Annotated in this window: 181 protein-coding genes and 2 pseudogenes (1 of these 183 running past the window's edge); 93 read left to right on the forward strand and 90 right to left on the reverse strand. The window is 72.9% G+C overall.

The annotated features are described in order from the left end of the window. The 7 genes from ACFYXK_RS12900 to ACFYXK_RS12930 form a co-directional block, all read right to left on the reverse strand. Nucleotides 1-599, reverse strand: partial view of an ATP-binding protein gene (locus ACFYXK_RS12900; protein WP_389411176.1) — the 5' end (the start) only. Its footprint begins 892 nt before the window's first position; the window shows 599 of its 1491 coding nt (coding positions 1-599); its start codon is at nucleotides 597-599; its stop codon lies off the left edge, out of view. A gap of 30 nt (nucleotides 600-629) precedes the next feature. Beyond that, nucleotides 630-1091, reverse strand: a complete 462-nt coding sequence (locus ACFYXK_RS12905; RefSeq protein WP_376141670.1) for a DUF6238 family protein — start codon at nucleotides 1089-1091, stop codon at nucleotides 630-632. 44 nt (nucleotides 1092-1135) lie between these two features. Beyond that, the gene (locus tag ACFYXK_RS12910) at nucleotides 1136-2596 is read right to left on the reverse strand and encodes an SCO6880 family protein (RefSeq protein WP_250743071.1); all 1461 of its coding nucleotides are present in this window, start codon (nucleotides 2594-2596) and stop codon (nucleotides 1136-1138) included. A 77-nt stretch (nucleotides 2597-2673) separates the two neighbouring features. Continuing rightward, nucleotides 2674-3996, reverse strand: a complete 1323-nt coding sequence (locus ACFYXK_RS12915; protein ID WP_389411177.1) for an ATP-binding protein — start codon at nucleotides 3994-3996, stop codon at nucleotides 2674-2676. Nucleotides 3997-4025: 29 nt separating this feature from the next. Beyond that, nucleotides 4026-4706: a hypothetical protein gene (locus ACFYXK_RS12920; RefSeq protein ID WP_389411178.1), complete on the reverse strand. Its 681-nt coding sequence runs from the start codon at nucleotides 4704-4706 to the stop codon at nucleotides 4026-4028. Beyond that, entirely contained in the window at nucleotides 4706-5008 is a 303-nt protein-coding gene (locus ACFYXK_RS12925; RefSeq protein WP_030861899.1) for a DUF6112 family protein, read from the reverse strand. The genes ACFYXK_RS12920 and ACFYXK_RS12925 overlap by 1 nt, the downstream gene beginning before the upstream one ends. 167 nt (nucleotides 5009-5175) lie before the next feature. Continuing rightward, nucleotides 5176-6288, reverse strand: coding sequence for a C40 family peptidase (locus tag ACFYXK_RS12930; RefSeq protein ID WP_389411179.1), 1113 nt, complete (start codon nucleotides 6286-6288; stop codon nucleotides 5176-5178). An 836-nt stretch (nucleotides 6289-7124) separates the two neighbouring features. Here ACFYXK_RS12930 and ACFYXK_RS12935 point away from each other — a divergent pair. The 17 genes from ACFYXK_RS12935 to ACFYXK_RS13015 all read left to right on the forward strand — a co-directional run bounded on the left by ACFYXK_RS12935 (nucleotide 7125) and on the right by ACFYXK_RS13015 (nucleotide 22213). After that, nucleotides 7125-7880 carry a site-specific DNA-methyltransferase gene (locus tag ACFYXK_RS12935; RefSeq protein ID WP_191869075.1) on the forward strand — a complete coding sequence of 252 codons (756 nt, stop codon included), beginning with the start codon at nucleotides 7125-7127 and terminating at the stop codon, nucleotides 7878-7880. Between the two features lie 132 nt (nucleotides 7881-8012). Next, nucleotides 8013-8678, forward strand: a complete 666-nt coding sequence (locus ACFYXK_RS12940) for a DUF4913 domain-containing protein (protein ID WP_389411180.1) — start codon at nucleotides 8013-8015, stop codon at nucleotides 8676-8678. Between the two features lie 492 nt (nucleotides 8679-9170). Next, nucleotides 9171-9809: a DUF3631 domain-containing protein gene (locus ACFYXK_RS12945; protein WP_389411181.1), complete on the forward strand. Its 639-nt coding sequence runs from the start codon at nucleotides 9171-9173 to the stop codon at nucleotides 9807-9809. Then, nucleotides 9806-10480 carry a hypothetical protein gene (locus tag ACFYXK_RS12950; protein ID WP_389411182.1) on the forward strand — a complete coding sequence of 225 codons (675 nt, stop codon included), beginning with the start codon at nucleotides 9806-9808 and terminating at the stop codon, nucleotides 10478-10480. Before ACFYXK_RS12945 ends, ACFYXK_RS12950 begins: the two co-directional genes overlap by 4 nt. A gap of 55 nt (nucleotides 10481-10535) precedes the next feature. Then, nucleotides 10536-11243, forward strand: coding sequence for a hypothetical protein (locus ACFYXK_RS12955; protein ID WP_389411183.1), 708 nt, complete (start codon nucleotides 10536-10538; stop codon nucleotides 11241-11243). 160 nt (nucleotides 11244-11403) lie between these two features. After that, nucleotides 11404-11709 carry an SH3 domain-containing protein gene (locus tag ACFYXK_RS12960; protein ID WP_389411184.1) on the forward strand — a complete coding sequence of 102 codons (306 nt, stop codon included), beginning with the start codon at nucleotides 11404-11406 and terminating at the stop codon, nucleotides 11707-11709. Between the two features lie 38 nt (nucleotides 11710-11747). Further along, nucleotides 11748-12191 (forward strand): hypothetical protein, encoded by a 444-nt coding sequence (locus ACFYXK_RS12965; protein WP_389411185.1) that lies wholly within the window; start codon nucleotides 11748-11750, stop codon nucleotides 12189-12191. Next, entirely contained in the window at nucleotides 12188-12631 is a 444-nt protein-coding gene (locus ACFYXK_RS12970) for a hypothetical protein (RefSeq protein ID WP_389411186.1), read from the forward strand. Before ACFYXK_RS12965 ends, ACFYXK_RS12970 begins: the two co-directional genes overlap by 4 nt. After that, nucleotides 12632-13057, forward strand: coding sequence for a hypothetical protein (locus ACFYXK_RS12975; RefSeq protein WP_053627866.1), 426 nt, complete (start codon nucleotides 12632-12634; stop codon nucleotides 13055-13057). It abuts the gene before it with no gap. Nucleotides 13058-13104: 47 nt separating this feature from the next. Then, entirely contained in the window at nucleotides 13105-13962 is an 858-nt protein-coding gene (locus ACFYXK_RS12980) for a winged helix-turn-helix transcriptional regulator (RefSeq protein ID WP_389411187.1), read from the forward strand. A 97-nt stretch (nucleotides 13963-14059) separates the two neighbouring features. Next, on the forward strand, nucleotides 14060-15355 hold the full coding sequence (locus ACFYXK_RS12985; RefSeq protein WP_389411188.1) for an MFS transporter: 1296 nt from the start codon (nucleotides 14060-14062) through the stop codon (nucleotides 15353-15355). An 83-nt stretch (nucleotides 15356-15438) separates the two neighbouring features. Continuing rightward, on the forward strand, nucleotides 15439-16698 hold the full coding sequence (locus tag ACFYXK_RS12990) for an MFS transporter (protein ID WP_389411189.1): 1260 nt from the start codon (nucleotides 15439-15441) through the stop codon (nucleotides 16696-16698). 35 nt (nucleotides 16699-16733) lie between these two features. Then, on the forward strand, nucleotides 16734-17942 hold the full coding sequence (locus ACFYXK_RS12995; protein ID WP_389411190.1) for a hypothetical protein: 1209 nt from the start codon (nucleotides 16734-16736) through the stop codon (nucleotides 17940-17942). A gap of 64 nt (nucleotides 17943-18006) precedes the next feature. Then, nucleotides 18007-18816 (forward strand): DUF317 domain-containing protein, encoded by an 810-nt coding sequence (locus tag ACFYXK_RS13000; protein ID WP_389411191.1) that lies wholly within the window; start codon nucleotides 18007-18009, stop codon nucleotides 18814-18816. 20 nt (nucleotides 18817-18836) lie between these two features. Next, a complete protein-coding gene (locus tag ACFYXK_RS13005; RefSeq protein ID WP_389411192.1) occupies nucleotides 18837-19313 on the forward strand; it encodes a hypothetical protein in 477 nt (158 codons plus the stop codon). A gap of 92 nt (nucleotides 19314-19405) precedes the next feature. Then, on the forward strand, nucleotides 19406-21085 hold the full coding sequence (locus ACFYXK_RS13010) for a collagen binding domain-containing protein (RefSeq protein ID WP_389411193.1): 1680 nt from the start codon (nucleotides 19406-19408) through the stop codon (nucleotides 21083-21085). Nucleotides 21086-21163: 78 nt separating this feature from the next. Continuing rightward, complete coding sequence (locus ACFYXK_RS13015; RefSeq protein WP_389411194.1) at nucleotides 21164-22213, forward strand: collagen binding domain-containing protein; 1050 nt, start codon at nucleotides 21164-21166, stop codon at nucleotides 22211-22213. A gap of 140 nt (nucleotides 22214-22353) precedes the next feature. Here ACFYXK_RS13015 and ACFYXK_RS13020 read toward each other — a convergent pair whose 3' ends face one another. From ACFYXK_RS13020 to ACFYXK_RS13030, 3 genes are all read right to left on the reverse strand, one after another. Next, entirely contained in the window at nucleotides 22354-22983 is a 630-nt protein-coding gene (locus ACFYXK_RS13020; RefSeq protein WP_389411195.1) for a hypothetical protein, read from the reverse strand. An 805-nt stretch (nucleotides 22984-23788) separates the two neighbouring features. Beyond that, nucleotides 23789-24850: an RCC1 domain-containing protein gene (locus tag ACFYXK_RS13025; protein ID WP_389411196.1), complete on the reverse strand. Its 1062-nt coding sequence runs from the start codon at nucleotides 24848-24850 to the stop codon at nucleotides 23789-23791. 672 nt (nucleotides 24851-25522) lie between these two features. Then, complete coding sequence (locus ACFYXK_RS13030; protein ID WP_389411197.1) at nucleotides 25523-26443, reverse strand: hypothetical protein; 921 nt, start codon at nucleotides 26441-26443, stop codon at nucleotides 25523-25525. Nucleotides 26444-26550: 107 nt separating this feature from the next. Here ACFYXK_RS13030 and ACFYXK_RS13035 point away from each other — a divergent pair, with 107 nt between their 5' ends. The 4 genes from ACFYXK_RS13035 to ACFYXK_RS13050 all read left to right on the forward strand — a co-directional run bounded on the left by ACFYXK_RS13035 (nucleotide 26551) and on the right by ACFYXK_RS13050 (nucleotide 28767). After that, entirely contained in the window at nucleotides 26551-26817 is a 267-nt protein-coding gene (locus ACFYXK_RS13035) for a hypothetical protein (RefSeq protein WP_389411198.1), read from the forward strand. A gap of 327 nt (nucleotides 26818-27144) precedes the next feature. Continuing rightward, a complete protein-coding gene (locus tag ACFYXK_RS13040) occupies nucleotides 27145-27510 on the forward strand; it encodes a DUF317 domain-containing protein (RefSeq protein WP_389411338.1) in 366 nt (121 codons plus the stop codon). Between the two features lie 165 nt (nucleotides 27511-27675). Continuing rightward, entirely contained in the window at nucleotides 27676-27972 is a 297-nt protein-coding gene (locus tag ACFYXK_RS13045; RefSeq protein ID WP_389411339.1) for a hypothetical protein, read from the forward strand. Nucleotides 27973-28206: 234 nt separating this feature from the next. After that, a complete protein-coding gene (locus ACFYXK_RS13050) occupies nucleotides 28207-28767 on the forward strand; it encodes a DUF317 domain-containing protein (protein ID WP_389411340.1) in 561 nt (186 codons plus the stop codon). A 186-nt stretch (nucleotides 28768-28953) separates the two neighbouring features. On the opposite strand, the gene ACFYXK_RS13055 is transcribed toward ACFYXK_RS13050, so the two are convergent. The 10 genes from ACFYXK_RS13055 to ACFYXK_RS13100 all read right to left on the reverse strand — a co-directional run bounded on the left by ACFYXK_RS13055 (nucleotide 28954) and on the right by ACFYXK_RS13100 (nucleotide 37067). Continuing rightward, nucleotides 28954-29313, reverse strand: coding sequence for a hypothetical protein (locus tag ACFYXK_RS13055; RefSeq protein WP_389411199.1), 360 nt, complete (start codon nucleotides 29311-29313; stop codon nucleotides 28954-28956). 39 nt (nucleotides 29314-29352) lie between these two features. Beyond that, nucleotides 29353-30027 (reverse strand): hypothetical protein, encoded by a 675-nt coding sequence (locus ACFYXK_RS13060; RefSeq protein ID WP_389411200.1) that lies wholly within the window; start codon nucleotides 30025-30027, stop codon nucleotides 29353-29355. A gap of 96 nt (nucleotides 30028-30123) precedes the next feature. Further along, entirely contained in the window at nucleotides 30124-30555 is a 432-nt protein-coding gene (locus ACFYXK_RS13065; protein ID WP_389411201.1) for a hypothetical protein, read from the reverse strand. 103 nt (nucleotides 30556-30658) lie between these two features. Further along, nucleotides 30659-32368, reverse strand: coding sequence for a relaxase/mobilization nuclease domain-containing protein (locus tag ACFYXK_RS13070; protein WP_389411202.1), 1710 nt, complete (start codon nucleotides 32366-32368; stop codon nucleotides 30659-30661). Nucleotides 32369-32383: 15 nt separating this feature from the next. Next, nucleotides 32384-32911, reverse strand: coding sequence for a plasmid mobilization protein (locus ACFYXK_RS13075; protein WP_389411203.1), 528 nt, complete (start codon nucleotides 32909-32911; stop codon nucleotides 32384-32386). 247 nt (nucleotides 32912-33158) lie between these two features. Beyond that, on the reverse strand, nucleotides 33159-33350 hold the full coding sequence (locus ACFYXK_RS13080) for a hypothetical protein (protein WP_389411204.1): 192 nt from the start codon (nucleotides 33348-33350) through the stop codon (nucleotides 33159-33161). Then, the gene (locus ACFYXK_RS13085) at nucleotides 33350-34336 is read right to left on the reverse strand and encodes a DUF2637 domain-containing protein (protein ID WP_389411205.1); all 987 of its coding nucleotides are present in this window, start codon (nucleotides 34334-34336) and stop codon (nucleotides 33350-33352) included. Before ACFYXK_RS13085 ends, ACFYXK_RS13080 begins: the two co-directional genes overlap by 1 nt. 79 nt (nucleotides 34337-34415) lie before the next feature. After that, on the reverse strand, nucleotides 34416-35111 hold the full coding sequence (locus ACFYXK_RS13090) for a WhiB family transcriptional regulator (RefSeq protein WP_389411206.1): 696 nt from the start codon (nucleotides 35109-35111) through the stop codon (nucleotides 34416-34418). A 64-nt stretch (nucleotides 35112-35175) separates the two neighbouring features. Next, a complete protein-coding gene (locus ACFYXK_RS13095; RefSeq protein ID WP_389411341.1) occupies nucleotides 35176-35880 on the reverse strand; it encodes an ATP-binding protein in 705 nt (234 codons plus the stop codon). Between the two features lie 47 nt (nucleotides 35881-35927). Beyond that, complete coding sequence (locus ACFYXK_RS13100; protein ID WP_389411207.1) at nucleotides 35928-37067, reverse strand: hypothetical protein; 1140 nt, start codon at nucleotides 37065-37067, stop codon at nucleotides 35928-35930. 1037 nt (nucleotides 37068-38104) lie between these two features. Here ACFYXK_RS13100 and ACFYXK_RS13105 point away from each other — a divergent pair. Both ACFYXK_RS13105 and ACFYXK_RS13110 read left to right on the forward strand, forming a co-directional pair. Then, nucleotides 38105-39451, forward strand: coding sequence for a helix-turn-helix transcriptional regulator (locus ACFYXK_RS13105; protein ID WP_389411208.1), 1347 nt, complete (start codon nucleotides 38105-38107; stop codon nucleotides 39449-39451). 229 nt (nucleotides 39452-39680) lie between these two features. Then, the gene (locus ACFYXK_RS13110) at nucleotides 39681-40106 is read left to right on the forward strand and encodes an acyl-CoA thioesterase (protein WP_389411209.1); all 426 of its coding nucleotides are present in this window, start codon (nucleotides 39681-39683) and stop codon (nucleotides 40104-40106) included. A 67-nt stretch (nucleotides 40107-40173) separates the two neighbouring features. On the opposite strand, the gene ACFYXK_RS13115 is transcribed toward ACFYXK_RS13110, so the two are convergent. The 14 genes from ACFYXK_RS13115 to ACFYXK_RS13180 form a co-directional block, all read right to left on the reverse strand. Further along, entirely contained in the window at nucleotides 40174-40959 is a 786-nt protein-coding gene (locus ACFYXK_RS13115) for a 3-deoxy-manno-octulosonate cytidylyltransferase (protein WP_389411210.1), read from the reverse strand. 4 nt (nucleotides 40960-40963) lie between these two features. After that, a complete protein-coding gene (locus ACFYXK_RS13120) occupies nucleotides 40964-42085 on the reverse strand; it encodes an adenosylhomocysteinase (protein ID WP_389411211.1) in 1122 nt (373 codons plus the stop codon). A gap of 24 nt (nucleotides 42086-42109) precedes the next feature. Continuing rightward, nucleotides 42110-43111, reverse strand: a complete 1002-nt coding sequence (locus tag ACFYXK_RS13125; protein WP_389411212.1) for an NAD-dependent epimerase/dehydratase family protein — start codon at nucleotides 43109-43111, stop codon at nucleotides 42110-42112. 32 nt (nucleotides 43112-43143) lie between these two features. Further along, complete coding sequence (locus ACFYXK_RS13130) at nucleotides 43144-43980, reverse strand: aminoglycoside phosphotransferase (protein WP_389411213.1); 837 nt, start codon at nucleotides 43978-43980, stop codon at nucleotides 43144-43146. Then, entirely contained in the window at nucleotides 43977-44633 is a 657-nt protein-coding gene (locus ACFYXK_RS13135; RefSeq protein ID WP_389411214.1) for a histidine phosphatase family protein, read from the reverse strand. The genes ACFYXK_RS13130 and ACFYXK_RS13135 overlap by 4 nt, the downstream gene beginning before the upstream one ends. Further along, on the reverse strand, nucleotides 44630-45388 hold the full coding sequence (locus tag ACFYXK_RS13140) for a phosphotransferase (protein ID WP_389411215.1): 759 nt from the start codon (nucleotides 45386-45388) through the stop codon (nucleotides 44630-44632). The genes ACFYXK_RS13135 and ACFYXK_RS13140 overlap by 4 nt, the downstream gene beginning before the upstream one ends. Further along, a complete protein-coding gene (locus tag ACFYXK_RS13145; RefSeq protein ID WP_389411216.1) occupies nucleotides 45385-46230 on the reverse strand; it encodes a class I SAM-dependent methyltransferase in 846 nt (281 codons plus the stop codon). Before ACFYXK_RS13145 ends, ACFYXK_RS13140 begins: the two co-directional genes overlap by 4 nt. A 31-nt stretch (nucleotides 46231-46261) precedes the next feature. Beyond that, nucleotides 46262-46774, reverse strand: a complete 513-nt coding sequence (locus tag ACFYXK_RS13150) for a topology modulation protein (RefSeq protein WP_389411217.1) — start codon at nucleotides 46772-46774, stop codon at nucleotides 46262-46264. 96 nt (nucleotides 46775-46870) lie between these two features. After that, entirely contained in the window at nucleotides 46871-47923 is a 1053-nt protein-coding gene (locus ACFYXK_RS13155; RefSeq protein ID WP_389411218.1) for a hypothetical protein, read from the reverse strand. Next, nucleotides 47920-49647, reverse strand: a complete 1728-nt coding sequence (locus ACFYXK_RS13160) for a carbamoyltransferase (protein ID WP_389411219.1) — start codon at nucleotides 49645-49647, stop codon at nucleotides 47920-47922. The genes ACFYXK_RS13155 and ACFYXK_RS13160 overlap by 4 nt, the downstream gene beginning before the upstream one ends. Further along, nucleotides 49647-50603 carry a thymidylate synthase gene (locus ACFYXK_RS13165; RefSeq protein ID WP_389411220.1) on the reverse strand — a complete coding sequence of 319 codons (957 nt, stop codon included), beginning with the start codon at nucleotides 50601-50603 and terminating at the stop codon, nucleotides 49647-49649. The genes ACFYXK_RS13160 and ACFYXK_RS13165 overlap by 1 nt, the downstream gene beginning before the upstream one ends. Continuing rightward, a complete protein-coding gene (locus tag ACFYXK_RS13170; protein ID WP_389411221.1) occupies nucleotides 50600-52444 on the reverse strand; it encodes a hypothetical protein in 1845 nt (614 codons plus the stop codon). The genes ACFYXK_RS13165 and ACFYXK_RS13170 overlap by 4 nt, the downstream gene beginning before the upstream one ends. After that, nucleotides 52441-53070 carry an HAD family hydrolase gene (locus ACFYXK_RS13175; RefSeq protein WP_389411222.1) on the reverse strand — a complete coding sequence of 210 codons (630 nt, stop codon included), beginning with the start codon at nucleotides 53068-53070 and terminating at the stop codon, nucleotides 52441-52443. The genes ACFYXK_RS13170 and ACFYXK_RS13175 overlap by 4 nt, the downstream gene beginning before the upstream one ends. Nucleotides 53071-53121: 51 nt before the next feature. Continuing rightward, on the reverse strand, nucleotides 53122-53610 hold the full coding sequence (locus ACFYXK_RS13180; protein WP_389411223.1) for an ATP-binding protein: 489 nt from the start codon (nucleotides 53608-53610) through the stop codon (nucleotides 53122-53124). 342 nt (nucleotides 53611-53952) lie between these two features. On the opposite strand from ACFYXK_RS13180, the gene ACFYXK_RS13185 reads away from it, so the two are divergent. From ACFYXK_RS13185 to ACFYXK_RS13200, 4 genes are all read left to right on the forward strand, one after another. Then, nucleotides 53953-55341, forward strand: coding sequence for a Tat pathway signal protein (locus ACFYXK_RS13185; RefSeq protein ID WP_078632553.1), 1389 nt, complete (start codon nucleotides 53953-53955; stop codon nucleotides 55339-55341). Nucleotides 55342-55416: 75 nt separating this feature from the next. Then, nucleotides 55417-55902, forward strand: coding sequence for a TrmO family methyltransferase (locus ACFYXK_RS13190; protein WP_389411224.1), 486 nt, complete (start codon nucleotides 55417-55419; stop codon nucleotides 55900-55902). Nucleotides 55903-56932: 1030 nt separating this feature from the next. Further along, nucleotides 56933-57130 carry an AlpA family transcriptional regulator gene (locus tag ACFYXK_RS13195; RefSeq protein WP_078632552.1) on the forward strand — a complete coding sequence of 66 codons (198 nt, stop codon included), beginning with the start codon at nucleotides 56933-56935 and terminating at the stop codon, nucleotides 57128-57130. Then, nucleotides 57121-58515 carry a tyrosine-type recombinase/integrase gene (locus tag ACFYXK_RS13200; protein WP_389411225.1) on the forward strand — a complete coding sequence of 465 codons (1395 nt, stop codon included), beginning with the start codon at nucleotides 57121-57123 and terminating at the stop codon, nucleotides 58513-58515. The genes ACFYXK_RS13195 and ACFYXK_RS13200 overlap by 10 nt, the downstream gene beginning before the upstream one ends. Before the next feature lie 160 nt (nucleotides 58516-58675). Here ACFYXK_RS13200 and ACFYXK_RS13205 read toward each other — a convergent pair whose 3' ends face one another. Together ACFYXK_RS13205 and ACFYXK_RS13210 are read right to left on the reverse strand one after the other, a co-directional pair. After that, nucleotides 58676-60199: an aldehyde dehydrogenase family protein gene (locus tag ACFYXK_RS13205; RefSeq protein WP_389411226.1), complete on the reverse strand. Its 1524-nt coding sequence runs from the start codon at nucleotides 60197-60199 to the stop codon at nucleotides 58676-58678. A gap of 54 nt (nucleotides 60200-60253) precedes the next feature. Beyond that, the gene (locus ACFYXK_RS13210) at nucleotides 60254-61618 is read right to left on the reverse strand and encodes a GAF domain-containing protein (RefSeq protein WP_389411227.1); all 1365 of its coding nucleotides are present in this window, start codon (nucleotides 61616-61618) and stop codon (nucleotides 60254-60256) included. Nucleotides 61619-61895: 277 nt separating this feature from the next. Between ACFYXK_RS13210 and ACFYXK_RS13215 the strand changes: the two genes are divergently transcribed. Beyond that, nucleotides 61896-62078: a hypothetical protein gene (locus tag ACFYXK_RS13215; RefSeq protein ID WP_030158088.1), complete on the forward strand. Its 183-nt coding sequence runs from the start codon at nucleotides 61896-61898 to the stop codon at nucleotides 62076-62078. A 106-nt stretch (nucleotides 62079-62184) separates the two neighbouring features. Here ACFYXK_RS13215 and ACFYXK_RS13220 read toward each other — a convergent pair whose 3' ends face one another. Both ACFYXK_RS13220 and ACFYXK_RS13225 read right to left on the reverse strand, forming a co-directional pair. After that, nucleotides 62185-62640, reverse strand: coding sequence for an SAM-dependent methyltransferase (locus ACFYXK_RS13220; RefSeq protein ID WP_389411342.1), 456 nt, complete (start codon nucleotides 62638-62640; stop codon nucleotides 62185-62187). A gap of 22 nt (nucleotides 62641-62662) precedes the next feature. Further along, nucleotides 62663-63457: a hypothetical protein gene (locus ACFYXK_RS13225; RefSeq protein WP_389411228.1), complete on the reverse strand. Its 795-nt coding sequence runs from the start codon at nucleotides 63455-63457 to the stop codon at nucleotides 62663-62665. A gap of 135 nt (nucleotides 63458-63592) precedes the next feature. Between ACFYXK_RS13225 and ACFYXK_RS13230 the strand changes: the two genes are divergently transcribed. Further along, entirely contained in the window at nucleotides 63593-64507 is a 915-nt protein-coding gene (locus ACFYXK_RS13230) for an oxygenase MpaB family protein (RefSeq protein WP_389411229.1), read from the forward strand. Between the two features lie 64 nt (nucleotides 64508-64571). Here the strand turns inward: ACFYXK_RS13230 and ACFYXK_RS13235 are convergent, their stop codons facing one another. Continuing rightward, nucleotides 64572-65171 carry a class I SAM-dependent methyltransferase gene (locus ACFYXK_RS13235; RefSeq protein ID WP_389411230.1) on the reverse strand — a complete coding sequence of 200 codons (600 nt, stop codon included), beginning with the start codon at nucleotides 65169-65171 and terminating at the stop codon, nucleotides 64572-64574. A 214-nt stretch (nucleotides 65172-65385) separates the two neighbouring features. On the opposite strand from ACFYXK_RS13235, the gene ACFYXK_RS13240 reads away from it, so the two are divergent. The 5 genes from ACFYXK_RS13240 to ACFYXK_RS13260 all read left to right on the forward strand — a co-directional run bounded on the left by ACFYXK_RS13240 (nucleotide 65386) and on the right by ACFYXK_RS13260 (nucleotide 70521). Continuing rightward, entirely contained in the window at nucleotides 65386-66210 is an 825-nt protein-coding gene (locus ACFYXK_RS13240) for an MHYT domain-containing protein (protein ID WP_389411231.1), read from the forward strand. 81 nt (nucleotides 66211-66291) lie between these two features. After that, a complete protein-coding gene (locus ACFYXK_RS13245; RefSeq protein WP_389411232.1) occupies nucleotides 66292-69003 on the forward strand; it encodes a nitrate- and nitrite sensing domain-containing protein in 2712 nt (903 codons plus the stop codon). Beyond that, nucleotides 69003-69446 (forward strand): roadblock/LC7 domain-containing protein, encoded by a 444-nt coding sequence (locus ACFYXK_RS13250; RefSeq protein WP_389411233.1) that lies wholly within the window; start codon nucleotides 69003-69005, stop codon nucleotides 69444-69446. Before ACFYXK_RS13245 ends, ACFYXK_RS13250 begins: the two co-directional genes overlap by 1 nt. Nucleotides 69447-69463: 17 nt before the next feature. Next, nucleotides 69464-69856: a DUF742 domain-containing protein gene (locus ACFYXK_RS13255; protein ID WP_389411234.1), complete on the forward strand. Its 393-nt coding sequence runs from the start codon at nucleotides 69464-69466 to the stop codon at nucleotides 69854-69856. Next, nucleotides 69853-70521, forward strand: coding sequence for an ATP/GTP-binding protein (locus tag ACFYXK_RS13260; RefSeq protein WP_389411235.1), 669 nt, complete (start codon nucleotides 69853-69855; stop codon nucleotides 70519-70521). The genes ACFYXK_RS13255 and ACFYXK_RS13260 overlap by 4 nt, the downstream gene beginning before the upstream one ends. A 35-nt stretch (nucleotides 70522-70556) precedes the next feature. Here the strand turns inward: ACFYXK_RS13260 and ACFYXK_RS13265 are convergent, their stop codons facing one another. Continuing rightward, nucleotides 70557-70985, reverse strand: a complete 429-nt coding sequence (locus ACFYXK_RS13265; protein WP_389411236.1) for a PPOX class F420-dependent oxidoreductase — start codon at nucleotides 70983-70985, stop codon at nucleotides 70557-70559. Nucleotides 70986-71093: 108 nt separating this feature from the next. On the opposite strand from ACFYXK_RS13265, the gene ACFYXK_RS13270 reads away from it, so the two are divergent. Both ACFYXK_RS13270 and ACFYXK_RS13275 read left to right on the forward strand, forming a co-directional pair. Further along, nucleotides 71094-71492: a roadblock/LC7 domain-containing protein gene (locus tag ACFYXK_RS13270; RefSeq protein ID WP_030296771.1), complete on the forward strand. Its 399-nt coding sequence runs from the start codon at nucleotides 71094-71096 to the stop codon at nucleotides 71490-71492. Between the two features lie 104 nt (nucleotides 71493-71596). Further along, nucleotides 71597-72394, forward strand: a complete 798-nt coding sequence (locus tag ACFYXK_RS13275) for a DUF6397 family protein (protein WP_389411237.1) — start codon at nucleotides 71597-71599, stop codon at nucleotides 72392-72394. On the opposite strand, the gene ACFYXK_RS13280 is transcribed toward ACFYXK_RS13275, so the two are convergent. From ACFYXK_RS13280 to ACFYXK_RS13290, 3 genes are all read right to left on the reverse strand, one after another. Then, complete coding sequence (locus ACFYXK_RS13280) at nucleotides 72358-72759, reverse strand: YchJ family protein (protein ID WP_383510912.1); 402 nt, start codon at nucleotides 72757-72759, stop codon at nucleotides 72358-72360. The genes ACFYXK_RS13275 and ACFYXK_RS13280 overlap by 37 nt on opposite strands. Before the next feature lie 32 nt (nucleotides 72760-72791). After that, nucleotides 72792-73694: an acyl-CoA thioesterase II gene (locus ACFYXK_RS13285; protein WP_053689977.1), complete on the reverse strand. Its 903-nt coding sequence runs from the start codon at nucleotides 73692-73694 to the stop codon at nucleotides 72792-72794. A gap of 106 nt (nucleotides 73695-73800) precedes the next feature. Then, a complete protein-coding gene (locus tag ACFYXK_RS13290) occupies nucleotides 73801-76323 on the reverse strand; it encodes a DEAD/DEAH box helicase (protein WP_389411238.1) in 2523 nt (840 codons plus the stop codon). A gap of 145 nt (nucleotides 76324-76468) precedes the next feature. Between ACFYXK_RS13290 and ACFYXK_RS13295 the strand changes: the two genes are divergently transcribed. Then, entirely contained in the window at nucleotides 76469-77260 is a 792-nt protein-coding gene (locus tag ACFYXK_RS13295; protein WP_383510918.1) for a metal-dependent hydrolase, read from the forward strand. 86 nt (nucleotides 77261-77346) lie between these two features. Here ACFYXK_RS13295 and ACFYXK_RS13300 read toward each other — a convergent pair whose 3' ends face one another. From ACFYXK_RS13300 to ACFYXK_RS13315, 4 genes are all read right to left on the reverse strand, one after another. After that, on the reverse strand, nucleotides 77347-79128 hold the full coding sequence (locus tag ACFYXK_RS13300; protein WP_389411239.1) for an ABC transporter ATP-binding protein: 1782 nt from the start codon (nucleotides 79126-79128) through the stop codon (nucleotides 77347-77349). Continuing rightward, complete coding sequence (locus ACFYXK_RS13305; protein ID WP_389411240.1) at nucleotides 79125-80993, reverse strand: ABC transporter transmembrane domain-containing protein; 1869 nt, start codon at nucleotides 80991-80993, stop codon at nucleotides 79125-79127. The genes ACFYXK_RS13300 and ACFYXK_RS13305 overlap by 4 nt, the downstream gene beginning before the upstream one ends. A gap of 145 nt (nucleotides 80994-81138) precedes the next feature. Beyond that, a complete protein-coding gene (locus ACFYXK_RS13310) occupies nucleotides 81139-84075 on the reverse strand; it encodes an FAD-binding and (Fe-S)-binding domain-containing protein (protein ID WP_389411241.1) in 2937 nt (978 codons plus the stop codon). 67 nt (nucleotides 84076-84142) lie between these two features. Further along, on the reverse strand, nucleotides 84143-84604 hold the full coding sequence (locus ACFYXK_RS13315) for a MarR family winged helix-turn-helix transcriptional regulator (RefSeq protein WP_389411242.1): 462 nt from the start codon (nucleotides 84602-84604) through the stop codon (nucleotides 84143-84145). An 86-nt stretch (nucleotides 84605-84690) separates the two neighbouring features. Between ACFYXK_RS13315 and ACFYXK_RS13320 the strand changes: the two genes are divergently transcribed. Both ACFYXK_RS13320 and mltG read left to right on the forward strand, forming a co-directional pair. Continuing rightward, complete coding sequence (locus ACFYXK_RS13320; protein WP_389411243.1) at nucleotides 84691-86625, forward strand: ABC transporter ATP-binding protein; 1935 nt, start codon at nucleotides 84691-84693, stop codon at nucleotides 86623-86625. A gap of 63 nt (nucleotides 86626-86688) precedes the next feature. Continuing rightward, nucleotides 86689-87591 (forward strand): endolytic transglycosylase MltG, encoded by a 903-nt coding sequence (mltG, locus tag ACFYXK_RS13325; protein ID WP_389411244.1) that lies wholly within the window; start codon nucleotides 86689-86691, stop codon nucleotides 87589-87591. Here the strand turns inward: mltG and ACFYXK_RS13330 are convergent. Continuing rightward, nucleotides 87588-88736, reverse strand: coding sequence for an FAD-dependent oxidoreductase (locus tag ACFYXK_RS13330; RefSeq protein ID WP_389411343.1), 1149 nt, complete (start codon nucleotides 88734-88736; stop codon nucleotides 87588-87590). The genes mltG and ACFYXK_RS13330 overlap by 4 nt on opposite strands. 338 nt (nucleotides 88737-89074) lie before the next feature. Between ACFYXK_RS13330 and ACFYXK_RS13335 the strand changes: the two genes are divergently transcribed. Continuing rightward, entirely contained in the window at nucleotides 89075-89614 is a 540-nt protein-coding gene (locus ACFYXK_RS13335; protein WP_389411344.1) for an SMI1/KNR4 family protein, read from the forward strand. A gap of 66 nt (nucleotides 89615-89680) precedes the next feature. Here ACFYXK_RS13335 and ACFYXK_RS13340 read toward each other — a convergent pair. Beyond that, nucleotides 89681-89821: pseudogene (locus ACFYXK_RS13340) on the reverse strand (IS5/IS1182 family transposase); the annotation flags it as partial. On the opposite strand from ACFYXK_RS13340, the gene ACFYXK_RS13345 reads away from it, so the two are divergent. Together ACFYXK_RS13345 and ACFYXK_RS13350 are read left to right on the forward strand one after the other, a co-directional pair. Further along, a complete protein-coding gene (locus ACFYXK_RS13345; protein ID WP_389411347.1) occupies nucleotides 89800-90258 on the forward strand; it encodes a hypothetical protein in 459 nt (152 codons plus the stop codon). The pseudogene ACFYXK_RS13340 and the gene ACFYXK_RS13345 overlap by 22 nt on opposite strands. Nucleotides 90259-90280: 22 nt before the next feature. Continuing rightward, nucleotides 90281-90583 carry a hypothetical protein gene (locus ACFYXK_RS13350; RefSeq protein WP_389411245.1) on the forward strand — a complete coding sequence of 101 codons (303 nt, stop codon included), beginning with the start codon at nucleotides 90281-90283 and terminating at the stop codon, nucleotides 90581-90583. Nucleotides 90584-90614: 31 nt separating this feature from the next. Here the strand turns inward: ACFYXK_RS13350 and ACFYXK_RS13355 are convergent, their stop codons facing one another. Further along, nucleotides 90615-91295, reverse strand: a complete 681-nt coding sequence (locus ACFYXK_RS13355) for an HAD family hydrolase (RefSeq protein WP_389411246.1) — start codon at nucleotides 91293-91295, stop codon at nucleotides 90615-90617. Between the two features lie 46 nt (nucleotides 91296-91341). Further along, nucleotides 91342-91821, reverse strand: coding sequence for an Lrp/AsnC family transcriptional regulator (locus ACFYXK_RS13360; RefSeq protein ID WP_383510935.1), 480 nt, complete (start codon nucleotides 91819-91821; stop codon nucleotides 91342-91344). Nucleotides 91822-92002: 181 nt separating this feature from the next. On the opposite strand from ACFYXK_RS13360, the gene ACFYXK_RS13365 reads away from it, so the two are divergent. From ACFYXK_RS13365 to ACFYXK_RS13375, 3 genes are read left to right on the forward strand one after another with little or no spacing between them, the layout of a single operon-like run. Next, nucleotides 92003-93652, forward strand: coding sequence for an SDR family oxidoreductase (locus ACFYXK_RS13365; RefSeq protein WP_389411247.1), 1650 nt, complete (start codon nucleotides 92003-92005; stop codon nucleotides 93650-93652). Beyond that, the gene (locus ACFYXK_RS13370) at nucleotides 93649-95025 is read left to right on the forward strand and encodes a cryptochrome/photolyase family protein (protein ID WP_389411248.1); all 1377 of its coding nucleotides are present in this window, start codon (nucleotides 93649-93651) and stop codon (nucleotides 95023-95025) included. Before ACFYXK_RS13365 ends, ACFYXK_RS13370 begins: the two co-directional genes overlap by 4 nt. A gap of 37 nt (nucleotides 95026-95062) precedes the next feature. Beyond that, nucleotides 95063-96085, forward strand: a complete 1023-nt coding sequence (locus ACFYXK_RS13375; RefSeq protein ID WP_389411249.1) for a MerR family transcriptional regulator — start codon at nucleotides 95063-95065, stop codon at nucleotides 96083-96085. Here the strand turns inward: ACFYXK_RS13375 and ACFYXK_RS13380 are convergent. Both ACFYXK_RS13380 and ACFYXK_RS13385 read right to left on the reverse strand, forming a co-directional pair. Then, a complete protein-coding gene (locus tag ACFYXK_RS13380; RefSeq protein WP_389411250.1) occupies nucleotides 96012-96524 on the reverse strand; it encodes an RNA polymerase sigma factor in 513 nt (170 codons plus the stop codon). The genes ACFYXK_RS13375 and ACFYXK_RS13380 overlap by 74 nt on opposite strands. A gap of 198 nt (nucleotides 96525-96722) precedes the next feature. Next, complete coding sequence (locus ACFYXK_RS13385; RefSeq protein WP_389411251.1) at nucleotides 96723-97454, reverse strand: YoaK family protein; 732 nt, start codon at nucleotides 97452-97454, stop codon at nucleotides 96723-96725. A gap of 51 nt (nucleotides 97455-97505) precedes the next feature. Here ACFYXK_RS13385 and ACFYXK_RS13390 point away from each other — a divergent pair, with 51 nt between their 5' ends. The 6 genes from ACFYXK_RS13390 to ACFYXK_RS13415 all read left to right on the forward strand — a co-directional run bounded on the left by ACFYXK_RS13390 (nucleotide 97506) and on the right by ACFYXK_RS13415 (nucleotide 105456). Next, entirely contained in the window at nucleotides 97506-98099 is a 594-nt protein-coding gene (locus ACFYXK_RS13390) for a histidine phosphatase family protein (RefSeq protein WP_389411252.1), read from the forward strand. A gap of 63 nt (nucleotides 98100-98162) precedes the next feature. Beyond that, nucleotides 98163-100361 (forward strand): FUSC family protein, encoded by a 2199-nt coding sequence (locus tag ACFYXK_RS13395; RefSeq protein WP_389411253.1) that lies wholly within the window; start codon nucleotides 98163-98165, stop codon nucleotides 100359-100361. 112 nt (nucleotides 100362-100473) lie between these two features. Further along, nucleotides 100474-101130: a class I SAM-dependent methyltransferase gene (locus ACFYXK_RS13400; protein WP_389411254.1), complete on the forward strand. Its 657-nt coding sequence runs from the start codon at nucleotides 100474-100476 to the stop codon at nucleotides 101128-101130. A 274-nt stretch (nucleotides 101131-101404) separates the two neighbouring features. Continuing rightward, entirely contained in the window at nucleotides 101405-102898 is a 1494-nt protein-coding gene (locus ACFYXK_RS13405) for an FUSC family protein (protein ID WP_389411345.1), read from the forward strand. A gap of 276 nt (nucleotides 102899-103174) precedes the next feature. Beyond that, nucleotides 103175-104311: a nitric oxide synthase oxygenase gene (locus ACFYXK_RS13410; protein WP_389411255.1), complete on the forward strand. Its 1137-nt coding sequence runs from the start codon at nucleotides 103175-103177 to the stop codon at nucleotides 104309-104311. A gap of 59 nt (nucleotides 104312-104370) precedes the next feature. Beyond that, nucleotides 104371-105456 carry a lactonase family protein gene (locus ACFYXK_RS13415; protein WP_389411256.1) on the forward strand — a complete coding sequence of 362 codons (1086 nt, stop codon included), beginning with the start codon at nucleotides 104371-104373 and terminating at the stop codon, nucleotides 105454-105456. A gap of 91 nt (nucleotides 105457-105547) precedes the next feature. Here the strand turns inward: ACFYXK_RS13415 and ACFYXK_RS13420 are convergent, their stop codons facing one another. The 3 genes from ACFYXK_RS13420 to ACFYXK_RS13430 all read right to left on the reverse strand — a co-directional run bounded on the left by ACFYXK_RS13420 (nucleotide 105548) and on the right by ACFYXK_RS13430 (nucleotide 108388). After that, nucleotides 105548-106477, reverse strand: coding sequence for a hypothetical protein (locus ACFYXK_RS13420; protein ID WP_389411257.1), 930 nt, complete (start codon nucleotides 106475-106477; stop codon nucleotides 105548-105550). Between the two features lie 109 nt (nucleotides 106478-106586). Continuing rightward, nucleotides 106587-107273, reverse strand: coding sequence for a uracil-DNA glycosylase (locus tag ACFYXK_RS13425; RefSeq protein WP_383510959.1), 687 nt, complete (start codon nucleotides 107271-107273; stop codon nucleotides 106587-106589). Nucleotides 107274-107284: 11 nt separating this feature from the next. Next, complete coding sequence (locus ACFYXK_RS13430) at nucleotides 107285-108388, reverse strand: WD40/YVTN/BNR-like repeat-containing protein (protein ID WP_389411258.1); 1104 nt, start codon at nucleotides 108386-108388, stop codon at nucleotides 107285-107287. Nucleotides 108389-108602: 214 nt separating this feature from the next. Between ACFYXK_RS13430 and ACFYXK_RS13435 the strand changes: the two genes are divergently transcribed. The 3 genes from ACFYXK_RS13435 to ACFYXK_RS13445 all read left to right on the forward strand — a co-directional run bounded on the left by ACFYXK_RS13435 (nucleotide 108603) and on the right by ACFYXK_RS13445 (nucleotide 111608). Further along, nucleotides 108603-109952: a wax ester/triacylglycerol synthase family O-acyltransferase gene (locus tag ACFYXK_RS13435; RefSeq protein ID WP_389411259.1), complete on the forward strand. Its 1350-nt coding sequence runs from the start codon at nucleotides 108603-108605 to the stop codon at nucleotides 109950-109952. A gap of 80 nt (nucleotides 109953-110032) precedes the next feature. Further along, entirely contained in the window at nucleotides 110033-111166 is a 1134-nt protein-coding gene (locus tag ACFYXK_RS13440) for an NADH:flavin oxidoreductase/NADH oxidase (RefSeq protein ID WP_389411260.1), read from the forward strand. A gap of 88 nt (nucleotides 111167-111254) precedes the next feature. Further along, on the forward strand, nucleotides 111255-111608 hold the full coding sequence (locus ACFYXK_RS13445; RefSeq protein WP_389411261.1) for an ArsR/SmtB family transcription factor: 354 nt from the start codon (nucleotides 111255-111257) through the stop codon (nucleotides 111606-111608). A 15-nt stretch (nucleotides 111609-111623) separates the two neighbouring features. Here the strand turns inward: ACFYXK_RS13445 and ACFYXK_RS13450 are convergent, their stop codons facing one another. Both ACFYXK_RS13450 and ACFYXK_RS13455 read right to left on the reverse strand, forming a co-directional pair. After that, on the reverse strand, nucleotides 111624-112985 hold the full coding sequence (locus ACFYXK_RS13450) for an FAD-dependent oxidoreductase (RefSeq protein WP_389411262.1): 1362 nt from the start codon (nucleotides 112983-112985) through the stop codon (nucleotides 111624-111626). A 52-nt stretch (nucleotides 112986-113037) separates the two neighbouring features. Continuing rightward, complete coding sequence (locus ACFYXK_RS13455; protein ID WP_389411263.1) at nucleotides 113038-113691, reverse strand: DUF305 domain-containing protein; 654 nt, start codon at nucleotides 113689-113691, stop codon at nucleotides 113038-113040. Between the two features lie 78 nt (nucleotides 113692-113769). On the opposite strand from ACFYXK_RS13455, the gene ACFYXK_RS13460 reads away from it, so the two are divergent. Beyond that, nucleotides 113770-115266, forward strand: coding sequence for an LVIVD repeat-containing protein (locus tag ACFYXK_RS13460; protein ID WP_389411264.1), 1497 nt, complete (start codon nucleotides 113770-113772; stop codon nucleotides 115264-115266). A 12-nt stretch (nucleotides 115267-115278) separates the two neighbouring features. Here ACFYXK_RS13460 and ACFYXK_RS13465 read toward each other — a convergent pair whose 3' ends face one another. The 3 genes from ACFYXK_RS13465 to ACFYXK_RS13475 form a co-directional block, all read right to left on the reverse strand. Continuing rightward, entirely contained in the window at nucleotides 115279-115908 is a 630-nt protein-coding gene (locus ACFYXK_RS13465; RefSeq protein WP_389411265.1) for a TetR/AcrR family transcriptional regulator, read from the reverse strand. A 178-nt stretch (nucleotides 115909-116086) separates the two neighbouring features. Further along, nucleotides 116087-117025: a M56 family metallopeptidase gene (locus ACFYXK_RS13470; protein WP_389411266.1), complete on the reverse strand. Its 939-nt coding sequence runs from the start codon at nucleotides 117023-117025 to the stop codon at nucleotides 116087-116089. 91 nt (nucleotides 117026-117116) lie between these two features. Continuing rightward, nucleotides 117117-117644 (reverse strand): DUF5134 domain-containing protein, encoded by a 528-nt coding sequence (locus tag ACFYXK_RS13475; RefSeq protein ID WP_389411267.1) that lies wholly within the window; start codon nucleotides 117642-117644, stop codon nucleotides 117117-117119. A gap of 146 nt (nucleotides 117645-117790) precedes the next feature. Between ACFYXK_RS13475 and ACFYXK_RS13480 the strand changes: the two genes are divergently transcribed. Next, on the forward strand, nucleotides 117791-118330 hold the full coding sequence (locus ACFYXK_RS13480) for a GNAT family N-acetyltransferase (RefSeq protein WP_389411268.1): 540 nt from the start codon (nucleotides 117791-117793) through the stop codon (nucleotides 118328-118330). A gap of 27 nt (nucleotides 118331-118357) precedes the next feature. On the opposite strand, the gene ACFYXK_RS13485 is transcribed toward ACFYXK_RS13480, so the two are convergent. Together ACFYXK_RS13485 and ACFYXK_RS13490 are read right to left on the reverse strand one after the other, a co-directional pair. After that, nucleotides 118358-119047, reverse strand: coding sequence for a glycerophosphodiester phosphodiesterase (locus ACFYXK_RS13485; RefSeq protein ID WP_389411269.1), 690 nt, complete (start codon nucleotides 119045-119047; stop codon nucleotides 118358-118360). Between the two features lie 188 nt (nucleotides 119048-119235). After that, nucleotides 119236-119883 carry a helix-turn-helix transcriptional regulator gene (locus ACFYXK_RS13490; RefSeq protein ID WP_389411270.1) on the reverse strand — a complete coding sequence of 216 codons (648 nt, stop codon included), beginning with the start codon at nucleotides 119881-119883 and terminating at the stop codon, nucleotides 119236-119238. Nucleotides 119884-119932: 49 nt separating this feature from the next. Between ACFYXK_RS13490 and ACFYXK_RS13495 the strand changes: the two genes are divergently transcribed. From ACFYXK_RS13495 to ACFYXK_RS13515, 5 genes are all read left to right on the forward strand, one after another. After that, nucleotides 119933-121054, forward strand: coding sequence for an LLM class flavin-dependent oxidoreductase (locus ACFYXK_RS13495; protein ID WP_389411271.1), 1122 nt, complete (start codon nucleotides 119933-119935; stop codon nucleotides 121052-121054). A 259-nt stretch (nucleotides 121055-121313) separates the two neighbouring features. After that, a complete protein-coding gene (locus tag ACFYXK_RS13500; protein WP_389411272.1) occupies nucleotides 121314-122720 on the forward strand; it encodes a DUF6421 family protein in 1407 nt (468 codons plus the stop codon). A 26-nt stretch (nucleotides 122721-122746) separates the two neighbouring features. Next, nucleotides 122747-123511, forward strand: coding sequence for an SDR family NAD(P)-dependent oxidoreductase (locus tag ACFYXK_RS13505; RefSeq protein ID WP_383510990.1), 765 nt, complete (start codon nucleotides 122747-122749; stop codon nucleotides 123509-123511). Continuing rightward, nucleotides 123508-124569, forward strand: a complete 1062-nt coding sequence (locus ACFYXK_RS13510; protein WP_383510992.1) for a threonine aldolase family protein — start codon at nucleotides 123508-123510, stop codon at nucleotides 124567-124569. The genes ACFYXK_RS13505 and ACFYXK_RS13510 overlap by 4 nt, the downstream gene beginning before the upstream one ends. An 89-nt stretch (nucleotides 124570-124658) precedes the next feature. Next, nucleotides 124659-125258: a transglutaminase family protein gene (locus ACFYXK_RS13515; RefSeq protein ID WP_389411273.1), complete on the forward strand. Its 600-nt coding sequence runs from the start codon at nucleotides 124659-124661 to the stop codon at nucleotides 125256-125258. Here ACFYXK_RS13515 and ACFYXK_RS13520 read toward each other — a convergent pair. Then, on the reverse strand, nucleotides 125194-126579 hold the full coding sequence (locus ACFYXK_RS13520; RefSeq protein ID WP_389411274.1) for an MFS transporter: 1386 nt from the start codon (nucleotides 126577-126579) through the stop codon (nucleotides 125194-125196). The two genes, ACFYXK_RS13515 and ACFYXK_RS13520, sit on opposite strands and share 65 nt — an antisense overlap. An 82-nt stretch (nucleotides 126580-126661) precedes the next feature. Between ACFYXK_RS13520 and ACFYXK_RS13525 the strand changes: the two genes are divergently transcribed. Together ACFYXK_RS13525 and ACFYXK_RS13530 are read left to right on the forward strand one after the other, a co-directional pair. Further along, complete coding sequence (locus ACFYXK_RS13525) at nucleotides 126662-127264, forward strand: CGNR zinc finger domain-containing protein (RefSeq protein WP_389411275.1); 603 nt, start codon at nucleotides 126662-126664, stop codon at nucleotides 127262-127264. Between the two features lie 125 nt (nucleotides 127265-127389). After that, a complete protein-coding gene (locus ACFYXK_RS13530; protein ID WP_389411276.1) occupies nucleotides 127390-128601 on the forward strand; it encodes an alginate lyase family protein in 1212 nt (403 codons plus the stop codon). 108 nt (nucleotides 128602-128709) lie between these two features. Here ACFYXK_RS13530 and ACFYXK_RS13535 read toward each other — a convergent pair whose 3' ends face one another. Then, nucleotides 128710-129432: a lysophospholipid acyltransferase family protein gene (locus tag ACFYXK_RS13535; RefSeq protein ID WP_389411277.1), complete on the reverse strand. Its 723-nt coding sequence runs from the start codon at nucleotides 129430-129432 to the stop codon at nucleotides 128710-128712. A 217-nt stretch (nucleotides 129433-129649) separates the two neighbouring features. Between ACFYXK_RS13535 and ACFYXK_RS13540 the strand changes: the two genes are divergently transcribed. The 8 genes from ACFYXK_RS13540 (at nucleotide 129650) to ACFYXK_RS13575 (ending at nucleotide 136353) form a co-directional block, all read left to right on the forward strand. Beyond that, complete coding sequence (locus tag ACFYXK_RS13540) at nucleotides 129650-129973, forward strand: thioredoxin family protein (RefSeq protein WP_389411278.1); 324 nt, start codon at nucleotides 129650-129652, stop codon at nucleotides 129971-129973. Between the two features lie 98 nt (nucleotides 129974-130071). Further along, nucleotides 130072-130152: a putative leader peptide gene (locus ACFYXK_RS13545; protein ID WP_353962368.1), complete on the forward strand. Its 81-nt coding sequence runs from the start codon at nucleotides 130072-130074 to the stop codon at nucleotides 130150-130152. Nucleotides 130153-130223: 71 nt separating this feature from the next. Continuing rightward, the gene (locus ACFYXK_RS13550; protein ID WP_389411279.1) at nucleotides 130224-130745 is read left to right on the forward strand and encodes a flavin reductase family protein; all 522 of its coding nucleotides are present in this window, start codon (nucleotides 130224-130226) and stop codon (nucleotides 130743-130745) included. Between the two features lie 203 nt (nucleotides 130746-130948). Beyond that, on the forward strand, nucleotides 130949-131734 hold the full coding sequence (locus ACFYXK_RS13555) for an electron transfer flavoprotein subunit beta/FixA family protein (protein ID WP_383511005.1): 786 nt from the start codon (nucleotides 130949-130951) through the stop codon (nucleotides 131732-131734). A 59-nt stretch (nucleotides 131735-131793) separates the two neighbouring features. Continuing rightward, a complete protein-coding gene (locus ACFYXK_RS13560; protein WP_030296678.1) occupies nucleotides 131794-132756 on the forward strand; it encodes an electron transfer flavoprotein subunit alpha/FixB family protein in 963 nt (320 codons plus the stop codon). 185 nt (nucleotides 132757-132941) lie between these two features. Then, a complete protein-coding gene (locus tag ACFYXK_RS13565) occupies nucleotides 132942-134240 on the forward strand; it encodes a DUF6986 family protein (RefSeq protein ID WP_389411280.1) in 1299 nt (432 codons plus the stop codon). A gap of 272 nt (nucleotides 134241-134512) precedes the next feature. After that, complete coding sequence (locus ACFYXK_RS13570; protein WP_389411281.1) at nucleotides 134513-135469, forward strand: hypothetical protein; 957 nt, start codon at nucleotides 134513-134515, stop codon at nucleotides 135467-135469. After that, nucleotides 135466-136353, forward strand: a complete 888-nt coding sequence (locus tag ACFYXK_RS13575; protein ID WP_389411282.1) for a hypothetical protein — start codon at nucleotides 135466-135468, stop codon at nucleotides 136351-136353. Before ACFYXK_RS13570 ends, ACFYXK_RS13575 begins: the two co-directional genes overlap by 4 nt. 13 nt (nucleotides 136354-136366) lie before the next feature. Here the strand turns inward: ACFYXK_RS13575 and ACFYXK_RS13580 are convergent, their stop codons facing one another. Next, entirely contained in the window at nucleotides 136367-137401 is a 1035-nt protein-coding gene (locus tag ACFYXK_RS13580) for a LacI family DNA-binding transcriptional regulator (RefSeq protein WP_389411283.1), read from the reverse strand. Nucleotides 137402-137522: 121 nt separating this feature from the next. On the opposite strand from ACFYXK_RS13580, the gene ACFYXK_RS13585 reads away from it, so the two are divergent. Next, the gene (locus tag ACFYXK_RS13585) at nucleotides 137523-138581 is read left to right on the forward strand and encodes an NUDIX domain-containing protein (RefSeq protein ID WP_389411284.1); all 1059 of its coding nucleotides are present in this window, start codon (nucleotides 137523-137525) and stop codon (nucleotides 138579-138581) included. A 47-nt stretch (nucleotides 138582-138628) separates the two neighbouring features. Here ACFYXK_RS13585 and ACFYXK_RS13590 read toward each other — a convergent pair whose 3' ends face one another. Continuing rightward, complete coding sequence (locus ACFYXK_RS13590; RefSeq protein WP_389411285.1) at nucleotides 138629-139342, reverse strand: MBL fold metallo-hydrolase; 714 nt, start codon at nucleotides 139340-139342, stop codon at nucleotides 138629-138631. A 74-nt stretch (nucleotides 139343-139416) separates the two neighbouring features. Continuing rightward, nucleotides 139417-140781 (reverse strand): dipeptidase, encoded by a 1365-nt coding sequence (locus ACFYXK_RS13595; protein WP_389411286.1) that lies wholly within the window; start codon nucleotides 140779-140781, stop codon nucleotides 139417-139419. 254 nt (nucleotides 140782-141035) lie between these two features. On the opposite strand from ACFYXK_RS13595, the gene ACFYXK_RS13600 reads away from it, so the two are divergent. After that, on the forward strand, nucleotides 141036-142301 hold the full coding sequence (locus tag ACFYXK_RS13600; RefSeq protein ID WP_389411346.1) for a geranylgeranyl reductase family protein: 1266 nt from the start codon (nucleotides 141036-141038) through the stop codon (nucleotides 142299-142301). Between the two features lie 182 nt (nucleotides 142302-142483). On the opposite strand, the gene ACFYXK_RS13605 is transcribed toward ACFYXK_RS13600, so the two are convergent. Then, the gene (locus ACFYXK_RS13605) at nucleotides 142484-142945 is read right to left on the reverse strand and encodes a nitroreductase/quinone reductase family protein (protein ID WP_389411287.1); all 462 of its coding nucleotides are present in this window, start codon (nucleotides 142943-142945) and stop codon (nucleotides 142484-142486) included. A gap of 147 nt (nucleotides 142946-143092) precedes the next feature. Between ACFYXK_RS13605 and ACFYXK_RS13610 the strand changes: the two genes are divergently transcribed. The 3 genes from ACFYXK_RS13610 (at nucleotide 143093) to ACFYXK_RS13620 (ending at nucleotide 145999) form a co-directional block, all read left to right on the forward strand. Next, entirely contained in the window at nucleotides 143093-143794 is a 702-nt protein-coding gene (locus tag ACFYXK_RS13610; protein ID WP_389411288.1) for a TetR/AcrR family transcriptional regulator, read from the forward strand. 140 nt (nucleotides 143795-143934) lie between these two features. Beyond that, nucleotides 143935-144879, forward strand: coding sequence for a spherulation-specific family 4 protein (locus ACFYXK_RS13615; protein ID WP_389411289.1), 945 nt, complete (start codon nucleotides 143935-143937; stop codon nucleotides 144877-144879). A gap of 187 nt (nucleotides 144880-145066) precedes the next feature. Further along, nucleotides 145067-145999, forward strand: coding sequence for a sensor histidine kinase (locus tag ACFYXK_RS13620; protein ID WP_389411290.1), 933 nt, complete (start codon nucleotides 145067-145069; stop codon nucleotides 145997-145999). 275 nt (nucleotides 146000-146274) lie between these two features. Here the strand turns inward: ACFYXK_RS13620 and ACFYXK_RS13625 are convergent, their stop codons facing one another. Both ACFYXK_RS13625 and ACFYXK_RS13630 read right to left on the reverse strand, forming a co-directional pair. Further along, nucleotides 146275-146526 (reverse strand): DUF6332 family protein, encoded by a 252-nt coding sequence (locus tag ACFYXK_RS13625; RefSeq protein ID WP_389411291.1) that lies wholly within the window; start codon nucleotides 146524-146526, stop codon nucleotides 146275-146277. A gap of 55 nt (nucleotides 146527-146581) precedes the next feature. Further along, nucleotides 146582-147328 (reverse strand): maleylpyruvate isomerase family mycothiol-dependent enzyme, encoded by a 747-nt coding sequence (locus ACFYXK_RS13630; RefSeq protein ID WP_389411292.1) that lies wholly within the window; start codon nucleotides 147326-147328, stop codon nucleotides 146582-146584. 36 nt (nucleotides 147329-147364) lie between these two features. Between ACFYXK_RS13630 and ACFYXK_RS13635 the strand changes: the two genes are divergently transcribed. Continuing rightward, nucleotides 147365-148066 (forward strand): alpha-ketoglutarate-dependent dioxygenase AlkB family protein, encoded by a 702-nt coding sequence (locus ACFYXK_RS13635; protein WP_389411293.1) that lies wholly within the window; start codon nucleotides 147365-147367, stop codon nucleotides 148064-148066. Nucleotides 148067-148110: 44 nt separating this feature from the next. Continuing rightward, the gene (locus tag ACFYXK_RS13640; RefSeq protein ID WP_389411294.1) at nucleotides 148111-149457 is read left to right on the forward strand and encodes an ROK family protein; all 1347 of its coding nucleotides are present in this window, start codon (nucleotides 148111-148113) and stop codon (nucleotides 149455-149457) included. A 96-nt stretch (nucleotides 149458-149553) separates the two neighbouring features. Here the strand turns inward: ACFYXK_RS13640 and ACFYXK_RS13645 are convergent, their stop codons facing one another. After that, nucleotides 149554-150102, reverse strand: a complete 549-nt coding sequence (locus tag ACFYXK_RS13645) for an ATP-binding protein (RefSeq protein WP_389411295.1) — start codon at nucleotides 150100-150102, stop codon at nucleotides 149554-149556. Between the two features lie 198 nt (nucleotides 150103-150300). Between ACFYXK_RS13645 and ACFYXK_RS13650 the strand changes: the two genes are divergently transcribed. Further along, nucleotides 150301-151437 carry a PLP-dependent cysteine synthase family protein gene (locus ACFYXK_RS13650; protein ID WP_389411296.1) on the forward strand — a complete coding sequence of 379 codons (1137 nt, stop codon included), beginning with the start codon at nucleotides 150301-150303 and terminating at the stop codon, nucleotides 151435-151437. A 37-nt stretch (nucleotides 151438-151474) separates the two neighbouring features. On the opposite strand, the gene ACFYXK_RS13655 is transcribed toward ACFYXK_RS13650, so the two are convergent. Next, a complete protein-coding gene (locus ACFYXK_RS13655) occupies nucleotides 151475-151972 on the reverse strand; it encodes an SRPBCC family protein (RefSeq protein ID WP_389411297.1) in 498 nt (165 codons plus the stop codon). Between the two features lie 240 nt (nucleotides 151973-152212). Here ACFYXK_RS13655 and ACFYXK_RS13660 point away from each other — a divergent pair, with 240 nt between their 5' ends. Further along, on the forward strand, nucleotides 152213-154711 hold the full coding sequence (locus tag ACFYXK_RS13660) for a hypothetical protein (protein WP_389411298.1): 2499 nt from the start codon (nucleotides 152213-152215) through the stop codon (nucleotides 154709-154711). Here the strand turns inward: ACFYXK_RS13660 and ACFYXK_RS13665 are convergent. From ACFYXK_RS13665 to ACFYXK_RS13685, 5 genes are all read right to left on the reverse strand, one after another. Next, nucleotides 154662-157103, reverse strand: coding sequence for a right-handed parallel beta-helix repeat-containing protein (locus tag ACFYXK_RS13665; protein WP_389411299.1), 2442 nt, complete (start codon nucleotides 157101-157103; stop codon nucleotides 154662-154664). The genes ACFYXK_RS13660 and ACFYXK_RS13665 overlap by 50 nt on opposite strands. A 132-nt stretch (nucleotides 157104-157235) precedes the next feature. Beyond that, a complete protein-coding gene (locus tag ACFYXK_RS13670; RefSeq protein ID WP_389411300.1) occupies nucleotides 157236-157841 on the reverse strand; it encodes a hypothetical protein in 606 nt (201 codons plus the stop codon). Nucleotides 157842-158100: 259 nt separating this feature from the next. Further along, the gene (locus ACFYXK_RS13675; RefSeq protein WP_389411301.1) at nucleotides 158101-158925 is read right to left on the reverse strand and encodes an MOSC domain-containing protein; all 825 of its coding nucleotides are present in this window, start codon (nucleotides 158923-158925) and stop codon (nucleotides 158101-158103) included. Nucleotides 158926-158979: 54 nt separating this feature from the next. Next, entirely contained in the window at nucleotides 158980-159495 is a 516-nt protein-coding gene (locus tag ACFYXK_RS13680) for a DUF6643 family protein (RefSeq protein ID WP_266631810.1), read from the reverse strand. A gap of 246 nt (nucleotides 159496-159741) precedes the next feature. Continuing rightward, nucleotides 159742-160911, reverse strand: a complete 1170-nt coding sequence (locus ACFYXK_RS13685; RefSeq protein ID WP_389411302.1) for a glycosyltransferase — start codon at nucleotides 160909-160911, stop codon at nucleotides 159742-159744. Between the two features lie 2234 nt (nucleotides 160912-163145). Here ACFYXK_RS13685 and ACFYXK_RS13690 point away from each other — a divergent pair. After that, a complete protein-coding gene (locus ACFYXK_RS13690) occupies nucleotides 163146-163940 on the forward strand; it encodes a glutamate racemase (RefSeq protein ID WP_389411303.1) in 795 nt (264 codons plus the stop codon). Between the two features lie 7 nt (nucleotides 163941-163947). Beyond that, nucleotides 163948-164337, forward strand: coding sequence for a cytidine deaminase family protein (locus ACFYXK_RS13695; RefSeq protein ID WP_389411304.1), 390 nt, complete (start codon nucleotides 163948-163950; stop codon nucleotides 164335-164337). Here the strand turns inward: ACFYXK_RS13695 and ACFYXK_RS13700 are convergent. Both ACFYXK_RS13700 and ACFYXK_RS13705 read right to left on the reverse strand, forming a co-directional pair. Beyond that, the gene (locus tag ACFYXK_RS13700) at nucleotides 164313-165260 is read right to left on the reverse strand and encodes an ADP-ribosylglycohydrolase family protein (RefSeq protein ID WP_389411305.1); all 948 of its coding nucleotides are present in this window, start codon (nucleotides 165258-165260) and stop codon (nucleotides 164313-164315) included. The genes ACFYXK_RS13695 and ACFYXK_RS13700 overlap by 25 nt on opposite strands. Further along, on the reverse strand, nucleotides 165230-165829 hold the full coding sequence (locus tag ACFYXK_RS13705) for a TetR/AcrR family transcriptional regulator (protein ID WP_389411306.1): 600 nt from the start codon (nucleotides 165827-165829) through the stop codon (nucleotides 165230-165232). Before ACFYXK_RS13705 ends, ACFYXK_RS13700 begins: the two co-directional genes overlap by 31 nt. A gap of 128 nt (nucleotides 165830-165957) precedes the next feature. Between ACFYXK_RS13705 and ACFYXK_RS13710 the strand changes: the two genes are divergently transcribed. Further along, nucleotides 165958-167070, forward strand: a complete 1113-nt coding sequence (locus tag ACFYXK_RS13710) for an FAD-dependent oxidoreductase (protein WP_389411307.1) — start codon at nucleotides 165958-165960, stop codon at nucleotides 167068-167070. A gap of 51 nt (nucleotides 167071-167121) precedes the next feature. Here the strand turns inward: ACFYXK_RS13710 and ACFYXK_RS13715 are convergent, their stop codons facing one another. After that, on the reverse strand, nucleotides 167122-167598 hold the full coding sequence (locus tag ACFYXK_RS13715) for a VOC family protein (RefSeq protein ID WP_389411308.1): 477 nt from the start codon (nucleotides 167596-167598) through the stop codon (nucleotides 167122-167124). A 153-nt stretch (nucleotides 167599-167751) separates the two neighbouring features. On the opposite strand from ACFYXK_RS13715, the gene ACFYXK_RS13720 reads away from it, so the two are divergent. Genes ACFYXK_RS13720 through ACFYXK_RS13730 form a run of 3 tightly spaced genes read left to right on the forward strand, consistent with a single transcriptional unit; the run spans nucleotide 167752 to nucleotide 170473 of the window. Then, a complete protein-coding gene (locus ACFYXK_RS13720; protein ID WP_389411309.1) occupies nucleotides 167752-168267 on the forward strand; it encodes a hypothetical protein in 516 nt (171 codons plus the stop codon). 44 nt (nucleotides 168268-168311) lie between these two features. After that, nucleotides 168312-169934, forward strand: a complete 1623-nt coding sequence (gene lnt / locus ACFYXK_RS13725) for an apolipoprotein N-acyltransferase (RefSeq protein ID WP_389411310.1) — start codon at nucleotides 168312-168314, stop codon at nucleotides 169932-169934. 38 nt (nucleotides 169935-169972) lie between these two features. Next, the gene (locus tag ACFYXK_RS13730; RefSeq protein WP_389411311.1) at nucleotides 169973-170473 is read left to right on the forward strand and encodes an NUDIX domain-containing protein; all 501 of its coding nucleotides are present in this window, start codon (nucleotides 169973-169975) and stop codon (nucleotides 170471-170473) included. Nucleotides 170474-170503: 30 nt separating this feature from the next. On the opposite strand, the gene ACFYXK_RS13735 is transcribed toward ACFYXK_RS13730, so the two are convergent. Further along, on the reverse strand, nucleotides 170504-171268 hold the full coding sequence (locus tag ACFYXK_RS13735; protein ID WP_389411312.1) for a trypsin-like serine peptidase: 765 nt from the start codon (nucleotides 171266-171268) through the stop codon (nucleotides 170504-170506). Nucleotides 171269-171421: 153 nt separating this feature from the next. Here ACFYXK_RS13735 and ACFYXK_RS13740 point away from each other — a divergent pair, with 153 nt between their 5' ends. Then, nucleotides 171422-172246, forward strand: a complete 825-nt coding sequence (locus tag ACFYXK_RS13740; protein ID WP_389411313.1) for an alpha/beta hydrolase — start codon at nucleotides 171422-171424, stop codon at nucleotides 172244-172246. A gap of 48 nt (nucleotides 172247-172294) precedes the next feature. Here the strand turns inward: ACFYXK_RS13740 and ACFYXK_RS13745 are convergent, their stop codons facing one another. Next, complete coding sequence (locus ACFYXK_RS13745) at nucleotides 172295-173752, reverse strand: hypothetical protein (RefSeq protein WP_389411314.1); 1458 nt, start codon at nucleotides 173750-173752, stop codon at nucleotides 172295-172297. A 160-nt stretch (nucleotides 173753-173912) separates the two neighbouring features. On the opposite strand from ACFYXK_RS13745, the gene ACFYXK_RS13750 reads away from it, so the two are divergent. Further along, nucleotides 173913-175202 (forward strand): ATP-binding protein, encoded by a 1290-nt coding sequence (locus tag ACFYXK_RS13750; RefSeq protein ID WP_383511066.1) that lies wholly within the window; start codon nucleotides 173913-173915, stop codon nucleotides 175200-175202. Between the two features lie 132 nt (nucleotides 175203-175334). On the opposite strand, the gene ACFYXK_RS13755 is transcribed toward ACFYXK_RS13750, so the two are convergent. The 5 genes from ACFYXK_RS13755 to ACFYXK_RS13775 all read right to left on the reverse strand — a co-directional run bounded on the left by ACFYXK_RS13755 (nucleotide 175335) and on the right by ACFYXK_RS13775 (nucleotide 180603). After that, nucleotides 175335-175919: a hypothetical protein gene (locus tag ACFYXK_RS13755; protein ID WP_389411315.1), complete on the reverse strand. Its 585-nt coding sequence runs from the start codon at nucleotides 175917-175919 to the stop codon at nucleotides 175335-175337. Next, nucleotides 175916-177523 carry a serine/threonine-protein kinase gene (locus ACFYXK_RS13760; RefSeq protein WP_389411316.1) on the reverse strand — a complete coding sequence of 536 codons (1608 nt, stop codon included), beginning with the start codon at nucleotides 177521-177523 and terminating at the stop codon, nucleotides 175916-175918. The genes ACFYXK_RS13755 and ACFYXK_RS13760 overlap by 4 nt, the downstream gene beginning before the upstream one ends. Before the next feature lie 144 nt (nucleotides 177524-177667). Then, entirely contained in the window at nucleotides 177668-178924 is a 1257-nt protein-coding gene (locus ACFYXK_RS13765; protein WP_389411317.1) for a Tm-1-like ATP-binding domain-containing protein, read from the reverse strand. A gap of 48 nt (nucleotides 178925-178972) precedes the next feature. Next, nucleotides 178973-179461 carry an NUDIX domain-containing protein gene (locus ACFYXK_RS13770; RefSeq protein WP_389411318.1) on the reverse strand — a complete coding sequence of 163 codons (489 nt, stop codon included), beginning with the start codon at nucleotides 179459-179461 and terminating at the stop codon, nucleotides 178973-178975. Between the two features lie 104 nt (nucleotides 179462-179565). Beyond that, on the reverse strand, nucleotides 179566-180603 hold the full coding sequence (locus ACFYXK_RS13775) for a cation diffusion facilitator family transporter (RefSeq protein ID WP_389411319.1): 1038 nt from the start codon (nucleotides 180601-180603) through the stop codon (nucleotides 179566-179568). A 151-nt stretch (nucleotides 180604-180754) separates the two neighbouring features. Between ACFYXK_RS13775 and ACFYXK_RS13780 the strand changes: the two genes are divergently transcribed. After that, nucleotides 180755-183115: an FHA domain-containing protein gene (locus ACFYXK_RS13780; protein ID WP_389411320.1), complete on the forward strand. Its 2361-nt coding sequence runs from the start codon at nucleotides 180755-180757 to the stop codon at nucleotides 183113-183115. Nucleotides 183116-183121: 6 nt separating this feature from the next. Beyond that, nucleotides 183122-183805, forward strand: coding sequence for a hypothetical protein (locus tag ACFYXK_RS13785; RefSeq protein ID WP_389411321.1), 684 nt, complete (start codon nucleotides 183122-183124; stop codon nucleotides 183803-183805). A gap of 87 nt (nucleotides 183806-183892) precedes the next feature. Here the strand turns inward: ACFYXK_RS13785 and ACFYXK_RS13790 are convergent, their stop codons facing one another. Continuing rightward, complete coding sequence (locus tag ACFYXK_RS13790; RefSeq protein WP_389411322.1) at nucleotides 183893-185182, reverse strand: streptophobe family protein; 1290 nt, start codon at nucleotides 185180-185182, stop codon at nucleotides 183893-183895. A gap of 233 nt (nucleotides 185183-185415) precedes the next feature. Here ACFYXK_RS13790 and ACFYXK_RS13795 point away from each other — a divergent pair. Both ACFYXK_RS13795 and ACFYXK_RS13800 read left to right on the forward strand, forming a co-directional pair. Beyond that, nucleotides 185416-186633: pseudogene (locus ACFYXK_RS13795) on the forward strand (DUF6777 domain-containing protein); the annotation flags it as partial. A 267-nt stretch (nucleotides 186634-186900) separates the two neighbouring features. Continuing rightward, nucleotides 186901-188967: a SpoIIE family protein phosphatase gene (locus ACFYXK_RS13800; RefSeq protein ID WP_389411323.1), complete on the forward strand. Its 2067-nt coding sequence runs from the start codon at nucleotides 186901-186903 to the stop codon at nucleotides 188965-188967. A gap of 31 nt (nucleotides 188968-188998) precedes the next feature. Here the strand turns inward: ACFYXK_RS13800 and ACFYXK_RS13805 are convergent, their stop codons facing one another. Beyond that, entirely contained in the window at nucleotides 188999-190084 is a 1086-nt protein-coding gene (locus ACFYXK_RS13805; RefSeq protein ID WP_389411324.1) for a DUF4328 domain-containing protein, read from the reverse strand. A gap of 222 nt (nucleotides 190085-190306) precedes the next feature. On the opposite strand from ACFYXK_RS13805, the gene ACFYXK_RS13810 reads away from it, so the two are divergent. Continuing rightward, nucleotides 190307-193024, forward strand: a complete 2718-nt coding sequence (locus tag ACFYXK_RS13810; RefSeq protein WP_389411325.1) for a phosphodiester glycosidase family protein — start codon at nucleotides 190307-190309, stop codon at nucleotides 193022-193024. Nucleotides 193025-193115 lie beyond the last annotated feature (91 nt).

Raw genomic sequence — 193115 nt, forward strand, 5'->3', positions numbered from 1 at the left:
GCCGCGTCCAAAGGATTCAACCTTCCGGGCAGCCCGGGCCCCAGCGCGATGGACGTCCCGCCCAAGGCGGCGGCCACCGCGCTCCATTCACCCTTGGGATCGCATGGGACGTACACCCGGTAGCCGAAGGCGACGGACCGCAGGGCCAGGCTCTTGGCCAGGGCGCTCTTGCCCTGCCCGATCACCCCCGCGAGCAGCAGGTTGGGGTTGGTGAACCCTTCGACTTTTCCGTACAGGGAGAACGGGTCGAAGGTGAAACTGCCCTCCGCATGCAGGTCGCGGCCGATATAGATGCCGTCGGCGCCGAGCCCGCCTTCGGCGAGGAACGGGTACGCGGCCGAGGCGACGGCGGTGGTCATCCGGTGGGCGGGGAGTTTGAGGCGGCTGCCGCGGGCGGACGCGGGGCCGGGGCGCCCGGCGAGCGGGTAGACGGCATCGGGATAGGTGGCCTCGGTGGGCTGCTGCTCCGCGTCTGCGCCGGCGGCGGTGCGGGCGCGGGCTTCGGCTCGGGCCGTCTGCTTGCGAAGCGCCCGGCGCTGGGCGCGGTCGATGTTGTGCGGGGTGAACAAGGGGGTGGCGCTGGCGCGGCGGTGGGACAACGGTGCTCGCTCGTTTCCGGGGCGGGGTGTTCAGGACGCCGGGGTGGCGAGGTCGGCGGCCGTGGTCTTGCGCCGTATGGCGTGGGAGGCGGCCAGGTGGCGCTGGCAGATGGTCAGTACGGGCGGGCCCTCCGGGAGCCGCTCGGGGTGGCAGTCGCTGCCGCCGGGGGCCGGTGCGGGCAGCAGGTGGAAGGCTGTGTGGACGGCGTCGGCTGCCTGCCAGAGGCGGGCGTGGGCGGTGGCCAGGTGCCGTCCGGAGGCGGGACGCTCGGGCCGGGTGCGTTCAGCGATCTGGTCCAGCAGCCGGTGCAGGGCGGTGAGGTGGGCGTGCAGACTGTCGAGGTGAGGCCGGTCGGCGGGCCTGGCGCTCTCGCCGACGGCGGTCTGTGCGGTGAGGGTGCGTGTGTGGTGGCGCAGGCCGGCGGTGGCCGCCCGCAGATACGGGTGGGCGTCGCTCGTGGGGAGGGCGTCGCTGCGGTCGTCAGGTGACAAGGGCTTCTCGCGGGGGATGGACGCCAAGATGGCGGGCGGGCGGGTTAGAGGGTGTTGCGGGCCAGCGGGAGAGCGCCGGCGGTGAAGGCGTCCGTCTGCTGGTAGATCAGGCGCCGCAGGTCGACCTGGGCGCCGGCGGCAGCCGTTTCGATCTGCGCGCAGGCGGCGTCCAAGTGGGCGTCGGTGTCGGCGGAGACGGTGAGCAGCCCGGTCAGGGCGACGTCCGCGTGCCCTGAGATCAGCTGCTTCTCGCGGGTCTTGACGTCCGCGTACTCGACGTTGTCCGCTTCGGATTCCACCTGGCCGCGGCGTCGGCGTTCGGAGGCGTCCGCGATGATCGCGGCCTTGCGGCGCTGGACGTCGCGCAGGGCGGAGTCGATTCCCTGGGGGGCGTAGATGAGGGAGAAGGTGCGCCGTACGCCGGTGCTGAACATGATGTTGTGGAGGAATCCGGCGTGGGTTTCGGTCCGGGGCCAGTTCTCGATCCAGTAGGTGGTGTGCCGGGCGGAGTCGGTGATCACCCGGTCGGTTTCCTCGACCTGGGCGACGGGGCCGGCGGCGGCCGGGTCGGCTTCGGCGCGGCCGGTGGAGGACCACTGCTGGAGGCGGGCGGTGGAGGCGGGGTCGTAGGCGGTGCGCAGCACGGCTGCGATCTCCCGTGGGCCCAGCCAGCCGGTGACGGTGAGACCGGCGCCACGGGCGGCTTGGGCGACGGACGCGGTGGTCTGCGCCATGACGGTGAAGGCACCGTCGAGTCCGCCGCCGGCCTGGCTGACCAGGCGTTTGGCGGCTTTGAGGTCCAGGGCGATGGCGAGGTAGGCCTCGTGCGGGGCGGCGGCCGGGCCGGCGGATTCGACGAGCGCGGAGTAGATCTGTCCGGCGACGGGCGCCTGGGGGTTGCCGTGCTCGGCCCAGTGCCGGGCGAGGCTGTCGCCGGAGTCCGGGACGGTGCGCTCCAGGACCTGGACGGTGGCGACGTGCCCGGTCCGGGCGATGCCGGCGAGCGCCCGGCCCCACGCGGCGACGTTGCTGTTCTGGGTGGCGGGATCGAGCAGGGCGAAGGCGCGGGAGCTGACCTTGGCGACAGCGGTCAGGGTCTGCCGGTGGGGGTCGTGGACGGCGGCGGCGCCGGACGCGGAGGTGGCCACCCGCAGCGACGCGGTCGTTCCGGGCAGGTGGAGCAGCCCTTCGACCCGCGGCCGGGAGACCGGCCGGGCCCGCCACACCGTCTGCCCACTCCGGCGGCGCTGGGCGTAGCGGGCGACGAGCGGCGCCCAGTCGATCAACGACCGGCCCTCGCGTCGTACTCCGACCAGGACGGCGGTGGTGATCCACAGGGGGGCCAGGACGACGGCGCCCATCAGGCCCGAGGTCACCACGGTGACCAGGAGGAGCGCGAGGGCCGAGGAGACGAGAGCGAGCTGCGGGAGGCTGAGGCCCAGCAGGATGCCGCGCCGGGACCGGTGGGGGAACTTGACGGTGAGAGGGAGAACTTCGGAAGACAAGGTTCAGGTCCGGGTCGGGTCAGGCCGGGGCAGGGCACGCGGGAGGGCGGGCCCTGCCCCGGGCGGGGCTGGTGGGGTTACAGGCCGGTCGGCGAGGTGGACTGGGAGCTGTCACCTGCGGAGGGGGCTCCGTGGGCCGGAGGCATCGGATCGGAGGGAGCACTGCTGCTCCACTCGCCCTGCTGGCCGCCGACGCCGCCCCAGCTCGGCGGACCGCTGTCCTGACCGCCGCCCTGACCCGTGCTGTTCTGGGTCTGCGGGGTGCCGGACTGCTCCATGAGGTCACGGAAGCCGCCGCCGGAGCTGTCGCCACCGGAGTCGTCCTTGTCCATGGACATTCCGCCGGTGGGATTGGCGGCGATGTCGCCGGGGAAACCCCCGCCGCCTGCGGCCTGGGTGCCGCCCGCGGCCCCGGCCCCGGCTGCCGCGCCGCCGGTACCCGCAGTGGCTGCTGCGGAAGCGGCCTTGCGTCCGGCGTTCTCGGCGTGCTGGCGGGCCATCTGGGCACCTGCACCGCCGGCTCGGTGAATCTGCTCACCGTCTGTGCCTTCGCTCGCCCAGTGGACGAACTTGAACACCATGTACGGGCAGAGCAGCACCAGGAGCATGATGACCATGCCTGCGGCCATGTCTGCGAGGGCGCCGACGCCGTCCTTGGCTTCGGTCTTGCTCATGGCCGCGATGCCGAGCACGAAGATGATCGTCATCAACAGCTTCGACACCACGAGGGTTGCGGTGGCTTCGATCCAGCCGCGTCGCCAGCGGCGGGCGACCTCCCAGCCGCCGCCAGCGCCCGCGAAGACCGCGAGGGTCACCAAGATCAGGATTCCGACCTTGCGGACCATCATCACGCCCCAGAAGAGGAACATCCCGATCGCGCTCGCGCAGGCGGCGACGACGGCGACGAGCCAGCCCATGCCCGCGATGGCTCCAATCTGCGAGATCTTCACCAGGCGCCGCACAGCCGTGGACATGTCTGTTCCCGACGCCTTGAACAGTCCGTCGGACAGCGCGTCGACGACTTCGAGGGCCACTGTGGTGAAGGCGATGGCGCAGAACGCGAACAGCACGCCGGAGGCTGTGCCGGTGACGGCCTGGGTCAGGGCCTGGCCGTCGCGTTTGATGGCGGCGCGTACGAGCTGGGCGCAGAAGGTGGCGACCAGCAGGAGCAGGCCGATGGGCAGGATCGTCTCGTAGTTGTCGCGGAACCAGCCGGCGCCGAGGTCGATGTCGGTGGTCCGGTTGATGGCCTTCGCGGCGAGGTCGGCCGCTGCGGCGGCGAGGTCGCCGGCCGACTTGGCCATCCAGTCCCCGATGGCGCCGACCGGGTCGGAGGCGAAGTCGATCACGTCGCCGACCGTGCAGAGTTTGCCGGCGACGGGCAGGTCACAGAAGCCCACGCGGGCGTCCTTTCGGGGAGGGGGAAGGGCTACGGGGCGACGCGCGGGGCTACAGCGGCCAGGCGGCAGTCCTTGCCGGGGCGGCACTGGACGGCGAGGGTGATCTGGCGGTCCTCGGCGCCGCCTCCGCCGCCGTTCCAGGCGAGTTGCGTCTTGCCGCGGACGGTGACGGCGTAGATGTAGGCCTCGGTGATCGCCTGCGGGTTCTCGGCCAGGGCCTGCTTGAACGCCGAGGGGAAGTGAGCCTCGGATGTGGTGGCGCTGGCGTGCTGGGCGTTGTCCTTGAGCCGGGACCACAGGAGCGGGTCCGGGATCTGGGCCTGGACTGAGTCCCAGTCCGCGTATGCGGTCTCGCTGGTCATCCAGGTGTGCATGCCTGCGAGTTGGTCGTCACGGCTGGTGGTGCGGGCGTCGAAGGTCCACAGCATCACCGCGCTCGCCCGGGCGAAGGCCAGCGGGTCGGCGATCGGCGGCGGACCGGCGACCTTGGACCCGCCCGGGGGCGGCTTCGGCACGGGGGCCGAGGTGCTCTTCGGTGATGCGGAGGACCCGGTGTGCGGGGCGGAAGCGCTGCCGCTGTGGCCGCGGCCGGTCCACCAGGCCGCAGCGCCGGCCAGGATGAGCAGCGCGGCCAGGACGCCGGCGGCGAGCAGGATGCGCCGGGGCGGCTGCCAGCCGAGGCCGAGAGCGTCGAGGGAACGTTTCCTCATCAGTGGACCTGCGAGCCGAGGGCGCTGAAGAACGCGACGATGCCGTTGGCCGCGCCCAGGCCGAGGGCGGCGCCGGCGCTGACGACCGCGCCTTTCTTGCCGTTGGCTTCGGCCTGGTGGCCGCCGGAGTGGTGGCCCCAGGCCCACACGCCGAGGCTGACGGCGAGCGCGCCGACCACCGCGACGATGCCGAAGAGGTTGATCGAGTTGACGACGGTGCGCAGGACTTCGAGGCCGGGCAGGCCGCCGCCCTTGGGTGAGACCCCCGGATCGTAGGCAAGCAGGGTCAGGCGTTCGGACAGGGGTGGGGTGAGGTTCGCGGGGGAGATGGGGGTGCGCTCCTTGCATGCGCAGGACACGACGGGCCCTGCCGGGGAACAGGAAGAAAGGGGAGGGGAAGGGGGCGCTCTGCGGCGCGAAGGTGGTCCGGTCCGCCCGGTGCCTCAAGGGCCGGCCGGGCGGACCGGTGTCACGGGAGACGGCGCGCGCTGTGGGCGGCGTAATCCGCGAGGGTGCTGAAACGGACCGGCTTTGTGGTGCGCGGGGCCTCGATGACGTAGCCGTGGCCGGCGTAGATACCGACGTGCTCAGGGACGGCGGGGGTGCCGCGGCTGAAGACCAGGTCGCCGGGGCGAAGCTGGTTCAGCGGGACGGCGTTGCCTTCCTTGACCTGGGTGTACGTGGTCCTGGTCAGGGTGATCCCGGCCTTCTTGTACGCCTGCTGGGTCAGCGAGCTGCAGTCGCACCGGCCCATGGGGTCCGGGCCGTGGGGCGCGAGACAGGAGCCGCCCCACTGGTAGAGGGTGCCGAGCTGGTTCATGGCCCACGTGATGGCCGTCTTGGCACGGGGATCGGCGTCGGCGGGGATCGAGTACCCCTTGGGGACGGCCCCTTCGGGGATCGGCCCGGAGCCGCTGCCGTCTTCGCCCGGGACGCACGGGCCTGTGGCCGGGAGGCCCGGGCTCTGGCCGTCGGCGGGCGGCCGGGCACCCTTCAGCGTCGGGGCGATGGCCTGCTGCAGCGCGCGGGCGAGAGGCTCCCACTGGGCGTACGCGTCGGGGAAGCCGCTCAGCTGGACGGCCTGCGCGGCCTGCGTGATCGTCATCTGCTGCCAGCCGGGGACCTTCAGTAGGCCCTGGTAGAACTTCGTGCTGGCGTAGACGGGGTCGCGGACCTGGGCGGCAGTGCCCCACCCTTGGCTGGGACGCTGCTGGAACAGGCCCAGCGAGTCGCGGTCGCCGTAGCCGAGGTTGCGCAGTCGGCTCTCCTGGATGGCGGTGGCCAGTGCGACGACCTGGCCGCGCTCGGGTACTTCGAGCGTGATGCCAGTGGCGACGATGGTGCGGGCGTGCGGTATCTGCTCGTCGGGCAGGTCGAGGCCGTCGACGTGGACCTTCTGGGCGCCGGATCCGCCGAGAACGGCATCGACTTGGCGTCGTACGGCGTCGGTGTCGACCGACTTGGTGACGCAGGAGGTGCCCTGGCCCGAGGAGTCGCTCGCGGCTGCGGCGAAGACAGCGGTGCCGGCCAGCAGGAAGGGGGAGAGGCAGAGCGCGCCGATCGCGGCGGCGATGCCTTTCACTCCCGGGCGGCCTCCGGTCGGCGGGCCGCGGGGATGTCACGTGGGGATGGGGAGGAACGGGTCACGGGGAGGTCCTCGGGGGTGGGCCCCGGCCGCACGGTGTGAAAAGGGGAAGGGCCGTGCGGCCGGAGCGGTGGAGGCGGGCGAGAGGATCCCGGCCCGGGTGCGTGTTGCCTCACGCACCCGGCGGGACGAGGGGAGTTACGGGCGGAACATGGGCGTGCCTCCAGGGGAATGCAGGGATCGGCACGCAGCGGCGGGCCGGTGAAGAAGGTGGATGCGGGGGCGTCTTACGGGCGGAACATCAGCGAACTCCTGGAGCGGGTGCCGGGGCGCGAAGCCGAGGGGGATCTGGGATTGCAGGGTGGGCGTTGCCTCGCTCACCAGGGCAGTGGGGGTTACGGGCGGAACATCAGGGGGACCTCCAGGTCCTTGGAAGTTGCGGGGGATACGAGGCGGGTCAGCAGGGGCGATACATGGGCGGTCTCCGTGTCAGGGGCTGCGGCGGGCGGGGAGCTACGGGGCGGCGGCGATGGCCGCGTTCGGGGTCACGGACGGAACACAGGGGCCTCCTGCGGGAAAGGGAAAAGGGGGAAGGGGTACGCCATCGGCGGTGTCCGCCGGGCAGTGACACGACAGTAAGCCCGAATCCCCGGTCACCGAAATCGCCGCCGAAATCCGCGATACTCCGCGCTCCTGGGCCCGCGATGATTCCCAACCGGGGATTGTGACCTACAGTTTGGTCCTCCCCGCGCGCCACCGGCTTCTACTGCCGTGAGCTTCTGCGCGGTCCGGAGCCCTTCCACCCGCATCCCTCATCGAATTGGGGTCCCCTTTTGTCGTTTTCCCTCCACCAGGGCGACGCGCTGACCGTGCTCGCGACACTGCCCGACGGCTGCGCCGACTCGGTCATCACCGACCCGCCGTACAACAGCGGCGGCCGGACGGCGAAGGAACGCACCAGCCGCTCCGCCCGCCAGAAGTACGTCTCCGCGGACGCCCAGCACGCCCTGCCGGACTTCACCGGCGAGAACATGGACCAGCGCTCGTACACGCTCTGGCTGACGCAGATCATGACCGAGGCCCACCGGGCGACGAAGACCGGCGGGACGGCGCTGCTGTTCACCGACTGGCGCCAGCTGCCGGCCACCACGGACGCGCTTCAGGCCGCCGGGTGGCTGTGGCTGGGCGTGATGGCCTGGCACAAGCCGCAGGCCAGGCCGCAGAAGGGCAAGTTCCGCCAGGACTGCGAGTTCATCGTCTGGGGCGCGAAGGGCAAGATCGACGCCTCCGCGAACCCGGTCTACCTGCCGGGGATGTTCAGCGCCTCGCAGCCTTCGGGCAAGGCGCGCCGGCATATCACCCAAAAGCCTGTCGAGGTGATGCGGCAGCTGGTGAAGATCGCCCCGCCCGGCGGCACCGTGCTCGACTTCTGCGCCGGATCGGGCAGCACCGGGGTCGCAGCCCTCCTGGAGGGCCGGAGCTTCATCGGTATCGAGAAGACCAGCCAGTACGCGGCCGTCGCCTCCGACCGGCTCACCGAGACCCTCCAGCAGGTGCATTCCCAGGACGATTTCGACCTGACCTCCTGACCGGACCGCATCACCGTCCGGATTGCGGCGGGGCGGAATATAGCGGCAGATCCCCGGTTTCCGAAACCGGGGATTCTCCGGACCATCGGAGCCACTGATTCCACGGCCCCGGCTGCAAGGAGAACCCTTTTCGTGTCCGAATCTGCTGAGCCCCGCCATGGCGGGGAAATAGAGCCGGTCCGTCTGCCGGAAGGCGACCTCGAATCGATCGAGGCATCGGTGCGCAAGCTCCTGGACCAGTCGGCCGAACAGGCCCGCATGATCGACACGCTGGCCTCCGCCCCGCCGGCCGACCCGATGGCCGCGAGCATGCCCTTCGCGGGATTCCCGGGCATGCCCTCGTACGCCGCACCGGCCCCGCCGCCGGACCCCAAGCCCATCCTGGAGCTGGAGGGCGAGGAGTTCGAGGACGAACTGGCCGCGCTCACCGACTGGGTGGACGACCACCTCATGGACGTCTACGGCGCCGAGGTCACCACCGCCGCACCGTGGTGCGACCAGTGGCAGGAGCACCTCGACGTGGTTGCGTGGCTGCACGCGCTGTGGCTGGCCTACCAGCAGCACAAGGACCCCGAGGCCGGCCTCAGCGGCATGGCCGTGTGGCACCGGGACTACCTCACCCACTGCCTGGCCTACGTCCGCGCCCCCGGTGGACCTTTCAGCGCCTGCCAGACCGACCCGGAGCGTCCCGAGCACCGCCTGCTGCGCGGCCCGGGCCCGTCCGCGAAGTCCGCCGCCCGCGATGCCGAAACCCAGCAGACCGACGCCGGACCTTCGCCGGTCGGGGCCGCCACGTGACACACCCACCGCAGCCTCCCGCGGCGTTCGGGCTGTCCTTCCACCCCGAGGCCCTGAACGACCTGTTGGCCGCCCCGGGCGACATGCGGGACCTGGGGCTCGCCCTCATCCAGGACGTGGTCCGCGCGGAGGTGAGGGGCGGCAAGCTGACCGGGAGCTGTCCGGATACCGCAAGCTCTACCTCGGCGCCCGCGTCGAGTGGCGCATCGTCTACGCCCACCGCCCAGCCCCGCCCGGGTCCAGCCACCCCACCGACATCCACATCGTCGCCGTACGCCCCCGGGCTAAGCACGACATCTACGACACCGTCCGGGCCCGCGTCGGCCGCCCCCGCCCCGCGGCCGGGCCCCGCGCGTACGCGGCTCGCTCCCTCTCGCAGCAGGTCCGCCCGCGTCCTGCCGCTATGCCGGCGCCTCCGGCCCCGGCCTTCCCGGTCCCCGGACTTCCCGTGCCCGCCCGCATCACCACGACTTCCCCGAAGGGTCCTTCGCGATGACCAACCTCACCGCCCAGTCCTCCTCCCTGCTCCAGGCTCTGATGGCGACCCTCCTCGAGCCCCGCCCGGCTCCGCACCCGCGCCATCAGGCCCTGCTGGATGCACGCGAGCGTCAGCTGGAGGTGGAGGCGGAACTGAGCGCCTGGGCCAGCCGACCGCAGCCCACCACCGCCGCCGCCCAGGATCAGGAACTCGACGACCTGAGCAAGCTGCTCGTCGAGCACGCCAAGGCGGGCCGACAGGTCTCGCACCTCCTGAGCGCCGACAGCTGCTGCCCGCCGTGCACTGACTCCGAGCAGCTGCCGACCACCCTTGGCCACCCCGTCGAGAACACGGTCTCCGCCGTTGCCGCCCCGTGCATCCTGGCCGCCTGCCTGGACGCCTTCGCCCGCTACGGCAGCCCGGACGCGCTGTCCTCCGCCGACCTCGTCGCGGAGCTGCGCACCCTGCCGGGCATCGCCGAGGGCCGCTGGACCTACGCCGACCTCACCCAGACCCGCCTGGCCGCCCTGCTTCGCCCCTACGAGGTGGCCAGCCGTGACATCACGCACGGCGACGGCCGTCGCCGCAAGTCCTACCGCCGCTCGGCTCTCCTGGCCGCCATCCCGGCCGACTGCGACTGCCGGCCGTCGTGACCGCCCGCGAATCCCCGGCAACCGCCCTGGACGCCGCCATCGAGCGCGTCGTCGGCGACCTGACCGTCCTGCACCACGACCACCTGAGCGGGCTGCTCCCGCCCGAGCGAGCCGCACTCGCTGCAGCGCACCGGGACCTGGCGACGGCCGAAGGCGCGGTCGCCTACCACCGCAACGCGCTGATGCGCCTGTCCTCCGGCAGCTACCCCGTGGATGCCCCGCTCCTGGACCGCCTGCGCCGGACCGTTCACGACCTGGCCCAGGCCACGGCCGCCCGCGACCGGCTGCAGGAGGGTGTGGCCGCCGCCTTGGAGGAGGTGAGGGCTGCCGCCCCGGCCGCCGCCCCCGCTGACGAGGAGCTGACACCCCGCGACTTCGCCGCGCTCCTCTCGCTCGCCGGCGGCGGCACGATGCGCGAACACCTCCTCACCCACCGGGTCTCGGTCCGCACCGTCCAGGGCCGTCTCATCGAACTTCCCGCGTTCCAGCGCCTGGAAGCCCACGGGCTGGTCACCCGGGACACCTCCCGGGCCCTGACCGTCGGCCAGCCGGTCACCCTGACCGACACCGGCCGGACCGCCCTGCTCGGCACCCGCCGCCCACCGGCCATGGCCACCCCCGCGCCCGCCCGCCCGGCCGGAGCCTGGCCGACACCAGCCCGACACCACTGACCGCACGGTGCCTGCGGTTCGTCCTCTCCCGCCTGCAGAAAGCAGTCCGCCCCACGTGTCCCTCCACGAACCCGACTACGAACTCGACGGCTTCGAGCCTGCTGACGAGGAGCACGAGCAGCACCACGACCATCTCGACATCTCGTCCTTCAAGGTGCTCGGCGAACACCGCACCGACACCGACAGCTACTTCGTGCTCCTTGACGAGGGAGCCACCTGGGGTATTCCGGGAAGCCCGCAGCTCAGGGCAGTGCACGTCTCCCGCGACCTGAGCGCCCGCACCTTCGAGATCGACTCCAAGGAGCTCCCGCTGTACGCGATGGCCCAGTCGTACCTGATCGCCCGTGGCTGTCCCTCCGATGCGCTCAGCCCGCAGGAGGGTGTGCACGACCCTGCCGACGACGTCACGCGGGCCCTGGAGGCACGTGTCCGCGGCGACGGCGACCGTTTCGCCTTGCTGGCCAGCTACACCGCCGACATGCGCGAACCCGTGGAGACGGTGGTGATGCTGCGCTCCCTTGACCCCCAGGCGGTGCCGGAGTTCCGGATCCTGCGGGAGCGGTTCGACTGGGACTCCAACACCCACACCCTGAGGGAAGGCGGGTTCGAGACGTACGGCGCCGCGGTTGATTGGTGGGAGGCCTGGTCGGACGAGGAGGCTCCAGAGCTGCCGCCGCCGGCTCCGACCGCACGCCGTAGCCCGGTCCGCACCGCCCCGGCGACACCCGTGCCGCAGGCATCTCGACGGCCACACGGCCGCTGAACACGATCCCGCCCGGCCCCGTTTCGGCTATCGGCGGCGCGCAATATAGCGGCGAAGTCCCGGTTTCGGAAACCGGGGATTCTCCGGACCCTTTGCAACACCACCGCCCCGCTGAGGGCGGTCACTTCCTGTTGTTCTGCTTGGCCTGGAGCCATCCGCTGTGTGCTACACATCCGCGTCCATCACCGCCACCGTCCTGGGCGGCGCCCCATGCCGTGCCGCCTCCACCGCGGCACTCCGCCCCGCCGCGCCCCGTACGGCTCGGCCGGCCGGGCAGGTGCTCGCTCTCGCCGTCCACGCCCGCGCCGACGGCGACTCCACGGCCGTGGGTGTGCTGCGGCGCGGGGAGCCGTTCACAGCGTCGGTGGCCGACGGCACCTGGCGGCACGTCACCACCGCCTCGGGCGTCACCGGCTGGGTCGACGACGGTGACCTCCGCCCGGATGACGGCCTTCGCCCGAACTGACCTGCCCGCACGTCTTCTTCTCCCAGGAGCCCCCTTTCGTGTCCGACATCCCCGACGTCTTCGACGGCGACGTGCTCGGCCTGTTCGCCGCCCGGATCGAGGCCCAGTTCGGCCTCGCGATGAGCGAGCTGAGCCAGGCCGTCCACGCCGCACCCCAGGCCCATCCCGGCGCTACCCAGGCGGTCCACTGGTACGGGCTGCTCTCCCAGGCCCAGCAGGTGCTGGAGACGGCCGAGGACACCTTGGTCGCGGCGCTGGAGACAGCGGTCGGGGATCAGCTTGACGACCCGGTGATGGAGCTGGCCCACAAGGTGAACCACGCTGTGGCCGCCCGCGACGGCCGGGCCATCACGCTCCGGTTCCTCCTGCAGGCCCCTGCCGAGACGGCCCGCATCCAGCAGCGCTTCGGGCCTCGGGTCACAACCACGCTGCCCACCCCCGTTCCGGCACAGCCCGCGCGGATCCGCGGCGGTGTCCGATGAGCGACGGGCGCCGGCCCAGCAGCCAGGATGCGCGCCTGGAGGGCGTGTTCGGCGGGCCGCTGGACGATCTCCACGAGCGGGCGGTCCGTCCCGGAGCCTCGCCCGCCCTGGTACGGGCCCTGGAGCTGCGGGTCTTCCTCGCTCTGGCCGAGGCGCAGGTCGTCCGGGTTCGTGACCGCGTTCACGCGGCGATGGCCCCCGACGCAGAGCTGGACTCCCTGAGCTCCGATGCGCTGCGGTTCGACGCTGAGTGGCTGGAGGCGGCGCTGGCAGCACGCAGCGGCTACCGGACCGCCCTGGACAAGCTGCTCGCCGCGATGCCACCACCAGCGGTCCGCCCGCTCGCCGCCCCGGCTGCCGTCTGGCCGACAGTCGCGAGCAGCAATCTCCCTCCGGCCCCCGCAGGGGCCGGAGGCGGAGTGGCAGTTCGGAGAGGCTGAGTGCCCGGTCCGTACGCTGCCTCCCGTGCGGCGGGCGAGCGGATCGAAGCCCTCTACGGCCGCCCGGTTGCCGAACTCGCCGCGGACCCCGTGCCGGGCAGCATGCGGTACGCCCTGCTCAACAGCTTCGACGCCCTGCAGTACGCCGACCGCGCCGTCACCTTCCACGCCGAGCAGCTCCACCGGCTGACTCACCCCGACCGCGCGATCGAATCCGTGGACGTCGGCCACATCGCCGACGCCACCCGCCGCCTGGCCCACGCCGTCACCGTCCGCGACTCCCACGCCCAGGTCCTCGGCGACGTGCTGAACAGCCTGGCCCGCGTCCCCGACATCGCACCCGCGGCATCCGCTGTGCCCCAGGCCCTGGCCGTCTCCCCGGCCCCGCCTCGCGCCGCGACCACCGAGCCCGCCCGCTCGCGCTGACCCCCCTTCCTTCTTCTCCACCATCCCGCCCGTCTGGAGTTCCCGCCTTGGCTGCTGCCCGCCTGCCTTCGACCGACCTGCCCCGCGTTGCCGAGGCGCTGGAGATGATCGCGCCGCGCTGGAGCGTGTGGGTGCTGATGACCTTGGCCTCCCAGCCCGGCCCGCTGCGCTACACCAAGCTCAAGGAGCACCTGCCCTGGCTCGGTGACGGCCAGCTCCACCCCCGTCTGCGGGCGCTGTCCGAGGCCGGACTCGTCGAACGCACCGCCCAGACCCGCCTGCACGTCACCTACGGCCTGACCGCCCGCGGCCGGGACCTGATGCCGTCCCTGACCGCCCTGGCCGGCTGGGGCGACGCGCACCTGGAGAAGAACCTCGTCCTCAACCGCGTGACCGGGAAGAGCGAACCGGAGCGGATTCCGGCCGCACAGAACGCCGAGGACACCCTCGCCGTGATCGGCCACCGGCACGCCACCGTGCTGCTGTGGACCCTCAAGGCTCGCGGGACCACGACCGTGGCCGCGCTCTCCGCCGAGGCGATGGCCGACCACAGCCCCAGCGCGATCTACTCGCCGATCCGCCGGCTCATCGACGACGGGATCGTCTCCGTCTCCCGCGATGACGTCGCCTCCCTGCAGCTGACCGCCCCGGGCCAGGCCCTCGCCCCGATCTACCGGGCCCTGTCTGCGTGGGCCACCGCCCGCCCGCTGCCGGACGCCGAGAGCCACCCCGTGTGGGGCACGCCTCGCATCCCGGCCGCTGCCCGCTCCGGGCAGTGGGCAGCCCACCAGGCCCGAAAGGCCAGCCAGGCCGTTGCCGTGAGCCAGCCTCCGGCCCCCGCCCCGGCCACCGCCTGGCGGCCCGGCGAGCTGTTCTCCGCAGCCACCACGGGCCCGAGCCGATGAACCCCCGCCGCTCTCTGCCACCTTCCGGCCGCCCGCCGCCGGTATCCCCTTCGCTCCCGGCGCCCTGGCGCTGAGCCCTGATGGAAAGCCCCGCCTGTTGACCGCTCGCTCGACCGCAACCGCTCCATCGGCCACGTACGGGGCCGTCCTGGGCAGCCGGTACGTGGCCCGCCTGCTGGGCGGCACCCTGATCGGGCGCCTGCCCAACGGCATGGTCCCCGTCTCGTTGGTCTTGTGGATCAGCGCGGGCGGCGGGTCGCTGGCCTTCGCCGGACTCCTCGCCGCGATCTACGGGCTGGCCTCGGGGCTCTCCCAACCGCTCAAGGGCCGCCTGATGGACAAGTACGGGCAGACCCGCGTCTCCGTTCCGGCCGTCCTGCTCAACTCCTCCTGCCTGGTGGCGCTCCCGTGGATCGGGGCGGCCGGACAGCCGGCGGCCGTGACCGCGGTCGTGGGGTTCGCGGGGCTGATCACCCCACCGCTGGAGGCCGGCCTCCGTGCGTTGTGGCCGGCGGTCCTGCCCGATGCCGGGCGCCGCCGCGTCGTGCAGGCCCTGGATACCGGCTCCCAAGGGCTCCTCTACATCGTGGGTCCCTTGCTCGCCTCGTGGCTGGCGACCGCGCACAACCCCGACATTGCCCTGTGGGCCACCGCGGCCCTGGGGCTCGCCGGGTCGGCCATCGTCCTGAGCGCGGGCCCCTCTCGATATTGGCGCCCGGCCGCAGACGGACCTTCGGGCACCGGACGGCTGATGAGTGCGGGCCTGGTCCTGCTGTTCACCGCACTGGCGGGGACCGGCTTCGCGCTCGGCGCGATGAACGTCTGGGCTGCGGACATGGCCGCCACGCACCAGATGGCCACGCTCTCCGGGGTGCTGCCGGCTGCGTTCTCCACCGGCAGCTTCCTGGGCGGTCTCGTCTATGCCCGCAGGACGTGGCCCGGCACCACGACCACCCAACTGATCACCACCAGCACGCTGTTCCTTCTCGGCTGGCTGCCCCTGCTGGCCGACCCCGGCCCCCGAGCGGCCGTCGCCCTCGCCGGGATACCCGGCCTGTTCCTTACCTTGATCATCACCAACGGGTTCCACGTGGTGGACGCCCTGGCCCCCGCCTCCCGCACCACCGAGGCGTATGCCTGGCTGATCCTCTCCGTTGGTACGGGACAGGCCGCCGGCACCGCGCTCGCCGGAGCCCTCTCGGATAGCCCGCAGATCCTCGCCGCCCTGCCCGCGGCAGGTGCCGCCACCGCGCTGACCGTGCTGATCGTCGCCCGGCCCAAGCTCGGCCCCGGCCGCCGCCTGGGCCGCCACCGGCGCCCGCGCCGCTCCCGGCAGCACACCCCACTCCCGCACGACGCATTCCCTGCGCCCGCTCACGGCCCCGGCCACTAACGGCCGTTGCCGCCCGGACCGACGGTCACCACCCCGACGATCCGGCCCCCGAACGTATCCGTCCCACCCTCCCCGGAAACACGATGCCTCCCAAGCACGCCGCCCTGCGGCCACCCACCGGCCGACACGTCCGCGTCCCCGCATTCGGGCCCGTACGCGGTGTCTATGTCCCGCGCACCGCCGATGCCGGTGCCTTCGCCATGAGCACGTACGGCATCCCGCTGCTGGTCCTGGCCGTCACCGACTCGGCCACCCTGACCGGCATCGCCTTCATGCTCGAATGGGTACCCCGCCTCGGCGCGTTCGCCCTCGCCGGTGCCGCCGTGGACCGCTTCGGCAGCACCCGGGTCCTGCGCATCGCCTCGGTCCTGCGCGCGCTCGTCGTCCTGGCCGCCGCCCTCGTGCTCCCCACCGTCGGCGGCACCGCCGCCATCGCCACGGTCATGCTGCTCGCCGCGTTGACCGGCGTCCTCACGGAGTTCTCCTACATCGCGGCCGAGACCGCCGGCGGCGCCGCCAGCCGGGACGCCGGAGGCCACGCCCACCGCGTCCAGGCCGTCCTGCTCGGCATCGACCAGGGCGCCACACTGGCCGGCCCGGCCCTGGCCGGTGTCCTGCTGCAGTACACCGGTGCCACCGGCATGCTCCTGACCATCGCCGCCTGCTCCCTGCTCGGCGCGGCCCTGGCCCCCCGCCAGCGCCCCGCCTGGCCCCAGGACGCCCCGGTCCCCGTCGCCCAGGGACTCCGGATCGGCTGGCGGACCCTGCGCTCGCTGCCCGCGCTGGGCTGGCTGTGCGTCGGACTGGTGCTGTCCAACGCCGCGATCGGCCTCGTGCAGGCCGCCGGTCCCGTGCTGGTCATCCAGCAGCTCGGCGGCACCAGCAGCCAGGTCGGCCTCGTCTGGTCGGCCGCCGCCGTCGCCTCCCTGGCCATGGTCGCCCTCGCTCGGTTCGCGATCGACCGGGCCGGTCTGTGGCCGGTCGGCGCCACCGCAGCAGCCCTCGCCTCCCTGGCCTGCCTGGCACTGGCAGCCGCCGACACCTACACCACCTTCCTGGTCCTGGTGGCGCTGCTGATGGCGGGCGAGGCGGGCATGACCGTGGTGCTGCGCACCCTGCGCGCCCACCTCGTACCCGCCGAAGTGTTCGGCAGCACCCTCAGCTTGATCATCCTGCTGCTGCTCGCGCCGTTCCCCCTCGCCGGAGCCCTGGTCGCGCTCACCCCGCCCGACCTCCTCGGCCACGCCATCACCGCCTGCGCCGTCCTGCAGGCCGCAGGACTTGCCGTGTCCTTCGCGAAACTCCGCACCCATCCGGCCACCCGCCGCCCGCTCCCCGCCTGACCGCCTCAGCCACCAACCCCTCGAAAAGGACCACCGTGCCCGCGACCTCCGACGCTCCCCAGCCGCAGCACCGCCGCCTCCGCCTTCGCGAAGTCGCCGACCTCGACGACTCGGCGTTCTCCAACTACCTGCAGGACCGCTTCGATCACCTGGTGACGGCCGCGATAGCCGACGCTGCCGGCTACCTGCGCCCCGCCCAGCACGACCTCCTCCACGCTCCCGGCCGCCTCCACGACCTGCGTGATGCGCTCACCTTCGCCGAGGGCGACCTGCAGGTCGCCCTCGAGCGGATGACCTACCGCCGAGACCCGCGCGCCGCCCGTACCTCCCGCCAGCTGCGGCAGGTACGCACCGCCCTCCACCAGGTCCACCGGGAAGCCGCCGCGCTGCGCCGAGCCGAGAGCCGTACGCGCGACGCTGCCGCGGGGACCGCGTCCACCGACACGGTCACCACCGCCCGCGGCTGGCTCGCCCACGCCTACCCCGCCCGCTTCACCCAGCTCCTCGCCCAGGCCCAGGCCGCTGCCGGCCTGCCCGCACGCCCGCTCGCCAAGGACATCTTCGACACGATCGAGGAAGGCTGGGCCGACGGCTACCTCACCGCCCCCAGCAGGCCGGGCGTCGAGCAGCTCCTGGCCAGGGGAGTTGTGGCGTTCCGCAGCGCCGTCGCTGACGACGCCCGCGACCAGAACGACCGTGACCCCGCGCTGCGCCACCCGCTGCTGCAGCGGCGCTGGAACACCGCACTGGACGAACTCGCCACCCTGACCGTGCCGTTGGCCCGCGCCTCCTCCCCCTCCGCCCTGGGCGCCCTGCCCGGCGACTTCTCCCACATGCCCGAACAGGACGCATTCAAGATCCTCAACGCGCGCCGGTTCCTAGTCGCCATCTGGCAGCGCCGGGCCGAACACACCCGCCTGATCCACCAGTACGCGGGGACGGTCACCGACCGGCGCCGCGTCGCTCCCGACCACGACCTGCGATTCCAGGCCCTGGACGCGGCCCTCGACCGCCTCGTCGCCGAGCACCCGGCCGCCGCCGCCCGCATCCTGGCCCGGCTCCGCCCGTATGCCACCGCGGACGGCAGGCTCGAGGAGGACGTCTTCACCCCGGCCCTGCGCGCCCAGGCCAAGCGCGAGGTCCTCGCCGACCTGGCCGCCATCCGCAGGCCGGACGTCGTCCTGCCCTCCGCGATCGCTTCTCGCCCGGTACTCGCCGCCACCGCTGCCCTCGCCGCCCGCTGACCGCCACCCCTTCCGCCAGGAGACGCCCTTGCCCGCACCCGCCCCCCGAACCACCGTTACTCCCGTGGACGGCGATGTTCACGTCACGCCCCGATATCTCGCCGGATCACCCGGCTACGGCGATGCCGGCTTCGCGCCCGTCGCGCACTGGCCCCACCACCAGATCGACGAAGGCCCGCACCAGCTCGTCGTGACCAGTCCGGACCACCGCATCCGTATCGGCTGGGCGGGAGACGACTACGACCTGTGGACCATCAGCGCCGCGCCGGACGCCGTTTCTGGACCCCAATGGACCGCGATCGTCAACCAGAACACCCCGCCCGAGCTCGTCGCGGCCCTGACCACCGCCCTTGCCCAGGATTGGACCGACGGTCAGGACCGCTTCCTCGCGGCCCCGTCGCCCTCCTGGCGCGGCGGCGCGGCACCCCTGCTCGCCTCCGGGTGGAAGCACGAGGCAGCCGACCGCGGCACCGTCGAGCTGGTTGCCCCCGACGGCAACGCGGGGCTCTACATCAACCGCACGCGCCGCGACCTGGAGGACGGGACGCAGCTGTGGGCCGGCCCTCCAGGCTGGGGCACCCGCGCGGAGATCACCTTCAGCCCCCGTACGCCCTCCCACCTCATCGCTGCCACGGCGGCAGCCTTCACCGACCCGACTCCCGCGGCCCGCTGGCGCGAGAGCCTCCACCCCAAGCTCGCCGCCCTCGCCCAGCTCACGCCTGTCGTACCGCCCCGCCCGCCGGTGCCCACTCCCCGCGACCTCCGCCCCCGCCTCGGAGTCCGCCCGCCCGTCCCGGTCGGCAGCGTTCCGCGCTGGAGCACCGCCACCACCCCCTCCGCCGCCCTGCCCGCGCGCCCCGCCGCACGCCGCTGACCAACCAACGAGGAAGCCCTGTGGCCCTATTCACCGAGCAGCTGTTCGCCGACCACCTCACGCTGCCGTACCCCGAAGCCGCCGTCGTCGGCGACGCCTACTACGCCGCCCCCGTGGCGGACCTCCCGCTGCGGCTGCGCATCGACTTCGCCCCCACGATCCGCTCCGGGCGCTACGACGGGCTGCGCCTGCAGGTTGTGCACCTGGAACACGGGCGGATCGATACCGCCGTACTGTCCTTCGCCGAGTACGGCGCCTTCGAGCTCCGCGACCGACGCCTCGGCAAGCCGCCCACCCATGACGGGTACGGATCGATCACCGACTGGAACCACAGCGAGCACGCGCCCTGGGTCGGTATCGACGTCACCCGGCTGCGAGCCGCGATCGACCAGTACGTACGCCTGTGGATCCCCGGCGCCCCGCCGGTACGCACCGGCCCGCCTCCCCTCACGGCTCCGGCGCCGCAGGCCCGGACCTCCCCGGCCCGGACACGGTAAGCGGCCCCCTGCCCGCCGCCCCAGGCATCCGCCGACGCGCCAGCGTCCGCAGCCCTCATTCCCCTCTTCACCGACAGGACCTCCTCCCAAATATGAGCCTTCGCCTCGCCCGCCCCACTCACCTGGCCGTCGCCGTCGCCGCGCTCGCCGCGGGCACCCTGCTGCCCGCGCAGGCCGTCGCCGCCCCGGATGCCCCTGCGGTACTGGGCCCCGGCTACACGATCCCGGACTCTGGAGGGCACGCGGCCTCCAGCCACATCGGCGCCTACGGCCCGCCCGGCCCGGCCGTCCACGGCGACACCGAGACCTACTGCGCCGACCCCGAACGCAAGGGCCCGGCCGACGCCGGAGGCTACGGCGACCCGCAGCCGGTCCCGTCCTGGACGTCCTCAGTGACCGAGAAGGCCGTCACCAAGGAGAACCTGGCACAGGCCGCCTACGTGATCGGCAAGTACGGCCAGACCCGCGACAATGCCCAGGCCGCCGCGGTCGACGCCGTGGTGTACGAATACCTGGCCGGCGGCACCTACGCACTCGACGGCGACCGCGGCAAGCAGCGCCTGGCGTACCCGGTCGTCTCCCCGACCGCCCGCACCCTCGCCCAGGGCTACGTCGCCGAGGCCAAGAAGCTCGCGGGCCCCTACACCCTCCAGATCACGCCGTCCGTGAAGACCACCACCGCCGGGACGAAGGTCACCGTCGCGGTCAAGGTCACCACCGCCGCTGGCACACCGGTCCCCAAGGTTGCCGTCACGCTCTCCGAGTCGGGCTCAGGCACCGCCTCCGGCAAGGTCACCACCAACGACAACGGCACGGGCGCCTGGGAGTTCACCGCCGAGACCCCTGGGACCGCCAGCGTCACCGCGACAGCCGAGGGGCTGCCTGCCATCGGGCTGCAGGTCCTCACACCCAAGAACCCGGCCGCCCAGCGGATGCTGCTCGCCGGGGGCACCACCAGCGTCAAGGACTCCGCCGCCATCACCGTCGGCGAGGCCACCGGCGGCGTGACGATCCGCAAGAAGGACCCCGAAGGCACCCGCCTCGTCGGCGCCGCGTTCCAGCTCCTGGACTCCGACGGCAAGCAGGTCGCCGCAGGCAAGACCGATGAACAGGGCAGCCTTGTCTTCGACAAGCTCCCCGCCGGCACCTACCGGCTGCGCGAGACCTCCTCCGGCAGCCCCGTCCACGACCTGGTCCCCGAACAGACCATCACGATCACCGCCGGACGCACGGCCCAGGCCAACCCCCTCGACCTCGTCGACCCGTTCAAGAAGGCCCGCCTGTCGGTGAAGAAGACCGACAAGAACACCGGCAAGACCCTGCCGGGCGCGGTCATCGCCATCCGCGCCGACGAGACCGGCAAGCACACCCCCGGCAAGGTGATCACCAACCTCACCACCGGGACCGACGGCACCGCGACCGTCCCCCTCGACGTCACGCTCAAGGCGGGCACCCGCTACTGGGCCGGCGAGACCAAGGCCCCCGACGGCTACCAACTCGATGCCACACCGGTCGCGTTCACCGCCCGGCCCGGAGCCGACGTCACCGTCACCCTCGCCGACCAGCCCACCGCGACCACACCGCCGAGCCCGAGTACCCCGCCCGCGACACCCCCGGCCACCACCCCGCCGACGACGCCGCCCGGCTCCCTCGCCCACACCGGCGCCGACGCCACCACCTGGCTGGCCGGCGGAGCCGCCGCCCTGCTCGCCGCAGGAGGCGGCCTCTACCTGATCAACCGCCGCCGCCGTACGGGCGACGCCCCCAGCTGACCCCTAGCGCTGCCGGGCCCGCTTTCGGAGCCCGCGCCACACCGTCCCGCACCGCACGATCCCGCCCGGAGCACCCTGATGAAGCACCGCCCCCTCCTGTTCACCGCGCTCGCCCTGACCGCCACCGTCCTGACCAGCTTGGCCACCACCGCCACCGCAGCCCCCTCCCCGTCCGCCGAAGCCCCCAAGGCCCAGGGCGACCCGGCTCCGACGGACAAGGCCGGACTGCGCATCGTCAAGACGGACCCCGAAGGCGAGCCCGCCCCCGGAGCCGCGTTCCAGCTGCTCGACTCCGCGGGCAAGACGCTCGCCGAGGGCAAGACCGGCTCCGACGGCAACCTCGCCTTCTCCGACCTCGCCCCCGGCGTCGTACGCCTCAAGGAGACCGCCTCCGGCAGCCCGCTGCTGGGCACCGTCCCCGACCAGGACGTCGTCGTCGCCCCCGGCGAGCCCAAGGTCCTGGCGATCACCGACCCGTACAAGTCCGCCGGCCTCACCCTCAAGGTCACCGACAAGGCCACAGGCAAGGGCCTGGCCGGAGCCATCGTCAACATCGCCCCGAAGGACGCCAAGGACGACAAGGGCGCCTTCACCCTCACCACCGGCCCGGACGGCACCGCCAAGGCCCCGCTCCCCGTCGGAAGGAAGACCGGCAGCGCCTACACCGCCACCGAGACCAAGGTTCCGGACGGCTACCGGCTAGAGACCTCCCCGGTCGAGATCACGGCCAAGCCCGGCGCCGAGACCACCGCGGCCTTCACGAACGCGGCTACGACCAAGCCCACCGAGGAACCGACCGGTAAGTCGACAGTCAAGCCCACCGCCGACCCCACTGCCCAGCCCACGCCGACCAGCTCGTCCTCGACCGGCACCGGAGAGCCGACCGACGCCGCATCCCCCTCCAGCAGCCCGGACATCGGCACCGCCACCTCGACACCCACCGCACCTGACGCCAAGCCCGAAGGCTCCCTCGCCCACACCGGCGCCGACAGCACCAACGGGTGGCTCCTGGCAATCGGCGGCCTTCTCCTCGCCGCCGGAGGCGGCGCCGTCTACGCCGCACGCCGCCGTAAGAACGACGAGAGCGAGACCGGCACCGGCCAGCACCGGCGCACCGACGACAACTGACCTCACCACCACCGGCCCCGGGAACCAGACAGGTTCCCGGGGCTGTCTGCGGTCTGAGGCGTAGCGGGGCTGACTCCAGAGCCGCCGCTGAAGTCCCCCTGATGGTCCGGATGTAGATCTTCGAGATCGTCCGAGGCGGATCAGGAGCGACCGGCCAACCCCACCGTGACGCCCACCGTGGCCAGCAGCCGGTCCAAGGACACGATTGCCTTTGGGTGCACATCGGTCGGTGGCTGAGCACGGGACAGCTCGAACAGCACTGCCTCGCCGGTCTCCCCGCCGTTCCCCACGTACGTGGTGTACCAACCGCGCTGCGCGTCCGCTGGACTCAGATATGGCACTCCCGCCACGCTGGCCTCGTCCGTCTGCTCCGCGTGCGCGAGTGTCGCGGCCTCGATGTCCTCAGCCATCCGCACCCGCCACTCGCCGATCAGCACCACCAGGGCCTGACGGACCTTCCGCTGCTTGCGCTTCCGCAAGTTCCGAGCCTGCTCTACCGCCTTCGCGGCGAACATCTCCAGGCGCTCGCCGGAGAACGCCCGCGGCTCGTACGTACTGCGTGCCATCAGTACCGCGTGCGCGTACTCGACCTCGTTGCGCATGGCTTGGACAACGTTGCGCAGCTCGACTTCGGCGGCGGCCTCCGCCTTGCCGACCTCTGTTCGGCGCGCGTTTACCCCGGACAGCAGATACGTGAACAGTACGGTCGTCGCAGCCGCGATCGGGAAGATCTGGAGGGCCGTAGCCCCCAGAGACTGGGCAAGAAACAAGGAGGCCCCTCCTCGGGACAGGGCGCAGGTGTGCGCGGAGGTTGATCCTCCGCCACCCGTGACCGACCCGACAAGGCGCCGACAGATGTCCGCGCATGCAGAACGACTCCTTGTGTAGGTCGGGGCATCGCCACGGGAGGCGCTTAGGGTGCGTTGCGGCCGAGACCGATCCAGTGCACTTGTAGAGTCTCGCGCCTCGTGGCACAGGCCGGGCTCTTAGCCAGCAGCCTTCAAGCTGTCTCACAGCGATGGCCTGCGGTTCAGTCTCACGGGCGTGGCATTTCCTTGTGGTCTGGACCGGCCGGTCGGCCTGGTAGCTCTGTACGCGTCGAAGAGCAGCGTTTTGACAGCAGTTCGGGAGTCATCCTGGCCGTCGGCGCCTAACCGTTGTTCATGACGTTGGACGGCACCGCCCGTCGCGGGAAGTAGTGCCGGCGGTCTGGGCGTCCTCGGTAGCCGGGTCAATGGGACGAAGGCGCTGACTCCGGCCTCGGGACGTTTCGGTACAGCGGCTACGCGAAGCCGGTGCACTGCTGGTACGTCGGCGAGGGGGTGGCCGCCAAGCCCCGTTGAGGCCTGGCGGTGGACCAGGACGTGCGCGAGGCGCTGCTGGCGTACCTGGCCAACTGCCCGGACATGAGCTTTGCGTTCGAGCGGGCGAGCTGCGACAGCCTCTGGGCAGGAAACGGCGGCGGCGGTCACCGTCATGGTGACCGCCGCCATGCGTCCCGGGAGCTCTACGCCTGCTCAGGGTGGACGCGACCGCCCGGCCTCACCTTCTCGGGGAGGCCGCCTGCTTGTGCTGTCAGTAGGCGTAGCTGCTGCGGTCAGCTGCGGCTACGAAGGTGATGCCGCTGCCGGGGGGCAGGGCTGTGGTCGCGGCGGACGGGCTGGTGGTGCTGCCGTCGCCGAGCTGTCCGTCCTGGTTGGCTCCCCAGGCGATGACGGAGCCGTCATCGAGGGCGGCGAGGGTGTAGCCGGCACCGCCCGCCAGGTGCTGGACGCCGCGCAGGTGGTCGAGGGAGACCGGCGTGGTGCGGGGGGTCTTGGTGCCGTCGCCGAGTTCACCGCTGGCGTTGGCTCCCCAGCCGTGGACGGAACCGTCGTCCATCAGAGCGAAGGACGAAGCCGCGCCGACGAAGACCTTGGCCACCGCATCCAGATACGCCACGTCCACGGGGGTGCTGCTGTCCGCCTTGCTGTCGTTGCCGAGCCGGCCGTCGGCGCCAGCACCCCACGCCTTGACGACGCCGTCGGCGGTCAGGGCCAGGACGTGAGCGTCTGCGACCGCGATCGCCTCGACATCGGCCAGGTCTGCGACCTGCTGGGGGGCGGTCCGGTTCGCAGTCGAGCCGGTACCGAGGCGGCCGGCCGCGCCCTGTCCCCAGGTCCACACGGTGCCGTCCTGGCGCAGGGCAACGCTGAACCCGTCACCGGCGCCGACCGCCTTCACCTTGTCCAGGCCCGGCACAGCGACCGGCACCTTCGACGCGGTGCTCTTGCCGGTGCCCAACTGGCCGTGGGTGTTCTCGCCCCAGGACAGCACCTGTCCGCCCTTGACGGCCAGCCCATGGTTGCGGCCCGCAGCCACCGCGGACACCCCGGACACTCCAGCCACCGCGGCGGGAGAGGACTGACCAGTGAGGGTGCCGTTGCCGAGCTGACCCGAGCCGTTCACTCCCCAGCTCTTCACCGTCCCATCACGCAACAGCGCCACGGCGAAGCCCTCACCCGAAACCACCTCCCGCACATCATCACGCATCATGCCAATCACGCTGGCGGGCGTCTGCTGCACCCTGTTCGAGCCGTTGCCCAGCTGCCCCTGCGCGTTCGCACCCCACGCCTTCACCCACGGGTCCGCGCTCATGTCTGCCTCCTCTCACACTGTGCAGAGCGACCGCACAGTGTTCCGACACTTCGATCACCCCACCCTCCCTGTCTCTGGGTGTGCTCACATGGAGACTTTCCGTAGCGGAGCTCGAAATGGCCGACCCTCAACTGCCATGGCTGGAAGTCGCAGCCCACCAACGCCGCGAGCTCCCCTTGCTTGGAGTGGCTCGGGGCCGTCCCCGGATCCCATCGACCCGTTCTAACGACCGGGCGAACGCCGTGCCCGTCGTCCGCGTCAGCGGGCGGCTCAGCCGCTCAAGATCACCGGCTTAGCGTTAACGCTGTACCAATGTTCCCCGAGACCAACTACGGAGCCGGGTGACCGACGGCGCGGCTCCGACGCCGGCTCACGGCCCACTGTGGCGCACTGCCTCCCGTTCTCGTGAACATCGACATCCCGCCTCGGACGGTGCCTCCCAAAGCCGTGACGAACGGGCTTCACAACCCGTGAACAAAGCCAGCCTGGCGCCGTCTGGAATGGAAGAGCCAGTTCGGTCCCGAAGACGTGCCGGTGACCGCGGCATCTTTGGCTCAGCCCCGCCCATCCGGTTGGTATTGCTTCGGCAGTAGTGGTCCTTCGGCGCAGTCGAACACGCCCTTCCGCAGAACTCTTCCGGGGTACGACTGGGGGTCCGGTCCGACACCGCGATCAGTTCGCCCAGGGGGGCTGTCCCATCGCCTGGGCGCTGACCGTGGCCGTGACCTTCGCCCCGGGATAGCGCCCCTCTAGCTCCTTGACCAGGCTCTGCACCCGGCGGGGGGTCTCCCCCGGGCTGACGCCCCGCAGCACGGGAAGTGGCGGCGGTTCCTCGCCGTTGGACCAGGACCCCTCGATGACCAGGTCCGGGCCGATCATCCGGGATCCTCGTTCCCGGGCCTCTTGGGCTGCCCAGTCCGGCGGCGCCGTTCTCGACACCCTCAAGGTCAGGACGTGGCCGGCGTACTGTCCCTCTCGGACGGGCTCGGGAATCGCTGGCTGTGCGCGGCGCGGCTCCAGTGGGTGTCCGCGGCCGATCGGCCACAGCCTGGGGGCGTGGAGCTCGCTGACGTAGGGCTGGAGGTACGGCCTGCCGGTTTCTGGGTTGATGGTCTTACGGGCCTGCTCGATCCAGCGCTCGAATTTGCGGGAGGGCTGCGCGCGCTCACCCTCAGCTTCCACCAGAGGGAGGTCGTAGACTTCCGAGATGGCGCGCTTCGGGGAGAGTCCGAGCTTGCGCGTGTAGTTGTACATCGTGGCGATGGTGGCGGCTCGCAGCTGCACGCCGTCCGTCTTCTTCTTGTGCGGCGTGGGAAGGGCCAGGGAGACCGCCCAAATCGAGCTGCGGGGGAGTTCCTTGGCTGCCTCAGCTGCCTTTCTGATGCGCCGGAGCAGTTCGGGGTCGTCGGTCGGTCGCCGGGCGTTGCTCCGGGTTCGAGGGGGCGGGACGTCCCGGACGGTGCGCGCGCTCCAGGTCGACCAGTCGATGTCGACCTCGATCACCCACCCCGGCCACCCGTAGAGATTCCGCAGGGTGACGCCGGTCTCGGTGAGGTCCAACTCGATCTCACCGAACCGCATCCCGAATGCCATACGGCCACTATCTCGCATGCCCGTGTTCGGCACCGTCGCGGTCGTCCGGAGAACACCCCCGATTTTGTCGGGCAGGATCTCCCGGCGATCGCAACCATGCTCGTGCCATGACCAACAGCAGCTCCACCCAGACGCCTTCCGCCCAGCCCCAGCAGTCCTACTCGGCTTCCGCAGGCCCGGCTGCCGCAGCGCTGCTCCCTCTCCTGATCCTGCTCTTCGTTCTCGTCGTCCTCATCATCGGAGCCGGCCTGCTCTACGTGACGATCGCGCATCCCTCGCTCGCGACCCCGCTCACGGTCGCGGTCGCTGGCGTGACCCTCGTCGTCACGATCGCGGGTGCGATCGCCGCCTTCCTCGCCATCTCCAGGAGGTAGATTCCCGGCGCGCAACTGGTGTGTTACCTCCACCGCAGCAAACGAGCGAGCCTGGGGCCGTGAACCGGTCCGAGGCTCGCTTCTGCTGCTGTGCCATCAGGGAGCCTCCTTCTCGCCGACCACGTCGGGGCGGGCACACCGCATTGTCGCCGCAGCGTGGCGGCGGCGCTGAGCATGGGATTGCGGAGGCGACCGTCAGCACGGTCCGAATGGCGAGTTCGCCGGTGGCAGACAGGAAAGACCCTGCAAGGACTGGCGCAACGTTGCGGTGCATGTCAACCTAGACGACCTTCCCCCGACTCGGGGTTTTCCCAGGTCAGAGAGGTGATGCTTGTGACGGTGGAGCTTTCGAACGCTGGATTCCGCACCACGATCGAGAAGTTGCGCTTGCATAGCTGGCTTCTGGGGCCCGGCCAGCCGACCGAGGTCATCGACTGCTTCCCAGAGGCGAACGGCGACTTCACCCTCATCGTCGACGACCGGGCCGACACCCACGTCTCTTCGGCTGACGGCCGACTGTATCTCGGTTGGTTTCCCGATGGCCGGCCCGGAGCCGAGGACGAGGGCTGGGTTCTTGCCGTCACCGGTACCGCGACGGTTCCCGGCTACCGTGTCGTCTTCGATCCGCAGACCCCGGCACGGCTCGTGGCCGCTACCGTTTCCGAGGTGCTCGCCACCGCTCGCCGACAGTAGTGACCACGCCGCCTTGCGGCCGGGATCCTCGCCTCCCGTCCTCCGGCGGCTCCTCTGTCGCCCGTGGTCTGTTCCCGCAGGCCGCGCGGTGCACATCCGCAACCACCACAGCGCTTTCCACCCGTGAGGAGAACCGTGGCCCCGCAGCCCGAGCCCGGCGCCGAGATGACCGTCGCCGACCTGATCCAACACCTGTCCGAGGTAGACCCCTCCGCCCGGGTCCGGCTCGCGATCAACCCCTTCTTTCCCATGGCCCACAAGATGGGCGCCGTGACCACGGACACGGACCCGGACGGGCGACCGATCGTCTATCTCGCCGAGGACGCGGAGGCAGTGCAGTACGGGTACCTCCCCAGGCCGGTCGCCGAGGCCCTTACCTGGATGCCTCCGGTCGAGCCGCCTGCACGGGGACGGCGGCTACGCGCCGTTTCCGACGACGATACGAGCCGCGACACCCCCTGACGACAAGGAGCACTTCTGCCCCCGTCCCCTGATTTCCCTTCCCTTCCCGCGTACTGGGTCACCCCGAGCCATCTCGCCGGCGACGATGGCCTCCTTGCCGACCAGGTCGGCTCACACCTAACTGCTGCGGGTTGGACCAGCTTCACCCTCGTCCGAGGCCGGCGTGAACCCGACGAGTCTGTCGATGCCCGGCAGGTTCTTCGCAGCACCGTCCTGCACGTCGCTCCGGACGCACTGAGCTGGGCGCAGTGGGTGCTGGCCGACGAGCCCATCCTCCTGGGCGATCAGCCGGTGGCGTGGACGGTCTCTGCCCGCGCTACTCCCGACAGCCTTCCCCAGTGGAATGCGTACTTCTCCACCGGCACCCCGCCCGAGGCCGTCACCGACTTCCTGCTCGCCCTGGAGGACCGTCCGGATCCCGCCCACGGTTACGCCGGGCCGCAGGTGGTTCTCGACGCGCTGGCGGGTGGCGGCTGGGTCCGCGACATCGACACCCCCAGCGCCATGTCCGACCCGCGGTTGGCCGCCAGCATGGTCTTGACGACCTTGCCGGCCGAGGGCATTCAGGACGGCGACCCGCTCATCCTCGATCCCGAGGCGGAAGCGGCGGGATGGCAGGCATGGTGTGAACCGAGGATGGGCGCCGGACTCCTGTGGGCCGCCATGTTCTCCGCCAGCACGCCACATGACCTCGTTGCCGCCTTCGCCGCCTCCCTGGCCTCGCCTGCACCGGTGCTGCGCCACACCTTGCCGGAAAGCAGCGAGGGCCAGCTCACTGTGCAACCGACTGTCTGATACCCCGACGGCCGGACCCCCTTGGGTCCGGCCGTCGGTCTTTTGCGTGGCAGTACGGTCACGCATCGATGTGCGGCTCCAGGAGACGGTGGCAATGCCGGCCGACGACCGACACCCCGCCCGGCCTCGGCGTTTGTGCGCGAGTCGAGCGGGGCGCCAGGTAGAGACGGTTGCCTTGGCCGCCGGTCAGCGGCCCTTCCCCGTGGCACCTCCCCACGGCTGATCACCGGGCTTGTGCCAGTGCACAGCCGGGAGACCCCCGTCTGCGGCCAGGCTTTCCGTGAGATGGGCAGCACGGGCACGGATGCCGGAGCGGCGCACCGCTTGGGCGTTGTTTGCGCCGAGCAGGGACTGCAGCTCGGCGAACGCCGCCGTGGCTCGCTCGCTCTCCGGAAGCGCAATTTCACCGCGGCGCCCGGTGGGCCTGGCGCCAATGATCTGCGCCCGGTCCGCTCCTAGGGCAGCGAGGGCCATCATCAGCCGTACCTGCGGATCGCCGGCGGCGGCGAGACGGGTGAGGGCCTCGGAGGGCACGAACTCGGTCACTGAACCTCCATATAGAAGAAGGAAGGGGACGGGGGGGGCTTAGCGGGCGGTTGCCTTGGCCAGGGCGGTCTGCGCGTGGACCGTGACTTCAGCCGGGCTGCCGGAGACGACCAGGAGCACGGCCCCCGCGCGAATCACGGTCTGCTGGACGATTGTGCGCCGCCCGCCGGCGGTGACGGTGAGGACCTGCCCCCACTGCTCGTCACCGAGATGGGCCACCGGCGCCGTCTGGGTGCGGGCCTCCGCCACGGTGGTGGCGGTGACCAGCTGGTACGACGGGCAGCCGCCCATCGCGGTCATGATCCGCCCGGCCTCTGCGGAAAGCTCCTTGGGCGGTGCGGAGTACAACTCCTCGGTCAGCTCGGTGCCGCCGGGGCCGGTGAAGACCCGCTTCCCCTGGTTCGGGAACATCGCGTACGGGTCGTCCGCGGCGCTGCCCAGCTGCTCCAGCTTCGGGCAGCCCTCGACGGACGCCTCGGGCGAACCCGTCGTTGCGGCGGGGCGGGCGGTGTAGCCGGGGCCGAGATCGGCGGCGGTGAGCAACCGGTCCCCCAGCCGCTCCGACGGCAGCACTCCCCGGTCGTCGGCGGTGGGTATGGGTGTCTCCGCCTGCGCCCTGGCGGGCGCGCTGTCGGAGGGCACGGTGGAACAGCCGGTCAGGGCCCAGAGGGCGAAGCAGGTGCTGGTGAGGATGGCGGAATGGCGCAGGCGCATACGGGTTCCCTGGGTCGGATGCGAGTGGGCTGACCGTGGCCGCCTCCTCGGAGCGGCGGGACAGGAGTGCAGGGGGTCCAGGGGCGCGGTGCCGGATCAGTGGTCGAGGGAGCGCAGGCCCTCCTCGAGCGTGCCGAACTTGCCGTTGCTCGGGCCGCTGTTGCGGTTGTACCAGGCCACGTCCAGACGGGGCTCCAGGGTCTCGTGTCCGTCGCGGCAGCGTAGCCAGATCCGCCCCTGGGTGCACAGAATCACCCAGTCCCGGTATGCCTCGCACTGCGGGCAGGCGCGGACCTCACCGTCGACGACCAAGGGGCGCCGCCACGGCATGAACCGCCCGGCCAGCTCGTCGTCGGTGTCCATCCGGAAGTCCGGCGGCAGGAAGTCGTCCACTACCCCAGCGGCCGGAGCGGGTTCGGGCGCCGGCTGGGCGGGCTCGGGCCACTGCGGCTCCGGGTACGCCAGCCACGGGACACCCGCCGGCCCCATCTTTCCTGGCTGCTGCTTCGCCTTCCTGCGACCGAACACTTGGGCTCCCCTCCCAGAGTTGGCTCCCCGCACACGGCGGCGGGTCATGAAGCGTGCCCCATCGCCCCCATCTGCGGCAACTCACGAATTCCTGAAACCTCGGTCACATCCTGCGGCGCTGCGCGCCCCTCTCGGCCGGGTTCCCGGCCTTCCGCCCGGCGGGGTCCGACGGGACGGAGCCGCCGTCGGGCAGCGGCGCCGCCTGGGCATCGGCCGACAGGTCCGCGGCGCGGCGCAGCCGCCACACCAGCACATCCGACACGGACTCCGCGCTCGCCAGCTCCCGGCGGGCAGCCGCATCGGCCAGCAGGGCGGTGGCGTCGTATCCGGCCGCCTCGGCATCGGCCAGGGTCGCTGCCAGCGCCGCCCACCCTGCTTCCGCCAGGACCTGCTCCGCCAACGCCGACGGCAGCGCTTCCCGGACCCGCAGGACCTGGCGGCGCAGCACCGGAAGAGCCAGCGACCGGCCCCGCACGGCCAGCACGCTCATCGGCTGCTTGGCGGCGGCCCGGTAGGCCGTGCGCAGGTGCTCGGCGGCCAGCTGGGCGGCGGCGGCCTGCTGGGCGTGTGCCTTCTTCCCGTGCCAGTGCGCGGCCACGGTCACCAGGAAGAACACGGCGTCGATCACCATCGCGGTCGTCGCCCCGTCCTCCCCCCGCCCGAGCGCTGGACCGCTGTAAACGAGGTCGCGTGCAGCCTGGCGAAGGGCCCGGTCGTGCCCGCGTTCGGCCCGCACGTGGGAGCGGGAGGCCCGCTCGAACACGAAGGCGGCTTCTCGGAGTTCGCGCCGGGTGTGGGCGGCGGACGTCTTCGCGAGCGCGTCCAGTACCTCACCGGCAGCCGCGATGTACGCCGCGGCCGCCCCGTCGTCCGCCCCGTCCATGACCAGGACCGCCTGCCACAGCGCCGTACTCGCCCGCCGCCGCGCCGATGCCGGCCCCGACGGCAGCGTCTGCTCAGTGACCCGGCTGGTCCGGCGGCCGGACCAGCGCTCCCGGATCCGCGGCAGGGACAGGTCCGGGCCCAACTTCGAGCCCGGGTAGAAGACCGGGTCCCCTTGGGCGTTGACGTCTCCGGGCAGCGCGACCGTGTAACCCAGGAGGTCACCGGACGGTGCGACACGGGTGCGCACCAGAACGCCGGCGGCGCCCAGGCGGTCGAAGAACTCCTTCTCGCTCTCGGCGCCGGCCACGGCCCGCCGGACTGTCTCGCGCAGTTCCTCTCGGGCGGTGCGCTCGCGGCCCTGGCGGACAGCCTTGTGGCGTTCGGCGCTGGTGGGCCGCTTGGTGGCGGTGCCGTCACCGGGGTTGAGGCGGCGAAGCCCGAGTTCCTGCTCCAAACGTCGGGCTTCGGCCTGGACGCGAACGGCGTCGCAGTCGAGGTCCGGCCGGTAGCCGTCCTCACGGACCAGGGTGGCCAGGATGTGGATGTGGTCGTCGGCGTGCCGGACGGCGACCCAGCGGCAGCCCGCGCCTTGCTCGGGGTCGTCGATGCCGGCGGCGGTGACCATGCGGCGGGCAACGTCGCCCCATTCCTGGTCGGAGAGGATCCGGTCGGTGGGGCCATTGCGTACGGATAGGTGCCACACGTGCTTCTTCGGGTGCTCGTTTTCGTCGAGCAGGGCCAGGGGCTGGTCGAGGAGCTGCTGCAGCTGCTTGTACGTGGCCTCGGGGTCGCGGCCGGGGTCGGGGGCGGCGTGGTCCCAGGACGCCACCAGGTGCGGGTCGACGTGTTCTTCGGCCTTGCCGGGGCCGTACAGGTAGTACAGCAGGCCGATGGTGCGCGTCCCGCGCTTGTGGATCTTGGGGACCATGACGGTTGGGTGTTCCTAGCGGAGTTCGAGGAGTCGGTCGGTGGCGGCCTGGACCCGGTCGGTGGCCCGGCGCACGGCGGTCAGCACCGCGTCGAGGTGGGCGTCCGCCGGCCGGTCGCCGGAGTTGATGGCCCTGGCCACCTGGTTGAGGTTGTTGCCGACGTGGCCGAGGTGCCGTCGGGCGGCGAACATCTCCGAGATCAGCTCACGTTCGCCGGCGATGGCGCCAGCGGCATGCTCGGGGTCGCGGGCGGCGGCGAGGGCGCTGCGGGCGAGGAACGCGGGCAGGCTCGTGTGGGCTGCTGCGGCAGCTGTGGTGAGCTGGCGCTTCTCGTCGTCGTTGAGGCGGACGCTGCACACGTAGCTGCGTTTGTCGGCGGCGGGCTTCGGCGAGCGCTTGCGGGAGGCGTTCTTCGTGGCGCGGCGCTTGCGCCGCGGTGCGGGCTTCTCCTCCGGCTGCGATCCGCCCTCGGTCGCTGCCTCGTGGACCGGTGCCCCCTGGCTCCGGTCCGCTCCCGCCACTTCGGGGGCGGGTTTGGCCAAGACGCTCTTCCCCGACGGGGAAGAGCGTCTTGGCCGATAACTTGCTCCTCCTGGGTACGAGTTGGTGTCGGGCGAACGGTGGTCACGGTCGGCGGATTCGGCCTGTCTGACGGGCTGGTCCTGCTCCGCTTCGGGCGGGTTCTCGGCTGAGGTCATGGGCGTTTCGGCTCCTTCCGGGAGGCCAGGTGCGGGAACGGGGCGGCGGCCCGGGTGTTGGTCCGGGCCGCCGTACGGGCTGGAGTGCTGCTCACCCGCACAGGGGGCAGTGCGTGTAATGGCGGGTCAGGGCCTTGGCCATGTTCTGCTTCACAGCCAAGGCGTGCCGCGTGCTCGACTTCGAGGCGGTGCTGCCCGAGTGACGGGCGGCGTGGTTGCGCAGGAACGTGATGTCGCGTTCGTATCCGGCCTTCAGGTCGGTGAATCGGTCGCACGTCTTCATCAGCGGGTGGCTCCTTCGGAGGATGCGGAGGCGGTGGCGGCCCGAAGCGCGGTCAGGACGGGACCGATGTGCTCGTTGCCGAGGGGGATTCCGCGGGCGCGCATGATGCCCCGCAACTGCGTCCTGGTGATCTGCACGTTCCCCTCGGCCGCCAGGACTGCGGGGACGTCCGGGAGGACCAGCTCGACGACCTCGGCCTCGGACAGGCGACGCGGTCCGGTCCGGCGGTCCGACCGTCCGGCATGCACCTTCGCCCGGACGGTCCGGGGGCGAGCCGGGCCGGTCCGAGTTTGGCGCGGTCCGGTTTTCGGTCCGGGGCGGGGCGGTCCGGTGGGGGTGTCGGTCCGGTCCGGGTTGGGTCCGGTCCGGGTTTCCGTGCGGTCCTGTGGTCCGGCGGTCCGGCTTGGGTCCGGGTCCGGTCCGGCTTTTGGTCCGGGGCGGGGCGGTCCGGTGGGGGTGTCGGTCCGGTCCGGGTTGGGTCCGGTCCGGGTTTCCGTGCGGTCCTGTGGTCCGGCGGTCCCGCTCGGGTCCCGCTCGGTCCGGGTTTCGGTTCGGCTGTTCCGGATGGGCCTGGCGACGCGCTGCTGTATTTGCCTCATCAGGACTCCGAAGGCCAGCATCGCCCCGGTCGGTGGGACCGCTGCGACCAGGTAGTCCAGGAGCGGAACCGGACCAGTCGTGGTGCCGTTCACGCCGGCCACGTTCAGGGCGATCGAGCCGAGTGAGCCGACAGCCGTCAGTCCGACCGCCCACCAGTCCGTCACCCGGCGAAGTCCGGCCCGCAGCATGAGCAGTTCGCCGGCGACGATGAACATGTCCAGCGTGGCGGGCCAGGCCCACTGCCTGATGGGCGAGCGGTCCAGGCCGTGGCGCCCTGCGACTTCGGCGAGGTGGGCGTAGGAGAGCCAGAATCCGGCGCCTGTCAGGACGATGATCACTGTCCCGGCAGCGATCAGGGCGTATCGGTCGGCGTTCTCCTCGGTCAAGGGCTCCCTTTCTCCGGGCTCGGTGGGGGATGTGCTGTGCGTCCGCCGGTGGGGCGGGCGGGAAGTAGCGCCAGGCAGCTCAGGCCGCCTTCTTCAGAGCATTGATCAGTTCGTGCGTCTGGGCCTGGCGGGGCACCTGGCAGAACGTTTCCTCGGGGGCGGTCTCGCTGCTGACTTCCTCGTCCTGGTCCGGGGTGTCGGCTTCTTCGCTGTCCGCGGCCGGGACCTTCCAGTACCGGTCGCGGTCGGCCACCGCGTGGCGGGCCTCGCGCAGGAGGTCGCGGGCGTGGTCGAGGTCGATGCGGAGGGCATAGGCGAGGCGTGGGGCGCTCCAGCCGCGGATGTAGGCGGCGCGGGTGACGGCGTCTCGCTCGGACGCGGTGAGGTGGACGTCCCGGCCCATGAGAGCGGCGCGGACCCGGGCGTAGTCGAGGCGCTTGGCGACCTTGGCGTGCCACGGCTTGCGTTCCGCCTCGGTCAGGCCGCCCCACATGCCCCAGCGGATGTCGTTGTCCAGGGCGTGCGTGAAGCAGTCCTGGCGTACGGGGCAGGCGCCGCAGAGCGTCTTGGCCTCGGCGATGGCGGCGTGGGCGCGCGGTGCGGAGAAGAACAGGCGGTCGGCCTCGTCGGCGGTGAGGCCGTGGCACCTCCCGCGGGCGTGCCACGAGATGTCAGCGATGCCGCGCAGTTCCGGGACGGGCTGGGTGTTGGTGGTGATGTGGAGCATCGGATGGGTCTCCAGGGCATGCCGGGCGGCGGCGAGCGGGTGCGGCACGCGGCGGCGGGTGCCGGCGGACCGGCTCGCGGGCCGGGCGGTGGAAGGTGGTGGGCGCGGCGGGTCAGGCGGCGCGGAAGCGGCGGTCGGGGCCGTCGAGGTGGACCGGGGTGCACATGCCGGACAGGCGGCTCAGCACGCGGTCGCCGACCTTGTCCCGCAGCACCGGCTGGCCGGAGGCCATCCCTGGCATGCGGACCGGCGGCAGGTTCGAGGTGACGATCGTCGGCAGCTGGTTCTGCGCCCGCCAGTTGAGTAGGCGGAAGGTGATCTCCTCGGTCCACTCGCTGCTCTTGGCGGCGCCGAGGTCGTCGAGGAGCAGCAGCGGGATCCGCACGATCCGCCGCAGGAGGTACTCGGGATCGCTGCTGCCCCGGGCCCGCATCTCGCCGTACAGGTCGGCGGCGGTCGTGGCGTGCCAGCGGACCCCGCACCCGGAGGCGGTCAGGGCGCGGATCGCGCCGTACGCCTGGTGCGTCTTGCCGGCGCCGGTCGAGCCCCACAGCAGCAGGCTGCGGCCGTGGGTGATCTCCCTCTGCCCCGGCGTCCCGAAGTGAGGGATCAGCGGGCTCGCCGCGTGGCCGACGGCGCTGCTGGCGATGGTGCGGACCCACTCGGCTACGGCGGGATGCTCGACCTGGGCCTCGCGGTAGTCGCGCGGGATTCGCAGCTGAGCGGCCTCCAGAGCGGGGATCGCTTCCGGGGTGTCCGCGACGGGGGCGGTGGGGTCGATGCCGCGCTCGGCGAGCTTGCGCCGCATCCAGGCCATCGCAGCGTTGTCCGCGGTGGTCTGAGGGTCGGCGAGGCTGGTGCGGTTCACAGGGCGACTCCGAAGGTTCCGGTCGGCTCGGTGGGGTTGAGGTACGGCGTGTAGGCGGGGGATGCGCTGGCCCAGGGCCCCGCGCCGGAGGCGGAGGACGGGCTCGAGCTCGACGACGGCGCCGGCCCGGCGTTGAGGAGTTCGTTGACCAGGCTCGGCAGGACGCTGGGGTTCAGCCCCTTGGCGCGCAGCCGCTCCAGCGCCGGCTTCAGGACGTCGGGGCCGTAGCCCTCGTCCAGCAGCGAGCGGATCTCCTTGCCGAGGTGCCCGAGGACCTTCTTCGGCGGACGCCCTCCGGGGCAGCCGCGCAGATACTCGGCCATCAAGACCTTCGCCGACCACTCGCTCGCGTCGGCCGTCTCCAGCACCGTCTCCGGGGAGGAGCCGAGCGTGGGCGCCTCGCGCCCCCTACGGGAAGATCCAGGATCCAAGATCCTAGATCCAGACCGTGAGCCCTCAGTGAATGTGGCGCCCGCCACGCCGCCTGCTTGGGTTGCATCGCCCTGACCTGCGGATTCCCTTGTAGGGCTTGCAGGGGGCGGGCACGGGGGCGATGCGGCCTCGTTCGCACCCTCCTGGGCGAGAGTGGCGCGCGTCACGGTGAGGTTGGATGCGGGCGAATCGGACGGAACGGTTCGCGTGAGCGCTCCGTGAGCGGTCATGGAGTCGCCTCCGCCGATGGTGTCGGCGGGCGCCTCGTGGGCTTCGGGGAGCGGCTGCCGGGGGCTGGCACCCGCCCGCGTCTGGGTGTGGCACTGGGGGCGGTCGCACTCGCCGCACGCCTTCGCCACCTCGTGTGTCGGGCAGCGCGGCAGTCGTGAGTCCGAGGCGCGATTGATCTTCTGGTGCCGGTCCCAGGTCACTATGTGCAGCCAGGACTTGCCGTCACAGCCGGTGTACCGGCACACCAGGCCGGCCTCGGCCAGCTGCTCCAGATCGCCGGCGACGTGGGCGGGGGTGTGCTCCGGGCGCAGCGCCCACAGTCGCCCGGCGATGACGGCAGGGTGGTCGCGGAATCGTCCCGAGTCGTCCGCCTGGGTCAGCAGCCCGAAGAATGTGACCATCGCGGTGACATCGACGGCGGCGAGGTCTTCAGATTCGAACGCCTCGGGCTTGATGGTGCGAATGCGCGCCATCAGCGCTCACCCCCGTACCAGCGGCCCGAAATGGGCGGGCGGGCGGTGTCCGCGGCGCGTTCCGCGGCGACGGTCCGGAAGCCCGGCCTTTCGCGCAGGGGCGTGCCCATGCAAAACTCTCCCTGAGTGATGCCGCAGCCGGTGTGCCCCGTTGGAAGGGCCGGTGCGGTGATGATGGGTCTCTCCGGCCGTTGCCTCGGCTGGAGATACGACTCTTCGCGTCCGGCGCCCGGGAGTTGCCTTCTCCCGGGCGCCGAGTGCTTTTACGGACTAGCCGCTTGGTGCGTCCTGCATGCGTTCCTGTCGCCGGTCACCGGGTTGCCTCCCGGTTGGGGATGACGAACATACGCAGACGGCCACGCAAGATCCAGACCTGGCTCTACAGACCGTGAAAAGTTGCACATGCCAAGCATTTTGCTGCTCTGTCGGCGTGTGCGGATCTGGGCTGCTGTTTGATGCCGCCGTCCGCATGCACTCCGGGCACGCCAAGAAAGATCTTCAAAAGAGCCCCCACGTTCATGAACCGGCAGGCTGTCGCGCTGTACCGGCTGGTCAGGTTTGGATTTAAGCCCGCAGGCAAAGGCTTCGTCAACGGCATCTCAACGGGAATCCACGCGCGTAGATAGGCGCGTGGGATGTATAGGGGTTGCATGGAGATGCTTGCCAACCCTCGTATTTGCAGAGGGGGTTGGGTGGCGGCGACTTATCTGCTGGCGTGATCGTCGGCGGCGTGAATGATCATTCACCCCCTTGCAAGAAAAACCGGCAAGGATTTGCCGCTTTTCCGATCATGGAAAACCGCAGGCGAGGGAATGTCCAGATTCGTCACGGAAGGTGGCTGGGCGCGGGTGGGCATGGTTGCGCGTTTAACCAACCGCCCTGTGGTCGACGCCACAAATTGTGGAAAGCGTTCAAGGTCGTCGTATCGTCTTTGTGGGAGACATCCGGCCGGGGGGCCTGCATTCGTGCTGCCCCTCTTTTTTCATGCCTTCGACCGGATGCCGCCCTGCAGACTGCGGAGACAAAGGAAGAGCCTCATGGTTGCTCAGGGGATCGTCCCCTTCGGCGATGACCGCGCCGAGAACAAGGGCGCAAACGGCGGGGAAATCGCCGGTCAGTTCATGGGGTTCGGTGGCTGGCTGAAGAGATGGCGCCAGGCGGCGGGGATCACCCAGTCCCCGGTGGCCAAGGCCCTCGGTATGGGGGTCCGGACGTACCGCAACGTGGAGAAGGGTGCCGTCCCGCCCCGGTTCACGAAGCCCCAGTGCGAGGCGCTTGCGGACCTGCTCGGACTCGACAAGAGCGAGCGCCACGCCTTGCTGCTGTACAACATCGGCACCACGCTCGACGGCGACCCGCAGATCGACGCCAGTCCGGAGCTGCGCCGGGCACTTCGCCTTCTGATCGACAGGCAGATGCCGTCGCCTACGTACCTCACCGACCGCAACTGGAACATCCTCGCGTACAACGCGGCGATGGCCGAGTGGTGGCCCTGGGTCATGGAGCCGCGCGCTAACCTCATGCGCTGGGCCCTGACGAACCCCGAGGCGCGCACCCAATACCACGACTGGGAAATGCACGCTGCGGCCTACGTCCGCCTGCTGAAGTTCGCCCAGGCCACCCACAAGGACAACACCGAGCTCGTAGACCTAATCGCCGAGGTTCGCCAGAACCCGGACGTCGAGCGGATCTGGCGCACCGAGGCCGATCTGGAAGCCGACCGGGACGGCCACGTCTTCCGGATGATCATCCCCGCCCTGGGCTGGGAGACCGTCGAAGTCGTCTCCCACGTCCTGTACCCGGCGTCGATGCCCCACTGCCGATTCGTAGTGATCACCTGGGTCGAGACCGAGTCCTCCGATGACGAGACCGACGCCCTGGGAGGCAAGCGCAACGCCTGGGCCCACGCTGAGCCCAGCCTGTCCGCTCCCCAGCCCTCTGCCCAGGCCGAAGCCGATGCCGCCCGCCGCCGTGCGGCCCGTGCCCTCACCGCCCGCCTGGTCGTCGACAGCGCCAACGAAGCCGCAGCGCTTGCCGGCCCCGACGGCGTCCCGCTCCCCGCACTCAGTGCGCTGGCCGGTCCGGAGTGCCAGCTCACCCTGTCGCCCGAGAACCACTTCGTGGTGTGGGCCATCCGGGAAGCGCCTGGAGAGTGGGGCATCACGCAGCTGGGGGCCGGAGCCGTCATCGACCGCATCCACCACCCGATCATCGACCCCCAGGCCCGAGCGGAGCTGAAGCTGCTGCTGCGTGCCTCGCTGCCGAACTCGGTCCAAGCGGCGTTCAGCCGACTCAGTGAGCAGCTGCCCCAGGCGGACCTCCGGGCGACCCTCCTTCGCGAGATCTTCAACGACCTCCAAGCGGGCGAGCAGCTACCCCGCTAGCTGGTGTGGCTAGCTCGTTGACCAAAGCAAGTCACTTACTGTCACGACTGGTGCTGTCTCCGTCTGGGGGCTGGGAGGTCGGGGCGTGGTCGTCCGGACGGCACGGAACGTCCGGACGGCCGATGCCCGCAGCTCCTGGGCCATCGGTAACGGGGGGATGCGCCAGCCCCTCGTGGATCGGCCGGGCGCCTCGATGGCGCGGCAGGTCCCACAACTCTCAGGAGCCGCTGTGTCTCGACACATCTACCACTGCCCCGTTCGCTGGTCGGACCTCGACGCGAACGGACACCTCAACAGCTCCCGCTACGGTGTCCTCCTGGAGGAGACCCGCATGCGCATGTTCAGCATGCTGGTCCCCAGTGACCCCGCCGAGCGCCTGGCTCGCAACTTTCTCCTGCGCGAGCAGACCATCCGATACCAGTACCCCCTGGAGACCTGGGAAACCCCGGTCCGCATCGAAGCCTGGGTGACCGACGTCAAGCGTGTCTCCCTGACCTTCCACTTCGAGGTCAAGGACGATGAGCGCGTCTACGCCACTGCGACCTCCGTCGTGGCCGGCTACGACTCCATCCGGGGTGGCATCCGCCGCTTCGAGCAGAACGAGCTCGACGTGTTCAACAGCTACGCCGACACGACCCAGGCCGGCGACAGCTGACCGGCACGGCCAAACGTGAATTGATCTTCTTGGCGTCAGCGTGCGGGAACCGGAACCTAACCAGACACTACTGGCGCCGCCCCTGAGTCCGGCCACGAAGCATCGAATGTGCCGTGGAGAGGTCCTCCGGAGTGTCGACGGCTAGACCATCGTCTGTCACGGCGAGCATCCGTACGCCGTGGCCGTGTTCGACGAGGCGCAGCATCTCCACACTTTCGGCTCGCTCCAACGGGCCCTGGGGAAGCTGCCGGAACAAGCTGAGAGCCGTCCTTGTGAAGCCGTAGAGCCCAAGCTGCCGCAGGTACCTCGGACGGTCACCGCGCGGGTAGGGGATCGGTTGGCGGGAGAACATGAGGGCGTTGCCCTCGGCACCGACGACGACCTTAACGACATTGTGGTCCAGTACCGCGCAGGCGTCGTCCAGCTCCGTGTACGCGTTCACTGCGAGCGTTCCAGGGGGCAGGCGTGTGAGGGCCTCGGAGACGGCGTCGATCGCTGTGGGGGAGATGAACGGCTCGTCGCCCTGGACGTTGATGTAGGCGTCGGCGGGCAGGCGTTCCGCGCACTCCGCGACGCGGTCGGTACCCGTGAGGTGGTTCGCGGTGCGCACGCAGTCGATTCCGAGTTCGTGGCACACCTCCTCGATGCGCTTGTCATCGGTTGCGACCACCGCGCTGTGAAGGCGTCTCGCCTCTACGCAGCGTTGGTGGACGTGCCATAGCAGCGGCTTGTTCCCGAGCTGCGCCAGGGGCTTTCCCGGGAACCGGGTGGATCCCCAGCGGCACGGGATGACAGCTATGTGGCGGCGTGTGGTGCTCAGTGGTGGCGCGGATGTGCTGGAGGATGGAGGCACGTTGTCACCTGTCGAAGTGGTCGAACCAGACCCTTGCGATGGCCTGGCGGTCGGGCGTCGGCATCTCGTGTAGACCGGGTTGGAAGCGGTCCTGGCTGAGAGCCGCGGTGGCGGCGAGTACCTCGGCCTGAACGAGGTGGATGTAGGCGCCGACTGCCGCGCCGTGCACGAAGTTGACGGCGCCACCGTCGGCCAGGACGTAGAAGTAGTGGCCCGTGATCTCGTACCGCGTCAGATGCTCGCCGACCGGGGTTCGCTGGTAGAGCCCATGGAGGCTGCCGAGTTCGAGTTCGTCTTCCGAGGACGTCACCGAGGCGAGGTACGCCCCGTTGCGCAGCGCGGTGAAGTCGCCTTGGCGGAGGGCCAGGTTGCCGGTGGCGCACAGGACGAGTTCCGCGTCCTGGAGTGCCTCGACAGTTGACGTGCTCGTGCGGAAGCCCTGGGAATGCGCCTGCACTCTCCTGACCGGATCGGTGTCGTACACGGTGACGCGGGCGTCCTGCGCTCGTAGCGTCTGAGCGATGGCCCGGCCGACCTTGCCGAACCCGATAACACAGGCGTTCCGGCTGGTCAGAACGTCGCCGCGAGCGCGTACCAGGGCGTCTGTCGAGAAGACGATGGACCGGCCCACGAGGTGGTCCTCGCAGTCCTTCAGCGGGGAGCGGGCCACCGAGACGACGGGGCAGGGCAGGTGGTCGAGTGCTGCGTACCTCTGGTGTCCGTTTTCGGTGTCCTCAACGACGCCGAGGATGCGGCCGGAGAACTTCGCCACCAGGGTGTCAAGGCATGGTGCGAAGTAGCCCCCGATGTCCACCAGGATCACGCTCCTGCCGCCGGCTGTGTTCTCCAGGTACTCCAACGCGCTGGTCGGGTCGGTGAACTGCTCTCGACTCAGGTCATGGACCGTGAAGTCGCATCGGACCGCCTTCAGCGTCGGCTGGTCGATGGACCTTGGCTTGGGCAGGACAGCGCCGACCGTGGAGATCGCCGCCATCGCGCCGAGGAACGCCGGCCGCTCAGAGAGCAGGTGCGTGATGATCAGAGTGGTGACGTTCTCTGCGGCGGGGAAGCGGGTCGTGACCTGCCGGAAGAAGGCGTCCAGGCGCGCCTTCTCAGGACTCTCCATTGCGACGCCTCCTGGTCCTGCCCGTCATGCCGCGCGGCCGTATGCGGCGGACTCGGCGGCCAGGGCCTGCATGTGGGCCCGCATGCCGTTGTGAATGTCGACCTGGGGCTCCCAGCCCAGGACCTCATGGGCGCGGCCGGGGTTGGCGCGGGTGGTGAGGACGTCGCCGCTGCGCGGGCTCTCCTGGTGAACTTGGACCTCGCGCCCGGCAAGGCTGTTCGCGATGTTGATCACGTCGAGCAGGGAGGCGCTCGAACCGCCTCCCACGTTGATCACTCCGCTGGCCGTCGGGATGGTGGCCGCGGCGATGGTGGCGGCCACCGCGTCGTCGATGTACGTGAAGTCCCGCCGCTGGTGACCGTCCCCGTACAGGCGCAGCGGGTGGCCGGTCAGGGCGGCCGTGAGGGCGCGGTGCGTGAACATGTCGGCGCGCTGCCGGGGGCCGTACACGGTGAAGTACCGCAGGGCGACGACGCTGGTGGGACAGTGAGCCTGGGCGGAGTGCGCGAGGCAGAGTTGCTCCTCGGCGAGCTTCGTGACCGCATACGGGGATGCCGGCTGGGGCCGGTCGGTCTCCACGCTCGCACCGCCGTCGGTGGGTCCGTAGACGCTGGAGGAGGAGGCCGCCACGAGCCGGGGAACGCCCATTCGGGTGACGGCGTCCATGACGCGGTGGGTCGCGAGGACGTTGGAGGCGACGTACTCGCCGAACCTCGGTCCCCATGAGGGACGCACCCCGGGGATTCCCGCCAGGTGGAATACCGCGTTCGCGTCGACGAGAAGCGGATCGATCGCGCAACTGAGGAGGTCGGCGGTGACGTGCATGTACCCCGGAAGCCCCCGCAGGACGGAGAGGTTGGCTGCGGCCGTGCGGTCGGTGGCCGGGTCGCGCCGGTCGACGCCGATGACGACGGCGCCGGCCTGGACGAGGGCGTGCGCGAGGTGGGAGCCGATGAAGCCGGCAGCGCCGGTCACCACAGCCCGACGGGGGACAGCGGCGGTCGGGTGGGACAAGTGCTGTGACACGGGGTTCTCCAGGAATCCAGGGACGGGGTGGCTTAGGTAAGACGGGCCAGAACCGTCCGGCCGTGGGTGCTGAGGGAGAGGTCGTTCTGCTCATGTCCGCGGACCAGGGATGTGACGGCCTCGATCGCTCCGAAGGACTCGAGTAGTCGCTGTTCGGTGTCGTTCAGCGGCTTCCCGTATCCGGTGAAGAACGCCGTCCGCAGGTGGGGTGCCGCCTGCCAGCGGCGGAACTCGAGCCGGGCGAAGTCGCGGATGCGGGCGTCGCGGCGCATGTGCTCGAAGTCGCACAGTCCGAAGGAGTCGCCGAGGAGCCAGTTCCGCGGCTGATAGTCGAGGTGGCACACCGCGCTGTCCATGAGCGTGTTCGCCAGGACATCCGCGTTGTGGCTCAGTCGCTCGCGTTCGAGCGTGGAGATGAGGCCTGCCCGGTCCGCGCGAGCGGTCCAGTCACCCAGCCGCTGGGCGAGGTCCGTGCCGACAGCACCCGAGCGCGGTACAGAAGTGGCGTGGTGCAGCTTGCCCAGCACGCACCCGGCCTCGTGGTGGGCACGCTCCTCATCAGGCGATCCTGGTGCGACGGCATCCGCCCGTACGCCGGGGACAGCAGTCAGGAGTAGGGTGCACGTTCTGTCTTGGCGGCCCACCACGTGGGGCACGTGGCCGGTCAACTGGGATCCCCAGGTGAGATAGGCGTGCAGCTCCCGGACGTACCGGTCGCGTTCGCTGTGCTGCTTGGCGAAGAACTCGTTGCCGTCGGCGTCGACCAGATGCAGGACGCGGTGCGGGAGCGTCGGCTCGTGCACGATCCGGACCGCCCCGAGCGCGCCCCGGGCCAGGTTCAGGCGCGGGTCGTCGAACTGTGTGATCACGCGGCCGCCCCCCGCGCTAAGGCGGCCAGGTGCTCGGTGTCGTTGTGGCGGTCGAGCATCCACCGTCTCTGTCCGAGCCTGTTGAGGTGGTGCTGCCAGCGGGTGATGGACCCGTGGGAGACCGTGAATCCGGCTGGGGAACCGAGAGGGATTCCCAGGAGCAGGGTGTGCGCGACGATCACTGTCTCGCCGTGCGAGGCAACCAGGACGCGCTCGCCCTCGTGCTGGTCGATGAATTCCTGCAGGAAGCGGCCGGCCCGCTCCAGGTAGCCGTTCCACGTGTCGGATCCAGCAGCCCAGGGCCTGTCCGGGTGGGCATGCGGCCCACCGTCGGCAGCGTCCTTCACCTCGGTCCAGGGCATGCCGTCAGCGGCCCCGTGGACCGGGCCGTCGAGACGATCGTCGGCGGACACGGGGATGCGAAGGGCCTGGCTGATGATCTCCCCGGTCTGGCGCAGGCGAATGCGAGGGCCGGCGTAAAGCGCGTCGAACGGCTTGTCGCGGTGCTCGGCGGCAAGGCGGAGCGCGACTCGCTCGACCTGCGCGTATCCGCGGTTGGTCAGCCCGGTGCAGGTGCGCGGGCCTCCCACCAGGCCGTCGAGGTTGCACTGGGCCTCGCCGTGGCGGATGAAGAAGAGTTCGGTGGTGATCATGCGGAACCTCGGAGGAAGAGTCGGGGCCAGGCGTAGCGGTAGCCGTTGCGCCCGATGTAAGGAGCGGTCAGTACGGAGTGCAGGGCGAGGAAGTCGTCCAGTCGCTCGCGGTCCGTGGTGCCGAGCCGGGTGGCGTGGCGTTCGGCGGCCTCGTTGTACGTGAGCAAGGCGGCGTCGATGGCTGGGGCCGGGAGGGGCCCGTACGTCAGGCTCAGCGTCACGATCAGCTTCGCCAGGTCGTAACCCATCGGGGCCAGCGTGAGGTCGTCGGTGTCGACGGTGTAGATGCCGTCGGCCTCGGTGACGATGAAGTTCCGGGGATTACTGTCTTTGTAGAAGGCAGTTGGCCCCTCGGCGGTCTTCTCCAGCAGCCCGAGCATCGCCTGGAGGGCAGCCGGGTCCGGCAGGTGGCCCTGCTCGAGTCTTCTCCGCAGGGCGGTCTGGCGGGGACCGATGTAGTCGTCGAACGCGGTGCCGTCGCGGAATCGGTGTGGGGTGTTCAGCGCGGCCGGTCGGAGGTCGCTGGTCCAGGCGGCTCCATGGGCGTCGCCCAGCAGCGCGGCGAGGGACGGCAGGTCCTCGGGCCGGGCCGGGCGCCCGTCGATCCGCTCGTACGTCAGGCTGGTCGGCCCGACCACCGACAAAGCCGGCAGGCGCAACGGCCGTACGTGCTCGGCGAGCCAAGCGTGGTGGCGGGCTGCCGAGGCTACCGAGCCAGGCGTCTCGTAGTGCTTGGTGAAATAGCGGATCCTCACTGCTGTCCTCCCCGCGCCTGGGCCACGACGAAGGTCACGAGGGAGTTGGTGGTGAGAGGCCGGTCCGGCAGAACCTCGTGCAGGGTCGCCGCGAGGGCGCCCGCATTGCCGTACAGGCCGGGGGCCAGGTTGTACTTCGGGTTGGTGGCCAGGTACTCGGCCAGGTGGTCATGGCCGTCGAAGGTGAAGATGTGCTCCTCGTGCTCCACAACGAGCACATCGAGCGACACAGCGGCTACGTCGGCGAGGTTGCCGCTGTGCACCGAGACGTACAGGCTTTCGTGCTGCTCGGCTCGCCGGTCGAGGCCGGCGGCAGCGACCAGCTGGTCCATCTCTCGATAGCTGTCGAGCCCCTTCGTGACGAGCACGGCCAGACCGCCGGGAGCGAGCGCCCGGTCGATCTCCGCGACAACCGCCTGCGGGCGCGGTGAGTGGTACAGGCAGAACGCGGCGACGACGATGTCGCACGACCCGGCCGGCACGGGGAGACGGTGGAAGTCCCCCTGCATAAAGCTCACCGGGAGGCCGGGTAGCCGCTGGGCGCGCTGGCGGGCGTGCTCGATCAGGGCCGGCGCGGCGTCGAGGCCGACGACGCGCCGGGGCCTGAGTTCCTGGGCGAAGGCGAGGCTGCTCGTGCCGCGCCCGCAGCCCAGGTCCAGTACCAGGCCGAGACGGTCCGGTCGCTCGTGGTGGTTGCGCACCAACCCGACGATCGTGTCCGGTACGGGCCCCCCGGAGGTCTTCGCCCGCATCAGGGCATTGGACCGGCCGGCCAGTCGAGAGGCGTGCCCGTACAGCTCCGTCTGCCGCCCGGGGTCCAGGAAGGGGTTGGTGCCGCTCATGCCGCGCCCTCCACTCGGGGGCGTGGAGTGCTCAGCGGTGCTCGGCGGCGACCTCCCGCAGCCAGCGGCGCGTCTGCCGCCGGTTGGACAGCAGCACCACGTCGGCACGGCCCGAGGCGAACTCCTCGATCTTGGCCATCACGCGCGGGCGCATCTTGCGGCGGTACGTCGCCACGTACTTGATCACACCCCAGTGGATGCGGTTGTGCACGCCGTTGCCCTTGTGTCCGGCCCCGTGCCGGATCTGCCGGGAGAGGACCCCGTACAGCGCGGCCATGGTCGAGACGTCCATCAGGACCACCGTGTCGCAGGCTTCGAGCCGGATCTGCAGCGTCGAGTTGTAGTTCCCGTCGATCACCCACCTCGGCTGCGAGACGAGCTCCCGCTGTAGGGCGGTGAACTTCTCCGAGGGCAGCTCGTTCCACTCGTCGTCGTAGTACGCGGCGTCCAGGTGGGTGACCGGGGCGTCGAGAATCCTGGCCAGCTCGCGTGCCAGGTACGACTTGCCGCTGCCCCCGCAGCCGACGATGGCGACCTTCTTCATGGTGCTCCAGCGTAGAGGTGCACGGGTGCTCGGTCGCACCCGCCGTTCGAACTGGTTCGGCGATTCCAGACGCCATGGCCTGGGAGGTCAGCTGCGTCATGCCGCTCCCCGTTCCACCGAGACGGGGCCGGCGGTCGTGGCCAGGACGGCTTCCAACGCGTCGGCCTGCCGACTCAGGCGGAACAGGTTCAGGCGGTCCAGGCAAGCCGCGACCAAGTCCGCGTGCTGCTGGGTGCCGGCGATTCGCTGGAAGTGGTTCAGCCGCTCGATCACCTCGCCACCGGAACTGACGATCAGCTCCTCGGGCACGAAGCGGTCGGCGTGAAGGATGTCGGCAGGGGTGAGCGGGAGGCAGCCGGCGAGCACGGCCTCGAAGATCCGCTGCGTCATCTGCCCGGCGGCGGCGTACCGCTCCGGCAGCATGAGCACCGTCGCCAGGGACCTGCCGTACACGGCGTGGACCGCCTCGAACGGGAGCCTGCCGAGGAATCGGACGTGGGGCCAGCGGCTGTTCTTGGTCCACTTGCCCCCGACCAGGTGGTCGAACCGGGCGGCGGCCGGCGCGAAGAAGCGGTCGAAGTGCTCGTCGCGGTCGTACTGGTTGCCGACGTACCCGAGGACGAGGTCCCGAGGCTTCTGGGCGAGGGCGACCGGATCCGCCGAGGCGAGGAGCTGGTCGTCGACCGGGAAGAGCAGGCGGTGGGCGCCCGGTGTCGGTTCGAGAGCGGCCTCGCACACGCTGGTCTGAGGGGCGCGCCGCAAGACGCTGTCCAGCGGGAGCTGGCGGTCCTTGTCCCAGATCACGGCGGGCGTCTTCTTGCGCACGGTGTACCGGTTGACCAGTTCGGCTTGGCGGTGCAGGTCGCAGGTGTGCCCCTCGGTGCCGCACGGGGTGGTGTTGCGCCCGTTGATCGCCCAGCGCCACTCCAGGAACAGGACATCGATGTCCGGGCTGCCGCCGTGGAATGTGTAGGCGTTCCCCAGGTCATCGCCGGCCTCGAGCAGGTCGCGGTTGGCTTGCAGGAAGACGATCTCGTGGCCGCGGGCGAGGAGGGCGTCGATCAGTGGGCGGCGGTGGCTGCGTCCCCCGTCCGGTGTGTCGGTGATCCCGTTGCCGAGGAAACCCCAGAAGCTGTATCCGATCTTCACTTGGTGATCCACCGGCCTTCCAGGAGCAGGGCGTCCAGCCCCGAGCTGACCAGGCAGTTCAGCGCCATCTCCGGTGTCCCGCAGATCGGCTTGCCCTTGACGTTGAGCGAGGTGTTGATCAGCACGGGTACCCCGGTGCGGCGGGCGAAGGCGCTCAGCACGTCGTGCATGAACGCGTTCTGCGACCGGGCGACGGTCTGCAGCCGGGATGTTCCGTTGGCGTGCACGATGGCCGGCAGGCGTTCGCGCGCCTTGTCGGTCACGCCGGACGCCATCGACATGTACGGGGCCTCCTGACCGAGGGTGAAGAACTCCCCGGCACGTTCCGCCAGGACCATGGGGGCGAACGGGCGGAACGGCTCCCGGAACTTCACGGTGGCGTTCAACCGCTCGACGACCCCGGGCTCCAGGGGGGAGGCGAGGATCGAACGGTTCCCCAGGGCGCGGGGGCCCGCCTCGACCTGGCCCTGGAAGAGGCCGACGATCATTCCATGGGCGAGCTGGTCGGCGAGGAACTCTGCGGTCTCGACGCCCAACGTCTTCTGCTGGAGATCGGGCCACGGCGTGAGGTCGAGGGCCTGGTTCTGGAACGACGGTCCGAGGTAGCAGGCCCGGGCGACGCCGGACACGGGCCGCTGGCTGCGGCTGCCGGTGTGCACGGCGATGGCGGCTCCGATCGCGGTGCCGGCGTCGCCCGGGGCGGGCGGGACGAATACCTCGTCGAAGATGCTCTCCTCGATGATCCGGCCGATGCTCACGCAGTTCGTGGCGACTCCACCGCCTACACACAGACGGCGCGATTTGGTGGTCATCTGCGCCCGGCGGGCCAGGTGCACCATCACCTGCTCGGTGCGCTCCTGGAGGGCCGCGGCCAGATCCCTGTGGACGTCTTGGAGCGGCTCGCTCGGGTGACGTTCGGGGCACGTCTCGGTGACGAAACGCCGGGAGGTCCGCGGATAGCCCGAAGTCAGTACGCGAGGCGGGAAGTACCCGGGGTCGACCACGAACCCCGTCGGCGTGGTGCGCACAGCCCGGGCGAACAGGTGCCGGAACCGCTCCGGGTCGCCGAGGGCGGCGAGCGCCATCACGGTGCCCTCCTCGTCACCCCGGCGCCACCCGAGGTGCTCGGTGACCGCGCCGTACACGTAGCCCAGGGAGGCGGGGTCGTTGATCACCTCCAGGGTGCGGGCGGAGGGGTGGAGCGCGTCTTGCCCGCGGGCGATGGTCGTGGTCTGACGCTCGCCGAGGCTGTCGACAATGAGCACGGCGGACTCGTTCCACCCGGAAGCGGCGAACGCCGCAAGCTGGTGGGCCCGGTGGTGCAGGACAGGGAGGACGCGGGCAGAGGGGAACCGCCGGCCGAGCGCGCGCGTGCGCAGTTGGGTTCGCAGTGCCACCTTGGCGAAGCCGCGAGCCCTCGGCAGCGCCCGGTCGCGCGTCGTCGGCGACAACGCCAGGCGAAGGGCCGCCGACGACTCGGCGAGGTAGTGGGCGGGCTGGAAGTTGTAGGCCACCGCGTCGATGTCCGCGGCGGTGAGCCTGGCCTCTCCCAGCAGCCAGTCGACAGCGTGCTGGGGATAGTCCTTGGTGTGCTTCTGCTGAGAAAGCCGCTCCTCCTCGACGAAGCCGATCAGCTCTCCGTCCACGAGTAGGGCGGCGGAGGAGTCGTGCGTGAAGGAGCACAGGCCGAGGATGACCGAGGGCGCGCGGTTCGTGGCCGCCATCACCGCATCCCCGCCGACTCGAGCCTGGTGGAGGTGCGGGCACGGTGGTTCAGCTCGCCGTACCAGGCGGTCAGCGCCTCGCCCAGCGGGCCGTCGGTCTTGTCGGCGACCCGCCACGCCTGGTCACGGGAGCCCTCCTTCCACAGGCGGTAGCTGTGGAGGGTGGCTGCCATCGTGTCCCAGCCCGGGTGGCCGGTCACGTCCCGCGCCACGACTTGGTCGAGGAGGCCGTCGAAGCCCCGCCATGGGGTGGTGAGGTCCGGCATGATCGAGCTCGCGGTGATCGAGCTCAGCTGCTCGGCCTGGTCCAGGTGGTCGTCGTAGATGTGCAGCGATCCCACGTGGTGGTGGAACTCGCCCAGCTCAGCGTCGAGCCAGCCCGCGACCAGCTCGTGCAGCACGGTGTAGAAGAACAGGTCGTACGGCATGCCGATCCACACGTCCTGACCACGCATCGTGGTCGACATGTGCAGGCGGCCGGCACGCAGGTAGAAGCGAAAGCCCAGCGTGCAGGGCACGTCCTTGTGCCCGGCGGCGTCCTGGGCCGGGTCGTAGAGCTGGATCAGCGCCCGGCGGGAGTCGGGGTCCTCCTTCAGGAGCTCGACGACGCGGCTCAGCTGATCCACGCTGCCCGACCAGTTCCGCATCCGCGGTCCGTACGCACCCCGCAGGACACCGTCGTCGGCGTACTGCCGCAGATTTGCGTTGTAGTCGAAGATCCACGGGGCGTCCGAGCCGGAGAGGTGCCACACCGTCTCCGCCACGGCGAAAGCGGGGTTGATGACGCGCACCGGCGGCGCGGACAGCAGGCGGGCCCGCGGCTGGGTCAGTCGCATATGGACGTCGAGGACCTCACGGGTCGCCATGCCGCGCGGGCTGACCCTCTCGCCGCTCTTGGCCAGGGCGACAGCGCCGACGAAGAGTTCGGCGACGCTGTCGGCGATCAGGTGTGTCATCGGGAGGTTGCTCCTTCGCCTTGCGGCAGTTCGGACTCGGTGCCGCGGGCATCGTGGTGGGAGTGCGTGGAATGGCCGTCGTTGCGGCGGGTGATGAGGCGCGCGACCTGGGCGGCGCTGTCGCCGCGCCACCGGCACACCGTGTCCGTTGCGGCCGGGACTTCAGGCGGGCGCGGTCCGGACAAGGCGGCGAGGGCACCGGCGACGTCATTGGAGGTGCTGCACCGCCGTGCGAGGCCGTGTTCGGAGAGTCCGAGCGTGCGCTCGCCGGGTGATCCGATTTCGAGCACCGGAACGCCCACCAGGGCGGCTTCGATACCGCACGTCGAATAGGCGCTCGCCAGAGCATCGGCACCGGCGAGGCAGCCGCGAGCGCCGACCCGGGGATCGGCGACGGCGACGAGCGGCCGGCCGTCCCGTTCGAGTAGAGGGGCGAAGACGTCCACGCTCTGCGCAGGGTGTGGCGCGATGACGAGGCCCCAGCTGTCGCCGGCCTTCCACAGGCCGTCCAGGAGGAGATCCGCCTGCGTTTTGAGCCGGTCAGGTCCGAAGGGCTGGCAGGCCCACACGGCGATACGGCTAGGTCCTGGGCCAAGGGTGGGTGCCAGGAGCGTCTCCAGGTAGCGCCGCTGGGCCTGGCTGTCGAGCTCGGCGAGCGCATCGAAGCGGGGCTGGCCCAGGACATGGACTTCGGCATCAGGGTGGCGGGCCCACGCCCTGGCGAGAGGGAGATCCCTTTCACCCATGACGACGATGTCCTGGCTGTGAAGCGCGGGCCATGCGACCGACTCGGCCGTCCAGGCCCCGTGCTGAACGTGCACGGTGTTCGCGCCATGGCGCTCTGCCGCATGGACAGCCAACGCACCAAGTGGGCTGGTGTCGTTGCTGACGAGGACGGTGTGCGGCCGGGTTGCGGCGAGAACGCCGTCCAGCCAAGTCTCCGCCTGGATCACGGAGCGCCACGAGGGCTGGGTGCACCCGCCGCTCGTCTCCAGTAGTACGGACACGAGACGGACCAGGCGGGCTAGTTGAACCTCGTGCTCGTCGACCCGGACGACGCGCCCGTCGTCCGGCGCCCGCAGATCGTCCACAGATCCGGAGAGGTCGAAGAGACCGGTCGGGGGCGAGCACAGGTTCACCCTCGCGACTTCCGGAGCCGGGCACCGCTCGGCCGGGTCGGTCGCCAGGTCCACCACGAGGCTCGGGGAGCCCTCTCGGGCCAGTTCCTCCAGCACCGGCAGGAGAGTGTCGGCGTGACGGGAAGACCACGACAGTGCCACCACCTCGCTCCGCGGCAGCTCCGAGGGAGCCTGGCTCGGTGCCGCTACGGCTACTGGGCGGGGAGGGAGGTTGCGTAACTGAGGGGAACGGCGTGGGTTGCGGGGGGCCGCGGCTCCGAGCAGGTAGGCGATGCCCGACCAGGTGACGGTGTACGCGCGGTATTCGCGGGAGCTGCTCGACCGCAGCCCGACGAGTCCTTCGTGCGGCGCGGGCTTCAGCGGACCGGGGGCCTTCGCGAACGGCTCCCAGGCGCTGAGCGCGGCCAGCTTGCGTACGACCTGCGTGACCAGGCGCCGCGTTGGGACGTGCTGGACGTACGTCCACCCCGCGCCACCCGACGTCCTGGCGAAGTCAGCGCCGTACGCTTCGAGAGACTCCATCACCTGGTCCACCCGTGCTTCGGCTGATGCCGGTTCGACGGGCAAGGCCTCCAGCTCGGACGTGGCGATCCGGTCGGCCTTCATGGTCGCGAGAGCGCCCTCGCCGACCAGGGCCCACAGGGGCTTGCCAGCTGACTCCGCCCGGGCGATGCCGAGGGCCCTGCGCTTGGGCGATGTCATACCAGGCTCCCCTCGAGGAGCGGCCCGGCGTCCATGAGGCGCAGCAGGTCCTTCGGGGATTCGGCGACGACGGGGGCCGGGCGGCCCGGGGCGCCGTAGCCCCAGGCCGCGTGCACGTACGGGACGCTGGCACGGCGCGCGGCCTCCTGATCAACCGCCATGTCGCCGATGTACAGCGCATCGGCCGGGTCGGCGCCGAGGTCGATGAGGGCAAGCAGGATCGGGTCCGGCGCAGGTTTGCCCCGGCCCACCCCATTCGGAGTGCGCACCGTGGCGAACGGGACGCCGAGCTGGGCCAAGAGGGGGGCAGCTCGGTCCAACGGCTTCGAGGTGACGATTCCCAGCCGCCACTCGGCAGAGGCGAAGGCGTGCAGGACTTCCGCGACGCCGTCGAACTGTCGGGCGAGATGGGACGCGGCCGTCGATGCCTGGGAGTACGTCTGGTGAATCGCCTCGGCGTCTGCGAGGCCGAGCTGGTCCATGATGTCGGCGAAGGGCCGGCCCAGGTGACGCTCGTACATCTCGAATGGCACGTTGAGGCCGTGGTCCTTCTGGACCTGGTGCCAGGCGCTCTCCATGACGGGGCGGGTGTCGACGAGCACGCCGTCCAGGTCGAGTAGAAGCACGCGCAGGGGCGTGAGCCGAGATGGCATGAGGTGATCTCCAAGGGGAGGGGCTCAGGGGGTTACGGGGGGATCCGCGCGCTTGATGAAGGCGATCACACGCTTTCCGCTGCCGTCCTTCAGGGGGCAGGCCGTCCACACGTCGGCCATCGCCGACACGAGGCACAGACCGCGCCCGCTGATGGCGTAGAGCGAGGGAATGCGCGGCACCGGAGGCTGCGGGGACTTGTCCTCCACCTCGATCCCCACGACGCCGTCCTGTAGAGCGAGCGTCAGCGTGATCTCATCGACGGGCTCGCAGTCCGCAATAGCGGGCAGGACGCAGCTGGCGTTGGGAGCCCGGCCGTGCCGCTCGGCGTTGGTGGTGAGCTCGCTGACGATCAGTACGGCCTGATCGAGGAGGTCTCCGGCACCCCAAGCCGTCAGCGCGTTGCGGGTGAAGGACCGGGCCCTGCCCGGCGCCCTGTCGTTGGCCGCCAACCTCAGGCTCGTCTGTTGCTCGGGGGCGTCAATTACGCTGCCCAGGCTCGTGATTCCGTCCATGCTCGCCCTCTCGCAGCTCGTGCCTGCGCCCGTGGTGGGCTCGATCGGCCGTCTAGTCGGAGCACTCGAAGCGGTGGAGGTTCTGCAGCTGAAGTGCCGCCGCCGACGGGTGGTTCTCGCGCTGTGCGCCGGGCTTGAGGGAGGCGGGCCGCCGCTACCCGGAACGGGTCGGAGGCAGTCATCAGGCGTCTGGCTGGTCTTCACCGGTCTCCTCCCGAGCGAGGGCAGTTGGTGGTTTCGTTGACCAAGAGCGAACCGTGAATCACACCGCGGCGGTATCTCCGGACGGCAACCGAGGCCGTCAAACCCGTCAAAGATCGTTTTCGTGAACCGAGGTAGACGATGGCGCGCGAGCGAAACGTGAAGCTGGCCGACGCGATCGCGGAAACCGGCTGGTCGCAGCCGAAGGTGGCGGCCGCCTTCGTGAGGGTCGCGGCTGAGGTCGGCGCGCAGGAATTGCTGGGAACGAGCCGCTCGCACGTCGCCATGTGGGTGGCAGGCACCCAGCCCTCCGGTAGAGCGCCCTCTATCTTGTGCGAGACGTTGTCGCGTCGGCTTCAACGCCCCGTCACCGCAGCCGAAATCGGGCTCTCCTTAACGGACATGGGTGCGGCCGCGGCATCCGAGTGGCACGTCGATACGCTGACTGCGCTGGTAGACCTTGGGAGAAGCGACGTGGACCTCGAACGCCGCCGGCTGCTGGTCGGTGCCGCCTACTCGGTGGGCGGCCTGACCCTGCCTGGACAGCAGTGGTGGGACGAGGCTCCTCAGCGGGCGGAGTCCCGGCAGGCCGCGACGAGCCGCCGGGTTGGGGCCGCAGAGGTCAGCGCTGTACGTGAGATGACGGAGTTCTTCTCTCGGCGAGACCAGCGACACGGCGGCATGGACGGCCGCACGGCTCTCTACCAGTACCTTGTCGATGATGTCGCCAGATACATCGGCGGGGTGTTCACCAGCGACGACACTCGCCGCGCACTCCTCGCCGCCGCCTCAGAGGCGGTGTACGTCGCCGGCTGGATGAGCTTCGACGCCTCACACCACGAAGCCGGGCGGCGCTACTTCACCCTGGCCCTCAAGCTGGCGGCCGAAGCCGACGATGCTCCGCTCGCCGGCCATATCCTGCGGGCGATGGCTCACCAGGCAACGGACCTCGGCCACCCGCAGACTGCTGTCGACCTCGCCACGGCCTCCGTCGAACGGAAGCGGTATACGTTGGCGACACCCCGCGAGAGGGCACTGCTCGGTGTGGTGCAAGCACGCAGCCTTGCCGCCGATGGGCAGAAACGGGCGGCGATCGCAGCACTCCTACGGGCCGAGGACGACCTTGCTGCGGCGGGCGCCGGTGACGAGGATCCGAGTCGGGTGTGGTTCTTCCAGCGGGCATCCCTGGCCCACGAGACCGCGCGCACCCTGTGGACGCTAGGCGATCTCGACGGAGCGCTCCGAGAGTTCAACAACAGCGTGCTGACACGGAAGGCCGACACCTTCAGCCGTACCCATGCGGTGACGTTGGGCTACATGGGCACGCTGCAGGCCCGCAAGGGCAACGTCGAGGCCGCGTGCATGACGTGGGCACAGGCGCTGGACGCAATGGAAGGCGTGCAGTCGGGCCGAGTGCGTGAGGCCGCCGTGAACATGCGAAGGGTGCTGTCCCCCTTCCGTAACCGGGGGATCAGCGCGGCGGCGGAGATCGACGAGCGCGCCAAGGCCGTACTCGAACGAGTAGCCTGACGGCGCCATGGTGGTGAAGGCGGACGTCCAGTGGTCGACCGCCTTGCTGTGTCGCGAGCGGAGAAGGGGGAAGGCGTGTCCGCAAAGTCCATCGAGGTGCCGGTGATCGCCGACGTGGTCGGAGGCCACAAGGGGCGGCTTGACGACTTCAAGGGCGGTGTCGAGTCGATCATTCGCCTGCGCCCGGAGTACCCGGTGGAGACGCTGCAGGGGATCGAGGAGTTCTCCCACCTCCAGGTCACCTGGTTCTTCAACTTCGGCTCTCCCGACGACGTTGCTCTCCACGCCCGCAGTCCGCGCGACAATCCGGCGTGGCCGGCGACGGGCACCTTCGTGCACCACAACCACCGGCGCCCGGCCCGGCTCGCGACGTCGTTCCCGCGGCTGCTCCGCATCGACGGGCGAGACCTGCACGTCACCGACCTCGACGCCGACGAGGGCACCCTGGTAGTGGACCTGGTGGCCGTCTTCGAGGAATTCCTGCCGAGGGGCGCCGTTACGCAGCCCGCGTGGCCCGGGGAGATGCTGGAGGACTACTGGAAGGACGCCGCCGAACGCTGACCCGGTGCGCTGATGCCCGGCTCGCCTGGGGGAGTTGATGCGGGCGCCCTGACAGCCGGAGGTCTCGTGCCGCAGAGCACCGTCCAGCCGCCCTTCCAGGGTCTTGCCGTGTACAAGGTGCGGCTCGACCTTGGCCTCTCGCCGACTCCGCCAGCGTGACTCCATCGTCAGCCGCCTGCGCAGCGGTCGTTCTGCTCATCCTCGGACCGTTGCTGACCCGAACCCCTGCTGGCCTCCTCGCCGCGAGCGTCGCCTACACCGTCGTCCGCCTGATCGAGCTGGGCCAGTTCCGGCCTGCGGCCTCCCGCTCTGCGGACTCCTCCTGGCCCTCGGTTGAGTCCCGGCGCCCTCATGCTCGGCGTCCTGGTCGCCGTGGCCCTCTCCGTCATCGAACTCCTCGCCAGTGTCGCCCGCCCGCACGACGCCTCCTGGCCGCGGTCGACGCCCAGGCCGAGACCATTGAATGGTTCGTCCTGACATGGAGTCCAACGTCGAATTAGGGCCGCTGCCAATTTGATTTCCAGGAGTCATGGATTTGGTCGTCGACGGGCCCGCGTAGCAGGCAGTCGTGCCTCCGAGACCAGATCGCTCACGGCAGACGGCGACGGGCCCAACAGGACTGGAACATCTCGCAGGTGCATGTCAATCTACAACCTCCCCGATCATCCGTCGTTCCAGGGCGCTCTGCATTACGTCACCGCGTCGTAGTCCAAGGAGGGCAGCTGCTTGAGAGTCCTGTTCGTGCGCTCAGAGGTCCAGGTTGCCGGCCTTGTAGTGAGCAGCGGAGGTACCCGAAGGCTCGCTTATGCAGCCCGTCCGGGTGGCGCCGTCGGCGGCGGCGCGAAATATAGCGGATGATCCCCGGTTTCCGAAACCTGGGATTGTGCGGACCATTGCCTCTGTTCGCAGTTGCTGCACTTGGCGGTGGGGCGAAGCGAACGCAGCTGTCCACCCGCCGTGGGGGTCGGAATGCAATGCGCTTTCCTGCCTTGCGATCGAGGCCACCTGATATGCAGAGATGAGGAGAAGTATGGCTCGCCCGCCTGCCTTGAAACTTGCGGAGGTTCTGGCAGAAATCCGCATGAGTCCGTCGGCGTTCTATCGGATGCGTGCGCGGGGGAACGCGCCCAGCATGATCAAACTGCCAAATGGTGAACTCAGGTGCCGTCGTTCCGATCTGGATGCCTGGTGGGAGGCTTGCGAGAAGGATTCTGACACTTGGCGCTGAGTTACAACGTTCGCTTCTGGGACATACGTGAGCGCCCGGATCGGCGTAAGCCATTCATGGTGCGGTGGACGGTCAGCGGGCTCGAAAAGTCAGAGTCGTTCATGACCTTCGGCCTTGCCGAGAGTCGGCGTTCGAAGCTGATGACGGCAGCCCGCGAAGGCGAGGCATTTGACGAAGAGTCGGGGCTGCCGTCGTCGGAGCTGCGAGCGCTACGGCAGAAGACGACATGGTACGACCTCGCGCATGAGTACCTCGAGCAGCGGTGGGCTCGGACGCCCGGGAACACGCGTCGAACCCTTGCAGACGCGTTTGCCACCGTCACCCCCGCCTTGGTTCGTCCGGGATCCGTCTATCCGGAGCCGAGGGTGCTGCGGCGGGCGCTGTACTCCTACGCGTTCAACAAGAAGGCGTGGGAGCAGGAGCCGCCCGAGGAGTGGAGGAAGGCGCTCGATTGGGTCAAGAGGAATTCCCTGCCCCTTGGTTCCCTGAACGAGGCCGCCGTCATGCGTCGAGCGCTGGACGCGCTGTGCCTCAAGCTGGATGGGAAGCCTGCTGCAGCCAAGACCACGCGTCGCAAGCGGTCGGCGTTCAGTGAAGTGCTCAACATGGCTGTGGAGAACGGATACTTCGTCGATAACCCCCTTGCGGGGATCAGGTGGAACGCTCCGTCGGTCGAGGACGAGGTCGACCCGGCTTCTGTGCCCAACCCGCTCCAGGTCGCTCGCTTGCTTGCGGCGGTGGGGCAACATCGGGGCCGTGGCCCCCATCTCGAGGCGTTCTTCGGCTGTATGTACTTCGCGGCCATGCGGCCGGCTGAGGTGATTCACCTCCGTCTCGAGCAGTGCCACTTGCCTGAGACAGGATGGGGTTTGCTCAACCTGACGGGTGGCGTCGTCACGGCGGGCAAGGACTGGACGGACGACGGTGAGGTCTACGAAGTCCACTCGCTCAAGCGCCGTGCTGCGACGGCGACTCGCCCCGTTCCCATTCCGCCGCAGTTCGTCCGCGTCCTGCGTGCCCACGTCGAGCGCTTCGGTGTCGCCCCGGACGGGCGGCTGTTCCAGAACCAGGCAGGCAACTACGTGGAGGCGGCGGCGTACGGGATCACGTGGTCGAGGGCGCGGGAGTACGTCCTGACCCGCACGGAGCTCGCGGCCGGCCTGGCGAAGCGGCCCTACGACCTCCGGCATGCCGGGATCTCGTTCTGGCTCCACTCGGGTGTTGACCCTGCTGAGTGTGCGCGGCGGGCTGGTCACAGCATCCATGTCCTGTTCAAGTACTACGCCAAGTTCCTCGATGGCGTTCAGGAGCAAGCCAACCGTCTCATCGAGCAGTCCATGGAGGAGTGGGACCGCGTCAGCAAGGGCGTGCCGCCCACCCCGTGAGTCAAGTTTGGTCCGTGACTGGTCCGGAACAGCCGGTCTGGAGTGGGAGAGGCGCGGGAGGAACTGGGAGGAACAGGAAAAATTGATATCCGCGTCGAGCGGGTCACGCCAACGGCGCCTGACGGGCAAAAGCCCAGGTCAGGCGCCGTTTCTCGTGCTCCTAGAAGAATCCGAGCTTCTTCGGCGAGTACGAGACGAGGAGATTCTTCGTCTGCTGGTAGTGCTCCAGCATCATCTTGTGGGTCTCGCGGCCGATGCCCGACTGCTTGTAGCCGCCGAAGGCGGCGTGGGCCGGGTAGGCGTGGTAGCAGTTCGTCCAGACGCGGCCCGCCTGGATCGCACGGCCCGCGCGGTAGGCGGTGTTGATGTCGCGGGTCCACACGCCGGCGCCCAGGCCGTACGCGGTGTCGTTGGCGATGCGGACGGCGTCGTCGAAGTCCTGGAAGGACGTCACCGAAACGACCGGGCCGAAGATCTCCTCCTGGAAGATCCGCATCCGGTTGTCGCCCTCGAAGATGGTCGGCTCCACGTAGAAGCCGCCCGCCAGGTCGCCGCCGTGGTCGATCCGCCGGCCACCGGTGAGGATCTTCGCGCCTTCCTGCTGGCCGATCTCCACGTACGACAGGACCTTGCGCAGCTGCTCCTCGGAGGCCTGCGCGCCGATCATCGTGTCCGTGTCCAGCGGATGCCCCGGCACGATCAGTTCGGTGCGGGCCACCGCCGCGTCGAGGAAGTCGCCGTACCGGCCGCGCTCGATCAGGGCGCGGGAGGGGCTCGTGCACACCTCGCCCTGGTTGAGGGCGAACATGCTGAACCCCTCCAGGGCCTTGTCGCGCAGGTCGTCGTCGGTGGTCCAGATGTCGTCGAAGAAGAGGTTGGGGCTCTTGCCGCCGAGTTCGAGGGTGACCGGCTTGAGGTGCTCCGCCGCGTACTGCATGATCAGCCGCCCCGTGGACGTCTCCCCGGTGAACGCGATCTTCGCCACGCGCGGGCTGGACGCCAGCGGCTTGCCCGCCTCCTCGCCGAAGCCGTTGACGATGTTCACCACACCCGGCGGCAGCAGGTCCGCCACCAGGCTCAGCCAGTAGTGCACCGAGGCCGGGGTCTGCTCGGCCGGCTTCAGCACCACCGTGTTGCCCGCCGCGAGCGCCGGAGCCAGCTTCCACACCGCCATCAGGATCGGGAAGTTCCACGGGATGATCTGCCCGACCACGCCCAGTGGCTCGTGGAAGTGGTAGGCCACGGTGTCGTCGTCGAGCTGGCTGAGCGCGCCCTCCTGGGCGCGCAGTGCGCCCGCGAAATAGCGGAACTGGTCGATGGCCAGAGGAATGTCGGCGGCGAGGGTCTCCCGGATCGGCTTGCCGTTCTCCCAGGTCTCCGCGACGGCCAGGGCCTCCAGGTTCTGTTCCATCCGGTCCGCGATGCGCAGCAGGACGGTCGAGCGGTCGGTGACCGAGGTGCGCCCCCAGGAGGGCGCGGCTGCGTGCGCCGCGTCGAGTGCCCGCTCCACGTCCTCGGCCGTGCCCCGTGCCACCTCGGTGAACGGCAGGCCGTTCACGGGGGAGGGATCGGCGAAGTACCCGCCGAGGGCGGGCTCGACGTACTCGCCGCCGATGAAGTGGCCGTAGCGGGACGCGTACGACATGAGCGCGCCTTCGGTACCGGGCGCAGCGTAACGGGCCATGGTGTCCTCCCCTTGCCGGGCGCCGTCCGCCGTCGGACAGCGCTCGCGAGGAGGCTAGGAGCGACCGGGTTGCGGATACGTTGCACGGCGCGGCGGCGCCGGATCCCGCCGGGCGGGGGGTGGTGGGGCGCAGAGTGCGGGTGCGGTGGCGGGGTGGGGTCCTGTGGTGCCGAGTTCGCTGTCGAGGGCCCGTACGCGGGCCTGCGCGGCCGGGCGTCCCTCCGGTGGCAGCGCCGCGGCCAGCGCCCGCCACACCGCCGGATCGTCCGCGCCCCACGGGGTGCACACCCAGTCGGTCAGCAGCGCCGCGTCCGCCCGGGCGATCACGGCAGCCCGTGCCTGGTCCTCGATCCGGCGCCGCAGCCGCACGATGCCCGGTGCGGTCGAACCGGGGAGCAGCGGGCCCGCGTAGTGGTGGAGCGCCGCCGACACGGCGCCGGCCGCCAGGTGGCGGGTCACGACGGTGAAGTCCGCCTCCAGCGGCGCCGCCGTACGGTAGGGCCGCGAGAGCGGGGCCCGGGCCCCCAACAGCCCGCGCAGCCGTGACATTTCGGCGCGCAGGGTCACCGGTGACACCGACTCGTCCTCGTACAGCGCGATCGCCAGCTCCTCACCCGACAGTCCCTCGGGGTGATGGGCGAGCAGCGCCATGATCTCGCTGTGGCGCCGCCCCAGGCGGATCCTGGCGCCGTCACCGCCGACCAGCAGGGCCTCGTCCCGGCCCAGGGCGCCCAGGGTGTCCCCGGCGGCCTGCGGGAACGGGTCCAGCAGCGCCAGCTGGGCCTCCGCGGCCCGGGCCACCGCCTGCACGAAGGCGAGGGAGTGCGGATGGGCCAGGCCGTCGCCGCCGGTGATGTCCACCGCGCCGAGCAGCCTGCCGGTACGGGGGTCGCGCACCGGGGCCGCCGCACACGTCCAGGGGTGGACCGGGCGGCTGAAGTGCTCGGCGCCGAAGACCTGGACCGGTTCCCCGAGCGCGACCGCCGTTCCCGGTGCGTTGGTCCCCATCGCCGTCTCGGCCCAGCGCGTGCCCGGTACGAAGCCGAGGCCCTCCGCCCGGCGCAGCGCGGCCGTCTCGCCCTCCACCCACAGCAGGCTGCCCCGCGCGTCGCACACCGCCAGGAGATGGGCGCCCTGCGCCGCGAAGGCCCCCACGAGGTCCCGGAACACCGGCATCACCCGGGCCAGCGGGTGCTGCGCGCGGTACGACCGCAGTTCCGCCTCCGCCAGATCCACCCGGGGCGTGCACTCCGGGCCGACCCGGGCCCGGGCGCACCGCCGCCAGGACTTCGCGATCACGGCCCGGACCGGGGCCTCGACCAGCCCGTCCTGCGTGAACGCGGTGTGCGCCCGCCGCAGCACGCGCGTGCGCTCGGCGGGATCCGTCCCGCCCGGCAGCGCCACCGACGGATCGTCCATCTCACCCTCCCGTGGTGCCGCGGTACCCGGAGCGCCCCATCGTCGTCCCGGTCCCGGGTCCCGGCAAGCACCACGTCGGCCATGCGGCGCCGAAACGCCGCCAGGCCCTGCCGGGCGGCACTCCCGCCGGGCGGTCCGGCCCGGCGGTCCGGCCCGGCGCGCGGTCGTCCGCGGCGCCGGCAGGGCCGGGACCGCCGCAGCCCCGGGGCCCGGGAACGCGCAGTCGCGGTGACGCGTTGAGGGGGTAGTGGTCGACGACAGCTGGAGGTGTCCGCAGATGTCCAAGCGCGGCAAGGTCGCGGTTGCCGGAGTCGCGGCAGCCATCGTGTTGTTCTGGACGGTCGGGTTCTGGGCAGGGCTGCTGGTCCTGATCGGGGTGCCGGCGGCCGCCTATCTGCTGCTGGACTCCTCCCAGCGGCGTCGTCTGCGGGGTATATCCAGGAAGCAGCTCGGCCGCTGAGCGGGCGCGGCCGGATCCGGCGACGACCGCTACTGCCCGGGGTCGGCCCGGCGGTCCGGGTCGGGACGGAGCGTGTGGGCCCGCGCCGCGGCGCTGCGGCCCCGGGTCAGTAGTAGTCCCGCATCAGCGTCGTGGCCCACTCCGGCTGGTGCGGTTCCCCGCGCGGGCCGAATTCGGCCAGGTACGGCTTCAGGTCGAGCACCGGGGTGCCGTCCACCGCGTCCAGACCCTCCACGTGCACGTCGAGGCCGTCCACCTTCAGGATCCGGCACCGGGAGAGGCCCAGCCGGTTCGGCCTGTTCTTGCCGCGCTGCGCGAAGATGCCGACCAGCGGCCAGTCCGGGTTGCCCCGGGGGTGCCGTGCGCCCGTCTCGATCTTCTCCACCGGGACGCGGTCGAAGTGGAAGACGACCTCGAGGTGCGAGAACTCCGCCAGCCCGTACAGGGCCTCCGGGCCGAACCGTCCGGCGTCCAGGCGGATCACGGCCGTCTCCCGCCCCCAGTCGTCGTCGACGACCTCCGCGCGGCCGCCCACGACCACGGCCACCGGCTCCGACTCCACCAGCACAGCGTCTCCCTCGGGTTCAGGCCGGGCGTACGGCGATGCGGTCCAGCGCCGTCAGCAGCTCCGGCAGTTTCGGCAGACCGCGATCGGGATCCCCTTCGAGGGGGACCGCGAGCACCTCGCCCGCCTCCTCGTCCAGCAGTACGAAGGCCGCGCCGTCGGTCCGGGCCACCAGCGACCACCCGGGTCCGTCCACCCGCAGGGTCCGCGCGCCCTCGTCCGCGAAGGACGACCGCACCCGCCCGGGCGGCGGCGGGCTCTGCGTGTACTCCACGGCCTCCTCGAGCGCCCGCGCGAGCCCGGGGTGCGCCGCAGCCGCCGCCCCGCCGTCCGTCGCGACGCGCTCGCGCCAGTCGGACCACTCCCGGGCGATCTGGTCCGCGCCCATGCGCCGCTGCACCGGACCCCACGCCTCGGCGGAGGGCGGCGCCAGCGGCACCCGCCCGGTGCCGTCGGCGCCCTGCTCCGGATCGTGCGGATCAGGGATTCCCGGCGTCGCCACCGACAGGTCCAGCGGCCAGCCCGCCAGCGAGACCACGATCGTCCGCTCGTCCGGCGACAGGTCGTACTCCATGCCGCAGTCCCAGGAGGCGATCGCCATGGCCACGAGGGAGACGTCGTCCACGACGACGGTCCAGCGCGCACCCTCCTCGTCCTGGCCGAGTACCAGCCCGTACCCCCGCGCCACCGGCTTCACGCCCAGCAGCGCGCAGGCCTCCGGGAAATCGTCGCCCAGGATGCCCGGGAACTGCGCAGGGGTCAGCAGCACGGCGGTCAGCACATAGAGCGAACCGCCCTCCTCCTCGTCGGACACGTGGCCTCCCGGTCGCTCTCTCGTCGGCGCACCCTAACCAGCGGGTAACCCCCGCGTCGAGAGCCTGCGGGCGACGATTTCCAAGCCCGCCACCTGCACGTAGAGTTGGGTCCCCGCCACAGAAAGGGACACCCGGTGCAGCGTTACGACCGGCTGAGGGAGATCCTCCGTCTCGACCCCGACAAGGACTTCCTCACCATCTACCGGCTCACCGCCACCTACGAGTTCCCCTGGGACTTCACCCGCGCGCTGGAGCTCGCCCTCTTCCGCACCTACGCGGTGCCCGGCATCGGCCGCCTGCTGGCCGAGACCGCCGAGTTCACCGACCGCCCGCAGAAACGCTACGACGACACCGCGCTGCTCCTCGACGCCGTCGTGGAGCACGGATTCGAGAGCGAGACCGCGCGCACCGCGATCCGCCGCGTCAACCAGATGCACCGTGCCTACGACATCGGCAACGAGGACATGCGCTACGTCCTGTGCACGTTCGTGGTGATTCCGGTGCGCTGGCTGGACGCCTACGGCTGGCGCCCGATGACCCACCACGAGCGCCGTGCCAGCGCGAACTACTACGCCGAACTCGGTCGGCACATGGGTATCACGGACATCCCGGGCTCCTACGAGGAGTTCGAGGAGACCCTGAACGCCTACGAGGAGGCCCACTTCGGCTGGGACGAGGGCGGCCGCAAGGTAGCCGACTCCACCATCGGCCTGATGGCCTCCTGGTACCCGGCCCCGCTCGCCCCCGCGGTGCGCGCACTGAGCCTCTCCCTCCTCGACGAGCCGCTGCTGTCCGCCTTCCGCTACGAGAGCCCCCGCCCCCAGGTCAAGGCGCTGTTCCGGGGCGCCCTGAAGCTGCGCGGCCGCGCCGTCCGGCTGCTGCCGCCGCGCAAGGCCCCGCACTACGCCCGGCAGAACCCGGAGATCAAGGGCTACCCCCACGGCTACGACGTGGGCGAGCTCGGCACCTTTCCCGTGCCCGGCTCGGGGGGATGCCCCGTGCCGCATCCCCGCAGGCCGGCCGGGGCCGAGGCCCAGCCTCCGGCGTGATCCGGGGCACCTCCCCGGACCCCGGGCGAGGTGCCGACGTACAAGGTGTGTGAGCGGTGTGCGGTCAGGCGCGGCGCACCGCGAGCGCCAGGAAGCGGGCGTCCTCGTCGGCGTACGAGGTCATGTCCCAGCCCGAACCGGCCAGCAGCGGGCGGAGGTTGTGCTCGGCCCGCTGGTCGTCCGGCGTCAGCTCGCGTCCCTGCCGGGCCGCGAGTGCGGCTCGCCCGATCGGGTGGAACAGGGCCAGCCGGCCGCCGGGGCGCACGACGCGGGCGAGCTCGCGCAGGTTCGCCTCCGGGTCGGGCAGGTGCGCGATCAGCCCTGCCGCGAAGACGGCGTCGAGCACCCCGTCGCGCAGGGGCAGCCGGGCCACGTCCGCGAGCAGCAGCGTGCCCGCCGCGTCCCGGCCGGCCCGCCGCGCGGCGGCCAGCATCTGCGGGGTGAGGTCCGCGCCGAGCACGGTGCCGGCTGGGCCGACGGCGGCGCGCAGCGCCGGCAGCGCCCGCCCGGTTCCGCAGCCCGCGTCGAGCACGCGCTCCCCGGGGCGCAGGCCGGACTCGGCCACGGCGGTCGTGAACGCGGGCCCGTCGTCCGGGAACTTCCGGTCCCAGTCGGCGGCGCGTGCCCCGAAGAACTCCTGTACGTGCGTGTGGTCTTCGCTCATGCGGACATGATCCCGCACGGGCTTGTGCCCGGGGCGTCGGCGGTGCGAGCTGCGTGTGCCGTGCATGCGGTGCGTGCGGTGCGTGCGGTGCGTGCGCAAGGTGGCACGTGGCGTGATCGAAGATGAACGTAGCTCTGTCATATTCCAGCAGTTCCAGCTGCTTTCGAAATGCTCCCCTTGTTCGTGCCCTCACCCGGACTAGCGTCCCGGGGCCATGGGACACCTCGACCACGCGGCCTATGGCTGGCTGACACCCGTACTGTCATATGTGATGGCATCCATCGGCGCCGCCCTCGGGCTGCGCTGCACCGTCCGCGCACTCGCCGCGACGACCGCATCCTCCCGCCGCAACTGGCTCCTCACCGCGGCCTCCGCCATCGGCACCGGCATCTGGACGATGCACTTCGTCGCGATGCTCGGCTTCCACGTCACCGGCACCGAGATCCACTACAACGTGCCGCTGACCGTTCTCAGCCTGCTCGTCGCCGTGATCGTCGTCGGCGCCGGCGTCTTCGCCGTCGGCTACGGCAAGGTCCGCGGCCGCTCCCTGGTCCTCGGCGGGCTCACCACCGGCCTCGGCGTCGCCAGCATGCACTACCTCGGCATGGCCGCCCTGCGCCTGCACGGCAGCATCTCGTACGACCCGCTCATGGTCGGGCTCTCGGTCGCCATCGCCGTCGTCGCGGCCACCGCCGCGCTGTGGGCCGCGCTCAACATCAAGGCGCCGGCCGCCGTGGCCGTCGCCTCGCTCGTCATGGGCGCCGCCGTCAGCAGCATGCACTACACCGGGATGATGGCGGTCGCCGTCCGCGTCGTCCCCTCGGACCACGCCCTGCCGGGCGCCACCGCGATGCAGTTCATCTTCCCGCTCGCCGTCGGGCTCGGCTCGTACCTCTTCATCACCTCCGCGTTCGTCGCGCTCTCCCCGACCGCGGACGAGCGTGCCGCCTCCGCCTCGGCCGCCCGGCACCTGCGCGAGCCGGTGCGCGGCTCGGCCGCCCCGGCCGCCCCGGCTGCCCCGGCCGCGCCGGCCCGCTGAACCGCTGACCCGGGCCCGACCGCCCCACCGGCCTGCCGGCCCGACTCGACCCCGCTGGACCGCACCCCGAACGAGGAGCCCATGCGCACACCCCGCAGACCACCGGAAGCAGCAGCGCCGCAGCTGCCCGCGCCCCCGGCGCGCGGCCGCCGGGCCCACGCCGGACCGCCCGCCGAGGAGCCTGCGGCGCACGAGGACCGGCAGGCCGGCCGGCCCGGCCCGGCGGCCGATGCCGACGGCGGGTCCCGCCGGCTGCGGCTGCGCCCCGCCACCGTCCGCGCGAAGATCGTGTCGCTCCTGATGGTCCCCGTCGTATCGCTGCTCGCCCTCTGGGGCTTCGCGACCGTCAGCACCGCCCAGGACATCGCCCGCCTCAGCCGCGTCCAGCAGGTCGACGAGCAGATACGCACCCCCGTCGCGGCCGCCGTCACCGAGCTCCAGGCCGAACGGCGCGCCGCCGTCCGCCACCTGGCCGACCCCGCCGCCGACCAGGGCGCCGCCCTGGAGCAGCAGTCGCGGCGCACCGACGCCGCGGTCGCGCGGCTGCGGCTCGGAGACCGGCACACCGTCGCCGAGTCCGGCGACTACCCCACCGAAGTCGTCGTCCGCCTCGGGGCCTTCGTTGCGGCTGCGGAAGGACTCGGCTCCACCCGCAAGGACGTCGCGGACCGGCGTGCGACCCCGGACGCGGCGTACGAGACGTACACCCGCGTGGTGGACAGCGCCCTCTCCGTCGCCGGCTCCCTCTCCGGCGGCCAGAAGGCCGAACTCGGCCCCGACGCCCGCGTCCTGCTCGAATTCGCCCGCGCCGGGGAACTCCTCTCCCGTGAGGACGCGCTGATCGCGGCGCCCGGCCCGCGCACCGCCGAAACGCTTCGGCGCCTCACCGGCGTCATCGAGACCCGCCGCGCCCTCACCGCGAGTTCCGCAGACGACCTGCCCGCCGCCCAGCAGGCCGCCTGGCAGTCCGTGGCCAGGAGCGCCCCCTACGCCGAGCTGACCGCCGCCGAGGACCGGATGGTCGCGGCGGGAACCGCCTCGGGGACGGCCGGGTCGGCCGGCGCCGCGGCCACCGGGTCGGCCAAGGACGCGGCCCGCGGCGTGCCGGCCGGCTGGGACGCCGCGTACACGAGCATCAGCGCCTCCCTGCGCGAGATCGAGGCCGCCGCCCACGCCGCAGCCGCCGACCGCACCGACCCCCTTGCCCAGGCCGGGCTCAGTCCCGCCGGGGCCGCCGTACTGCTGGGCCTCGCCGCCGTCGCCGCCTCCCTCGTCATCTCCGTGCGCATCGGCCGCGCCCTCGTCGTGGAACTCGTCTCGCTGCGCAACACCGCCCTGGAGATCGCCCACCGCAAGCTCCCGCACGCCATGGACCGGCTGCGGGCCGGCCAGGACATCGACGTCGACGCCGAGACCCCGCCCCCGCCGCCCGCCGACGACGAGATCACCCAGGTCGGCGAGGCGCTCGCCACCGTCCACCGGGCCGCCCTGAGCGCAGCCGTCGAGCGCGCCGAGCTCGCCAGCGGCGTGAGCGGCGTCTTCGTCAACCTCGCCCGCCGCAGCCAGGTCCTGGTGCACAAGCAGCTCACCCTGCTCGACTCGATGGAGCGGCGCGCCGACGACCCCGGCGAACTCGGCGACCTCTTCCGCCTCGACCACCTCACGACGCGGATGCGCCGCCACGCCGAGAGCCTGATCATCCTGTCGGGCGCCGCTCCCGGGCGCGCCTGGCGGATGCCGGTCCCACTGACCAACGTCGTACGGGCCGCCGTCTCCGAGATCGAGGACTACCCGCGCGTCGAGGTCCGCCAGCTGGCGGAGGCCGCCGTGATCGGCGGCGCCGTCGCCGACCTCACGCACCTGCTCGCCGAACTCATCGAGAACGCAACCCAGTTCTCCCCGCCCCACACCAAGGTCCGCGTCAGCGGCGAGCCCGTCGGCGCCGGATACGTCCTGGAGGTCGAGGACCGCGGGCTCGGCATGGGCCGCGAGACCCTCCAGGAGGCCAACCGGCGCATCGAGCAGTCCGAGGCCCTCGACCTGTTCGACAGCGACCGGCTCGGGCTGTTCGTGGTCAGCCGGCTCTCGGCCCGGCACGGTGTGCGGGTGCACCTGCGCACGTCACCGTACGGGGGCACCACCGCCGTGGTGCTCCTGCCGAACTCCCTGCTCCAGGGAGCGATCGAGACCGGCTCCGCGCCGGCGGCGGCCAGGAACCGGGACCCGCTGGCCGAGGCCCCGGCGGGACGGGGGGAGCCGGCACCGCAGCCGCCCGTGATGACCGTCGTACGGGAGGACGCCCGCCGCTCGGCGGTACGGGAGGACGGGCGCGGCATCCCGCTCCCGGACCGCAGCCCCGTACGGGAGGAGCCGCGCCCGGCCCCGGTGGCCCCGCTGCGGCCGCGGGGCCCCGGGGGCCCGATCGCCCGTACGGAGAACCCGGCGGCGCCGTCGCCGGATTCCGCTCCCGCTCCCGCACCGGCTCCGGCTCCGGCTCCGGCCCCTGCGCCCGCACCCGCCCCGCGGCTCGCCGGAGGCTCCGCCGCCGTGCCCGACGCCTCGGTCACCGAACTGCCGCGCCGCGTACGCCAGGCCAGCCTGGTCCCGCAGCTGCGCGAGACCCCCGCCCCGAAGGCCCCGGCCGGGGCGCGCCCGTCCGAGGAACCGCCGGGGCGCAGCCCGGAGCAGGCCCGGGACCGGATGGCGGCCTACCGGGCCGGCTGGGTCCGCGGGGCCCAGGAGACCGGTGCCCGGGAAACCGGTGCCCACGCAGGCAGCGAAGGAGAAGTGTGATGATCGAGCACCAGAGATTCGACCTCGACGGCGTCCGCAGGTCCGGCGAACTGGACTGGCTGCTGGACGACATGGTGGTCCGGGTCCGCGAGGTCCGGCATGCCGTGGTCCTGTCCAACGACGGCCTGGCGGTGGGCGCGTCCAGTGCGCTCAGCCGGGAGGACGCGGAGCACCTGGCCGCCGTGGCCTCCGGATTCCACAGTCTGGCGAAGGGCGCGGGCCGGCACTTCCACGTCGGGGGCGTGCGCCAGACGATGGTGGAGATGGACGAGGGGTTCCTCTTCGTCGCGGCCGCCGGGGACGGCTCGTGCCTTGCCGTCCTCAGCGCGGCGAGTGCCGACATCGGCCTGATCGCCTATGAGATGGCCCGGCTCGTGAAGCGGGTCGGGGAGCACCTGTACACCCCGCCGCGGTTCGCGGCGCGGCCGCCGGCCGCCGGCTGAGAGCGGCGGTCCGGTACATGAACGACCAGTGGTACGACGCCGACGCGGGCCCGCTCGTCCGTCCGTACGCCATGACCGGCGGGCGTACGAAGCCGGGTCCGCACGGGGTCCGGTTCGACCTGATCGCGCTGGTCGTCATGGACAACGAGGGCGCGTCCGGCGCGGATGCGGCGGCGGCCGAGTCACTGCTGGGCCCCGAACACCGGGCACTGCTCGGGCTCTGCCGGTCCGAGACCCAGTCGGTGGCGGAGCTCGCCGCGGACGCGGACCTGCCCGTGGGCGTGGTGCGGGTGCTGCTCGGGGACCTGCTGGAGGGCGGGCACGTCAAGGTCAGCCGGCCGGTGCCGCCCGCCCTGCTGCCGGACGAGCGGATTCTGCGTGAAGTCATCGAGGGATTGCGAGCGCTGTGATGGGACAACACGACGACGGACCCGGCGGACCGGCCCCGGTGCCCGGCCCGGACCTGGATCCGGAGGCCGACGGGGAACTGGCCGCGCTCGCGCTGAAGATACTCGTGGCGGGCGGGTTCGGGGTCGGCAAGACCACGCTGGTCGGGGCGGTCAGCGAGATCCGGCCGCTGCGGACGGAGGAACAGCTCAGCGAGGCGGGCGAACTGGTCGACGACACGGGCGGGGTCGCCCAGAAGACGACGACGACCGTGGCCATGGACTTCGGACGGATCACCATCCGGTCCGGACTGTCGCTCTACCTGTTCGGGACACCGGGGCAGGACCGGTTCTGGTTCCTGTGGGACGAGTTGTCGCAGGGCGCCCTGGGCGCCGTGGTGCTCGCCGACACCCGCCGGCTGGAGGACTGCTTTCCCGCGGTGGACTACTTCGAGCACCGGCGGATCCCGTTCGTCGTGGCCGTCAACTGCTTCACGGACGCGCGGCGGTACGGGGCGCACGAGGTCTCGCGGGCCCTGGACCTGGAGTCGGGGACACCGGTGGTGCTGTGCGATGCGCGGGACAAGGATTCGGGGAAGGAGGTGCTGATCCGGCTGGTCGAGTACGCCGGGCGGGTGCACACCGCCCGGCTGCTCGACTCGGTGGAGCCGCAGGCCGATTCCGTGTGAGGCGGGCGTGCGGTGGGGTGCGGGCGGTGCTCGCCTCAGTGGGTCACGCCGTCCACGCTGATCACCTTGTCGACGGCGACGCGGACGAGGAGTTCTCCGGGGACGGCGTTGCGGCGGCCGAAGGCCTCGGCGTGCTCCTCGCCCATGTAGCGGGCGCTGATCCGCGTTGCCCAGGGGAGCATCTCCTCCAGGTCCTCGCTGATTTCGGCGCGCCCCTGCAGGACGACGTAGGAGAACGGCGGACGGTCGTCGTCCACGCAGAGCGCGACCCGCCCGTCGCGCAGGAGGTTGCGGCCCTTGACCGTGTCCTTGCCGGTGTTGAACACGAAGGAATCGCCGTCGAGGACGAACCAGATGGGTGCGATGTGCGGACTGCCGTCCTCGCGGACGGTGGAGAGCTTGCCGGTGCGGGTTCCGTACGAGACGAATGCCCGCCATTCCTCTTGAGTCATCTTCTTCGCCATGGGGACATCCTCCTTGCCCGAAAGGCGCTGGTGGGGAAGGCTGGCGTGCACTTACCACGAGGGGTGGGGCGCGGCCACGCCGGCGGCGTCGACGGGGAGGGGCTCGAAATGGCACTGGACAAGCAGCTGGACTGGCTGCTCGACGATCTGACGCGCAGGGTCCAGCAGGTCAGGCATGCGGTGGTGCTGTCCAACGACGGCCTGGTGACGGGCGCGAGCGCGGGGCTGGCGCGGGAGGACGCGGAGCACCTCGCCGCGGTGGCGGCGGGGCTGCAGAGCCTGGCGAAGGGGTCGGGCCGGCATTTCCGGGCCGGCGAGGTACGGCAGACGATGGTCGAGTACGACGACGGAGTCCTGTTCGTCATGGCGGCGGGCGCGGGGAGTTCGCTGTGCGTGCTCAGCGCCGCCGAGGCCGACATCGGTCAGGTCGCGTACGAGATGACGCTGCTGGTCAACCGGGTGGGAGAGCACCTGGGGGTGGCGGAGCGGCGGATCACCGGGGGCTGATGCCCTCCGGCCTTCCCGGAGTTATCCACAGGCCTCGCGGGGTGTCGTGGCGCTGAGTTACGGTCTTCACGCAGAGTAATCATCACTCGTGGGGGAGGACCGTCATGAAGGTCGCGACGCAGTCGGGGCACGCACTGCCGGATGCGGGGGTGGGCGGTGCCCGCGCCGCCCGGGAACTGGGGCTGACCCGGAGCGAGTTCGCCCGGGCCGTCCAGCTGGGCATCGTGCGCGCAGCGCCGCCGGCGCCGGGCGGGGCCGCGCGCTACCCGCGGGCGGAGCTGGACCGGATCCGGTCGGCGGACGGGTTCCCGGGCGCGCTGCGCGAGCGGGTCGAGACCGTGACCGGAGCCGAGGCCGCGTGCGGGGTGCTGGGGATCAGCCCCGGCCGGTTCACCCGGCTCGCGCGCTGCGGACACATCACCCCGGTCGGCTACCGGATCAACCGCTACCGGGTGGTGGTCTGGCTCTATCTGGCCGCGGAGCTGCGGGAGTTCGCCGCCCGGGAAGCGGGGATGCTGCGCGGGAGCGCGCCCCCGGCGGACCGGGAGCTGATGGCGGCCAAGGCGGACCTGCGGCCGCGGAAGTGGCGGGGGCGGCATGTGGGGCTGCTGCTGAGACGAACCGCCGACCCCTGGGAGCGGGCCGCCGTCCTGGCCTCCGTACTTCCGGCGGACGAGCTGCGGGAGGCCGTGCCCGACCCGGCGGAGCGGATCGTGCTCACCGCGCTCGCCCCGCCCCCGCCGTACGGGCACCCGCAGATCCCGGCCGCCGCGGCCGTGGCGCTGCGGCTGTTACGGGCGGAGCCGCCGGACGAGGTCCACTGGTACCGCACGAGCCTGGACTTCGCGCTGACCGGGGCGCGCGGTCAGTCGAAGTCGACGGGGGAGAGGGGGCCGACGTAGACCCAGGCCCCGGCCTCGCGTGCGAAGGCGCTGTGCTCGTGCAGGGAACCGGCGTGCCGGCCCTCGCGGTAGTACGCCCGGAACTCCACCGAGCCCTCCGTCTCGAACATCCCGCCGCGCTCGGCGGCGAGGATCTCGAGGCGCTCCCAGCGCTGGTCGGGATCCAGGTCGAGGCGGGCGGGCCGCGTGCTCGAATGCCAGGAGCGCAGCAGATAGGCGGTGTCGCCGACGGCGAACGCACTGAAGCGGGAGCGCATCAGCAGCTCCGCGGTGGGCGCCTGCTGCGCACCGGAGTGGAAGCGGCCGCAGCACTCCGGGTAGGCGGCGGGCAGCCCGCAGGGGCAGGGGAGGGCCGGGGTGGGCATGGGTGTGCTCAGCTCTTCGGGGACGGGGCGGACTACTGGGGGGACACGGGCGGCTTGGCCGCGTTCTCGGCGTACGGGCGGAAGAGGCCTTCCTGGACCACGGAGACCAGCAGCCTGCCCTCGAGGTCGTAGATGCGGCCACGGGCCAGGCCCCGGCCGCCGTGCGCGATCGGCGATTCCTGGTCGTACAGGAACCACTCGTCCGCGCGGAACGGCCGGTGGAACCACATGGCGTGGTCCAGCGAGGCCATGTCGAACCCGCGCATGCCCCACAGGGGTTCCACGGGGATGCGCACGGCGTCGAGGAGGGTCATGTCGCTGGCGTAGGTGAGGGCGCAGGTGTGCACCAGCGGGTCGTCGCCCAGCGGGCCGACGGCGCGCATCCACACCGCGCTGCGCGGATCGGCGTCCTTGAGCTCCTCGGGAGTCCAGCGGAGCCGGTCCGTGTACCGGATGTCGAACGGCTGGCGGCGGGCCATCCGCTCCAGCGCCTCGGGCAGCGCGCCCAAGTGCTCGCGGATCTCGTCCGCGACCTTCGGGAGCGCGTCCGGGTGGGGGAAGTCGAGTCGGGGAGGCAGCTGGTGCTCGATGCTGCCCTCCTCCGGATGATGGAAGGAGGCGGTGAGATTGAAGATCGTCTTGCCCTGCTGGACCGCGGTGACGCGGCGCGTGGTGAAGGACCGCCCGTCGCGCACCCGCTCCACCTGGTACACGATCGGCACCCCGGGGATGCCGGGGCGCAGGAAGTACGCGTGCAGCGAGTGGACCGGGCGGTCGCTCTCGGTGGTGCGGCCGGCGGCCACCAGCGCCTGGCCGGCGACCTGCCCGCCGAAGACCCGCTGGAGGGACTCCTGCGGGCTGGCGCCGCGGAAGATGTTGACCTCGATCTGCTCCAGGTCGAGCAGATCGACCAGTCTCTCTGCCGGGTTCGTCATCAGAGGTTCTCCACTGTCAGGTTCGGGCGCCGCCGGCGGGAAACCGGAGCCGGCGGGGCCGGTCGCTTGCGGGTGGGGGTCTCCCCGGACGGAGTCCGGGGAGAGGTCAGAGCGCGCCGAGCTCACCGACCGAGGTCAGCCGGATGATCGCACGGCCCTCCTCGTCGGAGGCCGCGAGGTCGACCTCGGCGCTGATGCCCCAGCCATGGTCGCCGTTCGGGTCCGCGAACGTCTGGCGGACGCGCCACAGGCCGTGCGCCGGGTCCTCCTCGATCTGGAGCAGCTTCGGGCCGCGCGCGTCGGGGCCGGTGCCCAGGTCGTCGTACTCGTCCCAGTACGCGTCCATGGCCTCGCCCCAGGCGTCGGCGTCCCAGCCGGCCTCGCCGTCCAGTTCGCCCAGCTGGTCGACGTGGTCCAGCGCGGCGAGCTCCACACGGCGGAACATGGCGTTGCGGACCAGGACGCGGAAGGCGCGCGCGTTCGCGGTGACCGGCTTGACCTGGTCGGCCTTCTCCTGGGCCTGCTCCGCCGTCTCCACCTCCGGGTTCGCCAGCTGCTCCCACTCGTCGAGCAGGCTGGAGTCGACCTGGCGGACCAGCTCGCCCAGCCAGGCGATGAGGTCCTGGAGGTCCTCGGACTTGAGGTCGTCGGGGATGGTGTGGTCCAGCGCCTTGTACGCGCTCGCCAGGTACCGCAGCACGATGCCCTCGGTGCGGGCGAGCTCGTAGAAGGAGGTGAACTCGGTGAAGGTCATCGCGCGCTCGTACATGTCGCGGATGATCGACTTCGGGGAGACCGGGTGGTCGCGGACCCACGGGTGGCTCTTGCTGTACACGTCGTAGGCGTGGAAGAGGAGCTCTTCGAGCGGCTTGGGATAGGTGACGTCCTGGAGACGCTCCATCCGCTCCTCGTACTCGATCCCGTCGGCCTTCATGGCGCCCACGGCGATGCCGCGCTCCTTGTTCTGCTGGGCGGCCAGGATCTGGCGCGGGTCGTCCAGCGTGGACTCGACGACGGAGACCATGTCCAGCGCGTAGGAGGGGGACTCGGGGTCCAAGAGGTCGAAGGAGGCCAGGGCGAAGGTGGACAGCGGCTGGTTGAGCGCGAAGTCCTGCTGGAGGTCGACGGTGAGCCGGATGGTGCGGCCCTCCGCGTCGGGGGTGTCGAGCTTCTCGACCACGCCGCCGTCCAGCAGCGAGCGGTAGATCGCGATGGCCCGGCGGATGTGCCGCAGCTGGGCCTTGCGCGGCTCGTGGTTGTCCTCGAGGAGGTGGCGCATCGCCTGGAAGGCATCGCCCGGACGGGCGATGACCGACAGCAGCATGATGTTGGTGACCTTGAACCGGGAGGTGAGCGGCTCGGGGTCGGCGGCGATGAGCTTCTCGAAGGTGGTGTCCGACCAGGCGACGAAGCCCTCGGGAGCCTTCTTGCGCACCACCTTGCGGCGCTTCTTCGGATCGTCGCCCGCCTTCGCGAGGGCCTTCTCGTTCTCGATGACGTGCTCGGGCGCCTGGGCGACCACATAGCCCGCCGTGTCGAAGCCGGCCCGGCCCGCGCGGCCGGCGATCTGGTGGAACTCGCGGGCGCGCAGCGTCCGGACCCGGTTGCCGTCGTACTTGGTGAGCGCGGTGAACAGCACCGTACGGATGGGGACGTTGACGCCGACGCCCAGGGTGTCGGTACCGCAGATGACCTTCAGCAGGCCGGCCTGGGCCAGCTTCTCGACCAGGCGCCGGTACTTGGGCAGCATGCCGGCGTGGTGGACGCCGATGCCGTGCCGGACGTAGCGGGAGAGGTTCTGGCCGAACTTGGTGGTGAAGCGGAAGTTGCCGATCAGATCGGCGATCTTGTCCTTCTCCTCGCGGGTGCACATGTTGATGCTCATCAGCGACTGCGCCCGCTCGACCGCCTGGGCCTGAGTGAAGTGCACGATGTAGACGGGGGCCTGCCGCGTCTCCAGCAGTTCGGTGATCGTGTCGGTGATCGGCGTGGTGACGTACTCGTACGACAGGGGGACGGGCCGGCTCGCGGAGCGGACCACCGAGGTCGGCCGGCCGGTGCGCCGGGTCAGGTCCTCCTCGAACCGCTTCACGTCGCCGAGCGTCGCCGACATCAGGATGAACTGCGCCTGCGGGAGCTCCAGCAACGGGATCTGCCAGGCCCAGCCGCGGTCCGGCTCGGCATAGAAGTGGAACTCGTCCATGACGACCTGGCCGATGTCGGCGTACTTGCCGTCCCGCAGGGCGATGGAGGCCAGCACCTCGGCGGTGCAGCAGATCACCGGGGCGTCCGCGTTCACGGAGGCGTCGCCGGTCAGCATGCCGACGTTCTCGGTGCCGAAGAGCTTGCACAGGTCGAAGAACTTCTCCGACACCAGCGCCTTGATGGGGGCGGTGTAGAAGGTCACCTTGTCCTGGGCGAGGGCGGTGAAGTGCGCGCCCGCCGCGACGAGGCTCTTGCCGGAGCCGGTCGGGGTGGACAAGATCACATTCGCCCCGGAGACGACCTCGATCAGCGCCTCCTCCTGCGCCGGGTACAGGGTGATGCCCTGATCCTCCGCCCACGAGGAGAAAGCCTCGAAGAGGGCGTCGGGGTCGGCGTTCGGCGGGAGCTGATCAATGAGGGTCACACCCCCCATCTTGCCTGGCTTCCCGCCGGAAGAGGGAACCGGCGGGAACAGCGAAGATCACCGACGGTACGCTGTGCCGTCGACCGGGCCCGAACGAAACCGTCAACAGGGCCCGACCACCACACGACTGGGGCGGGGAACGACCATGATGGGTCCGGCGCACTCACTGTCCGGGGCGGCAGCCTGGCTGGGGGTGGGAGCGGCGGCCGCGGCCGCCGGGCACCCGATGCCCTGGCCGGTCCTCGTCGTCGGCGCGCTCATCTGCGCCGGCGCCGCCCTCGCCCCCGACCTGGACCACAAGTCGGCGACGATCTCGCGTGCCTTCGGCCCGCTCTCCCGGGGCCTGTGCGAGGTGGTCGACAAGATCTCCTACGCCGTCTACAAGGCCACCCGCGCCCCGAAGGACGCCCGCCGCACGGGCGGTCACCGCACCCTGACGCACACCTGGCTGTGGGCCGTCCTGATCGGCGCGGGCTCCTCCGCGCTGGCGGCCACCACCGACCGCTGGGGCGTGCTCGTCCTGCTCTTCGTCCACCTGGTCCTGGCCGTGGAGGGCCTGCTGTGGCGGGCCGCCCGGATGTCCAGCGACGTCCTCGTCTGGCTGCTCGGCGCCACCAGCGCCTGGATCCTGGCCGGTGTCCTCGACCAGCCCGGCAACGGCGCCGGATGGCTGTTCGACGGCCCCGGCCAGGAATACCTCTGGCTCGGCCTGCCGATCCTGCTCGGCGCCCTGGTCCACGACATCGGCGACGCCCTGACCGTCTCCGGCTGCCCCATCCTGTGGCCCCTGCCGATCGCCGGGAAGCGCTGGTACCCCATAGGCCCGCCCAAGGGGATGCGCTTCCGGGCCGGCAGCTGGGTGGAGCTCAAGGTCCTCATGCCCGTGTTCATGCTGCTCGGCGGTATAGGCGGAGCCTCCGCCCTCGGCTTCATCTAGTCCGTCGGTCCGTACGGCGCGCAACGCCCCGCTCCCTCGCGCAGCAGCGGGGGAGCGGGTCCTCGTACGCGGCCGGAGCGGGGCGCTCAGCCGTGCCAGGAGCGCCACAGGGCCGCGTAGGCGCCGTCCGCCGCGACCAGCTCCTCGTGCGAGCCCAGTTCGCTGATCCGGCCGCCCTCGACCACCGCGATCACATCCGCGTCGTGCGCCGTGTGCAGCCGGTGGGCGATCGCGATCACCGTACGCCCGTCCAGCACCCGGGCCAGCGAACGCTCCAGATGCCGTGCTGCCCGCGGGTCCAGCAGCGAGGTGGCCTCGTCCAGGACCAGCGTGTGCGGGTCAGCCAGCACCAGCCGGGCCAGCGCGACCTGCTGCGCCTGCGCCGGGGTCAGCGCCGTACCGCCCGAACCCACCTCGGTGTCCAGGCCGGTCTCCAGCGCCCGGGCCCAGCCGTCCGCGTCCACCGCGCCGAGCGCCGCCCACAGTTCGGCGTCGGCCGCCTCGGTGCGCGCCAGCCGGAGGTTGTCCCGCAGCGAGCTCACGAACACGTGGTGTTCCTGATTGACCAGCGCCACCTGCTCGCGCACCCGCTCCGCGGACATCCGCGACAGCTGCGCCCCGCCGAGGGTCACCTCGCCGGTCCGCGGCGCGTAGATGCCCGCCAGCAGCCGGCCCAGCGTGGACTTGCCCGCCCCCGAGGGACCGACCAGGGCCATCCGGGTGCCCGGCGGCACGGACATGGACACCTGGTGCAGCACGTCCACGCCCTCCCGGTACCCGAAGCGCACCTCGTCGGCCCGGACGTCCCGCCCCGCCGGGGAGACGGCCGCGTCGCCCGCGTCCGGCTCGATCTCCCGGACACCCACCAGGCGGGCGAGGGATACCTGGGCGACCTGCAGCTCGTCGTACCAGCGCAGGATCAGGCCGATCGGGTCGACCATCATCTGGGCCAGCAGCGCGCCCGTGGTCAGCTGCCCCACCGACATCCAGCCCTGCAGCACGCAGTAGCCGCCGATCATCAGCACGGAGCCGAGGATCGTCACGAAGGTGACGTTGACGACGGGGAACAGGACCGTCCGCAGGAAGAGCGTGTACCGCTCCCACGCCGTCCACTCCTTGATCCGCCGCTCCGACAGCGCGATCCGGCCCGGCCCGAGGCGGTGCGCCTCGACCGTGCGACCGGCGTCCACCGTCTCGGTGAGCACGGCCGAGACCGCCGCGTAGCCGGCCGCCTCCGACCGGTACGCCGAGGGAGCCCGTTTGAAGTACCAGCGGCAGCCGATCACCAGCACCGGCAGCGCCACCAACGCGGCCAGGGCCAGCGGCGGCGCGGTCACCGTGAGCGCCGCGAAGAGCAGCCCCACCCAGACCACGCCGATCGCCAGCTGCGGAACGGCCTCGCGCATCGCGTTGGCCAGCCGGTCGATGTCGGTGGTGATCCGCGACAGCAGATCACCGGTGCCGGCCCGCTCCAGCACGCCAGGCGGCAGGCCCACGGACCGCACGAGGAAGTCCTCGCGCAGATCCGCCAGCATCTCCTCGCCGAGCATCGCGCCGCGCAGCCGGACCAGCCGGACGAAGAACGTCTGGACCACGAGGGCCAGCGCGAACAGCAGGGCCACGCTCCCCAGATGGAGCTCGCGCGCCCCCGCCGCCAGCTGGTCCACGACCCGGCCCAGCAGGTACGGGCCGACCATGGAGGCGATCACCGCGACCGCGTTGACCGTCACCAGCACCGCGAAGGCTCTCCGGTGGCGCCGGAACAGGCCGCGCACGTAGCCCCGTACGGTCGCCGTCGTGCCCACGGGCAGGGTGGCGGCCGATTCGGGGGCCGCCGGATCGTATGACGGCGGCGCCAGGCCGATCATGCGGACTCCTCGATCTCTGTCAGTGCGTTGTCCAGCCGGTCTTCTTCCAGCCGGGTCAGTTCCATCCGGGCCACCCGCTGCTCCTCGTCGGTCTCGCGGGTGACGACCGCCCGGTAGAGCGGTTCACCGTGCAGCAGTTCGCGGTGCGTACCGGTTGCCGCGACCGCGCCCTCGTGGATCAGGACCACCCGGTCGGCACGGTCCAGGAGCAGCGGCGAGGAGGCCAGTACCACCGTCGTGCGCCCGGCGCGCAGGGCGGTGATCCCGTCCGCGATCCGCGCCTCGGTGTGCGAGTCGACCGCCGAGGTCGGCTCGTCCAGGACCAGCACCTCCGGGTCGGTGGCCAGGGACCGCGCCAGCGCGAGCCGCTGGCGCTGCCCGCCGGACAGGGACCGGCCGCGCTCGGTGATCCGGGCGTCCATCGGGTCGTCCACCCCGTCCGGCGCCGACTGCAGCAGCGCGTCCAGGACGTCCCCGCACTGGGCGGCGGCGAGCGCCGCCCCGGGCTCGACCGCTCCGGACGCCGGTACGGCGAACAGCTCGCGCAGGGTTCCGGACAGCAGTACCGGGTCCTTGTCCTGGACGAGGACCAGCGTGCGCGCGGTGTCCAGCGCGAGCTCGTCCAGCGCGACCCCGCCTAGCAGCACCGAGCGCCGGTCGGCGGCCGGGCCGTCGTCCGCCGGATGGCCGCCGAGACGTTCGGCCAGGCGGCCCGCCAGGTCCGGGTCCCCGCACACCACGGCGGTGAACCGGCCCGCCGGGGCCAGCAGTCCGGTCGCGGGGTCGTACAGGTCCCCGCCCGGGGCCGGAGCCTGCGCGGCCGCAGTCCCCGCAGTCCCCGCGTCCGTCGCCGCCGGCTCCGGGGCGTCCGTACGCGTCAGCGACAGCACCCCGGCGGCCCGCTGGGCGGAGGGCCGGGAGAAGGAGTACGCCATGGCGATCTCCTCGAAGTGCCGCAACGGGTAGAGCATCGTCGCCACCGCACTGAAGGCGGCCACGAGTTCACCGACCGCCAGCCGGCCGTCCAGCACCAGCACGGAGCCGTACCAGACCACGATGATCAGCAGCGCGCCCGGCAGAAGCACCTGGATCGCGGAGATCAGCGCCCACATCCGGGCGCTGCGGACGGCCGCCTTGCGGACCTCCTGCGAGGCCTCGCGGTAACGGCCGAGGAACAGCTCCTCGCCGCCGATGCCGCGCAGCACCCGCAGGCCGGCCACGGTGTCGGAGGCCAGTTCGGTGGCCTTGCCGGCCTTCTCGCGCTGGATGTCGGCGCGTTGGGTGGCGCGCGGCAGCAGCGGCAGCACGGACAGCGCGAGCACCGGGACGCCGATCGCGACGACCACGCCGATCGACGGCGCGTAGAACAGCAGGCCGACGCAGATGGCGACGACGGCGAAGGCGGCGGCGAGGAAGCGGGAGACCGCCTCCACGAACCAGCCGATCTTCTCCACGTCACTCGTGGAGACCGCGACCACCTCGCCGGCCGCGACCCGCCGTGTCAGGGCGGAGCCCAGCTCGGCCGTCTTGCGGGCGAGCAGCTGCTGGACGCGCGCGGCGGCCGTGATCCAGTTGGTGACGGCGGTGCGGTGGAGCATCGCGTCGCCGACCGAGATGGCGACACCGATCAGCACCAGCAGCGCGCCGACCAGCAGCAGCCCGGTACCGTCGCGCCGGACGACCGCGTCGACGCCCAGGCCCACCGCGTACGGCAGCCCGGCGATGCCGCAGAAGTGCACGAGTCCCCAGCACAGGCTCCTGACCTGTCCGCCGAGTTGGCCCCGCCCCAGCCAGACCAGGAAGCGCGGGCCGGAGCGAACATCGGGTACCCCGGGATCCGGATACGGAAGATCGCTGATCTGCATGACGCCTCATGACGGGTCGAGGGGTTCAAACCGTGCAAGGTTCGCCTTCCGGACCCGTTCCGGGCAATCGATTTTGCGTTGGCCAAGGCCTCACGCGGCGGGACGTGCGGCGCAGTTGCGGCCCGGCCGGCCGCCCGTCGCCACGTCAAGGACGGGTGGCCCGCTCCAGTTCCAGCAGCGCCGAGTGGTAGCTGCGGCCGGTGGCCCGGTCCATGCCCACTTCACACATCCGGTTCGCCGACAGGTGCGCGTCGAACGTCCGCGACGTCACCTCCGCGGCCTCGCGCTCCGTCGCCGATGCCGTCAGCTCCGGATGCAGCATGCCCCGGTCACCCGCGAACGCACAGCAGCCCGCGTCGTCCGGGACCACCACCTCCGTCGCACACGCCTCGGCCACCGCCCGCAGCTGCGCCTCGTCGCCCAGGTGCCGCATCGAGCAGGTCGGATGGAGCACGGCCGAGCCCACCGTGCGCCTGATCTCCAGGTGCGCAAGCAGCTCGTCCGCCGCCCACACGACCGAGTCGACGACCGTCAGTTCCGCGTGCAGCGCCCGGTTGTCGTCCGTCAGGTACGGGACCACCTCGTGCGCGATGCCCAGCGTGCACGAGGACGCGTCGACCACCAGCGGCAGCCGCCCGCCGGCGGTCCAGCCCCAGGCGGCCTCCACGATCCGGTTGGCCATCACCCGGTTCCCTGCGTCGTATCCCTTGGAGTGCCAGATCGTCGCGCAGCAGGTGCCCGCGACGTCACCGGGGATCCACACCGGCTTCCCGGCCCGCTGCGACACCGCCACCACGGCCTCGGGCAGGGAGGGGCCGGGCCGGCCCCCGGGGCCGCCGAAGATGCGGTTCACGCACGCCGGGTAGTACACGGCGGCTGCTCCCACCCGCCGGGTCCCGGGCAGCTTCCGTGCGGCCGCGCCGGGGATCTGCGGCAGCCACTGCGGAACCAGGTCGGGGCGTACGGCCTTGCGCGCGGCCCCGGTGACCGCCTGGAGCAGCCCGTCGCCGACCCGGTCGGTGATCTTGTCGGCGGCGGCCACGGCCAGCCGGGCCGCGCCCTCCACGGCCTTGAACCGCGTCGCGGCGAGCGCGGCGGCGCGCTCCTCGCGCGGGCTGTGGCGGCGGTGGCGGAAGTCCCGCATCAGGGCGCCCGTGTCGATGCCGACGGGGCAGGCCAGCTTGCAGGTGGAATCGCCCGCACAGGTGTCCACGGCGTCGTGGCCGTAGGCCTCGAGCAGCCCGTCCAGCACCCGGGAGCCCGGCTGCTGGCGCATCATCTCCCGGCGCAGCACGATCCGTTGCCGGGGTGTGGTCGTCAGGTCCTCGCTGGGGCAGGTCGGTTCGCAGAAACCGCACTCGATGCACGGATCGGCCACCGCCTCCACCTGCGGGATCGTCTTCAGCCCGCGCAGATGCGCTTTCGGGTCGCGGTCGAGGAGGATGCGCGGGGCGAGCAGCCCGTCCGGGTCGACGACCCGCTTCGTCCGCCACATCAGCTCGGTGGCCCGGGGCCCCCACTCCAGCTCCAGGAACGGGGCCATGTTGCGGCCGGTGGAGTGCTCCGCCTTCAGCGAGCCGTCGAACCTCTCCACCGTCAGCCGGCAGAACGCCTCCATGAAGGCCCCGTACCGCTCCACGTCGGCGGGCTTCGCGGCGTCGAAGGCGAGCAGGAAGTGCAGGTTGCCGTGGGCCGCGTGGCCCGCGACGGCCGCATCGAAACCGTGTTCCGCCTGGAGCGCGAGGAGCGCCCCGCAGGCCTCGGCCAGCCGGGAGGGCGGCACCGCGAAGTCCTCGGTGATCAGGGTGGTGCCGGGGGCGCGGGCCCCGCCGACGGCGGTGACGAAGGCCCTGCGGGCCTTCCAGTAGCCGTTGATCGTCTTCGCGTCCCGGGTGAAGGTGTTGGTGACCGAGGGCACCGGCGCGACCAGGTCCAGCCCGGCGAGGACCTCGGCCGCGCGGCGCTCGTACCGCGCGCGCCCCGCCTCGTCCGGAGCGCGGAACTCCACCAGCAGGGCGGTGGTGTCCTTCGGCAGGCCGGCCCAGTCGGCGGGGACGCCTTCGACGCTGACCGAGGCGCGCAGCGTGTTGCCGTCCATCACCTCGACGGCGAGGGCGCCCGCCTCGTTGAAGAGCGGTACGGCGGCGGCCGCCGCGGGCAGCGAGGGGAAGAAGAGCAGGGCGCTGGCGAGCTCGCGGTCCAGTGCCACGGTGTCGAAGACGACCTCGGAGATGAAGCCGAGCGTGCCCTCCGAGCCGACCATCAGCCCGCGCAGGATCTCGACGGGCGTGGCGCCGTCCAGGTACGCGTCGAGCCGGTAGCCGGTGGTGTTCTTGATCTCGTACTTGGCCCGGATCCGGGCGACGAGCCCGGCATCGGCCTCGATCTCCTGCTTGATCTCCATCAGCCCGCGGCACAGCGCCGGTTCCGCGCGCGCCAGCTCCTCGTCGGCCAGCGGATCGGCGGTGTCCACGACGGTGCCGCCGGGCAGCACGAACGTGAGGGAGGAGAGCGTGCGGTAGGCGTTCCTCGTGGTGCCCGCCGTCATGCCGGACGCGTTGTTGGCGACGACCCCGCCGAGGGTGCAGGCGACGGCGCTCGCCGGGTCGGGGCCGAGGACGCGGCCGTGCCGGGCGAGCGCGGCATTGGCGCGCGCCACGGTGGTGCCGGGCCGGATCCGGGCCCGGCGGCCGTCCTCCAGCACCTCGATGCCGGCCCAGTGGCGGCGTACGTCGACCAGGATGTCCTCGCCCTGGGCCTGCCCGTTCAGCGAGGTCCCGGCGGCGCGGAAGACGACCTCGCGCCCGCGGCCGTGGGCGTACGAGAGGACCGCGGAGACGTCGTCGATGTCCTCGGCGATCACCACCACCTGCGGCACGAACCGGTACGGCGAGGCGTCGGAGGCGTAGCGGACCAGGTCGGAGATCTTCCACAGCACCTTCTCGGCGCCCAGCAGCTCCGTCAGCTCGGTCCGCAGCGGCTCCGGGGTGCCGGCGGCGTGGTGTTCCGGGACCCGGTCGGGGGCGGGGCCGCTGATGCTGTGCGGGCGCAGGGCCCCGGGCCTCGGTTCCAGCAGCGGCATGCGCGACCCCTTGCCTACTCGTTCGGCCCAGTCCCGGGGAGCCTTTCCGGGCCTCGGGGCGGCCTTCTCAGCAGCGGCGCTCCATCGGGGCGTCCGTCAGAGCGTTCAGCAGGCCGCCGAGCACCTCGCGCTGCCCGGCGGTCAACGGAGCCAGGATCTCCTCCGCCGCGTCGGTTCGCGCGCTACGCAGCCGGCGCAGCGTGGCGCGGCCCGTGTCGGTGAGCTCGATCCTTATGACGCGCCGGTTCGCCGGATCGGGCGCGCGACGCACGCAGTCGGCGGCCTCCAGGCCGTCCACCAGCGTGGTCACGGCGCGGGGCACGACTTCCAGACGGGCGGCGAGGTCCGCCATCCGGGGCGGCTCGTCGCCGTCGTAGTGCGAGACGAGGCGCAGCAGCCGGCTCTGGGCGGGGGTGATGCCGAGCGGTTCCAGGTGGCGCTTCTGGATCCGGTGCAGCCGACGGGTCAGCCGCAGCAACTGCTCGGCGAGGACGCCGTCTGTGCTGTCGGTTTCGGAAGCGGTGCTCATACTGGGAAACAGTACCAGGACCAGATTCATTGTGAGCATAGGTAACAATGAGCTATGCTCATGTGAGTCTCGTCAGAAGGAGGCCCATGCGCCCCGAAGAACCGAAGTGGACCCCATCGAAAGAAGCCCTCGACCCCAACCGCCCCGCCCCCGAGGAGCAGCCGCGTGAGCTGCGCCGGATCGTGGGCCTGTTCCGCCCCTACCGCGGCCGCCTCGCCGTCGTGGGGCTGCTCGTCTGCGCCTCCTCGCTGGTGGGAGTGGCCTCGCCGTTCCTGCTGAAGGAGATCCTGGACGTCGCCATCCCCGAGGGGCGTACCGGGCTGCTCAGCCTGCTCGCGCTCGGCATGATCCTCACCGCCGTGGTCACGAGCGTGTTCGGCGTGCTCCAGACCCTGATCTCCACGACCGTCGGCCAGCGCGTCATGCACGACCTGCGCACCGCCGTGTACGCCCAGCTCCAGCGGATGCCGCTGGCCTTCTTCACCCGCACCCGGACCGGCGAGGTGCAGTCCCGCATAGCCAACGACATCGGCGGCATGCAGGCCACCGTCACCTCCACCGCGACCTCGCTCGTCTCCAACCTGACGGCCGTGATCGCCTCCGTCGTCGCGATGCTCGCGCTCGACTGGCGGCTCACCCTCGTCTCGCTGCTCCTGCTGCCGGTGTTCGTGTGGATCAGCCGGCGGGTCGGCCGCGAGCGCAAGAAGATCACGCTCCAGCGGCAGAAGCAGATGGCCGCCATGGCCGCCACGGTCACCGAGTCCTTGTCGGTGAGCGGCATCCTCCTCGGCCGCACGATGGGCCGCGCCGACTCGCTGACCCAGTCGTTCTCCGACGAGTCCGAGAAGCTCGTCGGCCTCGAGGTGCGCTCCAGCATGGCCGGGCGCTGGCGGATGTCCACCATCGGCATCGTCATGGCCGCCATGCCCGCGCTCATCTACTGGGCCGCCGGCATCGCCCTGCAGTCGGGCGCCCCCTCGCTCTCGGTCGGCACCCTCGTCGCCTTCGTCACGCTCCAGCAGGGCCTGTTCCGGCCCGCCGTGAGCCTGCTGTCGACCGGCGTGCAGATCCAGACCTCGCTCGCCCTGTTCGCCCGCATCTTCGAGTACCTCGACCTGCCGGTGGACATCACCGAGCGCGCGGACGCGGTGCGCCTGGACCGGGCCAGGGGTGAGGTCCGGCTGGAGGACGTGCACTTCGCGTACGACGCCAAGCACGGGCCCACGCTGACGGGGATCGACATCACCGTCCCGGCCGGCGGCTCGCTCGCCGTGGTCGGCCCGACCGGCTCGGGCAAGAGCACCCTGAGCTACCTCGTGCCCCGGCTCTACGACGTGACCGGCGGCCGGGTCGCCCTCGACGGCGTGGACGTACGCGACCTCGACTTCGACTCGCTGGCCCGCTCCATAGGCGTGGTCTCCCAGGAGACGTACCTCTTCCACGCCTCGGTCGCCGACAACCTCCGTTTCGCGAAACCGGACGCCACCGACGAGGAGATCGCCGAGGCGGCCCGCGCGGCCCAGATCCACGACCACATCGAGTCCCTGCCCGACGGGTACGACACCCTGGTCGGCGAGCGCGGCTACCGCTTCTCCGGAGGCGAGAAGCAGCGCCTCGCCATTGCCCGCACCATCCTGCGCGACCCTCCGGTGCTGATCCTCGACGAGGCCACCAGCGCTCTCGACACCCGCACCGAGCATGCCGTGCAGCGGGCCATCGACAACCTGTCCCAGGGCCGCACCACGATCACCATCGCGCACCGGCTCTCCACCGTCCGCGACGCCGACCAGATCGTCGTCCTGGACAAGGGCCTCATCGCCGAGCGCGGTACGCACGAGGAACTGCTGGAGGCGGACGGCCGGTACGCGGCCCTGGTCCGCCGGGACCGGGAAGCCGCGCTCACCCCGGAGGCGACCGCTGCCCGAGTGGTCCGGGAAGCGTCTTCGGCCAAGGCCGCCAGACCGGCGGAGTCGACCGGGTCGGCCGACGGAGCCGCGCAGCCTACGCCGGTAAAAGTGTGATCGTATGACCGATGTGCGGGCGTGATGCCCGACATGTGACGGTTCGCGGGTTAGCGTGCCCGCATGCGTCATGAGTACCAGCCGCCACGGCGTCGTTCCCGGCTCACCCGCCGGGGCCGTCTGGCGCTCCTCCTCGGCATGCTGCTCGCCGTCGGTGCGGCCGCAGCCCTCTTCCCGCTGCTGCGGGGCGCGGAAGCCCCCGAGAAGCCGCGCCAGTTGACCATCCCCGAGGGCTGGCGGGCGCCCCAGGTGTACGCTGCGATCGACCGCGAGCTGAAGCTCCCGGCAGGTTCCGCCAAGGCGGCGGTCGCCACGGCCGGACTGGCCCTGCCCGCAGAGGCGAAGGGCAACCCGGAGGGCTTCCTGTTCCCGGCGACGTACCCGGTGACCTCGAAGTCGACGCCGGCCACCCTGCTCGCGTACATGGTGCAGACGGCCAACCGGAAGCTCGCGACCAAGGCGGTCGCCGACGGTGGCAAGGCGCACGGGATGACCCCGTATCAGACGGCCACCCTCGCCAGCATCATCGAGGCCGAAGCCGAATCCCGCGCCGACCGGGGCAAGGTCGCCCGGGTGGTCCACAACCGGCTGGCACGGTCGATGCCGCTGCAGATGGACTCCACCATCAACTACGCGCTGGGCCGCAGCACGGTCGACACCACCCTGAGCGAGACCCGGATCGACAGCCCCTTCAACACCTACGAGCGCCAGGGGCTCCCGCCGACGCCGATCGACAGCCCGGGCCTCGAGGCCATGGCGGCGGCCGTCGCGCCGACGCCCGGCGACTGGCTGTTCTTCGTCACCGTGAAGCCGGGGGACACCCGCTTCTCGGCGACGTACGAGGAGCACAAGAAGCACGTCGCGGAGTTCAACCGGATCCGAGCCGCTGCCGGGGCGACTGCCGGTGCCGGAGCGGGCGCGGGGGAGGGCGCCGCGCGCGCCCGGGCGGGTTCCCGCACCGGTTAGGCGGAGAGGGCGGCCGCCGGCTCGCGCCCGCCGCCGAGGCCGCCCGCGTCGCCGGACCCGCCGGAGCCCTCGGCCCCGTCCGTGCCGTCCGCTCCTCGGGCCAGCAGGCGGCGGATCTCGCGGACCGCGGCGCCGCCGGCGCGGTTGGCGCCGATCGTCGACGCCGACGGGCCGTAGCCGACCAGGTGGATCCGCTCGTCGCGGACCGCCCGGGTGCCCTCGACCCGGATGCCGCCGCCGGGCTCGCGCAGGTGCAGCGGAGCCAGGTGGTCGATGGCGGCCCGGAACCCGGTGGCCCACAGGATCACATCGGCCTCCACCTGCCGTCCGTCCGCCCAGGCGACTCCCGTCGCCGTGATCCGGTCGAACGCGTCCTGCCGGTCCAGCACCCCCGAGGCCAGTCCGGCCCGGACGGCCTCGTTCAACGGGAGCCCGGTCACGCTGACCACGCTCTGCGGGGGCAGCCCCCGGCGCACCCGCTCGTCGACCAGGGCCACCGCGGCCCGGCCCTCGGCCTCGCCGAAGCTCCCGTCGCGGAACACCGGGGGCCGCCGGGTCACCCAGGTGGTTTCCGCCGCCACTTCGGCGATCTCCAGCAGGTGCTGCACCGCCGAGGTGCCGCCGCCCACCACGACCACCCTGGCCCCGGCGAACTCCTGCGGACCCGGGTAGTCCGCGGTGTGCAGCTGGCGGCCCCGGAAGGTCTCCTGGCCCGGGTAGCGCGGCCAGAACGGCCGGTCCCAGGTCCCCGTCGCGTTGATCAGGGCCCGCGCGGACCAGGTCCCGGCCGAGGACTCCACGCGCAGCCGCCCGTCGGCCCCGTCCCGTACGGCCGCGACGTGCACGGGTCTGCGCACGCGAAGCCCGAACCGGTCCTCGTACGCACCGAAGTACTCCCCGATCACCGCCGAGGACGGCCGCAGCGGGTCGGCGTCCGTGAGCTCCATGCCGGGCAGGGCGTGCATCCCGTGCACCTTGCCGTAGGTCAGCGAGGGCCAGCGGAACTGCCACGCGCCGCCGGGTCGCGGTGCACGGTCGAGCACCACGTGGTCGATCCCGGCCCGCGCCAGGTGGTAGGCACTGGACAGTCCCGCCTGCCCGGCCCCCACGACCACCACGTCGACGCCCGCCGCACCCCGCACGATTTCGTTCACGGTTCTACCAACTCGCGGACGCGGCGGGATCTTCCCTCCCGCTCAGGGGTGCTTCCCGGCCCGCGGTCTCGCCGCCGGACAGGGTGCGGACCGCGATCCGCAGTGGCTTGTCTGTGAAAAGTCGCGGGCGGGCACTTCGCTGAGGGGTCGACCCTGCGCTTCGGGGCGGAAGACGAACATGGGGAGGAATGGAACACACGCTCGAAGTACCATCCCTGCAAGGTTCTCCGGCCGGTACTTCTCAACCTCCGCAGTGGTGTGGTCGGACGGAGACATCCCTGTAGAGAGGGCAGAGGGCGATGAGTGTGGCTGAGAGTTGGTCGCGTGTGATGAGTCTTCTTCGGGAGCACGCGCCGGCCGATCACGCGGATCTGCCGGGGCCCGCTACGGAGCAGATGCTCGCGGCAGCCGAAGAGCGGATGGGGATCTCCCTGCATGGGGACCTGCGGACGTGGCTGTTGCGGAACAATCTGGATCTGCCGGAGGAAGATTTCGACGACGACGTGATGTGCTGCGGCTTCGATGGGTTCCCCGACGAGGGAAGCTTCTTTCTGGGTATCCGGGCGATGGAGAGGCTTTACGCGAACCGTTCCACGTCCTGCGGATTCGACCCTCCGGACCAGCCGGACTACCCGTTCTGGCGTAACGAGTGGATCCCGTTCCTGTCGGACCAGGACGGCTGGAGGGGAAAGTTCATCGATGTGCGGGACGGGCGCGTCGGCAGCTGGTTCGTGGGTGAGATCACGGTCACGGGCGAGTACGAGTCGATGGCCCGGTATTTCGACTCCGTGGCGGAGACGCTGACGAAAATCGCCGGTGGAAGCTTCCCGGTCTGTCGGTTCACCGAAGGCCGACTTGTCTGGTCGTGAGACGGTTCTCAGCTGGATGAAGGCCATTGCCAAGCCGCCCTCACCCTGCAACGGCAATGAGCCTCGTCAGCGTTGACGTTCCAGGGTGAGGACGGCTGCGGCGATGGCGGTCATGCGGTTGGGGCTGCAGCGGGCTTTGCGGAAGATGCGCCAGGGCTCGAGTCGCGCGACGCTTCGATCGACCGGTGCTCGCGCCGCTGACAGGGCTGCGCCGCGCTCGGCCTCCGGTACGGGGCCGCGGGCGATGCGATCGCCGCCGGCCTCCTGCTCACGCCCTGGCCGTCTCCGACCGGCTCCGCCACGACAGCCTTTCGCCGGACGGCGGCTGTCTGGCACTGGCCCTCGGCCTGCCCCTGCTGGCGGTCTGGGCAGGTGCGGCGCTCGCCCTCCTGCTCAGCCTGTCGTTCCCGCGCCTGGCCCAACCGGGGCAGACGGGCCTTGCGGGCAACGGCGGTGCGCTGGTCAGCATCGTCGCCGTGTCACCCGGCTTCGGAGCCCTGCTGGCGCTGGCGCTCGGGCTGACCGGACTCGGACCGATCCGGCTCTTGATCGGCGCAGGCGGCATCACCGCCCTGGTCACGGCATGCGCCCTGGTCGGTGCCGCGCGCGGATTCCGACCCGAGTCGGTGCTCGGCTCCTCCTGAATCGATCTCCTGGGACTTACTGATGACGAAACTGCTGATCCACATCCGACCTTCCCTGATCGCGCTGCCGTTCCATCGCGCCTTCACCAGACCACTGGTGGACATCGACGGCGTCGAGCGGGAAGCGGCCTGGGGGACGACGGAAGTCCCCGTTGAGGCCGGGACGCACCACTTGGCGGTGTACTTCCGCTACCGCGGTCAGCGATCGGCGCGATTGGGCGTGGGACACGAGGAGTTGACCGTGGACGGCTCGATGCCTGAACTCCGGGTGACCGCTCGGCTCGGCCCGCGCAACGGGAGCGGCTTCCGCGTGGTCATCGGCTGACGGGCGCGGGCGGTCACCACCCCGGTAAGCCCTAGGCGGCCGGGCGGCGGGACGCGAGCCAGGTGTGGGCCGTGTCCGCGTGGAACTCCGCCTGGCCGGAGCGGAAGAGGAGGCCGGCCGTCGCGAAGGCCGGGTCGTCGGCGGTCGCGGTCACGTACGGGATGGCCACGCAGTGCATGCCGGCCGCGTGGGCGGCCTGCGCGCCCGGCGCCGCGTCCTCGAGGACCACGCAGTCGGCGGGATCCGCGCCGAGCCGGCGGGCCGCCTCGAGGAACACGTCGGGCGCGGGCTTCCCGCGCGCCACCTCCTCGGCGGAGACCGCCGTGGTCAGCAGCGCGTCCAGGCCCGTCCCGGCCAGCACGGCGTCGATCGCCTCGCGCGAGGACCCGGAGGCCACCGCCATCGGTACACCCTCCGCGGACAGCCGCTCCACGAACCTCCGCATCTCGGGGAAGACCTCGGTCCCCGCCCGGGCCAGCTCCAGGTAGGCGGCGTTCTGTTCGGCCAGCAGCTGTTCCACCGGGACCTGGAGGCCGTACCGGTCCTTGAGGATCTCCAGCGTCTCCAGGGTGCCGATGCCGATGAAGCGGGAGTGCTGCTCCCAGGTGAAATCCGCGACGCCGTGCCGGGCCAGGGTGCGCCGCCCGGACTCGTAGTAGTTCGGCTCGCTGTCCACGAGGGTGCCGTCGAGATCGAATATGACGGAAATCATCCGCTCTGCCCGTTCTGCCGGTCATGTGCGTTTCCCGGCCATCCTGTCAGGGTTTGCGGGCCGCCCGCCCCACGGACTCCACCAGCGGCAGCAGGCGGTGCGCGACACGCTCGCGCAGCGCCACCTCCGTACGCGTGCGGACCACTCCGGGGAGCTGGATCAGCCGCTGGATCACGTCCTCCAGGTGTGCGTTGTCCCGGGCCGCCACCCGGGTCAGCAGATCCCCGCCGCCGGTGATCGAGAAGGCCTCGATGATCTCCGGCACGGCGGCCAGCGCATCGCCGACCTCGTCCAGGTGCCCCTGGGTGACCTCGATGTGCACGAAGGCCAGTACGGGATGCCCGAGCGCCGCGGGGGAGAGCACGGGACCGGTGCCGGTGATCACCCCGGTGCGCTCCAGCCGGTCCAGCCGGGCCTGCAGGGTGCCGCGCGCGACCCCGAGGAGCCGGGCGTACTCGCGGACGCTGGTGCGCGGCTGCTCGATCAGCAGGCGCAGGATCCGGGTGTCGAGCTCGTCCACCGCCATGACAGGACTGTACCAATGGCCCAGGCGGGTGCCCGTTGCCGCAGTGCATCGGCTGTCGCAGCGCATCCGCCGGCGCAGTGCATCCGCGGGCGCAGTGCATCCGCGGGCGCCGGTCCACGGGAATCCCCTGCGGGGATGCCGACTGCGCAACGGCGGACACGTACGAGGAGCGGAGACAGCGATGACGAACACCACCGGTCTGCACTGCCTGGTCACCGGGGCCACCGGATACATCGGAGGCCGCCTGGTGCCCGAGCTCCTCGGCGCCGGACACCGCGTCCGCTGCCTGGCCCGGTCCCCCGAGAAGCTGCGCGACCACCCGTGGGCCGGGAGCACCGAGGTCGTCCGCGGCGACGTCACCGACCCCGAGTCCGTCGCGGCGGCCCTGCACGGCATCGACGTCGCCTACTACCTCGTCCACGCCCTCGGCGCCGGATCCGGGTTCGAGGACCGCGACCGCACCGCCGCCCGCGTCTTCGCCGAACAGGCCCGTGCGGCCGGCGTCCGCCGCATCGTCTACCTCGGGGGGCTCACCCCGGCCGGGATCCCGGTCCGCGACCTGTCCCCGCACCTGCGCTCCCGCGCCGAGGTCGGCGAGATCCTCCTCGGCTCCGGGGTGCCGGCCACGGTCCTGCGCGCCGCCGTCATCATCGGCTCCGGCTCGGCCTCCTTCGAAATGCTGCGCTACCTGACCGAACGGCTCCCCGTCATGGTCACCCCCAGCTGGGTCGGCACCCGCGTCCAGCCCGTCGCCGTCCGCGACGTCCTGCGCTACCTCGTCGGCAGTGCCGCCATGCCGCCCGAAGTCAGCCGCGCCTTCGACATCGGCGGCCCCGACGTGCTCACGTACGAGGAGATGATGCGCCGCTACGCCGCCGTCGCCGCCCTGCCCCACCGGCTCATCCTGCGCGTCCCGATGCTGACCCCGCGGCTGTCCAGCCACTGGATCGGCCTGGTCACGCCCGTGCCGCGGGCCCTGGCCCGGCCGCTCGCCGAATCCCTGCGCCACGAGGTCGTGTGCGCGGAGCACGACATCGCACGGTACGTCCCCGACCCGCCCGGTGCCCCGATCGGCTTCGACCGGGCCGTGTCCCTGGCCCTGCGGCGGGTGCGCGAGGCGGACGTGACCACCCGCTGGTCCTCCGCCTCCCTGCCCGGTGCGCCCAGCGACCCGCTGCCGACCGACCCCGACTGGGCCGGCGGCAGCCTCTACACCGACCGGCGCGAACGCGCGGTCGACGCCTCGCCCGCCGCGCTGTGGCGGGTGGTGGAGGGCATCGGCGGGGAGAACGGCTGGTACTCGTTCCCGCTGGCCTGGGCCGTACGGGGCTGGCTGGACCGGCTCGTCGGCGGGGTCGGCATCCGGCGCGGCCGGCGTGATGCGGCCCGGCTGCGGGTGGGGGACTCGCTGGACTTCTGGCGGGTGGAGGAGATCGAACCGGGCCGCCTGCTGAGGCTGCGCGCGGAGATGCGGCTGCCGGGGCTGGCCTGGCTGGAGATGTACGCGGACCCGGCCGCGCCGCCGGGCAGTGACCAAGGCGGACGCGGTGCGGTCCGGGGCGCCCGCTACCGGCAGCGGGCCCTGTTCCACCCGCACGGGCTGCTCGGCCACCTCTACTGGTGGAGCGTGTCGCCCTTCCACGCCGTCGTCTTCGGCGGCATGGCCCGCAACATCGCCCGCGCCGCGCGCCGCCTGGACGACGAGGCGGCCGTGGCCGGCGCCGGCGCGAAGACCCGGGACACCACATCCGCATCCGACCGGCCCCCGTCCGCCGAAGTACCGGACGACAGCCGTCCCCCCGGTCCCGACGCGGAGCGAGAGAACCCATGAACGTCGCGGTGGTCCTGTACACCTCCGACCTGCGCCTGCACGACCATCCGCCGCTGCGCGCGGCCCTCTCCTCCTGCGACGAGGTGGTGCCGCTCTTCGTCCGCGACCGGGCCGTCGACGCGGCCGGCTTCGCCGCCCCCAACCGGCTCGCCTTCCTCGCCGACTGCCTGGCCGACCTGGACGCCGGACTGCGCGAACGCGGCGGCCGGCTCGTGCTGCGCTCCGGCGACGCCGTCGCCGAGGTCTGCGCCCTCGTCCACGAGTGCGACGCCGACGAGGTCCACATGGCGGCCGGGGTCAGCGGCTACGCCCACGCCCGTGAGGAACGGCTGCGCGCCGCCCTCGAAGCCGAGGGCGTCCGGCTCTACGTGCACGACGCGGTCGTCACGGCCGCCGCCCCCGGGGCCGTGCTCCCCGCCGGCTCGGACCACTTCGCCGTCTTCACCCCGTACTTCCGCCGCTGGACCGAACTGTCGCCCCGCGCCGTCGCCCCCGCCCCGCGCTCCGTCCGCGTGCCCGACGGCATCGGCTCCGACCCGCTGCCCCGGCGCGCCGCCGTCACCGGCGTCTCCCCGGGCCTCGCCCGCGGCGGTGAGCGCGAGGCCCGCGACCTCCTCAGGCGCTGGCTGCGCGCGGGCCTCTCCCGCTACGAGGGCGCCCACGACGACCTGGCCGGCGACGCCACCTCCCGGCTCTCCCCGCACTTCCACTTCGGCACCCTCTCGCCCACCGAGGCCGTCCACCGTGCCCGCGCCACCGCCGTCGGCCCCGGCGCCGAGGCCTTCGTCCGGCAGATCTGCTGGCGCGACTTCCACCACCAGGTGCTCGCCGCCCGCCCCGAGACCGCCGTACGGGACTACCGCGACCGCCGGGACCACTGGCGCAATGGGGCCGCCGCCGAGGAGGAGGCCGAGGCCTGGAAGGAGGGCCGCACCGGCTACCCGGTGGTCGACGCGGCCATGCGCCAGCTGCGCCACGAGGGCTGGATGCACAACCGGGGCCGGCTGCTCACCGCCAGCTTCCTCACCAAGACCCTGTACGTGGACTGGCGGATCGGGGCCCGGTACTTCCTGGACCTGCTCGTGGACGGGGACCTCGCCAACAACCAGCTCAACTGGCAGTGGGTGGCCGGGACGGGCACCGACACCCGCCCCAACCGGGTCCTCAACCCGGTTCGTCAGGGCCTGCGGTACGACCCGGCGGGCCGCTACGTGCACCGCTGGGTGCCGGAGCTCGCCGGACTGGACGCCCCGCAGGTGCACGAACCCTGGCGGCTGCCCGCGCCGGAGCGGGCCCGCTACGCCTACCCGGACCGGATCGTGGAACTCGCCGACGGGCTCGAGCGGTTCCGGCGCGGACGCGGAGCCGCATGAGCGCCCGGCCCCGGCCCCGGAGCCCTATCGTGAGCGGGTGGACCGCGTGCCCCAGACACCACCGCAGCCCCAGCCCCGGCCCGCCGCCGCGCTGAGCACCGGCGCGGTCGCCCGCCGCCTCGGGGTCTCGCCGACCACGCTGCGCTCCTGGGAGCGCCGGTACGCGATCGGCCCGGCCCGCCGCGAGGCCGGCCGGCACCGCCGCTGGACCCCGCCGGACGTCGCCCGGCTGGAGCTGATGTGCCGGCTCACCGCCGAAGGGGTGCCGCCGGCCGAGGCGGCCCGGGCAGCCCTCGGCGTCGCCGCCGCAGAGCGCCGCGCCGAGGCAGCGAAACCCGCGCGGACCCCCGGCGGGGCGGACGCCCTTCCGCTCGGGGCGGTCCGCCCGGAGTGCCGGGGGCTCTCGCGGGCCGCCGTACGCCTGGACGCGCCGACCGTGGCCGAGCTGCTGGAGGCGGCACTGGCCGAGCACGGGCCGGTCACTGCGTGGGAGGAGGTCATCGCGCCGACCCTGCACGCCGTGGGCCGCAAATGGGCCACCGCCGGGGAGCGTTACGTGGAGGTCGAACACCTGCTGTCCTGGCAGATCTCCTCGGCGCTGCACCGGATCCGGCCCGCGCCCGAGCCGCCGCGGACCCCGCCCGTCCTCCTCGCCTGCGTCCCCGGCGAGCAGCACAGCCTGCCCATCGAGGCCCTGACCGCGGTCCTCGGCCAACGGGGCCTGCCCGTCCGGATGTTCGGGGCCGCGCTGCCCGCCGAGGCGCTGCACGACGCCGTGCGGCGCACCGGCCCGCGGGCCGTCGTCCTGTGGGCGCAGTCCCGTACGACCGCCGATCCGGCCCTGGCCCGGTCGGTGGCCGGCATCGAGTGGGGCCTGCGCGGTGCGCGCAGCCGCACGGCGCTGCTGCTCGCCGGACCCGGCTGGAGCCCGGACGTCCAGGCCCCGCGTACCGAGCGGCTGTACGGGCTGCGCTCGGGCCTCGCGGTCATCGAGTCACTCGAGCCGCCGGGGGCAGTGACCGGCGCAGCTGGTGCAGGGCCCTTCGCATATGGCTCTTGACGGTGCCCAGCGGCAGCCCGGTGAGGTCCGCGATCTGGCTCTGCGTCAGGTCCGCGTAGAAGGCCAGGCGCAGCACGCGCTGCTGCTCGAACGGCAGCCTGGCCAGCTCCCCGAGGACCAGCACCCGGTCCAGGACCTGCTCCGACTCCCGCTGCGGCAGGCTTCCGGGGCGGTCGGCCGCACCGGGGGCGGCGCGCGCAGCGGCCACGGTCGCCCGGGTCCGCCGGGTCCGCGCCTCCAGGGCGTCGGCGACCTTGTGGCGGGTGATGCCGGTGATCCAGGCCCCGAACCCGCCGGGCCCGGGCCGGTAGCGTCCCCGGCCGTGCCAGGCGGCGAGGAACACCAGCTGCGTGACGTCCTCGGCCTCCCGCTCGTCGCCGAGGCGCCGGTGGGCCAGTGAGTGGACCAGCGGCCGCCAGCGCCGGTAGACCACCTCCATGCAGCGCTCGTCGCCCGCCGCAAAACCGACTGCGAGACCCGCTGCGGAATCCGCCGCGCAACCGGCCGCCCGAACCGCCGCCCGATCCGCTGCCCGATCCACCGTTCCGTCCATGGATCGAGCCTCGCCACCGCGCACCGGGCCGGCCACTCGCAGCGTTTGCGCATCGATTCACCCCCGCTGTCGACGGGCGGTGGCTCAGAGCCTGTGCAGCGGAGGCTGGGGCAGATACGCCAGGGCCACCGCCAGCACCGCCGTGGCCGGTGGCAGCAGCAGCCAGTTCACCGGCCAGTCGGCCCGTACCAACAGAGCCCCCGCCAGCCCGCCGGTGAACATCGCCGTGACGGCCACCGCCCGGGGCACCCAGGCGGCCGTCCCGTACCCGAGGGCGCCGTCCCGCCCCAGGGCCGAGCCGGCGAGCAGGAAGGTCATGGAGCGGGTGACCAGCGTGGTCGGCAGCCCGGGCACGTTCACCCGCATGCTCGTGACATTGCGCATGCCCATCGAGGTGGCCAGCAGCGCCGCCACCGCCATGTGCCGCACGGTCGGCTGCCCGTAGCGCGGCGCCACGCCCCAGCCGACCCCGGCCGCGACCAGCATCAGCCCCGCCTCGATCGCCAGGCCGGTCACGAACCAGCGCCGTCCGCGGGCCTCCGACGTGGCTTCGAGCCGGGCTCCGCACACCGCCCCGACGGCGAAGGCGGCCAGCGACACCGCAGGCGCCAGAGCGGGCAGATTCCCCTGCCGAGCGGTCCCGAAGGCCAGGAACAGCACGTTGCCGGTCTGCATCGCCGTGAACACCGGTCCGAGCGCGAGCAGACTGACCGCCTCGATCAGGCCGGTCACGACGGTCAGTACGACCATCAGCACGGTCAGCGGCGGCGGCCGCAAGAGGTGCCGTCCCACGTCCATGACGCCCGACAGTGACATGCGCCCCGCAACCTTCGGCGCCGACATGCCGGAGGGCTTAGGGTCCGGAGAATGAGCGACCTGCTGCTGGTGAGACACGGCGAGACGGCATGGAGCGCCACCGGGCGCCACACGGGGCGGACCGACGTGCCACTGACCGCCGCCGGTGTCGAGGAGGCCATCTCCCTGTCCCCGTACTTCCGCGACCGGCACTTCGCCCTGGTGCTGACCAGCCCGCTGCGCCGCGCCGTCGCCACCGCCGAGCTCGCCGGACTGAGCGGCGGCGTCACCGACCCCGACCTGTACGAATGGGACTACGGCGGCTACGAGGGCATCACCACGGCCGAGATCCGGCGGACCCGGCCGCACTGGTCCCTGTGGACCGACGGCGTCCCGCCCGGCGACGCCGAACACCCCGGCGAGGACGCCGCCCAGGTCGGCGCCCGCGCGGACCGCGCCCTGGCACGGGCCGCCGAGGTCCTCGCCGAGGACCGCGGCGATGCCGTGATCGTCGCCCACGGCCACTTCCTGCGCGTCCTGACCGCCCGCTACCTGGGCCTGCCACCGCAGGACGGGCGGCTCTTCCTGCTGCGCACCGGCACGGTCAGCATCCTGTCCACCGAACACGGCCTCCCCGTGATCGCGGGCTGGAACACCCACCCCTGAGGTCCGGCGGCCCGCGGACGTCCACGCCGAGAGCCCCGCCGCATCCCGTGGGATTCTGAAACCGTGCGAGCCCTTGGGGAACTCCGTACGGGCACCGGCCCCCTGCCGGCGGCCGCACGCCGGGCCGTCCGGACCACGCTCGCCGCCTGTACCGGCTTCTACCTGTTCCTGTACGGACTCGGCCAGCCCATCAGCGCCACCTACGCCCTCTTCGGCGCCGTCTCCCTGGCCGGCCTCTCCCGGATCCCGGGCACGGGACGGCAGCGGGCCGCGGTGATGGTCAGGCTGCTTCCGGTGGCCTGTGTGCTGGTGACCCTGGGCACCTTCCTCGCCGTCCGGACCTGGAGCGCCGTCCTGGGCATGGCCGTCATCGGCTTCTGCGTGGCCTTCTCGGCGGCGGCCGGACCCCGGCCGGCGGGCGCCGCGGCCGGGCTGCAACTGCTGTACATCCTGCCGAGCTTCCCGCCGTACGCCCCGCACACCCTCGACGAACGCCTCGGCGGCACCCTCACCGGCCTCCTGCTGCTGATCCTGGCCGAGGCGTGGGTGCTGCCCGACCCGCGGGTGGCGACGTACGCCGAGCGGGCCGCGGGCTCCGTGGCCGAGGCGGCCCGCTGCGCCGCCGCCCTGGAGCGGCCGCCGTACTTCCTGTCCGACTCCGCGGCCGACCGGGCCCGGGCGGCCACCGAGGCGCTGCGGCCCTCGCGGGTCCCGGAGGCGGAACGTCCCGCCGGGCCGGGCCTGCGCGAGCGGGCGCTGGCCCACACCGGACTGGTCGCCCGCACGCTGCTCTCCCGGCTGCGCAACCTGCCGCCGCCGGCGGCCGGACGCGAGCCGAGACGGGCCGGACTCGATCTGCTGGGCGCGGTCCGCGCATCGGCGACCGCAAGCTCCACGCTGCTGCGCGACGGACGGCGGCCCGTCGCGGACTCGACGGAACTGCTCCGTCTGCGCGCCCGGAACTCGCGCACCCCCGCAGAGCTGCCCGAGTCCCGCCGCCGGCAGGCCGCCCTGTTGGAGATCGCGGACGTCGCGGTGGCGCTGCGCACGGCAGCGGAGATCGCCGTGGAGGGGCGCGGCGCGCACCCGGAGGGGGACGCGGCGGACCGGTTCTGGTACGTCCGGCAGAACACCGTGCAGCTGTGGTGGCACCGGATCGCCGCGCACACCGGGCCGCGGTCCGTGTACTTCCAGAACGCCGTGCGGATCGCGCTGGCCCTCGCGGTGGCCCGTACCGTGGCCGGAATCGACTCCCTCCCGCACGGTTTCTGGGCGATGCTCGCGGTCATCAGCCTCACCCGGACCACCGCCGTGCAGACCCGCGGAACCGTGCGCACCGCGCTGATCGGCACCTCCCTGGGCGCGCTCGCCGCCGGCACGGTGCTCGCCCTGACCGGCGGGCAGACCCTGGTGTACGCGATCGTGCTCCCGCCGCTGATGCTGTTCACGTTCACCGTCGGGCCCGTGAAGGGGGTGGGCTGGGCGCAGGCGCTGTTCACGCTGGTCGTCGCCGTCGTCTTCGCCCAGCTGTCCGCGGTCACCTGGCAGCTGGCCGAGGTCCGCTTCCTCGACGTGACCATCGGCAGTGCGATCGGAATGGTGTGCGGGATCCTGGCCTGGCCGCGCGGGGCCCACGACGAACTGGGCCGGGCGGTGGCCGGGCTGCTGCGCGCCTGCGCCGACGACGTCGAGTCGACCGCCGCCGTCGCGACGGCGTCCCGGGGGCTCGCGCAGGCCCCGGAGGACGCGGAGGACGCGGAGCACCGGGTCCGCGTCACGCTGGTCATGGCCGAGTCGGCGTACGCCCAGTACCAGAGCGAGACGCAGCGCCCGGCCGGGCCGGGCCAGGACTGGCAGGCCACGGTGATGACCGGGCACCACGTGCTCTGGGGTGCCGGGCGGGTCCTGGGCAGTGTGGACGGGACGCCGCTCGAGCGCAGCGAGGCGGCGCAGCTCGGGGACTACGCCGCGCGCGTGGCGGCCGGACTGCGCCGGGCGGCGGTGGTGGTCGACGCCCCGCACAAGACCCGTGGCGCAGCCCGTTCGGGCGACACCCGACCGGGCGGGACCGGCACGCCCGGCGCTCCGGGGGCCGCCGGGTCCGGTGTGCCGGCCGCGCCCGTGCCCGCCGCCGCCGAGGCGGCGCCGCCCGACGCGGGGCCCGTCTACTTCGCCACGACGGCCTGGCTCGACTCGCTGGCGGCGGACCTCCGGACCATCGAGTCGGGCCACGCCGCGGCGGCTCCGCACGGCCCGGTGTGATCCCCGGGTCGGTCGTTTCCCGGCCGTGTGCCCGGGCAGGAACTCCACGGCGTCCGGGACCGGTGGAACGGGCGGCGGGAAGCGCGAACCGAGACGAGGGCGAGGGGCGCCGATGAGTGGTGGCAAGTCCGCGGCGGACGTGTTCGACGAGGTCGGCGCGCGGTACGAGGAGGTGTTCGGGCGCGTTCCGGGGCAGCTCGCCGCACTGGACTGGCTGACCGCCCGCCTCGCCCCCGGGGCCCGTGTGCTGGACGTGGGCAGCGGTACGGGCCGCCCGACCGCCGAGGCGCTCGTGCGGGCGGGCTGCTCGGTGACCGGCATCGACGTCTCGGCGCACATGGTCGACCTCGCGCGCTCCCGGGTGCCGCAGGCCCGGTTCGAGCAGGCCGACGTCCGGACGTACGCGGCCGCGGAGGGCGGCTTCGAGGCGGTGTGCTCCTTCTTCCCGCTGCTGGTGATGTCCCAGCGGGAGGTGGCGGCGGCGCTGGAGCGGATGGCTTCGTGGGTGGCGCCCGGCGGGTACTTCGTGATGGCCACCGTGCCGGGGGACATCAGCGACCTCGACATCGTGTGGATGGGGCACGAGGTCACCGTCAGCAGCCTGTCCACGGCGGAGCACCTGCGGCTGCTGGGCGCGGCAGGCCTGGACGTGCTGGAGCACCACACCGCGCTGTTCAGGCCCGGGACCGGGCCTGCTGGGGCCGCCCGAGCCGCTGAGGCGGTCGAACCCGAGGAGCACCTCTTCTGCTACGCCCGCCGCCCGGCCTGAGCGACTGCTGGTCCGTTGGCCGTGGGTGGCCGAACGGAACACCCCTGGACTGGGCCAATGGCCCAGTGATCCGGTGCCGTGTTGAGCCAGCGGGCCCTCGGATGCTTATCTGTGTCGTATCCATGTACTTTCGGCGCCGCGCAGCGCCGGGCGGCAACGAGGCCGGCCCGGAGCGCGGTGCCTTCGTCGTGCCCGCCTGCCGCCCACCACCCCCGGGCGGCCGCCGGGCCGGCGCGCACCATCTCGAGGGGGGCGGCACACCGCCGTGAAGAGGATGTTCGTGGCTCCGGATCCGGGGCGCCTGAGACTGAAGAACTCGCTGCGGGCCGCGCTCGGCGTCGCCTCCGCCGTCGTCGTGGCCGAGCTCTGCGGTCTGTCCCTCACCGCCTCGATCACCGGGGGACTGGCGGCCCTGCTCACCCTGTTCACCGTGCTCGACCCGACGGTACGGGCCCAGCGCGTGACGAGCGCCCTGCTGCCCCTCGCCGGATTCCCCGTCCTCGCGCTGGCCACCAGCCTGCACGCGGTGCCGCCGGCCAGGGACGCCGCCTTCCTGGCCGTCGTCTTCGCCGGGGTCTACGCCCGCCGCTGGGGGCCTCGCGGGCACGCCCTCGGGATCTTCGCCTTCATGATGTTCTTCGTCACCCAGTTCCTGCACGCCGTCCCCGGACAGCTGCCCGAGCTGTACGCCGCCGTCGGGCTGGCGCTGCTCTCCGCCGGAGCCGTGCGGTTCGTCCTCTGGCCGATCGAGCGGCGCACCCCGCCGCCCGCCGCGCCGCCCGGCCTGCCCGGCACCGGGCTGGCCCGGCCGACCACGCGGCAGGCCTTCCAGGCCACCGCGGCCTGCGCCTTCGCGCTCGGCATCGGCCAGGCGCTCTCCGACGACCGCTGGTACTGGGCCGTCGGCACCGCCTGGTGGATCTTCGTCAACACCGCCTCCCGGGGCGAGACCCTCGTCCGCGGATTCCGCCGGGTCCTCGGCACGGTCGTCGGCATCGCCGCCGGGCTGCTGATCGCCGTACCGCTGCACGGCGCACCGGCGCCCACCGCCGCGCTGGTCGCCGTATGCGTCTTCGGGATCTTCTACACCGCGGCCCCCTCGTACTCCTGGATGATGTTCTTCGTCACCGTCATGGCCGGGCTGCTCTACGGGCTCCTCGGCGTCCTGCACCCCGGGCTGCTGGTCCTGCGCTTCCAGGAGACGGCGATCGGCGCGCTGGGCGCCGCCCTCGCCGTGGTGCTCGTCCTCCCGGTGACCACCCACGCCGCCAACGACGCCTGGATCCAGCGTGCCCTGCACTGCGTACGGGCCTCCACCGCGGCCTCCCTCGACCGCCTCGCCGGGGACCCCGACGCCGATCCCGCCCCGCACGCGGCCGAACTCGAGCTGCTGCTGGGCCGCGTACGGATGGCCCTCGCGCCCCTCGTCCACCCGCTGAGCCCGCTGCGCGCCCGCAAGGCCCGGGCCCGGCAGGTCCTCGGGCTGCTCGACGACTGCGCCCGGGAGGTGCGCGGGCTGGTGGCCGTCGCCGCCGACCCGCAGGCCTCGCACGACGCCCGGCTGGCCGCGGCCTGCTGGCGGGTGGAGGCGGCCGTGGAGGCGCTGACCACCCCGCAGACCACGGCGGGACCCGCCGTTCCCAGCCACCCCCGGCCCGCCGCAGCGGAACCGGCCCTCGCGCACCTGCACGGCCTGGAGCACGCCCTCGTGGCCCTCCACGCCCCGCTGCGCACCGACCCCCGCTCGCCCCTCGTCATCAGCGCCTGATCCCGGCCGGGGAACGGCCCGGCCGTCGGCGAGCGGGCGCGGTTCAAGGCCCGCCCCTGTCCATGATTCCCGAGGTCAGAGACCTGATGACGGCGGATCCTACGCCCTGTCAGCTCCGCTCCGCAGGGCAATGGCCCGAAGATCACCCGGTGGAGTGTTCCGGACACGCGTGCCGTATGCCGCTGACCTGCGGCATGTACAACGGGTGATTGTTGATTGCACATTCATCCGGCACGTACAGGGTGGATCTGGTCGGACAGGGGGTAACCGCCCGGGATGGAAATACTTCAACAGCGCTCGACCACAGCCCAAGTGTGGGAAGCAGCCGAGGAGTTCATCCGACTCTTCCACCGCGAGAATCCGCAGACCGGTGATCCGCGGGCCCGGCTCGCCGCCGTGCGGGCCGAGCTCGCGGAGACCGGAAGCTACCGGCACACCCCGCAGGAGCTCGTCCACGGGGCCCGTGTCGCCTGGCGCAACAGTAACCGCTGTATAGGCAGGCTGTACTGGAACTCGCTGCGCGTGCGCGACCGGCGCGATCTCACCGCCGCCGACGACATCGCCGCCGAGTGCTTCGAGCACCTGCGCGACGCGACCAACGGGGGCCGGGTCAGACCCACCATCACCGTCTTCGCCCCGGACACCCCGGACCGCCCCGGCCCGCTGATATGGAGCGAGCAGCTCGTCCGGTACGCCGGCTACGGCGACCACCACTCCGTCACCGTGGGCGATGCCCGCAACGCGCCCCTCACCGGGGCGCTGCTCGCCCTCGGCTGGGCCGGGGGCGCCGGCACCCCCTTCGACCTGCTGCCGCTGGTGGTGCAGGGCGTCGACGACAAGCCCCGCTGGTTCGACACCCCCGCCGACGCCGTGCTGGAGGTCCCGATCGAGCACCCCGACGACGCGGGCTGGGCCCACTGGGGGCTGCGCTGGCACGCCGTACCCGCCATCTCCAACATGTGCCTGGAGATCGGCGGCATCCACTACCCGGCCGCGCCCTTCAACGGCTGGTACATGGGAACCGAGATCGGCGCCCGCAACCTCGCGGACACCGACCGGTACAACCTCCTGCCCGCCGTCGCCCGGCGCCTGGGCCTGGACACCTCCAGCGACCGTTCGCTCTGGAAGGACCGGGCGCTCGTCGAGCTCAACCGGGCCGTGCTGCACTCCTTCGACCGGGCCGGGGTCACCATCGCGGACCACCACACCGAGTCCCGGCGCTTCCTGAGCCACATAGAGCGGGAGGAGCGCAAGGGACGCGAGGTGGGCGCCGACTGGTCCTGGATCGTGCCGCCGATCTCGGGCTCTGCTACCCCGGTCTTCCACCGCACGTACGACGACCGGCCGAGCTCGACGGCGTACGTGCACCACCCCGGAGCGCAGGAACGCGCCCAAGGACGAGATCTGGTCTAGACCTTCTGTTACCGTCGGCTCCGCACGGATCGATCCGGAACGGTGGAGAGGGGCATCCCGTGGGCGATGCGGACGGTACGGAAGGCGCGTACGAAAGCGCCCGGCGCGGCGGACACCGGGTCCACATCGGCTCGTTCACCTCGGGAGGCGGCCGCGGCATCACCACCGCGGCCGCGGACCCGGCGACCGGTGCGCTGACCCTGCTCTCCGCCACCGATGCGGTCGCGGACCCCTCGTACCTGGCCGTCGACCGGGCCACCGGCGTGCTCTACGCCGTGAGCGAGACCGAGCAGGGTGCGGCCGCCGCCTTCCGGCCCACCCCCGGGGGCCTCACCGCACTCGGCGCCGCCGTCCGCGTCGGCGGCGCCGGACCGACCCACCTCAGCGTGGCCGGGCGCCGGCTGCTGACCGCCAACTACACCTCCGGCAGCGTCAGCAGCCTCCCGCTCGCCGCGGACGGCGCCCTGTCCGGACCCGCCTCGATCCTGGCCCATCAGGGCTCCGGCCCCGACACGAGCCGCCAGGAGCGGCCGCACGCCCACCAGGTGCTGCCCGATCCCAGCGGCCGCTGGGTGCTCAGCGTGGACCTCGGCACCGATTCGGTCCGCGTCTGCGCACCGGACCCGGCCACCGGGGCACTGCGCCTGCACGGCGAGATCGCGCTGCGCGCCGGGACGGGGCCGCGCCACCTCGCCTTCCACCCGGACGGCGAGGTGGTCTACGTCCTGCACGAGCTGGAGCCGCAGCTGACCGTCTGCCGCTGGAATCCGGGATCCGGGCAACTGGAACCGGTCGACGAGGTTCCGATCGCCTCTGAGGGCGCTCCAGGGGGCGTACGGGCCTATCCCTCGGCCGTGGTGGCCTCGCCCGACGGCCGGTTCGTGTGGGCCGCGATCCGCGGCGCCGACACCATCGCCACCCTCTCGCTCGCCGGCGGGGCCGGTGCGCCGCGGCTCACCGGCAGCGTGGACTGCGGCGGAAGCTGGCCGCGGGACCTCGCCGCCGATCCCTCGGGGCGCCGGCTGTACGCGGCCAACGAGCACTCCGGGGACGTCACCTGGTTCGACGTCGACCCGCTGACCGGGCAGCCGCGCCGGGCCGGCTCGGTGGCGGTGCCGGCCGCCGCCTGCGTGGTCTTCGCCTGACGGCCCTCGTCCGTGTGCACACGGACGAGGGCCCGCGCCCCGGAGAAGAATTCCGGGGCGCGGGCCCTCGTGCGCGCAGTCCTGGGAAGGATCAGTGGGCAGCGGCGCCCTGGGAGAGGCCGAGCGCTGCGGAGTACTGGGTGACGACGAGCTTGCCGAGCGCCGAGTAGGCACCGAGCACCTCGGAGGCCGCGCAGTCGGCCTCCTTGCACGCCGTGTCCAGCAGCCCCTCGGCAGCCTCCGGGCCGATCAGGTACGGGGCCAGCGCGAGCTGCGTGGAGCCCTCGCTGCGCAGCTGCTCGGCGACCGCGGCCACCGAACCCTCCTGGTCGAGCGCGGCGGCCTTGACGGGGACCGCGAGACGGGCGGCCAGCAGCATGCCGGTGACCCCGGCGACCTGGACGGCCTCCGCGCCGCCGGTGGTGGCCACGATGATGCCGTCGGCGGCGGTGGTGACGGTGAACAGTCGGGCGCGGTCGGCGCGGGCCAGGCCCGCCTCGGAGAGCCGTACGTGCAGGCCCTCGGCGAGCAGCGGGTGCGGGCCGAGCACCTCGGCCAGCTCGGCGGCGGCCGAGGAGTCCATGACGGCCTGGCGCATCCGGCGCAGCAGGTCGGCGTCGGGGCCGGCCAGCAGCGGGACGACCACGGCGTCCGGGCCGGTCGGGGCGGGTACGTCGTGGCCGGCGGCGCGGGCGAACTCCGCGCGCGCGACGCGCTCGGCCGCGACGGCGGTCAGCACGCCGGCGAGGGCCGGGAACTCGGCGCCCTCGGCACTCTCTGCGTCTTCGCCCTCGAGGAAGCCGATGCGGGCGTCCAGGCCCGGCAGCTCGGAGCGGCCGATGCTGATGATCTCTTCCGCCAGCCCCCGCGAGGCGGCCGAAGGGGCACCGGGCACGGCGAGCACCAGCGCGGGCGCGCCCTCGGGCGCCACCGCGGGCTCGGGTCGGCGGTGCCGTCCGGCAGGGCGGGGTCGCGGCATTCGTACGGGCAGGCCATTTGCGGGCCCAGTGGGGGAGCTCATGGCGCCGCATGCTACTGGCTTATCGGAACGGAGTGTTCGGGCAGGGCCTTATCGGGCGGCTTCTGTCCGTATTTATCCATTGAATGTCGTATACCGTTCAACCGAATGATCAACTGGCGGAGGGGAGTCGCCAGTCCACCGGCTGTGCTCCCTGACGGACCAGCAGGTCGTTGGTCCGGCTGAACGGCCTGGACCCGAAGAACCCGTTGGCCGCGGACATGGGGGAGGGGTGGACGGACTCCACGGCCGGCAACTCGCCCAGCAGCGGCCGCAGGTTGCGGGCGTCGCGGCCCCACAGCACCGACACGAGGGGCTTCCCGCGCGCGGCCAGCGCCCGGATGGCCTGCTCGGTGACGGCCTCCCAGCCCTTGCCGCGGTGGCCCCCGGTCTTGCGCGGGGCGGTGGTCAGGGCGCGGTTCAGCAGCAGCACCCCCTGCCGGGTCCAGGGCGTCAGGTCCCCGTTCGCCGGCCGGGGCACCCCGAGGTCCGCGTACAGCTCGCGGAAGATGTTGTCCAGGCTGGGCGGCCACGGGCTGACGTCGGGCGCCACCGAGAACGACAGGCCCATCGCGTGCCCCGGGGTGGGGTACGGGTCCTGGCCGACGATCAGCACCTTCACCTCGTCGAAGGGCTGCTGGAAGGCGCGCAGTACGTTCGCCCCGGCCGGCAGGTACGTCCTGCCCGCCGCGATCTCGGCGCGCAGGAAGTCGCCCATCGCGGCGATCTGCGCCGCCACCGGCTCCAGAGCGCGGGCCCAGCCCGGCTCGACGATCTCGTTCAACGGTCGTGCTGCCACGGTGAGTCACTCTACTGGCCGATTCGGTGAGCCAGCACCGCGGCCCGGACGCACAGGACGTCGGGCAGGTGCTCGGCCAGCAACTGCCAGGTGTCCCCGTCGTCGTGGCTGGCGTACAGCTCGCCGTTGCGGTTGCCGAAGTACACCCCCGCCGGATCCGCGTCGTCTGTGCACAGGGCGTCCCGCAGCACCGTCCCGTAGTGGTCCCCGGTCGGCAGCCCGCGCGTGAGCGGCTCCCAGGAGGCGCCCGCGTCCCGCGTGCGGAAGACCCGGCACCGGCGCTCCGCCGGGACGCGGTCGGAGTCGGCGTTCAGCGGGAAGACGTACGCGGTGTCCGGCCGGTGCGGGTGGGCGGCCACCGCGAAGCCGAAGTCGGAGGGCAGGCCGGCGCCGATGTCGGTCCACCGGGCCCCGGCGTCGTCGCTGCGGTACACGCCCCAGTGGTTCTGCAGGTACAGCCGCTTCCGGTTCCCCGCGTCCTGGGCGATCTTGTGCACGCACTGGCCGAACTCCGGATGCGGATCCGGCAGGAACACCGCCGAGACCCCCTCGTTGGACGGGATCCAGCCGGCGCCGCCGTCCAGGGTCCGGAACACCCCGGCGGTGGAGACCGCCACCGTCACCGCGTCGGGGTCGGCCGGGTCCGTCAGCACCGTGTGCAGGCCCTCTCCGCCGCCGCCCGGCACCCAGCTCCCCCGGCTCGGGTGCTCCCACAGCGGGCGGACCAGCTCGAAGGACTCCCCGCGGTCCGTCGAGCGGAACAGGGCGGCCGGTTCCGTCCCCGCGTAGACCACGTCCGGCGCCTCGGGGCCGGCCGGATGCAGTTGCCACACCCGCTCCAGCGAGGCGCCGGTGTCCTTCGGGAACCTCACGGCGGGCTCGGCGGGTTCCTGCCAGCTCGCGCCCAGGTCGTCGGAGCGGAACACGGACGGCCCCCAGTGCGAGCTGTCCCCGCCGACCAGCAGCCGGGGTACCGGCCCCCGCCGGTCGACCGCGACGGCGTAGACGGCCTGTGCGTTGAAATGGGGCCCGTCGAGCTCCCAGGGGCCGCCGCCGCGCCTGCGGCCGATGAACAGGCCCTTGCGGGTTCCCGCGAGCAGGAGCACCTCGGACATGACCGACACCTCCGGACTGCGTCGTTCCGGTCGTCGTGATGAACTTCTTTCCGGCCAGTCTGCACCCGCCCGCCGACAGCGGCCGGGCAGCCGCCCCGCTGCGCTGACCAGCCGGTCGCCATCGATCAACAGGCGTATCCAAAGGGTGGCTACTTGATCGTAGGAGGCCGAAAGGGGTTGACTTCCACCTCTGCCACCGCACGAGAGGCACTACGTGGTCACCGAGCACCTTTCACCGCTCGACCTCGCCTTCTGGCGGATCGAATCCGCCGCCCACCCCATGCACCTCGGCGCCCTCGCGGTCTTCGAAGCCGCCCCGCAGGACCCCGGCCCCGGCCCCGGTCCCCACGGCGGCCCCGACGCCGCGGTCCGCGCCGCCGCACTGCTCACCGCCCGCTGCGCCGCCGTCCCCGGCCTGCGCCGCCGCATCCACGACGTGCTGCTGCCGATCGGCGCGGCCGCCTGGTCGCCGGACGCGGACTTCGATCCGGCCCGGCACGTGTTCCTCGTCCGCACCGGCGACCCGCAGGCCGCCGCCGGGCGCCTCATGGCGCGGCCGCTGGACCGGAGCCGGCCGCCGTGGGAGGCGCACGTCCTGGCCGGGCCCGACCCGGACTCCTTCGCGGTGCTCTTCAAGTTCCACCACGCCCTCGCCGACGGGCTCGGGGCCCTCGCCCTGGCGGCCATGCTCTTCGACGAGGGCCCGCCCGTACGGGGTCCCGCGCGGCCGGCTCCCGTACCGCAGCCCGGCGGCTCCGCCCTGCGCAGCCTCCCCGGGGTGCTGGCGGCCCGGGTCCAGGACGTCGGCCAGGCCCTGGAGATCGGCGCGTCCGTCGCCCGCGCCGGACTGCCCCTCGGCGTCCCGGCCGCGCTGACGGCCGTGCCCGCGCAGACCGGCACCCGTGCGGTCGCGGGCCTCGCGCTCGACCTCGACGACGTCAACCGGATCCGGAAGGTCGCCGGGGGCACGGTCAACGACGTCCTGATCGCCATGGTCGCGGGCGCCCTGCGGCGCTGGCTGGTGGGCCGCGGCGACCCCGAGCCGGAGGGTCCCGGGCCGCGCGCCCTGCTACCGGTCTCCCGTCGCCGGCCGGGCGGCGCGCAGTACGGCAACCGGCTCTCCGGCTACCTGCTCCGGCTGCCCCTCGCCGAGCCGGACCCGCTGCTGCGCCTGCACCGGGTGCGGACCGGCATGGACCGCAACAAGGAGGCCGGACCCGCCCGCGGCGCCGGGGCCGTCGCGCTGCTGGCCGACCACGTCCACCCGCTCGGCCACCGGCTGGGCGGCCCGCTGGTCGCGCAGGCGGCCCGGCTGCTCTTCGACATCCTGGTCACCAGCGTCCCGCTGCCCAGCTTCACGTTCTCCCTCGGCGGCAGCCGGGTCCGGGAGGTCTATCCGCTCGCCCCGCTCGCCCGCGGCCACTCGCTCGCGGTCGCGGTCTCCACGTACAAGGGCACGGTCCACTACGGCCTGGTCGCGGATGCGGCGGCGGTGCCGGACCTGGCCGCCCTCGCGCAGGCGCTGCACGCCGAACTCGACGAGCTTGTACGAGAGGTCTCGTAGTACGAATAATTTCGTAGTACGGTGACTCTCGTACAAGCCGCCGCTCGGCGGTGTGCCCGGCGACATCCGGAGAGTCCTTCATGAGTGCTGCCCCGCCCGCCCCCGCGACCCCGGCCGCCGGCGTACCCGCCGCCTTCGGCGCCCTCTTCGCACCCCTCACCCTGCGCTCGGTCACCGTCCCGAACCGGGTGTGGATGGCGCCGATGTGCCAGCACGTCGCCGAAGCCTCCGGCCCGGACGCGGGCGTGGCCCACGCCTGGCACTTCGCGCACTACGCCGCCCGCGCGGTGGGCGGCACCGGCCTGATCCTCCAGGAGGCCACCGCCGTCTCCCCGGAGGGCCGGATCTCCCCGTACGACCTCGGCATCTGGAACGACACCCAGGCCGAGGCCCTGCGCCCGATCACCTCGTTCATCAAGGCCCAGGGCGCCGTCCCGGGCATCCAGATCGCCCACGCCGGCCGCAAGGCCTCGACCGGGCGCCCCTGGGAGGGCGGCGGTTACGCCGGGCCCGAGGCCGACGGCTGGCTGCCGAGTGCGCCGAGCCCGGCGCCGTTCGCCGAGGGCGACCCGGTGCCGCACGAGCTGACGACCGCCGAGATCCACGAGATCGCCGGCCAGTTCGCGGCCGCCGCGCGGCGTGCGCTGGCCGCCGGCTACGAGGTCGTCGAGATCCACGGCGCCCACGGCTACCTCATCGGCCAGTTCCTCTCCTCGCAGATCAACCGGCGCACCGACGCGTACGGCGGCTCCTTCGGGAACCGGGCCCGCTTCGCCCTCGAAGTCGTCGACGCCGTACGGGCGGTGTGGCCCCAGGAGCTGCCGCTGTTCTTCCGGGTCTCCGCCACCGACTGGCTCGAGGACTCCGGCTGGACCCCCGAGGACACGGTCCGGCTGGCCGGACTGCTCCGGGAGCACGGGGTGGACCTGCTGGACGTGTCCACCGGCGGGATGGCCCCGAAGGCGAACATCCCCGTGGGCCCGGGCTACCAGGTGCCGTTCGCGGCCGAGGTCAAGGCCCGGACCGGCCTCCCGGTGGCCGCGGTGGGGCTGATCACCGAGCCGGAGCAGGCCGGGAAGATCCTGGCCGACGGGCAGGCGGACGCGGTCCTGCTGGGCCGCGAGCTGCTGCGCGACCCGTACTGGGCCCGCCGCGCTGCCGCCGAACTCGGCGCCGGGGTCCGGGTGCCCACGCCGTACCACCGCGCCTGGTAGGGCAACTCGGCCGGGTGGTGCGGCCGGCCGGTGTACTACGGTGTCTCTCGTACAACACACCGGAGCGGGGGCGAACGGAGCAGCAGACGTGACGGATTCGGCCACCACCCGTACGCTCGCCCATCCCGAGCCCGCGGAGATCCGGCTCGAGGCGGTGCTGCACGCGCTGTCGGACCCGATGCGGCTGTCGATCGTGCGGGACCTCGCGGTCACGCCGGACGAGCTGGCGTGCTCGTACTTCGTCCTCCCGGTCACCAAGTCGACGACCACGCACCACTTCCGGGTCCTGCGGGAGGCCGGCGTGATCCGCCAGACCTACCGCGGCACGGCGAAGATGAACGACCTGCGCCGCGCGGAGCTGGAGGGCCTCTTCCCGGGGCTGCTCGACAGCGTGCTCACCGCAGCCGCCGCGCAGGAGGCGCGACGGGCGGACAATCCCTAGGTCGTGGCGTGCCGGTCAGGCGCCCGCGGCCGCTGCGCCCAGCAGGCCCGTCCAGTCCGGGATCTTCACCGAGCGGCGGCCCAGCGAACGCCCGAGGTCGGCCTCCGCCGCCTCGATCGCGAGCCAGCCAGGCCACTCCACCGGGTGCAGCCCCGCCGCCCGCAGCGCGTCCAGCGGGTCGCCCGGCAGCTCCCGCCGGGCCAGCTCCCCCGCGTCCTGGAGCAGCGAGGACGCCGTCTCCTTGGCGCAGGGCCGGTTGGTGCCGATCACCCCGGTCGGGCCGCGCTTGATCCAGCCCGCCACGTACTCGCCGACCGAGGCCCGGCCCGCGCGCAGCACCCGGCCCGCGGCGTGCGGGACCGTGGCCTTCGCGGGGTCGAACGGCAGGCCGGGCAGCGGAACGCCCTGGTACCCCACCGAGCGCAGCACCAACTGCGCCTCGATGTCCTCGTACACGCCCGTCCCGGTGACCCCGCCGCGGCCGTCCGGGGCGGTCCGCTCGAAGCGCATCCCGGTGACCCGGCCGTCGGGGCCGCCCAGCACCTCCACCGGGCGCAGGTAGAACCGCAGGGCGATCCGGCGCCGGGCCCCGCCCGGGTCCTGCCCGGCCCAGCCGCGCAGCACCTCGAGGTTGCGCCGGGCCACCGCGGGCAGTGCGGCGGCCGCGCCCTGGTCGGCGTACGCGGGGTCGAGCGCGAGTTCGGCGGGGTCCACCGCCGCGGCCACGCCCGGCAGCGTGCCCAGCTCCCGCAGCTCCTTGGTGGTGAACTTGCCCTGCGAGGGCCCGCGGCGGGCCACCATCGACACCGACTGCACCCCGCTGTCCGCGAGGGCGCCGAGGGCCGGCTGCGGCATGTCGGTCGGGGCCAGCTCCGGCTCTCCCCGGGCGAGCATCCGCGTCACGTCCACCGCGACGTTGCCCGCCCCGACGACCACCGCCGAGCCCACCCCGGGCAGGTCGAAGGCCTCGCCCTCGGCGTCCGGGTGCCCGCTGTACCAGGCGACGAAGGCCGTCGCGGAGTGCACCCCGGCCAGCTCCTCGCCGGGGATCCCGAGCATCCGGTCGCGGGCGGCGCCCACGCAGTACACCACCGCGTGGTACAGCTCCAGCAGCCGTTCGGTGGTCAGCTGCGGCCCGCCGACCTCGACGTTGCCGAGGAAGCGGATCCGCTCGTCCTCCAGCACGGTGCGCAGGCTGCCCTGCAGCGATTTGATCTTCTCGTGGTCGGGGGCCACCCCGTAGCGCACCAGCCCGTACGGCGCGGGCAGCCGGTCCAGTACGTCAACGCGGACGCCCGGCACCTCACGCTGCTGTACGAGTGTCTGAGCGGCGTAGACCCCGCTGGGGCCCGAACCGACGACGGCGACACGAAGCACGGCGGAGCTCCTCCCGCAGGTGCTCCCAGCATGCCACCGGGCCCGGCGGCCGTCAGCCCATCGCGCGCATCCGGTGGATCTCGGCGGTCTGCGTGGCCACCACCTCGTTGGCCATTTCCTCCACCGCCCCGTTGTTCCCGGCGGCCAGCGCCTCGCCCGCCATCTTCACCGCGCCCTCGTGGTGGGCGGTCATCAGGGTGAGGAAGAGCCGGTCGAAGTCGGCGCCCTTCGCCTCGGCGAGCTGTTTCAGCTGCTGTTCGGTCGCCATGCCCGGCATCGCGCCGTGGTCGTGGCCGGCCGGAGCTCCGGAGGGGGCCGGGTAACGGGCCGACCAGTTCTCCATCGCGCGGATCTCGGGCTGCTGGGCGGCCGAGATGCGCTCGGCGAGCCGCTTGACCCCGTCCGCGGAGGCGCGCTCCGGGGCCAGCGCACTCATGGCGAGTGCCTGTCGGTGGTGTTCGACCATGCGCTGCACGTAGGCCCGGTCGGCCGCGTTGGGGCTGTCGTCGGGCTGCCTCCTGGCGGCCTCCTCGGGGGAGAGGGTGCGGGCCTTCTCGCCCGGTCTGCCGGGGGCGATGACCGCCGCCCCGCCGTCCTTCGCCCCGCCGTCGCCGTCGCCGCCCCGGCAGCCGGCCAGGGCGAGCAGCATCCCTGCGGCCAGGACCGCCCCGGCGGTTCGACCGAGTAACCCCTTTGCCATGTCCATGGTAAGGAACATACTGCCGGGGTCCTGGTTCCGTTCCCACCACGAGCGGAATCGATCGGACTCCCATGGGAGGGCACAGTGACCTCGAAGCACACCACCAGAGTGCGGCACAGGAGTCTGGGGGCGGCCGTGGCCGCGGCCGGGCTGCTCGCCACGCTGTTCGCGGCCGGTCCTGCGGCCGCGACCCCCGATCCGGGGGACTTAACACCCGGCGGCGCGGGCGGCGCCTTCGCCGTGCAGGGTGCGGACCCGGCCGCGGGCCGCGAACTCGCCCCCGGCGAGATCCCCGGCCAGGACGAGATCGTGCACAGCGCGAACGTCCGGCACCTCGCCAACATCCCGAGCACCTACCCCGGCGTCATCAACACCGACCTGGCCTTCCAGGGCAAGTACGCCTACGCCGGCAACTACAACGGCTTCACGATCTACGACATCGCCAACCCCAAGGCCCCGAAGGCCGTCAGCCAGGTGCTCTGCCCCGGCGGCCAGAACGACGTCTCCGTCCAGGGGGACCTGCTCTTCCTCTCCACCGACTCCTCGCGCAGCGACGACTCGTGCAACAGCGTCTCGCAGCCCGCGACGGAGAAGTCCTCGTGGGAGGGCATCAAGATCTTCGACATCAAGGACAAGAAGAACCCCAAGTACATCAAGTCCGTCGAGACGAACTGCGGCTCCCACACCCACACGCTGGTGCCGGGCGAGCGCGACATCTACCTCTACGTGGCCTCCTACTCCCCGAACGAGGCGTTCCCGGACTGCCAGCCCCCGCACGACGGCATCTCCGTGATCAAGGTCCCGAAGAAGAACCCGACGCAGGCGGCGGTCGTCGCCTTCCCCGTCCTCTTCCCCGACGGCGGCAACCCGGGCGCGCCCACCAACCCCGGGGTCACCAAGACCACCGGCTGCCACGACATCACCGTGCTGCCGGCGAAGAAGCTGGCCGCCGGCGCCTGCATGGGTGACGGGATCCTCTTCGACATCAGCAAGCCGGAGCAGCCGCGGGTCATCGACCGGGTGCAGGACAACGTGAACTTCGCGTTCTGGCACTCGGCGACCTTCAACGAGAAGGCCGACAAGGTGGTGTTCACCGACGAGCTGGGCGGCGGTGGCGGCCCCACCTGCAACGAGGCCACCGGCCCGAACCGCGGCGCCGACGGCATCTACGACATCACGGGCCGCGGCGACCAGCGCAAGCTCGTCTTCCGCAGCTACTTCAAGATCCCGCGCATGCAGGCCGACACCGAGAACTGCGTGGCCCACAACGGCTCGCTGATCCCGGTCGGCGGCGGCCGCGACATCATGGTCCAGGCCTGGTACCAGGGCGGCGTCTCGGTGTGGGACTTCACCGACTCCACCCGGCCCAGGGAGATCGGCTACTTCGAGCGCGGCCCGCTCACCACCGACAAGCTCGGCCTCGGCGGGTCCTGGTCGGCGTACTACTACAACGGCCACATCTACTCGAACGACATCGCCAAGGGCCTCGACGTGCTGCGGATCGACGACTGGCGCACCGAGGGCGCGAAGTGGGTGTGGATGGACCGGCTCAACGTGCAGACCCAGCCCGAGTACCACTGACGGCCTGCGGTGTCAGCCCCTTGAGGGAAACGTTCCGCCGGGCGGTCCGCCGTCCGGCGGGACGCCGAGCTCCCAGTCCAGTCCGTACCGCTGGAACAGCTCCGCCCGCAGCCGCGCCAGCGGCATCGGAGCCCCCGGCAGCAGGACCGCGACCACCGCGCCCATCAGCAGCGCCCGCAGCAGCGGGTAGTCGGTGTCCACGTCCGCCGAGCCGTAGCGGGTGACCGTGTCCCGCAGCAGCTCCGCCAGCCGCTGCTGCTCCGGGCACTGCACGAACCCCTCGGCCTGGAGGATGCCCGCCATGTGGGTCCGCATCAGCAGCGGCTGGTCCCGGGCCAGCCCGAGGATCGCGTCGATCGCGCGGGCGAGCCGCTCGCGGCCGTCGTCGCTGCGCGGCTCCCGTTCCAGGGCCGCGTCCAGCGTGAGGTGCATCAGCCGGTGCACCGCCGACTGCAGCAGCTGCCGCTTGCCCGGGAAGTAGTACGAGACCAGGCCGCGGGCCGTGCCCGCCCGGTCGGCGATGTCGCCGAGCGTCGTGGCCTCGTAGCCGTGCTCGGCGACGAGATCGACCGTGGCCTGGAGCAGCCGCTCCCGGGAACGTCTGCGCAATTCTTCATTGACCGATGCGCTGCGCGGGGACATGCTTACTCCTGCGTTGACTGGCTCCCAGCCAATATACTCAGCGCACGGGGTCGCCTGCTCTGGGCGACGCGGGGGATCGCCCAGAGCAGGGACTTCCACACCTCGGCGCAACGACGGGTTTCGGCCCGTCGGCACCCGGGCGGGCGGGATCAGGCCGGCGGGATCGGACCCGGCCGGATCAGGTGAGCGCGCTCAGACCCGGCATCAGCGCCACCACCAGCGGTACCGCCGGGACCAGCGTCGCCAGGGCCGTCAGTCGCATCCTGCGGGCCGCCGAAAGCCGGGGCGCCGCCGACAGTAGCCGCCGCACCCGATCCGAGACGTGCGGCTGCGGGCTCGGAGCGGGCCCGAACACCCCCCGGTCCTCGTTGAGTCCGACCAGCGCGAGCGCGATCGTCAGCCTCCCGTACCGCCGCGAGGCCACGTCGTCCGCGGCCAGTTCCACGAGCCGGTGCATCTCCGCCTCGAACGCCGCGAACACCGGCACCTGCGGGAATCCCCCCGCCAGCGCCCGCGAACAGTGCAGCAGCCAGTCGTGCCGGGCCTCGGCATGCCCCTGCTCGTGCGCCAGCACGGCGTCCAGCTGGCTTCCCTTGAGCCGCCCGAGCGCCGCCGTGGTCACCACCAGCTGCGGGGCCGCACCCGGCAGCCACCACGCGTCGGGCCGCGTTCCCTCCAGTACGACGAGCCGCGCCCCGGCCGGGTCCTCCCCGGGCAGCAGCGGCGCCCGTACGAGCAGCTCGGCGCCCCGCGCCCGCCGCCGGGCCCGGGCCCGCAGCACCTCCCGGGTCAGCCGGGCCCCGGTCCACAGCCCGCCGCCCGCCAGTGCGAGCGCGGTGCCCACCGCCCACGGGCCGCCGGTCGGGCCCAGCGCGTACGCGTCGACCACCCCGTGCGGCGCGGCCGCGAAGAGCCGGCCCCGGACCGCCAGCCAGGCGGCGGCCGCGCTCAGCACCATCGACAGCGCGAAGCACAGGAGCACCGCGCCCACCACGCACTGCCACACCCACAGGGCGACGACGGGCTCACGGTCGGGCCACTCGGCCCGCGCCAGCAGACGGGGGGCGAGCACCGCGGTCAGGGCGCCGAGCAACAGAAGTGCGGCGGGGACCATCATGCCCGCCAGCCTATGAGCGCGGGGCTACCTGCGGGTACGGGCTTGCGGCATTGGTGACGCAGGACACGTTTGCCCGCGGCCCTCGAGAAGGTCACAGGCTCAGCAGCATCGCCAACATGCCCATCCCCATGGCCAGTCGGCATGCCCGCGTCAGCTCCGTGGGCACCACCTGCGGCCCGCCCGGGAACGGCCGCACACCCCCGCCCGCCGTCACCAGCCGCGCCCCGCCGAGCAGCACGTACCCCGCGAAGTACAGCAGCAGCGCCCCGGTGACCGGCGGCAGGCCCCCGCCGTGCCCGTGGCCGGCGGTCATGGTCAGCGCCATGTACGCCATGGCCAGCGAACCGACCAGGTGGTGGGCGTGGTGCACCCCGCCCCGCAGCAGCCACAGGGCGTGCAGCACGGCCCCGCAGAAGACGGCCAGCAGGATCCCCGGCCCCCACGGCCCGATGCCCGGCGGCACGGCCATCGCCGCCATCCCGAACCCCATCAGCGCCTCGCCCGCCGCCCCGCCGCGCGCCTCCCGGCCCGATCTGCGCACCCGCCGCAGGCAGTACGCACCGCTCACCGCGCACAGCAGCACGAGCAGCCAGGCGGGGAGGGAGGCGGGAAGGGACATCGCGGGACCGTGCACGGCGCAACCCCCGGTTCGTCGGCGTCACGGGAAGAGATGCCCCGGCCCGGAGGCCCGCACGCCGCCCCGGGTTAGGCTCTCCTTGCCGCACCGGGCATGTCATATGCCGCCGAGCTGAACGGGAGCCCTCGATGTCGACCGCCCACCCCACCGCCCTGAACTTCCGCAGTGCCGTGGAGGCGGACGTACCCGAACTGGTGGCCCTCGTCGAGTCGGCCTACCGCGGGGACGCCAGCCGGGCCGGCTGGACCACCGAGGCCGACTACCTGGACGGGCAGCGCACCGACCCCGAGGGGGTCCGCGCGATCATCGATTCCGCCGACGGCGTGCTGCTCGTCGTGGAGCGCGCGGACGAGCTCGTCGCCTGCTGCCAGCTCGAACACCGCGGCGACCACGCCTACTTCGGGATGTTCGCCGTCCGCCCGGGGCTGCAGGGCGGCGGCCTCGGCAAGGAGATCCTCGCCGAGGCCGAGCGCCGCGCCCGCGAGACCTGGAGCGCCCGGGAGATGCGGATGACGGTGGTGAACGTACGGGAGGAGCTCATCGCCTACTACGTGCGCCGCGGCTACCGGCGCACCGGCGAGCTGAGCCCCTTCCCGTACGGCGACGAGCGCTTCGGCGTCCCGCTCCGCGACGACCTGGCCTTCGAGCTGCTGGTCAAGCCGCTGTAGCACGGGAGCCCGGGCCGGGCGCGGCCGTCAGGCGAGGAACCGGCCCGTGCTGCGGATCTCCGGGAAATCGGTGGCCGCGCCGTCCAGTTCGAGGGCCCGGGCCAGCCTCAGCTGCTGCAGGGTGTTGACGGTCCAGCCGGTCACCTTCAGCCCGGCCGCGTGGACCGACTCCACCGCGTCCAGGGTCAGTTCGCGGATGCTCAGGTCGACCGTCCGCGCACCGCAGGCCAGGGCCCGGGCCACGACGTCCGCGGCCCCGCCGGTCAGCTCCGAGTGGAGCACGGTCCGCACCCCCGGCAGCAGCCGGGCCGTCCCGGCGAGCACCTCGTCGTGGACGGAGGCCACCTCCACCCGCGCGTTCAGATCGCGGCGCAGGACCAGCTCCGCCAGCGCGGCCGCGGCGGCCCCGTCGTGGACCGACACCTGGAGCGGGGTCCGGACCGCGTCCAGGACCTCCTCGAAGGCCGGCACGTGCTCGCCCTGGCCGGCGTCCAGCTCGCGCAGTGCGGACAGGGTCAGATCGGCGACGGCCCCGGCGCCGTCGGTGGTCCGGTCCACCTCGGCGTCGTGCAGGACGACGAGCACGCCGTCCTTGCTCAGCTGCACGTCCAGCGCGATGACGTCCATCCCGGCACGTTCCGCGCGGACGAACGACCGCAGGGTGTTCTCCGGTTCGACACCCATGACCCCGCGGTGACCGATGGTGAGGAAAGTCAAGGTTCTCTCGCTTCCGTCGACGGCGGCTCCCCGCGCGGTCGCGGTGTCCCTACCGGCCGCGCGGTGAGGACGCATGCTAGTGCGCCGGGGATGCGATGAGACCGCCCGTGCAGCGCCCGGAACGAGGCCGCCGGCCGGTTCCCGCCAGGGCTGTACGCCGCCGCGGGCCCCGGGACGGCCCTGCCGCGTCACCCGGGCGTGGGCGCGTCCCCGCCGCCTTGACGCTCCGGGTCCGCGGCTCCGTTCCGGGCCCCCGTCCCGGCCTCGGACAGTCCGGCGAGATCCGCCAGCAGGGCCTCGCCCAGCTCCAGTTCGGCCAGGTGCTGCCGCTCGCTCCAGCGCAGCGCGAGCGCGGGGAAGGCCCACTCCGGCACCTCGCCCGCGTGCTCCATCGCCTCCCGTACGGCGGCCAGTTCGCCCCGGGTGCGCTCCAGGTGGTCGCCGACCATCGCGCGCAGCCGCTCCGGCTCGGCGAGGTGGCCGAGCCAGACCCGCAGCAGCAGCCCGTGCTTGAGCACCGGAGGACCGGCCTCGGCGGTGTCCGAGGCCCAGCCGGCGAGGGCCTCGCGGCCGGCGCCGGTGATGGCGTAGCGGCGCTTGGCCCGGGCCTCCTCGGGGCCCGAGCGCGCGGAGGCCGCGTACCCCAGCTCCTCGAGCCGGCGCAGCTCGGCGTAGATCTGGCTGATGGCCGGGGACCAGTAGAAGAAGCGCAGGGAGGAGTCCGCCCACTTCTTCAGCTCGTACCCGGTGCGCTCCCCGGGGAAGGACAGCAGCCCGAGTACCGCCCATGCGGTCGGCGGAAGCTCTTGCTTCTTCGACGTATGACTACTAGTCATATTCCGAATTGAAGTCTGGCCGGGCACGGGACGCAACCCTGGAGGCATCGTGAAATTCTCCGTGATCTTCGAAGCTCAGCTCGCCGACCCGACCGTGGAGCGGGAGCACCAGGTCATCCACGACTGCGTGGAGCAGGCCGTGCTCGCCGAGCGCATGGGTTTCGACCGGATCTGGGCCGTCGAGCACCACTCGCTGAAGTGGTACGCACACATGAGTGCCCCCGAGGTCTTCCTGACCTGGGTCGCGGCCCGGACGCACACCATACGCATCGGCCACGGGGTCGTCTGCATGCCGTTCAACTTCAACCACCCGGTCCGGGTCGCCGAGCGGGCCGCCATGCTCGACCTGCTCTCCGGCGGCCGCCTCGACCTGGGGGCCGGGCGCGGCGGCACCGCACAGGAGACCTCCCTGTGCGGGGTCGACAGGGAGCGCACCACCCAGGAGGTCGAGGAGGCGCTGCGGATCATCGGCAGGGCCTGGCAGGAGGAGGAGCTGGAGTACCACGGGGAGCTGATCGACATCGCCCCGCACCCGATCCTGCCGCGGCCGAAGCAGACCCCGCATCCGCCGCTGTTCCTGGCGTGCAGCCGGGCCGAGACCCTGGTGCAGGCCGCGGAACTGGGCGTCGGGGCCCTGGTGATGGGCTTCGCCGGGCCGGAGTCCATCGCCGGCATGCGGGCCGTGTACGACGGGGCGGTCGCCGCCCGGGACGGCGCCCGCTTCGTCTCCACCGCGGTCAACGACCACTTCTCGGTGCTCTGCCCGACCATCGTGCTCGACGACCCGGCCGAGGCGCGCCGGATCGGCATCCGGGGCCAGCGGTTCTTCGCCCAGTCCATCGGCCACTGGTACGGCGGGACCGGCATCCCGGACGAGGCCGTGGTCGCGGGCGCCGACGAGGCGGCGGAGATGCGCCGGGCGGCCGAGCAGGTGGTGGCCCGGCTGCACGAGCAGGACGTCCCGGTGCGGCCCACGTCGACGGCCACCTTCCGCGCCGACCACGCGTACGGGAGCGCCGAGGACGCCATCGCGTACGTCCGGCGGCTCGAGGAGGCGGGGGCGGACGAGATCATGTGCCTGATCCAGATGGGCACGGTGCCGCAGGAGGCCTGCCTCGAGACGCTGCGGCAGTGGGGCGAGAAGGTGATCCCGCACTTCCGCGGCGCGTGAGCGACACCGCCCGAGCGGGCGCCGGCCCGGTGGGTGACGGACGTCACGCACCGGGCCGGCGCGGGCTGCGCGCAGGGCCCGCCAGACGTGAACGTCGGTACGCGAAAGGGGCGAAGACGTCGCTCGAAGGGTGGACGGCGGGAAGAATTGCGGCGTCGGTAGGGGTCTCGCAGGATAATTTCCCGGACGACCTCTTGAGCAGGAGAGGCCCGCACCCATACGCTGTGTTTACGCGAGGTTCTCCTGTGGAGGAAGTGACATGACGGAAATTCTTGTGCCGGGTTCTGGCGGTGCGGTGATAACCGCCGGTGCGCGGGTGGTGGACCACCCGGCGTGGCCCGAGCTCAAGGCCGCCGTGGAGGAGATCCGCCCCTGGCAGTCCAAGGACGGCTCCATCGACTTCGAGGCCGCGGGCGCCCCCGTCCCGGTCGATGTCGAGGCCGCCGTCGAGCGGGCGATCGGCGCGGTCGAGACGCTGTCGCCGCTGCTGCCGCACGCCACCGCGTACCACCGTGCGCTCGTCTCCGACCTGCGCAAGTGGGTCGCGGACGGCTTCAAGGTGCCGGACTTCCTGGACTCCCTGCTGGCCTTCCACCCGGCCGCCGAGCGCGCCGACGGGCTCCAGCACCTGGTCGTCTTCCCCATGTACACGCAGAACGGCAACCTCGACCGCAACTTCGAGGCCGTCGTCCTGAAGATGGTGTGGCCCGAGTGGCTCTCCGAGCTGGAGCGCACCCGGTACGACAACCCGCTGTTCCTCGGCATCACCTTCGAGGACTTCACCCCGGGCTACGACACCCACTCCGCCGTGCTCTTCCCGGAGACCATCGCCGTCCGCGAGGCCCCCGAGCGCTTCACCTGGGGCGGCATCTTCTGCGACCGCGAGGCCGCCCGCTACCGCAAGGTCACCGCGGCCGCCGTCGACATCCTCGGCATCGAACTGCCCGAGGACATCGCCCGCATGGTCGAGGACCAGGAGCGCTGCGAGAAGGCCTTCGTCCTGTGGGACATGGTCCACGACCGCACCCACAGCCACGGCGACCTGCCGTTCGACCCCTTCATGATCAAGCAGCGCCAGCCGTTCTGGATGTACGGCCTGGAGGAGCTGCGCTGCGACCTCACCGCCTTCAAGGAGGCCGTGAAGCTGGAGTCCGAGGGCAACGAGCACGGCCGTGACGTGCAGTACGCCGTCCTCTTCGACCGGATGTTCCGCTTCCCGGTGTCGGGCGACCGCAACCGCAACTACGACGGCCTCGGCGGCCAGCTCCTCTTCGCGTACCTCCACAAGCACGACGTCGTGCGCTGGACGGACAACACGCTGAAGATCGACTGGATGCGTGCCCCGCAGGTCACCAACCAGCTGTGCGCCGACATCGAGGACCTCTACCGGGCCGGCATCGACCGCCCGAAGCTCGTCCACTGGTTCAAGGCGTACGAGCTCGTCTCCACGTACCTCGCCCCCCACCCGGGCTCCAAGTGGGCCAAGGGCCCCGACGCCCTCGACCTGACGCAGCCGCCGCGCAAGCTCGTCGACGACGTGCTTCCCGACGAGTTTCCGCTGAGCATGTTCTATGAGGCGCTCGCAAAGAAGCTCAAGGGAGTGATCGCCTCCACCAAGGGCATCACTGCAGTGAACGCCGATTCGGCCGAGCGGGTCGCCGCGTGAGCGCTCGCCCACAGGAGGCTGCACAGATGAACAGCGCTGGGAAGACCGGGAACGGCAAGCTCCACGGGGCGGTCGTCGCAGTGGCCGGGGCCGGCGGCCCCGCAGGCCACGCCGCCCTGCTCCGCCTCGCCGAGGCGGGTGCGGTGGTCGTGGCGGCCGACGCCGACCCGACGCGTCTCGCGGAGTCCGTGGACGCGGCCCGCTACGCGCACGGCGGCGCCACCGTCACCGGTGACACCGTGGACCTGCTCGACCTGGAGGCCACCAAGGCCTGGGCCGAGCGGACCGAGAAGGAGTTCGGCCGCGTGGACGGGCTCGTCCACCTCGTGGGCGGCTGGCGCGGCAGCACCACCTTCACCGACACGGACCTCGCGGACTGGGACTTCCTGGAGAAGCTCCTGATCCGCACCGTCCAGCACACCTCGCTCGCCTTCCACGACGCGCTCCTGCGCAGTGACCGCGGCCGCTACGTCCTGATCAGCCAGTCCGGCGCGCACAAGCCGGTCGCCAACAACGCCGCGTACAACGCCGGCAAGGCGGCCGCCGAGGCCTGGACGCTCGCCCTCGCCGACTCCTTCCGCAAGGCGGGGGGCGAGGAGGGCCCGGGCGCCGCGGCTGCGATCCTGGTGATCAAGGCACTGGTGCACGACGCCATGCGCGCCGAGCGCCCCAATGCGAAGTTCGCGGGCTTCACCGACGTCAAGGAGCTGGCCGAGGCCATCGCCGGCGTGTGGGAGCGGCCCGCCATCGATGTGAACGGACAGCGTCTGTGGCTCACTCCGCAACCGTGAAAACCGATGCCCGCCGCCACCACGACCCGGCGGTACGCGGATTCGCGAGCGACAACTACGCAGGGGTCCATCCGGAGATCCTGGAAGCCCTTGCCCTGGCCAACGGCGGCCACCAGGTCGCCTACGGCGAGGACGAGTACACCGAGAACCTGCAGAAGATCATCCGCAGCCACTTCGGCCCGTACGCGGAGGCCTTCCCGGTCTTCAACGGCACCGGCGCGAACGTCACGGCCCTCCAAGCCCTGACGGACCGCTGGGGTGCGGTGATCTGCGCCGAGACGGCGCACATCAACGTCGACGAGGGCGGCGCCCCGGAGCGGATGGCCGGGCTCAAGCTGCTCACCGTCCCGACCCCGGACGGCAAGCTCACGCCCGAGCTCATCGACCGGCAGGCCTGGGGCTGGGAGGACGAGCACCGGGCGATGCCGCAGGTCGTCTCGATCACCCAGAACACCGAGCTGGGCACGGTGTACACGCCGGACGAGATCAGGGCGATCTGCGAGCTCGCCCACGGCCACGGCATGAAGGTCCACCTCGACGGGGCCCGCATAGCCAACGCCGCGGCCTCGCTCGACGTGCCGATGCGCACGTTCACCAACACGGTGGGCGTGGACGTGCTGTCGTACGGCGGCACGAAGAACGGCATGATGTTCGGCGAGGCCGTGGTGGTCGTCAACCCGGACGCGGTCCGGCAGATGAAGCACATCCGCAAGATGTCGATGCAGCTCGCGTCGAAGATGCGGTTCGTGTCGGTGCAGCTGGAGGCCCTGCTCGCCAAGGACCTGTGGCTGCGCAACGCCCAGCATGCCAATGCGATGGCGCAGCGGCTGGCTGCGGGCGTGCGCGAGACCGACGGGGTGGAGATCCTCTACCCGGTGCAGGCCAACGCGGTGTTCGCGAAGCTGCCGCACGAGGTGTCGCGGCGGCTGCAGAAGCGTTACCGCTTCTACTTCTGGGACGAGGTCGCCGGGCACGTGCGCTGGATGTGCGGCTTCGACACCCAGGAGGAGGACGTGGACGGCTTCCTCCAGGCGCTCAAGGAGGAGCTCGCCCGCTAAGGGCGCCAACCCCCTCGATAGCTGAATAGATATACCCCCGACTGGAAATTCATTGATCTCCGGTCGGGGGTATGCCTATGCTCCGGGCCATGCAGCTGATCCCGCAAAGCCCAGACATGCACGACTATTTGGTGGCGGACGAGGTCATCGACCACGGCCACCCGCTCGTCCGGGAGACCGCCGATGCCCTCTGGAGCGCCACCGGCGACGCATATTCATACGCCAAGGTCGCCTTCGAGTTCGTCCGCGACACCATCCCGCACTCCGCCGACTCCGGGGACCTGCGCGTCTCCTGGCGCGCCTCGGACGTGCTGGGCACGCGCAACGGCATCTGCTACGCCAAGTCCCATGCGCTGGTCGCCCTGTTGCGGGCCCAGGGCATCCCGGCCGGCCTCTGCTACCAGCGGCTCGCCGACGACGACGGCTCGAACCCCATGGTCCACGGGCTGATCGCCCTCCGGCTGCCCGGCTCCGCGGACTGGGCCCGCCAGGACCCCCGCGGCAACAAGCCCGGCGTGGACGCCCGGTTCGCGCTGGACGCCGAGCGACTCGCCTTCCCCGTACGCCCCGGGCTCGGTGAGGTCGACTACCCCGAGCTGTACGCCACCGCGCACCCGGCGGCGCTCAAGGCCCTCCGGGAGTCCGCCGACCGGCCGGAGCTGTGGCGGAATCTCCCGACGGCTCTGTAGCCGCCGCGTCGGCTGCCGGTTGCGGGGCCTGCCGCGTCACCAGCGCGTGCAGCAGGGCCGCCGCCAGGATCAGTACGGAGATCCCGGCCAGCAGCGCCTGCGGCGGCGCGGCCGCGCCGAAGCCCACGAGGGCGGCGCCGACCGACGCGGCGGTCAGCTTGAGCCCCGCGCCGAGGGTGAACACCTGGGTCCGTACCGCGTCGGGGGCGTACTCCGAGCGGATCCGGAGGGTGGCCGTCAGCAGCGGCCCGTCACAGACTCCGGCGGCGGCGAACAGGACCGCCGCGAGGGTGACGGACGGCGCGAACGCGGCCACCGCCAGGGCGGCCCCGGTGCCCGCCATCGCCCAGCGCGCCAGCCGCCCCGGCTCCACCGCCGTGATCCGGCCCAGCGTCAGCGAGCCCGCCAGCGCACCCACCGCGAAGGCCGTCATCAGCACGCCTCCGGCGCCCGGGCTGCCGAGCCGGGAGGCCAGCAGGACCGAGGTGGTGGTGAGGGTCCCGATGCCGACGAAGGCCAGCGTCGTGGCCGAGGTGATCGCCCGCAGCTCCCGGATCCGCCACAGGGCCGCCAGCCCGGCGCCCAGGCCGACCGGGGCAGGGCCGGGCGGGGTCGCGCCCGGGCTCGCGGCCGCGTCGCCCCCGCCGTTCGCCCGACCGTTCGCCCCGGAGGCCGTCACGCCGTTCGCCCCGGAGGCCGTCACGCCGTTCGCCCCGGAGGTCGCTGCGGGGTGCGTTCCGCCGTTCGCCGCCGGGGCCGGCTGCGGGGTTCCGTACGGGAGGGTCGCGGCCAGCGCCGCCGCGAGTGCACCGGCCAGCGCGAGCGCCGCCATCGCGGGTGCGGCCGAGCCCAGCGCGGCGGCCAGGCCCACCACCGCCGGGGCGGTGACCGCGGCGGCGTTGTAGGTGGAGGCGTCCCACGCGTACGCCCGGTCCCGCCGGGCCCCCGCCGGGACCAGACCGGCGACCAGGCTGGACATCCCGCCCGTCACCATCGGCCCGCAGCTGCCGCCCAGCAGCGCCACCGCGAGCACCAGCGGCGCCGGGGCCCGGCCCAGCAGCACGGACAGCGCCGCCACCGCGCCGGTGAACCCGGCCAGCGCGCCCACGTGGAACAGCCTCGGCCGGCGGGTCCGGGAAGCGGCCACCCCGGCGAGCGGGGCCGCCAGGATGTGCGGGGCCAGCCAGGCAGTCAGGACGAAGGCCCCGTGTGCGGCGCTCCCGGTGCGCTCGAGGGCCAGCAGGACCACCGCGAGGCTCATGCCCTCCGAGGCGAACCGTGCGGCCAGTGCAGCGGCCAGGTACCGCCCGAACCCGTGCATCCCCGGACCCCCCTCGAGATGTGTAACGTGATAGCGGCATGAGACGTTACGCCATACGGGTGTAGAGCGAAAGGATCCGGAGATGACCGATTCCGCGCAGGGTTTCTCGGTCGGCCGGAGGCTGATCGACCTCGCCGAGGCGGTCCGGATGGACCCCGAACTCCCGCGCGCCGAACTGGCGGCGCTCCTCGCGCGGCACGGTGAGCACCCCCGCGACCTCACCGAGGAGGCCTTCACCGAGGAGGACGCGGCCGAACTGCGAGCCGCTGCCCGGCGGATGGCCGCGGTGCTCGCCGAGACCGACGAGGACCGCGCCGCCGAGGCCCTCAACGCGCTCTTCGCGCAGTACGGCACCCGGCCCCGGCTGACCCGGCACGACGGCCACCCCTGGCATCTGCACGTGGACCGGGGGGAGCGGGCCGGGTGGGGCGAGTGGTTCCTGGCCTCCGGGGCCCTGGCCCTCTCGCGACTGCTCACCGAGTACGGGCGGATCGCGTGGGGCGCCTGCGCCGCCGAGGGCTGCGGGCGGTTCTTCCTCGGCGCCGGGCCCGGCAGCGCCCGCCGCTACTGCTCCACCGCGTGCGCGACGCGTGCGCGGGTCGCCGCGCACCGCAGGCGCAAGCGCGCCGAGGAGGCCGCGAAGGCGGGGGCGTCCGGGCAGGTGGAGGCGGCCGGGGGCGCGTAGACGGCCACGCCGCCGGAAGCGATAGGAAAGTTTCCTGTCGGATAACGTTGTCAACTTGGCATGCCCATGGGTACTTTCGGCGGCAGGAATTCCCCGTTCCCCCACCTCCGACCGGAAGGCGCTTCATGCGTTACGGAGTCCCCACGGGGCTGGCCGCCCTCGCGCTCGGCTTGGCAACGGCCTTGACCTTCACCCCCACCGCCCAGGCCGGCCCCCCACGGCCGGCCCCCTCCGCCGCGGCCGCGCCCGCGCAGTTCGCCCACCCCGGAGTCCTGAACAGCCGCGCCCAGCTGGACTTCGTACGCACCAAGGTGCAGGCCGGGCAGCAGCCGTGGAAGGGTGCGTTCGACGCGATGCTCGCCAGTGCGTACGGCTCGCTGTCGCGCACGCCCAAGCCGCGCGCCGTCGTCGAGTGCGGCTCGTACTCGAACCCGGACATCGGCTGTTCCGACGAGCGCGAGGACGCGATCGCGGCGTACAGCGACGCACTCGCCTGGTACATCACCCGCGACGCGAAGTACGCGAAGAAGTCGATCGAGCTGATGGACGCCTGGTCCGCGAAGATCAAGGACCACACCAACAGCAACGCCCCGCTGCAGAGCGGCTGGGCGGGATCCACCTGGCCGCGCGCCGCCGAGATCATCAAGCACACGTACAACGGCGGCTGGCCGAACCAGGGGCGGTTCGCGACCATGCTGCGCGACGTCTACCTGCCCGAGGTCGTCAACGGCAGGCCGAACAGCAACGGCAACTGGGAACTGATCATGATGGACGCCGCCGTCGGCATCTCCGTCCATCTCGACGACCGCGCGAGCTACGACAAGGCCATGGCCATCTACCTGGGCCGGGTCCCCGCGTACTTCTACCTGGCCTCCGACGGCCCGCAGCCGAAGTACCCGCCGCGTTCCGGCATCGACACCACGAGCGAGCTGATCGACTACTGGCACGGCCAGAGCACGTTCGCCGACGGCCTCGCCCAGGAGACCTGCCGGGACTTCGGCCACACCGGCATGGGGATCGCCGCGACCATGCACGTCGCCGAGACCTCCCGGATCCAGGGCCGCGACCTCTACCCGGAGTTCAAGGACCGCTTCCGGCACGCGCTCGGCTTCCACGCCGCGTACGAGCTCGGCGCGCCGGTGCCCTCCTGGCTGTGCGGCGGGAGCCTGGCCAAGGGCATCGGCCCGGCGACCGAGGTCGGCTACAACGCCCTGCACACGCGGCTGGGCGTCGCCATGGAGAACACCCGCAGGCTCACCGAGGGACGGCGCCCCGCGGGCACCGAGAACCACTTCGAGGCGTGGGAGACGCTGACCCACGCCGAGAACCCCAACTGACGGGCAGACAGGCTCGCTGCTCGGCAGGCACGGCACTGCGGCCCCACAGCACTGCGGCCCCGCCGTGAACGGCGGGGCCGCACGTTCACCCGACCCGGTGGTGCGGGATCAGCCCGCTTCCTTGACCTGGGCGGCCGTCGGCGCGGTGCCGCCCAGGTGCGCCGGCAGCCACCAGGAGTCCTCGGGGCCCTTGGGGGCGGCCGGGTAGGCGCGCTGCGCCGCGTCCAGCAGCTCCTGCACCCGCTCGCGCAGGCGGCGGGTAATCGCCCCGGCGTACTGGTCGCTCGGCGCCTCGATGGGCTCGCCCACCCTCATCGTCACCGGGATGTGGCTGCGCTTGAGGTTCTTCGGACGGCCCTTGGTCCACAGCCGCTGGGTGCCCCACAGCGCCACCGGGATCAGCGGGACGCCGGCCTCCTGGGCCATGCGCGCGGCGCCCGACTTGAAGCTCTTGAGCGTGAAGGACTGGGAGATCGTCGCCTCCGGGAACACACCGATGATCTCCCCCGCGCGCAGCGAGTCGAGGGCGTGCTGGTAGGCCGTCTCGCCCTGCTTGCGGTCCACCGGGATGTGCTTCATCGCGCGCATCAGCGGGCCGGACACCTTGTGGCGGAAAACCGACTCCTTCGCCATGAAGCGGACCAGGCGCTTCTGCGGCCGCGCGGTCAGGCCGGCGAAGATGAAGTCGAGGTAGCCGATGTGGTTCGACACGAGCACGGCCCCGCCCTTGCGCGGGATGTTCTCGGTGCCCTTCATGTCGATGCGGATGTCCAGCGCCCGGAACAGGGTGTGGGCGGCGCCGATCACCGGAGGGTAGACGAGCTCAGCCATGAGGGGGAGACCCCGCTTTCTGCCTGGGGAGGTACTCCCGGCCGGAAGTTACGGCTGCGTAGGTACGCGGCCCTTGGGGATCGTGCCCCATACGCGGCCTGCTGGCCAGCCCAGACGTCTGTGCCCGAGGAGATTCTCGTCACGCCGGGAATGCGGCGCGTGTCCGGGGCGCTCGGATCACCGTACGAACACAATCAATGATGCAGGAACGAGGTCTGTGGTGACGGCTGGTGTCGGGCGCCTGGGCGCGGCGGAACTGGGTGCGCAGCCCGGGGAGCGGGCCACTCTGGTGCAGTTCTCCAGTGCGTTCTGCCAGCCGTGCCGGGCCACGCGGCGGATCCTCGCCGAGGTGGCGGAACTGGTCGAGGGGGTCGTGCACATCGAGATCGATGCCGAAGCCCACCTCGAACTGGTGCGCGCCCTGGGCATCGAGAAGACACCGACCGTGCTCGTCCTGGACTGCGCCGGCCGGATCGTGCGGCGCGCGGCGGGGATGCCCCGCAAGGCGGATGTGATCGCCGCCCTGGGTGCCGCGGTATGACCGGTGCGCCGGTACGCACGCCCGCACGCAGCGTGACGCGCCTCGCATCTGCCCCGTGCGGCTTGACTGTGTACATGAGAGATCGCCAGGCTGGCCGCATGCGGTATGAACTCCTGCTTTACGGGCGGGTCCACGTGGACCTCGTCCGCTACGCGAGCGCGCGTTGTCGGAGCCACTGAACGACTCCGGCCCCCGACCCGATCCGACCGCGCCCGTGCCCGCCGCCCTCGCGGCAGAAGGAAGTACCTCCATGACCGCCCCGACGGCCCAGTCCGCACGCTTCAGCACCGCCCAGCCGGGCTCGCCCGACCTGCTCCGCTCCGTCTTCCGCCGGCATGCCGCGGGAGTGGCCGTGATCACCGCCGATGACGGCGGCCGGCCGGTCGGGTTCACCGCGACCTCGCTCAACTCCGTCTCGGCCGATCCGCCGCTGCTGTCCTTCACGATCGCCACCGGGTCCTCCAGCTGGCCCGCGATACGCGACTCCGAGCACCTCGGCGTCCACATACTCGGCGAGCACCAGACGGAGCTGGCGGGCCTGTTCGCCCGCAGCGGAGCCGACCGGTTCGGGCCGGCCACGGGCTGGGCCCCGGGTCCGCACGAGGTTCCGCTGCTGGACGGCGTCCTGGCGTGGCTGGTCTGCCGCGTCGTGGCGCGGGTGCCGGCCGGGGCGCACCGGGTGATCATCGCGGAGGCCGTGGCCGGGGACCCGGCCGGTGAGGGCCGCCCCCTGCTCTACCACCAGGGTCGCTTCAACGCGTTGCGCGACTGAATCGTCCCTGCTGGGGCGGGTTCGGGCGGCGTTGGACAGATCACAGTTCACCGGCCTTGCAACCGTGGGGGACCCACGGTGTACTGACGAGTAACATTCCCATCGGAGCGCGGGCCGCCCCGACCGGGATCCGCCCGACAAGGCGCCTATGCTGCCTGCACAAGGCGGTATCAGAAAAAAGACGATGCGGTAGGAGAGCCGGCGTGAGCCTGAGGATCGTTGTCTGTGTGAAGTACGTGCCCGACGCCACCGGCGACCGGCACTTCGCCGATGACCTGACGGTCGACCGCGACGACGTCGACGGTCTGCTGTCGGAGCTCGACGAGTACGCCGTCGAGCAGGCGCTGCAGATCGCCGAAGAGGCCGACGACGCCGAGATCACCGTCCTGACGGTGGGCCCCGAGGATGCCAAGGACGCGCTGCGCAAGGCGCTGTCCATGGGCGCCGACAAGGCCATCCACGTCGAGGACGACGACCTGCACGGCACCGACGTCATGGGCACCTCGCTGGTGCTCGCCAAGGCGATCGAGAAGGCCGGCTACGACCTGGTCATCACCGGCATGGCTTCGACCGACGGCACCATGGGCGTGCTCCCGGCGATCCTGGCCGAGCGCCTGGGCGTCCCGCAGGTCACCCTGCTCTCCGAGGTCAAGGTCGAGGACGGCACCGTGACCGGCCGCCGCGACGGCGACTCCGCGAGCGAGCAGCTCGAGGCCTCCCTCCCGGCGCTCGTCTCCGTGACGGACCAGTCGGGCGAGGCCCGCTACCCCTCCTTCAAGGGCATCATGGCCGCCAAGAAGAAGCCGGTGGAGTCCTGGGACCTCGAGGAGCTCGAGATCGAGGCCGACGAGGTCGGTCTCGAGGGCTCCTGGACCGCGGTCGACTCCGCGGCGCAGCGCCCGGCCCGTACCGCCGGCACGATCGTCAAGGACGAGGGCGAGGGCGGCAAGCAGCTGGCCGAGTTCCTGGCCGGCCAGAAGTTCATCTAAGAACCTCGGCCACCCCCTCATAGCCCCCAGACACTTCGCAATAGCAGGAGAGCAGTCCCATGGCTGAAGTTCTCGTCTACGTCGACCACGTGGACGGCGCCGTCCGCAAGCCCACCCTCGAGCTGCTGACGCTGGCCCGCCGCATCGGCGAGCCCGTCGCCGTCGCCCTCGGTGCCGGTGCGGCCGACACCGCCGCCGTGCTCGCCGAGCACGGCGCCGTCAAGGTCCTCACCGCCGACGCCCCCGAGTTCGCCGACTACCTCGTCGTACCGAAGGTGGACGCGCTGCAGGCCGCGTACGAGGCCGTTTCCCCGGCCGCCGTGCTCGTCCCGTCCTCCGCCGAGGGCAAGGAGATCGCCGCGCGCCTGGCCGTGCGCATCGGCTCCGGCATCATCACCGACGCCGTCGACCTGGAGGCGGGTGACGAGGGTCCGGTCGCGACGCAGTCCGCGTTCGCCGCGTCCTTCACCACCAAGTCCCGTGTCTCCAAGGGCACCCCGGTCATCACCGTCAAGCCGAACTCGGCTCCGGTCGAGGCCGCCCCGGCCGCCGGCGCCGTCGAGGCGCTCGCCGTCACCTTCGGCGCCCTGGCCACCGGCACCAAGGTCGTCTCCCGCACCCCGCGCGAGTCGACCGGCCGCCCCGAGCTGACCGAGGCCGCGATCGTGGTCTCCGGCGGCCGTGGCGTCAACGGTGCCGAGAACTTCCACATCATCGAGGAGCTCGCGGACTCCCTCGGTGCCGCGGTCGGCGCCTCGCGCGCCGCCGTCGACGCCGGCTGGTACCCGCACTCCAACCAGGTCGGTCAGACCGGCAAGTCGGTCTCCCCGCAGCTGTACATCGCCTCCGGCATCTCGGGCGCGATCCAGCACCGGGCCGGCATGCAGACCTCGAAGACCATCGTGGCCATCAACAAGGACGCCGAGGCCCCGATCTTCGACCTGGTCGACTACGGCGTGGTCGGCGACCTCTTCGCGGTCGTCCCGCAGCTGACCGAGGAGATCAAGGCGCGCAAGGGCTGACCTGCGCTTCTCTTCGTAGCCTGACCTTTGGCTGACCGACTCGGGGCCGTGTGGTGTTTCTCACCGCACGGCCCCGAGTCGTTTGCCCGTGTCGGTGGAGGGACCATTGACTGGGCGGAACCCCGACACTAAATTCTGCTATGCGGATCTAAGCTTCCGTGAAGCGGAAAAGAGGAGAGTGCACGATGGGTCAGCAGGAGAAGGTGGCGACGAGCCTCGCAGGCGCGGTCAGCGAGGGCATCAGCGCCTCCCTCGCGCCGGTGGACGCGGAGCTCGCGCGCCACTACCCGGGCGACCCCGGCACCCGCCAGCCCATCCACACCGTCTACGTCCCCGGTGACGTCTTCGCCGCCGACACCATCCGCTCCTGGGGCGACCAGGCCCTCGCGGCCCTCGACGAGCACGCCCCGGACGCCGCGACCTTCGCCAAGGTGCTCGGCATCAGCGACGAACTGGCCGTACCCGTCTACGACCGCGTCCGCGCCAAGCTCGCCTCCGAGCCCGTCGAGGACCTCCGCGTCGACTTCGAGGACGGCTTCGGCGTCCGCTCCGACGAGGAGGAGGACCAGGCCGCCGCCCGCGCCGCCCGCCTCGTCTCGGAAGCCTTCTCCAACGGCACGAACGCCCCGTACATGGGCATCCGCATGAAGTGCATGGAATCCAACGTCCGCGACCGCGGCATCCGCACCACCGACATCTTCCTGTCCGGGCTGCTCGAGCACGGCGGCCTGCCCGACGGACTGGTCCTCACCCTCCCCAAGGTCACGTACGCCGAGCAGGTCAGCGCCTTCGTCAAGCTGCTGGAGGCCTTCGAGGCCGCCCGCGGCCTGCGCCCGGGCCGGATCGGCTTCGAGATCCAGATCGAGACCAGCCAGTCGATCGTCGCCTCCGACGGCACCGCGACCGTGGCCCGGATGATCGAGGCCTCCAAGGGCCGCGCCACCGGCCTGCACTACGGCACCTTCGACTACAGCGCCTGCGTCGGGGTCTCCGCCGCGTACCAGTCGAGCGACCACCCGGCCGCCGACCACGCCAAGGCGATCATGCAGGTCGCGGCCGCCGGTACCGGAGTACGCGTCTCCGACGGCTCGACGAACGTCCTGCCGATCGGCACCACCGAGCACGTCCACGAGGCCTGGAAGCTGCACTACGGCCTCACCCGCCGGGCCCTGGCCCGTGCCTACTACCAGGGCTGGGACATGCACCCGGGCCACCTCCCGACCCGCTACGCGGCGGTCTTCACGTTCTACCGCGAGGGTCTCGAGACGGCCGCCGCGCGCCTGAAGGCGTACGTCGCGAAGATCGAGGGCGACGTGATGGACGAGCCGGCCACGGCCAAGGCCCTGGCCGGCTACCTGGTCCGCGGCCTGGACTGCGGCGCGGTGGGCACGGACGAGGTCACCGCCCTGACGGGCCTGACCCGCGCCGAACTGGACGCCTTCGCCATCCCCCGCCGCTCGGCGACCCTGACGGCGACGGCCTGAGCGGTCGCCCGCTCGCAGACCGCGCACGGCATGACGCGGCCCCGCCCGGACGACTCCGGGCGGGGCCGCGGTGCTTTTGGTGCGGCATGTTCCGAAAGTGGTGGTGCGTACCGTGCGGCGCACCCTGGCGCAACATGGCGAATAGTCGGCACCGGCCCCATGGCCGACCGGCTTGCTGGAGCATGGCGGGGGGAGCGGAGTGCTCGGCGTGCCCGACATTCCGCGCGTTCCCCCGCCGTGCCCCCGTACCGCATGCTCCAGGAGATCCACCCATGATCGAACGTCAGGACGTCGTCTCCCGGACGACAGAATTAGTCGTCCGGGAGACGACGTCCGAAGGTCGCCCCGCGGCCGAATACGACCGGCCGAGCGCCTGGCTGCTCCTGACGACACGACCGGTCCAGCCCGAGGACAAATGGCTCGGGCGACTCGCGGAACTGCCGAACATCCACGACTCGACCCGTCAGTTCATCGAGATCGCCGAAAAGTACGACCGCATCGCGCGCTGCGTCGAGTACGACGCCGTCGACGGAGTGACCGAGACGGAACTGCTCGCCGCCCTGGTCGTCATCCGGGAGCTGCGGGAGAAGCTCCAGACCGATGAGGCGCGGCTGCTCGGCGCCGCCCGCCGCAAGAAGATCACCTGGGCCCGGATCGCGAGCGCCCTCGGGCTCAAGTCCCGGCAGGCCGCCGAACGGCGCCACCTCCAGTTGCGCGCCGACCTCGACGAGGCCAGCGGCAAGCGGCTCAAGCAGGCCGAGCGGGTGGCCTACGCCCGTGCCCTGCGCGACCGGCCCGACGAACAGACCTGGGCCGAGCAGCAGTGCGCACGCGCCGCCGAGCTGGGCACCGAACTCGCCCGGTGCCTCACCGCGCCGCCGCCACCGCGCCCCGAGGTACGGCCCGCCGGGGCGCAGGCTCCCGCGACACGGGCTCCCTTGACACAGGCTCCCGCGACACGGGCTCGCGGCCGCGAGGATCTGATCGCCGACCTCGGCGAGGCCCTGGCCGGGCTGGCCGCGCTGGAGAGCGCAGGCCCCGTCCAGAGCGCCTCCGATCTCAACCCGGAGCGCTACGCGGCCGCCTGGCGCACCGAGTACACCCTGCAGCTGCTCGAACTCCTGCGCCGGGCCAGGGAGAACGAGTACGCCGCCCTCCGGGCGCACCCCGGCCTCCGCGCGGGGATCGACGAGTTCTGCGCGGCGGCCGGCACCGTCGCCCGCCCGTGAGCGCCGCAGGGCCCGCCGAGGGGTCGGTCGCCGATCTGGCCGTCGAGCTGCTGATCTGGATGTACGGCCGCGGGCCCGCAGCCGGGATCCCCGTGCTCCTCGGGGAGTTCGTCGCCGACGAGGACCCGCGTGCCGCCCCGGCGGAGGCGGCCGCCCGCATGCTCCGCAGCCGCGGCCATCTGACCCTGGAGTACGTCTTCGGCGGGGCGCTCGTCGGCCCGACCGCTGCGGGACTGGCCGAGGCCGACCAGGTCACCCGCGCCCGCGGACGCGTGGAAGCGCAGTTCTGCTACGTCCTGGACGAGCTGGTCCGCCAGGCCGCCGAGGCCCCCGACGCCGTGGTCCGGCTGCGCCCCTTCGTGGCCCGAACCCGCTTCCTGGGGCTCCCGCTGAGCGAGGGCATCGTCCGGCGGGCCACCCGTTACCTCCAGGGCCACCGCCTCGCCCAGCTGTGGACCGACGATCCGGACGCGCCGGCCCTGATGCTCACTTCGCGCGGCGAGGACTGCGCGGTGTCCCTCTCCACTTCCACCGTGAGGCAGTACATGAACGACCAGCGACCCCCGGCAGCGCCCGCCTTCACCATGCACGTGTACGGAGGCGCCGCCGCGCAGGGCATGACCGTCAACCAGCACCTGGGCGGCCCGGCCGTCCAGATGGCGGAGCTCGCCGAGCGGATCCGGGCCCTCGCGTCCGAGCACGGGCTCGGCGGGGCCGCCTTCGACGCGGACGTGGCGGCGGTGCAGGACGTGGAGCAGGATCCCGTCCGCCGGGCCGGCGCCTGGCACCGGATCAGGGCGGGCCTGCTCCAGGCCGCGCCCGCGCTCGCCGGGCAGACGGCTCTTGCCGGCATCGAGCGGGGCCTCGGCCTCCTGGCCCAGTAGCACCCGGCCCGGTTCAGGCCGGGGGGAGTTCGCCCGAGCCGCGGGGGATCAGGCGGGTCGGGAGTTCGATGCGGGCCGGGGGGAGGGCGGCGCCGGCGAGGCGTTGGAACAGGCGGTCGGTGGCCACCCGGCCCAGGGCCGCCGCGTCCTGGGCGACCACCGTCACCCCGGGGCGCAGCAGGTCGGCCAGTTCGAAGTCGTCGAACCCGACCAGGGCCACCGGAGGCCGGTGTTCGGCCAGGACCCGCACCACCGTCACCGTCACCCGGTTGTTGCCCGCGAAGACCGCGGTGACGGGGTCGGGGCCCGCCAGCATCGCCCGGGCGGCCTCGCCGACGCGTTCCGGGGTCGTCGTGCCGAGGGAGACCCAGGAGTCCGCCACCGGCAGGCCCGCGTCCGCCATCGCCGCCCGGTAGCCCCGCAGGCGCTCCGTCGCCGTGTGGATGTGCGGCTGGTCCCCGATGAAGCCGATCCTGCGGTGGCCGCCCCCGATCAGGTGCGCCACCCCTGCGCGGGCGCCGCCGAAGCTGTCCGACAGCACCACGTCCGCGTCGATCCGGCCCGCCGGGCGGTCCACGAACACCGTTGCCACACCCGCCCGGATCTCCGGTTCCAGGTAGCGGTGGTCGTCCCCGGCCGGGATCACGATCAGCCCGTCCACCCGGCGTGCGCACAGCGCCAGCGCCAACTCCCGCTCCCGGTCCGGGTCCTCGGCGCTCGACCCGTTGATGAGCAGGGCCCCGTGGGCCCGTGCCACCTCCTCGACGGCCCGGTTCAGCGGCCCGTAGAAGGGGTCCGCGAGGTCCTCCAGGACCAGTCCCACGGTGGCCGTACGGCCCTTGCGCAGCACGCGCGCGCTGTCGTTGCGGCGGAACCCGAGTGCCTCGATGGCCTCCCGGACCCGCCGCACCGTGTCCGGGGTGACGCCCGCCTCGCCGTTGACCACCCGCGACACCGTCTTCAGGCCCACGCCCGCGCGGGCCGCCACGTCCTTCATCGTCGGCCGGTTGCCGTAGCGGGGGTCGGACGGGCGGCGGGTCTGCGGCACGGGACGGAATCCTCCGGAAGCGGTGGGGTACGGCTCTGACCTTGAGGATAAGCACTGGGCCGATGAGCGGGTTTCCGTGGCAGGGTGATGCGGGCAAGCCACTGGGGGCTCCGGACGAGCCATGCGGAGAGGGGTAGACGTGATTGTCTGGATCAACGGCACATTCAGCGCCGGGAAGACCAGCACGGCCCGCGAACTGACCGGGATCCTGCCGGACAGCACCCTGTACGACCCGGAGCTCGTCGGGGACGCACTACGTCAGCTGCTGCCGCGCAAGCGCCTCGCGGAGGTGTCCGACTACCAGGACCTGCCGAGCTGGCGGCGCCTGGTGGTGGACACGGCCGCGGCGATGCTCGCGGAGCTGGGCGGGGTGCTGGTCGTGCCGATGACGCTGCTGCGGCAGGAGTACCGGGACGAGATCTTCGGCGGGCTCGCGGCGCGCCGGATACCGGTGCGGCATGTGCTGCTCGCCCCGGAGGAAACGATCCTGCGGGAGCGGATCGCGAAGCGGGAGGAGCCGGGCGACCCGGCGGACGTGGACGTGCGCGTCCGGCAGTGGGCGTACGACCACATCCCCGCGTACCAGCAGGCGCTGGGCGGCTGGCTCGCGGCGGACGCGCACGTCATCGACAACGGGGAGTTGAGCGTCCGGGAGACGGCGGAGCGGATCGCCGAAGCCGTGCGCACGGACGCGGCCCGGGTCTGCGACATCGTGCAGACGCCCGAGCCGACGCGGGAGACGGTCGCCGCGGGGGTGCTGCTCTTCGACGACGAGGACCGCGTGCTGCTGGTGGATCCGACGTACAAGCCGGGTTGGGAGTTCCCGGGCGGGGTCGTGGAGGCGGGCGAGGCGCCGGGGCGTGCGGGGGTGCGGGAGGTCGCGGAGGAACTGGGCCTGGAACTGGACGCCGTACCGGGGCTGCTCGTCGTGGACTGGGAGCCGCCGATGCCGCCGGCGTACGGGGGGCTGCGGCTGCTGTTCGACGGGGGCCGCCTCCCGGCCGCCGCCGCGGCCGGGCTCCGGCTGCCCGGCCCGGAGCTGAGGGCCTGGCGGTTCGTGACGGAGGAGGAGGCGGCGGAGCTGTTGCCCCCGGTGCGCTACGAGCGGCTGCGCTGGGCCCTGCGGGCCCGGGAGCGGGGCCGCCCCCTGTACCTGGAGGCGGGCCGCCCCACCCCGTGACCCGGTGGGGCCCGCGAGCTCCGCTCCCGGGCCCCGCCGGGCAGCGGCTACGGACCGACCGGATCCGGATCCGTGGCCGCGGCCGCGGCGTCGAGAAGGGTGAGCGCCGTGTCCTCGGTCAGCGGGTCGCCGTGGCCGAAGCAGGCCACCGACGGGGACAGCGCCGCCAGGCGGCGGAAGGAGGCCCGGGCCTCGTCACGGTCCACGTTGAAGACGCCCAGCATCACCCGGCCCACCCCCGCGATGCAGTCGCCCGCGAACAGCACGCCGTGGCGCGGCAGGTGGATGCCGATGCTGCCGGGCGTGTGGCCCGGGGCGTGGACCACCACCGCGCCGTCGCCGAACGGGAGCACCTCGCCGTCCTCGACCTCGCGGTCGACCCGCGTCGGCGGCGCCTCGGGGACCGTCAGTCCGTGCGCGTACAGCGGGACCTCCCAGTCCAGCAGGACCGGCTCCGGCACCGGGAGCCCGCCCCGGATCACCGGGGCCTCCAGCCGGTGCGCCACCACCTGCGCGCCCCAGCGTGCGGCGAGTTCGTCCGCGGCGCCGATGTGGTCGCGGTGGCAGTGCGTCAGGACGATCCGCTCCAGCCGCTCCGGGCTCAGCCCGAGGGAGCGGACGGCCTCCTCGATCGCCGCCGCGGATCCGGCATGGCCGGAGTCGATCAGGGTCAGAGCCTCACCGTCGCGCCACAGGTACGCCTGACCGATCGGGAAACGGAGCATGTGGAGCCGCTGCGGGAGTACTTCTACGAGATCCATACCCCGAACGTAAGTGCGCAGACCCCGCCCCCGGCACGCCTTTCACCGGGAGCGGAGTTCGCGCACAGCGCAGGTCAGCCGCGCTTGGACTCCGCGTAGTTGACGAGGAACAGCGCCTCCGCGACCGAGAGGCGCTCCAGCTCCTGCGGGGAGACGCTCTCGTTCACCGCGTGGATCTGCGCCTCCGGCTCGCTCAGCCCGATCAGCAGCATCTCCGCCTCCGGGTAGAGCGTGGTCAGCGTGTTGCACAGCGGAATCGACCCGCCCATGCCCGCGACCTGCATCTCCTGGCCCGGGTACGCCACCTGCATGGCCGCCGCCATCGACGCGTACGCGGGGCTGCTCGTGTCCGCCTGGAACGGCTGGCCCTGGCCCACGACCTCGAGTTCGAGGTGCGCCTGCCACGGGGTGTGCGCCACCAGGTGGGCCTCCAGCAGCTTGATGGCCTCGGCCGTGTCCACGCCCGGCGGCACCCGCAGGCTGATCAGCGCGCCGGCGCTCGCGTGCACCGAGGGGGTGGCGCCGACCACCGGCGGGCAGTCGATGCCGAGCACCGTGACGGCCGGGCGGGCCCACAGCCGGTCCGCGATCGTGCCCTCGCCGATCAGCTCGACCCCGTCCAGCACCTTCGCGTCGGCGCGGAAGTCCGCCTCCGGGTACTGCAGGCCCTCCCAGACCGCGTCCGACGCCAGGCCGTCCACCGTGGTCGAACCGTCGGCCGCGCGCAGCGAGTCCAGCAGCCGGATCAGCGCGGCCAGCGCGTCGGGGGCGACGCCGCCGAACATGCCGGAGTGCAGGTTGCCGCCGAGGGTGTCGATCTTCACCTTGATCAGGGTCATGCCGCGCAGGGTGGCCGTCACCGTCGGCAGGCCGAGCCGGAAGTTGCCCGCGTCGCCGATGACGACCGCGTCGGCGGTCAGCAGTTCCGGGTGCGCCTCGGCGTACTGCTGGAGCCCGCCGGTGCCCTGCTCCTCCGAGCCCTCGACGATCACCTTCACGCTCACCGGCACTCCGCCGTTGGCCTTCAGCGCGCGCAGCGCCAGCAGGTGCATGATGAACCCGCCCTTGCAGTCCGCGGCGCCGCGCCCGTACCAGCGGCCGTCGCGCTCGGTGAGCTCGAACGCGGGGGAGATCCAGGCGGCGTCGTCCAACGGCGGCTGCACGTCGTAGTGCGCGTACAGCAGAACGGTCGGCGCACCCTCCGGGCCGGGCAGGAAGCCGTACACCGACTGGGTGCCGTCCGGGGTGTCGAGCAGGGACACGTTCTGGAAGCCCTCGGCGCGCAGCGCGTCGGCCACCCAGTTCGCCGCGCCCTCGCTCTCGCTCTGCGGGAACTGCGCCCAGTCCGCCACCGACTGGAAGGCCACCAGCTCGGTCAGCTCCTGCTTGGCGCGGGGCATCAGCGAGGCGATGGTCTCGGCGATCGGATTCTGGGACATGGGCACGCTCCTCTTGGGTGCGACGTTGTGTACGTGTACGCCGTCCGCATCCGCGTCGTGGGCGTATGCGGGGTACGTCGAAAGACAGTCCCGATCCTCGCACAGCAGGACGGGGCGGACTCGCGCCGTAGGATTTCCCTGCATCGGAGCAACCGCATGATCAGGAGCAGCAGCACATCGTGAGCAGCGACGACAGCACCGTCGGGGGACCCGACTCAGCAGCAGGGCAGGCCGCTCAGGAGGCGGGGGACGCGATGGCCGGGAGCGCCGGGGGAACCGGCGAGGTGTGGGACGTGGTCGTGGTCGGGGCCGGACCGGCCGGCGCCTCGGCCGCGTTCGCGGCGGCGACGGCCGGGCGGCGGGTACTGCTGCTGGAGAAGGCCGAGCTGCCCCGCTACAAGACCTGCGGCGGCGGGATCATCGGCCCTTCCCGCGATGCCCTTCCGCCCGGTTTCGTCCTGCCGTTCAAGGACCGCATCCATGCGGTCACCTTCTCGCTGAACGGGAAGCTGACCCGGACCCGCCGTTCGCGGCAGATGCTGTTCGGGCTGATCAACCGGCCCGAGTTCGACGCCGCGCTGGTCGCCGAGGCCGAGAAGGCCGGAGCCACCGTCCGTACGGGTACGGCCGTCGCGCGGGTCGAGCAGCACGGGGCGGCAGTGCCCGACCGGCGCACGGTCGCCGTGGTGCTCGCCGACGGGGAGACCGTCCTGGCGCGCGCGGTGGTCGGCGCCGACGGCAGTGCGAGCCGGATCGGCGCGCACGTCGGGGTCGAGATGGACCAGGTGGACCTCGGCCTGGAGGCGGAGATCCCGGTCCCGGAGACCGTCGCCGAGGACTGGAAGGGGCGGGTGCTCCTCGACTGGGGACCGCTGCCCGGCAGTTACGGCTGGGTCTTCCCCAAGGGCGACACCCTGACCGTCGGGGTCATCTCGGCGAAGGGCGACGGCGCCGCGACCAAGCGGTACCTGGAGGACTTCATCGCCCGCCTCGGACTCGCCGGCTTCGAACCCGCCGTCTCCTCCGGACACCTGACCCGCTGCCGCACGCCCGAATCGCCGCTTTCGCGCGGCCGGGTGCTGGTCGCGGGGGACGCGGCCGGGCTGCTGGAGCCGTGGACCCGGGAGGGCATCTCCTTCGCGCTGCGCTCGGGCCGGCTGGCCGGGGAGTGGGCCGTGAAGATCTCCGAGGCGCAGGACGCGGTGGACGCGCGCCGCCAGGCCCTGAACTACGCGTTCGCGGTCAAGGCCGGACTGGGCGTGGAGATGAGCGTCGGCAAGCGCATGCTGACCGCCTTCGAGGCCCGGCCCGGTCTGATGCACGCGGCGATCACCGGCTTCCGCCCGGCATGGCGGGCCTTCGCCCGGATCACCCGGGGAGCGACGACACTGCCCGACCTGGTGCGGACGTACCCGATGGCCCGCAAGGCGCTGCACGCCCTGGACGGCAGGCAGGCGCGCAACCGGGCACAGGGGCCGGAGCAGGGCCGGGGCCAGGGGCAGGAGACGGAGCAGGCCTAGGCTCCGGAGCCGGAGCCGGGGGAGCGGCTCGGGGGAGCAGGGCCGACGGGGCCGGCCGGGCCGGGGTCAGGCCCCTTCCGGGCCGGTGTGTGGACGATGGCGGCGGTCTTGTCGGGGATGCGGGCAAGGCCGCCGCTGCATGGGTACGGGCGCGGCGGGCTGCGCGGGGTGCGCCCCGTCCGTCAGCTCGACACCGTGATGCGGAAGACCGGGTGGTCGCCGGACGCCGCCTGGAGCTCCGCGTCGGAAGAGTCCGCGGTCACGCCCTGGAAGAACCGGTTGACCTCCCAGCCCCACTTCGCCAGGTAGGCGCGCAGTACGGCAGCCTTCTGCGCCGGGTCGGTGAGCTCGGTGACGGTGAACGTGCGCACCTTGCGGCCCACGCGGAGCTCGCCGCCGCCCGCCACCCGCATGTTGCGGACCCACTGGGAGTGGCCGCGCGCCGACACCAGGTACTGCTCGCCCTCGTACGTGTGCGGGTTGACCGGGATCCGCTGCATCTGGCCGGACGTGCGGCCGCGCACCGACAGCTCGGCGGTGCCGGCCAGGCTGATGCCGAGCCGGGCCAGCTTCCCGAAGAGGGAGTTGAAGCGGGTTTCGAGAGCGCCGGCCTGGACGTAGTACGGGGTGGGCCTGCTGCTCATGACTGCCTCCGGGGCACTTGGGAGAGCGGTGCTCTCGCTTGAGACCAGTGTGCACGGATCGCTGCACCAAGGCAAGAGCAGTGCTCTCGAAATGGATCGGCGATCCCATTTTTGGGCACTGCTCTGACTTCGTGGCACACTGCTCGTATGAGTACCGTGCGCGGGGCCCGGGAGCGGGCCCGTATCGAGGTCACCGCCGCCATCAAGGACGAGGCGCGCCGCATGCTGGCGGCCGAGGGCGCCGCCAAGCTCTCGCTGCGCGCCGTGGCCCGCGAGCTGGGCATGGTCTCCTCGGCCCTCTACCGCTACTTCCCCAGCCGCGACGAGCTCCTCACCGCCCTCATCGTCGACGCCTACGACAGCATCGGCGCCGCCGCCGAGCAGGCCGACGCCCGCTCCCTCGCCGCCGGCGCCCCGCCCCGCGGGCGCTGGACCGCCGTCTGCGAGGCCGTCCGTGCCTGGGCGCTGGACCACCCGCACGAGTACTCCCTCATCTACGGCTCCCCGGTCCCCGGCTACAGCGCCCCCATGGACACCGTCGGCCCCGCCTCCCGCGTCGGCAACACCTTCATCGGCATCCTCCGCGCCGCCCACACCGGCCGCGGCCTCGCCCTTCCGCCGCTGCCCGCCGAACTGCGCCCCGAAGCCGTCCGGATGACGGCGGACTTCGCCGAAGGGCTGCCGCCCGAAGTCACCGCAGCCCTGGTCGCCGCCTGGGCGCAACTGGTCGGACTCGTCTCCTTCGAGCTGTTCGGCCAGTTCAACCGGGTCGTCGAGGACCGCGCCACCTTCTTCACGCACGCCGCCGGCCAACTGGCCCACGGGGTCGGGCTGCTGCCCGCCGAATGACCGCGGCTCACATGATGAGGTGACAGATCGCTTGTCTGTTCCTCGTATCAATGCGAGTGGTTCGGCTTTCACCGAACGGGCGCCCGTCTAGTGTTCGTCGGGTCGTGCTCCTGCCCCCGCCCCTCGTCGGAGGAACAGCCATGGCCCGCGCAGTGAAGGCCCTGTACGCCGTCCTGATCACCTCCTTACTGGCCGCCCCGGCGCCCGCCGTGACCGCCTCGGCCGGCACGGGCGACGTGGCGGCGGCCGAGGGCGCCGCCCCGGCTCCCAGACCCCGGATAGCCGGCGTGCGGGGCATGGAGATCGCCGTCCCCGCGTACGCGTGGGCCGGCGACCCCATGCTCGGCGACCTCGTCGCCACCACACCCGCCGCCTCGGTGGTCGTCCTCAACCCCGGCAACGGGGACGCCCCCTTCGACGCGCCCTGGCAGGCCCGCGCCGACGCGCTGCGTGCCGGGACCACCGCCACCGGCGAGAAGACCAAGGTCCTCGGGTACGTCCACACCGACCACGGCAACCGCGACATCGCCGCCGTCAAGGCCTCCGTCGACAACTACCTCAGGACCCGCGACGGCCGCCTGCACGTGGACGGCATCTTCTTCGACGTGGTCAGCCGTGACTGCGGCCCCGGCAACGCGACCCGTGACCACTACGCACAACTGCGGGCCTACGTGCAGGACACCATGAACGCCGCCGACCCCACCGCGGCGGACCTGGTGGTCGACAACCCCGGCACCGCCATCGCCGACTGCTACCTGGAACCGGGCCACCGCACCGCGGACGTCTTCGTCACGTACGAGGACACGTACGCCGCGTACACGGGCGGCGGCTGGCTCGGCGGGAACGTCTTCGGCGCCTCGGGCGGCTACCGCCCCGGCACGGAACTCGATCCGTCCGGCACCGCGTTCTGGCACCTCGTCCACGCCGTCCCGGACGCCGCCGCCATGCGCACCACCCTCCGCACGGCCTTCGACCGCGGCGCGGGCTACGCGTACGCGACCGGCACGCTCATGCCGAACCCGTGGGACGAGTCCCCGAGCTGGAAGTTCCGCAGCCAGACCGCGTACGCCGCCACGGTGGGCTGATCGCGCCGCCCGCGGCCCAAGGGCGGACTTTCGGCAGTGCCGCGGGCCCGGAGCGATTCCGCAGGGTCGCGGACGTGAGAGCAGTGATCGACGAACTCCCCTGGCCCGCACCCGCACCCGCGCCGGCGGCGGCTCTGGCCGTCGGGGCCGTGGCAGCGGCCGGCGCCGCCGCGGCCACGGGCAGCGGATGGTGGGTGATACCCGAGGCCGGCTGCGCGTTCCTCGCCGGCGGGCGCCCCGGCGGGCGCGGAGCACGGCACTGGCGCTGGCCGCGTTGGTCGCGGCCGCCCTCGTGGCCGTGGCCCTCGTACCGGCCTGGCTCGTGTGGGCGAGCCGGTTCACGGGCCTGGTGGCCGCGGCCGTGGTCCCGTGGTGCGCGGGCCGGTTCCTGCGCCCGTACCGCGAGCTGGTACGGGCCGGGTGGGAGCGGGCCGCACGGCTCGAACGGGAGCAGGACCTGCTCGCGGAACAGGCCCGGCTGCGCGAGCGGACCCGGATCGCCCAGGACATGCACGACCTCCTCGGGCACGAGCTGAGCCTGCGCGCCCTGTCGGCGGGTGCGCTCCAGCTGGCTCCCGGCCTGCCGGGCGAGCACCGGGCCGCAGCCCGGGACATCCGGGCCCGCGCGGGCGCGGCCGTGGACCGGCGCGGCGAGGTGATCGGCGTCCTGCGCGAGGAACCGGCGGCCGGGCCGGAAGACCTCGAGGACCTGGTGGCCCGCGCGGCCGGGGCCGGGCTGGACGCAGGGATCCGGCTGGAGGGTGACGCGGCGGCCGGGCAGGTGCCGCCGGTCGTGGAGCGGGCGGTCCACCGCGTGGTCCGGGAAGCGCTGACGAACGTGGCCCAGCACGCTCCCGACCACCGGGCGACCGTCGTGGTCCGCCGTACGAAGGCCCGCACGGAGGTCCGCGTGACGAACGCGCCGCCGGAGCCGGAGCCGGAGCCGGAGCCGAGCCCCGGGACCGGAACGGGGGTTGCCCGTGCGGCCGGGGCGGGGCCGCCGCCGAGGACGAGCAGCGTGCCCTCGCTCGCAGCCTCCAAGGCCGGCCCCGCCCAAGACGGCCCGTCCGCCGCGCCCCGGGCCGGCACCCGGTACCCCGCCGCCGAAGCACCCCGGTGACGTGCACCGCATCGGCCGCGCCGAGGCCGCCGCCGGGCGCCAGCCAGAGCAGGGCCCCGGCCCCTGCCGCAGCCGCCGCGCCCGCCGTCACGGCCCGCCGGCCCCATCCGTACCGCGTGAGCATGTCCATGGCGCCGACGGCAGGAATCCCGCGGGCCGGGCACCCCCGGCGAACGGCGGGCCGCACCCCCGACGATCGTCAGGGGTGCGCCGCCCGCCCCGCCGTGGTCCGGCCCTGGTCCGTCAGTGGCCCGACCACGACCCGAACGGGGCGGTCAGCGCCCGTCGTCCTCCGTGCGGCGGGCGAAGCGCCACAGGAGGTGGGTGATCCGCAGGAGGAACACCACCGCGGCCAGCACCCCGCCCGCCAGGGTCAGAACGGCAGCGGTGGCGGGGGAGACGTCGAAGAGCAGGGCGGGGCCGTACACCGCCCCGAACACGAGGGCGGCCGCGAAGCACGCACTGACGAAGGCGTAGCCGATCTCCACCGTGATCGCGTCGCGGTCCGCCTGCGTCCGTCGCCCCATGCACGCAGTGTCACAGCGCGTTGCGTACGGCCACAAGAGTGCCGCAGGGCTCCGGTCAGCCGATGCCGGCCGTCTCGGCCCACTGCCGCGCCAGCGACTCGTCCCCGCTCACCCCGGGGCCCAGCAGCGGAAGCCTGTTCCACAGCGCCGCGTACAGCCACGACGCCTCGCCGGTCACCTCGCAGTCCGCCGGGTCGCCCGTGTCGCCCGCCACCGTGCGCGGCGGCTCCGCCGACAGGTGCACGGTCCACACCGCGCCCGTGTCGGCGGCGCGGATCCGCAGCACCCGCGGCTCCTCGGTCCGCATCCGGCTGCGCGGCCGCGCATGGAACCCGGTCAGCAGTTCGTCCACCCCGTCCTCGGCGAACTCCGGCGCCACCGGTGCGAAGGCCACGCCGAGCGCCGCCTGCGCGTCCATCCGGTGCACGGCCGTCTCGTGGGCCTGCCGGCGTGCCCAGAACGCCAGCGGTGACGGCGCGGCCGTCGGCAGGAAGGTCCAGCACTGCACATCGGCCGGAGCCTCGGTCAGCGTCCGGACCAGGGCCCCGTGCGCCTCCCGGTACCAGGCCAGCAGCTCGGACCCGACCAGCTCGGGGGCGTCGGGGAACGGGCCCGGCTCCACGACGGCGTCCCGGACGTACCCGGCGGCCCACCGGTGCACCGCACCCGTGTGCTCCAGCAGATCGGAAACCCGCCACCCCGGACAGGTCGGCACCGGGGCGTCCGTACCCGCCCGTTCGGCCGTGTCGGCGAGCAACTCGCCTTCCCGGGCAAGGGTCTCCACATACTCTGTGATCTTCATGCGGGCAGTGTCCCACCGACCGGTGACAATGGGGCCATGGACGGGGAACCCGGGGAACTCTTCCCGCGCGAGCGGACCGAGATCGCCCCCGGCGCCGTGCACGTGCCCGACTGGCTCGCGCCCGAGCGCCAGCGGGAGCTGCTCGAGGCCTGCCGTGCCTGGGCGCGCCCGCCCGCCGGGCTGCGCACCGTACGGACACCCGGCGGCGGGACGATGACCGCCCGCCAGGTGTGCCTCGGACTGCACTGGTACCCGTACGGGTACGCCCGCACCGTGGTGGACGGCGACGGGGCGCCGGTCAAACCGATGCCCGGCCGGCTCGCGGAGCTGGGGCGCGAGGCGGTGACCGCAGCCGGATTCGGAAGCGGAAGCGGAAGCGGAAGCGGAACCGGATCCGGAACCGCCGAGGCGTACGACATCGCGCTGATCAACTTCTACGACGGCGACTCCCGCATGGGCATGCACCGCGACGCCGAGGAGAAGTCCGGGGCGCCGGTCGTCTCCCTCAGCCTCGGCGATACGTGCGTCTTCCGCTTCGGCAACACCGCCTCCCGCGGCCGCCCGTACCAGGACGTGCCGCTGCGCAGCGGCGATCTGTTCGTCTTCGGCGGCCCGGCCCGGCTGGCCTACCACGGGGTGCCGAAGGTCCTGCCCGGCACCGCCCCGCCCTGGCTCGGGCTGACCGGGCGGCTGAACATCACCCTGCGGGTCGGCGGGCTGGGGACACCCCCCGACTGACCGGCGGCGCCGCGCACAGCACCGATCATGCGAGGATCGCTGTCATGAACGGCAACGGGGCCCCGCCGCGGGTGGGGGATGTGACCACGGTGTCCGCGCTGTCCGCAGCGTCCGCCGGATCTGCGGCACCGGCGCCTTCGGCTGCGTCCTCCGCGGCGTCGGCCTCTTCGGCGTCCTCTTCGGCGTCCTCGAGGACCAAGCTGGAGCGGGGCCGCGGTGCCCTCGGCCCGGCGCTGGAGCTCGTCCACACCGGCCGGGCCCCGACCCGCGCCGTCCTGACGGCCGAGCTCGGCGTCACCCGCGCCACCGCCGGGGCCGTGGCCGCCGAGCTGGAGGCGCTCGGCCTGATCCGCGTGGACTCCCGCCCGGGCGGCGCGGGCGGCACCCAGGGCCGCCCGTCCCACCGGCTCTCCATCGACGAGAACGGTCCCGTGGCGCTCGCCGCGCAGGTGCACCCCGACGGGTTCCGGGCCGCGCTGGTCGGCCTCGGTGGCCGGATCGTGGCCACCGCCCCGGGCAAGGTCACCGTCTCGGCGGACCCGGCGCAGGTCCTGGGCGCCGTCGTGGAGGCGGGCGCGGCGCTCCTCGCCGACACCGGCCGGCGCTGCATCGGTGCGGGCCTCGCGGTCCCGTCGGCGGTCGCGGAGCCGGACGGTACGGCGCTCAACCCGCTGCACCTGGCCTGGCCGGCCGGGTCTCCCGTACGGGCCGTGTTCGCAGAGTGCGTGAAGGCGGCCGGCATCGACGGCCCGGCGCTGACCGGCAACGACGTCAACCTGGCCGCGCTCGCCGAGCACCGGCACGGCGCGGGCCGCAGCGCCCAGCACCTGCTGTGCGTGGCCACGGGCCACCGCGGGGTGGGCGGTGCGCTGGTGCTGGACGGGCGCCTGCACAGCGGGAGTTCGGGCCTGGCCCTGGAGGTCGGCCACCTCACCGTCAACCCGGAGGGGCGGCCGTGCCACTGCGGCGGCCGCGGCTGCCTGGACGTGGAGGCGGACCCGCTGGCCTTCCTGACCGCGGCGGGCCGCACTCCGGGCCCGGAGGTGTCGCTGCTCCAGCAGGCCCGCGACCTGCTGCGCGAGGAGTACGCGGAGCCGGCGGTACGGGCGGCCGCCGAGGAGCTCATCGACCGGCTGGGCCTCGGCCTGGCGGGGCTGGTGAACATCCTGAACCCGGACCGGATCATCCTGGGCGGCCTGCACCGGGAGCTGCTGCACGCGGACCCGGAGCGGCTGCGGGCGGTGGTCGCGGACCGCAGCCTGTGGGGGCGCAGCGGCGGAGTGCCGATCCTGCCGTGCACCCTGGACCACAACAGCCTGGTCGGTGCGGCGGAACTGGCCTGGCAGCCGGTGCTGGACGACCCCCTGGGGGCCCTGGGGGCGGCGGCCTGAGGCATCCTGGCCGGGCTCGCCGCCGGGTCGGCGACGGGCCGGCCGGCGCCCTGGCAGCGCTGGTGCTGCCGGGGCGCGGATGCGGCCGCGGAACCCTCACCCGGGCCTGGCGCCGACCGACGCCGCCACCGGCATGCCCGTCGGGACGGCGCCCGGGTCCACGGCGACGACCACCGCCGGCACGGGCTCTCGTACGGGCATGGATCCGTTGCCGACCGGACGGTGCTGCGCCGACGCCGCCGGGGCGGCGCGGAGCGAGAACCACACCACCTTGCCGGGGCTGTCGGCCTGGTTCCGCGCGCCCCAGGCCTCGCTGACCGCCGCGACCAGCGCGAGTCCGCGCCCGCAGGTCTCCAGGGCGTCCGCGGCCGCCTCCCGCAGGACGGGAAGCCGCGGATCGCTGTCGTACACGGAGACCGTGAGCCGCCCCAGCCGCAGCTCGATCTCGACCGTGCACGTCTTGTCCGGCTGCGCATGGCGGTGGACGTTGCTGAGCAGCTCCGTCACGCCGAGCGCAGCCCGGTCTATGAGCGGATCGAGCTGCCAGTGGCGCAGTTGCGCTGAAACGATCCTTCGGATCTGGCCGATCCGGGACGGCAAGGCCTGCAGTTCCACGACGCAGTGCCTGCGTGAATGACTGATCACGGCTGCGACTCCCCGACATGAGTGTTACGGGTGCTGCACCCTCAGTAATGCTCCACCAGGGTCACCCACGGTGCCCGTGTATGCAACCGAACGCGATCGAAAGCGATCCGCATGGATACCCAAAGTGACTGTTTGTGCAGGTGAGGGAGGTACATTGCGAAAGCAGGGGGCGAAGAACCGCACGAAGGAGCAAGGCGCATGAGCACCACCCGTACCTCCGGTACGACGGCTACGACCATCGACGTCGACCGTAGCGACGCGGACTACCGCGCCTGGCTGAAGGAGGCCGTCCGCAAGGTCCAGGCCGACGCCAACCGCTCCGCCGACACCCACCTGCTGCGCTTCCCGCTCCCCGAGGAATGGGGCATCGACCTCTACCTCAAGGACGAGTCCACCCACCCGACGGGCTCCCTCAAGCACCGCCTCGCGCGCTCGCTGTTCCTCTACGCGCTGTGCAACGGCTGGATCCGGCCGGGCCGCCCCGTCATCGAGGCCTCGTCCGGCTCGACCGCCGTCTCCGAGGCCTACTTCGCCAAGCTCATCGGCGTTCCGTTCATCGCCGTCATGCCGCGCACGACGAGCCCGGAGAAGTGCCGCCTCATCGAATTCCACGGCGGGGAATGCCACTTCGTGGACGACCCGATGAAGATGTACGAGGAGTCGGCGGAGCTCGCCGCCCGGACGGGCGGGCACTACATGGACCAGTTCACCTATGCGGAGCGCGCGACGGACTGGCGCGGCAACAACAACATTGCAGAATCGATGTACCAGCAGCTGCAGTTGGAGCGGTACCCCGAACCCGCGTGGATCGTGGCGACCGCCGGCACCGGCGGCACCTCCGCGACCATCGCGCGCTACGTGCACTACATGCAGCACGACACCCGCGTCTGCGTCCCGGACCCGGAGAACTCCTGCTTCTTCGACGGCTGGACCAACAACGACCCGCACGCGAGCAGCGACTGCGGCTCGCGCATCGAGGGCATCGGCCGGCCGCGGATGGAGCCGAGCTTCGTGCCGGGCGCGATCGACCGGATGATGAAGGTGCCGGACGCGGCGAGCGTCGCCGCGTGCCGGGTGCTGGAACGGGCCATAGGGCGCAAGGCGGGCGGGTCGACCGGCACGGGCGTGTGGAGCGCCCTGAAGATCATCTCGGAGATGGTGGCCGAGGGGCGCAAGGGCAGCGTGGTCACGCTGCTGTGCGACCCGGGCGACCGCTACCTGGACAAGTACTACTCGGACGAGTGGCTGGCCTCGCAGGGCCTGGACATCGCCCCGTACACGCAGACGCTCGAGACCCTGCTCGCCACCGGCGTCTGGCGCGAGCCCACCGCCTGACCTGCGGGGACCGCCCGGCGCCCGGGCCGGCGGCGTCTCATGCGCCGCCCGTCGGGCGCCGCGCCGAGAGGCGGGCGTCCAGGGCCCGGACCGCCGAGCGGAACGAGTGGCCCAGACCCGGACGGGCACCGGTGAGGGCGAGCCGGAAGAGCGCCGGGCCGTCGGCGGCGAAGGTCCAGCGGACCAGGGTGCCCGGTCCCGGCTCGGCGGGAACGAGCCGCCACTCCTCCAACAGGGCGCGCGCCCCGGGGGCATTGGTCTCGTCGACCCGGTACGCGTAGCGGCGCCCGGGATCCGCCGCCATGATCGTCTCCTGGAAGCGGGTCCCGCCCACCAGCCGGACCTCCCGGCCCGCGCCCCCGTGCGTCGGCCGGGCCAGGGTCACCGCCCCGAACCAGCGCGGCCAGCCCTCGACCTCCTCGGCCAGGGCCCGGTACACGGCCCCCGGCGACGCCGCCGTCCGCGCGACGAAGCTCAAGCGGACGGGGGCGTCCTCGATGAAGTCCAGCCCCACCGGGCGGAGTCGGCGTGCCATGGGGGTGCCTCCTGGGGGTGTGCAGCGGAACGCGCGGGCGCGTGTGGTGCGCGTACCATAGCTGGCGCCCCGTCAGATGTCCGCTGCGGCCCGCTCCCGGACCGGTCGGTGACGGGCCGGGGGCCGACAGGGTCGGGGCCCGAGGATCACCCGTTGGGGGCAGGGCGGCCCCCTAGGCACGGGGTGCGTGGCGCGGGATGCTGGAGCTGCGCTGATCCCGCCCCGCTAGCGGAGGCCACCGTGCCCGACACCCCCAAGCCCCCGCATCCCCTCGCCCTCGAACTCCTCGCACCCCCACGGCCCCTGGCCCTCGAGCTGCGCGTGCACGGAGTCCACGGCGCACCCCCCGCCGAGCTGCTCGGTGACCCGCGCACCGTCCGGATCACCGGGGACTCGACCGCCGCCGTGTTCCGCCGCGCAGCGGACGCCGACGCCGAGGACCATCCCGAGTGGTACGCCGGCCGGCCCGTGATCGAGGCCTACTGCTGGTCCCGGCTCACCTCCGGCAACGGCGCCCGCGCCCTGTGGCTGCTGCTCCTGCCCTTCATGGTGGTCAACCTCGCCCACTGGGCCCGGCCGGCCGCGCCCGCCACCGGTCCGGCGCCGCGCGGGGTGCGGACGTACGGGGTCCTCGTACGGGTCCTCGCCCTCAGCCTCACGCTGCTGCTCATCGCGGCCGCCTGCGAGGTCTCGCTCGACCTCCTCGCCTGGCAGTGCGCAGGGTCCGCGCACTGCACAGGCTCCCGATCCTGGCTCGGGTTCCTCGCACCCGGCGGCTGGTGGGGCCAGCCGGGGCGCCGGCTCGCCCTCGGCGCGCTCGTCCCGGCCGCGCTGACCGGGCTGCTGTGGTTCCTGTCGAACCGCACGTGGAGCGCTTACGAGTCCCAGCCGCCGCCCGCGGACACGGCCGCCCCCGCAGCCGCCGCGGGCACTGCGCCCGCGCTCGGCCGCCCCGGATTCTGGTACGGACGGCGCATAGTGGCCCGGCTGCGCGCCGCGCACACCGCCGCCGGGCTGCTCACCGTCGCGGCCGCCGTCGCCGTACCCACCGCCCGCTACGACCGCCGCACCGGCACCCCCGCGCTCGAGGCCCTCGGCTGGGCCGTGGAGGTGCTCCTCGCCGCCGGGGCCCTCGCCGTCGCCTGGGTCGTCTGCCGGCGCGGCCGCACCGAGGCCCGCCCCGACCACCGCCTCGACCGGGCCGCCGTCACCCTGCTGCCCGGCTCCGCCCTCGCCCTGCTCGCCGCCGTCCTGCTGTACGCCGGCTGGTCGCGCCCCGGGTGGACCTCCGCCGGGCGGCTCCCCGGCGACTTCGCCTTCGGCGCCCTCATGCTCGGGCAGGGCTGCTGCGTCCTGCTCCTCGCCGCCGTCGCCGTCCGCCTGTACCGGCTGGCCCCCGACCCGGCGACCGCCCTGTACGGCCTCGGCGGCCCCGCCATCGCCATGCTCGGCTGCGCCCTCGGCGGGGTGATGTCCGGCGGCGTCGCCCAGCGGGTCGCCGACTGGCTGGACGGAGCGGCGGCCCCCGGACCGGCCGGGGCCCCGGTGCCCGCGCCGCCCGTGCTGCTGTCCTGGCAGGCCGCCGTACTGCCCCCGCTGCTCCTCGTACTGGCCCTGCTCGCCGCCTGGTTCGCCGTGAGCGGGATCCGCGCCCGGCGCAGGCTCGCCGCCGGGGTGGCCGCCGAGTACCCGGGGGAACCGCCCGACGAGGACCGCAGCCGCCGGATCGCCGGGGCCCGGGCCGCCGCCGCGCTCACCGACTCCGCGCCCTGGTTCGTGGCCGCCGTCTCCGGGATCACCCTGCTGCTCGGCGCGGGCGCCCTCGCCGGAGCCTGGATCAGCGGCCGGGTCCCGGGCGAGGCCGCCCGCGGCGCCCACCCGCTGCTGGAGACCGCCGCCCGCGCCGCGCAGGACGCCGGGTCCTGGCTGATAGGACTGGGCATCGCCGCGTTCGTGGCCTGGGGCCGCCGCGCCTACCGGGACCCCGCCGCCCGCCGCACCATCGGCGTGCTCTGGGACGTCGGCACCTTCTGGCCGCGCGCCGCGCACCCGTTCGCGCCGCCCTGCTACGCCGAGCGCGCCGTCCCCGACCTGACCTGGCGGATGACCGGATGGACCGGCCGTACCGGCGGCCGCCTGGTGATCTCCGGCCACTCCCAGGGCAGCGTCCTCGCGGCGGCCGCCGTCTGGCAGCTGCCGCCGCACGTCCGCCGCCGGGTCGCCCTGCTCACCTACGGCTCCCCGCTCCGGCGGCTCTACGGGCGCTGGTTCCCGGCGTACTTCGGCCCGGGTCCGCTCGGCGCGCTGCACGGCGACGTCGACTGCTGGCGCAACCTCTGGCGCGCCACCGACCCGATCGGCGGCCCGGTCCTCGCCGCGGCCGACGACACCATGCGCGGGAACGGCCCGGCGGGCCAGGCCGGCCCCGACACCCCGCCCGCCCCGTCCGACTCCGTGGACCGGGGGCCGCTCGCCGACCCGCTCGCCTACGGGCGCACCGCCCGACACCCGCTGCCCGCGCCGATCCTCGGCCACTTCGACTACCAGGCCGACCCGGCCTTCGCCGCCGAGCGCGACGCCCTCCTGGCCCGGCTGGCGGGACCCGCCCGCCGCACCCGCCGCGCCCGGCCGACCGCACCGTCAGCGCCGACCGCGAGCGGAGCCACTCCTGCCGTGCCGGCCCCCAGGGTCAGCAAGGAGCCGGCAGAGCCGGAAGATCCTCCGGGAACAGCAGGGTGAGCTCGTCCGTGCCCGGATCCGACAACTGCGCCACCCGGCCCGCATGCCGCTCGACCATCGATTCGAACGTCTGCCGGGCCGTGCGGCCGTTGCCGAACGCCGGGCCCTTCGGCAGCTCCGTGAAGTACGTCAGCAGCGCCTTGCCGGTGCCCTCGCCGAGCCGGTACTCGTGCTCCTCCGCCTGCTGCTCCACGATCCGCAGCAGCTCCTGGGGCCCGTAGTCGCCGAAGGTGATGGTCCGGGAGAACCGCGAGGCCACCCCCGGATTGACGGTCAGGAAGCGGTCCATCTCCGCCGTGTACCCGGCGACGATCACCACGACCGCGTCCCGGTGGTCCTCCATCAGCTTCACGAGGGTGTCGATCGCCTCGCGCCCGAAGTCCCGGCCCGAGTCCTCCGGCGCCAGCGCGTACGCCTCGTCGATGAACAGCACCCCGCCGCGCGCCCGCTCGAAGGCCTCCTGCGTACGGATCGCCGTGGAGCCGATGTGCTCGCCGACCAGGTCCACCCGGGACACCTCGACCAGGTGCCCCCGCTCCAGGACCCCGAGGGAGGCGAGGATCTCCCCGTAGAGCCGGGCCACCGTCGTCTTGCCGGTGCCGGGGGAGCCGGTGAACACCAGATGGCGGCGCACCGAGGCGGCCTTGAGGCCCGCCTGCTGCCGCCGCCGGCCCACCTCGATCATGTCGGTGAGTGCCCGCACCTCGCGCTTGACGCTCTCCAGGCCCACCAGTGCGTCGAGCTGGCCCAGCACCTCACCGGAGCCGCGCGCCGCCGACGACCCCCGGTCCGCCTCCTCGACCGGGCGCGGGGCCGGGACCTGCGCGGTCTGCGCCGCAGGGCTCCGGACCGCGCCGGCCGTACGGATGCCCGCGCGCTCGGCGGTGAGAGCCCCGGCCGCGGCCGACTGCGCGGCGAGCCGCGACCCGGACTCGTCGCTGGTGCACTCCTCGGCGAGCGGACCGTCCTCCGAGAAATCGTAACCCCCGCGCGCACAACGCTCGGTGTGACAGCGCGTCAGCGTGGTCCGGCAGCCGTCGATGATGTGGAAACCGAAGCCGGAGCTGCCCGTCACCCGGCAGGACTGGAAGCTCCCGCGACCGCCTGCCGACACGTAGAACCCGGCCTCCGAAGGGGAGCTCACCGTGCACCGCTCCAGCGCGGGATCGGCGCCCTTGGTGACGATCACCCCGGTCTGGACCGCGTCGATCGTGCAGTTGGCGAGGGTGCCGCCGCTGCCGTGGTCACGGAACCAGGCCCCGGTCGCGGCCTCCCGGATCCGGCAGTCGTCGACCTGCGCGGTCGCCCCGTCGCTCACCGAGACGGCCGTGTTGCGCACCTGGGACAGATCGCTGTCGACGACGTCGGCGCGCGAGCCCCGGTCCAGCACGAACACCGCGTCCGGCACGTCGTGCACCCGGCACGAGTTCAGCGAGGCGGTGGCCCCGTCACTGATCCACACCGCCGGATAGTCGCCCGTGCTGTCGTGGATCTCGCAGGACTCGGCATCCACCCGGGTACCCGGATCCCACACCGACAGACCGTTGCGGCCGAACCGGCGCACGGTGGTGCGGCTGAGCGTGAGCACCGAACGGGAGCGCAGGTCCACCGCGTTCTCCGGAATGTCGTGGATGTCGCAGTCGGCGAGGGTGAGCACCGCGTCCGTGTCGAGGGTGACCCCGTCCGTCGAGGTGCGGTGCACCGCACAGTCGGTGAGCCGGGCCGCCGCGCGCGCGGCGATCTGCACACCGGTGCCCTTGATCTCGTACACCTCGCAGCCCAGCGCCTCCAGCCCCGAACCCTCGCCGGTGACGGCGATGCCCGCGCCCGAGGCATGGTGGATCCGGCAGCGCTCCAGACGAGGATGCCCGCCGCCGCGGACGGAGACCCCGGCCTGCCCGGCGGCCACCACCTCGCACTCCTCGAACACCCCGCCGCCACCGTCCAGTACGGCGATCCCGACGCCCGTCGGATTCTCCACCGTGCACCGTCGCACCAGGGGGCGGGCCCCGCCGCGCACCTCGATGCCGGCCGCCGACCGCGTGCTCACCCGCAGATCGGTGAGCTCGGGCGAGCCCTCCTCGACGAGCAGCGCCGGCGCCGCCCGGTCCTGCCCCTCCAGATGCAGGTCCTGGACCACGGCCGAGGCGCGCACCGTCAGCGCGACCCCGTCGAGCGGGGCGATCCGCACCGAACCGACCGAGCCCTCCGGCCCGCGCAGCGTGACGGCATGGTGCAGCACCAGGTTCTCCCGGTAGGTGCCGGGCGCGATGGACAGCACGTCCCCGTCGCCCGCGACGGCGAGCGCGGCGGCCAGCGTCGGATACTCAGCGGAGCGGCGCCGCCACCGCGAAGACCCGCCGTGCGTCACCTGGACCGTGCCCTGTGCCATGGTGCTGTCGTGCCCCCGCCCTCGTACTCGCCCTGTCGAAGCGGCCGGAACCACCACTGCCGCCCACCACAGTGGCGGCGACCGACTCCGGCCGCTCCACCGTAGCGCGCGCGGAGCCGGTGAGATGCCAGGTCAGCTGCCCGCGCCCGCCCGGCCCCAGTCCGGACCCGCCGCCGCCCAGGCGCGGTCCAGGCGTATGTACCGCCGATGCATGAGCCTTCGTACGACGAGCCGGCGGACCGTCTCCACCAGCGCGGCCGCGCCGAGAGCGGCGGCCAGGCCCACCACCGCCGCGTGGACACTCGCCGAGGACGCGTCGAGTGGACGCCCCACGAGCCGGCCCCGCGTATCGGTCCATATCCGGAACCGGTCCCCTGCCTGCGGCGGTTCCTCCGCGGCCGGCACCGTGCCCTGGTGGCTGCTGCCGTCGGGCGCCGTCCACGACGCCACGATCTGCGTGCGCTGCGGGCTCTGCCGCTGCGCCGACGGATCTGCGTCCGCCCCCGCCCCCGCGGCCGGATCGGCGGCCGGACGGACCACCACCGCCGGGACCAGGTACCGCTCCTGCCGCTGTTCGCGCGCGGCCCGCTGCAGCGTGCCGTCCACCTCCAGGCCCGCGACCGTGCCGACGGCCGGAGCCACCAGCAGGACGCACACCAGCGCGGCGAACGCCACCCACGCCTCGAAGAGATCCGTCGGCCGGCGCAGCGGATTGCGCCGCCAACGCCACACACCCATGGCTGTCCACACGGTCCGGCACCCCCTTTGCCTCCGTCTGCCTGCGGTCCAAGCCTCCCGTACGCCCCGGCGACGCGCATTCCGGGACGCGCGGCAGTCGTGTCACCCGATCCGGTGCACGAAGCCACGGAAGCCGAAGCCGGACTCCCGTACCTTCCCGCCACACCTGTCGAATGCACCAACGGCCCGCCCACGGTGCTTGGTTCCAGCGTTCCCCCACAGCCCCTCGAAGGTGTCATTCCGAGGGGCCGCCGCACGCTCACTCCAGGACGCGGACCTCGTCGCCCACCCGTACCGTGCCCACCCGCACCGGAACCAGCTGCCGCCCGAAGGCAAGCGACTTGCCGATCCGCCGGTGCCGGGCCAGGGTCTTGAGCGGCTCCCTGCCCCGCTCCGCCGTCGCCTGGTCGGTGGTCGTGACGATGCACCGCCCGCACTCGCGGACCCCGCGGAAGACGGCGTCGCCGATCGCGATGCGCCGCCAGCCGTCCTCCGCCCACGCCTCGGCGCCGGCGACCACCACACTCGGGCGGAAACGGTTCATCGGCAGCGGACCCTCCTCGGGATGGTCCCCCTGTGCGATCAGCGAGTTGAGCGCGTCCAGCGACGCGAGGGTCACGAGCAGCACCGGATAGCCGTCGGCGAGGCTCACCGTCTCGCCCGGCAGCGCGTAATCCGGGTCCACGGGCCGCCGCACGGCAGGGTCGTCCATGTGCACCAGCCGCGCCGGAACCCCGAGGTAGGCGCTGAACCATTGCGCCGCGGCGCTCGCGGCGACCACGGTCTCGACCTTCTTGCCGAACAGCACGACCGGCTCCAGCGGACCCGGCTCCGGCACCTCCACGACCAGCTCGGCCATGCCCGGCGCCGACAGCGCCACGGCGCCGCTCCCCAGCGGACGCGCCGCGGCCAACGCCAGCCGGGGCTGCTGACGTTGGGTGATGACCGTGCCCTCGGTGTCGACGAGCGCCCACCGCCGGTCCCCGGACAGACCCCAGGGCTCCACGACCACCTCGTCGGGAGCTGTCCCCGCTACCGACTTGACGGGATGGACGTGAAGCGCCTGGACATACAAGTTCGCCATGGGAGCATCCTGCCAGGAGCTCCCACGCGCGCCCCGCCGAGCGTCAGCGATCCGTCAGTAGCCACGCCCCTGGTACGGGCGGCCGTACGGGTCCTCGTACGAGGCGGCCGGAACCGGAGCCGGAACCGGAACCTGCATCGGGCGCGGTGCGGCCGGACGCATCGCCTCGTATCCGGTGCCCGTGGCCACCGGCCGCGGCTGCTGCGGCTGTGCCTGCTGCATGTAACCCGCGCGGGCCACGGCGGGCTGCTGCTGCGGGATGTACGGAGCGGGCGCGTTCTGCAGCGGCATCGGCGCGGGCGCAGCCTGCTGCTGGTACGGGTACCCGTACGCAGGGGCTTGCTGCTGCTGGGGCATGGCCGGGGGCAGCGCGGGCATGGACGAGGCGAGGGCCGGGAGGTACCCACCGCTCGAATAGCCGGCGCTCGGGGAGTCGTACGCGGCCGGAACGCGGATCGGGGCGATCTGCGGGGTGCCGCGTTCGGCGACGAGGGAGTCGTAGATGGGGGTGTCCGGGAAGGAGGGCGCGGAGTAGTAACCGCCGCCATAAGTGGAGCGGGGGGAGGTCATGGGACCTAAGTTAAGCCCACGACTTCACCGGGTCCATAGCGAGGTGTGACGAACACCGCCCTGACCTGCATATTCGCAGGTCAGAGCCACACCCTTCACTTCTCGTTCATGTGCACGTTTCGCCACTTCCGCCCCGGGTTGTTCCTACTCGTACTCTCCGGTTGGGTGTTGCACCGACTTGCTGCTGACGCAGCGTCACAACTCGGTGACCTGGTATGACATCGGCACGGGCGGCGGTTCGCCGTTTCAGGCATCACTCGGACGGGCATAGGTGCGGCCCTTCCACGCCGCGCCGCGCCCCCGGTAGTGCTGGACGGCCGAGTCGACGGTCATCAACAGGTACAGCAGGGCCGTGAGCGGAAGCAGCGGAGCCAGCACGGCCGGCTGGCGGTAGTAGCGCAGCATCGGCAGATAGGTTCCGGCCATCAGCAGCCAGGCGAGGGCGCCGGCCCACGCGGCGGCGACGTGCCCGGTGGCCAGACCTGCGAGGAGGGCGACCGGGGGGACGAGGTAGACGAGCACGAGCCCGGCGACCGTCCCGGCCAGCAGCAGCGGCCGGTGGCGCAGCTGCGCGTACGCACTGCGCGAGATCATCCGCCACAGGTCCGCGAGCGCCGGGTACGGGCGCACGCTGTCCACCCGCTCCGCGAGCCCCAGCCAGATCCTGCCGCCCGAACGCCGCACGGCACGGGCGAGGGAGACGTCGTCGATGACGGCGTGCCGGATCGACTCCGGCACGCCCGCCCGCACGGCGGCCTCGGTACGCAGCAGGACGCAGCCGCCGGCCGCGGCGGCGGTCCGGCCCGTCGGACGGTTGATCCGGCGGAAGGGATAGAGCTGGGCGAAGAAGTACACGAAGGCCGGTACGACGAGCCGCTCCCAGAGGCTGACGACACGGAGCCGGGCCATCAGCGAGACGAGGTCGAGCCCGGCGGTCGTGGCGGCCGCGACCAGTTCGCGCAGGCTGTCGGGCTCGTGCGCGATGTCGGCGTCGGTGAGGAGCAGGTAGTCGGGCTCGGTGGCGTGAGCGGTCCGGGCGAGCGCGATGCCGTGCCGCAGCGCCCACAGCTTCCCGGTCCAGCCGGGTTCCGGATCGCCGGGGGAGACGACGGTGAGGGGCAGCCCGGGCTGCTCCCGGGCCAGCCGCAGGGCGAGGGCGCCGGTGCCGTCGGTACTGCCGTCGTCGACCAGGATGACCTCGGCTTCGCCGGGATAGTCCTGGGCGAGGAGCGAGGGCAGGCTGCAGCGCAGCACCCCGGCCTCGTCCCGGGCCGGGACGACGATGGCGACGGAGGGCCAGCGGGCGGGGGCGCTGCGCGGAGGGAGCCGGACGTCGGTCCGCCAGAACATGCCCTGGGCGAACGTGAGCCAGATCCAGACGGCGAGGGATGCGCAGGCGGCGCAGAGAAGGCCCATGCGGGCAGTCTGCCGAACCCCGCGGGACGTGTCCCGCATTCGGCCGGTGCGGGGGTGGCGGGACCCGTCGGCGGGGGCGGAGGGGCGGGGCGGGGTGGGGGCGGGGCGGGGTCGGTCTGTCGGCTCGGCGTCGGAAGCGTCGGCCGGGACGCCGGGGGTGGATGCCTGTGCTCGGTGACGGAATGGACGACTGGGGGCGGGGGGCGGGCTCCCGTGCTCGGCGACGGAATGGACGACTGGGGGCGGGGGGAGGGCTCCCGTGCTCGGCGACGGAATGGACGACCGGGGGCAGGGGGAGGGCTCCCGTGCTCGGCGACGGAATGGACGACCGGGGTCAGCGTCGGGGTCCGTGCACTCGGGGTTGGGTGAGTGGATCGGGGGGCCAGGGGGCGGGGTCTGTCGACTCGGTGTCGGAGTGTGTCCGGGGGCGTCCCGCCAGTCCACTGTCCTTCCGTGTCGTGCCGGTCCCTCAAGGGCGCTCCCTGCGGTCGCGTCGCTTCGCGATGGCCTTCGGCCACCCTTGACCGACCGGCCCGCCCCGGAATGCCAAAGACTGTCGGGAAGCCCCCGAAGGATGGCCAGGGGGTTCGGATTCCGATTGGCCCCGATCAGAGATGCGGACCGGCAGCCCCTGTCCCTCCGCACCCAGTTCACCAGGGCCACAGAGCCCAGCCGGTAAGGGTGCGCGGGGAGGGGAAGGGCTCCCTGAAGGGCCCAGAGGAAGCCCTTTCCGGACCCGGGCAGGGTCAACCTGCACCAGACAGCGATGAGATGACGATCCAGTGCCAGCTGGCCCGTGGACGCATCGAATCGCTACGCGCTCCGCCTGGTTTGGCGTCCGCAGCCCGCCCTCGGCTGGACATAAGCCGCCCACGACCGGTCGAAGCCTTGCCGGGCCTGCGACAGCGGGCCGTTTGCCCCTTTTGTTCGCCGTTTGAGCGCCGAAAGGTGTCCTGTCGGAGTGGGAGGTTGAGAAATCCGGCATCAGGCTCCGTCTCGCCACCTTTCCGCTCCCAGAAGGCTCGCAGGCGCCCGAAAAGGCCGCTTTGGTGGCGTGTGGGCGGCCTATGTCCAGCTCCAGACGGCCGTGGGACGCTGAGAGATGAGGAGCGCGTAGCGATCTGACGCGATACGGGTCCACCCCTCACCGCATGGTCATCTCATCGCTGTTTGGTGCAGGTTGACCCTGCCTGGGTCCGGAAAGGGCTTCCTCTGGGCCTTGGAGGGGGCTGTGGCCTCCCCCTGGCCCCGTCGCTGGCCTGGCTCGGTGGTCCTGGTGGGCGGACTCCGGATGGACAGGGGCTGCCGGTCGGGATCTCTGATGGGCCCTCATCGGAACATGAACCTCCCGGCCATCCTTCGGGGGCTTCCCGACAGTCTTTGGCATTCCGGGGCGGGCCGGTCGGTCAAGGGTGGCCGAAGGCCATCGCGTAGCGACGCGACGAAGGAGCGCCCTTGAGGGACCGGCGCGACACGGAAGGACAGTGGACTGGCGGGACGCCCCCGGACACATACCGACGCCGAGTCGACAGACCCCGCCCCTGGCCCCTGTCCGGCCCTCCCGACACCGAGTCGACAGACCCCGACCCCCGGCCCCGGTCGTCCATTCCGTCGCCGAGCACGGGAGCCTGCCCCCTGGCCCCGGTCGTCCTCTCCGTCACCGAGCGCAGGAACCTGCCCCCGGCGTCCCGACCGTCACCTCCGGCGCCGACTCGACAGGCCACCCCTGCCACCCCCCGCCGCGCCGGCCATGCCGACTCCGCGGGCCCCGCCCGCGGGCGTCCCCGACGAGGGTGTCGACTCCGTGTGCGTGGAACTCGGCCGCCCAGGTCCCGCCGCGCCCGGCGCCCCCGGTTGCCCGGTCCTTGTGGCTCCCGCCTCGCCGCGCCCGGCCCTCCCGGTCGCTTGGTCCTTGCCGGCCCCGCCTCGCCGCGCCCGGCACCCCCGGTTGCTTGGTCCTTGTGGCTCCCGCCTTGCCGCGCCCGGCTCTTCCGGCCGCTTGGCTCGCCGCGCCCGGCACCCCCGGTTGCCCGGTCCTCGTGGCTCCCACCCCGCCGCGCCCGTCATCCCCGGTCGCCTGGCCCTTGCGGCCGCGCCCCGGTTCGCCTGCTGCTCCTGGCCGGCTGGTCCCCGCCCGCCCCGGTCCCGCTGCGGCAGTCGGCCCCGCCCGGCTGCCCCGCCCCGCCCCCGCCCCGGATCGGGGATTTTCGGGGGGCTTCGATTAAGGTGACCAGGTGAAGATCGCCCTCATGGACTCCGGAATCGGCCTCCTCGCGGCGGCTGCCGCGATGCGGCGGCTGCGGCCCGACGTCGATCTGGTCCTCTCCTGCGACCCCGACGGCATGCCCTGGGGGCCGCGTACCCCCGCCGATCTGACCGGGCGCGCCCTCGGTGTCGCCCAGGCGGCCGCCGGGCACCGGCCGGACGCGCTGATCGTGGCCTGCAACACCGCCACCGTGCATGCCCTGCCCACCCTGCGGGCCGAGCTCGAGCCGGGGATCCCGGTGATCGGGACCGTGCCGGCGATCAAGCCCGCCGCAGCCGCGGGCGGGCGCGTGGCCATCTGGGCCACCCCCGCCACCACCGGCAGTCCGTACCAGCGCGGGCTGATCCGCGACTTCGCCGCCGGGGTCCGGGTCACCGAGGTGCCCTGCCCGGGGCTCGCCGACGCCGTCGACGTGGGGGACGAAGCCGCCGTCGCCGCGACCGTGGCCGCAGCCGCCGCGCTGACCCCGGCCGACGTCACCGACGTCGTCCTCGGCTGCACGCACTACGAGCTCGTCGAGGCGTCCATCCGGGCCGCCCTGGCCGAGCGGACCGGCGGCGCCGACCTGCGCTTCCACGGCTCCGCCGAGCCCGTCGCCGTACAGACGCTGCGCCGTCTCGGCGTCCTCCCCGAGCCGGGCCTGCCCCGTACCGGAACCCTGACCGTCCTGCTCAGCGGGCAGGAGGGGGCCCTCCCCGCGGCCGCGCTCGGGTACGCCGAAGGGCGGCTGCTCGCGGAAGAGGGCGCGGCCGTCGGGCGGTGACCGGGCGTTGACCCCGCAGGACCTCGAGCTCGTCGCGGCCGCCACGGATCTGGCCCGGACCCGCTGCCACGGCGAGGACCACACCGTGGCAGCGGTGGCCCGCGCCCGGGACGGCCGGACCGTCGGGGGCGTGAACGTGTACCACTTCACCGGAGGCCCCTGCGCCGAGCTCGTGGTCCTCGGCGCGGCCGTCGCGCAGGGCGTCCACGAGCTCGACGCGATCGTCGCCGTCGGGGACCGCGGCCGCGGGGTGCTCCCGCCGTGCGGCCGCTGCCGCCAGGTGCTCCTCGACCTCCACCCGCGGCTTCGGGTGATCCTCGGCTCCGGCGGCGCGCTGCGGGCCGTGCCCGTGGCGGATCTGCTCCCCGAGCGCTACGTCCGCCCCGCGAGCGACTGAGCGAGCGCGCGCAGCCCGTCCGCGTCCAGCACCCGGTCCCCGAACCCGGGCAGCGGTACGTGCAGCGGAGCGGTCCACTGCGGAGGGATCGCCGCCTGCCCGTAGCGGGCCCCGGCCAGGGTGCCGGTGACCGCGGCCACCGTGTCGGTGCCCCCGCCCAGGTCCACGGCGGCCCGTACGGCCTCGGCGAACCCCGTGGTCGTCCGCAGCGCCCACACGGCCGAGCCCAGGCAGGGCCAGACCGCTCCGTTGAACTCGGTGGCGAGCCCCGGATGCCAGTCGGGGCCGAGGACGAGCCGGTACCGCTCGCGGTGGTCGGGGTGCACCGCGGCGAGCGCCGCGGGGAGGGCGGCCAGCGGATCGCCCCCGTCGAGAGCCACCCGTACGAGCTCGTGCAGCAGGGCCGTGCCCTCCCAGGCGGCCCGGTCGCCGTGCGTCAGCGCGGCGATCCGGCGGGCGGCGTCCATCGTGCCCTCCCGCCCGGCGGCGGCGAAGTATACGGCCGAGGTGGAGGCCCGCATCAGGGAACCGTTGCCCGCCGCCCGCGCGTTGACCTGGAAGTGCAGTGCGGCGGCCAGGTCCCAGGCCTCGCCGTTGGTCAGCACGTCCTCCGTCTGGAGCCCGATGTCCTTGGGTGCGCCGGCCGCCCAGCGCTGGAACCGGCCGAAGACGTCGGGGAGTTCGAGGCCGCCGTGCTCCAGCAGGGACTCGCCGACCAGGACGGCCATCTGCGTGTCGTCGGTCGCCTCGCCCGGGTCCCAGCCGCCGCCCCCGCGCATCTCCTCGCCCCGCGCGGTCAGCTCGCCGGCGGGTCCGAACTCGTAGGGCGCGCCGAGCGCGTCGCCGGCGGCCGAGCCCAGGACGGCGCCCACGGCGCGGTCGAGTCGAGTGATCACGGTTCCTCCTCGGACGGTTCGGGGCATGCGCAGGCCAGTACACCGCGTGCGAAGCCTTCCAGGTCGTCGAGGCCGGCGGCGGCGAGGGTGCCCGGGGCCCCGGCCAGCAGGTGCGGGATCGCGCCGTGCAGCGCGAGGGTGAGCGTGCGGGCCCGGTCCGCTCCCGCCGGCAGCCCGGCCGCGTGCAGCAGGTGTGCGTGCGCCGCGAAGTCCGCCGCGCCGATGGGGTCCAGCAGTGCGGCCAGCCAGGGCCGCCGCGTCGCCTCGGTCTGGAGCTCGAGGTAGGCCAGTACGCGCGGCCTGCCGGGCCCGGCCACGTCGCGCAGCAGCCCGGCCAGCAGGGCTGCGAGCCCGGCCCGGTCGGTGGGGGCCGGCCCGGCTTCGGCCAGGGCGGCGGCCACCGCCCGGTACTGCTCCAGGCAGCGTTCGGCCACGGCCCGCAGCAGTGCGTCGCGGGTCGGGAAGTAGTTCTTGGCGGTGCCCAGCGGTACGGCGGCGGCCGTGTCGACGGCCCGGTGCGTCAGTCCGCGCCCGCCCGCTTCCGCCAGCACCGCGACGGCCGCGTCGCGCAGCCGGTCCCTCCGGTCCTGATTCACGTTGCCACCCTAACCACATCCGTGGTACCACAGGTGTAGTACCACAAGTGTGGTAGTCGCGCGGCGTGCTCCCTCGCCCGTCGTGCGGCGCGCCATGTCGCACGTCATGCGGACCGGGGAGGTACGCCATGCGCAACGATGCGGGCAGCGGGGGCGAGAGTGGGAGCGCGGGCGACGGCGCAGGTACGGCCGTCGTGGTCGGGGCGGGGGTCGGCGGGCTCGCCACCGCCATCGGGCTGCGCCGCGCGGGCTGGGCGGTCTCCGTCCTGGAGCGGCGGTCCCGGCTCGAACGGTACGGAACGGCCTTCGGGCTCCATCCCACCGCGCAGGCGGCGCTCGACCGGCTCGGCCTCGGCGAGGCCCTGCGGGCGCGCGCGGTCCCGTACCGCAGCGCCCGGATCCGCCGCCCCGACGGCAAGGTACTGGCCGCGCTGCCGCTCGAACGGATCGAGCGCAAGGCCGGCCGCCCCGAACTCCTCATCTCGCGCCCGTACTTGATCGATGCCCTGCTCGCCGAGCTCGACCGGCTCGGCGGCACGCGGATCGCGTACGGCCGGCGGCTGACCGATCCGGACGGGCTCGAAGCCGACCTCGTCGTCGGCGCCGACGGCATCAACAGCGCGGTGCGCACCGCCGGTTTCGGCCCGGCCAGTGGCCCGCGCCCCGTCGGTTCCGTCGCCTGGATCGGCATCGCCGGATACGAGACCGGTGTGTACGGGGAGACCTGGGGCGCGGGCCGCTTCTTCGGGATGACCCCCGTCGAACCCGGGCGCACCAACTGGTACGCCACCGTCCCCGATTCCGCCGAGGCGGCGGCCGCCGCCCCCGGGGCGGCCGCCGAACGGCTGCGCGCCGCGTTCGCCGGCTGGCACGATCCGATCCCGCAGGTCCTCGCCGACACCGATCCGGCGACGTGGATCCGCTACGAGCTGCGCCACCTCCATCCGGCGCTGCCCACGTTCGTCGACGGCGGCCGCACCGCACTGGTCGGCGACGCGGCCCACGCCATGACCCCCAACCTCGGCCAGGGCGCCTGCACCGCCCTCCTCGATGCCGAGGCCCTCGCCCGCGCGGTCGCCGCCCACGGGCGGGCCGCCCTGCCCGCCGCCCTGCGTGCGTACGACGCCGAGCGGCGCCGCAGCGCCCAGCGCGTCGCCTTCGGCTCGCGCAGCCTGCACCGCTTCATGGCGGCCCGGCGCCCCGCCCTGCGCGACGCGCTCCTCGGTCTGCTGCCCGGCTGAGGCCCCGGGGTCTCGGGCCCCCGCGTCTCCCGGGCCCCGGGGGCCTTGGGGTCACGCGCCCGCGAGGCGCTCCTCCAGCTCCTCGCGGGACACGTCCTCCAGGTGGGTGAGGAACACCCACAGATGTCCGAACGGGTCCCGGAGGATGGCGGTGCGGTCGCCGTGGAACTGGTCCGCCGGCGGCTGGACCAGCTCCGCGCCTTCGGCCACCGCCGTCCGTGCGAGCGCGTCCACGTCCGGTACGAACACGTGCAGCGCGACCGAGGTGCCGCCCAGCTCCGAGGGCGCCGTGAAGGGGCCCTCGGAGGTGTCGCCGAGCATGAGCACGGCCCCGCCGATCCGTATCTCGGCGTGCAGCACCCCGCCCCCGGGGTGGTCGAGCCGGAAGTCCTCGACGGCGCCGAAGGCCCGCCCGTAGAAGGAGAGTGCGGCGGCCGCGTCGGCCACCATGACGTGGGCCACGACCGCGGTGCGGTAGCGCTCCGGAACGGCCCGTACGGCGTGCTGTGCTGTCTCGTGAGTGGTCATGCGGACGACCGTAAGAGCTCAAGTTTGCTTGAGGTCAAGGCCGGGCAGACGCGATCCGACGCGACCGAACGGGATCGCGCGTCGTCCGACGCGCCCGCGCCGTGCGGGCGAGAGGCGGTGGCGTACATGCGGAACGTGAGTACGCTGCTACACATGACGGGTCACCCCCCGGGTCCGCTGTGGACGGGCCGGGCCTCCAACCGTGTGCAGTGGCTGCTCGCCGCCGCCGGCGCAGCCTGTCTCGCACTCGGCGTCGAGCTCGCCGTCGACTCGTCCTGGACCGCCGGCATCGTCCCGCTGCTGATGTCCGTCATCGGCTGCCTCGCCGTCGGGCTCCTGATCCTCTACGGCACCCTCGCCTTCGTGCACGTCGCCGTCACCGTCGACGCCGAGGCGCTGGAGGTCCGCTGCGGCCACATCGGGGTGCCGCGCCGGAAGATCAAGCTCGCGGAGGTGGCCTCCGCCGAATTCCTCCCCCGGATCACCCCGCAGCAGTGGGGCGGCTGGGGCTACCGGTGGCGCCCCGAGAAGGGCACCGCGGTCATCGTCCGGCGCGGCGAGGGGGTGGAGCTGCGGCTCGGCGACGGGAAGGTGTTCACCGTCACCGTCGACGACGCCGAGAACGCGGTCCGGGTCATCCGCGCCCACCTGCGGGCCCTCGCCCGCTGAGTCGCTCTCCCGCCCCCGGCGCGTGGGGACGTACACTCCGCCAAATGAGCAGCAGCATCACCCGAGACCCCGGCTCCACCGCCGAAGCGGAAGCCCGAGCGGAAGCCGGAACGGCCGGAACCGAAGCCGCCGCATCCCCCTGGAAGGGGTGGGCGGCCTCCTGGCCGGTGCGCGCCGCCCTCGCCGCCGGCTCCGGTGCGCTGCTCTACCTGAGCTTCCCGCCCCGCCCGTTGTGGTGGCTGGCCCCCGTCGCCCTCGCCGTGCTGGGCGGCTGCCTGCACGGCCGCCGCGCCCGCGCCGGCTTCGGCCTCGGCCTCCTGCACGGCCTGGGCTTCCTGCTGCCGCTGCTCGTCTGGACCAGCGAGGGCGTCGGCCCGGTCCCGTGGCTCGCCCTCGTCACGCTCGAAGCCCTCCTGATCGGCCTCACCGGCCTCGGGATCGCCCTCGTCAGCCGGCTCCCCGCCTGGCCCCTGTGGGGCGCGGCCGTCTGGATCGCGGGCGAGGCTCTGCGCGCCCGGGCCCCGTTCGGCGGGTTCCCCTGGGGCAAGCTCGCCTTCGGCCAGGCCGACGGCTTCTTCCTGCCGCTCGCCGCACTCGGCGGCACCCCGCTGCTCTCCTTCGCCGTCGTGCTCTGCGGATTCGGGCTGTACGAGGCCCTGCGCATCGCACGCAGCCACCCCCGCCGGGCCACGGCCGCCCTCGCGGCCCTCACCGTCGCCGCCCCGATCGGCGCGGCCCTCGCCGCCCGCCCGCTGGTGTCCGACGCCGCCGAGGACGGCACCGCAGTGGCCGCCGTCGTCCAGGGCAACGTCCCGCGCGCCGGGTTCGACTTCAACGCCCAGCGCCGCCAGGTCCTCGACAACCACGCCAACCGGACGATGCAGCTCGCCGACGACGTCAAGGCCGGCCGGGTCCCGAAGCCCGATTTCGTGGTCTGGCCGGAGAACTCCTCCGACATCGACCCGTACACCCAGCCCGATGCGTACGGCGTCATCGACAAGGCGGTCAAGGCCATCGGCGTGCCGGTCGCGATCGGCTCCGTACTGGCCCCGGAGACCGGCCCGCTGCGCAACACGATGATCCTCTGGGACCCGGTCAAGGGCCCCGTCGACACGTACGACAAGCGCAAGATCCAGCCCTTCGGCGAGCGCATCCCGATGCGGTCCTTCGTCCGGCTCTTCAGCTCGGACGTGGACCGGGTGCGCCGCGACTTCGGCCCCGGCAAGGATCCGGGCGTCTTCGACATGGCGGGCAGCGGGGTCGGCATGGTCACCTGCTACGAGGCCGCCTTCGACGACGCCGTGCGCTCCACCGTCCAGGACGGCGCGCAGGTGATCGCCGTACCGAGCAACAACGCCACGTTCGGCCGGTCGCAGATGACCTACCAGCAGCTCGCGATGGACCGGGTCCGCGCGGTCGAGCACAGCCGGACCGTGCTCGTGCCCGTCACCAGCGGTGTCAGCGCCGTCATCCGCCCCGACGGGCAGATCGTCCGGCAGACCGAGATGTTCACCGCGGACGCGCTGGTCGCCGAGATCCCGCTGCGCTCCACGCAGACCCCGGCCACCCGCTTCGGCCCGCTGCCCGAGTACGTGCTGCTCCTGGCCGCCGCCGGCGGTCTCGGCTGGACCCTCGTGCGCCGGATCAGGGCCCGCCGGGCAGCCTGACGCGGGTCGCCGGGTGCGGCCTCTCGTAGGGTCGGGGGATGACCACACCTGAGTTCATCCGCGCGATCCGCGCCTCCGCCGGGAACCAGCTGCTCCTGCTGCCCGGGGTCACGGCCATCGTCTTCGACGACCGGGGGCGCGTGCTGCTCGGCCGGCGCTCCGACACCGGCCGGTGGGCGGTGGTCGGCGGGATCGCGGAGCCGGGGGAGCAGCCCGCGGAGACGGCGGTGCGCGAGGTGTACGAGGAGACGGCGGTGCACTGCGTCCCGGAGCGGGTGGTGCTGGTCCAGATGCTCGAGCCGATCACCTACCCGAACGGCGACGTCTGCCAGTTCCAGGACATCACCTTCCGCTGCCGGGCCACCGGCGGCGAGGCCCGGGCCAACGACAACGAGTCGCTGGAGGTGGCCTGGTTCGCACCGGACGCCCTGCCCCCGCTGGAACACTTCGCGGTGGACCGCATCCGCCGCGCCCAGCGCGACGAGCCGACCTGGTTCGCACCCCCGGCGGGGATCCGGGAGGAACAGCGCCCTGTCTGACGGCGCCCTGTCCGACGGCCCGGCGGGTGCTCAGCGGGCGGAGACGGCGGCTTCGCGGTAGAGCTCCAGGGCCTGGTCGTCCATCACCGCGCTGTACGAGACCTCCGGGACCGTGCCGCCGCCCTCGTAGCCGCCGAGGACACCGGCCAGGGCGCCGTTCGCCAGCCAGGGGCTGCCGCTCGTGCCGCCGCTGAGGTCGGGGCAGTCGATCCGGCGCTGGGTCTGCGAGAACAGGCTCGTGGTGTTGGCGCAGCGCAGCGGGGCCTCGTCGGTGGCGGGGTAGCCGAGGATCGTCACCGTCACGTCGTCCGGCTGCTCGGCGGCCACCGGGAAGCCGCCCACCGCGTCCTCGATGCGCCCGGTGCCGCCGTCCGCCGCGGCGACCGTCGCGAAGGCGATGTCCTCGTCCGGGTCCCGCCCGTCCGTCCAGTCCGGGGCGATGTGCACGCCGGTCAGCTTCCACACCCCGTAGGGGGCCCTGCCGTCGCGGTAGCCCGGTGCGAACAGCGTGGTGTCCGGGTCGTCCAGGCAGTGCGCGGCGGTGGCGATCACATTGCGGTCGTCGCTGTGGACCACCGCGGCGGTGCAGAAGTGCCCGCCGTCGAGGGTGCCCGCGAAGAGGGCGCCCACCCGGTCCGCCGCCCGGTCGGACCCGGCCTCGGCCGTCACCCCGAGCGGCGCCACCGCCGCCGCGTCGGGCAGGTCCACGCTCACCAGGGCGGCCATCGCGGCCAGCGCCAGCAGGATCCGGGACGCCCGCCGGGTGCGGGCGCGGTGGGCCGGTCGGGGAAGCATGCGCTGGATCATGCCCTGAGCCTCCCCGCAGAAGCTATGCCCGGAGCCCGGTATTCCATATGAATGCGCTGTGAATCCGGGCTCCGCAGGCGGGGGCGGGCCGCACGGGCGAGACTGGCAGAGGCGCCAGGGGGGTCCAGGAGGTGTCACGCCATGACCGCACAGCGCCGCACGCCCGTGGTGTTCATCCACGGCCTCTGGCTGCATTCCTCGAGCTGGGAGGGCTGGGCCGACACCTTCAGCGAAGCGGGGTACGAGCCCGTCATGCCGGAGTGGCCAGGGGTCCCGGGCACCGTCACCGAGGCCCGCCGCCGGCCCGACGACCAGGCAGGGGTGGGCCTGGTCGAGATCTCCGAGGCGCACGCCAAGGTGATCCGCGCCCTGCCGGTCCGCCCCGTCCTCGTGGGGCACTCGGTGGGCGGGTTCATCGCCCAGTACCTGCTGGGCCAAGGCCTCGCCGAGGCCGCCGTGGCCATCTGCCCCGGGCAGATCAAGGGCGTCAAGGCCATCGCCCCGGCCCAGGCCAAGTCGACGTTCGCCGTGCTGCGCGACCCCGGCAACACCCGGCGGGCCGTCTCGCTGAACCGTGAGCAGTTCCGCTACGGCTTCGCCAACGCCGTCTCCGAGCAGGAGGCCGAGGAGCTCTTCGAGGAGTGGACGATCCCGAGCTCGGCCCGCCCGCTGTTCCAGCTGGCCCTCGGCAACTTCACCCCGCACTCACCGACCAAGGTCGACACGGAGAACGAGAGCCGCGGCCCGCTGCTCCTGCTGTCCGGCAGGCTCGACCACACCGTCCCGGACCTGCTGACCCGCTCCACGTACAAGCAGTACCGGCACTCCCACGCGACCACCGAGTACCAGTGCTTCGAGGACCGCGGCCACTCCCTGACCGTCGACCACGGCTGGCCGGACCTGGCCCGGGCCTCGCTCTCGTGGCTGGATTCCCACACCGCGGCGGCCCACCCCCGCGCCGCCTGACGACCGGCATCGGCGTCCGCCGGCCCCGTCACCGGCCGCCGTACGACCTCAGCGGCGCTCGTACACCGTCACGCGGCGGCCCCGGACCTGGCGGTCCTCCACCACGGTGAAGCGCTCCTTCAGCACCGCCGCCTTCGCCGCGTCCCGCGCGGCCCCCGACGGCTTCGCCACCTTCGCCGCGTCCGTCACCAGCAGCACCCGCCGCTGCCCGAGCAGCGCCGCCCGGATCCGCGCCGGGTCCGCCTCCTCCCCCTTGAGCGTGGCCGAGGCCACCGGACTCCGCTCCAGGGCGACGTCCACCAGCCCCGTGAAGGCGTCCGGGGAGACCAGCGCCGTGTCCCGCCGGGCAGCCGGCACGAACAGCACCGCGTCCCCGGGCCGCCCCAGCCGGGCCACCTCGCCGGCCACCGCGAGCACGTCGTCGACCCGGCTGGCCGGAGCCCGCTTGCCCAGCTCCACCGGCAGCAGCGCCAGCACCGCGATCCCGACCACGCCCGGCACGAGCAGCCCCGCCGCCCCGGGGAACCGGGGCCGGGCGGCCCGTACGGCAGCGCCCAGCGCCGCACCGATCAGCAGGGCCAGACCCACCATGCTGAACAGCACGTACCGGTCCAGGAACAGCGGCTGGACGAAGGAGATCCCGATCAGCCCCAGCTGCGGCACCGCCAGCAGCGGCAGCCCCACCGCGGCCGCCGACAGCCGGCCCGCGCGCGGCCGGTCCAGCCAGGCCCCGAGACCGCCGACGGCCAGCAGGATCGCCGGGCCGATCATCATGTGCCAGGTCAGCGGCGGTATCCACGACACCTGGTCGGACTGGCTGCGGCTGAACAGCACCAGCGGCAGCGCCCCCGCCACGGCGCACGCCCCGTACGCCGCCCACCGCAGCCACACACCGCGCCCGGCCCGCACCCACCACAGCGTCGCCGCATGCGCGGGCAGGATCAGCAGCGACAGCCAGTTCAGCAGCGCGCACACCAGCACCGCGATCCCGTACGCGGCCCAGCGCGGCCAGGCCCGACGCCCGGGCCCGGGCGGCGCGGACAGCAGAGACACCAGCAGCAGGGTCGACAGGCCCGCACCGGCCGCGACCAGCGCGTACGGCCGGCCCTCCTGGAGGTAGAACTGCACGGCCGGCAGCAGCCCCAGCGCCAGCCCGCCGCCCAGTCCCGCCCAGAAGCCCGCCAGCCGCCGCCCGATCAGGGCCACGCACGCCGCGGCGGCCGCCACCGCCAGCACCGACGGCAGCCGCAGCGTGGCCGTACTCGCCCCGAAGAGCTCGAAGAGCCCGTGCATCAGGAGGTAGTACAGGCCGTGCACGGCGTCGACGTTGCCGAGCATGTCCAGGATCTCGCCCGCCGACCGACCGGCCACCTGCCAGGTCGCCGCCTCGTCCCGCCACACGCTGTCCTGCCGGGAGAGCCCCCACAGGCCGAGCGCCAGGGTCCACAGGGAGGGGACGAGCCAGATGAGGGGCCCGCGACGGGCCGCGGGTATGTGGCAAAGCATGAAGGCGCTGGGATCCTCGGTCTGGCGTTCGGGTGGAAGACGCCAGTCTATGGACGACACGGACGGTTTCCGGACCGGCTGTTGTGCACCGCGGAACGTGATCGCCGGGCCCGCCCGCCCCTAGCCTCACCGCAGGAGCACGAACGAGGGGCGGTACCCGGTGAACTGGCTCATCCACGACTACCGCGAGAGCGATCTCGCCGCGGTGGTCCACCTGATCGACACCACGGCCGAACTCGGCCAGGAATCCGTCTTCTCGCTCGCCGAGTGCATCAGCGCCCTCACCGATCGGCAGCCGTGCGTGGTCGCCGTCCACCAGGGCGTCCCGATCGGCGCGGCCCTCGCCTGCGTCACCGGCGAGCGGGCCTGGGTGATGCGGATCGCGATCGCCGCGGGCTGGCGCGGCCGCGGCCTGGCCAGCGCCCTGCTCGTCGAACTGGAGCGGCGGCTGATCGCCGCCCGGGTCGGGCGGATCGCGTACGTCCTGCCCGAGGAGGACCTGCTCGGCGAGGGCCTGCTCAACGCCGGGTACACGCGCCAGCCCGCCGTCGCCTACTTCGAGAAGACCGAGCCGCTGCACGGACCGGCGGCCGGTCTCCTCGACGACCTCGGCGGCCGCTTCCTGCCCAACGACCTGTGGACCAAGGTCGCCGGCATGGAGCAGGAGAAGGACCTCATAGAGCGGCGAGTGGTGCTGCCGCTCGCCGAGCCCGAGCGGGCCGCCGCGCACGGCGTGCGGCCGCCGCGCGCCATCACCCTCTTCGGCCCGCCCGGCACCGGCAAGACCACCTTCGCCCGCGCCATCGCCTCCCGGCTCGGCTGGCCCTTCGTGGAACTGCTGCCCTCCCGCCTCGCCGACGAGGGCAATCTGGCCGCCGCGCTGCGCGACGCGTTCGCCCGGATCGCCGAGCTGGAGCGGGTCCTCGTCTTCATCGACGAGGTCGAGGAGATCGCGCCCGTGCGCACCGAGCCCGCGCAGCCCGGCGGGATCCACGGGGTCACGAACGAGCTGCTCAAGCTGATCCCCGGATTCCGGGAGGGCGACGAGCGGCTGCTGGTGTGCGCCACCAACTCCATCCGCTCCCTGGACCCGGCGTTCCTGCGGCCCGGGCGCTTCGACTACCTGATCCCGATCGGCACCCCGGACGCCGGGGCGCGCTCCGCGATCTGGTCCCGCTACACGGCGGGCCGCACGGACGTGGACGTGGCGGCCCTGGTGGCGGCCAGCGAGCTTTTCACCCCGGCCGACATCGAGCACGCGGCGCGGATCGCGGCGCAGGTGTCCTTCGAGCGGGACCTGGAGGCGGTGGGCGCACGCGGCGCGGCTGCGGCCCAGCTCGGCGCCTCCACCCAGGACTACCTGGCGGCGGTCGCGCAGTGCAGGCCGACGGTGACCCCCGCGATGACGGGCGAGTTCGAGGCGGACATCACCGCCCACGCCAGGTTCTGAGCCGAGGGGGAAAGAACGGCCTGCCACGGACAGGTCGGCAGGATGGCCCGCAGCCACTCCCCGGAGCGGCTGCGGGCCTCCCGCGCGGACTGGCATCCGTGCGGGACGCCGTTGGTCCCGCCCCGCCGCCCGCTAGCCGGTGCAGCGGTACGTGAACTGCGTCGCCGCGGTGCGCTGCCCGGGGGAGACCAGCTGGAGCTTCGCCTCGGCCGCGTACGTGCCCCGGCCCTGGAAGGTCCACAGCAGGTGCAGCCGGGCCTCCTTCCTCCCGCGCGGCACCCGCTCGGTGAGCTGCTCCGACTGCGTGCCGTCGGAGCGGATCCACCGGTACGTGAGGGTGCCCGGCCGCCCGTTGGTCCGTACGACGGCCACCACGTCGGCGGCGGAATCGCAGCCCGGGCCCTGCGGGTCGGCGGCGGCGACCGAAACGCCGCGCACCTCGATGGCCGGGCCGTACCGCTGCCACGCCAGGTACGCGAGCACCGCGAGAAGGACGACGGCGGCCAGGGTGTAGCGGCGCCACTCCCAGCGCCGACGGGCCGGCACCGCTTCCGCGACCACGGGGAACGGCGCCGGCATGGCGGCCGTCACCCCGGGCCCGAACCGCAGGACCGACCCCTCGATCCGGTCGGGTACGGCCTCCTGCGGCTGCGGCGGCCCGCTGAACCAGTGGCTGCCGAGGACGGTGGCGCTGTAGTCGTCGTCGCTGTCGCTCATGAGATCGTGCACCGCCTGATGAAGACCTGGGAGGTCGAGGAACCGTTGCCGGCGGCGGGCTTCGTGGTGGCCCGCACGCCCCAGTAGCAGCCCCGGCCGGAGAAGGTGTGGGCCTTGACGAGCGGAGCGGCGGCGCCCGGCTGGTACGTGAGGGTGTCCGGTGCGCCGTCGGGCGTGCCGAGCTTCCCCTCCGCGTTGCCGGTGAACCATTCGAGCACCACCGTGACCGGCGCGGAGCCCTTCGCGTCGACGGACACGGTCGCCTGGCCGAGCGAGGGCCCCGTCTCGCGGATGGTGACGGACACCGCGCCGACGACCACCGTCGGCTTCGGTGAGGGCGGCGGAGTGGTGGTGGGCGGCGGGGTGGTCGGCGCCGTGACGGTGGGCGTCACCACCGGTGAGTAGCTCGGGCTCGCCGTGGTCGAAGGCGACGCGGAGGCGGACGGGGAGAGGGAAGGGGAAGGGGAAGGGGACGGCGAGGGGCTCGCCGACGTGCTCGGGCCCGGGGCCGGCGAGGGGCCCGTGGCGCCGGGGCTCGCGCTCGACGTCGCGAACGCGTTCAGGGCCGAGGCCCCGCCGGGCTCCCCGCCGACCGCGCTGTAGGTGAGCGCCGTCAGTACGCCCAGGACCAGCGCCGCGCCGCCCGCGATCAGGCCGCGCCGGCCCGGCGCCCAACGCGAGGGGCTCACGATCGTGGTCGTCGCCACCGCCGTGGTCCCCGAGGCCGGGGCGCCCGCCGAAGGGAACAGCAGCGGCAGCAGCGCGGCCAGCGCCGCGAGCTTGCGCTGCCCGCGCTCCTCCCAGTCCGGCCCGTACGCGGCGAGCGCCACGCCCTCCAGCTCCGCCACGAACGCCTCGGCGTTCTCCGGCCGCTGCTCCGGGGCCTTGGCCAGGCCCCGCCGGATCAGCGGGCGCACCGGCTCGGGGGCCTCCGTCTCGGGGACCGGCGCCTCTATGTGCTGGACGGCGAGCTCGGCGAAGTTCTCCCCGGCGAAGGGCTTGCGGCCGGTCAGGCACTCGAAGAACGTCGCCGTCGCCGCGTACACGTCGGCCGCGGGCGAGGCCGGCCGGCCCTGCCACTGCTCGGGGGCCATGTACGCCGGGGTGCCGGCCACCCCGGGCGTCGTACCGCGGCGCGCCGCGATCCCGAAGTCCACCAGCTTCGAGGAGCCGTCGGGGGCGACCAGTACGTTCTCGGGTTTGTAGTCGCGGTGGACGACGCCCGCCCGGTGCGCCGAGGCCAGCCCCAGCAGCGAGCCCTTCAGCACCACCAGAGCGGCCTCGGGATCGGCCTGTCCGGCCTGCTTCAGCAGCGCGCGCAGGGAGATCCCGTCGACCAGCTCCATCACGATGGCGGCGCCGCCGGGTGCCTCCACGTACTCGTACAACCGGACCACGTACGGGGTGTCCAGTCCGCCGAGCAGCCGGGCCTCGGCCCGGAACTCCCCGACGAACGCGGGGTCCTCGCGCAGCCGGTCGCTGAGGTACTTCACGGCGACCGGTGTGCCCGTGGCCTCGTGGACGGCGAGGACCACGCGGCCGCTGCCACCCGAGCCGAGCTCCCGGACCTGCGCATAGCCGGGCACCGTCCACACGTTCTTCATCGTCTGCCCCCGTCCGTGGCGTCACCGAGCCCCAGGCCCGGTCGCACGCCGACCGGCCACACCCAGGGACACGGTTTCCGCCACGGCCGGTTCCCAACCCTGCCGGGCATCTCGCCCAGGGGTCGGTCGGCGGTCAGACGGCGGTCACGCCGCGGCCCGCGCCGCGCCGATCATGGCGTGCAGCCGGTCGGCCGCCGCCCTCCCGAAGTCCGGGTCGTTGATGTGGGTGTCGTAGTCGTAGAGCCTGGCGGAGCTGCCGCGCAGCCCCTCGCGCAGCGCCGAGAACAGGGCCCGGTCCGCGTCGGGGTCATGGTAGGTGCCGCCCGGCGCACCGAGCGTGGACAGTCCGCGGAGTGGGACGCAGACGGCCGTGGGGCCGGTCGCCGCGCGGAGTTTGGCGGCGACCCGGCGGCCGAGCTCCGCGCACTCGGCGGGGGTCGTACGGATCACCGTGATGGACGGGTTGTGTACGTGGACCCGCCGGTAGCGGGCCCGCTCGGGCAGGGTCTCCAGCGGCCCGAACTTCACCATGTCCAGCGCCCCCAGGCTCACCACCTGCGGAATCCCGGCCCGCCCGGCCGCGCTGAGCCGGTCGGGGCCGGCGGTGAGGATGCCGCCGCACAGGTCGTCGGCGAGCTCGCTGAGCGTGAGGTCGAGGACGCCCGCGAAGATGCCCTGCCCGGCCAGGGTCTCCAGGGTGCGGCCGCCGGTGCCGCTGACGTGGAAGACCAGCACCTCGTAGCCGAGTTCGGTCAGGTGCTCGCGGGCGGCGTCCACCCCGATGGTGGTGACGCCCGCCATGCTCGCCGCGATCAGCGGCCGGGAGCCGTCGCCCAGCCGGGCCGGGCGGTGCAGCTCGCGGGAGGCCCGTTCGAAGGCCTTGGCCATCCCCGCGGCCGCTTCGACGGCGTTCGCCAGGACCGGCGCGGAGATGCTGTTGATCCCCGCGATGTCCACCACGCTGTACAGCATCGCGATGTCCGAGGACCCGACGTACGGGGCCACGTCCCCGGACGCCATGGACGAGACCATCAGCTTCGGCACGCCCAGCGGCAGTGCGCGCATCGCCCGGGTGGCGATGGAGGTGCCGCCGCTGCCGCCTATGGCGAGCACCGCGTGCAGCCGGCCCTCGGCGTGGAGGCGTAACAGCGTCGCCTCGGCGCCCTTGGCCATCGTGGTCACGGCCGCGCCCCGGTCGGCGGCCGCGCGTAGCTCCGACAGTTCCGTTCCCGCTGCCCGGGCCACCGCTTCGCGCGGTACGTCCGCGGGCACCCGGGGCTCGCCCATGATGCCTGTGTCGACCGTGATCACTTCGACGCCGGTGCGCAGCAGCCTCTCGCGCAGCCAGCCGTACTCGACACCCTTGGTGTCCAGGGTTCCCACCAGCACGACGTTCGTCATATGTGCAATGTCCAGGCAGGTGGGGTTTGTTGGCAAGTCAAGGTCGGGTCAACCCTTCAGGAGCATCAACAGCCTCTCCAGGAAGGGGATTTGAGAGGGGGTCAGCTTGCTTTCGGCCACGGGTGGAGTGAACCAGGCCACCCGGTCCAGCTCGGGGAACTCCTGCGTCCGGCCCGAGTGCGGGGGCCACTCCATCGTGAACGTCCCCGGCACCATCAGCGCCGGATCGAGGTCGGCCCGTACGGCCCAGATCGTCACCAGCTTGCCGCCCGGGATCCGCACCTCGCCCAGCGGAAGGTACGGGCCGTCCGGCGGCGGCAGGCCGATCTCCTCGGTGAACTCCCGGCGGGCCGCGTCGAGCGGGGTCTCGTCCGCCTCGTACTCGCCCTTGGGGATGGCCCAGGACCCGTCGTCCTTGTGCTCCCAGAAGGGGCCGCCCATATGGCCGAGGAGTAGTTCGACGGCGTCCGGCGCCGGGGCGGCGGACCCGGCGGCCGTGCGGAACAGGAGCAGTCCGGCGCTGCGCTTCTGCGTCATGCGTGGATGTATGCCCCGTGGGCGGCCGGGTCAGCGCGGCCACCGCGATCGGCCACGGCGATCGGCCGCCGCGATCGGTCGCCGGCGCGGCCGTGGACCGGCCGTCAGTGGTCGTGCGGGCCCTGGCGGTGCACCGGGCCGTGAGCGTCCGCGCAGTGCGGGTCGGCCAGGTCCTCGCCCGGGCGGCCGAGGCTGAGGAGCGCTTCCTGTACGTGGTCCACCTGGAGGGTGGTGTGCGTGATCCCGTACTCCTTGTCGAGCAGCCGCTCCAGGTCGCGGCGCACGGCGTGGCAGTCGCCGGCCGGTTCCACGAGCACGTGCGCCGACAGGGCCGCCTGCCCGGAGGTGATCGTCCAGATGTGCAGGTCGTGCACCTCGGTGACGGGCGGGTGCCCGGCGAGCCGGTCACCCACCGCGTCCGGGTCCATGTGCGCCGGCGCTGCCTCCAGGAAGATCCGGCCGGACTCGCGGACCAGCCCGTAGCCCGCCTTGACCATCAGCACCACGACCACGAGCGTGGCGATCGCGTCGGCCTGGACGAATCCCGTGGTGAGCACGATCAGACCGGCGACGGCGGTGCCGATGAAGGCGAACAGGTCGTTCAGGATGTGCTGGTAGGCGCCCTCGACGGCGAGCGAGGAGCGGTTCGCCTTGGAGATGCACCACGCGGCCGCCACGTTCACCACGATGCCCGCGAGCGCCGTCACGAGGACCAGCCCGCCCGCCACCTCCGGCGGGTCCATCAGCCGCCGGACCGCCTCGTACGCCAGCCAGGCCGCGAGCAGGAGCAGGGTGAGCCCGTTGGCCTGGGCGGAGAGTATCTCCGCGCGCTTGAGGCCGTACGTGAATCCGCCGCGGGCGGGGCGGGCCGCGAGCCGCATCGCGATCAGCGCGAGGACGATCGAGACGGCGTCGGTGAGCATGTGGGCGGCGTCGGAGATCAGGGCCAGCGACTGGGCCACGATGCCGATGGCCACCTCGACCGCCATGAACGCGCCGATCAGGCCGAGCGCGATGGCCAGCCAGCGCCGGTCGGCGTCCGCGGAGACACCGTGGCTGTGCCCGCCGTGACCGCCGTGACCGCCGTGGTCGTGGCCGGCGGCGTGGCCGTGGTCGTCGTGCGCGTGGTCGTGCCCACTCATGGCGTCCCCCGTGTGTTCGGTTCCGACGCGTGAAGTGAAGCGCACTGTGACGCAATGGGCAAAGGCTGCAACGGGGACCGTTGTCATTACCCATAAGGGGCCGCTGACCTGCGGTTATGCTGGACGGTTCGGATCGTGGGAAAATCTGCTCATGGTCCAGCGCCCCGGTGTGCCGACCGCGCCCGAGCTCGTCCTGGAAACCGACACGGGCTCCACCGCGATGAGCCCGGGCCGGACGTACCACGTCGGCCGCGACCCCCTGTGCGAAATCTGCCTCGACGACGCCCGAGTCTCCTGGCACCACGCGATCCTGCGCCCCGACGGGGACCACTGGACGGTCGAGGACGAGCACAGCACCAACGGAACGTGGGTCGACGGCCACCGGGTCCACGAGTGGAGCATCGGCGTAGGCAGCGAACTGCGCTTCGGCAACGCCTCCGACGGACCGCGCGCCCGGTGCCTGGGCCCGGTCCCGAACGGCGGGCGCGCCGGCCCCGGGCCGTCCTCGGTGTCCACCCCGTCCCTGACCGGCACCTTCCGCCGCCCCACCACCGTGCGCCCGCTCCCCACCCGGACCGCCGTGCGCATCGGCCGTGCCCCCGACAACGACCTCGTCATCGACGACCTCGTCGTCTCCCGCCGGCACGCCGAACTGCACGCCCTCGCCGACGGCACGTACGAGATCACCGACCTCGGCAGCCACAACGGCACCTTCCTCAACGGTGCCCGTGTGGAACGCGCCCCCGTCGCCGAGGGCGACATCGTCGGCATCGGCCACACCGCCCTCTGCCTCGTCGGCGACCAGCTCCAGGAGTACCTCGACACCGGCGAGGTCTCCCTCGACGTCCAGGACCTCGCCGTCTCCGTCGACCGCGGCCGCAAGACCCTCCTCGACCACGTCTCCTTCCCCGTCGGCGCCAAATGCCTGCTCGCCGTCGTCGGCCCCAGCGGAGCCGGCAAGTCCACCCTCCTCGGCGCCCTCACCGGACTGCGCCCCGCCGACCACGGCAGCGTCCTGTACGACGGACGCGACCTCTACCGCGACTACGCCGAACTGCGCAGCCGCATCGGCCTCGTCCCCCAGGACGACATCCTGCACGCGCAGCTCACCGTCCGCCGCGCCCTCGCCTACGCCGCCGAACTGCGCTTCCCGCAGGACACCGCCCGGGCCGAACGCCAGGGCCGGGTCGACGAGGTGATCGGCGAACTCGGCCTCGGACAGCGCGCCGACCAGCCCATCCACAGCCTCTCCGGCGGCCAGCGCAAACGCGTCTCCGTCGCCCTGGAACTGCTGACCAAGCCCTCCCTGCTCTTCCTGGACGAGCCCACCTCCGGCCTCGACCCCGGCATGGACCGCTCCGTGATGCACATGCTGCGCGGCCTCGCCGACGACGGCCGCACCGTCATCGTCGTCACCCACAGCGTGCTCAGCCTCGACGTCTGCGACCGGCTGCTGGTCCTCGCCCCGGGCGGGCGCATCGCCTGGTTCGGGCCGCCCGAGGAGGCTCTCGGCTACTTCGGGTTCGCCGAATGGCCCGAGGCCTTCGAAGCCTTCGAGAACCAGCAGGGACGGGACTGGGCGGGGGAGTACCGCAGCTCCCCGCAGCACCGCACCTACGTACGGAACGCCGCGCGGCCGCCCCGGCTCGACGAGGACCGGTCCGGGGCGGCCGGCTTCGTCGCCCCGCCGCCCAAGGCCCAGAGCTGGGGCTCCCAGCTCTCCACACTGGTCCGCCGATACGCCGCCGCGCTCAGCGCCGACCGCACCTTCCTCGTCATCATGATCGCCCTGCCGTTCGTCATGGGCGCCATGACCCGGGCCCTGGCCGGCAGCTCCCTCACCAAGGAGACGGCGATCAACGCCCTGCTCATCCTGTGCGTCGGCGGCGTGCTGACGGGCGCCGCCAACGGCGTACGGGAACTGGTCAAGGAGCGTGTCATCTACCAGCGCGAACGGGCCGTCGGCCTGTCCAGATCCGCGTACCTGATGTCCAAGGTGGTGGTGCTCGGCGCCGTCACCGTCGCCCAGGCCGTGGTGATGACGCTCGTCGGCCTCTACGGAGTGGAGACCAACGCCCCCGGCGGCAAGGGGGTCTTCTTCTCGCCCCTCGCCGAAATCACCCTCGCCGTCGCCCTGCTGTCCTTCACCGCGATGATGCTCGGCCTGCTCGTCTCCGCCCTGGTCCGGAAGGAGGAGGTCACCATGCCGCTGCTGGTGCTCCTCGCCATCGTCCAGGTGGTCTTCTGCGGAGCCCTGTTGCAGCTGAACGGCGTGCCGGTGATCGAGCAGCTGGCCTGGCTGGTGCCGTCCCGGTGGGCGCTCGGCGCCATGGCCGGCACCATCGGCCTCGGCGCGATCGTGCCCGGAGAGCTCACCGACGACCCGCTCTTCGCGCACAGCGCCGGGGTGTGGCTGCTCGATCTCGGGATGCTCGTGGGCCTGTCCGTACTTTTCGGAGTGCTGGTCCTGCGGCTGTTGCGCCGTCACGAGCCCGCGATCATGCGAAAGTAGGCGTCGATGGCCAACCTGACCGGGCCCTTCGACTTCGAGCCCACGCACGTGGTCCCCCGTGAGGGGCTGCCCGCCTGGGAAGAGCCCGACGCCTCCCGGCCCACCGTGCCCCTGGACGCCTTCCTGCCCGTGCAACTCCTGTCCCGGCGAGGGGAATGGGGGGAGATCCTGTGCGCCAACGGATGGTCCGCCTGGGTGGACGGACGGCTCCTGGTCGCCGTGCCCGAGCCGCCGCCGACCGGAGGCCGGCCGATCGCACGCGCCGAGGAGGACCCGCTGCCGCTGCTCGCACGCGGCGCCGAGACGCTGCAGCGCTACCGGCAGGCCGCCGAGGAACTCGCCGCCGGGCGCACGGACACCGAGGGCTTCCGGCGGGCGACCCGGGGGCTGCGGATCGGGATCGTGGTCGACGACGAGGCCTTCTGGCTGTACGACGAGGCCAGCGGGCGCTGGATGTACGGCGACGGCACCCGCCTCACGACGTACGCGGTCGGCGCGGGACCGGGAGAGCCGGCCGAGCCGGAGCCGCCGGCCGCGGAGACGGAACGCAGGCCGTCGCCCGGCGCACGGGTGGACACGGCGACGGCGGGCGGGCGGACACCCGGTGCACCCGGGCGGGAACCGCGACGGGAGCCCGCGGGTGAAGGGCGCGAACCGACACAGGTCGTGTCGCCGCCGGAGGGCGCCTGAGCCCACGGCCGAGTCCCACGAGGCCCCAGGCCGGCGGCCCGGCAGGCCGGGACGGGCTCGGCGGGCGATGGCACCCGGCGGGGGCACTCAGCGGGCGAGGGTCTCGGGCGGCTTCTCGACGAGACCGCGGCGGTGCACCGGACGGGCCAGCAGGGCCCCGAGGAAGCCCGCGAGCGCACCCCAGACCAGGGCGAGGCCCACGTTGCGCCACAGCACGGGGTGCAGCTCCGTCTTCGCGCCGAGCCAGCCGACGTCGCCGATGCCGAGCAGCGACAGCCCGAACCGGGCCTCGAGGGAGGTCAGCAGGCACACCGTCAAGGTGGCGAGGGCGAGGGCCACGCCCAGGTGGAGCGCGTGCTGCCAGGCGCGGACGTGCGCGGGGGAGCGTACGGCCGCCAGGAATCCCGTGCCGAGCAGCATCACGGCGGCCAAGGCCACCAGCCACCAGGCCCGGGAGTCCTGCTGCGCGAGCGAGCCCACGTCGACCCTGGACAGGTGCGGCCCGCGCAGCACCTGGTCCAGCAGCTGCGGCATCGGCAGCCCGAACGGCCCCTCGACCCGGCCGTCCCAGGCCCCGCCGAGGCCCAGGGTGAGCCCGATCCAGGCGAGGTTCGGCAGGCCGAGCAGGATCACGGCGAACGTCCGGTCCGCGTGGCCCTGCGTGAGGGCCACGACCACGCCGACGCCGAGGCCGATGACGACGTACGCGAGGAGCAGCACCACGGTGGCGAAGGCGGCGGGCCGCACCGCCGCGTGGAAGCGGACCAGCCGGGCCGGGAGCGGCGCCCGGCGCGAGATCAGCAGGGCGATGAGCAACAGGCCCAGGATCCACAGCAGTCCGAAGAAGAGGGTCGCGGGCAGGGCGGCCCTGAAGCCGACCGTCGGGGAGGAGTCGAGGAGTTCGCCGAGGTCGGCGACGAGGGAGTCGCCGGTGGAGATGCCGAACGTCTGGCGGGCGAGGAACGCGGTGCCGGTGAGGGCCAGCAGCCACAGCAGCACCAACGGGACGGTGCGGGCAGCGAGTTCGCCCGGCCGGGTCACCGCACGGTTGTGCAGCGGGCGCAGGAAGAGCGAGCCGGCCGTGAGGGCCCCGGCGAGGCTCACCGAGAGCGGGAGCACGGACAGGCTCGCATGGGCGTCGGCCAGGAAGCCGGCCGCGCCGGTCACCTCCACCGATCCGCCGGCCGCCAGGACCACGACCGCCGCGACCACCCGGAGGAACGCCCCGCCGGGCAGATCGGCCGCCCCTGCGCAGGCCAGTCCCGCCGCGGCGACGGCCGCCATCACCGCGAAGCCCGCCACGACGGCGACGAGGGCGTCCCGCCATGCCCTCGCGGAGCCCCCGGGTAGCGAACTCGGTGCTGACGGACTGCTCACGCTGCCACCGTAGGCACGCTCGGCTTGCGGCCACCACCCGAGCGGCGCAGACAATGGTCCGCAGGAGTGCAGGAAATGCCGGCATCTCCGTGTCCGAGCCGTACCCGTGTCCCCGTCACCTCCGTTTCCGGGTCACGGAGGTGCCACAGGGGCCGGAACCCCCCTCCGCCCGGGAAGAAGGGCACGTGACCACGCAACCCTCCGGCCGGGAGCCGCAGCCGCCGACGCAGTCCATGCACCCGCCGGCCGACCGCCCCGCAGGTCCCCCTTCCGGCCCCCTCTCGGGCGGGCGGGGCGGGCCGCCGCCACCCCCGCCGCCGGCTCCGCCCGGAGGCACGCCGCCGGGGCCACCGCCCGGCGCGCCCGGCGGCCCCTGGTGGCGGTCCGGGCCCCGGCTGGCCACCGCTCTCGTCGCGCTGGCCGCCGCCGTGGCCCTCGCCGTGGTCCTGACCCGGCCCAGCGGCACCTCCACCGCCGGAGGCGAGGTGTTCCTGCAGCCCGCGGCCGTGTCCGGCCCGGACCCGTTCACGGAGTCCACCGCCGCGAAGGAGGCCACTCCACCGCCGCAGATCACCACCCCGCCCCTGCCGCAGACCGCGGCGCCCACCACCGGCACCACCGTCACGCGCAGCGTCAGCGGCGCGGTGCCGGGCCTGTACGGCGGTACGAAGGCAACGGCCAGCTGCGACGTCGAGAAGCAGATACAGGTGCTGACCGCCCAGCCCGCCAAGAACAGCGCCTTCGCCTCGGCGCTCGGCATCCAGCCGGGGACCGTGCCCGGCTACCTGCGCTCGCTCACCCCGGTGCAGCTCGGCATGGACACCCGCGTCACCAACCACGGTTACCGCGACGGCAAGGCCACCGCCTACCAGGCGGTGCTGCAGGCCGGGACGGCGGTGCTGGTCGATGCCCGCGGGGTGCCCCGGGTGCGGTGCGCGTGCGGCAACCCGCTCGGGTCCCCGGTGGCGCTGAAGGGCAACCCGAAGCGGTCCGGCCAGCCGTGGAGCTCGTACGAGCCCAAGAACGTGGTCGCCGTCGCGCCGTCGGCGACCGTCGTCCGGAAGTTCGTCATCTACGACCGCCACGACCGGCACTGGTTCGAGCGCGACCGCGGCGACCACCAGGCCAAGCACGACAAGCCAGTGCCTGCGCCCGTGATCCCGAAGCCGCCGATCACGCCGGTGCCGCCGAGCCCGTCGGCCACGAAGGCCCCGCCGTCCCCGGCGCAGTCGCCGACGAAGTCACCGTTCCCTCCCGGGCACCCTTCCGAGTCCCCGTCCGAGCCCGCGTCCAGAGCACCGCTCAGGCCCGAATCGCCGCCGCCGACGAAGCCGCCGCCCCCGACGCCGCCGCCCCCGACGCCGCCCCCGACGTCGACCCAGACGCCGCGGCAGTTCGAGGCGCCGTCCGGGTCCGTCACGCCCTCCGTCTCGCAGCCCGCTTCGGCGCCCCCGTCCTCGAAGGCGCCGCGGACCGCGTCCGCGTCCGTGTCCTCCGCGCCGGCGCCCCCGCCGAGCCCGGCGGAACCATCCTCTCCGGCCCCGCCGTCCCCGGCGGCGCCGGAGCTGAGGCAGAGGCCGAACGAGCCCGGGGCTGACACGGGCGCGACGGACCGGGCCGGCACCCCGGCGCCGCCTGCCACACCGGAGCGGCCCGGAGCCGGCGGCGGGACCTGACGCGGGCGGGCATACGTACGGGAACGGTGAGACCCTGGCTGCATGGCCGAAAGGGGAGCGAGCCCCGAGGTCGACTGGCCCGCGCAGCCGGACATGAGCCTCGCGCTCAATCGCATGGGCACCTTCGACTGGGACCTCGACAGTGGGCAGATGCATCTGGATCCCACCGCCCTCGAGGTCCTCGACCTGCGCCCGGAGGAGTTCACCGGCACCCCCGCAGGGCTGCGGACGCGGGTGTCGCCGGGCGAGGAGGTCCGGCTCGACGCCCGGGTGGCGCAGGCGCTCAAGGACGGCCGGAGCCACTACGGGGCGTACGTCCGCACCCGCCGCCGCGACGGCACCCCGGCCTGGACGCACATCCAGGGCCACATCCTGCGCGACGCGAACGGCCGCCCGTACCGGATCATCGGGATCCTGCGCGACGCGGCCCACGACCCCGGCGAGCCCGGCGCCGGCGGGGAGCAGGCGGACGACCGGCGCCGGATGACCGGCGTCGTCGAACGGACCAGCGCCATCCTGGCTCACGCCCGCACCGTCAACGACGTGACCGACGTCCTGAAGGACCCCGAGGCCCTCGGCCACCTCGGCGCGGTCAGCGTGATGCTCGGCATCGTCGACGGCGGCCGCATCCACCTCGTCGCGGAGGGGCAGCTCGGCTCGTACGTCCCGGAGATCGAGTACACGCGCATCGACGCGCGGTTCCCGATGAGCGAGGCCGTGCGGAGCCTGCAGCCGGTGTTCCTCGGCTCGCGCGAGGAGTTCCAGCGGCGCTACCCGGACCTCTGGCCGTACATCGAGCCGCTGGACGTGCGCAGCGGCGTCTACCTGCCGCTGATCGCCCAGGGCCGGGCCATCGGCGCGCTCGGGCTGCTGTACCAGCGGGAGGGCGATTTCACCGCCGAGGAGCGGAACCTGCTCGTCGCGCTCGGCAGCGGCATCGCGCAGAGCCTCCAGCGCGCCATCCTCTTCGAGCAGGAGCACGACCTCGCGGAGGGCCTGCAGCGGGCCATGCTGCCGCGGCGGATCCCGGAGGTGCCGGGCGCGCGGATCGCCGTACGGTACCGGGCCGCCCGGATGGGGCGGGACATCGGCGGCGACTGGTACGACGTGATCCCGCTCGGCGAGGGCCGGGTCGGGGTGATGATCGGCGATGTGGAGGGGCACGACACGGACGCGGCGGCCGTCATGGGCCAGCTGCGGATCGTCCTGCGGGCCTACGTCGCCGAGGGGCACACGCCCGGCACGGCCATGGCCCGGGCGTCGGCCTTCCTGCGGGAGCTCGAGACGGAACGTTTCGCCACCTGTACGTACGCCGAGGTGGACCTGAACACCGGCATGCTCCAGATGGTCCGCGCCGGCCACCTCGACCCGGTGGTGCGACGCGGCGACGGCACCTGCCACCGCGTCCAGGTGGCGGGCGGACTCCCGCTCGGGCTGCCGCCGCGCGAGCAGTCCGCAACCGGCTCCGGGTACCCCGTCACCAGCCTCGAACTGCACCCCGGCGACACCCTGGTGCTGTGCACCGACGGCCTGCTCGAACGGCCCGACGGCGACTCCGAGGCCGGCATTCGCGAGCTCATGGAAGCGGTCCACACCGGCCCGGTCGACGTCGAGGAGCTCGCCGACGTCCTGTGCGACCTCGTCGGCGACGCGGGCGTCGGGGACGACATGGCCCTGCTCCTGCTGCGCCGCCGCGGCACCCCCACCCCGCGCGGCGGCGGCCCGCTGCGCCTGCGGCTCACCCCGGGCGACCCCGAGGGCCCGTCGATGGCCCGCCACCTGATCCGGGCGGCGGTGGCCGCCTGGGGCGCCGCGGAGGGGGCCGACGAGATCGAACTGGCGGCGGACGAGCTGATGACCAACGTCCTCGTGCACACCGACGGCGGCGGCCACGTCAACGTACGGCTGACCGCGGAGGGCCGGATCCGGATCGAGGTCGAGGACTCCAGCAGCGCCCTGCCGCACCGGCGCGAGGCGGGCGACTGGGCGGTGTCGGGGCGCGGCCTGCTGCTCGTGGACCGGCTCGCGCAGGAATGGGGCGTGGAGCCGAGGGGCGGCGGGAAGTGCGTGTGGTGCGAGTTCGCCCTCCCGGAGCATGCGGCGCCGTGAGGGACGCCCGGCGGGGTGCGGCCCGGCGGGCTCAGACGGCCGCGTACGGGCCCTGCTCCGCCTTCGTGGTCTGCAGGGCCGTCAGCCTGCGGACGAACACGATGGCGAGGACGGCGGCGCCGACCGTGAACAGGTCGGTGACGATCCCCACGGCGGACGCCGCGCGCAACGCCTCCGGGGTCTCGGCCCGCTTGTACATCTGTTCGAAGACGCGGTCGAGCACCAGCGAGCCGACCCACAGCGCCCACCAGGCTTTCAGGGGCGCGGCGGAGACCTCGCGGTAGGAGCCGTCGGGGCCGCGCTGGGTACTGGCGATCCAGATCTGATGCGCGATGCGGAACGGCAGGAAGAGGTTGCCGATCGGGATGAACCAGCTGCCGATGGCCCAGCCGCGGGTCTGCGTGAAGCCGCCGGCGTCGAAGATCTCGCCGTTCACGCGCACGCGGTGGAACCAGATGACGAAGACGACCGCCGTCGCCAGCAGCATCAGGAACTGGAGTACGCCGGCGACGCCGGTCAGGGCGTCCCCCTGCTCGAGCGGGCTGTCCCCGACCTTTGCGGGGTCGGCGATCAGGCTCTGCATGAGCGAGAAGACGTACCCGCTGGCAGCCGCCGAGAACAGGTTGACCACGGCCGCGACCGACAGCAGCGCGGTGAGCGCGACCGCCAGGCCGCGCGGCGAGCGCAGCACGTCGGCGGTCGGGTGAGGCGCCGGGTACGGCAGGCCCGGGTACGGCCCGGCGGGATACCCGGGCTGGGACTGCCCGGGGTGGGGCTGGCCGGGGTAGGGCTGCCCGGGGTGGGGCTGGCCGGGGTAGGGCTGCCCGGGGTGGGGCTGGCCGGGATACGGCGGGGCCGGGTAGGGCTGAGCCGGGTACGGCTGCGGCGGTGCCTGCTGCGGGTACGGCCGCGCGGCGGGCGGCTGCTGCTCCGGCGACGGCGACGCTGCTGCGGCCAGGGCCGGGACTTCGGCCGGGGCTTCGACAGGGGCTTCGACAGGGGCATCGACAGGGGCATCGACAGCGGCTTCGGCCGGGGCAGGTGACGCGGCCGGGGCCTCGGCCGGGGGCTGCGACGCGGGTGGAACCGGGGGGCCCGGCGGCTCGTTGACGGACATGCGGTGTGTACCCCCCACGGGAACAGGTGACTCGGCAGCGGATGCCCTGCTGACCTGCGGCGGGGCACGTCCGAACCATGCCAGCCCGGTATCCGGCCGCCAAATCCTTATCCGGGCCCGGGGCGGGAGCCCGTGCTCCGTGTGACGGGGCGAATGGCTGAAACCGCGGGGCACGAACCGTCGTGCCCGCGCGGGGCGGGCCGAGTGGCCGATCCTGCCTGGGTGCTGAGCCTGCGTCCGCTGCTGCCCGTCCTGCTCGCCGTGGCCCTGCTCGGCCCCGCCGAGGCATCCGCCGCCGCGCAGGCCGACGGGATCGAGACCGCCCGTACCGGCCGGCAGATCGCCCCCGGGATCCGCCTGGAGTCGTACGACCGGCTGGAGTCCGACCGCTGGCTGCGGATCGACGAGCTCCTCGTCGACCTCGGCGGGGGCGCCGGCGTCCGCGCCGAGTACCTGGGCGGCCACGGACCGGCGACCGTCGCCGAAGCCGCCGCCCGCCATGCCGCGGGGCCCGGGCGGCGCGTGGTCGCCGCGGTGAACGGCGACTTCTTCGACATCCGCGGTACGGGCGCACCGCTCGGCCCCGGCCTGGCCGTCGGCCGGCTGCTGCACTCCGCGACCCCCGGGCCCGGCGCTGCCCCGGCCGTCGGATTCGGCGCCGACGGCCTCGGGCGGGTCCTGCGCATCGCACTCGACGGGAGCGTCACCCTGCCCGGCGGGGCGGTGCGCCCGCTGGCCGGGTACAACGCGGCCCGGCCGCCCGCCGAGGGCCTCGCCGCGTACACCGCCGACTGGCCGGCGGCGCAACTGCCCGCCGTGGGCACCGCCGTGACGGTACGGGACGGCCGGGTCACGGCAGCCGCCCCGCCGGTACGCAGCCCCGCCCGCCGGGAGCGCCCCGCGCCCGGCACCACCGTGCTGGCCGCAGTCGGCGCTGCGGCCGCTGCCGAACTCGCCGCCCTGCGCCCGGGGGACGCCGTGGCCGTCGCCGCCCGGGCCCTCCCGGACGCCGGACCGGTCCCGGTGGCGGCGGTCGGCGGGCGCGAGGCCCTCGTCGTGGCCGGCGTACCGCAGGACCACGACGGCGAACCGAACAACACCGCGGCCCCGCGCACGGCCGTCGGGTTCTCGCGCGACGGGCGGCGGCTGCGGATCCTCACGGTGGACGGCCGCCAGCGGGACAGCGGCGGCCTCACCCTGACCGCGCTGGGCCGCCTGATGCACCGGCTCGGCGCGTACGAGGCCCTGAACCTCGACGGCGGCGGCTCCTCGACCCTGCTCGCCGGGCTGAGCGGGGCGACGGCGCTCGCGCTGGAGAACTCCCCGTCGGACGGGCGGCTGCGGCCCGTGTCCAACGGGCTCGTCCTCACGGCCCCGGCGGGCTCCGGCGAGGCCGCCGGCTACCGCGTCGAACCCGTCGGCGGGACGACGCAGGACCTCACCCGGGTCTTCCCCCGGCTCACCCGGACCCTCACGGCCACCGGGTACGACGCGCTGCTGGGCCCGGCGCCGGGCGCGCCGGTGTGGTCGGCCGGCGGGGCCGGCACGGTCGACTCCGCCGGGGTGTTCCACGCCGTGCACCCCGGCCGTGCGACGGCGTACGCCCGGCGCACGACGGCGCACGGTGCGCTCCCGCACGGCGAGCTCCCGCTCGAGGTCCTCGGCCCGCTGACCCGGATCCGGCCCACACGGGCCCGGATCGGGCTCGCGGAGCAGGGGGAGAGCGCGGGGTTCCGGCTGACCGGGTACGACGCGCAGGGTGCGGCCGCCGTCGTGGAACCCCGGGACGTGGCCCTGGAGTTCGACCGCTCGCGGTGGCGCGTCACCGCTGACGGGCACGGGGGCTTCACCGTCACCGCGCTCGTCCCGCAGGCCACGGGCCGGCTGGTCGCCACCGTCCGGGAGGGCGGGGCTGCCGCAGCGGCCGGAGCCGTCGGCGCGCCCGGTGCCGGCTCCGGCCTCACCGCCGAACTCGCCCTGGGCGTCGGGCTGGTGACGCTGCCCGTCACCGATCTGGCCGACGTCGCCGACTGGACCGGGCCGGGCGCCTCAGCGGCCGGGGGACATTCCGGTGCGGGAGTCGCCCTCGACCTGCCCGTGGCCAAGGCCCAGGGGAGCGCCGCCCCGCCCCGGCCCCTGCCCGTCCCGGAGCTCGCGCGTTCGCTCACGCTCTGGGTCGGCGGCGACGGCTCCGGGGCCCGGCCCGCGGTGGAGCTGGCCGACGCCGACGGGGCCGCCGTCACGGTGCGCGGGCCCGCCGTGGACTGGACCGGCTGGCGGGAGCTCACCCTGCCGCTCCCGGCCACGGCCGAGCCGCCGTTCAGCGTGACCCGGCTCTCGGCGGTCGGGGGGACGGGCCCCGGACGGCTGACCCTCGACACGCTCGGTGCCCGGACCCCGCCCACGGGGCCCGCCGCAGCGCCCGTGGTCCGGGATCCGATCGTGGTCACCGGGGCCGGGGTCCGGGCGCGGCCCTGGCGGTTCGCCGTCGGAGGCGGGGACGCTGCTGCCGACTTCGTGCTGACGGGCGCCGACCGTGCGCAGTTCGTGCACCGCGGCGTGCGGTTCCTGCCGCTCGACACCACCCGGCCCACTCTGGGCGGCGGCGGTCTGGACCGGATGCGGGCCCTGCACGAGGCTCTGGCGGCCGCCGCCCGGGATCCGGCCACGGGCGCGCTGGCCGTCGTACGGGCGGATGCGCCGGACACCGTGGACCGCAAGGAAACGGCCTTGACGGCGCACCTGCTCGCCGAGTTCCGGCGCACCACCGGGAAGCGCGCCGCCGTGCTCACCCTCGGAGCCCCGGCCTTCGCGGCCGGCCGCTCCGAGGGCGTGCTGTCGGTCGCGGCCCCGCGCACCGGAAGGACCCTGGTGGGCGTGGACGCCTTCGCCCCCGGCGACTGGCTCGCCGTCCGGCACGACGCCCACGACACTCCCTAGGTGTATTGACCCGCAGCGTTGTTCACGCGGCTGATGGGCGGGTGTCCGCCCAGTGCGGTGTGGCAGCGGTGGTGGTTGTAGGTGTGGAGGA

It is taken from the genome of Streptomyces sp. NPDC002209, assembly GCF_042890265.1.
GTDB lineage: Bacteria > Actinomycetota > Actinomycetes > Streptomycetales > Streptomycetaceae > Streptomyces.

Coding starts and splice junctions, on each gene's coding strand:
- ACFYXK_RS12920 (WP_389411178.1), bottom strand. CDS start 4,706: ATGAGGAAACGTTCCCTCGACGCTCTCGGCCTCGGCTGGCAGCCGCCC.
- ACFYXK_RS12945 (WP_389411181.1), top strand. CDS start 9,171: ATGACCAACCTCACCGCCCAGTCCTCCTCCCTGCTCCAGGCTCTGATG.
- ACFYXK_RS12970 (WP_389411186.1), top strand. CDS start 12,188: ATGAGCGACGGGCGCCGGCCCAGCAGCCAGGATGCGCGCCTGGAGGGC.
- ACFYXK_RS12990 (WP_389411189.1), top strand. CDS start 15,439: ATGCCTCCCAAGCACGCCGCCCTGCGGCCACCCACCGGCCGACACGTC.
- ACFYXK_RS13010 (WP_389411193.1), top strand. CDS start 19,406: ATGAGCCTTCGCCTCGCCCGCCCCACTCACCTGGCCGTCGCCGTCGCC.
- ACFYXK_RS13015 (WP_389411194.1), top strand. CDS start 21,164: ATGAAGCACCGCCCCCTCCTGTTCACCGCGCTCGCCCTGACCGCCACC.
- ACFYXK_RS13025 (WP_389411196.1), bottom strand. CDS start 24,850: ATGAGCGCGGACCCGTGGGTGAAGGCGTGGGGTGCGAACGCGCAGGGG.
- ACFYXK_RS13030 (WP_389411197.1), bottom strand. CDS start 26,443: ATGGCATTCGGGATGCGGTTCGGTGAGATCGAGTTGGACCTCACCGAG.
- ACFYXK_RS13035 (WP_389411198.1), top strand. CDS start 26,551: ATGACCAACAGCAGCTCCACCCAGACGCCTTCCGCCCAGCCCCAGCAG.
- ACFYXK_RS13040 (WP_389411338.1), top strand. CDS start 27,145: ATGCTTGTGACGGTGGAGCTTTCGAACGCTGGATTCCGCACCACGATC.
- ACFYXK_RS13045 (WP_389411339.1), top strand. CDS start 27,676: ATGACCGTCGCCGACCTGATCCAACACCTGTCCGAGGTAGACCCCTCC.
- ACFYXK_RS13060 (WP_389411200.1), bottom strand. CDS start 30,027: ATGCGCCTGCGCCATTCCGCCATCCTCACCAGCACCTGCTTCGCCCTC.
- ACFYXK_RS13070 (WP_389411202.1), bottom strand. CDS start 32,368: ATGGTCCCCAAGATCCACAAGCGCGGGACGCGCACCATCGGCCTGCTG.
- ACFYXK_RS13080 (WP_389411204.1), bottom strand. CDS start 33,350: ATGAAGACGTGCGACCGATTCACCGACCTGAAGGCCGGATACGAACGC.
- ACFYXK_RS13095 (WP_389411341.1), bottom strand. CDS start 35,880: ATGGCCTGGATGCGGCGCAAGCTCGCCGAGCGCGGCATCGACCCCACC.
- ACFYXK_RS13100 (WP_389411207.1), bottom strand. CDS start 37,067: ATGGCGCGCATTCGCACCATCAAGCCCGAGGCGTTCGAATCTGAAGAC.
- ACFYXK_RS13105 (WP_389411208.1), top strand. CDS start 38,105: ATGGTTGCTCAGGGGATCGTCCCCTTCGGCGATGACCGCGCCGAGAAC.
- ACFYXK_RS13120 (WP_389411211.1), bottom strand. CDS start 42,085: ATGGAGAGTCCTGAGAAGGCGCGCCTGGACGCCTTCTTCCGGCAGGTC.
- ACFYXK_RS13135 (WP_389411214.1), bottom strand. CDS start 44,633: ATGATCACCACCGAACTCTTCTTCATCCGCCACGGCGAGGCCCAGTGC.
- ACFYXK_RS13145 (WP_389411216.1), bottom strand. CDS start 46,230: ATGAGCGGCACCAACCCCTTCCTGGACCCCGGGCGGCAGACGGAGCTG.
- ACFYXK_RS13150 (WP_389411217.1), bottom strand. CDS start 46,774: ATGAAGAAGGTCGCCATCGTCGGCTGCGGGGGCAGCGGCAAGTCGTAC.
- ACFYXK_RS13160 (WP_389411219.1), bottom strand. CDS start 49,647: ATGGCGGCCACGAACCGCGCGCCCTCGGTCATCCTCGGCCTGTGCTCC.
- ACFYXK_RS13165 (WP_389411220.1), bottom strand. CDS start 50,603: ATGACACACCTGATCGCCGACAGCGTCGCCGAACTCTTCGTCGGCGCT.
- ACFYXK_RS13170 (WP_389411221.1), bottom strand. CDS start 52,444: ATGACATCGCCCAAGCGCAGGGCCCTCGGCATCGCCCGGGCGGAGTCA.
- ACFYXK_RS13180 (WP_389411223.1), bottom strand. CDS start 53,610: ATGGACGGAATCACGAGCCTGGGCAGCGTAATTGACGCCCCCGAGCAA.
- ACFYXK_RS13185 (WP_078632553.1), top strand. CDS start 53,953: ATGGCGCGCGAGCGAAACGTGAAGCTGGCCGACGCGATCGCGGAAACC.
- ACFYXK_RS13195 (WP_078632552.1), top strand. CDS start 56,933: ATGGCTCGCCCGCCTGCCTTGAAACTTGCGGAGGTTCTGGCAGAAATC.
- ACFYXK_RS13205 (WP_389411226.1), bottom strand. CDS start 60,199: ATGGCCCGTTACGCTGCGCCCGGTACCGAAGGCGCGCTCATGTCGTAC.
- ACFYXK_RS13210 (WP_389411227.1), bottom strand. CDS start 61,618: ATGGACGATCCGTCGGTGGCGCTGCCGGGCGGGACGGATCCCGCCGAG.
- ACFYXK_RS13215 (WP_030158088.1), top strand. CDS start 61,896: ATGTCCAAGCGCGGCAAGGTCGCGGTTGCCGGAGTCGCGGCAGCCATC.
- ACFYXK_RS13235 (WP_389411230.1), bottom strand. CDS start 65,171: ATGAGCGAAGACCACACGCACGTACAGGAGTTCTTCGGGGCACGCGCC.
- ACFYXK_RS13240 (WP_389411231.1), top strand. CDS start 65,386: ATGGGACACCTCGACCACGCGGCCTATGGCTGGCTGACACCCGTACTG.
- ACFYXK_RS13245 (WP_389411232.1), top strand. CDS start 66,292: ATGCGCACACCCCGCAGACCACCGGAAGCAGCAGCGCCGCAGCTGCCC.
- ACFYXK_RS13250 (WP_389411233.1), top strand. CDS start 69,003: ATGATCGAGCACCAGAGATTCGACCTCGACGGCGTCCGCAGGTCCGGC.
- ACFYXK_RS13255 (WP_389411234.1), top strand. CDS start 69,464: ATGAACGACCAGTGGTACGACGCCGACGCGGGCCCGCTCGTCCGTCCG.
- ACFYXK_RS13265 (WP_389411236.1), bottom strand. CDS start 70,985: ATGGCGAAGAAGATGACTCAAGAGGAATGGCGGGCATTCGTCTCGTAC.
- ACFYXK_RS13270 (WP_030296771.1), top strand. CDS start 71,094: ATGGCACTGGACAAGCAGCTGGACTGGCTGCTCGACGATCTGACGCGC.
- ACFYXK_RS13275 (WP_389411237.1), top strand. CDS start 71,597: ATGAAGGTCGCGACGCAGTCGGGGCACGCACTGCCGGATGCGGGGGTG.
- ACFYXK_RS13280 (WP_383510912.1), bottom strand. CDS start 72,759: ATGCCCACCCCGGCCCTCCCCTGCCCCTGCGGGCTGCCCGCCGCCTAC.
- ACFYXK_RS13285 (WP_053689977.1), bottom strand. CDS start 73,694: ATGACGAACCCGGCAGAGAGACTGGTCGATCTGCTCGACCTGGAGCAG.
- ACFYXK_RS13295 (WP_383510918.1), top strand. CDS start 76,469: ATGATGGGTCCGGCGCACTCACTGTCCGGGGCGGCAGCCTGGCTGGGG.
- ACFYXK_RS13300 (WP_389411239.1), bottom strand. CDS start 79,128: ATGATCGGCCTGGCGCCGCCGTCATACGATCCGGCGGCCCCCGAATCG.
- ACFYXK_RS13305 (WP_389411240.1), bottom strand. CDS start 80,993: ATGCAGATCAGCGATCTTCCGTATCCGGATCCCGGGGTACCCGATGTT.
- ACFYXK_RS13310 (WP_389411241.1), bottom strand. CDS start 84,075: ATGCCGCTGCTGGAACCGAGGCCCGGGGCCCTGCGCCCGCACAGCATC.
- ACFYXK_RS13315 (WP_389411242.1), bottom strand. CDS start 84,604: ATGAGCACCGCTTCCGAAACCGACAGCACAGACGGCGTCCTCGCCGAG.
- ACFYXK_RS13320 (WP_389411243.1), top strand. CDS start 84,691: ATGCGCCCCGAAGAACCGAAGTGGACCCCATCGAAAGAAGCCCTCGAC.
- mltG (WP_389411244.1), top strand. CDS start 86,689: ATGCGTCATGAGTACCAGCCGCCACGGCGTCGTTCCCGGCTCACCCGC.
- ACFYXK_RS13335 (WP_389411344.1), top strand. CDS start 89,075: ATGAGTCTTCTTCGGGAGCACGCGCCGGCCGATCACGCGGATCTGCCG.
- ACFYXK_RS13350 (WP_389411245.1), top strand. CDS start 90,281: ATGACGAAACTGCTGATCCACATCCGACCTTCCCTGATCGCGCTGCCG.
- ACFYXK_RS13355 (WP_389411246.1), bottom strand. CDS start 91,295: ATGATTTCCGTCATATTCGATCTCGACGGCACCCTCGTGGACAGCGAG.
- ACFYXK_RS13360 (WP_383510935.1), bottom strand. CDS start 91,821: ATGGCGGTGGACGAGCTCGACACCCGGATCCTGCGCCTGCTGATCGAG.
- ACFYXK_RS13365 (WP_389411247.1), top strand. CDS start 92,003: ATGACGAACACCACCGGTCTGCACTGCCTGGTCACCGGGGCCACCGGA.
- ACFYXK_RS13370 (WP_389411248.1), top strand. CDS start 93,649: ATGAACGTCGCGGTGGTCCTGTACACCTCCGACCTGCGCCTGCACGAC.
- ACFYXK_RS13380 (WP_389411250.1), bottom strand. CDS start 96,524: ATGGAGGTGGTCTACCGGCGCTGGCGGCCGCTGGTCCACTCACTGGCC.
- ACFYXK_RS13385 (WP_389411251.1), bottom strand. CDS start 97,454: ATGTCACTGTCGGGCGTCATGGACGTGGGACGGCACCTCTTGCGGCCG.
- ACFYXK_RS13390 (WP_389411252.1), top strand. CDS start 97,506: ATGAGCGACCTGCTGCTGGTGAGACACGGCGAGACGGCATGGAGCGCC.
- ACFYXK_RS13400 (WP_389411254.1), top strand. CDS start 100,474: ATGAGTGGTGGCAAGTCCGCGGCGGACGTGTTCGACGAGGTCGGCGCG.
- ACFYXK_RS13405 (WP_389411345.1), top strand. CDS start 101,405: ATGTTCGTGGCTCCGGATCCGGGGCGCCTGAGACTGAAGAACTCGCTG.
- ACFYXK_RS13410 (WP_389411255.1), top strand. CDS start 103,175: ATGGAAATACTTCAACAGCGCTCGACCACAGCCCAAGTGTGGGAAGCA.
- ACFYXK_RS13420 (WP_389411257.1), bottom strand. CDS start 106,477: ATGAGCTCCCCCACTGGGCCCGCAAATGGCCTGCCCGTACGAATGCCG.
- ACFYXK_RS13430 (WP_389411258.1), bottom strand. CDS start 108,388: ATGTCCGAGGTGCTCCTGCTCGCGGGAACCCGCAAGGGCCTGTTCATC.
- ACFYXK_RS13440 (WP_389411260.1), top strand. CDS start 110,033: ATGAGTGCTGCCCCGCCCGCCCCCGCGACCCCGGCCGCCGGCGTACCC.
- ACFYXK_RS13455 (WP_389411263.1), bottom strand. CDS start 113,691: ATGGACATGGCAAAGGGGTTACTCGGTCGAACCGCCGGGGCGGTCCTG.
- ACFYXK_RS13465 (WP_389411265.1), bottom strand. CDS start 115,908: ATGTCCCCGCGCAGCGCATCGGTCAATGAAGAATTGCGCAGACGTTCC.
- ACFYXK_RS13470 (WP_389411266.1), bottom strand. CDS start 117,025: ATGATGGTCCCCGCCGCACTTCTGTTGCTCGGCGCCCTGACCGCGGTG.
- ACFYXK_RS13475 (WP_389411267.1), bottom strand. CDS start 117,644: ATGTCCCTTCCCGCCTCCCTCCCCGCCTGGCTGCTCGTGCTGCTGTGC.
- ACFYXK_RS13480 (WP_389411268.1), top strand. CDS start 117,791: ATGTCGACCGCCCACCCCACCGCCCTGAACTTCCGCAGTGCCGTGGAG.
- ACFYXK_RS13490 (WP_389411270.1), bottom strand. CDS start 119,883: ATGACTAGTAGTCATACGTCGAAGAAGCAAGAGCTTCCGCCGACCGCA.
- ACFYXK_RS13500 (WP_389411272.1), top strand. CDS start 121,314: ATGACGGAAATTCTTGTGCCGGGTTCTGGCGGTGCGGTGATAACCGCC.
- ACFYXK_RS13505 (WP_383510990.1), top strand. CDS start 122,747: ATGAACAGCGCTGGGAAGACCGGGAACGGCAAGCTCCACGGGGCGGTC.
- ACFYXK_RS13515 (WP_389411273.1), top strand. CDS start 124,659: ATGCAGCTGATCCCGCAAAGCCCAGACATGCACGACTATTTGGTGGCG.
- ACFYXK_RS13520 (WP_389411274.1), bottom strand. CDS start 126,579: ATGCACGGGTTCGGGCGGTACCTGGCCGCTGCACTGGCCGCACGGTTC.
- ACFYXK_RS13525 (WP_389411275.1), top strand. CDS start 126,662: ATGACCGATTCCGCGCAGGGTTTCTCGGTCGGCCGGAGGCTGATCGAC.
- ACFYXK_RS13530 (WP_389411276.1), top strand. CDS start 127,390: ATGCGTTACGGAGTCCCCACGGGGCTGGCCGCCCTCGCGCTCGGCTTG.
- ACFYXK_RS13535 (WP_389411277.1), bottom strand. CDS start 129,432: ATGGCTGAGCTCGTCTACCCTCCGGTGATCGGCGCCGCCCACACCCTG.
- ACFYXK_RS13545 (WP_353962368.1), top strand. CDS start 130,072: ATGCGGTATGAACTCCTGCTTTACGGGCGGGTCCACGTGGACCTCGTC.
- ACFYXK_RS13550 (WP_389411279.1), top strand. CDS start 130,224: ATGACCGCCCCGACGGCCCAGTCCGCACGCTTCAGCACCGCCCAGCCG.
- ACFYXK_RS13560 (WP_030296678.1), top strand. CDS start 131,794: ATGGCTGAAGTTCTCGTCTACGTCGACCACGTGGACGGCGCCGTCCGC.
- ACFYXK_RS13565 (WP_389411280.1), top strand. CDS start 132,942: ATGGGTCAGCAGGAGAAGGTGGCGACGAGCCTCGCAGGCGCGGTCAGC.
- ACFYXK_RS13570 (WP_389411281.1), top strand. CDS start 134,513: ATGATCGAACGTCAGGACGTCGTCTCCCGGACGACAGAATTAGTCGTC.
- ACFYXK_RS13585 (WP_389411284.1), top strand. CDS start 137,523: ATGCGGAGAGGGGTAGACGTGATTGTCTGGATCAACGGCACATTCAGC.
- ACFYXK_RS13590 (WP_389411285.1), bottom strand. CDS start 139,342: ATGGATCTCGTAGAAGTACTCCCGCAGCGGCTCCACATGCTCCGTTTC.
- ACFYXK_RS13595 (WP_389411286.1), bottom strand. CDS start 140,781: ATGTCCCAGAATCCGATCGCCGAGACCATCGCCTCGCTGATGCCCCGC.
- ACFYXK_RS13600 (WP_389411346.1), top strand. CDS start 141,036: ATGGCCGGGAGCGCCGGGGGAACCGGCGAGGTGTGGGACGTGGTCGTG.
- ACFYXK_RS13605 (WP_389411287.1), bottom strand. CDS start 142,945: ATGAGCAGCAGGCCCACCCCGTACTACGTCCAGGCCGGCGCTCTCGAA.
- ACFYXK_RS13610 (WP_389411288.1), top strand. CDS start 143,093: ATGAGTACCGTGCGCGGGGCCCGGGAGCGGGCCCGTATCGAGGTCACC.
- ACFYXK_RS13615 (WP_389411289.1), top strand. CDS start 143,935: ATGGCCCGCGCAGTGAAGGCCCTGTACGCCGTCCTGATCACCTCCTTA.
- ACFYXK_RS13620 (WP_389411290.1), top strand. CDS start 145,067: ATGGTGGGTGATACCCGAGGCCGGCTGCGCGTTCCTCGCCGGCGGGCG.
- ACFYXK_RS13625 (WP_389411291.1), bottom strand. CDS start 146,526: ATGGGGCGACGGACGCAGGCGGACCGCGACGCGATCACGGTGGAGATC.
- ACFYXK_RS13630 (WP_389411292.1), bottom strand. CDS start 147,328: ATGAAGATCACAGAGTATGTGGAGACCCTTGCCCGGGAAGGCGAGTTG.
- ACFYXK_RS13635 (WP_389411293.1), top strand. CDS start 147,365: ATGGACGGGGAACCCGGGGAACTCTTCCCGCGCGAGCGGACCGAGATC.
- ACFYXK_RS13640 (WP_389411294.1), top strand. CDS start 148,111: ATGAACGGCAACGGGGCCCCGCCGCGGGTGGGGGATGTGACCACGGTG.
- ACFYXK_RS13650 (WP_389411296.1), top strand. CDS start 150,301: ATGAGCACCACCCGTACCTCCGGTACGACGGCTACGACCATCGACGTC.
- ACFYXK_RS13655 (WP_389411297.1), bottom strand. CDS start 151,972: ATGGCACGCCGACTCCGCCCGGTGGGGCTGGACTTCATCGAGGACGCC.
- ACFYXK_RS13665 (WP_389411299.1), bottom strand. CDS start 157,103: ATGGCACAGGGCACGGTCCAGGTGACGCACGGCGGGTCTTCGCGGTGG.
- ACFYXK_RS13670 (WP_389411300.1), bottom strand. CDS start 157,841: ATGGGTGTGTGGCGTTGGCGGCGCAATCCGCTGCGCCGGCCGACGGAT.
- ACFYXK_RS13675 (WP_389411301.1), bottom strand. CDS start 158,925: ATGGCGAACTTGTATGTCCAGGCGCTTCACGTCCATCCCGTCAAGTCG.
- ACFYXK_RS13680 (WP_266631810.1), bottom strand. CDS start 159,495: ATGACCTCCCCCCGCTCCACTTATGGCGGCGGTTACTACTCCGCGCCC.
- ACFYXK_RS13685 (WP_389411302.1), bottom strand. CDS start 160,911: ATGGGCCTTCTCTGCGCCGCCTGCGCATCCCTCGCCGTCTGGATCTGG.
- ACFYXK_RS13700 (WP_389411305.1), bottom strand. CDS start 165,260: ATGCCCCGAACCGTCCGAGGAGGAACCGTGATCACTCGACTCGACCGC.
- ACFYXK_RS13710 (WP_389411307.1), top strand. CDS start 165,958: ATGCGCAACGATGCGGGCAGCGGGGGCGAGAGTGGGAGCGCGGGCGAC.
- ACFYXK_RS13715 (WP_389411308.1), bottom strand. CDS start 167,598: ATGACCACTCACGAGACAGCACAGCACGCCGTACGGGCCGTTCCGGAG.
- ACFYXK_RS13720 (WP_389411309.1), top strand. CDS start 167,752: ATGACGGGTCACCCCCCGGGTCCGCTGTGGACGGGCCGGGCCTCCAAC.
- lnt (WP_389411310.1), top strand. CDS start 168,312: ATGAGCAGCAGCATCACCCGAGACCCCGGCTCCACCGCCGAAGCGGAA.
- ACFYXK_RS13730 (WP_389411311.1), top strand. CDS start 169,973: ATGACCACACCTGAGTTCATCCGCGCGATCCGCGCCTCCGCCGGGAAC.
- ACFYXK_RS13735 (WP_389411312.1), bottom strand. CDS start 171,268: ATGCTTCCCCGACCGGCCCACCGCGCCCGCACCCGGCGGGCGTCCCGG.
- ACFYXK_RS13740 (WP_389411313.1), top strand. CDS start 171,422: ATGACCGCACAGCGCCGCACGCCCGTGGTGTTCATCCACGGCCTCTGG.
- ACFYXK_RS13745 (WP_389411314.1), bottom strand. CDS start 173,752: ATGCTTTGCCACATACCCGCGGCCCGTCGCGGGCCCCTCATCTGGCTC.
- ACFYXK_RS13755 (WP_389411315.1), bottom strand. CDS start 175,919: ATGAGCGACAGCGACGACGACTACAGCGCCACCGTCCTCGGCAGCCAC.
- ACFYXK_RS13760 (WP_389411316.1), bottom strand. CDS start 177,523: ATGAAGAACGTGTGGACGGTGCCCGGCTATGCGCAGGTCCGGGAGCTC.
- ACFYXK_RS13765 (WP_389411317.1), bottom strand. CDS start 178,924: ATGACGAACGTCGTGCTGGTGGGAACCCTGGACACCAAGGGTGTCGAG.
- ACFYXK_RS13770 (WP_389411318.1), bottom strand. CDS start 179,461: ATGACGCAGAAGCGCAGCGCCGGACTGCTCCTGTTCCGCACGGCCGCC.
- ACFYXK_RS13775 (WP_389411319.1), bottom strand. CDS start 180,603: ATGAGTGGGCACGACCACGCGCACGACGACCACGGCCACGCCGCCGGC.
- ACFYXK_RS13780 (WP_389411320.1), top strand. CDS start 180,755: ATGGTCCAGCGCCCCGGTGTGCCGACCGCGCCCGAGCTCGTCCTGGAA.
- ACFYXK_RS13785 (WP_389411321.1), top strand. CDS start 183,122: ATGGCCAACCTGACCGGGCCCTTCGACTTCGAGCCCACGCACGTGGTC.
- ACFYXK_RS13800 (WP_389411323.1), top strand. CDS start 186,901: ATGGCCGAAAGGGGAGCGAGCCCCGAGGTCGACTGGCCCGCGCAGCCG.
- ACFYXK_RS13805 (WP_389411324.1), bottom strand. CDS start 190,084: ATGTCCGTCAACGAGCCGCCGGGCCCCCCGGTTCCACCCGCGTCGCAG.